Source organism: Pseudomonas sp. B1(2018) (genome assembly GCF_003097365.1).
Lineage (GTDB): Bacteria > Pseudomonadota > Gammaproteobacteria > Pseudomonadales > Pseudomonadaceae > Aquipseudomonas > Aquipseudomonas laurylsulfatiphila.
The window spans coordinates 1-172,356 of the sequence record NZ_PYUK01000014.1; the positions used below are offsets into that span (position 1 = coordinate 1).

Annotated in this window: 159 protein-coding genes, 10 tRNA genes and 3 pseudogenes; 62 read left to right on the forward strand and 110 right to left on the reverse strand. The window is 59.5% G+C overall.

Translation table 11 applies throughout. From position 1 onward, the window contains the following. Positions 1 to 647: 647 nt before the first annotated feature. Complete coding sequence (locus C9422_RS20985) at positions 648 to 2,852, reverse strand: OsmC domain/YcaO domain-containing protein (protein WP_116581996.1); 2,205 nt, start codon at positions 2,850 to 2,852, stop codon at positions 648 to 650. 77 nt (positions 2,853 to 2,929) lie between these two features. Further along, positions 2,930 to 3,808, reverse strand: a complete 879-nt coding sequence (locus tag C9422_RS20990) for a LysR family transcriptional regulator (RefSeq protein ID WP_116581997.1) — start codon at positions 3,806 to 3,808, stop codon at positions 2,930 to 2,932. A gap of 100 nt (positions 3,809 to 3,908) precedes the next feature. On the opposite strand from C9422_RS20990, the gene C9422_RS20995 reads away from it, so the two are divergent. Both C9422_RS20995 and C9422_RS32060 read left to right on the forward strand, forming a co-directional pair. Further along, complete coding sequence (locus tag C9422_RS20995) at positions 3,909 to 5,300, forward strand: aldehyde dehydrogenase family protein (protein ID WP_116581998.1); 1,392 nt, start codon at positions 3,909 to 3,911, stop codon at positions 5,298 to 5,300. Between the two features lie 30 nt (positions 5,301 to 5,330). Beyond that, on the forward strand, positions 5,331 to 5,675 hold the full coding sequence (locus C9422_RS32060) for a hypothetical protein (RefSeq protein WP_133249026.1): 345 nt from the start codon (positions 5,331 to 5,333) through the stop codon (positions 5,673 to 5,675). A 240-nt stretch (positions 5,676 to 5,915) separates the two neighbouring features. Here C9422_RS32060 and C9422_RS21000 read toward each other — a convergent pair whose 3' ends face one another. Next, on the reverse strand, positions 5,916 to 6,104 hold the full coding sequence (locus C9422_RS21000; RefSeq protein ID WP_102699322.1) for a hypothetical protein: 189 nt from the start codon (positions 6,102 to 6,104) through the stop codon (positions 5,916 to 5,918). Between the two features lie 349 nt (positions 6,105 to 6,453). Then, on the reverse strand, positions 6,454 to 6,975 hold the full coding sequence (locus C9422_RS21005; protein ID WP_116581999.1) for a DUF3016 domain-containing protein: 522 nt from the start codon (positions 6,973 to 6,975) through the stop codon (positions 6,454 to 6,456). A gap of 257 nt (positions 6,976 to 7,232) precedes the next feature. On the opposite strand from C9422_RS21005, the gene C9422_RS21010 reads away from it, so the two are divergent. The 3 genes from C9422_RS21010 to C9422_RS21020 all read left to right on the forward strand — a co-directional run bounded on the left by C9422_RS21010 (position 7,233) and on the right by C9422_RS21020 (position 10,131). Then, positions 7,233 to 7,574, forward strand: coding sequence for a hypothetical protein (locus tag C9422_RS21010; RefSeq protein WP_116582000.1), 342 nt, complete (start codon positions 7,233 to 7,235; stop codon positions 7,572 to 7,574). Positions 7,575 to 7,998: 424 nt separating this feature from the next. After that, positions 7,999 to 8,436: a DUF6130 family protein gene (locus C9422_RS21015; protein ID WP_116582108.1), complete on the forward strand. Its 438-nt coding sequence runs from the start codon at positions 7,999 to 8,001 to the stop codon at positions 8,434 to 8,436. Positions 8,437 to 8,655: 219 nt separating this feature from the next. Beyond that, positions 8,656 to 10,131: a DUF1254 domain-containing protein gene (locus C9422_RS21020; RefSeq protein WP_007975726.1), complete on the forward strand. Its 1,476-nt coding sequence runs from the start codon at positions 8,656 to 8,658 to the stop codon at positions 10,129 to 10,131. Positions 10,132 to 10,175: 44 nt separating this feature from the next. Here the strand turns inward: C9422_RS21020 and C9422_RS21025 are convergent, their stop codons facing one another. Both C9422_RS21025 and C9422_RS21030 read right to left on the reverse strand, forming a co-directional pair. Continuing rightward, entirely contained in the window at positions 10,176 to 10,355 is a 180-nt protein-coding gene (locus C9422_RS21025) for a hypothetical protein (RefSeq protein WP_116582001.1), read from the reverse strand. A 512-nt stretch (positions 10,356 to 10,867) separates the two neighbouring features. Then, a pseudogene (locus tag C9422_RS21030) lies at positions 10,868 to 11,053 on the reverse strand (helix-turn-helix domain-containing protein); the annotation flags it as partial. Between the two features lie 260 nt (positions 11,054 to 11,313). On the opposite strand from C9422_RS21030, the gene C9422_RS21035 reads away from it, so the two are divergent. Beyond that, positions 11,314 to 11,814: a hypothetical protein gene (locus C9422_RS21035; RefSeq protein WP_116582002.1), complete on the forward strand. Its 501-nt coding sequence runs from the start codon at positions 11,314 to 11,316 to the stop codon at positions 11,812 to 11,814. A gap of 48 nt (positions 11,815 to 11,862) precedes the next feature. On the opposite strand, the gene C9422_RS21040 is transcribed toward C9422_RS21035, so the two are convergent. Further along, complete coding sequence (locus C9422_RS21040; RefSeq protein WP_371924819.1) at positions 11,863 to 12,081, reverse strand: DUF1654 domain-containing protein; 219 nt, start codon at positions 12,079 to 12,081, stop codon at positions 11,863 to 11,865. A 57-nt stretch (positions 12,082 to 12,138) separates the two neighbouring features. Here C9422_RS21040 and C9422_RS21045 point away from each other — a divergent pair. Further along, a pseudogene (locus C9422_RS21045) lies at positions 12,139 to 12,678 on the forward strand (tyrosine-type recombinase/integrase); the annotation flags it as partial. 90 nt (positions 12,679 to 12,768) lie between these two features. On the opposite strand, the gene C9422_RS21050 reads toward C9422_RS21045, so the two are convergent. From C9422_RS21050 to thrS, 9 genes are all read right to left on the reverse strand, one after another. Further along, positions 12,769 to 12,845: transfer RNA gene (locus tag C9422_RS21050), tRNA-Pro, on the reverse strand. Between the two features lie 89 nt (positions 12,846 to 12,934). Continuing rightward, on the reverse strand, positions 12,935 to 13,291 hold the full coding sequence (locus tag C9422_RS21055) for a MerR family transcriptional regulator (RefSeq protein WP_003179985.1): 357 nt from the start codon (positions 13,289 to 13,291) through the stop codon (positions 12,935 to 12,937). Next, a complete protein-coding gene (gene ihfA, locus C9422_RS21060) occupies positions 13,272 to 13,574 on the reverse strand; it encodes an integration host factor subunit alpha (RefSeq protein WP_002553164.1) in 303 nt (100 codons plus the stop codon). The genes C9422_RS21055 and ihfA overlap by 20 nt, the downstream gene beginning before the upstream one ends. A 3-nt stretch (positions 13,575 to 13,577) precedes the next feature. Next, the gene (pheT, locus tag C9422_RS21065; RefSeq protein ID WP_116582004.1) at positions 13,578 to 15,956 is read right to left on the reverse strand and encodes a phenylalanine--tRNA ligase subunit beta; all 2,379 of its coding nucleotides are present in this window, start codon (positions 15,954 to 15,956) and stop codon (positions 13,578 to 13,580) included. A gap of 26 nt (positions 15,957 to 15,982) precedes the next feature. Continuing rightward, positions 15,983 to 16,999: a phenylalanine--tRNA ligase subunit alpha gene (gene pheS, locus C9422_RS21070; protein WP_116582005.1), complete on the reverse strand. Its 1,017-nt coding sequence runs from the start codon at positions 16,997 to 16,999 to the stop codon at positions 15,983 to 15,985. Positions 17,000 to 17,108: 109 nt separating this feature from the next. Beyond that, the gene (gene rplT / locus C9422_RS21075) at positions 17,109 to 17,465 is read right to left on the reverse strand and encodes a 50S ribosomal protein L20 (RefSeq protein ID WP_007905879.1); all 357 of its coding nucleotides are present in this window, start codon (positions 17,463 to 17,465) and stop codon (positions 17,109 to 17,111) included. Positions 17,466 to 17,493: 28 nt separating this feature from the next. Next, positions 17,494 to 17,688, reverse strand: coding sequence for a 50S ribosomal protein L35 (gene rpmI / locus C9422_RS21080; RefSeq protein WP_002553160.1), 195 nt, complete (start codon positions 17,686 to 17,688; stop codon positions 17,494 to 17,496). Between the two features lie 60 nt (positions 17,689 to 17,748). After that, positions 17,749 to 18,300, reverse strand: coding sequence for a translation initiation factor IF-3 (gene infC / locus C9422_RS21085; RefSeq protein ID WP_172435703.1), 552 nt, complete (start codon positions 18,298 to 18,300; stop codon positions 17,749 to 17,751). Beyond that, positions 18,300 to 20,222, reverse strand: coding sequence for a threonine--tRNA ligase (gene thrS, locus C9422_RS21090; RefSeq protein ID WP_008047238.1), 1,923 nt, complete (start codon positions 20,220 to 20,222; stop codon positions 18,300 to 18,302). The genes infC and thrS overlap by 1 nt, the downstream gene beginning before the upstream one ends. Before the next feature lie 383 nt (positions 20,223 to 20,605). Here thrS and C9422_RS21095 point away from each other — a divergent pair, with 383 nt between their 5' ends. Together C9422_RS21095 and C9422_RS21100 are read left to right on the forward strand one after the other, a co-directional pair. Beyond that, a complete protein-coding gene (locus C9422_RS21095) occupies positions 20,606 to 20,905 on the forward strand; it encodes a hypothetical protein (protein ID WP_007975709.1) in 300 nt (99 codons plus the stop codon). Between the two features lie 292 nt (positions 20,906 to 21,197). Next, entirely contained in the window at positions 21,198 to 21,410 is a 213-nt protein-coding gene (locus C9422_RS21100; RefSeq protein WP_003179963.1) for a cold-shock protein, read from the forward strand. A gap of 70 nt (positions 21,411 to 21,480) precedes the next feature. On the opposite strand, the gene C9422_RS21105 is transcribed toward C9422_RS21100, so the two are convergent. Both C9422_RS21105 and C9422_RS21110 read right to left on the reverse strand, forming a co-directional pair. Next, complete coding sequence (locus C9422_RS21105) at positions 21,481 to 21,801, reverse strand: I78 family peptidase inhibitor (RefSeq protein ID WP_104449607.1); 321 nt, start codon at positions 21,799 to 21,801, stop codon at positions 21,481 to 21,483. Positions 21,802 to 21,966: 165 nt separating this feature from the next. Beyond that, positions 21,967 to 22,272: a hypothetical protein gene (locus C9422_RS21110; protein ID WP_116582006.1), complete on the reverse strand. Its 306-nt coding sequence runs from the start codon at positions 22,270 to 22,272 to the stop codon at positions 21,967 to 21,969. A 134-nt stretch (positions 22,273 to 22,406) separates the two neighbouring features. On the opposite strand from C9422_RS21110, the gene C9422_RS21115 reads away from it, so the two are divergent. After that, on the forward strand, positions 22,407 to 22,619 hold the full coding sequence (locus tag C9422_RS21115) for a hypothetical protein (RefSeq protein WP_116582007.1): 213 nt from the start codon (positions 22,407 to 22,409) through the stop codon (positions 22,617 to 22,619). Positions 22,620 to 22,652: 33 nt separating this feature from the next. Here the strand turns inward: C9422_RS21115 and C9422_RS21120 are convergent, their stop codons facing one another. The 8 genes from C9422_RS21120 to C9422_RS21155 form a co-directional block, all read right to left on the reverse strand. Next, positions 22,653 to 23,630, reverse strand: a complete 978-nt coding sequence (locus tag C9422_RS21120; RefSeq protein ID WP_256590002.1) for a nucleoside hydrolase — start codon at positions 23,628 to 23,630, stop codon at positions 22,653 to 22,655. 94 nt (positions 23,631 to 23,724) lie between these two features. After that, the gene (gene rbsD / locus C9422_RS21125) at positions 23,725 to 24,129 is read right to left on the reverse strand and encodes a D-ribose pyranase (RefSeq protein WP_116582009.1); all 405 of its coding nucleotides are present in this window, start codon (positions 24,127 to 24,129) and stop codon (positions 23,725 to 23,727) included. Beyond that, positions 24,126 to 25,043, reverse strand: coding sequence for a ribokinase (gene rbsK, locus C9422_RS21130; RefSeq protein WP_116582010.1), 918 nt, complete (start codon positions 25,041 to 25,043; stop codon positions 24,126 to 24,128). Before rbsK ends, rbsD begins: the two co-directional genes overlap by 4 nt. Before the next feature lie 125 nt (positions 25,044 to 25,168). After that, entirely contained in the window at positions 25,169 to 26,188 is a 1,020-nt protein-coding gene (locus C9422_RS21135) for a LacI family DNA-binding transcriptional regulator (protein ID WP_116582011.1), read from the reverse strand. 3 nt (positions 26,189 to 26,191) lie between these two features. Further along, positions 26,192 to 27,169, reverse strand: a complete 978-nt coding sequence (locus C9422_RS21140) for an ABC transporter permease (protein ID WP_116582012.1) — start codon at positions 27,167 to 27,169, stop codon at positions 26,192 to 26,194. Beyond that, complete coding sequence (locus C9422_RS21145; RefSeq protein ID WP_116582013.1) at positions 27,166 to 28,719, reverse strand: sugar ABC transporter ATP-binding protein; 1,554 nt, start codon at positions 28,717 to 28,719, stop codon at positions 27,166 to 27,168. Before C9422_RS21145 ends, C9422_RS21140 begins: the two co-directional genes overlap by 4 nt. A 55-nt stretch (positions 28,720 to 28,774) precedes the next feature. Next, complete coding sequence (locus C9422_RS21150; protein ID WP_116582014.1) at positions 28,775 to 29,746, reverse strand: sugar ABC transporter substrate-binding protein; 972 nt, start codon at positions 29,744 to 29,746, stop codon at positions 28,775 to 28,777. Between the two features lie 193 nt (positions 29,747 to 29,939). Continuing rightward, a complete protein-coding gene (locus C9422_RS21155) occupies positions 29,940 to 30,401 on the reverse strand; it encodes a hypothetical protein (RefSeq protein WP_116582015.1) in 462 nt (153 codons plus the stop codon). 365 nt (positions 30,402 to 30,766) lie between these two features. Between C9422_RS21155 and C9422_RS21160 the strand changes: the two genes are divergently transcribed. The 3 genes from C9422_RS21160 to C9422_RS21170 all read left to right on the forward strand — a co-directional run bounded on the left by C9422_RS21160 (position 30,767) and on the right by C9422_RS21170 (position 32,998). Then, the gene (locus C9422_RS21160) at positions 30,767 to 31,855 is read left to right on the forward strand and encodes an asparaginase (RefSeq protein WP_116582016.1); all 1,089 of its coding nucleotides are present in this window, start codon (positions 30,767 to 30,769) and stop codon (positions 31,853 to 31,855) included. A 209-nt stretch (positions 31,856 to 32,064) separates the two neighbouring features. Continuing rightward, entirely contained in the window at positions 32,065 to 32,304 is a 240-nt protein-coding gene (locus C9422_RS21165; protein ID WP_116582017.1) for a DUF1654 domain-containing protein, read from the forward strand. Between the two features lie 4 nt (positions 32,305 to 32,308). After that, positions 32,309 to 32,998, forward strand: a complete 690-nt coding sequence (locus C9422_RS21170) for an endonuclease (protein WP_116582018.1) — start codon at positions 32,309 to 32,311, stop codon at positions 32,996 to 32,998. Between the two features lie 84 nt (positions 32,999 to 33,082). Here C9422_RS21170 and C9422_RS21175 read toward each other — a convergent pair whose 3' ends face one another. Then, the gene (locus tag C9422_RS21175) at positions 33,083 to 33,448 is read right to left on the reverse strand and encodes an SPOR domain-containing protein (RefSeq protein ID WP_116582019.1); all 366 of its coding nucleotides are present in this window, start codon (positions 33,446 to 33,448) and stop codon (positions 33,083 to 33,085) included. A gap of 250 nt (positions 33,449 to 33,698) precedes the next feature. On the opposite strand from C9422_RS21175, the gene csrA reads away from it, so the two are divergent. Next, positions 33,699 to 33,890, forward strand: coding sequence for a carbon storage regulator CsrA (csrA, locus tag C9422_RS21180; protein WP_007975691.1), 192 nt, complete (start codon positions 33,699 to 33,701; stop codon positions 33,888 to 33,890). Between the two features lie 185 nt (positions 33,891 to 34,075). Here the strand turns inward: csrA and C9422_RS21185 are convergent, their stop codons facing one another. After that, positions 34,076 to 34,531, reverse strand: a complete 456-nt coding sequence (locus tag C9422_RS21185; protein WP_116582020.1) for a DUF2214 family protein — start codon at positions 34,529 to 34,531, stop codon at positions 34,076 to 34,078. Between the two features lie 203 nt (positions 34,532 to 34,734). On the opposite strand from C9422_RS21185, the gene C9422_RS21190 reads away from it, so the two are divergent. Beyond that, on the forward strand, positions 34,735 to 35,487 hold the full coding sequence (locus C9422_RS21190; protein ID WP_116582021.1) for a carbonic anhydrase: 753 nt from the start codon (positions 34,735 to 34,737) through the stop codon (positions 35,485 to 35,487). Positions 35,488 to 35,578: 91 nt separating this feature from the next. Here the strand turns inward: C9422_RS21190 and C9422_RS21195 are convergent, their stop codons facing one another. Continuing rightward, positions 35,579 to 35,773 carry a hypothetical protein gene (locus tag C9422_RS21195; protein WP_007975687.1) on the reverse strand — a complete coding sequence of 65 codons (195 nt, stop codon included), beginning with the start codon at positions 35,771 to 35,773 and terminating at the stop codon, positions 35,579 to 35,581. A 251-nt stretch (positions 35,774 to 36,024) separates the two neighbouring features. Between C9422_RS21195 and C9422_RS21200 the strand changes: the two genes are divergently transcribed. Continuing rightward, positions 36,025 to 36,231, forward strand: coding sequence for a hypothetical protein (locus C9422_RS21200; RefSeq protein ID WP_095965321.1), 207 nt, complete (start codon positions 36,025 to 36,027; stop codon positions 36,229 to 36,231). 46 nt (positions 36,232 to 36,277) lie between these two features. Here the strand turns inward: C9422_RS21200 and C9422_RS32620 are convergent. Then, positions 36,278 to 36,526: pseudogene (locus C9422_RS32620) on the reverse strand (glycoside hydrolase family 19 protein); the annotation flags it as partial. On the opposite strand from C9422_RS32620, the gene C9422_RS21210 reads away from it, so the two are divergent. Further along, complete coding sequence (locus C9422_RS21210) at positions 36,407 to 38,683, forward strand: acyltransferase family protein (protein ID WP_256590008.1); 2,277 nt, start codon at positions 36,407 to 36,409, stop codon at positions 38,681 to 38,683. The pseudogene C9422_RS32620 and the gene C9422_RS21210 sit on opposite strands and share 120 nt — an antisense overlap. A gap of 282 nt (positions 38,684 to 38,965) precedes the next feature. Continuing rightward, positions 38,966 to 39,154: a hypothetical protein gene (locus C9422_RS21215; protein WP_116582023.1), complete on the forward strand. Its 189-nt coding sequence runs from the start codon at positions 38,966 to 38,968 to the stop codon at positions 39,152 to 39,154. A 181-nt stretch (positions 39,155 to 39,335) separates the two neighbouring features. On the opposite strand, the gene C9422_RS21220 is transcribed toward C9422_RS21215, so the two are convergent. Further along, positions 39,336 to 39,412, reverse strand: a tRNA-Val gene (locus C9422_RS21220). Positions 39,413 to 39,596: 184 nt separating this feature from the next. Between C9422_RS21220 and C9422_RS21225 the strand changes: the two genes are divergently transcribed. Further along, positions 39,597 to 40,880: an FAD-binding oxidoreductase gene (locus C9422_RS21225; protein ID WP_116582024.1), complete on the forward strand. Its 1,284-nt coding sequence runs from the start codon at positions 39,597 to 39,599 to the stop codon at positions 40,878 to 40,880. A gap of 162 nt (positions 40,881 to 41,042) precedes the next feature. Here the strand turns inward: C9422_RS21225 and C9422_RS21235 are convergent, their stop codons facing one another. The 5 genes from C9422_RS21235 to C9422_RS21255 all read right to left on the reverse strand — a co-directional run bounded on the left by C9422_RS21235 (position 41,043) and on the right by C9422_RS21255 (position 47,738). Continuing rightward, the gene (locus tag C9422_RS21235; protein ID WP_116582026.1) at positions 41,043 to 42,014 is read right to left on the reverse strand and encodes an XdhC family protein; all 972 of its coding nucleotides are present in this window, start codon (positions 42,012 to 42,014) and stop codon (positions 41,043 to 41,045) included. 1 nt (position 42,015) lies between these two features. Continuing rightward, positions 42,016 to 43,254 carry a cytochrome c gene (locus C9422_RS21240; RefSeq protein ID WP_116582027.1) on the reverse strand — a complete coding sequence of 413 codons (1,239 nt, stop codon included), beginning with the start codon at positions 43,252 to 43,254 and terminating at the stop codon, positions 42,016 to 42,018. 2 nt (positions 43,255 to 43,256) lie between these two features. Continuing rightward, the gene (locus tag C9422_RS21245) at positions 43,257 to 43,796 is read right to left on the reverse strand and encodes a (2Fe-2S)-binding protein (RefSeq protein WP_015095868.1); all 540 of its coding nucleotides are present in this window, start codon (positions 43,794 to 43,796) and stop codon (positions 43,257 to 43,259) included. Continuing rightward, positions 43,789 to 46,620, reverse strand: a complete 2,832-nt coding sequence (locus tag C9422_RS21250; protein WP_116582028.1) for a xanthine dehydrogenase family protein molybdopterin-binding subunit — start codon at positions 46,618 to 46,620, stop codon at positions 43,789 to 43,791. Before C9422_RS21250 ends, C9422_RS21245 begins: the two co-directional genes overlap by 8 nt. Before the next feature lie 176 nt (positions 46,621 to 46,796). After that, positions 46,797 to 47,738 (reverse strand): LysR family transcriptional regulator, encoded by a 942-nt coding sequence (locus C9422_RS21255; protein WP_116582029.1) that lies wholly within the window; start codon positions 47,736 to 47,738, stop codon positions 46,797 to 46,799. 124 nt (positions 47,739 to 47,862) lie between these two features. On the opposite strand from C9422_RS21255, the gene C9422_RS21260 reads away from it, so the two are divergent. The 4 genes from C9422_RS21260 to aldA are packed head-to-tail and all read left to right on the forward strand — an operon-like array spanning position 47,863 to position 52,644. Then, the gene (locus C9422_RS21260) at positions 47,863 to 49,158 is read left to right on the forward strand and encodes an MFS transporter (protein ID WP_108230009.1); all 1,296 of its coding nucleotides are present in this window, start codon (positions 47,863 to 47,865) and stop codon (positions 49,156 to 49,158) included. A 33-nt stretch (positions 49,159 to 49,191) separates the two neighbouring features. Beyond that, complete coding sequence (gene rhmD / locus C9422_RS21265; RefSeq protein ID WP_116582030.1) at positions 49,192 to 50,376, forward strand: L-rhamnonate dehydratase; 1,185 nt, start codon at positions 49,192 to 49,194, stop codon at positions 50,374 to 50,376. A gap of 14 nt (positions 50,377 to 50,390) precedes the next feature. Next, entirely contained in the window at positions 50,391 to 51,191 is an 801-nt protein-coding gene (locus C9422_RS21270; RefSeq protein ID WP_116582031.1) for an aldolase/citrate lyase family protein, read from the forward strand. Positions 51,192 to 51,210: 19 nt separating this feature from the next. Continuing rightward, on the forward strand, positions 51,211 to 52,644 hold the full coding sequence (gene aldA, locus C9422_RS21275) for an aldehyde dehydrogenase (protein WP_116582032.1): 1,434 nt from the start codon (positions 51,211 to 51,213) through the stop codon (positions 52,642 to 52,644). 136 nt (positions 52,645 to 52,780) lie between these two features. Here the strand turns inward: aldA and C9422_RS21280 are convergent. The 19 genes from C9422_RS21280 to leuC form a co-directional block, all read right to left on the reverse strand. Beyond that, a tRNA-Asp gene (locus C9422_RS21280) sits at positions 52,781 to 52,857 on the reverse strand. A 92-nt stretch (positions 52,858 to 52,949) separates the two neighbouring features. Further along, positions 52,950 to 53,026 (reverse strand) — tRNA-Asp (locus tag C9422_RS21285). A gap of 53 nt (positions 53,027 to 53,079) precedes the next feature. Then, a tRNA-Val gene (locus C9422_RS21290) sits at positions 53,080 to 53,155 on the reverse strand. 176 nt (positions 53,156 to 53,331) lie between these two features. Next, on the reverse strand, positions 53,332 to 54,108 hold the full coding sequence (locus C9422_RS21295) for an SDR family oxidoreductase (protein WP_116582033.1): 777 nt from the start codon (positions 54,106 to 54,108) through the stop codon (positions 53,332 to 53,334). After that, complete coding sequence (locus C9422_RS21300) at positions 54,105 to 55,316, reverse strand: O-succinylhomoserine sulfhydrylase (RefSeq protein WP_116582034.1); 1,212 nt, start codon at positions 55,314 to 55,316, stop codon at positions 54,105 to 54,107. Before C9422_RS21300 ends, C9422_RS21295 begins: the two co-directional genes overlap by 4 nt. 73 nt (positions 55,317 to 55,389) lie before the next feature. Continuing rightward, the gene (gene purF / locus C9422_RS21305; protein WP_007975670.1) at positions 55,390 to 56,895 is read right to left on the reverse strand and encodes an amidophosphoribosyltransferase; all 1,506 of its coding nucleotides are present in this window, start codon (positions 56,893 to 56,895) and stop codon (positions 55,390 to 55,392) included. A gap of 41 nt (positions 56,896 to 56,936) precedes the next feature. Continuing rightward, the gene (locus tag C9422_RS21310; RefSeq protein ID WP_056722189.1) at positions 56,937 to 57,497 is read right to left on the reverse strand and encodes a CvpA family protein; all 561 of its coding nucleotides are present in this window, start codon (positions 57,495 to 57,497) and stop codon (positions 56,937 to 56,939) included. A 98-nt stretch (positions 57,498 to 57,595) separates the two neighbouring features. Beyond that, positions 57,596 to 58,273, reverse strand: a complete 678-nt coding sequence (locus tag C9422_RS21315; protein ID WP_116582035.1) for an SPOR domain-containing protein — start codon at positions 58,271 to 58,273, stop codon at positions 57,596 to 57,598. Further along, positions 58,257 to 59,564 (reverse strand): bifunctional tetrahydrofolate synthase/dihydrofolate synthase, encoded by a 1,308-nt coding sequence (folC, locus tag C9422_RS21320; protein WP_116582036.1) that lies wholly within the window; start codon positions 59,562 to 59,564, stop codon positions 58,257 to 58,259. Before folC ends, C9422_RS21315 begins: the two co-directional genes overlap by 17 nt. After that, entirely contained in the window at positions 59,561 to 60,481 is a 921-nt protein-coding gene (accD, locus tag C9422_RS21325; protein WP_007975665.1) for an acetyl-CoA carboxylase, carboxyltransferase subunit beta, read from the reverse strand. The genes folC and accD overlap by 4 nt, the downstream gene beginning before the upstream one ends. Before the next feature lie 191 nt (positions 60,482 to 60,672). Beyond that, complete coding sequence (locus C9422_RS21330; RefSeq protein ID WP_007975664.1) at positions 60,673 to 61,299, reverse strand: phosphoribosylanthranilate isomerase; 627 nt, start codon at positions 61,297 to 61,299, stop codon at positions 60,673 to 60,675. Positions 61,300 to 61,362: 63 nt separating this feature from the next. After that, positions 61,363 to 62,187, reverse strand: a complete 825-nt coding sequence (gene truA, locus C9422_RS21335; protein WP_032829430.1) for a tRNA pseudouridine(38-40) synthase TruA — start codon at positions 62,185 to 62,187, stop codon at positions 61,363 to 61,365. A gap of 281 nt (positions 62,188 to 62,468) precedes the next feature. Further along, on the reverse strand, positions 62,469 to 65,078 hold the full coding sequence (locus C9422_RS21340; RefSeq protein ID WP_116582037.1) for a FimV/HubP family polar landmark protein: 2,610 nt from the start codon (positions 65,076 to 65,078) through the stop codon (positions 62,469 to 62,471). A gap of 205 nt (positions 65,079 to 65,283) precedes the next feature. Continuing rightward, complete coding sequence (locus C9422_RS21345) at positions 65,284 to 66,294, reverse strand: aspartate-semialdehyde dehydrogenase (RefSeq protein WP_116582038.1); 1,011 nt, start codon at positions 66,292 to 66,294, stop codon at positions 65,284 to 65,286. A gap of 282 nt (positions 66,295 to 66,576) precedes the next feature. Beyond that, the gene (gene asd / locus C9422_RS21350) at positions 66,577 to 67,689 is read right to left on the reverse strand and encodes an aspartate-semialdehyde dehydrogenase (protein ID WP_007975660.1); all 1,113 of its coding nucleotides are present in this window, start codon (positions 67,687 to 67,689) and stop codon (positions 66,577 to 66,579) included. 66 nt (positions 67,690 to 67,755) lie between these two features. Beyond that, positions 67,756 to 68,838, reverse strand: coding sequence for a 3-isopropylmalate dehydrogenase (gene leuB, locus C9422_RS21355; RefSeq protein ID WP_007975659.1), 1,083 nt, complete (start codon positions 68,836 to 68,838; stop codon positions 67,756 to 67,758). 51 nt (positions 68,839 to 68,889) lie between these two features. Then, positions 68,890 to 69,657, reverse strand: coding sequence for a class I SAM-dependent methyltransferase (locus tag C9422_RS21360; RefSeq protein WP_116582039.1), 768 nt, complete (start codon positions 69,655 to 69,657; stop codon positions 68,890 to 68,892). Between the two features lie 145 nt (positions 69,658 to 69,802). Beyond that, positions 69,803 to 70,447: a 3-isopropylmalate dehydratase small subunit gene (leuD, locus tag C9422_RS21365; protein ID WP_015095895.1), complete on the reverse strand. Its 645-nt coding sequence runs from the start codon at positions 70,445 to 70,447 to the stop codon at positions 69,803 to 69,805. A gap of 10 nt (positions 70,448 to 70,457) precedes the next feature. Then, entirely contained in the window at positions 70,458 to 71,876 is a 1,419-nt protein-coding gene (leuC, locus tag C9422_RS21370; protein WP_116582040.1) for a 3-isopropylmalate dehydratase large subunit, read from the reverse strand. 148 nt (positions 71,877 to 72,024) lie between these two features. Here leuC and C9422_RS21375 point away from each other — a divergent pair, with 148 nt between their 5' ends. Next, complete coding sequence (locus C9422_RS21375; RefSeq protein WP_007975654.1) at positions 72,025 to 72,915, forward strand: LysR family transcriptional regulator; 891 nt, start codon at positions 72,025 to 72,027, stop codon at positions 72,913 to 72,915. Between the two features lie 67 nt (positions 72,916 to 72,982). Next, a complete protein-coding gene (locus C9422_RS21380; protein WP_116582041.1) occupies positions 72,983 to 76,261 on the forward strand; it encodes a PAS domain S-box protein in 3,279 nt (1,092 codons plus the stop codon). Positions 76,262 to 76,402: 141 nt separating this feature from the next. On the opposite strand, the gene C9422_RS21390 is transcribed toward C9422_RS21380, so the two are convergent. The 10 genes from C9422_RS21390 to gltX all read right to left on the reverse strand — a co-directional run bounded on the left by C9422_RS21390 (position 76,403) and on the right by gltX (position 82,306). Next, on the reverse strand, positions 76,403 to 76,849 hold the full coding sequence (locus C9422_RS21390; protein ID WP_116582042.1) for an Hsp20 family protein: 447 nt from the start codon (positions 76,847 to 76,849) through the stop codon (positions 76,403 to 76,405). A gap of 131 nt (positions 76,850 to 76,980) precedes the next feature. Beyond that, positions 76,981 to 77,940, reverse strand: a complete 960-nt coding sequence (locus C9422_RS21395; RefSeq protein ID WP_116582043.1) for a tRNA-dihydrouridine synthase — start codon at positions 77,938 to 77,940, stop codon at positions 76,981 to 76,983. A 49-nt stretch (positions 77,941 to 77,989) separates the two neighbouring features. Next, entirely contained in the window at positions 77,990 to 78,427 is a 438-nt protein-coding gene (locus C9422_RS21400; protein ID WP_104449648.1) for a thioesterase family protein, read from the reverse strand. A 48-nt stretch (positions 78,428 to 78,475) separates the two neighbouring features. Further along, positions 78,476 to 79,309 (reverse strand): alpha/beta fold hydrolase, encoded by an 834-nt coding sequence (locus C9422_RS21405; RefSeq protein WP_116582044.1) that lies wholly within the window; start codon positions 79,307 to 79,309, stop codon positions 78,476 to 78,478. Positions 79,310 to 79,339: 30 nt separating this feature from the next. After that, a complete protein-coding gene (locus C9422_RS21410) occupies positions 79,340 to 79,879 on the reverse strand; it encodes a TetR/AcrR family transcriptional regulator (protein WP_007978672.1) in 540 nt (179 codons plus the stop codon). 184 nt (positions 79,880 to 80,063) lie between these two features. Beyond that, a tRNA-Glu gene (locus tag C9422_RS21415) sits at positions 80,064 to 80,139 on the reverse strand. A gap of 80 nt (positions 80,140 to 80,219) precedes the next feature. Then, positions 80,220 to 80,295, reverse strand: a tRNA-Ala gene (locus tag C9422_RS21420). 53 nt (positions 80,296 to 80,348) lie between these two features. Next, positions 80,349 to 80,424: transfer RNA gene (locus tag C9422_RS21425), tRNA-Glu, on the reverse strand. 79 nt (positions 80,425 to 80,503) lie between these two features. Continuing rightward, a tRNA-Ala gene (locus tag C9422_RS21430) sits at positions 80,504 to 80,579 on the reverse strand. 245 nt (positions 80,580 to 80,824) lie between these two features. Next, positions 80,825 to 82,306, reverse strand: coding sequence for a glutamate--tRNA ligase (gene gltX / locus C9422_RS21440; protein WP_104449650.1), 1,482 nt, complete (start codon positions 82,304 to 82,306; stop codon positions 80,825 to 80,827). A gap of 231 nt (positions 82,307 to 82,537) precedes the next feature. On the opposite strand from gltX, the gene C9422_RS21445 reads away from it, so the two are divergent. Both C9422_RS21445 and C9422_RS21450 read left to right on the forward strand, forming a co-directional pair. Continuing rightward, complete coding sequence (locus C9422_RS21445; protein ID WP_116582045.1) at positions 82,538 to 83,626, forward strand: HlyD family secretion protein; 1,089 nt, start codon at positions 82,538 to 82,540, stop codon at positions 83,624 to 83,626. A gap of 49 nt (positions 83,627 to 83,675) precedes the next feature. Then, on the forward strand, positions 83,676 to 85,166 hold the full coding sequence (locus C9422_RS21450; RefSeq protein ID WP_178082433.1) for an MDR family MFS transporter: 1,491 nt from the start codon (positions 83,676 to 83,678) through the stop codon (positions 85,164 to 85,166). A gap of 127 nt (positions 85,167 to 85,293) precedes the next feature. Here C9422_RS21450 and uvrB read toward each other — a convergent pair whose 3' ends face one another. Then, positions 85,294 to 87,309 carry an excinuclease ABC subunit UvrB gene (gene uvrB / locus C9422_RS21455; RefSeq protein ID WP_116582047.1) on the reverse strand — a complete coding sequence of 672 codons (2,016 nt, stop codon included), beginning with the start codon at positions 87,307 to 87,309 and terminating at the stop codon, positions 85,294 to 85,296. 335 nt (positions 87,310 to 87,644) lie between these two features. Between uvrB and C9422_RS21460 the strand changes: the two genes are divergently transcribed. Further along, positions 87,645 to 88,841 (forward strand): amino acid aminotransferase, encoded by a 1,197-nt coding sequence (locus C9422_RS21460; RefSeq protein ID WP_116582048.1) that lies wholly within the window; start codon positions 87,645 to 87,647, stop codon positions 88,839 to 88,841. Positions 88,842 to 89,053: 212 nt separating this feature from the next. After that, a complete protein-coding gene (locus C9422_RS21465; RefSeq protein ID WP_116582049.1) occupies positions 89,054 to 89,263 on the forward strand; it encodes a hypothetical protein in 210 nt (69 codons plus the stop codon). On the opposite strand, the gene C9422_RS21470 is transcribed toward C9422_RS21465, so the two are convergent. Continuing rightward, positions 89,260 to 89,490 (reverse strand): hypothetical protein, encoded by a 231-nt coding sequence (locus C9422_RS21470; RefSeq protein WP_116582050.1) that lies wholly within the window; start codon positions 89,488 to 89,490, stop codon positions 89,260 to 89,262. The two genes, C9422_RS21465 and C9422_RS21470, sit on opposite strands and share 4 nt — an antisense overlap. A gap of 227 nt (positions 89,491 to 89,717) precedes the next feature. Between C9422_RS21470 and C9422_RS21475 the strand changes: the two genes are divergently transcribed. Next, a tRNA-Asn gene (locus C9422_RS21475) sits at positions 89,718 to 89,793 on the forward strand. 177 nt (positions 89,794 to 89,970) lie between these two features. Here C9422_RS21475 and C9422_RS21480 read toward each other — a convergent pair. Further along, positions 89,971 to 91,488: a nucleobase:cation symporter-2 family protein gene (locus C9422_RS21480; RefSeq protein WP_007978657.1), complete on the reverse strand. Its 1,518-nt coding sequence runs from the start codon at positions 91,486 to 91,488 to the stop codon at positions 89,971 to 89,973. A 256-nt stretch (positions 91,489 to 91,744) separates the two neighbouring features. On the opposite strand from C9422_RS21480, the gene C9422_RS21485 reads away from it, so the two are divergent. Next, positions 91,745 to 92,026, forward strand: a complete 282-nt coding sequence (locus C9422_RS21485) for a BrnT family toxin (protein ID WP_116582051.1) — start codon at positions 91,745 to 91,747, stop codon at positions 92,024 to 92,026. A gap of 3 nt (positions 92,027 to 92,029) precedes the next feature. Next, positions 92,030 to 92,335, forward strand: a complete 306-nt coding sequence (locus tag C9422_RS21490) for a BrnA antitoxin family protein (protein ID WP_116582052.1) — start codon at positions 92,030 to 92,032, stop codon at positions 92,333 to 92,335. Positions 92,336 to 92,390: 55 nt separating this feature from the next. On the opposite strand, the gene C9422_RS21495 is transcribed toward C9422_RS21490, so the two are convergent. Next, a complete protein-coding gene (locus C9422_RS21495) occupies positions 92,391 to 93,221 on the reverse strand; it encodes an arylamine N-acetyltransferase (protein ID WP_116582053.1) in 831 nt (276 codons plus the stop codon). A gap of 113 nt (positions 93,222 to 93,334) precedes the next feature. Beyond that, positions 93,335 to 94,129 (reverse strand): exodeoxyribonuclease III, encoded by a 795-nt coding sequence (locus tag C9422_RS21500; RefSeq protein ID WP_116582054.1) that lies wholly within the window; start codon positions 94,127 to 94,129, stop codon positions 93,335 to 93,337. A gap of 494 nt (positions 94,130 to 94,623) precedes the next feature. Here C9422_RS21500 and C9422_RS32370 point away from each other — a divergent pair, with 494 nt between their 5' ends. Then, positions 94,624 to 94,950: a hypothetical protein gene (locus C9422_RS32370; protein ID WP_178082432.1), complete on the forward strand. Its 327-nt coding sequence runs from the start codon at positions 94,624 to 94,626 to the stop codon at positions 94,948 to 94,950. A 202-nt stretch (positions 94,951 to 95,152) separates the two neighbouring features. Here C9422_RS32370 and C9422_RS21520 read toward each other — a convergent pair whose 3' ends face one another. Together C9422_RS21520 and C9422_RS21525 are read right to left on the reverse strand one after the other, a co-directional pair. Then, the gene (locus C9422_RS21520; protein WP_116582055.1) at positions 95,153 to 96,559 is read right to left on the reverse strand and encodes a DUF1254 domain-containing protein; all 1,407 of its coding nucleotides are present in this window, start codon (positions 96,557 to 96,559) and stop codon (positions 95,153 to 95,155) included. A 112-nt stretch (positions 96,560 to 96,671) separates the two neighbouring features. Next, a complete protein-coding gene (locus C9422_RS21525; RefSeq protein ID WP_116582056.1) occupies positions 96,672 to 98,243 on the reverse strand; it encodes a GGDEF domain-containing protein in 1,572 nt (523 codons plus the stop codon). Between the two features lie 209 nt (positions 98,244 to 98,452). Between C9422_RS21525 and C9422_RS21530 the strand changes: the two genes are divergently transcribed. Then, positions 98,453 to 98,920 (forward strand): hypothetical protein, encoded by a 468-nt coding sequence (locus C9422_RS21530; RefSeq protein WP_116582057.1) that lies wholly within the window; start codon positions 98,453 to 98,455, stop codon positions 98,918 to 98,920. Between the two features lie 455 nt (positions 98,921 to 99,375). On the opposite strand, the gene C9422_RS21535 is transcribed toward C9422_RS21530, so the two are convergent. Next, entirely contained in the window at positions 99,376 to 101,130 is a 1,755-nt protein-coding gene (locus tag C9422_RS21535; RefSeq protein WP_116582058.1) for a murein L,D-transpeptidase, read from the reverse strand. 82 nt (positions 101,131 to 101,212) lie between these two features. On the opposite strand from C9422_RS21535, the gene C9422_RS21540 reads away from it, so the two are divergent. From C9422_RS21540 to C9422_RS21580, 9 genes are all read left to right on the forward strand, one after another. Beyond that, positions 101,213 to 101,938 carry a murein L,D-transpeptidase catalytic domain family protein gene (locus tag C9422_RS21540; protein ID WP_116582059.1) on the forward strand — a complete coding sequence of 242 codons (726 nt, stop codon included), beginning with the start codon at positions 101,213 to 101,215 and terminating at the stop codon, positions 101,936 to 101,938. An 80-nt stretch (positions 101,939 to 102,018) separates the two neighbouring features. Beyond that, positions 102,019 to 103,725 (forward strand): copper resistance system multicopper oxidase, encoded by a 1,707-nt coding sequence (locus C9422_RS21545; RefSeq protein WP_116582060.1) that lies wholly within the window; start codon positions 102,019 to 102,021, stop codon positions 103,723 to 103,725. Between the two features lie 10 nt (positions 103,726 to 103,735). Beyond that, a complete protein-coding gene (locus C9422_RS21550) occupies positions 103,736 to 104,638 on the forward strand; it encodes a copper resistance protein B (protein WP_116582061.1) in 903 nt (300 codons plus the stop codon). Positions 104,639 to 104,690: 52 nt separating this feature from the next. Then, a complete protein-coding gene (copC, locus tag C9422_RS21555; protein WP_116582062.1) occupies positions 104,691 to 105,074 on the forward strand; it encodes a copper homeostasis periplasmic binding protein CopC in 384 nt (127 codons plus the stop codon). Between the two features lie 3 nt (positions 105,075 to 105,077). Further along, positions 105,078 to 106,001, forward strand: a complete 924-nt coding sequence (gene copD / locus C9422_RS21560) for a copper homeostasis membrane protein CopD (protein WP_116582063.1) — start codon at positions 105,078 to 105,080, stop codon at positions 105,999 to 106,001. 220 nt (positions 106,002 to 106,221) lie between these two features. Next, a complete protein-coding gene (locus tag C9422_RS21565) occupies positions 106,222 to 106,461 on the forward strand; it encodes a type II toxin-antitoxin system RelB/DinJ family antitoxin (protein ID WP_116582064.1) in 240 nt (79 codons plus the stop codon). Continuing rightward, on the forward strand, positions 106,451 to 106,738 hold the full coding sequence (locus C9422_RS21570) for a type II toxin-antitoxin system RelE/ParE family toxin (protein WP_116582065.1): 288 nt from the start codon (positions 106,451 to 106,453) through the stop codon (positions 106,736 to 106,738). The genes C9422_RS21565 and C9422_RS21570 overlap by 11 nt, the downstream gene beginning before the upstream one ends. Before the next feature lie 237 nt (positions 106,739 to 106,975). Next, positions 106,976 to 107,737, forward strand: a complete 762-nt coding sequence (locus C9422_RS21575; RefSeq protein WP_116582066.1) for a transporter substrate-binding domain-containing protein — start codon at positions 106,976 to 106,978, stop codon at positions 107,735 to 107,737. A 165-nt stretch (positions 107,738 to 107,902) separates the two neighbouring features. Then, positions 107,903 to 108,331 carry a DUF2628 domain-containing protein gene (locus C9422_RS21580; RefSeq protein ID WP_116582067.1) on the forward strand — a complete coding sequence of 143 codons (429 nt, stop codon included), beginning with the start codon at positions 107,903 to 107,905 and terminating at the stop codon, positions 108,329 to 108,331. Positions 108,332 to 108,384: 53 nt separating this feature from the next. On the opposite strand, the gene C9422_RS21585 is transcribed toward C9422_RS21580, so the two are convergent. Together C9422_RS21585 and C9422_RS21590 are read right to left on the reverse strand one after the other, a co-directional pair. After that, the gene (locus C9422_RS21585; protein WP_116582068.1) at positions 108,385 to 108,606 is read right to left on the reverse strand and encodes a hypothetical protein; all 222 of its coding nucleotides are present in this window, start codon (positions 108,604 to 108,606) and stop codon (positions 108,385 to 108,387) included. 105 nt (positions 108,607 to 108,711) lie between these two features. Further along, positions 108,712 to 109,092, reverse strand: a complete 381-nt coding sequence (locus C9422_RS21590; RefSeq protein ID WP_116582069.1) for a DUF6124 family protein — start codon at positions 109,090 to 109,092, stop codon at positions 108,712 to 108,714. A 430-nt stretch (positions 109,093 to 109,522) separates the two neighbouring features. Between C9422_RS21590 and dusA the strand changes: the two genes are divergently transcribed. Next, positions 109,523 to 110,518, forward strand: a complete 996-nt coding sequence (gene dusA, locus C9422_RS21595; RefSeq protein ID WP_116582070.1) for a tRNA dihydrouridine(20/20a) synthase DusA — start codon at positions 109,523 to 109,525, stop codon at positions 110,516 to 110,518. Positions 110,519 to 110,573: 55 nt separating this feature from the next. On the opposite strand, the gene C9422_RS21600 is transcribed toward dusA, so the two are convergent. Continuing rightward, complete coding sequence (locus C9422_RS21600) at positions 110,574 to 111,407, reverse strand: undecaprenyl-diphosphate phosphatase (protein WP_116582071.1); 834 nt, start codon at positions 111,405 to 111,407, stop codon at positions 110,574 to 110,576. A 556-nt stretch (positions 111,408 to 111,963) separates the two neighbouring features. On the opposite strand from C9422_RS21600, the gene C9422_RS21605 reads away from it, so the two are divergent. The 3 genes from C9422_RS21605 to C9422_RS21615 all read left to right on the forward strand — a co-directional run bounded on the left by C9422_RS21605 (position 111,964) and on the right by C9422_RS21615 (position 115,445). Continuing rightward, positions 111,964 to 112,704, forward strand: coding sequence for a winged helix-turn-helix domain-containing protein (locus tag C9422_RS21605; RefSeq protein WP_116582072.1), 741 nt, complete (start codon positions 111,964 to 111,966; stop codon positions 112,702 to 112,704). Between the two features lie 295 nt (positions 112,705 to 112,999). Further along, positions 113,000 to 113,659: a winged helix-turn-helix domain-containing protein gene (locus C9422_RS21610; protein ID WP_116582073.1), complete on the forward strand. Its 660-nt coding sequence runs from the start codon at positions 113,000 to 113,002 to the stop codon at positions 113,657 to 113,659. 391 nt (positions 113,660 to 114,050) lie between these two features. Beyond that, positions 114,051 to 115,445 (forward strand): undecaprenyl-phosphate glucose phosphotransferase, encoded by a 1,395-nt coding sequence (locus C9422_RS21615; RefSeq protein WP_116582074.1) that lies wholly within the window; start codon positions 114,051 to 114,053, stop codon positions 115,443 to 115,445. 608 nt (positions 115,446 to 116,053) lie between these two features. Here the strand turns inward: C9422_RS21615 and C9422_RS21625 are convergent. The 6 genes from C9422_RS21625 to galE form a co-directional block, all read right to left on the reverse strand. Then, the gene (locus C9422_RS21625; protein ID WP_116582075.1) at positions 116,054 to 118,132 is read right to left on the reverse strand and encodes a YjbH domain-containing protein; all 2,079 of its coding nucleotides are present in this window, start codon (positions 118,130 to 118,132) and stop codon (positions 116,054 to 116,056) included. After that, positions 118,129 to 118,890, reverse strand: a complete 762-nt coding sequence (locus tag C9422_RS21630) for a capsule biosynthesis GfcC family protein (protein ID WP_116582076.1) — start codon at positions 118,888 to 118,890, stop codon at positions 118,129 to 118,131. Before C9422_RS21630 ends, C9422_RS21625 begins: the two co-directional genes overlap by 4 nt. Further along, positions 118,887 to 119,552, reverse strand: a complete 666-nt coding sequence (locus tag C9422_RS21635) for a YjbF family lipoprotein (protein WP_116582077.1) — start codon at positions 119,550 to 119,552, stop codon at positions 118,887 to 118,889. The genes C9422_RS21630 and C9422_RS21635 overlap by 4 nt, the downstream gene beginning before the upstream one ends. Before the next feature lie 14 nt (positions 119,553 to 119,566). Continuing rightward, entirely contained in the window at positions 119,567 to 120,628 is a 1,062-nt protein-coding gene (locus C9422_RS21640) for a polysaccharide biosynthesis/export family protein (RefSeq protein WP_116582078.1), read from the reverse strand. Between the two features lie 144 nt (positions 120,629 to 120,772). Next, positions 120,773 to 121,009 carry a hypothetical protein gene (locus C9422_RS21645; RefSeq protein WP_102698709.1) on the reverse strand — a complete coding sequence of 79 codons (237 nt, stop codon included), beginning with the start codon at positions 121,007 to 121,009 and terminating at the stop codon, positions 120,773 to 120,775. A gap of 231 nt (positions 121,010 to 121,240) precedes the next feature. Further along, entirely contained in the window at positions 121,241 to 122,257 is a 1,017-nt protein-coding gene (galE, locus tag C9422_RS21650) for a UDP-glucose 4-epimerase GalE (RefSeq protein WP_116582079.1), read from the reverse strand. Between the two features lie 390 nt (positions 122,258 to 122,647). Here galE and galU point away from each other — a divergent pair, with 390 nt between their 5' ends. Both galU and C9422_RS21660 read left to right on the forward strand, forming a co-directional pair. Next, on the forward strand, positions 122,648 to 123,481 hold the full coding sequence (gene galU / locus C9422_RS21655; RefSeq protein ID WP_102698711.1) for a UTP--glucose-1-phosphate uridylyltransferase GalU: 834 nt from the start codon (positions 122,648 to 122,650) through the stop codon (positions 123,479 to 123,481). Between the two features lie 47 nt (positions 123,482 to 123,528). After that, on the forward strand, positions 123,529 to 123,933 hold the full coding sequence (locus C9422_RS21660; protein ID WP_116582080.1) for a mannose-1-phosphate guanylyltransferase: 405 nt from the start codon (positions 123,529 to 123,531) through the stop codon (positions 123,931 to 123,933). Between the two features lie 181 nt (positions 123,934 to 124,114). Here C9422_RS21660 and C9422_RS21670 read toward each other — a convergent pair whose 3' ends face one another. From C9422_RS21670 to C9422_RS21705, 8 genes are read right to left on the reverse strand one after another with little or no spacing between them, the layout of a single operon-like run. Next, complete coding sequence (locus tag C9422_RS21670; protein WP_116582081.1) at positions 124,115 to 125,245, reverse strand: SGNH/GDSL hydrolase family protein; 1,131 nt, start codon at positions 125,243 to 125,245, stop codon at positions 124,115 to 124,117. Positions 125,246 to 125,272: 27 nt separating this feature from the next. Then, positions 125,273 to 126,310 carry an acyltransferase family protein gene (locus tag C9422_RS21675; protein WP_116582082.1) on the reverse strand — a complete coding sequence of 346 codons (1,038 nt, stop codon included), beginning with the start codon at positions 126,308 to 126,310 and terminating at the stop codon, positions 125,273 to 125,275. A gap of 12 nt (positions 126,311 to 126,322) precedes the next feature. Beyond that, positions 126,323 to 127,426 carry a hypothetical protein gene (locus C9422_RS21680; protein ID WP_116582083.1) on the reverse strand — a complete coding sequence of 368 codons (1,104 nt, stop codon included), beginning with the start codon at positions 127,424 to 127,426 and terminating at the stop codon, positions 126,323 to 126,325. Beyond that, entirely contained in the window at positions 127,417 to 128,646 is a 1,230-nt protein-coding gene (locus tag C9422_RS21685; RefSeq protein ID WP_116582084.1) for a polysaccharide biosynthesis C-terminal domain-containing protein, read from the reverse strand. The genes C9422_RS21680 and C9422_RS21685 overlap by 10 nt, the downstream gene beginning before the upstream one ends. Then, positions 128,643 to 129,755 carry a polysaccharide pyruvyl transferase family protein gene (locus C9422_RS21690; RefSeq protein ID WP_116582085.1) on the reverse strand — a complete coding sequence of 371 codons (1,113 nt, stop codon included), beginning with the start codon at positions 129,753 to 129,755 and terminating at the stop codon, positions 128,643 to 128,645. The genes C9422_RS21685 and C9422_RS21690 overlap by 4 nt, the downstream gene beginning before the upstream one ends. A 15-nt stretch (positions 129,756 to 129,770) precedes the next feature. Next, positions 129,771 to 130,853, reverse strand: a complete 1,083-nt coding sequence (locus tag C9422_RS21695) for a glycosyltransferase (protein ID WP_116582086.1) — start codon at positions 130,851 to 130,853, stop codon at positions 129,771 to 129,773. A 40-nt stretch (positions 130,854 to 130,893) separates the two neighbouring features. Beyond that, the gene (locus C9422_RS21700) at positions 130,894 to 133,122 is read right to left on the reverse strand and encodes a polysaccharide biosynthesis tyrosine autokinase (protein WP_116582087.1); all 2,229 of its coding nucleotides are present in this window, start codon (positions 133,120 to 133,122) and stop codon (positions 130,894 to 130,896) included. A 39-nt stretch (positions 133,123 to 133,161) separates the two neighbouring features. Continuing rightward, positions 133,162 to 133,602: a low molecular weight protein-tyrosine-phosphatase gene (locus C9422_RS21705; RefSeq protein ID WP_116582088.1), complete on the reverse strand. Its 441-nt coding sequence runs from the start codon at positions 133,600 to 133,602 to the stop codon at positions 133,162 to 133,164. Between the two features lie 290 nt (positions 133,603 to 133,892). Between C9422_RS21705 and C9422_RS21710 the strand changes: the two genes are divergently transcribed. Both C9422_RS21710 and tal read left to right on the forward strand, forming a co-directional pair. After that, positions 133,893 to 134,858 carry a glycosyl hydrolase family 5 gene (locus C9422_RS21710; RefSeq protein ID WP_116582089.1) on the forward strand — a complete coding sequence of 322 codons (966 nt, stop codon included), beginning with the start codon at positions 133,893 to 133,895 and terminating at the stop codon, positions 134,856 to 134,858. A 201-nt stretch (positions 134,859 to 135,059) separates the two neighbouring features. After that, positions 135,060 to 135,986 carry a transaldolase gene (gene tal, locus C9422_RS21715; protein ID WP_102698722.1) on the forward strand — a complete coding sequence of 309 codons (927 nt, stop codon included), beginning with the start codon at positions 135,060 to 135,062 and terminating at the stop codon, positions 135,984 to 135,986. Positions 135,987 to 136,208: 222 nt separating this feature from the next. Here tal and rssC read toward each other — a convergent pair whose 3' ends face one another. The 3 genes from rssC to C9422_RS21735 form a co-directional block, all read right to left on the reverse strand. After that, the gene (rssC, locus tag C9422_RS21725; protein WP_007978612.1) at positions 136,209 to 136,691 is read right to left on the reverse strand and encodes an anti-sigma factor antagonist RssC; all 483 of its coding nucleotides are present in this window, start codon (positions 136,689 to 136,691) and stop codon (positions 136,209 to 136,211) included. Continuing rightward, on the reverse strand, positions 136,691 to 137,872 hold the full coding sequence (gene rssB / locus C9422_RS21730; RefSeq protein WP_032829882.1) for a two-component system response regulator RssB: 1,182 nt from the start codon (positions 137,870 to 137,872) through the stop codon (positions 136,691 to 136,693). Before rssB ends, rssC begins: the two co-directional genes overlap by 1 nt. A 389-nt stretch (positions 137,873 to 138,261) precedes the next feature. Continuing rightward, positions 138,262 to 138,951 (reverse strand): VacJ family lipoprotein, encoded by a 690-nt coding sequence (locus C9422_RS21735; RefSeq protein WP_104449709.1) that lies wholly within the window; start codon positions 138,949 to 138,951, stop codon positions 138,262 to 138,264. Between the two features lie 201 nt (positions 138,952 to 139,152). On the opposite strand from C9422_RS21735, the gene C9422_RS21740 reads away from it, so the two are divergent. Continuing rightward, complete coding sequence (locus tag C9422_RS21740; RefSeq protein WP_116582091.1) at positions 139,153 to 139,773, forward strand: HAD family phosphatase; 621 nt, start codon at positions 139,153 to 139,155, stop codon at positions 139,771 to 139,773. Positions 139,774 to 139,882: 109 nt separating this feature from the next. Continuing rightward, complete coding sequence (locus C9422_RS21745) at positions 139,883 to 140,146, forward strand: DUF4404 family protein (RefSeq protein ID WP_007978605.1); 264 nt, start codon at positions 139,883 to 139,885, stop codon at positions 140,144 to 140,146. A gap of 185 nt (positions 140,147 to 140,331) precedes the next feature. Here C9422_RS21745 and queF read toward each other — a convergent pair whose 3' ends face one another. After that, complete coding sequence (gene queF / locus C9422_RS21750) at positions 140,332 to 141,162, reverse strand: NADPH-dependent 7-cyano-7-deazaguanine reductase QueF (protein WP_116582092.1); 831 nt, start codon at positions 141,160 to 141,162, stop codon at positions 140,332 to 140,334. 61 nt (positions 141,163 to 141,223) lie between these two features. Beyond that, the gene (locus tag C9422_RS21755; RefSeq protein WP_116582093.1) at positions 141,224 to 141,760 is read right to left on the reverse strand and encodes a plastocyanin/azurin family copper-binding protein; all 537 of its coding nucleotides are present in this window, start codon (positions 141,758 to 141,760) and stop codon (positions 141,224 to 141,226) included. 155 nt (positions 141,761 to 141,915) lie between these two features. Here C9422_RS21755 and C9422_RS21760 point away from each other — a divergent pair, with 155 nt between their 5' ends. Then, positions 141,916 to 142,596 carry a heavy metal response regulator transcription factor gene (locus C9422_RS21760; RefSeq protein ID WP_116582094.1) on the forward strand — a complete coding sequence of 227 codons (681 nt, stop codon included), beginning with the start codon at positions 141,916 to 141,918 and terminating at the stop codon, positions 142,594 to 142,596. After that, positions 142,596 to 143,951, forward strand: a complete 1,356-nt coding sequence (locus C9422_RS21765) for a heavy metal sensor histidine kinase (protein ID WP_116582095.1) — start codon at positions 142,596 to 142,598, stop codon at positions 143,949 to 143,951. Before C9422_RS21760 ends, C9422_RS21765 begins: the two co-directional genes overlap by 1 nt. A gap of 89 nt (positions 143,952 to 144,040) precedes the next feature. Here the strand turns inward: C9422_RS21765 and C9422_RS21775 are convergent, their stop codons facing one another. The 3 genes from C9422_RS21775 to C9422_RS21785 form a co-directional block, all read right to left on the reverse strand. Next, positions 144,041 to 145,285, reverse strand: a complete 1,245-nt coding sequence (locus tag C9422_RS21775; RefSeq protein WP_116582096.1) for a lipoprotein-releasing ABC transporter permease subunit — start codon at positions 145,283 to 145,285, stop codon at positions 144,041 to 144,043. A 63-nt stretch (positions 145,286 to 145,348) separates the two neighbouring features. Next, entirely contained in the window at positions 145,349 to 146,032 is a 684-nt protein-coding gene (gene lolD / locus C9422_RS21780; protein WP_165824805.1) for a lipoprotein-releasing ABC transporter ATP-binding protein LolD, read from the reverse strand. 7 nt (positions 146,033 to 146,039) lie between these two features. Beyond that, on the reverse strand, positions 146,040 to 147,290 hold the full coding sequence (locus C9422_RS21785; RefSeq protein WP_007972108.1) for a lipoprotein-releasing ABC transporter permease subunit: 1,251 nt from the start codon (positions 147,288 to 147,290) through the stop codon (positions 146,040 to 146,042). Positions 147,291 to 147,384: 94 nt separating this feature from the next. Here C9422_RS21785 and C9422_RS21790 point away from each other — a divergent pair, with 94 nt between their 5' ends. Both C9422_RS21790 and C9422_RS21795 read left to right on the forward strand, forming a co-directional pair. Further along, on the forward strand, positions 147,385 to 147,966 hold the full coding sequence (locus tag C9422_RS21790; RefSeq protein WP_116582098.1) for a PilZ domain-containing protein: 582 nt from the start codon (positions 147,385 to 147,387) through the stop codon (positions 147,964 to 147,966). A gap of 14 nt (positions 147,967 to 147,980) precedes the next feature. After that, the gene (locus C9422_RS21795) at positions 147,981 to 148,703 is read left to right on the forward strand and encodes a glycerophosphodiester phosphodiesterase family protein (protein WP_116582099.1); all 723 of its coding nucleotides are present in this window, start codon (positions 147,981 to 147,983) and stop codon (positions 148,701 to 148,703) included. A 42-nt stretch (positions 148,704 to 148,745) separates the two neighbouring features. Here C9422_RS21795 and sthA read toward each other — a convergent pair whose 3' ends face one another. The 3 genes from sthA to C9422_RS21810 form a co-directional block, all read right to left on the reverse strand. Continuing rightward, complete coding sequence (sthA, locus tag C9422_RS21800) at positions 148,746 to 150,140, reverse strand: Si-specific NAD(P)(+) transhydrogenase (protein WP_007972111.1); 1,395 nt, start codon at positions 150,138 to 150,140, stop codon at positions 148,746 to 148,748. Positions 150,141 to 150,347: 207 nt separating this feature from the next. Then, positions 150,348 to 151,373 carry an FAD:protein FMN transferase gene (locus C9422_RS21805; RefSeq protein WP_116582100.1) on the reverse strand — a complete coding sequence of 342 codons (1,026 nt, stop codon included), beginning with the start codon at positions 151,371 to 151,373 and terminating at the stop codon, positions 150,348 to 150,350. A gap of 180 nt (positions 151,374 to 151,553) precedes the next feature. Continuing rightward, complete coding sequence (locus tag C9422_RS21810) at positions 151,554 to 153,017, reverse strand: glyceraldehyde-3-phosphate dehydrogenase (RefSeq protein ID WP_015095946.1); 1,464 nt, start codon at positions 153,015 to 153,017, stop codon at positions 151,554 to 151,556. Positions 153,018 to 153,380: 363 nt separating this feature from the next. Here C9422_RS21810 and mfd point away from each other — a divergent pair, with 363 nt between their 5' ends. From mfd to C9422_RS21825, 3 genes are read left to right on the forward strand one after another with little or no spacing between them, the layout of a single operon-like run. Beyond that, positions 153,381 to 156,830, forward strand: coding sequence for a transcription-repair coupling factor (mfd, locus tag C9422_RS21815; protein ID WP_116582101.1), 3,450 nt, complete (start codon positions 153,381 to 153,383; stop codon positions 156,828 to 156,830). A gap of 10 nt (positions 156,831 to 156,840) precedes the next feature. Further along, positions 156,841 to 157,419, forward strand: coding sequence for a CsiV family protein (locus C9422_RS21820; protein ID WP_015095948.1), 579 nt, complete (start codon positions 156,841 to 156,843; stop codon positions 157,417 to 157,419). 6 nt (positions 157,420 to 157,425) lie between these two features. Continuing rightward, complete coding sequence (locus tag C9422_RS21825) at positions 157,426 to 160,119, forward strand: DEAD/DEAH box helicase (protein ID WP_116582102.1); 2,694 nt, start codon at positions 157,426 to 157,428, stop codon at positions 160,117 to 160,119. A 140-nt stretch (positions 160,120 to 160,259) separates the two neighbouring features. Here the strand turns inward: C9422_RS21825 and C9422_RS21830 are convergent, their stop codons facing one another. The 3 genes from C9422_RS21830 to C9422_RS21840 all read right to left on the reverse strand — a co-directional run bounded on the left by C9422_RS21830 (position 160,260) and on the right by C9422_RS21840 (position 162,886). Continuing rightward, positions 160,260 to 160,997 (reverse strand): S-methyl-5'-thioinosine phosphorylase, encoded by a 738-nt coding sequence (locus C9422_RS21830; protein ID WP_007974037.1) that lies wholly within the window; start codon positions 160,995 to 160,997, stop codon positions 160,260 to 160,262. Between the two features lie 12 nt (positions 160,998 to 161,009). Then, positions 161,010 to 162,008, reverse strand: coding sequence for a beta-N-acetylhexosaminidase (nagZ, locus tag C9422_RS21835; protein ID WP_178082434.1), 999 nt, complete (start codon positions 162,006 to 162,008; stop codon positions 161,010 to 161,012). A gap of 170 nt (positions 162,009 to 162,178) precedes the next feature. Beyond that, positions 162,179 to 162,886, reverse strand: coding sequence for a TetR/AcrR family transcriptional regulator (locus C9422_RS21840; protein WP_007974041.1), 708 nt, complete (start codon positions 162,884 to 162,886; stop codon positions 162,179 to 162,181). Positions 162,887 to 163,115: 229 nt separating this feature from the next. Here C9422_RS21840 and lexA point away from each other — a divergent pair, with 229 nt between their 5' ends. Both lexA and sulA read left to right on the forward strand, forming a co-directional pair. Beyond that, positions 163,116 to 163,724, forward strand: coding sequence for a transcriptional repressor LexA (gene lexA / locus C9422_RS21845; protein ID WP_007974043.1), 609 nt, complete (start codon positions 163,116 to 163,118; stop codon positions 163,722 to 163,724). A gap of 10 nt (positions 163,725 to 163,734) precedes the next feature. After that, entirely contained in the window at positions 163,735 to 164,211 is a 477-nt protein-coding gene (gene sulA, locus C9422_RS21850; RefSeq protein ID WP_116582104.1) for an SOS-induced cell division inhibitor SulA, read from the forward strand. Positions 164,212 to 164,304: 93 nt separating this feature from the next. Here the strand turns inward: sulA and C9422_RS21855 are convergent, their stop codons facing one another. The 6 genes from C9422_RS21855 to fadB all read right to left on the reverse strand — a co-directional run bounded on the left by C9422_RS21855 (position 164,305) and on the right by fadB (position 171,746). Next, the gene (locus C9422_RS21855; protein ID WP_007991404.1) at positions 164,305 to 164,538 is read right to left on the reverse strand and encodes a hypothetical protein; all 234 of its coding nucleotides are present in this window, start codon (positions 164,536 to 164,538) and stop codon (positions 164,305 to 164,307) included. A 94-nt stretch (positions 164,539 to 164,632) separates the two neighbouring features. Continuing rightward, on the reverse strand, positions 164,633 to 165,157 hold the full coding sequence (locus C9422_RS21860; RefSeq protein ID WP_015095954.1) for a DUF6586 family protein: 525 nt from the start codon (positions 165,155 to 165,157) through the stop codon (positions 164,633 to 164,635). Positions 165,158 to 165,315: 158 nt separating this feature from the next. Beyond that, a complete protein-coding gene (topA, locus tag C9422_RS21870) occupies positions 165,316 to 167,943 on the reverse strand; it encodes a type I DNA topoisomerase (RefSeq protein ID WP_015095955.1) in 2,628 nt (875 codons plus the stop codon). A gap of 114 nt (positions 167,944 to 168,057) precedes the next feature. Continuing rightward, entirely contained in the window at positions 168,058 to 168,294 is a 237-nt protein-coding gene (locus C9422_RS21875; RefSeq protein ID WP_116582106.1) for a DUF1653 domain-containing protein, read from the reverse strand. Positions 168,295 to 168,393: 99 nt separating this feature from the next. Then, positions 168,394 to 169,569: an acetyl-CoA C-acyltransferase FadA gene (gene fadA, locus C9422_RS21880; RefSeq protein ID WP_007986361.1), complete on the reverse strand. Its 1,176-nt coding sequence runs from the start codon at positions 169,567 to 169,569 to the stop codon at positions 168,394 to 168,396. A 29-nt stretch (positions 169,570 to 169,598) separates the two neighbouring features. Further along, positions 169,599 to 171,746, reverse strand: a complete 2,148-nt coding sequence (gene fadB, locus C9422_RS21885) for a fatty acid oxidation complex subunit alpha FadB (protein WP_116582107.1) — start codon at positions 171,744 to 171,746, stop codon at positions 169,599 to 169,601. Between the last annotated feature and the right edge of the window lie 610 nt (positions 171,747 to 172,356).

Genomic DNA, 172,356 nt, shown 5'->3' on the forward strand with positions numbered 1-172,356 from the left:
TTACATCTTTGATTTCTCGCGGAGTAACTTGTGATGCTGATAATCTGTTGACTAGCAGTCTGACTCCACAAGCACCCACACGAATTGCTTGATTCAGTTGTTAAAGAGCGGTTGGTTAAGATCTTTCGTCTCAACCGAGGCGCGCATTCTACAGCAGCCTCATTTGCTGTCAAGTGATTTTTTTCAGAAGTTTTCAAGGAATCCTTAACAACTTCAACCACTTGCGCCTTCGATCTCTCGTCAGCGGGAGGCGAATTCTACAGCGTTACTCGCTGCTGTCAACACCTCTTTCTCAACTTCCTTGGCGCTTCGATGAACTGAAGCAACCTGCTGCCGAAAACTGCGTAACTCTTTGTTTACCAAGGAGTTTTCCGTTTCGACTGAGCCGGAAGTGGGGCGAATTATAGGCCTCCAGAATCTGCCGTCAAGCACTGATTCAGGTTTTCTATCAATAACTTACAGAAGGCGCTGAAACGCCCCGAAGGAAGCCTGAAAGGAGGGGAAAAATGCTTCCTCTATATAGAAGAGCCTCCTCGATGCCAGCCACTGCCCAGATCATGGCCAAAAAGTGAGCCCACCGCACACGGAAGATTGTGCTGGCCGCCAAAAAACAAAAAAGCACCCAAGGTGCTCTTTTGTTACCGTTCTCAGCTGGATAAAGTCGCCACTCCGGCCCGCGCCGTATGTAGCTTCTTATAGCTGTCGATCAGACGAAGGTGCCTGTCGAGGCCCTCCAGTTTCATGCTCGTCGGTGTCAGACCATAAAAACGTACGCTGCCATCGACCGACCCTATCGCCGCGTCCATCCGCTCGTCACCGAACATCCGACGGAAGTTGACCTCGTAATCGCTCAGTTCCAGATCATCGTCCAGCTCCATTTCCAGCACGACGTTCACCGCTTGATAAAACAGGCCGCGCTCGACGGTGTTGTCGTTGTATTGCAAGAAGGCTTCCACCAGATCCTTGGCCTGATCAAACTTCTGCAAGGCCAGATAAATCAGCAGCCTCAGCTCCAGGATCGTCAACTTGCCCCAAGGCGTGTTGTCGTCGAACTCGATGCCGATCAAGGTGGTGATGTCGGTGTAATCATCCAGCTCGCTGCTTTCCAGCCCCTGGGCCAGCGATCGCAGGCCGACTTTGCTCAGGCTGTGCAGATTCAGGATGTCGGCGCGGAACTGCAGCGCCTTGTTGGTGTTATCCCAGATCAAATCTTCGACCGGATAAATTTCCGAGTAATCCGGCACCAGAATGCGGCAGGCCTTGGCGCCGATATGCTCATAGACCGCCATGTACACTTCTTTGCCCATGTCTTCGAGAATGCCGAACAAGGTCGCGGCCTCTTCGGCATTGGAGTTTTCGCCTTGACCGGAGAAATCCCACTCAACGAATTCGAAGTCCGGCTTGGCACTGAAGAAGCGCCACGACACCACACCGCTGGAGTCGATAAAGTGCTCGACGAAGTTATTCGGTTCAGTCACCGCCTGACCTTCGAAGGTCGGCTGCGGCAGATCGTTCAGGCCTTCGAAACTGCGACCTTGCAGCAGTTCCGTCAGGCTGCGCTCCAGCGCCACTTCCAGGCTTGGGTGCGCGCCGAACGAGGCAAACACGCCACCGGTACGCGGGTTCATCAAGGTGACGCACATCACCGGGAACTCCCCGCCCAGCGACGCATCCTTGACCAGCACCGGGAAGCCCTGCTCTTCCAGGGCCTGGATACCGGCCAGGATGCCCGGGTATTTCGCCAGCACTTCCTGCGGCACATCCGGCAGGGCCATTTCGCCTTCAAGGATTTCGCGCTTGACCGCGCGTTCGAAGATTTCCGACAGGCACTGCACCTGGGCTTCGGCCAGCGTGTTGCCGGCGCTCATGCCATTGCTCAGGAACAGGTTTTCGATCAGGTTGGACGGGAAGTACACCACCTCATTGTCCGACTGGCGCACAAACGGTAGCGAACAAATGCCGCGCTGGGTGTTGCCGGAGTTGGTGTCGTACAGATGCGAACCACGCAACTCACCATCCCGGTCGTAAACCTTCAGGCAGTACTCGTCGAGGATTTCAGTCGGCAGTTCGTCCTTCGGGCCCGGCTTGAACCAGCGTTCGTCCGGGTAATGCACAAACGCCGCGTTGGCGATGTCCTCCCCCCAGAACTGATCGTTATAGAAGAAGTTGCAGTTGAGCCGCTCGATAAACTCGCCCAACGCCGATGCCAGCGCGCCTTCCTTGGTCGCGCCTTTACCATTGGTAAAACACATCGGCGAGTGCGCATCGCGAATGTGCAGCGACCACACATTGGGAACGATGTTGCGCCATGAAGCGATTTCAATCTTCATGCCCAGGTCGGCCAGGATGCCCGACATGTTGGCGATGGTTTGCTCCAGCGGCAGGTCCTTGCCCGCAATGTAGGTGCCCGCCTCGGAAGTCGAGTGCGGCATCAGCAGCGCCTGGGCATCGGCGTCGAGGTTTTCGACCTCTTCAATCACGAACTCAGGCCCGGTTTGCACCACCTTCTTTACCGTGCAACGGTCAATGGAGCGCAAGATCCCCTGGCGGTCCTTGGCGGAGATGTCCGCCGGCAATTCGACCTGAATCTTGAAAATCTGGTTGTAGCGGTTTTCCGGGTCAACGATGTTGTTCTGCGACAGGCGGATATTTTCGGTGGGAATATTGCGAGTCTCGCAATACAACTTCACGAAGTACGCCGCACACAACGCCGACGAAGCCAGGAAATAATCGAACGGCCCCGGTGCCGAGCCATCACCCTTGTAGCGAATGGGTTGATCGGCGATCACCGTGAAGTCGTCGAACTTGGCCTCAAGTCGAAGGTTGTCGAGAAAGTTGACCTTGATTTCCATGTGCGATTACCAGAATAACGAGCTAAACGATTTGGCCGCCATTATCCGGTTTTTCAGCGCTGACCGTTAACTTTCCACTATTTATCGATCAACGCGACACCACGCTCCTCCAGCAAGCGCACAAACATCGTGAGGCTCTGCGACACCGTCCCCCTGCGCCACACCAACCAGGTACGCAGATAGCGGAACGACTCCGACAACGGCCAGACGCTGACCGTCGTACACCCAGGCATGCTTTCGAGCATGCTGCGTGGCATCAGCGCCAGGCCGGCCCCGGCGCTGACGCAGGCCAGCATGCCGTGATAGGACTCCATTTCGAATATCTTGCCGGGCACCGCTGCGCCATTGGCAAACCAGCTTTCGAAATGATGGCGATAGGAGCAGTTGGAGCGGAAGGCATAGATGTTTTCGCCATTCACATCCTTGGCCCGATGAATCGGCTCATGATTGAGCGGTGCGATCAGGACCATCTCCTCCTCGAATGACGGTACGCCTTCCAGCGCCGGATGCAACACCGGCCCATCGACAAATGCCGCGGCCAGCCGCCCCGACAGCACCCCGTCGATCATGGTCCCGGAGGGGCCGGTGGACAGGTCCAGTTCGACCTTCGCGTGTTTCTGGTTATAGGCAGCCAATAGCTCTGGAATTCGTACCGCTGCAGTGCTTTCCAGCGAACCCAGGGCGAAGGCGCCTTGCGGTTCTTCACCCGCTACGGTGGCCCGCGCCTCCTGAACCAGGTCGAGAATGCGTCGAGCGTAATCCAGGAAGCTCCAGCCGGCTGGCGACAAGCGCAGGCGACTCTTCTCGCGGATAAACAGATCCACACCCAGGTCCTGCTCAAGCTGCTTGATTCGGGTCGTGAGATTCGATGGCACCCGGTGGATGTGCTGGGCGGCCACGCTGATGCTGCCGTGCTCGGCGACAGCCTTGAAAATTTCGAGCTGAACCAGATCCAAGTCATTCTCCAAACGTGAACGTTATGCTCAGTATTATTCAGTTTCCATAAAACATATACCCCCATAACCTGAGCACATTCCTACCTAGCAGGACGGTGCCATGACCCACGTATCCAGCCTTACCCATGCCATTTCGATCAACCCGACCACGGGCGAGCAGATCGGCCAGTACGTTTTCGAGTCCGATTCGGCATTACAGGCCGCGCTGGCGCGGGCCACTACCGGGTTTCGAGCCTGGCGCAGCAAACCGGTAGAGCAACGCGCGCAGCTGTTGATCAGCCTCGGCCAGGCCTTGCGCAACAATGCAGAGGCCATGGCCAACATGATCACCCTGGAAATGGGCAAGCCGATTACCCAGGCCCGTGGCGAAATTGAAAAATGCGCGCAGCTCTGCGAGTGGTACGCCGAACAGGGGCCCGCCATGCTCAGCGCAGAACCAACCCTGGTCGAAGGCGGCAAGGCACGCATTGAATATCGCCCGCTCGGCCCGATTCTCGCCGTGATGCCGTGGAACTTCCCCATCTGGCAAGTGCTGCGCGGCGCGGTCCCTACCCTGCTCGCCGGCAACACCTACGTGCTCAAGCACGCGCCCAACGTCATGGGTAGCGCCTACCTGCTGCTGGAAACCTTCAAGCAGGCGGATTTTCCTGAAGGTGTCTTCGAGGTCATCAACGTCACCCCGGACGGTGTATCCAAGGCAATCGCCGATCCACGCATCGCGGCTGTCACCCTCACCGGCAGCGTGCGTGCGGGCATGGCCATCGGTGCCCAGGCCGGCGCCGCGCTGAAGAAATGCGTATTGGAGTTGGGCGGCTCCGACCCGTTTATCGTGCTCGACGACGCGGACCTCGATGAGGCGGTCAAAGCCGCCGTGATCGGGCGCTATCAAAACACCGGACAAGTCTGCGCCGCTGCCAAACGCCTGATTGTCGAGCAAGGCATTGCAGAGGAATTTACCCGCAAGTTCGTCGAGGCCACCCAACGACTGGTCATCGGTGATCCACTCGCCTCCACCACTTACATCGGCCCGATGGCGCGCTTCGATCTGCGCGACGAACTGGACCAACAGGTGCGCGACACGCTGGAAGAAGGCGCGACCTTGCTGCTGGGTGGAAAGAAGGTCGAAGGCACCGGCAACTACTACGAACCCACTGTACTGGGCGACGTGACCGACCAGATGACATCCTTCAGACAGGAATTGTTTGGTCCCGTGGCTTCAATCATCACGGCCCGAGACGCAGCCCATGCGCTGGCGCTGGCCAATGACAGCGAGTTCGGCCTCACCGCCACTATTTATACGCGCAATGGCGAACTCGCCCGGCAGATGGCTGGCGAACTTGAAACCGGCGGCGTGTTCATCAACGGCTATAGCGCCAGCGATCCGCGTGTCAGTTTTGGTGGCGTGAAGAAGAGTGGCTTTGGCCGGGAACTCTCGCACTTCGGGGTGCGCGAGTTCTGTAATGCTCAGACGGTTTGGCTGGATCGGCGTTAAGGGCAATGCAGTGCTTCGAACGGGGTCAACTTGCCGCTGGAGCTCAGCCTGCTGATCATTGCCACAAATGCACTGACCACTCGATTCATGACGACAAAGCAGATGCAATGGGCGAATGCAGGAACCGGGACGCTCGATAGCCCCGTCAAGTGTCGCGACACAACTTGCGAATCAGCAAATCGTGTTGATCCCAATAGAAAACCCGGCTTGGCGGCCGGGTTCTGTTTTCACTCCTGCATGGAACAGTCAGCCCGCAGCTCCTGCATGGTGAGCAATCCCAGCTTTCTGGGATTGCCACACATCCAACAGGAGCACACCTTTCCGTGGTTTGCAAAAAGCCCGGCGTTTTTCTCGCTGGTTGACCAGCATTCATAAGCGCTCTGCTTTGAATAAAATCGAGCCTTTATGCGGCGCGTATCGTGTCGTCGTTGAGCTCTAGACATGTTTTTCTCCTAAGCCGAATACGACTAAGCCCCGGCAGATTTCTCTGGCGAGGCTTGTTCGGCTGGGTCTAAAACACGTAGAAATGATACCCCATGTCTGACAATTCTCAAGTTTCAATAGTCAAGGCGGGCTAACCCCTGTGGATTGAAGTGCCGACTACAGCGCAAGCAGTCAGCCTGACATCGCGATCCTCAGCGCCACTGCTGCTTCAAGCAGCTTGTTCGCCTGGGTCGAGACAGCTGCAGCCATTTCTTCATCCCCTGTTTCTCTGAGCGTTGCAGCCAGATCGAGCAGCTTCCCCACCTCGGCCTCGATAGTGCGGACGGATTCGCCTATTTGGTACTTAAGTGAATGAGCCATCTCGATCAAACCTCGGACCGGATTAAAGACAAATCCCACCTGGGCGAATGCTCAAGTCATTCAGTGGCGCGTCACTGACCGCCATTCGATTGCCCCAAAACCATTGTGGAGTACTGAGCAGAGAGTATCGAAAGTTTTGATGTCGTGTCGTACTCCAGCAGCACTTGACCCAACGGTGACGCCACGGCATTTCGTATTCAGATGTCACACTTTCGTCACACCTATCTCGCACAATACGGTCAGCCAAAGGGATTTGGCCCATCTACAGAAAGCCCGGCCCGACGCCGGGCTTTTTACTTTCTGACCCTTGTTCCCCAAACCCGACGACTGATTCAGAGTACAGGGTGGTTCATTTCAACCCGCTCTGATGTTGCCCGGCGAACTGTCTCTGGAACCAGTCCGAGAGCATCGCCTTCTCGGAGTAGAGCCTGTCACTCCTGTTCGCACGCCCCGGACGCTGGAGGTAGAGCTGATCCATGACTCTGGCATCGGCCTGGTTCACGATCTGGCCATTTTGCTTGAGTACGTAATGTAGATCGATGCTTGGCCAGGTAATGTCGCGCATGAAGCGCACCTCATAGGCATTTATCCTCCAGGGTTCGTAACGACCGGCCAGGTCGATGTTGCGTATTTCAATTTGCAGCTGCTGGTCGGCTGGCAGATACCGCTCGCCAAGCTTCTGGAGGTAGCTGCGCAGCTCTTTCATGACATAAGGATCGGCCCCACGTTCATAGCCCGGACTGTCCAGGCTGGCATCGCTGAATTTTTCGGGGTTATTGAAGACGACTTCGACCGAAGGCGCTGCGGTGGCAAGTGGCACCATGAACAGCGCCAGCAGTGCGATCGAGGTGCAAACGGATATTGAGCGCATGGCATCACCTCCGGGTGCAACGCTTTTCAATGCATGCTGCACCCTGTTCAGTTTACGCCTGTAGCGCATGCCCGCTGCGTGTGTTTCCAGCTCCTAATGGTCGATGCGCCTGTCATAGGCCGTGCGCAGGCGATCCTGGCGCGCGCGACCTGACTCAACGGCAACATGCTCCATGACCTTGGAATGAGCTGAAGAATTCACCCGGAACGCGCCTACACTGAAAGGCACAGCGATTGAGAGGACACGGAGCTCCACGCATGCGCCCTAGCGCCCTTGTGATACTCCTTATCAGCTATGCCGTGCTGATGGTGGTTTTTTTCAAGCTAAATGCTCGAAACAATCGACGCCGCAGAGAAGGTCTTTACGAAGCCTTTGAAACTGCAATGCGACAGCATGGGATAGGGTCTTTCGAGATCATCCAGGAAAGCATTTATATCGGTAACAACTTTCGGCCATCAGAGCTGCACCGGATATTGTTGGACGATACAGGGCACTACTTTCTTTACATGCACGCCAGTAACGCGCAGCCAATTTTAATGCCACTGACCGAAGAGCGAGCGTTACAAGCTGCACAGGGGGAGATGGGAATCCAGGCATAGACCATCACAACCGCCACCAGGGACCATGAAGAAGGGGGGATTGCCCCGCCCTGCTCAGCCGACTCAAGCAGAAGGGAGGGTGGTTAACACAACTCGCACCAGAACAGGATCATGCTCGTAGCCAAGCCGCTGGTAACGATCCCGATGCCAAACACGACGCCGAGAAGCAGAGTTTTTGCCCACATGGCTCGAATCTCCGGATACCGCATTCAATGAATGCTTCAGTATGAGTACCTGAGCAAAATCCAAGCCATTTGGCACAGGTCAAGCCCGGGCCCAGCGATTGCACTGAAAACGGTCTCTTCGAGTCGTGAAACATTCCCCAACAAGGGGTTCGCTTACCCTACATTTTGGGCTGAAACACCCAATGACTGGGGCTCGGTTTGATCTAGGCTTGAATGAGATCACGCGGGAGAAAAACACCATGTCCCTGTCTCTCAGAAATCCATTGGCCTTTGTTTTGGCGGTGTTCTTTTGCGCAGCCGCGCGCGGTGAAGGAACAGCAGACGCCTATCACCCACCGGCAATACTTCCCCTGGAATCCGAGACGGCGCCAAGACTCATTGCCGAGCCGCCGCTTGCCGAGCCTCTTGCCCGCGGAGTCGTCATTATCCAATACCGCACAGAGCACGCGAGGATCATGCCGGTATTTGGTAAAGCGGCGGCTGATGTATCACCCCGCCTCGGGCACCTTCACGTGACCGTCGACGACTGGAAAGGTACATGGGCGCACACCAGTGAAGACCCGATCATCCTGGTCGGACTGCCCCCCGGTACTCACCAGGTTCTTCTTGAAGTGGCCGACCCGACTCACAAAATCCTTACCAGTACGACAGTGCGTTTCATCGTTCCGGAAAAGTAACCAGCTGACGCCCCTCATTAGTCGCCACTTCACTTCAGTTGTCTGCTTACCCCAATCGAAGAAGTTTGCCTCCGATATTGGCTGCCCCCCAGTCAATAGCGGAGGTTTGCTTAATGACCTACGCTCAGATTCGGCAGTAAACCAGCTGGAGTCTCGACGTGTTCAAACGCTGATCAAGACATCCAGGGCAGAGAGGATCTTGGTCAGGAGCGACAAAGGATGAAACCGGAATATTCATGCATCAAATGGATCGCCATCGCTGCCGCTTCGGTGGCACTTGTATCAGGCTGTGCCAGCAAGAACGACCCCGTGGCCCAGGCCGAAAAAGCCGATGCAGCCAAAGGCATCGCCGCCCCCAGCCTCACGGAAACGAAGGCCATCGCCGAGGAAGCCTTCATCTACGGACTGCCGATCGTAATGAACTATGCGGTGATGTATGAGTACGCCGTGGACAAAAGCGGCCCGCAGTTCAAGGCCCCCTTCAACCAGATCAAGAACGAACCCCGTGTCTTCACTTACCAGGATACGGCCATCGTCACGCCCAACAGCGATACCCCCTACTCCTTCCTCTGGCTGGATCTGCGCGCCGAGCCCATGGTGCTCACAGTGCCCGCAGTGGAAAAGAAACGTTATTACTCGGTGCAACTGATCGACGGCAACACCTACAACTACGGCTACATCGGCAGCCGCACCACCGGGAACGGCCCGGGTAACTACATGGTGGTCGGGCCTGACTGGAAGGGTTCCGTGCCACCCGGCATTGGCAAAGTCTTCTATTCGACAACGCCCTTCACGGTGGCCGGCTACCGAACCCAGCTCTTCAATCCCAAGGACATGCCGAATGTCATCAAGGTGCAGTCCGGCTACAAAGCCCAGCCGCTGTCGGCGTTCTTGAAGCAACCGGCGGCGCCTGCATCGCCGGTTATCAATTTCCCTCCAAGCACCACTAAGGGGATCAAGGAGAACTTCTTCGAGTATCTTGATGCCGCGCTCCAGTATGTACCGCCAACACCGGAAGACCGGGAAATTCGGGCTCGAATCGCGAAAATCGGCATTGGACCGGGCAAGAGCTTCAAGCTCCAGGACCTCTCGCTCGAACACAAGGCCGCTGTCCTGCTGGGCATGAAGGAAGGTGACGAGAAGGTGGACAAGTGGTTGTCCGGCGGACTCAAGAACGTCAATGGCTGGGGCATCGGCTCGTACTTTGGCGACCGCCATTTCTACAATGGCGACTGGTTGAAGCGCGCCGCCGCGGCCAAAGGCGGAATTTACGGCAACGATGCCGTCGAAGCCACTTACCCCATCACCCGCACAACCGCGACCGGCGAACCACTGGATGGCAGCAAGCATAACTACACACTCACCTTCCCGGCGGGGCAATTGCCTCCAGTGAACGCCTTCTGGTCGGTGACGATGTACGACGGCAAGACACAGCTCCTTATCAAGAACCCGATCGACCGCTATCTACTGAACTCGCCCATGCTGCCCGGCATGAAAAAGAATGCCGACGGGTCGCTGACCCTCTACATCCAACAGAAGTCGCCCGGCAAGGCGCTGGAAGGCAACTGGCTGCCCGCACCCGACGGCCCGATTTACCTGGTGATGCGCCTCTATTGGCCCAAGGAAACGCCGCCTTCAGTCCTGCCGGCTGGCGAAGGCACCTGGAAGCCAGCAGGCATCGTGGTATCGAAATAGAACCCGCGCCAACTCGCGCAGATCCCCCGGCATTTGTCGGGGGTTCACCGTTCCAATACAAGCCTGTCTTCGCTGACAGGCAACGGGTGTGGTGCATTTATCCTGCCTTCCAGTCTGTTCACGAACGCCAGGGCTTCGGCATAGCTGCGAAACGTGACGCACCACGCGTTCATCCAGACATTCCAGTCTTGCGGTGTCCGCGCTTTTTCGATTTTTATCAGCATCCTGGCATCCCTCCTTTTTGCGGTTTAACTCAGTCTCGAACCTGGAAAAACCGAAATGCGGCGTGTGAACTTTCGTCTGCGTGTCCCGGTTGAAGGTGTGGGGGAAGCAGTACAGAAGGTGAGGAGAAGCAGACGCTGCAGATGCGGATTTGGCGGAATTCGAAGCTTGCGTCAAAGCGAACTGCAGGACCTGTCTTTGCTTACCTTCCTCGAGGCGCATTTAAAACGGCTGAAGGGGGGATTAGAAAATCAATAATCATCAAAAAATTATCTATAGGAGCCTTGGCGGGACTTGCAGGGACAATCTGCGGGGACGGTGGTTAGCCTGGATGTTGACGCATCCGATCAGAGCGTGGCGTTTGAACGTATCGAGCTGGATGTGTGGGCCGACGCCTACAGCACGGTCAGAGCAAGGACCAGATGTACGATTCGGCCAGGAAGAAAGCGCGGGTGAGAGCGGCGAATCTCTGGCGGGAGGAAAACCTTCGCCCCGCTACTGCGAGCGACCTTGCTCAATTGCGGCGCAAGAGTGTATGAGGAGCCATACCAAAAGCCTTGCGAAAAGCATGACTGTAATGGGAAAAATCGGAGAATCCGAAATCCAGGGGCGCTTGAGAAATGCTGCGTACCTGACCGCGCGCTATAGCCTCGCGACTGGCGATCAGACGTTCCTTCCAGATCTCCGCGACTGGCGTTTTGGTACCCGGCCTACGTTGGCCTCAACTGACGGATCAACGCTATATCGCAGATAGACAACCACTGAGCAGGTTTTTCATTCCAGCGACATGCTTTTCACGAAACGCTCACAGAGTGGAGCGCAGATTGAATGAACAAAAGGATTTGACCCCGTACGAAAAGCCCGCCTCTGAGCGGGCTTTTTGTTTTCCCCCTCCACTCACGTCAATGGTGGCCGTACGCCATGAATGGTAGAGTAACAGCCTTAATTTGGAGGGATTCAATGAAACTGAGATACTTGTGCACACTCGCTCCAGTACTGGCATTAGCCGTAATTTCGGGTTGTGCAACCCAACCGAAACCTATCGCCAGAAATTCATTCCCGGCTGCCGAATATGCCGCCCTTCCTCAATCGGGCACAGGGGTAGTGGAAGGTCAGGTGTTTTTGAAGACTGTCGGCGGTGACGTTAAATATGGGGCGGGATCCGAAGTGATTCTGAATCCTGTGACCAGTTATTCGGAACAGTGGCATGACGCCACATATTCGAAACATGCCCCAATGGAACCAAGTGACTCCCGTCAAAATCAGTACATTGTCACGACACAAGCAGACGGCTCTGGAAACTTCCGCTTCAGCGGCGTCCCGCCAGGAAAGTACTTCATTACCTCAAGCGTTTACTGGCAAGCACCTAGCCAATTCGGCCTAACTAATCAAGGAGGCATGATCACGAATCGGATCACCGTTTCCGATGGGCAAACTGTCCGTTCGATCCTGACTCGCTAAGCCTCACAAGCCGACAAAGCCCGCCGACAGCGGGCTTTTCTTTATCCATCAGAATGGCGCAGGCTCCTCTAACAGTTCGGACACTTCTACCGGCCGGATTTCCTCCGTACTTGCTTCCCACCTCAGCGTCACCGACTCATCGTCGTTGAACGTCATGTCGATGCCGTCCGTCTCCGATAGCAAGCCCATCACCTCTTCCCACTCCCGATCACCATCCGTGTCCAGGAACAAGAAAATCCACGACGTTGCGGTACGCAAACTGACCATTCGAAAAAACACCAAGGGTGCCGAGCGCATTTCATTGGAATGGAAGCGCATCACTGCAAGCTTCAGTGGAATTGGGAGATTGCGGTACCGGAATTGGGGACGAGTGTGTTCCTGTTCCCAGCTGGATTCGGGGGAAGAAGTACCCGGTCTGGCGTGAGGAACCGAGACGAGCGTCTAGTCATGATGAATGACGTTGCCAAGTCAGTGATCGAGAAGCAGCGCGGCAAGCATCCGCTCTACGTGTTCCCGTTTGGCAAACCAGATGGCGAGGGAAATGAAACGACGGTTCACCGCATGAATGACTCGGCGTGGAAGAAGGCGCGGATTCGAGCGGCGAAGAAATGGCAGGAGAAGTTCTTGCGGCCGGCACATGATGGCTTTGCCAGAATCCGCATTCATGACTTGAAGCACACCTTTGGGAGAAGGCTGCGTGCGGCAGGTGTGACAGAGGAAGATCGGAAAGCGCTGCTCGGCCACAAGAACGGAAGCATCACCAGTCACTACTCGGCGGCAGAACTGGATCAGCTGATCGCGGCGGCAAACAAGGTATCAGCAACCGACTCGCGCGCACCTGCGCTAACGATTCTGAAAAAGAGAAGCAGGATGGAATACGCCCAGGGTCACTCGGAAAGACACTATGGCAGAAACAACAAAGCCGCTCGAAAGCGGCCAAGTCATTGAATAATATGGTCGGGACGGAGTGATTCGAACACTCGACCCCTAGCACCCCATGCTAGTGCGCTACCGGACTGCGCTACGCCCCGACTAGGCGTGTTACTCATCCCTCACCTCGAGGAACGCTCAAGAATATATCGCAAGCTTTTGAAAACTGGAAGTATTTAAAAGCGAGAATTTATTTCTTGAGTACCACCAGAACATCTTCGAGCTCGGCGATCATCTGGCGGATCATTTGCTTGTATTGGGTGGTGTCGTCTTTGGCTTCATCACCGGACAAACGCAGGCGCGCTCCGCCGATGGTGAACCCCTGATCATAAAGTAGCGCGCGGATCTGCCGGATCATCAGCACGTCCTGGCGCTGATAATACCGGCGGTTTCCGCGGCGCTTGACCGGGTTGAGCTGAGGAAACTCCTGCTCCCAGTAGCGCAGCACGTGTGGTTTTACCGCACACAGCTCGCTGACTTCACCAATGGTGAAGTAGCGTTTGCCCGGGATGACGGGGAGCTCGTCGTTATGACTTGGTTCCAGCATAAGCCTCAACTCGGGCCTTCAACTTCTGCCCTGGACGAAAGGTGACCACACGGCGAGCCGTGATCGGGATTTCTTCCCCCGTTTTCGGATTGCGGCCAGGCCGCTGGCGTTTGTCCCGAAGGTCGAAATTGCCGAAACCGGACAATTTGACTTGTTCGTTGTCTTCGAGAGCGTGCCTGATTTCTTCAAAAAACAGTTCGACCAATTCCTTGGCCTCCCGTTTATTCAGGCCCAGCTCTTCATACAGACGTTCCGCCATCTCAGCTTTCGTCAGAGCCCCCATACGTCACTTCCTTAACGTGGCGTTCAACCTTTGTTCGAGCGAGGTGAGGATGTTTTGCGTTGCGGTATTCACCTCATCGTCATTAAGAGTGCGCGATGGATGCTGCCAGGTCAAGCCGACTGCAAGGCTTTTTCTATCAGGATCAATGCCTTTACCCTGATACACGTCAAATAGCCTGAGGTCTGTCAGCCATTCGCCTGCATTTTCACGGATTACGTCCAGTACAGCCGTGGCTGCAACGTCTTTGTGCGCAATCAGTGCAAGGTCACGACGCACTTCAGGAAAGCGCGATAACTCGTGGAATTTCGGCATTTTGCCCGAAGCGACTTCCGCCAGAACCAGCTCGAAGACGAAGACCGGACGGTCGAGACCGAGGGTTTTCGACAATTCGGGGTGGATCGCGCCAATGAAGCCGACCAGACGACCATCGCGTTCGATGCGTGCGGTTTGGCCCGGGTGCAATGCCGGGTGCTTGCCTGGCACGAAAGTGAACGCATCCAGGGCACCGGCGAAGCCCAGCACCGCTTCCACGTCAGCCTTGACGTCAAAGAAGTCGACGGTATCGCGACCCTGCGCCCAGCCTTCCGGCAAGCGACTGCCGCAAACCACACCGGCGAGCATCGGCTCTTGCTTCAAACCTTCGAGCTGACCGACAAAACGCAGGCCGCTTTCGAACAGGCGTACGCGATCCTGCTGACGGTTCAGGTTGTGCTGAAGCGCCTTGACCAGACCCGGCCACAAGGACGAACGCATGGCGGCCATGTCATTGGAGATCGGATTGGCGAGCAGCAGCGGCTCAACACCCGGATTAAACAGTTCGAACTGTTTCGGATCGATGAAGCTGTAGGTAATTGCTTCCTGATAGCCACGGGCAACCAGCAGGCGGCGCAGTTCAGGCAGGTCGCTACGGGCCTCGGCCTTGGCTTGCGGCGCCAGACGCGCTTGCGGATAACGAACCGGCAGACGGTTGTAGCCGTACAGGCGTGCCAGTTCTTCGATCAGGTCGACTTCCAGGCTGATATCGAAGCGATGGCTTGGCACTTCTACACGCCACTGCCCTGCCCCGTCGGCAGTAATGGCCAGGCCCAGGGCATTGAGCAGGCGCTCCACTTCAGCCGAATCCATTTCCATACCCAGCATCTGGGTAATGCGCTGGGCACGCAGGGTGACCGGAGCAATGTTCGGCAGGTGCTGTTCGCTGACGGTCTCGATGATCGGACCCGCTTCACCACCGGTGATGTCCAGCAGCAGGCCAGTCGCGCGCTCCATGGCCTCGCGGGCCAGTTGCCAGTCCACGCCACGCTCATAGCGATGGGATGCATCGGTGTGCAGGCCATAGGAACGGGCCTTGCCTGCCACGGCGATCTGGTCGAAGAAGGCGCTTTCGAGGAACACGTCACGGGTGGTCGCGGACACACCGCTGTGCTCGCCACCCATGACGCCGGCGATCGCCAGTGCGCGGGAGTGGTCGGCAATCACCAACGTATCGCTACGCAGGCTGACTTCCTGACCGTCGAGCAGCACCAGCTTCTCGCCGTCTTCGGCCATGCGCACACGGATGCCGCCGTTGATTTCGGCGAGATCGAAGGCGTGCAGTGGCTGACCCAGCTCCAGCATCACGTAGTTGGTGATGTCGACGGCAGCATCGATGCTGCGCACGTCGGCACGACGCAGACGCTCTACCATCCACAGCGGCGTAGGCCTGGACAGGTCGACGTTACGGATCACACGACCCAGATAACGCGGGCACGCGGCGGGCGCCAACACTTCTACCGAACGTACTTCGTCGTGGGCGGCAGGCACCGAAGCCACTACCGGACGACTGACCGGAGCGGCGTACAAAGCACCCACTTCACGGGCCAGACCGGCCAGGGACAGGCAGTCGCCACGGTTCGGGGTCAGGTCGACCTCGATGCTGGCATCTTCCAGGTCCAGGTAAACGCGGAAATCCTCACCCACTGGCGCATCGGCCGGCAGTTCCATCAGACCGTCGTTACCTTCACCGACCTGCAGCTCGGATTGCGAGCACAGCATGCCGTTGGATTCAACGCCACGCAGCTTGGCCTTCTTGATCTTGAAGTCACCTGGCAACTCGGCGCCGATCATGGCGAAAGGAATCTTCAGGCCCGGGCGCACGTTGGGCGCACCGCAAACCACCTGGAAGGTTTCCGAGCCGTTGCTGACCTGGCATACGCGCAGCTTGTCGGCGTCCGGGTGCTGCTCGGTGCTCAGCACCTCGCCAACCACCACGCCACTGAAAACACCGGCGGCCGGCGTAACGCTATCGACCTCAAGACCGGCCATCGACAGACGAGCAACCAGCTCGTCGCGACTTACCTGCGGGCTAACCCAGCCACGCAGCCATTGTTCACTGAATTTCATCCTGCTCTCCTAAGAATTCGTTACGACTAGCGAAATTGCGCGAGGAACCGCAAGTCGTTGTCGAAGAACAGACGCAAGTCGTTCACGCCGTAACGCAGCATGGCCAGACGCTCTACGCCCATGCCGAAGGCAAAGCCCGAGAACTCTTCCGGGTCGATCCCGGACATGCGCAGCACGTTCGGGTGAACCATGCCGCAGCCCATCACTTCCAGCCAGCCGGTCTGCTTGCAGACGCGGCAGCCTTTACCGCTGCACATCACGCATTCCATGTCGACTTCAGCGGATGGCTCGGTGAACGGGAAGTAAGAAGGACGGAAACGCACCGCCAGTTCCTTTTCGAAGAACACCCGCAGGAACTCTTCGATGGTGCCTTTGAGGTCGGCGAAATTGATGTCGCGATCGATCAGCAGGCCTTCGACCTGGTGGAACATCGGCGAGTGGGTGATATCGGAGTCGCTGCGGTATACGCGGCCTGGGCAGACGATGCGGATCGGCGGCTGCCTGGACTCCATGGTGCGGACCTGTACCGGCGAGGTATGGGTACGCAACAGCATGTTCGCATTGAAATAGAAGGTGTCATGCATCGACCGGGCCGGGTGATGGCCTGGGATGTTGAGCGCTTCGAAGTTGTGATAGTCGTCTTCGACCTCAGGGCCTTCGGCGATGCCGTAGCCGATACGGGTGAAGAATTGTTCGACGCGTTCCAGAGTGCGGGTAACCGGATGCAGACCACCGGAGGTCTGACCGCGGCCAGGCAGGGTCACGTCAATGGACTCGGCGGAGAGTTTGGCAGCCAGATCGGCTTCTTCAAACAATGCCTTGCGCGCATTAAGGACCTCTGTGACACGCTCCTTGGCAACGTTGATCAGCGCACCGACCTGCGGACGCTCTTCTGCCGGCAAATTCCCCAGGGTCTTCATCACCTGAGTCAATTCACCCTTCTTGCCAAGGTAGTGAACCCGGATTTGCTCCAGGGCATTGATATCTTCAGCGCTTTGCACAGCCTCTAGTGCTTGAGAGACGAGCGCATCCAGGTTTTCCATGTACAGACTCCAGATACAAAATAGGGGAAGAGCTTGAAGGCTCTTCCCCTATTTATGACGTTTAACACCTGGCCCCACAGATGCGAGGCCGGGTGACTGTCGGGGGTACTTAAGCCAAGGTGGCTTTAGCTTTCTCGACAATCGCAGCAAACGCCGCTTTTTCGTTCACTGCCAGATCAGCCAGAACCTTACGGTCGATCTCGATGGACGCTTTTTTCAGGCCGGCGATGAAACGGCTGTAGGACAGACCGTTGATACGAGCACCAGCGTTGATACGAGCGATCCACAGAGCGCGGAACTGACGTTTTTTCTGACGACGGTCACGGTAGGCGTATTGGCCTGCCTTGATTACCGCTTGCTTGGCAACACGGAATACGCGGGAGCGTGCGCCGTAGTAGCCTTTAGCAAGTTTCAGAATTTTTTTGTGACGCTTACGGGCAATGACGCCACGCTTTACACGAGCCATGAGTTACTTCCTCTATTCTTGACTAAAATTAACGAAGGCGCAGCATGCGCTCGACTTTTGCCACGTCAGACGGATGCAGCAAGCTGCTACCGCGCAGTTGACGCTTACGCTTGGTCGACATTTTGGTCAGGATGTGGCTCTTGAAAGCGTGCTTGTGCTTGATACCGTTAGCAGTTTTCAGAAACCGCTTAGCAGCACCACTTTTGGTCTTCATTTTTGGCATGTTCGGATACTCCGCATTCAGTTGATAAACATAATCAGAAGGCCTGCCGTGCCCTGTTGATTACTTCTTCTTTTTCGGGGCGATGACCATGATCAGCTGGCGTCCTTCCATCTTAGGATGCTGTTCGACCGAACCGTACTCGAGCAAGTCACCTTCAACTCGCTTGAGGAGTTCCATCCCCAGCTCCTGGTGGGCCATCTCACGGCCGCGGAATCGCAAGGATACCTTGGCCCTGTCCCCGTCACTCAGGAAACGTACCAGGTTGCGCAGTTTTACCTGGTAATCCCCTTCCTCCGTCCCTGGACGAAACTTGATTTCTTTAACCTGGATCTGCTTCTGGTTTTTCTTGGCCGCAGCAATCTGCTTCTTCTTTTCGAAGATCGATTTGCCGTAGTCCATCAGTTTGCAAACAGGTGGTACTGCATCGGCGGAAATCTCCACCAGATCCAGCTTGGCCTCTTCAGCCTTAAGAAGCGCGTCTTCGATTGACACAATCCCGAGCTGTTCACCTTCAGCCCCAATTAACCGAACCTCGCGTGCCGAGATATTCTCGTTGATCGGGGCTTTCGGTGCAGTTCGTTTATCTTGTCTCATTTCACGCTTAATAATAATTACTCCGAATCTTGGCGACCACGCCGGGAAACCGCTTGGGCGAGGAACTCAGCGAACTGGGCGACGGGCATCGAGCCCAGGTCAGCACCTTCACGAGTACGCACAGCGACAGTCTGCATCTCGACTTCCCGATCTCCGATAACCAAGAGATAAGGAACCTTGAGCAAAGTATGCTCGCGGATTTTAAAGCCGATCTTTTCATTTCTCAAGTCAGACTTGGCACGAAACCCGCTTTCGTTGAGAGTTTTTTCCACTTCGGCGGCAAAATCAGCCTGTTTATCAGTGATATTCATCACCACTGCCTGGGTCGGAGCCAGCCACGCAGGGAACGCGCCCTCGTAATGCTCGATCAGGATTCCGACGAACCGCTCGAAGGACCCCAGGATCGCCCGGTGCAACATCACCGGGTGCTTGCGGCTGTTGTCTTCGGAGACGTATTCGGCTCCCAGACGCACAGGCAGGTTAAAATCGAGCTGCAGGGTACCACATTGCCAGACGCGACCGAGGCAATCTTTCAGCGAGAACTCGATCTTCGGACCGTAGAACGCACCCTCGCCCGGCTGCAGATCGTACGGCAGGCCCGCGCTGTCAAGGGCTGCGGCCAGTGCAGCTTCGGCGCGATCCCAAAGCTCGTCGGAACCGACGCGTTTTTCCGGACGAGTGGACAGCTTCATCTCGACATCTTTAAAGCCGAAATCGGCGTAGACATCCATGGTCAGCTTGATGAACGCGGCGGACTCGGCCTGCATCTGCTCTTCGGTGCAGAAGATGTGGGCGTCGTCCTGGGTGAATGCGCGCACACGCATGATGCCGTGCAAGGCGCCCGATGGCTCGTTACGGTGGCATGCACCGAACTCGGCCAGGCGCATCGGCAGCTCGCGGTAGCTCTTCAGGCCCTGGTTGAACACCTGCACGTGGCAAGGGCAGTTCATTGGCTTGATCGCGTAGTCGCGGTTTTCCGACTGGGTGGTGAACATGTTGTCGGCGTAGTTGGCCCAGTGCCCGGATTTCTCCCACAGGCTGCGGTCAACCACTTGCGGCGTCTTGATTTCGAGATAGCCGTTGTCGCGCTGAACCTTGCGCATGTACTGCTCGAGCACCTGGTACAGAGTCCAGCCGTTCGGGTGCCAGAACACCATGCCCGGCGACTCTTCCTGGGTGTGGAACAGGCCCAGGCGCTTGCCGATCTTGCGGTGGTCGCGTTTTTCGGCTTCTTCGATGCGCTGGATGTAAGCCGCCAGTTGCTTCTTGTCCGCCCATGCGGTGCCGTAGACGCGCTGCAATTGCTCGTTCTTGGCATCGCCACGCCAGTAGGCGCCGGACAGCTTGGTCAGCTTGAAGGATTTCAGGAAGCGGGTGTTCGGCACGTGCGGACCGCGGCACATGTCGACGTATTCTTCGTGATAGTAGAGGCCCATGGCCTGTTCGTTCGGCATGTCCTCGACCAGGCGCAACTTGTAGTCTTCGCCACGGGCCTTGAACACTTCGATCACTTCGGCGCGCGGAGTGACTTTCTTGATCACGTCGTAATCTTTCTCGATCAGCTGCTGCATGCGCTGTTCGATGGCCGCCAGGTCGTCCGGAGTGAAAGGACGCTCGAAGGCGATGTCGTAATAGAAACCTTCGTCGATGACCGGACCGATGACCATTCTGGCGGTCGGGTACAACTGCTTGACCGCGTGGCCAACCAGGTGGGCGCAGGAGTGGCGAATGATCTCCAGCCCCTCTTCATCCTTTGGCGTGATGATTTGCAGCGACGCGTCGCTGTCGATGATGTCGCTGGCGTCGACCAGCTTGCCATCGACCTTGCCCGCAACGGTGGCCTTGGCCAGGCCGGCACCGATGGAGGCGGCGACCTCGGCTACGGAAACCGGGTGATCGAATGAACGTTGACTGCCGTCGGGAAGAGTAATAGTTGGCATGGCGCCTCCTCTCCTAGTGGTGACCCCTACCAAAGGTCACGTGGGTTGGGATGAGCCAGTACAAGATCCGGTCCAGGCCATTCAATGACGAACGCCTGCCTTACAGCGGCAGGAGCCTTGCGGCCAACCGGAAAACCGAACCAGAGTGACTGGGATTCAAATCAGGGTTAATCGCGCATCTGCCGCCACCGGGACTGAAGGTCCATCGGAGCCTGCAAACGCCCGAGCGGGGCATGCTAGCACAGATGAACGGTTATCGGCCTGCACGCAATCAGACGGTGAAAATTTCCTCACTTTCTTGGCGCAAAGTGAACTTGAGATATACGAGATGCCTCAAACTGACTGAGAATCGCCACAGATATCGACCCCAAGGAGTTCCTGTCATGCGCCTTATCCGTCTTTTTGCCTTTGCCGCCCCGCTTGCCCTGTTGCTGCCACTGAGCGCACACGCGGCCTGGCCAAATGGTGTGAAAGCCCAGTACATGAGCGATTGCACAAAAGCTGCCAGCCAAACTGTCAACCCGGCCGAAGCGAAGAAGCACTGCTCGTGCGGCGCCGACGTTCTCGAGAAGAAATTCACCACCCAGGAGATCGCGCAGTTGATGGACAAGAACAACCCAGCCGGCCCTGAATTGAGCCAGCGCGCACTGAAAGAAATCTCGGTGTGCCGAGTCCAGAAATAGCGTTGCACAGGACGTTTTTTGAGTGATCCCGGGGCCCAAAACAGCCAAATATCGGCTGATTCACATAATTTACGCAGCTTTTACGGGTTTTTTTACTCCCCTGTTTTGCAGCGCAAACCCCCTGAAACCGGGGCTCACAGCCATTCCTGGTGGTGAAAGACGTGCAATATGAAAGCAAACAGCGCGTCTGGGGGGGTCCCAAACCGAACATTTCGACTATGATACTCGGGTGTGCCCAGTTGGCCTGAGCAGCACAGTACTACTGAAAATATATGTTTCTTGGAGATACACCATGTCTAATCGCCAAACCGGCACCGTTAAATGGTTCAACGATGAAAAAGGCTTCGGCTTCATCACTCCTCAAGGTGGCGGTGACGACCTGTTCGTACACTTCAAAGCTATCGAAAGCGACGGTTTCAAAAGCCTGAAAGAAGGCCAGACTGTTTCCTTCGTGGCTGAGAAAGGCCAAAAGGGTATGCAAGCTGCTCAAGTTCGCCCAGAGTAATTTCCAGGCGCACTAAAAAAACCCCGTCCATGTGACGGGGTTTTTTATGGGTGAAACAAAAGCCTGGGGATCAGCCGCAGTTGACCCGGGTGACCACCCTGCCGGCATCGGTGTTCAGGTTCAGGCGATCGGAACGGTACTCCAGCGTCACCATATCGGTTGGCAGCAGGAACCGCGCGCTTTGCGCCCCTGCGCGGGTACGCGCCTGCTCAAGCAGCTGCGGCGATGCCTGTTTGCCGATGGTGAACTCGGCAGCCTTCGCTTCACAGCGGCTGTGACCCGTGTCAGTCGTCGCCACATCCGCGTTTGCCGACTCCGTAGAGGCAGTGCTGCAACCGGCCAGCGTGGCAACGGCCAGCAAAGTACCCAATGACGCGAGCTTCCAAGGCATGAAGCCTCCTTATTCAATGATTAAGCTGAGATCGTGCGACAACCAGACTGGCGTTTGGTTTCACAGGCAGTGCCAGCACCCTGCCCGCAATCCGCACGAGCCGCGATTCTGCCTGAGCGCCGCTCTGCCCTTAATCACTGAATCGTGACTGAATATGAACAACGCTCAATAGACGTCGATGTAGTCGTAAGGCGGATTGGGCCAGTTCTCTTTCAAGGCATTGAAGATTTGCATGACCCAGACTTCATCGCTGGCCGCGACCCGTCCGACATAACCGGAGCCCTTGGCCCAGGTTTCGAGCCGGAACAACAAACCGTCGATATCGGTTCCGCCCACGACCCCCGAGGAGATGTAGGCAATACCTCCCTTGGTGACCCGCAACTGGGTGTGCTCATCGTCACTGGCGCCGGCCAGCAACTGACGCACCGCCTCGAGGGTCAGGCCATTCGGGGAGTTCAAATCGATCTGCACAGCGTGCTCCTTGAAAATTCGACAGAGACCAAGTGTCGCACAGCCCTCTTTTCATGCCTAAGTCGACGTGTCAAAAGCCCCGCAAAATGGTTAACTCGGCACTCAGACTTCCCCCCGACTTCACGAGTGCCATCATGACCACCGTAAGCATCGACGCCGACATCAAGGCCAAGTGGCAGGACGGCCACAGCTCCTACAGTCCAAGCAGCACGGAAGAGCTTGCCATTATCGGTATCGACCTGCTGGTCAGGGACCTGGGAACCGAAGCCGCCCAATCGTTCATCGAGCAGATTTTCGAGAAGCATCTGTCGGACCAGAAGGCCGAAACCGTCAGCGGACGGGAGTGAACCCCGCAGGCAGGCACCTGCGGGAGATGACACTTACTTCAGACGGGCCAGACGCTCGGTCAGCAGATCGAAGAAGCCCTGGGCATCGCCGCTCTCAACCCAGAACGCATTCTTCGGCGCTTTCAAACCGTCATACCAGTCAACGATGGTTTGCCCGAAAGTCGGCCCCTCGCGGCTGTCGACCACCACGTTGACCGAGCGGCCGCTGAACAATTGCGGTTTGAGCAGGTAAGCGACCACCGTGGCGTCATGCACCGGGCCACCCGAAATGCCGTAGTGTTCCATGTCGCCTTTGATGTATTCATTGAGAATGTCGCCCACCAAACGGCTGGCATTGTTGTTCAGCGCAGCAATCTGTTTCAGACGCGCTTCGCTGGTCAGGATCTTGTGGGTCACATCCAGCGGCAGGTAGGTCAGCTTCACGCCACTCTTGAGCACCACTTCGGCGGCTTGCGGATCGGCGAACAGGTTGAATTCGGCCACCGGCGTGATGTTGCCGCCGTTGAAGTGCGCGCCGCCCATGACCACCACTTCCTTGATGCCCTGAACGATACCCGGCTCCTGGATCAGCGCCAGGGCCAGGTTGGTCTGCGGGCCAAGCATGGCGATGGTAATGCTGTGGGGCTCGGCGGATTTCAAGGTTTCGATCAGATAAGCGATGGCACTGCCCTTGGCCAGGCCTTGTTTGGGCTCATGCACGGCAACGCCGGACAACCCCTCCGTGCCATGAATGTCCTCGGCATAGATGGGTGTGCGCATCAGGGGCTTCGGCGCGCCCGCATAGACCGGCACCTCTTCGCGCCCCGCCCACTCCCGGGCCAGTCGCGCATTGCGCGAGGTCTTGTCCAGGCGAACGTTGCCCGCAACGGTGGTCAGTGCCCGGACATTCAGCTCGTCCGGCGACGCCAGGGCGAACAACAGGGCAACGACATCGTCAGCCCCCGGATCGGTGTCGATGATCAAGTCGATTTTTTGTGCCGCCTGGGCGTTCGTTGCGGTAATCAGGGACAAAAGCAGCAGACTCCGGAGCAGTGGATGCAGTTTCCGAGCGTAGCGATACGTGGCGCGCTCCTTGCGCCAGGGAAATCAAAGCACAGTCAGCCAGTCAGAATGTTACGCCAGCGACCAGCACAATATTGCAGTACGGCTGGCACTCGCCTGTACGAACAATCGCCCTCGCTTGCCGGCTCAGGACCTTGAATTGTTCATGGCTGAGCACCTCACGTCGCCCCAGTGCGCCTTCGCCGTTCAGTTCATCCAGCGCGATCAGGACCGACGGTTTCTTATCGAAAATCTCCTGAGCCAGCACATGGCTTTCGACCTGCATCTCACTGAGCGCCACCTTCAATGTGCTGACAAAATCCGGTACGCCCTGGGTCAAGGCCAGGTCGATCAATTCGACGCCCGGTGGAACCGGCAAACCGGCGTCGCCGATGACGACCATGTCGCCGTGCCCCAATGAGGCGATCAGCCGTGACAAAGCGATGTTGAGCAAGGGTGTCTTTTTCATGGGGTTTTAAACGCCTGTACATCGCTCAAGGCGGGAATCGACGGTTGCGCGCCGGCACGGGTGACCGACAGCGCCGCAGCCACCTGTCCGAAGCGGATCGCCTGCACTTCATCCTGACCCGCAGCCAACGCCGCAGCGAAACCACCGACGAACGTATCGCCCGCCGCCGTGGTGTCGACAGCCTTTACGACCGGCGCGGGGAAATGCTCGAAGCGCTGGCCATCGGCAAACAGCGAACCTTGCGCGCCGAGGGTGATGATCACCTTGCCGGCGCCCAGGGCAATCAGCCGGGTCGCAGCGGCTTGCGCGGTCTCCAGGGAGTCCACAGACACTCCGCTCAAGGCCGACGCTTCGCTCTCGTTGGGAATCAGGTAATCGATAGACCCGTACCAGTGCGATGGCAACGGACGGCTGGCCGGCGCCGGGTTGAGGATGACCGTCTTGCCCAGCTCGCGGCCGCGCTTGAGCGCATGGCCAACAGAGGCATCGGGGACTTCCAGCTGGCAGATGAGCACGTCCGCCACCTGTATCACCGAATCAAAACGGTCAATGGCTTCAGCGGTCAGCGCACCGTTGGCACCGGGAACGATCACGATGGTGTTCTGACTGCTGTCGTCGACCACGATCAACGCCACGCCGCTGGAACCGTCAATGGTACTCACCGCCTGGCAATCGATCTGCTCGGCCAACAGCGCCCCGCGCAGTGCCTCACCATAGGCGTCATTGCCCACACAACCGATCATCGACACCTGGGCTCCGAGCCGCGCCGCAGCCACGGCCTGATTGGCGCCCTTGCCGCCGGAGACGGTGGCAAACGACTGGCCAATCAGCGTTTCACCGCCCTTGGGCAAACGCGGCGCCCGGGTCACCAGGTCCATGTTCAAACTGCCTATTACCACTACTTTTGCTGGCATACATTGCTACTCATCGATTCTGTTTCGGCGGCGCTGTCGGTTCAGCGGCTTTCTGTTTTCAACGGCTCGCTATTTTCAACGGCTCTCTGTTTTCAACGGCCCTCTGTTTTCAACGGCTTTCTGTTTCAACGGAATTGGGCAAACACGCCGGCCAACGGCGCCGTCGATTCACGGATGACAATACTCGGCGTCACGATCCGCTGATCAGTTGCCAGACCCGGCGTGGCGATTCGCCGTAACAGCACTTCGGCAGCCATTTCACCGAGTTGCAGGATCGATTGCCCCACCGTGGTCAACGACGGGTAGACATACCGACTCATCTGGATATCGTCGAAGCCGATCACCGACAACTCGCTCGGTACGCGAATATTGCGCTCGGCGGCGGCCCGCAGCACACCAATGCCGATCATGTCGTTGGCGGCAAAAATGGCGGTAGGCGGATGGCTTTCCAGCAAAATCGCGGCAGCGCTGTAACCGCCGGTGCTGGTGAAATCGCTTGCCAGCATGCGCTCGGGAGAGACTTCGACGCCCGCCTCTTTCAAGGCCCTGCGATAACCCGCCAGACGCATCTGCGACACACTGGTGTTTTCCGGCCCGCTGATCGTGGCGATATCCCGGTGGCCCAACTCCAACAGGTGTCGGGTCGCCAGGTACGCGCCGTATTCATGGTCGATGCGCACCAGGTCGGCATCGACACCGTCCAGTCCGCGGTCGACGATCACCATGGGCGTGCGCACGCCTTTCAGACCTTGTACCAGGCCACTGTCGCCGCCGGCCGAGGCGACGATCAGGCCGTCGATGCGTTTTTCCAGCAGCACACGCAGGTAGCTGCGCTGCTTGTCCGGATTGTCGTCGGAGTTGCACAGGATCACGCAGTAACCGTTTCGCTCACAGTAATCCTCGATCCCCCTGGCCAGCTCGGCGAAGTACGGATTGAGACTGTTGGGGACCAACAGGCCGATGGTCGCCGTGGTCTTGGCCTTGAGTGAACGGGCCACGGCACTGGGGACGTAGTCGAGGGTCTGGATCGCGGCCTCGACCTTGATCCGGACTTCTTCACTGACCGGGCGGGTCTTGTTCACCACATGGGAAACCGTGGTGTAGGAAATGCCGGCAAGGGCTGCCACATCTTTGATAGTCGCCATGACTCAGGTCCGCCGGTTTGCGCGTTGACTGCGATAAGTGTCCAGCACCACCGCCACCACGATCACCGCGCCGGTAATGATGCGTTTGGTCGGCTCGGTTGCCCCGATCTGCGCCAACCCCGCGGCCAGCACGGAAATGATCAGGACGCCAAAAAACGTGCTGATCACCGAGCCGCGCCCGCCCATCAGGCTGGTCCCGCCGATTACCACGGCGGCGATCACCTGCAACTCAAGACCGGAGCCGGCATTCGGGTCGGCGGCTTCCAGGCGAGAAATCTGAAACAGCGCGGCAATGCCGGCCAGCAACCCCATCAGGCTGAACACCAGGATTTTGTAGGGCTTCGGATTGATCCCCGCCAGCCGCACGGCCTCTTCGTTGGTGCCGATACCGATCAGGTAGCGACCGAACACTGTGCGGGTCAACACGGCCTGGGCGATGAAGATGATCAGCAACGCAATGATGAACGAGGGTGAAATGCCGAAGGCGATCGGATTGGACAACCAGGCAAACGCATCGCCGATGTAGGCCGTACGCGACCCGGTCATCTGGTACGCCACCCCGCGCGCCATTTCCAGCACACCCAGGGAGACGATGAACGACGGTATCCGCCACGCCACCGTGATCGAACCGGTGAGGGTGCCCGCAAGCGCCGCGACGGCCATGCCGAGCAACGCTGCGGGCAGCACGCTCCAGCCCCAGCCCAGTATCGCCACGCTCACGGTCGAGGCCGCCAGTGCCAGCACCGAACCCACCGACAGGTCGATGCCCCCGATGATCAACACAAAGGTCATGCCGACCGCCAGCACCATCAGGTCCGGAATCTGGTTGGCCAAGGTGCTGAACGTATCGTAGGACAGGAAGTGACTGCTGAGCACCGAGAACAGCACGATCATCGCCAACAAGGCACCCGCCAGGCCCAGATAGGTGCCCAGGCCATAGAAGTTGCCACTGCGTGTGCCGGCGAAAGAAGCGGTTTTCATGGAAGATCCCTAGGCGCGGCGTCGAAGCGCTGCGCATCACGTTTTTGGTAGCCGGCAAAAGCAGCGGCGAGCAATTCATCCTGGGTCCAGCTGTCACGCTCGAACGTATCGATCAGGCGCCCTGCCGACAGCACACCGATCCGGTCGCAGATCAGCATCAGCTCGCGCAAGTCGCTGGAAACCACCACCAGCGCCTTGCCCTTGCGGGTCAACTCACCGAGCAGGTTGTAGATATCGAATTTGGCGCCGACGTCGATGCCCCGGGTCGGCTCGTCGAACAGCAGCACCGAGCAATCGCGCTCCAGCCAGCGACCGATGACGACTTTCTGCTGGTTACCGCCGGACAGCTCGGACACCAACTGTGCCGGACCGGAGCTGCGAATGCGCATGGCGTCGATCTGCCGCTGGGCCAGGGCGTTTTCGCCATTGTTGTCGACAAGGCCGGCGCTGGAGATGCCGGGCATGTTGCCCAAGGCGATATTGGCACCGATCGACTGCGTCAACAAAAGGCCTTCGCCCTTGCGATCTTCAGTGATCAGCGCGATGCCATGCCCGACCGCATCCACCGGCGAACGCACAGTGATGAGCTGCGCCGGCGAGCCCAGGGCAATCGTGCCGCTGTCGGCGATATCGGCACCGAAGATCAGGCGCAACAACTCGGTGCGCCCCGCGCCGATCAAACCGGAAATGCCGAAAATCTCGCCGGCACGCACTTCGAACGACACGTCGCGAACCTTGTCGGCACGGGTCAGGCCCTTGACCGTCAACACCGGGGCGCCGATCTTGCGCGCCCCCATATCAATGTGTTCGCCGAGCTCGCGGCCAACCATCAGGGTGACCAGTTGCTCGCTGTTGTAGTTGGCCATCGGCGCGACACAGACCAGATTGCCGTCGCGCAGCACGGCAATGCGCTGCGCGACCCGCGCCAGCTCTTCGAGGCGATGAGAGATATAGATGATCGATACGCCGCGAGCCTGCAGGCGGGTGATCTGCTCGAACAGCATTTCGACTTCGCGTGCCGTGAGCATGGCGGTGGGCTCATCGAGAATCAGCACATGACAATCGCCAATCAGGTTGCGGGCGATCTCTACCATTTGCTGATGACCGATGCCCAGTTCGCCGACCAGGGTATCCGGGTCAATGGCGTCGAGCCCGACCTGAGCCATGGCCTCGAGGGCAGCCTTGCGCAACTGCTTGCGACTGATCCAGCCGCCGCTGTTGGGCAGATTGTGAAGAAACAGGTTTTCCGCCACCGACAGGGTCGGCAGCAGATTGAGTTCCTGCATGACCATGCGGATGCCGAGCTCTTCTGCCTGGCTCCGACTGCCTGGGCGATAGTCCTGCCCCTGAAACTGCATCTGCCCGGTAGTCGGCGCGACCAGCCCGCCAATGATTTTCGACAGCGTGCTTTTGCCTGCGCCGTTCTCGCCGGTCAGCGCCAGCACTTCACCGCGCATGAGCGTCAGGTCAATGCCGGCCAGGACCGGTTGGGCGTAGGTCTTGCCGATACCGCTGACCGAGAGGACAGCGTTCGTAGCGCAAGCGGACATAAAAAATCTCCACGCGCCCGTCCGCCTGGACGAGCGCCGTTGCGTCGCCAGAAGGTTACTGTGTGAGCTGCTCTTTGGTGACCAACTCTACCGGCGTTTCGATCACGCCATTGGCGCCGCCGTCGACCTTCTCGCCCTTGAGAATCTTCAACGCCGTCTCGATGCCGAACACCGCCTGCCTGGCTGCAAACTGGTCGGCAGTGGCGAGCACTCGACCATCCTTGAGCATCGGCTGGATGGCGTTGATGTTGTCGTAGCCGACCACTTGCACCTTGCCGGCCTTGCCCGCGGCGCGCACGGCAGACACCGCGCCAACCGCCATGCTGTCGTTACCGGCCAACAGGGCCTTGGTTTGCGGGTATTCGCTGAGAATCGAGGCGGCCACCTTGTTGCCTTTGTCGATTTCCCAGTCACCGGATTGCAACGACACGACCTTGATCTGCGCCGCCTCCATCGCATCCTTGAAACCTGCGGTGCGCTGCTGGGCATTGGTGGTGGTAGACACACCTTCGATGATGCCGACTTCGTCACCGGCCTTCAGTTGCCTGGCCAGGTAATCGCCGACCAGGCGTGCGCCCTTGCGGTTGTCCGGGCCTACGAACGGAACACTGATGTTTTTGCTTTTGACGACGGCAGGGTCCAGCTGGTTGTCGATGTTGATCACGGTGATACCGGCATCGATGGCCTTCTTGATCACCGGCACCATGGCCTTGGAATCTGCGGGTGCGATCACCAGCGCATTGACCTTGGCCAGGATCATCTGCTCGACGATCCGCGTCTGGCCGGCAGTGTCGGTTTCATCCTTGATGCCGTTGGAGATCAGCTCGAATTCGCCGGAGTGATCTTTCTGATAGGCCTTGGCGCCGTCTTCCATGGTCAGGAAAAACTCGTTGGCCAGGGATTTCATGACCAGTGCGACTTTCGGTTTTTCTGTGGTTTCAGCGAAGGCAGAGGAGACAGGCAGTGCAGCGGATGCGGCAGCCAGCACAGCGACAGCGAGAAGACGTCCAGCAAATGGCAGCTTCATGGGTTCACTCCGATCTTATGATTATTGTGAGCAACGCTTGCGCCGGCGTAAGCTTCACGACCCACTGTGATGAAAAGCCATTACAGTGGGTCGCGCAAACGTTTGCGTGACCCAGACTATGCGAATCCTGCCGGTATTTGTCAACGACCTGAAAAGTGCTTTCAGAGCGGATTGGCGAAAAACGGCATTCAGTTCATGCCGTGGTGTTGACCACCGATCCCGTGCCGGAACCCTTGGTCAACTCTTTGACCAGACTCGCACTCACCTGCAGGATCGCGCCGTTGGTTGCGGCAACCTGGGCCTGAAGGGCCGCTACCGCGGTGGTCTTGGCTTCCGGGGTCGGATAAGACGCCGCCTGGGCCTGGGCCAATTGTTGCTGTTGCTCACGCAATTGCTGCTGCAACTCCTTCAGGCGCTTGAGCAGGACCTTCACCGCAAAACTGGTGTTATCGCCGGTTTCCGATTCGGCCTGTGCGCCGGCACTTTGTCCCAGACCTGCCGGACCGGTTTTAACCCGGGTGCCGTCGCCTTCCTTTACCCCCAGCGCCTGGGCACCTGCATCCTCTGTCGCATCGCCCGAGGCACGGATGGTCGCCGCAGGCTTCCCCCCGATGGTGATGTTTGCGGCATTCGGGAAGCCAATGGATAACGACATGTGAACTCCTGCAGAAATAGATCCCTTGAAGGAGCATCGACCGACGCGCGCTTTTCTTTAGTCGTTAACGACGATTTCACGCCCTTGAATTTTAAACAGGAGTCTTGAACAGGACTGCCATCCGTTTCGGAGAGCCGAACGCAAAAGTTAAACATGTTCGGCAATCCGGACGCCCGGCCCCGGAACCGCCTCCTGACACAAACAGCAATACCGTTACAAATCATTAAGTTACGCGTGTTTTTCGATTCAGGGTGTTACTGGTACAGATCCTGCTCTTCTCCACTCACCTCCGGCGTTCAGATTCGCCTGGGGCGTATCTAGATGAACCTGCATCTGCACCGTCTCACAACTAGAAGAGAAAAATAATGACATCTGCACTCAAGACCTTTGTTCCGGGCGCCTTGGCCCTGCTACTGCTTCTGCCGACCGCCCTTCAGGCCAAAGAAGCCGAAACCCAACAGAAACTGGCCAACGTGGTGATCCTGGCCACCGGTGGCACCATTGCCGGCGCCGGCGCCAGCGCCGCCAACAGCGCGACCTATCAAGCGGCGAAAGTCGGCATTGAACAACTGATCGCTGGCGTCCCGGAACTGAGCCAGGTGGCCAACGTTCGCGGCGAACAGGTCATGCAAATCGCCTCCGAAAGCATCACCAACGAAAACCTGCTGCAACTGGGCCGCCGCGTAGCCGAACTGGCCGACAGCAAAGACGTCGATGGCATCGTGATCACCCACGGCACCGACACCCTGGAAGAAACCGCGTACTTCCTCAACCTGGTGGAAAAAACCGACAAGCCGATCATTGTTGTGGGTTCCATGCGCCCAGGCACCGCGATGTCCGCCGATGGCATGCTCAACTTGTACAACGCGGTGGCTGTGGCCAGCAGCAAGGATGCGCGAGGCAAAGGCGTGCTGGTGACCATGAACGATGAAATCCAGTCGGGTCGCGACGTCAGCAAAATGATCAACATCAAGACCGAAGCGTTCAAAAGCCCCTGGGGTCCTCTGGGCATGGTGGTAGAAGGCAAATCCTACTGGTTCCGCTTGCCAGCCAAGCGCCACACCATGGATTCCGAATTCGACATCAAGACCATCAAGAGCCTGCCTGACGTCGAGATCGCCTATTCCTACGGCAATGTCAGCGACACCGCCTACAAGGCCCTCGCCCAATCAGGCGCCAAAGCCATCATCCACGCCGGCACCGGCAATGGCTCGGTATCGTCTCGTGTGGTCCCTGCCCTGCAAGCCTTGCGCAAGGACGGCGTGCAGATCATTCGTTCCTCCCATGTCAACGCCGGCGGCTTCGTATTGCGCAACGCCGAACAGCCTGACGACAAATACGACTGGGTCGTGACCCACGACCTGAATCCGCAAAAGGCCCGGATCCTGGCGATGGTTGCGTTGACCAAGACCAATGACAGCAAAGAGCTGCAGCGGATGTTCTGGGAATACTGATTCGCCCTCGCCCGACCGATCCGGTCGGGCACCCTGTGCGCCATTCACCAGCCCTGGCGATTGGCGCCGCTCGATCTGACAAAAAACTCCCTACGCCTTACATCAAATGGAACAAACCGCTGTCAGAGGATTTTCTTGGTTTTTAAGCAGTTGCGAAATTGCCTACAGTTAAATACTGTATGCACGTACAGCTTAATAAGGATAATCCCATGGACACTACCTCTCCCTCTCCTGACACCTATGTACGCATGGGCCTGCGCGTTCAGAAAATCATCAACTCCCCCACCGCACAAAAGGCCAGGGCAGCACTGATCTTCCGCCTGCCTGACGAGCCGATGGATGAATGGGAACGCTTGCTGGAAGAAATCGACGAGAACGACAACGTCACCCTCGCCTATCGCGACGATGGCGGCGTGCAGATTTTCTGGGTTGTGCCGAAGGAAGATTGAGTCGATGAGTGGCCGCTGGTTTGTTTTGTTGTTTGTGTTTTTTGCCATGGCTGCGCAAGCCGACGCGCCGCGCACCTTCACCGAAGCGAAAAAGGTCGCGTGGAAGCTCTACGCGCCCCAATCCACCGAGTTTTACTGTGGCTGCAAGTACACCGGCAACCGGGTGAACCTTGCCGCCTGCGGTTATGTGCCGCGTAAAAATGCCAAGCGCGCATCCCGCATCGAGTGGGAGCATATCGTTCCAGCCTGGCAGATCGGTCATCAACGCCAGTGCTGGCAAGAAGGCGGTCGCAAGAACTGTACGCGCTACGATCCGGTTTACCAGAAGGCCGAAGCTGACTTGCACAACCTGGTGCCCAGCATTGGCGAGGTCAATGGCGATCGCAGCAACTTCAGTTTCGGCTGGCTGCCCGAACAGTCGGGACAGTATGGTTCGTGCCTGACCCAAGTCGACTTCAAGGCCAGGAAAGTCATGCCCCGCCCGTCCATCCGCGGCATGATCGCCCGAACCTACTTCTACATGAGCAAGCAGTATGGCTTGCGCCTGTCGAAACAGGATCGGCAACTGTACGAAGCCTGGGACAAAACCTATCCCGTACAAGCCTGGGAACGTCAACGCAACCAGAGCGTGGGGTGCGTCATGGGGCGCGGCAACGAGTTCGTCGGCCCGGTGGACATGAAGGCCTGCGGCTGAATCCAGGCGACACCTGAAACCAAAAAGGCCTCGAGGCTAAACCCCGAGGCCTTTTAGTTTGCCCAACATCTTCGCTGCCGAATGTTATTGAGCGGCCGGACGCTCAAGCACCAGCAATTCGATGTTCTGCTTCTTCGAGCGAGTGAGCGCCGCACGGACTTCATCCTGCTTGGCTTCGGCCTCGGCTTTTGAATTGAACGGGCCCATCAGGATTCGTGTATTGCCATTTTCCTTGACGACGCTGGACATGAAACTGTGCTCGATCAGCCAGCCACTCAAATCACTGACTGCCTGAGGGGTTTCACCTCGCACTTCAAGATCCCATTGCGGGCCGGACACTGCCGCGGGTACGGCAGCCATGGCCGGTTTTGGCTTCGGCGCATCCACACTGCTACCCTCTCCACATCCCGCCAGTGCCAACATCGCGAGTACCAAGACCATTTTGCGCACGGCGTTTCCCTCTAAATGCTTAAAGCGGGGATTTTAACATCCATGAATACTTCACGAGTGCCGTAAAATGGGCTCAAAACAACGAGAATCATGGTGACGGCCTCTGTATAGTTACGCCTTGGGAATTAATGCCACATCTGCGCGTCAGAAAGAGGCACCCAAACTGTCAGACTTCGCACTAATCTATACATACCACCGACCTCTGCACTGTCCGAATCAGGTGCCCCACGAAGCAATCAAGGAGAAGACCATGCTGATACTCACCCGCAAAGTCGGTGAAAGCATTAATATCGGTGATGACATTACGATCACCATCCTGGGCGTAAGCGGCCAGCAAGTCAGGATCGGCATCAACGCCCCGAAGGACGTTGCAGTGCACCGTGAAGAAATTTATCAGCGCATTCAGGCCGGCCTGACCGCCCCGGAAAAGCCGCAGTCCTGAATTCTGCTGCAGTCAGTAGCCAGCCCGTGCAGTGCGTAACCACGGCTGGCTAAAGATTCAGCATCGCATCGCTTCCCCATGCTTTCCCACGCAAACTTTCAGGGGTCGATACTAGCGACAAGCTCAAGGCCCTGGCTGTCAGACATTTCTTGTTTATGCTGGGGAAGGACGCGTTCGCTGCGTGATCAACCGAACATCACCCCGCGCGCCATGCCAGTCGCCGCCACCACCATCAACAGCACCAGCAGCGCCTCGACATGACTGATCCGTGCAAACAGCTTCGCACGGCCAGTATCGAAGGCGACTTTACGGCCCAGCGCTATCCGCCATTTGATCAACGTCACCATGGGCGCAATCTCCAGCAGCAAGATCAGCACGAACAGCGTCATCTTCAGATGAAACAGCGGCTGATGCAGGTAATAGTCCGTGCCTTTCTCGTACCCGGCAAAGGCTCGCATCCCCCCGCTGATCAGCAGCACGACAGCCGAAATACCCCAGATATTGTCCGCTATCAGGACACTGCGCACCTCTCCTGCCCCGTCGGCCAGACGCCGAAAAGCCGTGCCTCGAACCAGCACCGCCCAGAATCCCAAGGCAACCGCCAAAAGATGAACCGCCGCCAGAAACCAATGAGTCAGCATCGAGAAACTCCTGCCAGGTAGAAGCTGTATGAGCCTGACAGTAGTAGCCCATGAAATGGCTGCTTGCACGGCATCCGCAGACCAGACCCGGTACACAATATGACAGACCAACTAGACTCCACTGCGCTGGCATTGAGCTACCGTGGCAGTTCCAGCCCCAACAGCAACTCACTCTCACCGCATTGAACTGAGTAAACAAAATCATGTGTGAATCATGTGATTCAAGCTCTGCTTCAAACACAGCAGGCCGTCGTCGTTTTCTTCAATTTGCCGGATTGAGCGCAGGCGCCCTGCTGCTGACCGGCACACTGCCCGGCAAGATCATCCAGGCAGCCGAGAAAGCGTCAGCCCCACCCAAACCACAAAACGTGATCAGTCCGGACATGGCGCTGAAAAGACTGATGGAGGGCAATGAACGATATGTAAGCGGTACATCCACGACTCATGATTTCAAGGCTGAGCGAGAGGCCCTGGTGTCGGGCCAAAATCCGTTCGTGGCCGTGCTGAGCTGCTCTGACTCGCGCATCGCCCCGGAGTATGCGTTTGACACTGCGCGCGGCGATCTTTTCTCCATCCGCGTCGCGGGCAACTTTGTCACCCCGGAAGGCCTGGCCAGTCTTGAATACGGGGTCGCCGTACTGGGTGCCCCGCTGATCCTGGTACTCGGCCATGAGAGCTGCGGCGCCATCGAGGCCGGTATCAAGGCCGTCAAGGACCAGACGGTGTTCCCCGGCCACATCCCGAAACTGACCGACGCACTCAAGTCGGCCATCGAGGCCGTGCTCAAGCAACCCGGGAGCCTGATGGAAAACGCCACCGCGCAGAACGTCAAAAATTCGGTGAACAGCCTGAAACAGGCTTCGCCCTTGCTGACCGATGCGCAGAGCAAAGGCATGCTGAAGATCGTGGGAGGTGTCTATCGCCTGGCGAGCGGCAAGGTAGAGCTGATCGCCTGACCCACAACCCGCACATCGCCAGCATCGGCGCATAGCCCCATATACAAAGAGCGCCGCATGCAAAGAGCCCAGCGCGATGGCTGGGCTCTGGTTACTTCCGGTTTTCCATCATTTTGTCGGCCAGGGTTTTAGCCCTCTCGATCAACAGGTTCTGCCTGTCTTCGTGCGTAGCCCCGCCCACAACCGGGGCAGTCAGATTGCTTTCGGCAATCAACGCAGCGCAGAAGTATTGATCCCAAACGGCTTTGTCTACGGGTGCCTGTTTGCTGATTTGATCGACGTTCATAGGCGGCTCCTTTCAGTGAGGCAGCCCCACTAGTTTACGCCTGAATGACAAAGAATCCGGACCAACATCCACCGCCGCCCGCCATTCGTCGCCTGCGAAAACACGACGATGAATTCAACCACATCCGTGGCTTGAGGATTGCACAGATCGCGCGTAGCAGCGCGGGAACGACATAATTCTGACGCAGCAGCCATTCAATCAACGCTTAAGGACTCCAGCGATACGCTTGGTCAGTCACCGGGAGATGTAACGTGTCAACGCTCAACGAAATCGCAATGAACCACGCGAGAATGGCAAAGGAAAAGGCAGCAGAGTCGACCGAACTGAGCGAGCGACACCTCCAGATTGTAGGGAGCTTCGAGGTACCGTCCATCGATGTACAACAGAACGTCCCGATGCACCTGATCGCTGGAGCGCAGGAGGTGCATCTGGTTCATGCGACGGGTTTCGCGCTCTGAACTTTTATGAGGCAGGCGACACACTGATTGATTTACCCGGCAACAGGCCGCGATACCTGGAGCCGTCGCCTGCTACGGTGCTGCCCAGGTCTGCCCTACCCTCGCATTTGATCTGGGCCGAAGTTGGCCCCCAAATTTCCCACCCGTAGTTCAGTTGTCCAGACTCATGGCCGATCTGCGCAACGAACGCGGCAACAGGTTTTGCGCCGATGATTTGGTAGCAGTCCATGGCCGCGTTGAGCGAAGGTGCAAAAACGCCCGCTTGGCGGCGGGCGCTCGGGAGGATCTGCAGCAGCTGCTGCGCGGTGATAGGCATGGCTTTCTCCGGGCGAAAAAAAACCGCGCGATGACGGGAAAGGTTTGTGGTGCTGGTATGCTGCTCGACGCCCAAGTATGGCGTTCAATTAAATCGGATCTACTAAAAACAATGACTTCCTTATCCGAATCGCCGCAATCAGCGGTCGATAAGCACCTGAGTCACCCTAAATATCGGCCAGATATTGATGGGCTGCGCGCGATTGCAGTCCTGTCCGTCGTCGCGTTCCATGCCTTTCCATCCCTGATTCCGGGTGGGTTCGTTGGTGTTGATGTCTTTTTCGTTATTTCCGGCTTCCTAATTTCCAGCATCATTTTCGGAAGCCTTCAGAAAAACAGTTTTAGTTTCGTGGAGTTCTACAGTCGTCGGGTAACTCGGATTTTTCCCGCGCTCTTGCTCATGCTTGCCGCCACTTGGGCATTCGGCTGGTTCGTTCTCCTTGCTGATGAATATATGCAACTTGGAAAACACATTGCGGGAGGCTCTGCATTCATATCAAATTTCGTGCTACGTGCAGAATCCGGTTACTTCGACAATAGCGCAGACACAAAGCCGCTCCTGCATTTATGGTCCCTGGGTATTGAAGAGCAATTTTATCTGATTTGGCCATTGATACTCTGGGCCGCATTTAAAATAAGATTGAACACTCTGATACTACTCGCCTTGATTGGCGGCACATCATTTGCCTTAAACTTAATTAGCGTACAGTCAGATCCGGTTAGCACTTTCTACTCACCGCAAACCAGATTTTGGGAGCTTCTAATTGGATCATACCTGGCCTATGTGAGCATGTATAAAAGCCAGACATTCCCGAAATGGAGAGGGGTCGGCGGGCCAGTTATCAGAAACACTCAATCCTTTGTTGGGATTACATGCCTCGCAGTGGCTTTCTCCCTCACTACCAAGAGCAACCAGTTTCCCGGTTGGTGGGCACTATTGCCAACGGTGGGCGCATCTCTCATTATCGCGGGAGGTCCATATGCATGGTTCAACAGAACAGTACTGTCCAATCGAATATTCGTCTGGTTCGGACTTATCAGCTTCCCATTGTATCTCTGGCATTGGCCTCTACTATCATTCGTTCATATCCTGGAAGGGACCACAGCCTCACCAACAACATTGAGCCTGGCTGTTGTGACTTCCGTACTCCTGTCTTGGCTGACCTATAAATTTGTCGAGCGGCCATTGCGCCTTGGCGGTTTCAACAAAACAAGAACAACAGCACTGATCGTTCTTATGCTGTTTTTCGGGATAACTGGATACACTACATACGCAAATGGCGGCTTCAAATCTCGCTTAAAAGACAGAGAGGAATTCGCGGAGTATTTTGAAAACTCTTTACCAGAGCGAAAATACTTCGCAAAACTTGAATTATTCAAGAATTATCGTGGCGAGTGCAATTTTCAAAATACAGCCCTGTACGTCCAAGGAAATTCCACAAATGTACCGGTCGCCGAAATAGACAGCAGTTGCTACACAAAGCAATTCCCGAATGGCAAGACACTATTTATCTGGGGGGACTCTCACGCTCAACAACTTTTCTCAGGGTTAAGAAAAGAAATGCCTGAAAACTGGGATGTCCTGCAAGTCGCCAGTTCAGGATGCGTGGCGTCTCCCGACGCCAACCCTTCAACCACAGATTTCTGTACGCAGTCGAACTGGTTTGCTCTCAAGCAAATAAAGCAAGTAATTCCAGACGTAGTCATTGTTGGCCAAAATGAAAACCACGACCCGGCGGCTCTTCGCCGTATTTTCCTGGTATTGAAAGAGGCTGGAGTCAAGCGCGTTATATTTACAGGACCCACACCACACTGGACAAATGATCTTCCTAAAACAATCATGAAAACCCTGTGGATTAACACGCCAAGGCGCACTCTTTTAGGGCTAAACATGATAGTGATGGATCAAAACACCGAGTTGAAAAAAAGCCTGGCCAACTCGGGAGCAATTTATGCCGATATAATAAGCGCATTCTGCAATAAAGATGGCTGCATGACCTACGTGGGAAATGACATTAAAACAGGCATCACAAGCTGGGATTATGGACACCTTACGCCAATAGCGTCTGAATACCTGGCAAAAAAATTGCTGGTAGACCTTGTAACCAACGAGCAATCAAGGACCGATCCAAACTAGAGCTCCAGCAGCGACTGCTTTTACGATTCTTCCAGCGCACAATAAAATAATACACGGACTTTCCGGCCTGTTTATAACGGCCGGGGAGTCTGACCGCTGATCGTTTTGGGCAGGCAGCTATCAGTCAGGCAGTGGGTAGCGCCAGCGACACACTGTCGAAGGTTTGAACAGGATTCTGGAGTACATCGGGACGCCGGCCTGGCTGAAACGCGCCATCCGACTGGGGTTGCTGCGCCCGAGAAGACGCAGAACTACGGGAAGCCTGTGCACCTGGAGATTGTCATGGGCCAGTCACTTCGGGAGGCGATGCTGGAGCGCAAGAAATCGCCGGGCGTCTGCCCGTACCTGACCCACCACTCGCCCAAGGCACGCAAACGCTCCCAGCTCGACGCCAAGCTACACTGGAACGCAGTGACAGCGGATTACCTGACCAAGTCATTTGCCCGGGCTTGGAACGATTCACACGCCTAGGACAACATGCCAGCCAGCGTGATGACGCGGTGGTTTACATGAAGGTTAAAGCCGACCTGAAGATGTAGCGCGGCTGTCGTTTGCCCAAAACATTCCCAATGCTCGCCCAAACACCAGACAACAAAAAAGGGCCCACCTTTCGGTGAGCCCTTCCAGACCGCCCAGCAGAGCGGATTTTGTTTGGTAGGCGCGATTGGACTCGAACCAACGACCCCCACCATGTCAAGGTGGTGCTCTAACCAACTGAGCTACGTGCCTGCTGTGAGGCGGCATTCTACGGAATTCCGGAGGGGTGTCAACACCTTTTTTCGCGCTAACCCTATGAATATGCAAAATATTTAATTTTGCCGGTACAAAGAAGATTTTCCGGGTGGCTGGCGGGCGATTTTCAACTCGGGTAGGATCAACGCACTCGTAAAATATATTAAACAGAGGCTGCCGGATGGCTAACACCCCCTACCCAGAATCCTATTACGCCGCATCGGCCAATGCGGCTCCCCCGCGCCCGGCGTTGCAGGATGACGTCGAGACCGATGTCTGTGTGATTGGCGCCGGTTACACGGGGCTGTCCTCTGCCTTGTTTCTGCTGGAGAACGGTTTCAAGGTCACGGTGCTTGAGGCCGCCAAGGTGGGTTTCGGAGCGTCCGGGCGTAATGGCGGGCAGATCGTCAACAGCTATAGCCGCGACATCGATGTCATCGAGCGCACGGTCGGTCCCAAGCAGGCTCAGTTGCTGGGGCAGATGGCGTTTGAAGGTGGCCGGATCATTCGTGAACGGGTCGCCAGGTACAACATCCAGTGCGATCTGAAGGACGGTGGTGTGTTTGCCGCGATGACCGCCAAGCAGATGGGTCATCTGGAGTCGCAGAAACGCCTGTGGGAGCGATTCGGCCACACCCGGCTCGAGCTGATGGATCAACGCCGCATCCGCGAAGTGGTGGCCTGTGATCAGTATGTCGGCGGCATGCTGGACATGAGCGGCGGCCACATTCATCCGCTCAACCTGGCGCTGGGTGAAGCGGCAGCCGTCGAGTCCCTGGGCGGGACGATCTACGAGCAGTCGCCGGCCGTACGCATCGAGCGCGGTGCGAATCCGGTGGTGCACACGCCGCAGGGCAAGGTCCGGGCCAAATTCATCATCGTCGCCGGCAACGCTTATCTGGGTAATCTGGTGCCGGAACTGGCCGCCAAGTCGATGCCTTGCGGAACGCAGGTGATTACCACCGAGCCACTGGGCGATGAACTGGCCAGGACCCTGCTGCCTCAGGATTACTGTGTCGAAGACTGCAATTACCTTCTCGACTACTACCGCCTCAGCGGTGACAAGCGCCTGATTTTCGGCGGCGGCGTGGTGTACGGCGCGCGGGATCCGGCGAACATCGAAGCGATCATTCGACCGAAGATGCTCAAGGCCTTCCCGCAGCTCAAGGACGTGAAGATCGATTACGCGTGGACCGGTAACTTCCTGCTGACCCTGTCGCGTCTGCCTCAGGTCGGACGCCTGGGCGACAACATCTACTACTCCCAGGGCTGCAGCGGCCATGGCGTGACTTACACGCACCTGGCGGGCAAGGTGCTGGCCGAAGCGTTGCGCGGCCAGGCTGAGCGTTTTGACGCGTTTGCCGATCTGCCCCACTACCCGTTCCCTGGCGGACAATTGCTGCGTACGCCGTTTGCGGCATTGGGGGCCTGGTATTACGGATTGCGGGACAAGTTCGGCTACTAAGCGGCACGCAATACATTGTGGGAGCGAGCTTGCTCGCGATGGCGGACTGGCAGGCGACATCCGTGTTGAATGTGTCGACCTCATCGCGAGCAAGCTCGCTCCCACAATGTTTTTTGCATACCCGCAGATGTTGCGTACACCCGCTCCCACAGGGGTTATGGGTTAGAGACGATCCCGTGGGATACCGCTGCGGATTCGCAAGATGTCAGCCAACACCGCCAGAGCGATTTCTGCCGGGGTCTTGCTGCCCAGGTTCAGCCCGATTGGCGCATGAATCCGCCCCAACTCGACCTCTCCCAGACCGCCGATGCGCCGCAAGCGCTCGAAGCGCTTCTGCGAGGTCTGCATGGAGCCCATCACACCGATATAGAACGCCTCGGTGCGCACCGCCTCCATCATCGCCAGGTCATCGATCCGCGGATCGTGGGTCAACGCTACCACCGCCGTGTCGCTGTGGCAGCCGCCGTCGGCGATGAACACCGACGGCAGTTGGCGGCGAATCTCCACGTTTTCCAGCACGACGCCTTCCAGCACTTCGTCCCGCGGATCGCACAGAATCACCTCGAAACCCAAGCCCACGGCAAACTCCGCACAGGCCTGAGCCACACTGGAGTACCCGGCCAGCAGCAGACGCTGGGCCGCGCCGACACGCACACGCACGCGGTCGATCTCACGCTCGATGCGCACACCCTGCTCACGATCATCGAACAGGCTGCGCGCACCGCTTTGCAGATCGACTTCGCGGATCAACCGACGTCGGCCCAACAGCGCCGCCTCCAGCTCGCGCAAATGCGCTTGCACGTCGCAATCGGCGTCAAGCTTCTCGACCAGCACATCCAGCACCCCGCCACAGGGCAGGCTGACGCGCGAGCGTGGGTCGTCGCCTTCGCCGTAGCGAACGACGCTGACCGGCTGCAGAAACGCGCCCTCGGCGACTCGCTCAAGAAAGTCTTCCTCGACACAGCCACCGGACAGCGAACCGACCCAGTGCCCGTCAGTGTTCACCGCCAGCAGCGAACCCGGTGCACGCGGTGCCGAGCCGTAAGTGGCCAACACTGTACACAGCCAGATACGCTGACCGGCCGTCGACCACTCCAGCGCCCGGCGCACCACTTGCAGATCGAGATGCTGCATATCAGTGCGCCTTGTGCTCGAGCGGCGGCGCATCGGCCCGCAACTTCTGCACGTCGTTCACCGCCAGGTCATTGGGCTGACCGCCCCAGCCCTGACGCAGGTAGTTCAGCAGATCCGTGAGTTGCCCGTCGCTCAACTTCTCGGCGAAGCCCGGCATCGGCTGCATGTGCTCGAACCCGGAGAACTTCTGCTCACCGATACCGTCGTCGATCACCCGCACCAGGTTGCGCGGGTCTTCCAGGCGCAGTGTGGTGTTGCCACGCATGGCGACGGCGATGTGCGGCTTGCCCTCGCCGCCCGGCGCATGGCAACCGGCGCAGACGTTCAAATATTCCTGACGGCCGCGCTGGGCACTCGGGCTCAGTTTGTCCAACGGCACTTCGGTGAGCACTTTCGCCGCTGGCGGCTGATCGCCGAGCAGGAAGGTCGCCATGGCCGCCAGATCCGGATCGCTCAGACCCTGGGTGCTGTTGTGGAACACCGGGAACATCTCGTTGAACATCGTGCCCTGGGCGCTCATGCCGTGCTTGAGGAACGAGCTCAGGTCCTGATGATTCCAGCCACGGGCAGCCAGGTCAGTGGCCAGCAGGCTTGGCGCCAGATAACCGTTAAGCAGCCCGCCGGTCATACGCTTGTCCTGCTGCATCGCACCCGGCAAGCCGCGCGGCGTATGGCATTCGCCACAGTGACCCAGCACGTCGACCATGTACTGGCCGCGCTTCCAGGCTTCGCTTTTGCCTTCAGCCGGCTCCAGCTTCACGTCCTTGCCGTACATCATGTTCCAGCCCATCAGGCCCAGGCGCACGTTGAACGGAAAGCTCAGGCGGGTGACCGGCGCGGCACGCTCGATCGGCTCGACGGTTTTCAGGTAGGCATGAATCGCATCGGAATCGGCGCGCGGCATCAGGTGATACGAGGTGTACGGCATCGCCGGATACAGGTTCGCGCCATCGCGGCGCTTGCCTTCGGTCAGCGCGGCGAAGAACTCGTCATCGCTGTACAGGCCGATGCCGTGCTCTTTGCTCGGGGTGATGTTGGTGCCGTAGATCGTGCCGAAGGGCGACACGATCGGCAGGCCGCCCGCATAGGGCGCGCCACCCGGCGCGGTGTGGCAGGCCATGCAATCGGCGGCGCGGGCAAGGTACTGGCCTTGCTTGACCTGCGCCTCATCGGCGTGGGCCAGCAACACAGGCGCAGCCAGGCCGACCGCCAGCGTCAGGCGGGACAATAGTGACTTCATGCTTAACCCTCCTTGACCAGGCCGAGATCGGTCAGCACGTTGCGGGTGGCACTGTAGTAGCGCACGTACCCGGTGCAACGGCAGATGTGATGACCGAGGCTGTCCTCGATGACTTTTTCCAGCTGGCTTTTGACGATCGGCTGACGCTGCAGCTTTTCCACCAGCACGGTCGCGGCATTGACGAAGCCCGGCGCGCAGTAGCTGCACTGGAAGGCGAATTCGTCGACGAAGCGCTGCTGGATCGGGTTCAGCTCGGTGACCTTGCCCTGCTCGTCGCAGGTCGCATGGCCTTCGATGGTCCGTACTTTCTTGCCTTCGAAATAGTGCGCGCCGGTGATGCAGGTGCGCACTTCTTCGCTGGTGCCGTCAGGGTTGTCGACGATCACCACGCAGGCGTGGCAGATGCCCTGGCCGCAGCCCAGGCGCGAACCGGTGAGGTTCTTGTACTCGTGCAGGTAGTCGATCATCGGCAGGTCATCAGGGATGTCCACCGGGCCGACGGATTGACCGTTGAGGGTCAGTTGAAGCGGACGGTTAGCCATTGAGGGCCTCCTTGATGCGTGCAGAAGTGATAGGCAGGTCGCGGACACGTTTACCGATGGCATGGGCCACCGCATTGCCGATGGCACCGACCACCGGAATCATCACCACTTCGGCGATGCCCTTGGACGGGTCGCTTGGCGAGAGTGGCGGCAGGATCTCCGCCGTCTGCTTCCACACCGCGACGTGGCGCGCCATTGGCAGGCGGTAACGGTTGAAGTTCCAGTCACCCTCCCCCGGCCCGCCTTCGTACAGCGGCATTTCTTCCATCAGCGCATGGCCGATGCCCATGGCGATGCCGCCTTCGAGCTGGCCCTTGACCAGTTCCGGCACCAGCACACGACCGCACTCGACCCACGAGTGATGGTTGAGTACCGACACTTCGTTCGAACCCTTGTTGACCTTCACTTCCACCAGCGTCGCCACCGGGCTGTAGTAAGTCACCGCCGCGTTGTTCAACTGGGTTGCCGGGTAAGCGATGTTCTGCCGGTCCAGCAAATGGAAACCGGCGCTGTTCATCTGCGCCTTCTTCGCATTCGGTGCACCGTCGCCGTACTTCACGGCCAGGCCATCGAGCGGCAGGCGCTCACGCACGCCATCGATGCTGAACTCGGCCTCGGCCCAGCTCCAGCGGTTGAAACCGTGCACCGTGGCGCCGCTCACCAGGCCGCGCTCGTGAACACGCTTGGCCAGCATGGCGAACGGCAGGGGTTCCATGCCGTTGGCGGTGAGCTTGCCATCGACCCAATGGGCGTCTTCGCGGCGCACCACGTAAGGGTTGGCCTGACCGCCATAAGGGCCTTGGCGCCAGATCTCCATCGCCGCCGGCCACAGGCCGTGGTTGAACAGCACGCGCGCCGCTTCACGGGTGGCGTGGCTGAAGTAGTACGCCGAGTTGGTGGCCGACGACGCCGAAGCCACCTTGCCGACCCAACGCGGGTTGCGCAGAACATTATCCTGTTCGGCCTGGCTCATGATGTACGGGTTGCCGCTGCTGATCAGCTGCAACTCTTTCCATTCGGTTTCACCGGTCTTCACTTCGTGCGCCGGGACACCGAGGAAATCGGCCACGACCATGGCCTGCGAGGTCGACATGCCGGTGCCGATCTCGATACCGATGTGGCGCAGGCTGATGCGACCTTCGGCGGTGAATTCAATGCTGGCCATCGGCGCTTCGGAACCGGTGCCGAAGTCTTTCTGGCAGATGGCGAAACCCACGCCGTACCAGTTATCCGGATCAGCAGCTTCGCGTTGTTTCTTGACCGCGTCGCGGTTTTTCCAGACCTCGTGGGCAGCCGCCTTGTCGAGAATCTCGTGTAGGCGCAAGGCACCCGCCGGGATCGCGCCCTGGGTGTTTTTCATGCCCGAGCGCAACGCGTTCTTGCGGCGCAGTTCAATGGCATCGATACCCAGGCGATCGGCGATTTCGTCGACCATCATTTCGGTCGACGCCATGCTCTGCAGGGTGCCGTAGCCACGCATCGACCCGGCTTCTACCGCACGGGAATGGTAAGCCGTGACCTGCAGGTCGTTCTGCGGCATGTAATAGATCGATTGCGCGGCCGTGGCACCCACCGCCGCCACCGACGGGCTGTAGTTGATTCGCCCGCCACCGTCGACGCTCATTTCAGCGCGGAAGATCTTGAAGCTGTGGTCGTTCTTGTCCACCGCCAGTTGGTAGCGAATGTCGAACGGGTGACGCTTGATGCCGCTCTGGAACTGCTCGTAGCGGTCGTTGGCCAGGCGCACCGGCACACCGGCGCCGTACAACGCGGCCAGCGCTGCGTAGTAGACGAAAATGTTGTGATCTTTCGAGCCGTAACCGACGGTGTAACCCGGGTGCATATTCAGGTTGGCCAGGCCGAAACGCGACGGCGCGATCATCTTCGCCGTCTCGGTCGCGGCTTCCAGCGGGCACTGGGTGGCGACGACGAAATGCAGGGTCTTGGTGGCCGGGTCGTACCAGCCGTTGCCGTTGTCCGGTTCCAGGGCGGCCGGCTCGATCGACGGGGTCTTGTAGCGCTCGTCGAACACCAGCCAGTTGTCCGGCGGCGTATCGATCTGCTGCTTCATGCGGTCGGCGTAGAACAACCCGCGCTCGGTCAGGTTGCCGTGCAGGTTCGGCTGGGAGTTCCACACCGGACGACGGTTTTTCAGCATCGGGAACAGGATCGAATCCTTGAGGCTGGCGAACTCGTCTTCGTCCGCCGAAGTCGCACCGCCGACGCGCACATAGCGGAAGCTGCCGTAAGGGTCGCCTTCATAGAACGGCACTTTTTCGCCGTAGCGGATGGCCTTGTCATTGAACTTGAGCTGATTCTTGGCCTGACGGAAACGCTCGAAGTCGTTCCAGATCAGGATCGCCACCGGGTGCCCGATGAACATGGGCACCTTGCCGGCCGGCAACAATGGATCCGGAGCATGCTCCTCAGGGAACACGATACCGTCCTTGACCAGGTCTTCGGCGGTGACGATGCGGTCCGGCTGCAACTCGGCACCCAGCCACGACAGGTCGATGCCTGCGAAGATGTGGTCGGCCTTGATGGTTTTCAGCAGCATGGCGTGGCCTTGCTGCTGCGGCCAGCCCGGCATGTCCTTGGCGCGGATGTCGCGGGCAAAGACTTTGCTGCCGCAGACCTTGGACAAGGCATCGTTACGGGCGCGCGCCTTGCCATTGTTGCCGAGCCACTGCTCGGACGGCACGGTCACGCTGTTTTCCATCAAGGCGGCCAGCGCCTGGCTGCTCAACGGCGTGAGCGTCACGCTCACACCCGCTACCAGCCCGCCCTGAAGGAACGAGCGCCGGGATATATCACGGTTGGACATGGATCATCCTCTGGGCGGTTATGGGGTCCGCCCTTCTGGTTATGTACTGGAAATCTCGAGTCTTGCAGAAGCCCCTTTTGACGATACAAAGGGCTGTTGTTGACAGTGCAAAGCTGACCGAAAGGTTAAGTTTATAGGCTTATGGCCTGACGGAAAACTAAAAACTGACCAAGGAATCAAAAAACCGCGACTTTTCGACGCAGCAGTTCGATGAACAACCCCAACTCCCGGCTGATGTGCTCGCCCTTACGCAACAACAACCCGAATGGCGCCATCTGCACATCCAGTTCCACCGGCAACGCCACCACCAAGCCCATTTTAAGATAGTCGCGCAATGCGGTTTCCGACAGAACCATGATCGCGTCGGTCAGCTGAATCAGTTGCTGCATGGAGTACACCGAACTGCATTCGATGATGTCCGCCGGTAGCGGCAAGGCTAACCGCTGCAAGGCCTGATCCAGGCCGATGCGCGCCGGACTGGTTTCCGGTTGCAGGATCCACGGCCAACCGCTGACCAGCTCGGCCATTTCCAGTTTTTTGCGCCGGGCCAGCGGGTGGCCGGCGTGCACCACCACCAGCAAGCGTTCGTTACCCAATTGCTCGAAGACGTAATGCTCACTGTCCGTGGCGGCATTGCGCCGGGCGATGGCGAGGTCGATGCGGCCCTGTTCCAGCAACTGGATCACCTGGTCGCTCGTGTCGCCCATGATGCGGATCCGCAGTTGCGGATTGAGCGCCTTGATCTCGGCAATCGAATCCATGACCAGGCCCGGCGCCGCGCCCATGATGGTACCGATCGACAGATAGCCGTAGCCGCCCTGCTGCCGCGCCATCAGGTCCTCGGCACAACGGTCCAGACCACTGATGGCCGACTCGGCAAAGCGAATCAGTTCCTGGCCCAGCGCTGTCGGGCGCATCCCCCGCGGCAGGCGCTCGAACAGATCGCAGCCGAACATGTCTTCAATCTCATGGAGCATGCGAGTTGCCGCCGGTTGCGACATGTTCAGGCTTTGCGAAGCGCGGTGCAGGTTCTGGCTGGAGCTGAGCGTCACCAGCATGTGCAGATGCTTGTAACGCAGGCGATTGAGCAGGCTGCGGGAGATGATCGGCGTGGTCATGGCGGGCCTTTTTATCGATACCCTCAAGGTATCAGTTGTGAGCTAGATTCGATTTGTAACGCATCGATCAGCGGCCGTACAGTCTTCCCCATAAGAACAAATGCCCTACCAAAGGAAAACTGCGATGAAGACTCTACCCGCGCCTCTGCTCGCCAAAATTTCCTGGCGGCTACTCCCGTTTCTCCTGCTGATGTACATCATGGCCTTCCTCGACCGCGCCAACGTCGGGTTTGCCAAGCAAGCCTTCCAAGCCGATACCAACATCAGCGATGCAGCCTTCGCCTTCGGCGCCGGGGTGTTCTTCGTGGGCTACGCGTTGCTTGAAGTGCCGAGCAACCTGATCCTGCACCGCGTCGGCGCCCGCCTGTGGATGTGCCGGATCATGGTCACCTGGGGCCTGGTCTCCGCCGCCATGGTCTTCGCCCACACAGAAACCAGCTTCTACATCCTGCGCTTCCTGCTGGGCGTGGCCGAAGCCGGCTTCTTTCCCGGCGTGATCCTCTACCTCACCTACTGGTTCCCCAGCGCCGTGCGCGGCAAGGCCATGGGCTTCTTCTATTTCGGTGCGCCGCTGGCATTCATCTTTGGCAGTCCGTTGTCCGGCCTGCTGCTGGAACTGGACGGTTTCGCCGGCTTCCACGGCTGGCAGTGGCTGTTTGCCGTTGAAGGCCTGATGGCGACAGCGGTGGGTATCTGGGCCTACTGGTACCTGGACAACCGCCCGGCCGACGCCAAGTGGCTGACCGTCGAAGAACGCCAGCAAGTGCAGACCCTGCTCGATCAGGAAGACAGCCATAAACAGAACCACGGCCGCAGCCTGCTCAACGTCATTTGCCAACCCTCGGTGCTGTACCTGTGCCTGATCTACCTGTTGATCCAGGCCAGCGTCTACGGCGTGGTGTTTTACCTGCCAAGCCAGGTCGGCGGACTGCTGGGGACCAAGGTCGGGCTGATGGTCGGCCTGGTCACGGCGATTCCATGGATTTGCGCATTGCTCGCCGCCTACCTGATCCCCGGCTACAGCGACCGCACCGGTGAACGTCGGCGCACCGCATGCCTGACCTTGCTGATGGCCGCCGCCGGGATCGCCTGCTCGGTGACCTTCAGCAACCCGCTGCTGGGGATCATCGCGCTGTGTTTTGCCGCCTCCGGCTTCATCGCCGTGCAACCGGTGTTCTGGACCTTCCCCTCCAGCTACCTCGCCGGCAGCGCCGCCGCGGCCGGGATCGCCCTGATCAACTCGTTCGGCGCCCTCGGCGGCTTCATCGCCCCCATCCTGAAGAACTGGGCCGAAGGCGCTTTCCATTCACCGGCAGCAGGCTTGTACGTGCTGGCCGTTACCACCGTCATTGCCGCGTTGCTGGTGCTGGGCGTACGCGCGCCCGGCCATGAAGCCTCGAACAAACCGGCCACCGTTTAAACCTGACCGCCGTTTAACAAAAGGAATCACACCATGGGCATTCCAACCATCAAACACGTCCGCGCTTTCACGCTGCGAGGCGGCGGCGCGGATTATCACGACCAGGCCGACGGCCACTGGATCGACGATCACATTGCCACGCCGATGAGCAAATACCCCGAGTACCGCCAGAGCCGCCGCACCTTCGGCATCAACGTACTCGGCACCCTGGTGGTGGAGATCGAGGCGAGCGACGGCACCGTCGGTTTTGCCGTGACCACTGGCGGCGAGCCGGCCGCCTACATTGTCGAGAAGCACCTGGCACGCTTCCTCGAAGGCGCCCGGATCACCGACATCGAAAAAATCTGGGACCAGATGTACCAGTCGACCTTGTATTACGGGCGCAAGGGCATCGTCATCAACACGATCTCCGGCGTCGACCTGGCGCTGTGGGACTTGCTCGGCAAGATCCGCCAGGAGCCCGTGCACCAGTTGCTAGGCGGTGCGGTGCGCGACGAGCTGCAGTTCTACGCCACCGGCGCCCGCCCTGACCTGGCGCAGAAAATGGGCTTCATCGGCGGCAAGATGCCGCTGCACCACGGCCCGGGCGAAGGCGAAGAAGGCCTGCGCAAGAACCTCGAAGAACTGGCGACCATGCGCGAGCGTGTCGGTCCGGACTTCTGGCTGATGCTCGATTGCTGGATGAGCCTGGACCTCAACTACGCCACCAGACTGGCGGTTGGCGCCCACGAATACGGCCTGAAATGGATCGAAGAAGCCCTGCCGCCGGACGATTACTGGGGCTACGCCGCCCTGCGCAACAACGTACCCAAGGGCATGCTGGTCACCACCGGTGAACACGAAGCCACGCGCTGGGGCTTCCGCATGCTGCTGGAGATGGGCTGCTGCGACATCATCCAGCCGGATGTCGGCTGGTGCGGCGGGATCACTGAACTGGTGAAGATCTCGGCCCTGGCCGATGCCCACAACGCGCTGGTCATCCCCCACGGTTCTTCGGTGTACAGCTACCACTTCGTCGCCACCCGGCATAACAGCCCGTTCGCCGAGTTCCTGATGATGGCGCCGAAGGCTGACGAAGTGGTGCCGATGTTCCACCCGCAATTGCTTGGCGAACCGGTGCCGGTCAATGGCCGCATGCGCCTGTCCGCGCTCGACCAGCCGGGTTTCGGCGTGACCCTCAACCCGGAATGCCAACTGCATCGGCCGTATAACCGCTGAGAAAGGAGTTCGTGATGAACATGCCGCACAACACGTTCAAGGCCGCACTGAACAACAGCGAAACCCGGTACGGCATCTGGGCCGGGTTCGCCACCGGCTACGCCGCCGAGATCGTCGCCACCACCGGTTACGACTGGATGCTGATCGATGGCGAGCACGCGCCCAACACCGTGCCCGGCGTACTCGCCCAGTTGCAGGCCGTGGCGCCTTACCCGACCGCGCCAGTGGTGCGCGCGGTGAATGGCGATGCCAACCTGATCAAGCAACTGCTGGATATCGGCGCGCAGACGCTGATGATCCCGATGGTCGAAACCGCTGAGCAGGCACAGACACTGGTGCGCGCCATGCGCTACCCGCCCCACGGCATCCGCGGGGTCGGCGGCGGCCTGACCCGGGCCACGCGCTGGGACGGCGTGCCGGATTACCTGAATACCGCCCACGAACAACTGTGCCTGATCGTGCAGGTGGAATCGCGCACCGGCGTGGAAAACGTCGCCGCAATTGCCGCCGTCGAGGGCGTGGATGCGGTGTTTATCGGGCCGGCGGATTTGTCGATCGGCCTGGGTCATGCCGGTAACCCCGGCCACCCGGAAGTCCAGGAACGGATTCAACACGCCGTGAACGCCACACTGGCGGCCGGCAAGGCCTGCGGGATTCTCGCGCCCAACGAAGAAGACGCCCGCCGCTACCAGCGCTGGGGCTGCCAGTTCATTGCCGTGGCCATCGACATCAGCCTGCTGCGCCAAGGCGCCATGGCCACCCTCGCCCGCTATCGCGAACCTGCCACCACTCAAGCGCCGTCACGCACCTACTGATCTGCCAAGGAGTCGCACCATGTCATCCGTGCCTGTTTACGAAAACTTCATCGACGGCCAGTTCGTGGCCAGTGCTGCCCACCTCGATGTGATCAACCCGGCCACCGGCGCCGTGCTGTCGAAAGTTCCGGCCTCAACCGCCGAGGACGTCGACCGTGCCCTCGCTGCCGCCCGTGCCGCGCAGAAAGACTGGGCGCGCAAACCGGCGAATGACCGCGCCGGCTACTTGCGCCGGATCGCCGCGAAACTGCGGGAAAACGTCTCGCACCTGGCGCGCACCATCACCCTGGAGCAAGGCAAGATCAGCGGGCTGGCGGAAGTCGAAGTCAACTTCACCGCCGACTACCTCGACTACATGGCCGAATGGGCCCGGCGTATCGAAGGTGAAATCATCACCAGCGACCGCCAGAACGAAAACATCTTCCTGTTGCGCAAACCACTGGGCGTGGTGGCCGGGATCCTGCCATGGAATTTCCCCTTCTTCCTGATCGCCCGCAAGATGGCCCCGGCCCTGCTGACCGGTAACACCATCGTCATCAAGCCCAGCGAAGAAACCCCGAACAACTGCTTCGAATTTGCCCGGCTGGTCGCCGAAACCGACCTGCCGCCTGGCGTGTTCAACGTGGTCTGCGGTGACGGCCGAGTCGGCGCGGCACTGAGTTCGCACAAGGGCGTGGACATGATCAGTTTCACCGGCAGCGTCGACACCGGCTCACGAATCATGGCCGCCGCCGCGCCGAACATCACCAAACTCAACCTGGAACTGGGCGGCAAGGCGCCGGCCATTGTGCTGGCGGATGCAGACCTCGACCTGGCGGTCAGGGCGATCCGCGATTCACGGATCATCAACAGCGGCCAGGTGTGCAATTGCGCCGAGCGGGTCTATGTCGAGCGCAAGGTGGCGGATCAGTTCATCGAACGCATCGCGGCGGCCATGAGTGCAACGCGCTATGGCGACCCGATTGCGCAGCCCGATGTAGAGATGGGCCCGCTGATCAACCGCCAGGGGCTGGACAGCGTCAACCGCAAAGTCCGCACCGCATTGAGCCAGGGCGCAAGCCTGATCAGCGGCGGGCAAATAGCCGACCTGCCGAATGGCTTCCACTTCCAGCCCACTGTTTTAGCCGGTTGTCGCGCCGACATGGAGATCATGCGCGAAGAGATTTTCGGGCCAGTGCTGCCGATCCAGATAATCGACGACCTGGACGAAGCCATCGCCCTGGCCAACGACTGCGACTATGGCCTGACTTCGTCGATCTACACCCGTGACCTGAGCAAAACCCTGCAGGCGATGCGCGAGCTGGATTTTGGCGAAACCTACGTCAATCGCGAGAACTTCGAAGCCATGCAAGGTTTCCATGCCGGTGTGCGCAAGTCCGGCATCGGCGGCGCGGATGGCAAGCACGGGCTGTACGAATACACCCATACCCACGCGGTGTATTTGCAAGGCTAAGTGAGGTATTCAGGCGGATTGCCAAATCGCAGAAACAAAAAACCCCGGTCTTTCGACCAGGGTTTTTGCTATCGACTCGAAGTAACCAGTGGTTTCTTCGTAGCTCCAAGGCGTTCAGTGGGCCTCGGGGCAGATATGGCGCAGCGGACGGGACTCGAACCCGCGACCCCCGGCGTGACAGGCCGGTATTCTAACCGACTGAACTACCGCTGCGTATCGCTTTGAGCAGATGCTCAAGTAACTCGTCTGATTGAAAACTCAGTAGCTTTTCAATCTCGAACCAGATGAATCTGACTCGGAAAATATGGCGCAGCGGACGGGACTCGAACCCGCGACCCCCGGCGTGACAGGCCGGTATTCTAACCGACTGAACTACCGCTGCGCGTCGGTGGAGGCATTTCAGCCTACCTCTTGCTTTCGCAAGTATCTCGGGAGTGGTGGGTGATGACGGGATCGAACCGCCGACATTCTGCTTGTAAGGCAGACGCTCTCCCAGCTGAGCTAATCACCCGTTTGCATCTCCGAGGCCGCGAAATTTACGCAGGTAGCGAACCTAAGTCAATAGCAGGATTGAAGTTTTTTTCAAAAACAGCTTTTAGCGGCAAGCTTCGAGCTGCAAGTAAAAGCAAGCATGCATATAGCAGGCACACCACCGTCACGCTTTAACTTGCAGCTTGAAGCTGCCTTTCACTGCTCATAGATCATCTTCTTGGTCATGCCGCCATCGACCACGAACTCCTGGCCAGTGACAAAACCGGCATTCCTCGACAGCAGCCAGGCCACCATCGCCGCCACATCCTCGACCGTCCCTACCCTGCCCGCCGGATGCTGGGCATGATCGGCCTCGGTCAAGGGTTCGGCGCGCCGCACCGAGGGGTCACGCGCATCGATCCAGCCAGGGCTGACGGCATTGACCCGGATCTCCGGGCCAAGGCTGATGGCCAATGCGTGAGTCAGGGCCAACAAGCCGCCCTTGCTCGCCGCATAGGCCTCAGTGTCGGGCTCCGACTGCGCGGCGCGGGTCGAGGCCAGATTGACGATGGCACCGCTGTGAGCGCGCAGGTACGGCGCACAGTGCTTGGCCAACAGCATCGGCCCACTGAGGTTCACCGCCAACACCCGGTTCCAGTGAGCCAGGTCGAGGCTTTCCAGGGTGATGTTGTGCGGATCGGCCACCGCCGCATTGCAGACCAGCGCATCCAGGCGCCCGAACTGGCCGAGCACTTCGGCCACGCCCAGCGCGACTTGCCCCTCGTTGGCGACATCCATGGCGATGAACCAGGCGTTGTCGCCCAGCACTTTCGCCACTTTCGATCCGCGCTCGCGGTCCAGATCCGTCAGCACGACTTGCCAGCCTTCGCTGATCAGCCAGGCCGAAATCCCCAGGCCTATGCCCCGCGCAGCACCGGTCACCAGCGCTACGCGGCCATTGGAGCCGGTGGTCGGCGTAGACAACTCGATCACAACGCAGCCAGGCCGCGCGCCAGGTCGGCTTGCAGGTCCGCCACGTCTTCCAGGCCGACCGCAATGCGGATCAGGCTGTCACGAATGCCCGCCGCTTCACGCTCCTGCGGCGCCAGGCGACCATGGGAGGTGGTGCTCGGATGCGTGATGGTGGTCTTGCTGTCGCCCAGGTTGGCGGTGATCGAAATCAGGCGCGTGGCGTCGATAAAGCGCCAGGCGCCCTCTTTGCCGCCCCTCACCTCAAAACTGACGACCGCACCGAAACCCTTCTGCTGGCGCAGCGCCAGTTCATGCTGCGGATGACTCTTGAGGCCGGCGTAATGGACTTTCTCGATGCCTGCCTGCTGTTCCAGCCACTCGGCCAGTTGCTGGGCGTTGGCACAATGGGCCTTCATCCGCAGGTTCAGGGTCTCCAGGCCCTTGAGGAAGATCCAGGCGTTGAACGGGCTCAGGGTCGGCCCGGCGGTACGCAGGAAGCCAACCACTTCTTTCATCTGCTCGCTGCGACCGGCGACCACACCACCCATGCAACGGCCCTGGCCGTCGATGAACTTGGTGGCCGAGTGCACGACGATGTCCGCGCCCATTTTCAGCGGCTGCTGCAACGCCGGGGTGCAGAAGCAGTTGTCGACCACCAGCATCGCGCCCTTGGTGTGGGCGATTTTCGCCAGTTCGGCAATGTCGACCAACTCGGCCAGCGGGTTGGACGGCGACTCGACGAACAGCAGCTTGGTATTGGACTTGATCGCCGCATCCCAGCCGGACAGATCCGCCAGGGCAACGTAATCGACTTCGATGCCGAAACGCTTGAAGTACTTTTCGAACAGGCTGATGGTCGAGCCGAACACGCTGCGCGACACCAATACGTGATCGCCGGCGCTGCACAGGCTCATCACCACGGCCATGATCGCAGCCATGCCGGTGGCGGTGGCCACGGCTTGTTCGGCGCTTTCCAGAGCGGCGATGCGCTCTTCGAAGGCGCGTACGGTCGGGTTGGTGTAGCGCGAGTAAACGTTGCCCGGCACTTCCCCGGCAAAACGCGCGGCTGCGTCGGCAGCGGTGCGGAATACATAGCTGGAAGTGAAGAACATCGGATCACCGTGTTCGCCTTCCGGCGTACGGTGCTGACCGGCACGTACGGCCAGGGTATCGAACGCTACGCCTTCGAGGTCGCTGTCCAGCCGACCGGCATCCCAATCCTGACTCATGCTGTCACTCCTTTCCCTATTCTCGTAATTTAAAAGCCGGATACAAAACCGGCCCCTCAGGGCCGGTAGAAACTCAGTTGTTGTACAGATCAATGATCGCGCTGACTGCCTGCGTCTTGACCTTGGAGGCATCGTTGCGTGCCTGCTCGATCTTGTTCAGGTAAGCCTCGTCGACGTCGCCAGTGACGTACTGGCCATCGAACACCGCGCAATCGAACTTGTCGATCTTGATCTTGCCGCCACCGACCGCTTCGATCAAGTCAGGCAGGTCCTGATAGATCAGCCAGTCGGCACCGATCAGGTCAGCCACGTCCTGGGTCGAACGGTTGTGCGCGATCAGCTCGTGAGCGCTCGGCATGTCGATGCCGTAGACGTTCGGGTAGCGAACCGCTGGCGCCGCGGAGCAGAAATAGACGTTCTTGGCGCCGGCTTCGCGGGCCATCTGGATGATCTGCTTGCACGTGGTGCCGCGAACGATGGAGTCATCCACCAGCATCACGTTCTTGCCGCGGAATTCCAGTTCGATGGCGTTGAGCTTCTGGCGTACGGATTTTTTCCGCGCGGCCTGGCCCGGCATGATGAAGGTCCGGCCGATGTAGCGGTTCTTCACGAAGCCTTCGCGGAACTTCACGCCCAGGTGGTTCGCCAGCTCCAGCGCGGCGGTGCGGCTGGTGTCCGGAATCGGGATGACCACGTCGATGTCGTGATCCGGACGCTCGCGCAGGATCTTCTCGGCCAGCTTCTCACCCATGCGCAGGCGGGCCTTGTAGACCGACACGCCGTCGATGATCGAATCCGGACGCGCCAGGTAGACGTGTTCGAAGATGCACGGGGTCAGGGACGGGTTGGTCGCGCACTGACGGGTGTACAGCTTGCCCTCTTCAGTGATGTAGACCGCTTCGCCTGGCGCCAGGTCGCGAATCAGGGTGAAGCCCAGCACGTCCAGGGAAACGCTTTCCGAGGCGATCATGTACTCGACGCCTTCGTCGGTGTGACGTTGGCCGAAAACGATCGGGCGGATGCCGTGCGGGTCGCGAAAGCCCACGATGCCGTAGCCGGTAATCATCGCCACGACGGCATAACCACCGACGCAACGGTTGTGCACGTCGGTGACGGCGGCGAACACGTCCTCTTCGGTCGGCTGCAACTTGCCGCGCTGGGCCAGTTCGTGCGCGAACACGTTGAGCAGCACTTCCGAGTCGGAGCTGGTGTTGACGTGGCGCAGGTCAGATTCGTAAATCTCCTTGGCCAGTTGTTCAACGTTGGTCAGGTTACCGTTGTGCGCCAGGGTGATGCCGTAAGGCGAGTTGACGTAAAACGGTTGAGCTTCAGCCGACGTCGAGCTGCCCGCGGTCGGATAACGCACATGGCCAATGCCCATGTGGCCGACCAGGCGCTGCATGTGACGCTGCTGGAACACGTCACGCACCAGGCCGTTATCCTTGCGCAGGAACAACCGGCCATCATGGCTGGTCACGATACCGGCAGCGTCCTGGCCGCGGTGCTGGAGCACGGTTAGCGCGTCATACAGCGCCTGATTGACGTTCGACTTACCGACGATACCGACGATGCCACACATGCGACGCAACCCCTACTTAATGGATCTGAACTGAACAACACTTACTGAGGCGTTTTGGCCGTCGGCAAGAGTTGCTCCTTGAACGGAATATCAGCGGGTACGCTGATTCCGCTGGCAAGCCACTGACTGCTCCACCCGAGGATCAGGTTTTTGGACCAGTCGGCGACCAATAGAAATTTTGGCACGAGCTGTGACTCTTTCCACCACCCGTCCTGCTGTACCGGCCCCAGGCTCAACAGCCCGACGGCGATGACCACCAGCAACCCGCCACGCGCGGCGCCGAAGGCCATGCCGAGGAATCGGTCGGTCCCGGAGAGCCCGGTGACGCGAACCAGTTCGCCGATAAGATAATTGATCATTGCGCCTACGATTAAAGTGGCGACAAACATGATGGCGCAGCCCGTGATTATACGAGCCGATGGCGTTTGAATGTACCCGCCGAGGTACTCGGACAGTGAACCACCGAACATCCAGGCAACGACTCCTGCGATGATCCAGGTCAGCAGCGACAGTGCTTCTTTGACGAAGCCGCGACTCAGACTGATCAATGCGGAGATGGCGACGATTGCTACGATCGCCCAGTCAACCCAGGTAAATGGCACAGTGCAGCCTACAGACGGATAAGGCGGCGCATTTTAGCAGAGCCCATGCTTATCGGTAAGCTGCGATTGTCAGTGCATTTCATATCGGAGCGATAGTTTTAGCCACGTTCCGGCTGAAAGCGCACGACAAACCCCTTCAGGTTCTGCTGGCGGTTCAGCAAATCCCGCAGCCGGTCGGCTTCTGCACGCTCGATCAGCGGCCCGACAAACACCCGGTTTTTGCCGTCGGCGGTCCGGATGTAGGCGTTGTAACCCTGGCTGCGCAGGGTTTTCTGCAGCTTTTCCGCGCTTTCACGGTTCGCCAGGCTGGCCAGTTGCACCGACCAGCTGACCGACAAGCCATTGGCATCGACACGGCTTTGCGTGGTGTCCGGCTTGCCGGGTGCCGCCGTGATGGGCTGGGCAGGCGCGGTTGCAGGCTTGGCGGCCAGCGCCGGCACGGGTGCAGGCGCAGGCGCAGGCGGCGGCGTAACCGGTTTGGCAGCCGGTGCCGGTGCCGGAGCCACCGGCACAGCCGGCACCGCCGATTCCTGCTGGGCGATTTCGTCATCGCTCGGCACGGGCTCCTGGGGCAAGGCTTGCGGCTCAGGCACCGCCACAGGCTCGACCTGCACCTGGGGCAACGCAGGCGCCTGCGGGGCCGCCGGCGCTTCGACCGTCACCTGACGCTGTTCGTCCTGGCGGGAAAACAGCATCGGCAGAAAAATCACCGCCAGCGCGACCAACACCAGGGCGCCAACCATGCGCTGTTTGTATGCCTTATCCAGCAATGCCATTTGCCGCTTCCTCCGTGGAGCGCCGGGCCAGCCATTCAAGGGCCTCGGCGACACAATAAAATGATCCGAACAACAGGATTTCGTCGTCGCTCGTGGCCTGCGCGCACTGCCCTTCCAGGGCGGCCGCTACACTGTTGTAAGACGTGACCGAGGCACCAAGACCCTGCAATGCGTCGTGCAGATCCGCAACCGGACGCGCCCGAGGCGAATCCAGTGGTGCAACAGCCCAGTGCTGGACACTAGCATTCAATTCGCCGACAACACCACCCAGATCCTTGTCCGCCAGCAGCCCGAACACCGCCAGACGCTTGCCGACCGGTGGACGGCTGGCCAGACGCCGGGCCAGATACTCCGCCGCATGCGGGTTATGCCCCACATCCAGCAATAAATTCAAACGCTTGCCCTGCCACTCGAACGCACGGCGATCCAGACGACCGACCACCTTCGTAGCCCGCAGCGCTTCGATAATCTGCGCATCCACCCAAGGCAAGCCAAGCAGCAAGTAAGCCTGCAACGCCACCGCAGCGTTTTCCATCGGCAGGTCGAGCAGCGGCAGGTCGCGCAGCTCGACCGCACGCCCTTGCGCATCGACACCGCGCCATTGCCAGTTGTGATCGGTCACGCCGAGATCAAAATCGCGCCCACGCAGGAAAAACGGGCAGTTGAGCTCGCGCGCCTTGTCCAGCAGGGGTTGTGGAGGATTCAGATCGCCGCAGAGCGCAGGCGCGCCCTGGCGGAAAATCCCGGCCTTCTCAAAGGCCACGGACTCTCGGGTATCCCCCAGGTAATCGGCATGATCGACGCCAATACTGGTGACCAGCGCCATGTCGGCATCCACCACGTTGACCGTGTCCAGACGACCGCCCAGACCGACTTCCAGCACCACCGCATCGAGCCCGGAGTGCTGGAACAGCCAGAACGCCGCCAGGGTGCCCATTTCGAAGTAGGTGAGCGAAGTGTCGCCACGCCCGGCCTCTACCGCAGCAAAGGCCTCGCACAGCTCGGCGTCAGTGGCTTCGACGCCGTTGACCGTTACCCGCTCGTTGTAGCGCAGCAGGTGCGGGGAGTTGTAAACCCCCACTTTCAAGCCCTGGGCCCGCAGCAAGGACGCAACGAACGCGCAGGTGGAACCCTTGCCGTTGGTCCCGGTGACCGTAATCACCCGTGGCGCCGGCTTGCCCAGTCCCATGCGGGACGCTACCTGCTGCGACCGCTCCAGCCCCATGTCGATGGCCGAAGGGTGCAACTGTTCGAGGTAGGCGAGCCATTCGCCAAGGGTACGTTGGGTCATAGGCTGGCAGGTACCGGTGGAACCACGATTGGCTCGATGGGTGCAGCCACGAACTTCGGCGTCGGCAAGCCCATCATTTGCGCCAGCAGGTTGCCCAGGCGCGGACGCAGCTCCTGACGGTCGATGATCATGTCGATGGCACCGTGCTCCAGCAGGAACTCGCTGCGCTGGAAGCCTTCCGGCAGCTTTTCACGCACGGTCTGCTCGATCACACGCGGACCGGCAAAACCGATCAGCGCCTTCGGCTCGCCGACAATCACGTCGCCCAGCATCGCCAGGCTGGCGGAAACGCCGCCGTAGACCGGATCGGTCAGCACGGAGATGAACGGGATGCCTTCTTCGCGCAGACGCGCCAGCACCGCAGAGGTCTTGGCCATCTGCATCAGGGAAATCAGCGCCTCCTGCATCCGCGCACCGCCGGAAGCCGAGAAACAGACCATCGGGCAACGTTTTTCCAGGGCGTAGTTGGCGGCGCGAACGAAACGCTCGCCGACGATGGCACCCATCGAACCGCCCATGAAGGAAAACTCGAACGCAGAAACCACGATCGGCATGCCCAGCAAAGTACCGCTCATCGAAACCAGCGCGTCTTTTTCGCCGGTCTGCTTCTGTGCAGCGGTCAGGCGGTCCTTGTACTTCTTGCCGTCGCGGAATTTCAGACGGTCAACCGGCTCCAGGTCTGCACCCAGTTCGGTACGGCCTTCAACGTCGAGGAAGATGTCGATACGGGCGCGGGCGCCGATACGCATGTGATGGTTGCACTTGGGGCAAACGTCCAGGGTCTTTTCCAACTCCGGACGATACAGCACAGCCTCGCAAGACGGGCATTTGTGCCAAAGACCTTCAGGCACCGAGCTCTTCTTGACCTCGGAACGCATGATCGAAGGGATCAGTTTGTCTACTAACCAGTTGCTCATGCTTTCTTTCTCCAGTACCGGCGGCCCGAACGCTCTGGTTCGCAGCCCCGTGTATGCCCTAGCGCTAAATTCATGTGTGCGGCGATGATCAGTGAATGGCCGGATCAGCGAAACGTGACCTGCGTACCACCCCATGACCCTCAGCCGTTTTGTACAGTGCAGTGGACGGCGGCAGACTGCCAGCCGTCACATCAACAGGTGCTACCGCGTACCGCCTTGATAAATGCCTGAACCTTTGCGTGATCCTTGATGCCCTTGCTCGCCTCTACCCCGCCGCTGACATCCACGGCATAGGGCCGGACGCGGGTTATCGCTTCGGCGACGTTATCCGGCGTCAGGCCGCCGGCCAGAATGATCGGCTTGCTCAAGCCTTGCGGTATCAGTGACCAGTCAAACGCCTCACCGGTTCCTCCGGGAACGCCTTCGACATAGGTGTCGAGCAGGATACCGCTGGCACTGGCATAAGCATCACAGGCCGCGGCGATGTCATCCCCGGCCTTGACCCGCAGCGCCTTGATGTACGGACGGTGCCAGCCTTCACAATCCGCCGCGCTTTCATCGCCGTGAAATTGCAGCAGGTCCAGGGGCACCGCGTCGAGGAGTTCGCCCAGCTCGCAACGGCTCGCATTGACGAACAGGCCCACGGTGGTCACGAACGGCGGCAGTGCCTGGATGATCGAGCGCGCCTGCTGGAACGTCACCGCACGGGGGCTTTTGGCATAGAACACGAATCCGATGGCATCCGCCCCGGCCTCGACGGCTGCCAACGCATCCTCTATGCGGGTAATCCCACAGATCTTGCTGCGAACGGCTGACATGTCGATACAACTCCAAGACAAATCCGGGAAAGTCCCGGATGGTAACAAAAGCGTTCGAGGGCGTCAGCCGCCAAGTTCGGAGAAGCCGGTCAGGAAGTGTGGACCGATGTAACGTTCTGGCAATTCGAACTCGTCACGGTACTCGACCTGCACCAGATACAACCCGAATGGATGCGCGGTCACGCCACCGGTCCGGCGGATCCGGCTCTCCAGCACCTCTTTCATCCACTCCACCGGACGTTCACCGGCGCCAATGGTCATCAGCACGCCGGCGATGTTGCGCACCATGTGGTGCAGGAAGGCGCTGGCGCGAATGTCCAGCACGATCATCTTGCCGTGACGGGTGACACGCAGGTGATGCAGTTCCTTGATCGGCGACTTGGCCTGGCACTGGCCGGCACGGAAAGCACTGAAATCATGGGTGCCGAGCAGGTATTGAGCAGCCTCGGCCATGCGCTCGACGTCCAGCGGGCGGTGGTTCCAGGTCACTTCTTCGTTCAGGTGCGCGGGGCGGATCTGATCGTTGTAGATCACGTAGCGATAGCGCCGGGCGATGGCCTTGAACCGCGCATGGAAGTGCGCCGGCATGACCTTGGCCCAACTGACACTGACGTCGTGGGGCAAGTTGATGTTGGCGCCCATGGTCCAGGCCTTCATCGAACGCTCGACCTGGGTATCGAAATGCACCACCTGTCCGCAGGCATGCACCCCGGCGTCGGTACGCCCGGCGCACATCAGCGAGACGGGCGAGTCGGCGACTTTGGACAAGGCGTTTTCGAGGGTTTCCTGCACGGTGAGCACCCCGGACGCCTGGCGCTGCCAGCCACGGTAGCGCGAGCCTTTGTATTCGACGCCCAGCGCGATCCGGAAAAAGCCGTCGGCTGCCATTTCGGCGGCCGGGTTATCTATATTTGCCAAGGAGGGACAGCCTGATGATGTACCAAAGGCGGGCATTATAAGGCCGCCGGGCGGGGATACCAGAGAGATCTCCTTTGACTGTCGCGGCCTCTTCGCGGGCAAGCCCGCTCCCACAGGTATTGTGAACGCCACAGAACCTTGTGGGAGCGGGCTTGCCCGCGAAGAGGCCACAGCAGACGACATCAATTCATCGCCCAAACAAAAACGGCAGCCTCACCGGGCTGCCGTTCCGTTTACAACTGGACGATCACTCAAGCCAGACGCGAAAGCATCTCCCTGGCTTCGCTCTTCTGCTCGTCACTGCCTTCGCTCACGACCTCATTGAGGATGTCGCGGGCACCGTCGCTGTCCCCCATGTCGATATAGGCCTGCGCCAGATCGAGCTTGGTAGCGGCTTCATCGGTACCCGAGAGGAAGTCGAACTCGTCATCGCCATCCAGTGCGGCATCGGCTTCGGTAAAGGTCGGCTCACCGATGCTGTTGGACAGGCTTTCCAGCTCGGCGTTGACATCATCCAGCTCGGCGGCGAACGTATCCGGCGTGCTCATTTCGTCGGCCAGCGACAGGTCGAAGTCGGCAGGCAGATCCAGATCATCCAGCGCAACGTCAGGAACAGCCGGGGTTTCGGCGACTGGAAAATCCTTCACGCCCTCATCCAGATCCAGCAGGAAATCATCCTCAGCCAACATCGCCGGCGACGGTTGCGCACCGAGATCCAGGTCAAGGTCGAAGTCCGACAGGTCGTCGAGGTTTTCCTTGATTTCGGTCTGTTGCTGCAACACCGACTCAAAACTCAGGTCGTCATCCAGCGGGAATTCGTCCAGGTCCGCCAAAGCCTCCACTTCAGGCTCCGGTACAGGTGCAGGCGCCACAGGCTGGATCGTGTCCAGATCATCCAGACTCAGGTCGAAGGCGCTGTCGAGGTCATCCTCGAACGGTGCCGGCTCTGCTGCTGGCGCTTGCGGCTCATCGAGCAACAGGTCCTTGACGTACTGCGCGTCCAGCTCGGCAGCAACGGCGGCTGCGGCGATGCCACCGGCAGCCACCAGCGCCATGGCCGGGAAGCGGCTTTTGAGCTTTTCCACCTGGGCGAAGTTGTCGCCATTGGCCACCAGCTTGCGCTCCTGGCCGACGAACGCATCGCGATCGCCTTGCTGGCCGTAGACTTCCATCAGCTTCAAGCGCAAATCGCTGCGCTGCGGCTCTCGCTTGACGCCGTCCTCCAGCAACGCGGCAGCCTGGTTCAGGCGACCGCCATCGATGTGCGACTGAGCCTGGCCCAGCACGTCATCGGAACGCTCGGCAGCCGGCGACACCAATGGCGCGGCGATCGGCGTGGTCATCACGACGGGGGCAATGACCGGCGCAGGCGCGGGAGCTGGTGTCGGTGCAGTCGCCAGCTTCACGCTCGGCGACGGAACTTCAAGGCCTTCGAAGCTGCTTTCCGGCAGGTCGAGATCGGCCGAGAACGGCTGTTCTTCGGCCAGGGCACGCGCCATGCGCTGATGCTTCTCGGCAGCTTGCTGGGCTTTGCGGCGGCGCGCCAGCAACAGCAGCAAGAGCAACAGAACGACAGCACCGCCACCCACCAGGCCCAGCAGCACCGGATTGCTCAGCAACTCATTGAATTTCTGATCGTCGGACGCAGCCGGCGTCGCCTCGACAGGTTGCCCGACCGGAGTCGGAGCTGCCTCCGGCGCCGCGGCCACTGGCGCAGAGTCTGCCGGCGCAGGTGCAGCCGGATTGGGCGCCAGCTCGGCCGACATTGCCGGAGCCGTTGCGGTGCCTGGTGCGCCAGTCGCGCCCTCGGCCTGCAACTTGGCCAGTTGATTGTTCTTCAGCTCGATCAGGCGCTGCAGCTTGTCCACCTGGCTTTGCAGGTCGGCCATGCGGCTTTTCAGTTCGGCGTTATCACGACGACTGGAGTCGAGGCTTTCCTGAGTCACCGCCAGCTTGTTGCTGAGGGCCACGGCATCACCAGCAGGCCCTTTGCCACGATTCTTGCCGGACTCGGCAGACACCAGGCTCAGTTTGTCGCTGGCCGCTTGAGCAGGAGCAACATCGCTGCGAGCGCGATGGGTGGCGTCCAGTTGCTGCTGCCCTGCCCCGGGCTTGGCGACATAACGGCGCCCCTGACGCCAGGCCTTGTTCTGCGCAGCCACTTCGGCGATGGCCTTGGGTTGCGGCAGGTTCGTGCTCTGCGCCTGATCCGGCATACGCAACACCTGGCCGGTTTTCAGGCGGTTGATGTTGCCGTCAATGAAGGCGTCCGGGTTCAGCGCCTGAATGGCCAGCATGGTTTGCTGGATCGAACCGCCATTACGCGCCTTCGCGGCGATTTCCCACAAGGTATCGCGCGGCGTGGTGGTGTATTGCGATGGCTTGGTCGCACCGGTGACCGGTGCAGCGACGGTTGAAGTCGGTGCAGGCTGCGCAGCCGCCTCGGCGGTTTGCGACGAGAATTTCGATGGATCGAGCAGCACACTGTAGTCGCGCAGCAAACGGCCGTTCGGCCACATCACCTGGACCAGGAATTTCACCATCGGCTCGGAGAGCGGCTTGCTGGAGGTCACGCGCAGGATGCTTTTGCCGTTGGCGTTAAGCACCGGGGTGAAGGTCAAGTCATTCAGAAACGCCTGGCGGTCGACACCGGCCTTGGCGAAATCTTCCGGCGAAGCCAGGCTCGGCACCAATTCAGCAGCGGTGAGGTCCTTGACATCGAGCAGCTCGATTTCCGCCACCAGCGGCTGGTTGAGCGTCGATTTCAGGGTCAGTTCCCCGAGCCCAAGGGCATGCGCCATACCGGAGGACAGCGCCGAGGCGGCCGCTATTGCTAACACCAGTTTGCGAACTTGAACCATTAGCTCATCCTTAGTTTGAACATTCCTCGGCCAGCGAGAAGATATTGATAGCCGCCGCCGTAAGGCATTGCGTGCTACGACGAAGGTCGTCGCGCGCGATCATTTGATTGATACCCCGCAAAGCCCCGCAGAGTGGCTCGCCTTCAGCGCTCCGCCAAGCATAGGCTCGCGCGGAATCATTCGACAAATTGTTGCAAAGTATCTTTTACAGCAGGTCTTTAATCAACAACTCAGCCAGCTGCACAGCGTTGAGCGCGGCGCCTTTGCGTACGTTATCTGACGTCAGCCACAAATTAAGTTCCGACAGGTCGTCGATACCGTGGCGAACCCGCCCCACGTAGACCACATCCTGCCCTACCGCGTCACCTACGGGGGTCGGGTAATCGCCCGCCTCGACCAGCTCGATGCCGGGCGCGTCTTCCAACGCAGCATTGACTTTGGCCAAATCAATGTCGCTTGCGCACTGCAGGGTCACGCTATAGCTATCGCCAAAAAACACCGGGGCTTGAATGCAAGTGACGGAAATCTTCAATGCAGGCAGCGCCATGACCTGACGCAGCTCACGCACTAGGCGTTTTTCCAGCAGCGTATGACCTTGTTCGTCCGGCTTGCCGACCTGGGCCAACAGGTTGAAGGCCATCTGCCGGTCAAAGAATTTCGGTTCCAGCGGCCGCACATTCAGCAGTTCGGCGGTTTGCCGGGCGAGCTCACTCACGGCTTCACGGCCCTGGGCCGATACCGCCAGGCTGGCGGTCAGGCTGACGCGCTGCAGATCAAGCACATCCATCAGCGGCGCGAGCACCACCGCCAGCGTGGTAGCCGACGGACTGGGAGCGCTGACCAGAAACGGCTTTTTCAAGCCCGCCAACACCTGAGCGTTGGCCTCTGGCACGACCTGCGGCGCCTTATCCGCTGGCAAGGCACCGGACAGATCGATCACCGAGCAACCGGCATCGGTCGCACGGGAAGCAAAACTCAAGGAAACAGCCGGGCCGGCGGCAAAAAATGCCAACTGCACCTTGCTGAAGTCGAACTCATCGACTTCCCGCACCCGCACGTTCTTGCCGCGAAAGGGTACGGAACTGCCGGCCGACTCGCTGCTGGCCAACAGATGAAGGGTGCCGATCGGGAAATCGCGCTCTTCGAGAATCTGCACGAGTGTTTCGCCGACAGTACCGGTGGCGCCGATCACGGCAATATCAATGGACTGGTTCATGGCTTGGCCTCTGGCGAAACGGGGGGAGCGGCACTTTACCGGGTGGTGGGGATGCAGGCAATTCTGCCGGATATTTACGCTGGCTGTACCGGCCCCTTCGCGGGCAAGCCCGCGCCCACAGTGTTCGGTGTCGAGCACAAGGTTTGTGTACACCACTGAAACCTGTGGGAGCGGGCTTGCCCGCGAAGAGGCCGGTACGGGCAACCCATAAACGTCAGACAGTCAGGGATAAAAAAACCCGCGCCTCGTTCAAGGCGCGGGTTCTTTCATTGCATCAGTCGATCAACGCTCGAGCAGGATCCGCAGCATGCGACGCAGCGGTTCGGCCGCGCCCCACAGCAGCTGGTCGCCAACAGTGAACGCGCCGACGAACTGCGAGCCCATGTTCAGTTTGCGCAGACGGCCAACCGGGATGTTCAGGGTGCCGGTGACCTTGTTCGGGCTCAGCTCCTGAATGCTGGTCTCACGGCTGTTCGGCACCAGCTTGACCCAAGGGTTGTGCTGGCTGATCAGCCCTTCGATGTCGGCGATCGGCACGTCTTTGTTCAGCTTGATGGTCAGCGCCTGGCTGTGGCAGCGCATGGCGCCGATGCGCACGCAGATGCCATCGACCGGGATCGGGCTCTTGAAGCGACCGAGGATCTTGTTGGTCTCGGCCTGGGCCTTCCACTCTTCACGGCTTTGACCGTTCGGCAGTTCCTTGTCGATCCACGGGATCAGGCTGCCGGCCAGCGGTACGCCGAAGTTTTCGGTCGGGTACGCGTCGCTGCGCATGGCTTCGGCCACACGACGGTCGATGTCGAGGATCGCGCTGGCCGGATCGGCCAGTTGATCGGCGACAGCAGCGTGGGTCGCGCCCATCTGCTTGATCAGTTCACGCATGTTCTGCGCGCCGGCACCGGAGGCCGCCTGATAGGTCATGGCGCTCATCCATTCCACCAGGCCCGCTTCGAACAGGCCACCGAGGCCCATCAGCATCAGGCTGACGGTGCAGTTGCCGCCGATGTAGTTCTTGGTGCCCGCATCGAGCTGCTGGTCGATGACCTTGCGGTTCACCGGGTCCAGCACGATCACCGCGTCATCCTGCATGCGCAGGCTGGAAGCGGCGTCGATCCAGTAACCCTGCCAGCCGGCTTCGCGCAGCTTGGGGAAGACTTCGCTGGTGTAGTCGCCACCCTGGCAGGTCAGAATCACGTCGAGGGTTTTCAGCTCTTCAATGCTGTAAGCGTCCTTGAGCGGAGCAATGTCCTTGCCCACGGACGGGCCTTGGCCACCGACATTGGAAGTGGTGAAAAACACCGGCTCGATAAGATCGAAATCCTGCTCTTCCAGCATCCGCTGCATGAGCACGGAACCGACCATACCGCGCCAACCGATCAGACCTACACGTTTCATCGCAACTACACCTTCTTGAAATGTGGGCCGCTGCCTTGTCTTGAATTTGGCAGCGGGCCCGAGAGATTACAGATTCCGCAGCGCGGCGACTACTGCGTCACCCATTTCCTGCGTACCGACTTTAGTGCAACCGGCCGACCAGATGTCACCCGTGCGCAAGCCCTGATCGAGCACCAGGCTCACGGCTTTCTCGATGGCGTCGGCGGCAGCCTGCTGATTGAAGCTGTAACGCAGCATCATCGACACCGACAAAATGGTCGCCAGCGGGTTGGCAATGCCCTTGCCCGCGATGTCCGGCGCCGAACCGTGGCACGGCTCGTACATGCCCTTGTTGTTGGTGTCCAGGGACGCCGACGGCAGCATGCCGATGGAACCGGTGAGCATCGACGCCTGGTCGGACAGGATGTCGCCGAACATGTTGTCGGTGACGATCACGTCGAACTGCTTCGGTGCACGCACCAGTTGCATGGCGGCGTTGTCGACGTACATGTGGCTCAGCTCGACTTCAGGATAATCCTTGGCCACTTGCTCGACCACTTCACGCCACAACTGGCTGGACGCCAGTACGTTGGCCTTGTCCACCGAGCACAGCTTCTTGCCGCGGACCATGGCCATGTCGAAGCCGACACGGGCGATGCGACGGATTTCGCTTTCGCTGTACGGCAGGGTGTCGTAGGACTGACGCTCACCGTTTTCCAGGGTACGGGTGCCGCGTGGTGCGCCGAAGTAGATGCCGCCGGTCAGTTCGCGAACGATCAGGATGTCCAGCCCGGAAACGATTTCCGGCTTCAGGCTGGAAGCCTCGGCCAGTTGCGGGTACAGGATCGCCGGACGCAGGTTGCCGAACAGGCCCAGTTGCGCGCGGATTTTCAACAGGCCGCGCTCAGGGCGGATGTCACGCTCGATGGTGTCCCATTTCGGGCCGCCGACCGCACCCAGCAACACGGCATCGGCCGCACGGGCACGTTCCAGGGTTTCATCGGCCAAAGGCACGCCGTGCTTGTCGATGGCCGCGCCACCGATCACGTCGTGGCTCAGCTCGAAGCCCAGAGAGAACTTGTCACTGGCCAGCTCCAGGACCTTGACCGCTTCGGCCATGATTTCCGGGCCAATACCGTCACCTGGGAGAATCAGAATCTGCTTGCTCATGCTTTCCTCATGTCATCAGTCGGTGCACCCTGGGGTGCTCCCGGAAAAATTCTATCGCTCGGCCATCAATACCAGCACATCGGTACTGAACGAACCATCGGCCTCAATCTCAAAATATTCGCGCACTTCATGACCCATCGACTGCTGCAACTGGCGGATCGCCGCGCGCATCACTTCAGGGGTGCGCATGCGTTCGACCCAGCTGTTGTACTCCAGACGCAAGCGCTGACGGGTGGTACTGCGGGTGTGCAGCCCCGCCTCGCTGACCTGGCGCAGCCACTCACCGGCGGAATAATCGCGCACATGGCTGGTGTCGCGCAGCACTTCGACGCTTTGCAGGTAAGTGTCGAACAACGGACTGCCCGGTGACAACACGTCGACAAATGCCGCCACGCCACCCGGCTTCAACACCCGCCGCACTTCCCGCAGGGCCACGCCCAGATCGCTCCAATGGTGCGCCGAATAGCGGCTGAAGACGAAATCGAATTCGCCATCGGCGAACGGCAGGCGCTCGGCGGCACCGTTGACCGTGGACACGTTGTTCAAGCCCCGCTCAGCAGCGGCAGCCGTCACCACATCGAGCATCTGTTGCGACAGGTCGTACGCCACCACCTCTTTCACCAATGAGGCTACGTGAAAGCTCACGTGGCCTGCGCCGCAACCGAGGTCCAGCACCCGGGCATCGCCCTGCCCCGCCAGTTCAGCCTGTAGCAGTGCGAATTCAGTGCCTTGAGCGTGAACGGCGCTGCTCAGGTAGGCCGAGGCCTGTTCACCGAATTGCTTTTGGACTACCTGGCTGTGCTGGGCGGTGCTGGTCATGGGGACTTCCTTTTTTGGGGTTTAGTCTTGTGTTGCCTGGTCGGGCCTCATCGCTGGCAAGCCAGCTCCCACAGTGATATGCGCCGTTCACAAAACCTGTGGGAGCTGGCTTGCCAGCGATAGCGTCATCACGCCTTATGCAAAATCACGCATCGCGAAACAACCACGGCTGGCTCGCACGGTGCTTGGCTTCAAACGCTGCAATCGCATCGCCGTCCTGCAAAGTCAGGCCGATATCGTCCAGGCCGTTGAGCAGGCAGTGTTTGCGGAACGCATCGATTTCAAAGCTCAACACCTTGCCGTCAGGACGGGTCACGGTCTGGGCTTGCAGATCGACCTGCAACTGATAACCCGGATTGGCCTCGACCTGCTGGAACAGTTCGTCGACTTCAGCATCGCTCAGGATGATCGGCAGCAAGCCGTTCTTGAAGCTGTTGTTGAAGAAGATGTCGGCATAGCTCGGCGCGATGATGCTGCGGAAACCGTACTCTTCCAGCGCCCACGGCGCGTGTTCACGGCTGGAGCCGCAACCGAAGTTCTCACGGGCCAGCAACACGCTGGCGCCCTGGTAACGCTCGGCATTGAGGACGAAGTCCTTGTTCAGCGGACGCTTGGAGTTGTCCTGGTACGGCTGCCCCACATCCAGGTAACGCCATTCATCGAACAGGTTCGGACCAAAACCGGTGCGCTTGATCGACTTCAAGAACTGCTTCGGAATGATCTGGTCGGTGTCGACGTTGGCACGATCCAAAGGCGCGACAAGTCCAGTGTGCTGGGTAAAAGCTTTCATGCTGCGCTCCTTAAATCAATTCACGGACGTCGACGAAACGACCGTTTACGGCAGCGGCCGCGGCCATGGCCGGGCTGACGAGGTGGGTACGACCACCGGCACCCTGACGGCCTTCGAAGTTACGGTTGGAGGTCGAGGCGCAATGCTCGCCACTTTCCAAACGGTCCGGGTTCATCGCCAGGCACATCGAGCAACCCGGCTCACGCCATTCGAAACCGGCTTCGAGGAAAATCTTGTCCAGGCCTTCCGATTCGGCCTGAGCCTTCACCAGGCCCGAGCCCGGAACGACGATGGCCTGTTTGATGGTCGAGGCCACTTTGCGGCCCTTGGCGATCACCGCGGCGGCGCGCAGGTCTTCGATCCGCGAGTTGGTGCAGGAACCGATGAACACGCGGTCGAGCTGAATGTCGGTGATCGCCTGGTTGGCGGTCAAACCCATGTATTTCAACGCGCGGACGATGGAGTCACGCTTGACCAGGTCCATTTCCTTCGCAGGATCCGGCACGTTCTGGTCGACCGCCAGGACCATTTCCGGCGAGGTGCCCCAGCTGACTTGCGGCTTGATTTGCGTCGCGTCGAGCTCGACCACGGTGTCGAAACTGGCGTCGGTGTCAGACACCAGGTCTTTCCAGGCTTCGACGGCCAGGTCCCACTCCGCGCCTTTCGGCGCGAACGGACGACCCTTGACGTACTCCACAGTTTTTTCGTCTGCAGCCACCAGGCCTACGCGGGCGCCGGCTTCGATGGCCATGTTGCAGATGGTCATGCGGCCTTCCACGGACAGGTCGCGAATCGCACTGCCAGCGAATTCGATAGCGTGGCCGTTACCGCCGGCGGTGCCGATCTTGCCGATCACGGCGAGGACGATGTCCTTGGCGGTCACGCCGAACGGCAATTGGCCTTCGACGCGTACCAGCATGTTTTTCATTTTCTTGGCAACCAGGCACTGGGTGGCGAGCACATGCTCGACCTCGGAAGTGCCGATACCGTGGGCCAATGCGCCGAATGCGCCGTGGGTCGAGGTATGGGAGTCGCCGCAGACTACGGTCATGCCCGGCAATGTGGCGCCCTGCTCCGGGCCGATGACGTGGACGATGCCCTGGCGAACGTCGTTCATCTTGAATTCGACAATGCCGTATTCATCGCAGTTGTCATCCAGGGTCTGGACTTGCAGGCGCGAGACTTGGTCAACGATGGCGTCGATGCCGCCCTTGCGCTCCGGGGTGGTCGGTACGTTGTGGTCCGGGGTCGCGATGTTGGCATCGATGCGCCATGGCTTGCGCCCGGCCAGACGCAGGCCTTCAAAGGCTTGCGGCGAAGTCACTTCGTGGATGATGTGACGGTCGATGTAGATCAGCGCAGAGCCATCGTCGCGCTGCTTGACCAAATGCGAATCCCAGAGCTTGTCGTAGAGCGTTTTGCCGGCCATCAGACGGTTTCCTCATCAGCTTGTTTCTATGCCCTGGGTCTTGAGCGATTCAATAACCCCTTGGCTTGTGAGGTCGATCCTATGGGGTTACATTAAATAACTCAAATTCATATTTTTTATGCTTTGGATAACCAACTGGAATACGAACATGGATCTGGCCAACCTCAATGCTTTTATTGCCATTGCCGAGACCGGAAGTTTCTCCGGTGCAGGTGAACGGCTGCACCTGACCCAGCCGGCCATCAGCAAGCGCATCGCCGGACTGGAGCAGCAATTGAAGGTTCGGCTGTTCGATCGCCTGGGTCGTGAAGTGGGCCTGACCGAGGCCGGGCGCGCCCTGCTGCCGCGGGCCTATCAGATTCTCAATGTGCTGGATGATACGCGCCGCGCCCTGACCAACCTCACCGGCGAAGTGACCGGCCGTCTGACCCTGGCCACCAGTCACCACATCGGCCTGCACCGCCTGCCACCCTTATTAAGGGAGTTCACCCGACGCTACCCGCAAGTGGCGCTGGATATTCAGTTCCTCGATTCGGAAGTGGCCTACGAGGAAATTCTCCATGGCCGCGCCGAACTGGCGGTCATCACCCTCGCACCGGAGCCCCACACACTGGTCAAGGCCACGCCGGTGTGGGACGACCCGCTGGATTTCGTGGTCGCCCCGGAGCATTCACTGCTCAACAACGGCAAGGTCAGCCTGGCGGACATCGCCCGACACCCGGCGGTATTCCCCGGCGGCAACACCTTTACCCACCACATCGTGCAACGGCTGTTCGAAGCCCAGGGCCTGACGCCCAACATCGCCATGAGTACCAACTACCTGGAAACCATCAAGATGATGGTCTCGATCGGCCTGGCCTGGAGTGTCTTGCCGCGCACCATGCTCGATGACCAGGTGGCGCGCATACCTTTGCCGGGCATACAGCTCACTCGCCAGCTAGGCTATATCCTGCACACGGAAAGGACGCTGTCGAATGCTGCGCGGGCCTTCATGGCCTTGCTGGACGCTCAACTCGATCTGCCAGGGACTCAAGGCTAACTTGTGCTACTCCTATAGAGCCGCGAATACCTGCAACAAACGCCCAACACCAGCCCAAGGCTTGCCAATGCCGAAATCTGTAGACCGTATTCCGCCGATGCCGCGTATCCAGGCAATTGATCCGAAAAGCTCCGAACAGAGCTGGGAAAGCGCCTCGCAATTGCTCGCCGCGCTCAACGGAGCGCGCCTGGGGGCCTGGTATTGGGACATCGAGCGCGGGCAGATCAGTTGGTCCCGGGGTACGCAGGCGCTGTTCGGCTTCGATCCACGGCAACCGCTGCCCCATGACCTGGAATACCTCGACCTGCTGCCGCCAGAGGATCGCGCCAAAACCGTTCGTGCCTTTCACGCGGTCATTGGCGGTGCGCCACTGGAGCAGGCCATGCACCACCGCATCCGCTGGCCCGACGGCAGCCTGCACTGGCTGGAAATCAGCGGCAGCCTGTTGCCGGACAAGCATGGCCGGCCGCGGATGATCGGCGTGATCCGCGAGATCACTCACCAGCGCCAGCGTGAGCAGGCCTTGAGCAGCTCGGAAAAACGCTTCGCCACCCTGTTTCACCTGTGCCCGAACATGGTTCTGCTGACCCGTCAGGAAGACGGCCTGATTACCGAAGCCAACCAGTATTTCGAAAGCCTGTTCGGTTGGCCGGTGCAAAACGCGATCGGCCGCACCACCCTGGAACTGGGGCTGTGGGTACACCCCGAGCAACGGGCCGATCTGGTCAAGGCCACTAAAGCCAAGGGCGATGTGGTCAGCATGGAAGTGCAGTTCCGCGCCAGCAACGGCCAGATCCATGACGGCATCCTCAGTGCGCAAAAAGTCGAGCTCGAAGGCCAGCCCTATCTGCTGAGCACCTTCCTCGACACCACCGAACGCAAAGTCGCCGAACACGCCCTCAAGGACAGCCAGGAACGCCTCGACCTGGCCCTGGATTCGGCGCAACTCGGCACCTGGGACTGGCACATTCCCAGCGGCATGCTCTACGGATCGGCACGAGCCGCCCAACTGCACGGCCTGGAAGCCAAACCCTTTCACGAATCCTTCGACGCGTTTTTCGAGGGCGTGCCCGGCGAAGAGCGCGACACCATGCGCGACGCCTACCGCAGCCTGCGCGAAGGCCCGGCCGGCAACTATCAGTTGACCTACCGCGTGCAATTGCCCGACGGCAGCTCACGCTACCTGGAAAGCCGCGCCCGCCTCTACCGCGATGACAACGGCGTGCCGGTGCGCATGGCCGGCACCTTGCTCGACATCACCGACCAGGTGGAGCGCGAACAACGGCTGGTGGCCTCCGAAGAAAAATTCGCCACGCTGTTCCAGGTCAGCCCCGATCCGATCTGCGTCACCCACCAGGACAGCGGCCAGTTCATCGAAATCAACTCCAGCTTCACTCAGACCTTCGGCTGGAGCACCGCCGATGTGATCGGCCGTAGCGCCGACGAAATCGGCTTGTGGGACGCTTCGGCAAAAAGCCTGCGACGGATCGAACAAGTGATCCGCGAACAAGGCCTGAACAATGTCGCCATACTGGTCCAACACAAGGACGGACAGGCCCTGACCTGCGTGATTTCCAGCCGCCAGATCAGCGTCGGCGACCAGCCCTGCATCGTTACCACGCTGCGCGACATCACCCAGCAACAACGCTCGGAAGCGGCGCTCAAGGCCAGTGAAGAGAAGTTTGCCAAGGCCTTCCACTCCAGCCCCGACGCCATCACCATCACCGAGCGCGACACCGGCCGCTATCTGGAGGTCAACGACGGTTTCTGCCGCCTGACCGGCTACCGCGCCGAGGAAGTGGTGGGCCGTACGGTGTACCAGGTCGGGATCTGGGCAGAAGAAAAACAACGCTCGGCGCTGCTGGCCGAATTGCAGATCAAGGGCCGGGTTCATCACCAGGAAATGCTCGGGCGCAACAAGCGCGGCGAACTGCTCACCGTGGAGGTCTCGGTGGAGCCGATCACCCTCAACGAAACCGCCTGCCTGCTGTTGACCGCACGGGACGTGAGCCTGCTGAAAAACGCCGAAGCGCAGATTCGCCACCTGGCCTACCACGACCCACTGACCAACCTGCCCAACCGTGCGTTGCTGATGGACCGCCTGAGCCAGCAGATTGCCCTGCTCAAACGGCATAACCTGCGCGGCGCGCTGATGTTCCTCGACCTCGACCACTTCAAGCACATCAACGACTCCCTCGGGCATCCGGTGGGCGATACCGTGCTGAAAATCATCACCGCGCGCCTGGAGGCCAGCGTGCGCATGGAGGACACCGTTGCGCGCCTGGGGGGCGACGAATTCGTGGTGCTGCTCAGCGGTCTCGAAGGCTCGCGCAGCGAAGTCAGCGATCAGGTTCGCGAACTGGCCGACACCCTCCGCGAGCTGCTGTCCGAGCCGATGTTCCTCGACGGCCAGCGCCTGCAAGTGACGCCCAGCATCGGCATTGCGCTGATCCCCGATCACGGCTCGACCCCGACCGACCTGCTCAAGCGCGCCGACATCGCGCTCTATCGCGCCAAGGACTCGGGGCGCAATACCGCGCAGATGTACCACAACACCATGCAGAAGGCCGCGAGCGAACGCCTGCGCATGGAAACCGACCTGCGCCTGGCCCTGTCCCGGGGCGAGTTCCGCGTGCATTACCAACCCCAGGTCGACGCCCGGGGCGACCGCATCGTCGGCGCCGAGGCCCTGGTGCGCTGGAATCACCCGGAACTCGGCGCACAATCACCCACCGAGTTCATCAAGGTGCTGGAAGACAGCGGACTGATCCTGGAGGTCGGCACCTGGATCCTCGACGAAGCCTGCCAGGCCTTCAAGCAATTGATCGACCGAGGCGTGGTGAACCCGTACAAATTCAGCCTGTGCGTGAACATCAGCCCGCGCCAGTTCCGCCAGAACGATTTCGTTGAACGCGTTGAAAACAGCCTCGCCACCTATGGGCTGCCCTGCACATTGCTGAAGCTGGAAATCACCGAAGGCATCGTGATCCAGAACCTGGAAGACACCATCAGCAAAATGCGCCGCCTGAAAAAACTCGGCGTGAGCTTCGCCATGGACGACTTCGGCACCGGCTATTCCTCACTGACCTACCTCAAGCGCCTGCCGGTCGACACCCTGAAAATCGACCAGTCGTTCATCCGCGACGCCACCAGCGACCCCAACGACGCCGAGATCATCCGCGCCATCGTCGCCATGGCCCGCAGCCTGGATTTGAAAGTGATTGCCGAAGGGGTGGAAACAGCGGAGCAGCTTGAGTTCCTGCAGGGGCTGGAGTGCCACTTCTACCAAGGGTATTTGCACAGCCCGCCGTTGCCGGTGGAAGAGTTCCAAAAACTCCTGAAATAACGCAAACCCTGTAGGAGCTGCCGCAGGCTGCGATCTTTTGATCTTGATTTTTAAAATCAAAAGATCGCAGCCTTCGGCAGCTCCTACAAATGGTACAGGCACAAAAAAGGGCGCCGATGGCGCCCTTTTTTGTGCCCGGACTCAGTGTTGCAGAGCCGGCTTATGCGCCCCGTTGATCGGGATGCGCTTGGCTTTCGCCTCTTCCGGAATCACCCGCAGCAGGTCGATGCTCAACAGACCGTTGCTCAGGCCGGCAGCCTTGATCTCGATGTGGTCCGCCAGACGGAAGGACAGTTTGAAGGCACGCTGCGCAATGCCCTGATACAGATAAGTGACGTCTTCGTTTGCGTCGCGCTTACCGCCACTGATGGTCAGCACACCCTTCTCGACTTCGAGCTCCAGGTCTTCTTCCTGGAAACCAGCCGCTGCGATGACAATACGGTACTGGTCGTCGCCATGTTTTTCCACGTTATAGGGTGGATAGCTGCTGCCTGGCTCATTGCGCAGGGCGGTTTCGAACAGGTCGTTGAAACGGTCGAAACCTACCGAGGAACGGAACAGTGGGGCCATGGAAAATGTAGTAGCCATGATTCAAATCTCCTGAAAACAATCAGCAAGGTTTTTTGTCTCCGCGACCCGAATTCGGCATCGCGTAACCCTTAGATAGGGACCGCCGATTGCATTTCAAGAGCTTATTTTCCACTTTTTTTAAAAGAGCCTCAGGCAGCTTCAGCCACCGGCAGCCCCAACAAACGCGAGACGTTATCCAGTTCGGTCTCACGACGCAGGACGGTGAACAGCTCTACCGCCTCGGGATAATTGCGGGTCAGCATCGCCAGCCATTGCTTCAGGCGACCCGGCGATTGGCGTGGCGTCATCTGCGCCTTGGCTTGCAGCCAGAAATCCTGGATCAGCGGCAGCAGTTCGCTCCAGGTCATCTCCACGACCTCTTCACCGGCCCGGGCAGCGGCGATCTGCTTGGCCAGATCGGGGCGCGAGACCAGGCCGCGACCGAGCATGATGTCTTCCACGCCACTGATCTCGCGGCAACGGCGCCAGTCTTCGACGCTCCAGATATCACCATTGGCGAACACCGGCACCTTGACCACGTCCTGCACCCGCGGAATCCACTCCCAGTGCGCCGGCGGCTTGTAGCCATCGACCTTGGTCCGCGCGTGCACCACGATGTGTTCCGCACCGCCTTCGGCCAGGGCCGTGGCACACACCAGCGAACCGTCCGGGCTGTCGAAGCCCAGGCGCATCTTGGCGGTGACCGGAATGTGCGCGGGGACGGCACGACGGACGTGCTCGACGATCTGGTTGAGCAGCTCGGGCTCCTTGAGCAGGACCGCGCCACCCCGGGATTTGTTGACGGTCTTGGCCGGGCAACCAAAGTTCAGGTCGATCACTTCGGAACCCAGCTCGCACGCCAGCGCGGCATTTTCCGCCAGGCACACCGGATCGGAACCGAGCAGTTGCACACGCAGCGGCACGCCAGAGGCCGTCCGGGCACCGTTGAGCAGCTCCGGGCCGAACTTGTGGAAATAGGCAGGCGTCAGCAACTGGGCGTTGACCCGAATGAACTCGGTCACGCACCAGTCAATACCACCCACGCGGGGCAGCACATCGCGCAGGATGTCGTCGACCAACCCCTCCATGGGCGCCAAAGCAATTTGCATGAAAAACACACTCGAGGAAAAACGTGCGGCAGCTCCTACAAGGATTGTGTCAGGCTGGGGTGAGTAGCGCCGGGCCATAGCCTTCGATGAACTCCGTCGGCATGCGCTTGGGTTTGCCGGTGGACAGCTCGATGCAGACGAACGTGGTTTGAGCGCGCAGCAACGTTGCATTGTCGCTGGGGCGGATCAGCTGGAAGTGCCGGGTCATCTTCAGGCGCTGGTCCCAATCGACGATCCAGGTCGCCAATTGCAGCTCATCGCCTTCGTAGGCCGCGGCCAGGTAATCGATCTCGTGGCGCACCACCGCCATCGCCCGGTCCAGGCGCCGGTATTCGACCAGATCCAGGCCAAGGCGTTGGGAGTGGCGCCAGGCGCAGCGCTCGAGCCAGGTCACGTAGACCGCGTTGTTCGCGTGTCCCAGCCCGTCAATGTCCTCGGCGTCCACTTGCAGATCAATGATAAATGGCGTTTCCCGATCCCAGCCCATGCCCCACTCCCGGTCAGATGATTTCGACCGGGGCAGTGTAACGGAAGCTCAAGCGGATTGGCGTGATTGCAGACTGCGCCCGGCCAGCAGTGATAACACGCCATCAATCACTCGGGGGTCGGCCAATACGCGCTGATGACCACCCTCCTTCAAGCGCAGCAAGCGACTGTCGAACCACGCTTCGTGGATCAATTGCGACTCGCTGACCGGGACGAAGGTGTCATCTTCGGCGTGAACGATCAGGCCGGGCATATCCAGTTGATAGCGCGCGACATCCAGCATCGCGGCGCGCATGCCGACATCATTCTCCACCTGGCGAATGAACGCCGAACGAGCCTTCGGCGGCAGCCCGACATAACGGGCGAAACCACGCAGTACGCCAAGAATCCGCGCCGGGGCGGCAATGCTCACCAGGGTTTCGGTACGCAAACCCAACTGGACCGCGAGCATGGCGCTGGCGCCGCCCATGGAGTGGCCGATGACCGCTTGCAGCGGGGGCAATTCGGAAGCGGCTTCAAGCATGGCGCGAGCGAACAGCACCACATTCGCCTCCCTGCCCGGAGAGCGGCCGTGGGCCGGACCATCCAGGGCGACGACCGAGTAACCGGCATCGACCAGCGCGGTGATGAGGCTGGCAAACTGCGTCGGCCGACCTTCCCAGCCGTGCATCAGCAGCACGGCCGGCCCCTGCCCCCAGCGCAGCGCCGAAAGGCCAAACCGCAGGGTAATGCGCTCGGATCGCGCCAACAGCGGCAGTTCCCAATCACGGGGCGGCAGGTCCCGCGGAGTCATGAAGGCCAGTCGCATTTTGCTAGCGACCAGTTTCGGGGCAAACCAGCCCAAGGTGCCATTAACGCCACGAACCCACTTTAACGCGCTCATCGCATTCTCCTCAGGCCGCAGCCTTCAGGGTCAACGCACTGCCGATTTGGCGGCGCGCAGTAATCGATCGGACAACTCGCCCGGCCCCAGCGCCCGCGCCAGAGCCAGCCCACCCACCATCAAGGCCATATCGGCCAGGGCTTTTTCGGTTTCTTCAGGACTGGCCGCCAACTGCGCGACCATCAATTCCACATGTTCATTCAGGGCGACACGAAACGCTTCCGGCAGCCGCCCCAGTTCGCCGACCGATGCCGGGATCGGACAGGCCGATTCAGAGGAGTCACGGTGCTTGCGTGACAGATAGAACGCAGCCACCAGCGCGCGGCGCTCTTCACCGGTCAACTGCGCATCCATGTCGGCAATCAGGTCGCGGCGGTGACCGAGCAATTGCTTGAACGCCTCGAGCATCATCGCGTCCTTGCTTTCGAAGTGTGCATAGAAGCCGCCGACCGTCAGGCCCGCTGCGCCCATCACTTCGCCCACGCTTGGCTCGGCCGGGCCGCGCTGAATCAGCGCTGCGCTGGCAGCCTTGAGGATGCGCTCGCGGGTTTGAGCTTTTTTATCGTTCATCGTTGCCTCCGAATATTACGATTGAAATATTATTCTCATAATAAATTTTAGCAAGTCATGGGCGTGACCGCTGGTCTGAAGAACAGTTTTTTTGGAAATGGAGGAATTTGGCCAAACGCCAGACAAACAAAAGGGCCATTCAATAATTGAATGACCCTTATAAATCCCGCAGAGCGGGTAATCGTGGCGTCCCCTAGGGGACTCGAACCCCTGTTACCGCCGTGAAAGGGCGGTGTCCTAGGCCACTAGACGAAGGGGACACAAACCCTTCTATACAACTGATCAGTGCTGAGAGCTGATCGATTCAAGGCCGGTGTGGCCAGACCTTGAACTGTAAAATTGGTGGAGCTAAGCGGGATCGAACCGCTGACCTCCTGCATGCCATGCAGGCGCTCTCCCAGCTGAGCTATAGCCCCGGATTTTTCGCCTCGCGGCGGAGCGACATCTTGCAACATCGCTTCTGTAAAACTGGCGTCCCCTAGGGGACTCGAACCCCTGTTACCGCCGTGAAAGGGCGGTGTCCTAGGCCACTAGACGAAGGGGACGCAAACCCTTCTATACAACTGATCAGTGCTGAGAGCTGATCGCTTCAAGGCCGGTGTGGCCAGGCCTTGAAGTGTAAATTGGTGGAGCTAGACGGGATCGAACCGTCGACCTCTTGCATGCCATGCAAGCGCTCTCCCAGCTGAGCTATAGCCCCTCATCGTTGATGTCATCGCTGAGGACGGGGCGAATCTTAAGGGCGTATCGAAAGCCTGTCAAACTTATTTTTGAAATTTTTCAAAATTTTTTGTCGGCATAACAACCACTTACCGCCCCCCCCCGGAAATTCGGGAGGTTTACACTGTAGGAGCTGCCGAAGGCTGCGATCTTTTGACGTTGGCTTTTGGAAGCAAGATCAAAAGATCGCAGCCTGCGGCAGCTCCTACAGGGAATCAAAAGCGTTTAGGCGATAGCGCCCAACAGCTTTTCCCACTCTTTGTTTTCTTTCTTCGACACACCGCCCAGCAGGTCGATGGCCTGGCGCAGACGGAATCGGGTCAGGTCCGGCCCGAGGATTTCCATCGCATCGAGCACCGACACCGAGCTGGCCTGGCCGGTGATCGCGGCAAACATCAGCGGCATGGCATCACGCAGCTTCAACTCCAGGGACTCGACTACAGCCTGAATGGTCGCGGTGATGCTGTCCTTCTCCCACTGGCGCAGGCTTTCGAGTTTCCACAGGATCAACTGCATCAACTGACGAACCTGATCACCCGACAGTTTCTTGGATTCGAACAGCTTGGCATCCGGGTTCACGCCACCGGCAAAGAAGAACCCGGCCAGCGGTGCCACCTGGCTGAAGGTTTCGACCCGGCCCTGCACGTGCGGTGCGATCTTCATCATGTATTCGGAATTGAATGCCCACTTCTGCACGCGCGCGGCGAACTCTTCCACCGGCAGGTCACGCAGCCACTGGCCGTTGAGCCAGGACAGCTTCTCGATGTCGAAGATCGGCCCGCCGAGGGACACGCGCTTCAGGTCGAAGTGGTCGACCATTTCCTGCAACGAGAATTTCTCGCGCTCGTCCGGCATCGACCAGCCCATGCGGCCCAGGTAATTGAGCATCGCTTCCGGCATGAAGCCCATGCGCTCGTAGAACGTCACCGAGGTCGGGTTCTTGCGTTTGGACAGCTTGCTCTTGTCCGGGTTACGCAGCAGCGGCATGTAGCACAGCTCCGGTTGTTCCCAGCCGAAGTACTCGTAAAGCAGGATCAGCTTCGGTGCCGATGGCAGCCACTCTTCGCCGCGCAATACATGGGTGATGCCCATCAGGTGATCGTCGACCACGTTGGCCAGGAAGTACGTCGGCAGGCCGTCGGTCTTCATCAGGACTTGCATGTCCATGCGGTCCCACGGGATCTCGACGTCGCCACGCAGCATGTCCGGCACCACGCAGACGCCTTCGCTCGGCACCTTCATGCGGATCACATGGGGTTCGCCAGCGGCCAGGCGACGGGCAACTTCTTCCTTGGACAGCAGCAGCGCGCGGCCGTCGTAACGCGGGGTTTCACCGCGAGCCATTTGCTCGGCGCGCATCTGGTCCAGCTCTTCGGCGGTGCAGAAGCACGGGAAGGCATGCCCCATGTCGACCAGTTGCTGGCAATACTTCTGATAAATATCGCCGCGCTCGCTTTGCCGATACGGACCGTGCGGGCCGCCGACGTCCGGGCCTTCGCTCCAGTCGATCCCCAGCCAGCGCAAGGCGTCGAAAATCTGCTGCTCGGACTCACGGGTCGAACGCAATTGGTCGGTGTCTTCGATCCGCAGGATGAACTCACCGCCATGCTGCTTGGCAAAGCAGTAGTTGAACAAGGCGATGTAGGCGGTACCTACGTGGGGATCCCCGGTAGGCGATGGCGCGATGCGAGTGCGGACGGTGGTCATGGCATGTCTCGAAAAGAAAAAAAAGCGAAGTTCAAACTAGGCGCGAATGGTAACAGGCGACACCCGCCCGGCTCCAGCGAACAGGGCATTTAAGCCAAGGTTGCGTCTGCAACGCCCCTATGACGCGGTGAATGGCCGAATATCCACCGACGGCATTTACCACTTATCGGCTGTATGCCAGATTTGCCTGCTGATAACTTCCCTTACAATTTCTCGACTACAGTTTGCCTCATGCCTGCCCAACTCAAGCGTCGCCTCTTTACATTCCTGCTGATGGTCCTGTTGATTGCCGGGGGCCTGTTTGCCCATTGGTTCTTCAAAGGGCGCTTTTATGAAAGCACCGACAACGCTTATGTCCAGGGCGAGATCACCCGTGTGTCGAGCCAGCTGGGCGCGCGCATCGACCAGGTGCTGGCGCAGGACAACCAGCATGTCGAGAAGGGCCAGTTGCTGATCAAACTCGAAGGCGACGACTTCCGCCTCGCTGTCGACCGCGCCAATGCCGCCCTGGCCACCCGCCAGGCCGAACGCCTGCAAGCCCAGAGCAAGCTGACCCAGCAGGCCAGCCTGATTGCCGCCAGCGAAGCGCAAGTCGCGTCCAGCCAGGCCAGCCTGGGCCGTTCACAGATCGACCTGACCCGCGCCGAGACCTTGCGCAAACCCGGTTATGTCTCGGAAGAGCGGGTGACCACCCTCTCCGCCGAATCCCACATTGCCCGCTCGCAAGTGGCCAAGGCCCAGGCCGATGCGCAAAGTCAGCGCCAGCAAGTCAACGCGCTGACCGCCGAGATCAAACGCCTCGACGCGCAGATCGCCAACGCAAAAACCGACCTGGCCCAGGCCGAACTGAACCTGACCCGCAGCGAAATCCACGCTCCCATCAGCGGGCTGATCGGCCAGCGTGCCGCCCGCGAAGGCCAATACGTGCAGGCCGGCGCTTACCTGCTGTCGATCGTGCCGGACGAAGACATCTGGATTCAGGCCAACTTCAAGGAAACCCAGATCGGCCACATGCAGCCCGGCCAGAAAGCCGAGCTGACCTTCGACGCCTACAGCGACACGCCGATCGAAGCCCGCGTCGACAGTCTGTTCGCCGCCTCGGGCGCGCAGTTCAGCCTGTTGCCGCCAGACAATGCCACGGGCAACTTCACCAAAGTCGTGCAACGGATTCCGGTAAAACTGACCTTTGCCGCCGACAATCCATTGCGCGGCAAGATTCGTCCGGGCATGTCGGTGACCGCCAAGGTGAACATCAAGGATGCCCCTGAAGGCGTCACCCCCACAGTGAGCAGCAAAGACGCCGCCGACGATGGCCGGTGATCAACTGATCCGCCCGGTCGGCGAGCCGACCCGGCGGGACTGGATCGCGGTGATGAGCGTGATGCTCGGCGCCTTCATGGCGGTGCTGGACATCCAGATCACCAATTCCTCGCTCAAGGATATCCAGGGCGCGCTATCGGCGACCCTGGAGGAAGGCTCATGGATTTCCACCTCCTACCTGGTGGCGGAGATCATCATGATCCCGCTCACTGCCTGGCTCGTGCAGTTGTTGTCGGCGCGACGCCTGGCGGTATGGGTGTCCCTCGGGTTTCTCGCGGCCTCCCTGCTCTGCTCCATGGCCTGGAGCCTGGAGAGCATGATCGTGTTCCGCGCCCTGCAGGGGTTTACCGGCGGCGCGCTGATTCCGCTGGCGTTCACCCTGACCCTGATCAAGCTCCCGGAACACCACCGCGCCAAAGGCATGGCCATGTTCGCGATGACCGCCACCTTCGCGCCCTCCATCGGCCCGACCCTCGGCGGCTGGCTGACGGAGAACTGGGGCTGGGAATACATCTTCTACATCAACATCCCGCCCGGCCTGATCATGATCGCCGGCCTGATGTACGGCCTGGAGAAGAAAGAAGCGCACTGGGAATTGCTGAAAAGCACCGACTACGCCGGCATTCTCAGCCTCGGCGTCGGGCTCGGTTGTTTGCAGGTGTTCCTGGAGGAAGGCCATCGCAAGGACTGGCTGGAATCCAATCTGATCGTGACCCTGGGCAGCATCGCGCTGGTCAGCCTGATCACCTTCGTCATCGTGCAGTTTTCCAAACCCAATCCGTTGATCAACCTCGGCATCCTCGGCAACCGCAATTTCGGCTTGTCCAGTATTTCCAGCGTCGGCATGGGGGTCGGGTTGTACGGCTCGATCTACCTGCTGCCGCTGTACCTGGCGCAAATCCAGAACTACAACGCCCTGCAAATTGGCGAAGTGATCATGTGGATGGGTGTGCCACAGCTGTTTCTGATCCCGCTGGTGCCCAAACTGATGAAGTTCGTCTCGCCGAAATGGCTGTGCACATTGGGCTTCGGGCTATTCGGGTTGGCGAGCTTCTCTTCGGGCGTGCTGAACCCGGACTTTGCCGGGCCGCAGTTCAATCAGATCCAGATCATCCGCGCCCTGGGCCAGCCGCTGATCATGGTCACCATCTCGCTGATCGCGACTTCCTACATCCTGCCCCAGGATGCTGGGTCGGCATCGAGCCTGTTCAACATCCTGCGCAACCTCGGCGGGGCCATCGGCATCGCCCTGCTCGCCACGCTGCTGGATGCACGGACCAAGGTTTATTTTGATTACCTGCGTGAGTCCATCGTGCCGAGTAACCCGCAGGTGGCCGAGCGCATTGCCTCGCTGACCGACCGGTTGGGCAGTGAAACGGCGGCACTGGGCAAACTCAGCGAGATCGCGCATCAGCAGGCATCGATCATGGCCTACAACGATGCGTTTCATTTTGTCGGGATCGCGCTGGGGATCAGCATGCTGGCGGTGTTGCTGACCCGGAAATTGCCGGCGGGGCTGAAGGCCGGCGAGGCCCATTGATACACCGCTACCTTGTGTAGGAGCTGCCGCAGGCTGCGATCTTTTGATCTTGAAAAATCAGGATCAAAAGATCGCAGCCTGCGGCAGCTCCTACAGGGGGATTTGTCCGGCCATCAATTGGCGGGTTTCAGACGGTAATCAACCGCTCGCGCAACTTGGCAATTTCGTCGCGCATCTGTGCCGCGGCTTCGAATTCCAGGTCGCGAGCGAGCTGGTACATCTTCTCTTCCAGCCCCTTGATGCGCTTGGCGATCTCTCCCGGAGAGCGCAATTCGGCTTCGTACCTGGCGTTTTCCTCGGCGGCCTTGGCCATGCCCTTGCGCTTCTTGCTGCGTGAACCGGGCACCGTGGCGCCTTCCATGATGTCGGCGACGTCCTTGAACACGCCTTTGGGCGTGATGCCATTGGCCAGGTTAAAGGCAATCTGCTTGTCGCGACGACGCTCGGTTTCGCCGATGGCCCGCTCCATGGAGCCCGTGATGCGGTCGGCATACAGAATCGCCCGGCCATTGAGGTTACGTGCCGCCCGGCCGATGGTCTGGATCAGCGAGCGCTCGGAACGCAGGAAGCCTTCCTTGTCGGCATCGAGGATCGCCACCAGCGACACTTCCGGCATGTCCAGGCCTTCGCGCAACAGGTTGATGCCCACCAGCACATCGAAGGTGCCCAGGCGCAAGTCGCGGATGATTTCGACCCGTTCCACGGTGTCGATATCCGAGTGCAGGTAGCGCACTCGCACGCCGTGGTCGGCCAGATAGTCGGTCAAGTCTTCGGCCATGCGCTTGGTCAGCGTCGTGACCAGCACCCGCTCTTCCAGAGCGACACGCTTGGTGATTTCCGACAGCAAGTCATCGACCTGGGTCAGTGCCGGACGGATCTCGATTTGCGGGTCCACCAGCCCGGTCGGGCGCACCACCATGTCAATCACGCGCCCGGCGTGCTCGGCTTCATAGTTGCCCGGCGTCGCCGAGACGAAAATCGTCTGCGGGCTGATGCTTTCCCATTCATCGAAACGCATCGGCCGGTTGTCCAGGGCCGAGGGCAGGCGGAAACCGTATTCGACCAGGGTTTCCTTGCGCGAACGGTCGCCCTTGTACATGGCGCCCACCTGCGGAACGCTGACGTGGGATTCGTCGATCACCAGCAAGGCATCGGCCGGCAGGTAATCGTAAAGGGTTGGTGGCGCCGCGCCAGCTTCGCGACCGGACAGATAGCGCGAGTAGTTTTCGATGCCGTTGCAGTAACCCAGTTCGAGGATCATCTCCAGATCGAAACGGGTGCGCTGCTCCAGGCGCTGGGCTTCCACCAGCTTGTTGTTGGAGCGCAGGTATTCCAGGCGTTCCTGCAACTCGACCTTGATGCCTTCGACCGCGCCCATCAGGGTTTCCCGGGGCGTGACGTAGTGGCTCTTCGGGTAGAAAGTGAAGCGCGGCAGCTTGCGGATCACTTCGCCGGTCAATGGATCGAAGGCCGACAGGCTTTCCACTTCATCGTCGAACAGTTCGATGCGGATCGCTTCGAAATCCGATTCCGCCGGGTGGATATCGATCACGTCGCCGCGCACACGGAAGGTCGCGCGGGCGAATTCCATGTCGTTGCGGGTGTATTGCAGGTCGGCCAGGCGCCGCAGCAACTCACGCTGGTCGAGCTTGTCGCCGCGATCCACGTGCAACACCATCTTCAAATAGGTTTCCGGGCTGCCCAGGCCGTAGATGCACGACACCGTGGTGACGATGATCGCGTCCTTGCGTTCGAGCAATGCCTTGGTCGCCGACAGCCGCATCTGCTCGATGTGGTCGTTGATCGAGGCATCTTTCTCGATGAAGGTGTCCGAGGACGGCACGTAGGCTTCGGGCTGGTAGTAGTCGTAGTAGGAAACGAAATACTCCACCGCGTTGTTCGGGAAAAACGCCTTGAACTCCCCGTACAGCTGCGCCGCCAGGGTCTTGTTCGGCGCCAGCACCAGCGTCGGGCGCTGCACCTGGGCGATCACGTTGGCGATGCTGAAGGTCTTGCCCGAGCCGGTCACACCGAGCAGCGTCTGGTGCGCCAGCCCGGCCTCGATGCCCTCGACCATCAGGCGGATGGCTTCCGGCTGATCGCCGGCGGGCTCGAAACGGGTGACTAGCTGGAATTCAGACATGAAATACCTCTGGATCACTCTTGCCGGACAAACCGGCATGAACGAGAAAGACCGCAAACGACCGATGTCGCCCGAGGAAAAAACTGGATTGTGCTCAATGTGGAGCCGATTGCCAGCGCTTTCAAGGCAAACGTCCTGCATCACGCAAAACCTTTGCCGACACCATTCGACTGACGGTCGATAAATAATCGGAAAAACTTGCCTTAAAAGGTCAATCGCCTGTCGCCAGCCATCGCCGATGGCCTCTATACTAGCTCCCCGTTTGTGCACCGCTCTAGTGCATTCGGCTGGAGCGCGACACGTCCCTCCACTCTCCATTCAGAGCCGCCGCAATAATGAGCCTGTTCTCCGCTGTCGAAATGGCACCACGCGATCCAATCCTGGGCCTCAACGAAGCATTCAACGCCGATACCCGTACCAACAAGGTCAACCTGGGGGTCGGTGTTTACTGCAACGAGGAGGGGCGAATTCCACTCCTGCGCGCCGTTGTCGAAGCCGAAACGATCCGCGCCGCTCAACACGTTTCCCGTGGCTACCTGCCAATCGACGGCATTGCCGCCTACGACCAGGCCGTGCAAAAGCTGCTGTTCGGCAATGATTCGCCACTGCTCGCCGCTGGCCGCGTCATCACCACCCAGGCCGTTGGCGGTACTGGCGCTCTGAAAATCGGTGCCGACTTCCTCAAGCAACTGCTGCCGAACGCTGTCGTGGCGATCAGCGACCCGAGCTGGGAAAACCACCGCGCCCTGTTCGAAACCGCCGGTTTCCCGGTGCAGAACTACCGCTACTACGACGCCGCGACCCACGACGTGAACCGTACCGGCATGCTGGAAGACCTGAACGCGCTGCCGAACGGCTCGATCATTGTGCTGCACGCCTGCTGCCACAACCCGACCGGCGTGGACCTGAGCCCGGCCGACTGGAAAAACGTCCTGGAAGTCGTCAAAGCCAAAGGCCACGTGCCGTTCCTCGACATGGCGTATCAAGGTTTCGGCGATGGCATCGACGAAGACGCCGCTGCCGTGCGCCTGTTCGCCGAGTCGGGTCTGACGTTCTTCGCTTCCAGCTCGTTCTCCAAGTCGTTCTCGCTGTATGGCGAGCGCGTCGGCGCCCTGTCGATCGTCAGCGAATCGAAAGAAGAAAGCGCGCGCGTGCTGTCGCAGGTCAAACGCGTGATCCGTACCAACTACTCCAACCCGCCGACCCACGGTGCCAGCGTTGTCGCTGCCGTGTTGAACAGCCCGGAACTGCGCGCTCAGTGGGAAGCCGAACTGGCCGAAATGCGCCTGCGCATTCGTGGCATGCGCACCCAGATGGTCGACCTGCTGGCAAAAAAAGCGCCTCAGCGCGATTTCAGCTTCGTCGGTCGTCAGTGCGGCATGTTCTCCTACTCCGGCTTGAGCGTTGAGCAAGTTCATCGCCTGCGCAACGAGTTCGGCATCTACGTCCTGGACACTGGCCGCATCTGCGTGGCCGCGCTGAACCAGAGCAACATCGAGGTGGTGACGGACGCGATTGTCCAGGTCATCTGATTCAGCCTTGAAATGAAAAACGGGAAGCCTGTGGCTTCCCGTTTTTTATGGACCATCGATATTCCCCTAGACTGAATCAGATCAACGTGTGGGAGCGGGCTTGCTCGCGAAAGGGCCAGCAGCTCCAACACCGATGTCTCAGTCAGATCGCATTCGCGAGCAAGCCCGCTCCCACAGGTTTGCGTACACCTGAATGACCTACGAGATCCCACATGAAAAACGATGACCTGCGCGCCGACCGCGATGACCTGGATGACCTGGATCGCTTCACCCCCCGCGCCCCGGCCAAACGCGGCAACAACCTGGTAATGCAAGTCGCTGCCGGTGTATTCCTCGGCGGCCTGGCCCTGTGGCTGGTACAACTGGGCGCCACGATGCTGTATGCCAAACTGATGCTTGGCACCATTACCTTCGGCGGTTAAGCCAGTTCGGACGCACGCTGGCTGGCAGCGTCGTCGTAGGCGACATACAGCGATTCGGCGATCTGACTCTTGATCGCCTTGGTGCTTTCCAGCCCCAGGACGAAACCTTCGGCCTTTCCACCCGCACGGTTCAATGCTTCAGCGGTGCCGGCCTGAGTGATGGCGTCAAACAACTTTTCGGCATGGGGGCCGACACCCTTGGGCAGGCTGATCTGAGAGATGCTCATGGGTGCACCCCGTGGTGTCGAGGTTGGAGGATCGAATGATTCATGGCGCGTACCTTTTCGGCGAATGGCCGGCAGCGCGTGTCACCACTTCCGGGCGGCCATGGTAGACCTCTGGGGCGATCCTGGTAACCGTCAATCGCCGCTAAACCACCGCCCGTCCCGATAATTCGCTCCATTTATTATTCGATGCTTGACTTCTCTTTTTGAATCAGTAAGATACGCGCCATTCCGCGATAGCTCAGTTGGTAGAGCAAGTGACTGTTAATCACTGGGTCCCTGGTTCGAGTCCAGGTCGTGGAGCCAGACAGCAACACCGAAAAGCCCCTGAATCGAAAGATCCAGGGGCTTTTTTGTGGCCGATATAAATATCAAAAGATCGCAGCCTGCGACAGCTCCTACACAGGCTGCGATCTTTTGATCCATAAAAAAAGCCGATCTGTCCATTCAACAGATCGGCCCTTTTTTCAGTCGCTGCGAACGTCAGACATGCTCACTGCTTTTCGCATGCACCGCGTGTGGCTCGCCATGCCCGTGGTCCACCTCAACCACCGGAATCTCCTTGCCGTCGCAATCGTGCAGCTTGCCGTCGCTGAAGTAGTCCCCTTCGCGCAACGCTGCCAGATCCTGATAACGCAGCACCCGCTCGGTACCGGCCGCAAACACCGATTGCTGGTCGGAGTTACCGGCAGTGAGGTGGTTGAAGGTCAGGTTCAGCACGATGGCCATGATCGCCGACGAACTGATGCCCGAATGGAAAATGGTCGCGAACCAGCTTGGGAAGTGATCGTAGAAGCTCGGTGCCGCGATCGGGATCATGCCGAAGCCGATCGAGGTGGCAACGATGATCAGATTGACGTTGTTGCGGTAGTCGACCTTGGACAAGGTCCGGATGCCGCTGGCCGCGACGGTGCCGAACAGCACGATGCCGGCACCACCCAGTACCGAGGTCGGCACGGCGGCGATAACCCGGCCCATGAAGGGCAGCAAGCCGAGGAGCACCAGGAACAGACCACCAGTGGCCACCACATAGCGGCTCTTGATGCCGGTGACCGCCACCAGCCCGACGTTCTGGGCAAAGGCGCTCTGGGTGAAGGATCCGAAGATCGGCGCGAACATGCTCGACAGCATGTCGGCGCGCAGGCCGTTGCCCAGGCGCTTGGAGTCAACCTTGGTGCCGATGATCTCACCGACGGCCAGGATGTCGGCCGAGGTCTCCACCAGCGTCACCATCACCACGATGCACATCGACAGGATCGCAGCAAAGTGGAAGGTTGGCATGCCGAAGTGGAACGGCGTCGGGAAGCCGAACATCGGGCCCTGGGTCACTGACGAGAAATCCGCCATGCCGAGGAACACCGCGATCACTGTACCGACGACCATGGCCAGCAGGATCGACAGGCGAGAGATGGTCGCACTGCCGATTTTGCTCAGCAACAGCACCAGCACCAGCGTCACCGCCGCCAGACCGATATTCGCCATGCTGCCGAAATCCGCTGCGTGGCTGTTGCCACCCATGGCCCAGCGCGCGGCTACCGGCATCAGCGTCAGGCCGATGGTGGTAATCACGATGCCGGTCACCAGCGGCGGGAAGAACTTGGTGATACGCGAGAACACCGGGGTTATCAGCAATCCGATCAAGGACGCCGCTATCACCGCCCCCAACACCGACTGGAACCCGCCCTCCCCGCCACTGCTGACAATCGCCACCATGGTCGCGACGCCGGAGAAGGATACGCCCTGCACCAGCGGCAACTGACAACCAAAAAACGGTAGACCCAGGGTTTGCAGCAGCGTTGCCAGCCCCCCTGCAAACAATGAAGCAGCAATCAACAAACCGATGTCCGCTGGCGAGAGCCCGGCCGCCTGGCCGATGATCAATGGCACAGCGACGATACCGCCATACATGGTCAGAACATGTTGCAGGCCATAAGCCATATTCGCGCCGATCCCTAGGTTTTCGTCCTCGGGCCGTTGGTGTGAAACATGGGGCGTTTTCATGGTAGGGGGTTCCCTGGTTTTTGTTATGCGCACACTGTATGCAAGACATAGGACAAATGTCTATAGAGTTGTATACAACTTATCAGTCACAAAATGGATACTTGTCCATTCCCGCCTGATAACCACCCTCCTGTCCCCGCCAAAAACCTTGAAATACTTCCCTCGCTGCCTCCCCCCCGGGTGCTGACTAGTCTTTCGAATTCCTGGCGACCATCGGTAAGACCCGCCTCTTTTTTATACATATAAAGTATGCATAATGAAGCCATTCGAGATTCAGTTCCACAGGGCAAAGAACGCAGCCAACAAACTCAAGCACCAAGGCATCAGCCTCGCAGAGACTGAACCGGTATTCCACGACGAACGAGCGCTGACCATCGAGGACAACCACCACGACGAACAACGCTGGATCACCCTGGGGCTGGATGCCAAAGGCCGTTTGCTGGTCGTCGCGTACACCTACCGCGATCCGAATTTCGTTCGAATCATTTCCGCGCGCATCGCCACCAAAAGCGAGCGCCGTCAGTATCTGGAGACATGACAGATGAAAGACGAATACGACTTCAGTGACGCCAGGCGCGGGGCCGTGGCGCCCGCCAAAGGCAAGACCCGCATTACCATCATGCTCGATGACGCCGTCATCGAAGCGGCCCGCGCACTGGCAGAACACGAGGGGTACGGCTACCAGACGGCGATCAACAATACGTTGCGCCGGGCCCTGCTCAACGAAGGCAAGACGGCAAAACTGAAACAACCCCTCACGCCAGCCGAACTCAAGGGCCTGGAGCAAAAACTGGCAGAGGCCTTGCGCGAAATCCAACGGGTGATGACGCCGGGTGTTCAGCCCTGAAGCGCAAAGGGCCGATCAATCCGACCCGCCCTTTGTGATGTCTGCGATCAACCCGCTATTGCGGCGCTGCGATCAATCGCTCCAGCGTCTTCACCAATTGCGCCTGCTCCGGTACGCGGATGCCGAACTCGCTGTCCAGCAACCCAACCAGTTGCTGCACATCCGTCACCTCCCGCCGCTCGCTGTCATGGCCGATCCGGTGAATAGCGAAGCTGCCGTTGTTGAGCGTACGGCGCCAGCCCTCCCCGGTGCGCGCCACCATCAACTGCCTGGCGAAAGTCGACTCGGGGTGGGTCGAGACGTACCAGTTGCCCACAGCAAAATCGATATCTTCCTGGCGTTGCAGGTCGAAGATGTACATCGCTCGCCATTCACCGGCCACATTGGCGCGAAGGGTAAAACCGTCGACGTGCAGGTCGATGCGATACGGCTCGTGCGGGGTGAGTTGTTCGGCGCGGGAATCGAGCAGCAGTGGCGCGGTCGGCACCATGCCGCCGAAGCCGACGTCGGTGATGTAGCGTACGTCGTCAATGATGACCAGGCTCAGGCGATGGGTCCGGGCCGTCCAGGCGCCCTCCGGTTGCCCCATCACCACCCGACCGCTGATGGCGCGGGCGTCGAAACCCAATTCCTGAAGCAAGGCCAGAAACAGCTTGTTGAGTTCGTAGCAGTAACCGCCACGCCCCGCGTGCAAGACCTTCTGTTCGATGGACGGCAGGTCGATAAGCACCGGTTCGCCGGACAACGTGGTGAGGTTTTCAAACGGGAAAACGCCGGTATGGCGCAATTGCAGTTGGCGCAAGGTTTCCAGCGTCGGTGCCGGGGGTGCATCGAACCCCAGGCGTTGCAGATACAAAGCACGGTCAGTCAGGCGTGGCTCGCTCATCGCTCAATCCTTTTGCACGCAAGCGGCGGATTGCTCCGCCAATGGTCGCTATGTATACGGGATCGGGTACGGCCACCGACAATTGATTTAGCCAATCGCTCGTCAGGAAAAACTCAACGCCGCTTGCGCGAACCCAATTGAATCCAGGTCGGCGCATGGTCGCTGGCGTGGGGCTCATTGCGCACCCAGGCATCTACCCCGGCGTCTTGCAGATACGGACTCAAGGCCGGGTTGAGCAGCAAATGATCAATGCGCAGGCCGGAGTTTTTCTGCCAGTGCTGGCGGAAGTAATCCCAGAATGTGTAGAGCCGATCCTGCGGATGCAAGTGCCGCAATGAATCGGTCCAGCCCTGCTCCAGCAAGCGCTGGTAGCACTCGCGACTCTCCGGCTGCAGCAAGGCGTCCTTGAGCCATGAGCGCGGGTTATAGATGTCCAGGTCGGTGGGCACCACGTTGTAGTCGCCCGCCAGCACCACCGGATGCTCACTGCCTTGAAGTGTCTGCGCATGACGGATAAGCCGTTCGAACCACGCCAGCTTGTACTCGAATTTCGGCCCCGGCTGTGGGTTGCCGTTGGGTAGGTACAGGCAACCCACCAGAACCCCGTGGACCGCGGCTTCCAGATAACGACTGTGCTTGTCGCTGTCATCGCCGGGCAACCCGCGCCGGCTCTCCAGCGGCTGCGCATCCCGCGCCAGGATCGCCACGCCGTTCCCTGACGCCTGCCCCTGCCAGATAGCGCCGTAGCCGAGCGCTTCAAGCTCGGCAGCCGGGAATGCGCTGTCCACTGCCTTCAACTCCTGCAAGCAGGCGATGTCCGGTTTTTCCCGTTCAAGCCAGGCCAACAGGTTGGGCAGCCGGGCGCGCAGGCCATTGACGTTGAACGTGGCGATCCGCAGCTTCTTCATGAATGGACACTCCTGAGGGCAAGGTGCCTGACATGTGACACCAGCACGTTTCGCAGGTTGCGTCAGCGGCCCCGGAGGCGGCAGCACCTTGAGCGCAAGCTGGTCGATTTGAAGGGTGTCCGCAATTTCCCGTCCAGCACAGATTAAATGTGGGAGCGAGCCTGCTCGCGAATGCGCAGTGTCAGCCAACATCAATGCTGAATGAGCCGACGTCTTCGCGGGCAAGCCCGCTCCCACAGGGCTCGAGGGTGTCCGCAATTTCCCGTCCGGCACAGATCAAATGTGGGAGCGAGCTTGCTCGCGAATGCGCAGTGTCAGCCAACATCAATGCTGAATGAGCCGACGTCTTCGCGAGCAAGCCCGCTCCCACAAGATTCTCGCTTGGCCATGGATCGGTAGCCCACCAGGGCCCCGCGCCACTCGTCAAGCGGATCGGCACCTACCACGTGCCCTGTCACACTGACATCAGGCAATAACTCATCCTGGAGACGACCATGATGAACATAAAAATGACTTCGCTGCTCATGGCCACATGGATGTCGGCTACGTCCGTGGCCATCTTTGCTGCGTCCGGCGAGGGGCCTGGTACGACCAGTACGGCACCCGGCGCCACCCACAGTTCAACCATGCTGCCAGACAGCAACAGGCCCAGCGATCCCTCGGGTAACAACGGGCGCGCAAAGAGTCCCGGCTCGTCAATGGGCAGCACCGGCGTCAATGGTCCGGGCAGTGGCGCGGGTGGAGGCACCGGTGCACCCGGTGGCGGAACCGGCGGTGCTGGCGGCGGGACGGGTAGCTGGACAGGCAAAGGCAACCAATGACATGCCGCCATTGGCTAATGCCAGTCAGTTAAGCGTTTGATCACCGCAAACCTTGTGGGAGCGAGCTTGCTCGCGATGACGACTGGACAGTCAAACAAGGGGTGCCTGACAGTCTGCCATCGCGAGCAAGCTCACTCCCACAATGTACGGGGCTTAACTGATCGGCATTAGCCGCCATTGGCCGCTTTTTGTCAGCTGATACCTACATCGGCTTGATCGCCGGCGGGTTCCATTGGCCATTCAACGCCTCGGCTTTCGGGCCGTACAAGCGCATGGTCAGATTGAATGAGCCTTTGGGCGCCGGCAGCCAGTTGGCCTCCAGATCCTTGCCGGGGCTTTCGTTCTGGAAATAGAGGTCCAGCGAGCCATCGGCGTTGTGCTTGAACGGCATCCAGCTACTGACTGCAAAACGGTTGAGTGAGTTGCCGACCTGGAAACCTTGCGGGTCATACAGGGTGATCGACCAGAAAGCGTTAACCGGCGGTGTCTCGCCCTTGCTGAAATGCAACACGTATTTGTTCGCGCCATCGAGTGGCTTGCCGTTGCTGTCGCCGATATTCAACGGATAAATCGCGTCCTCGGGCAGGTTGGCGCCGAGCCCCACCTGCGTAACGATGGCACGCTTGAGGTAATAGTTGCCGTAGACACCCATGGTGTCGGTGTTCATCGACCAGCCATTGACCTCCCGCGCCAGGGTCGGCACTTTCCAGGCCATCAAGGCCTGCGCATCCTGGGGCACCCTTTGCAGCACGGCCTGGATTTGCGGGTCCAGCGCGTCCATGCTGAACGACTTGCCGACTTCGATTCCAAGGCGCTTGATCTGCGCCAGCATTGGCTGGTCGGTGCTGTGCGGCGGGTTCACCTTCAGCAACTCGGCAGCGTAAGTGAAGTAATCGGCAGCCGACATGGAGTCGACCTGAATCTTCGGTGGCGTTTTCATGTCCACCGCAGGGTCGACTTTCACGGTGACGGCTTCAGGTTCCTTACCTAAGCGCGACAACGGCGTCACCGTGTAGCCGGCCTGGATCTTGTGCACCGCCGCGTAATCCTCTGCACCGTCAGTCTTGGTCCTGCCGATGACCCAGACAAAGGGCGTTGGCGCCGGCAGATGGCTCATCCCGGCAGGCACCGCGCCCGTCCAGCCCGGTGGCGTCACGAGGAATTGTCCGGCCTCGGTGCCCGTGGTGCGCCAGCCCGGCGATGCGAACACGTCGCTCCACATATCGAGCATTGGCAGCAGGTAGAAGCGTCCATCGGTATTCGGCGCGGCGATCACCAGCGGCTCCTTGCTCAAGTCCAGCCATGCAATCGAATACAAGGTGTCGAAGTTTGAGCGCACCACCCCTTTGAAATCGGCTGGTGGGTACTGCGGCACACTGATAAACATGTTCATCGGACCCTTGCCGAATTCCTTGCCCGGCTCAATGTTGGTGAATTGCTTGCGGGTGACGTCCATGCTCAGCAGCGGGTAAAAATAGATGTAGGCATCCACGCCGATGGCATGCGCTTCTTCGGCGGTGATTTTCGGTTGCGCTTGGCTGACCAGCGGAAAAATGGCAGCGGCTGCGACGGTCAGAGCAACGGCTGTCAACGTTTGAAGTAGCAACATGTTGGCGATCGTCCTTACGTGGGGGAGCCTGCCGGGTTCGACAGCGCTAACGGAACTCTAGACGATCAATTCTGACTGACCCGGAAGACGGACCACCGGCAGCAAAAGCACTTCAACGGTCGGAGCGCATCAACGCCTCGCCAGCCCCGGCCATCGACAACGTAGCCACGCGGTTCCGTCCCGAATGCTTGGCCTGATACAACGCCGCATCCGCCCGCTCGACAAACACGTCCATGCTGTCCCGGCCCGCGGGCACGAACGAATAGCAACCCAGGCTGACCGTCACGTAGCCATTGGGCGAGCCGGTGTGAGTGATGTTCTTGTCGATGACACTGCGACGAATCTGCTCGGCAATCGTCATGGCGCCATGGATGTCGGTGTCGGGCAGCAGCACCGCAAACTCTTCACCGCCGTAACGCACCGCCAGATCGGCCTTGCGGTGGCAGCAACTCTTCAGCGCGCGTGCCACTTCGGCCAGGCAGTGATCCCCCACCACATGGCCGTAGGTGTCGTTGTAGCGCTTGAAGTAATCGATATCGAGCATGATCAGGCTCAAGGGGCTTGCCTGCCGGGCACCGCGCCCGAACTCGACGTCCATCGCCCGCTCGAACAACCGGCGGTTGGCCAGGCCGGTCAGGCTGTCATGCGTGGCGATCAGCTCCAGTGCTTGCTGGGCCCTGCGCAAATCCGACTCGACCTGCTCGCCAACACGCACCTGATGCAGGAACACCCACCCGAACAGCCCCACGCCCAGCAGCACCAGGGCAACGATGAGGCTGGAGCGGAACGCCGTGTCGTACCAGTCCGCGAGAATGGTCTGCGTGGACGACGCCGCGGCGACCACCAGCGGATACGCCTCCAGCTGGCGGTAACCGTACAGGCGTGTCACTCCATCAATGATGGACGTGAACATCGCATTGCCTGAGTTGGCCAGTGGCAGGAACTTCTGGAAGATCTCGCCTTGGGCCAGCGACACGCCGATCTGCGCTTCTACAAAAGGTCGACGCGCCAACAAGGTGCCATCGGTCAGGCCGAGAAACATCGAGCCGTTGTCGTCCAGGCTGAAGCTTTTGAAGAACTGGTCGAAGTACGACATCTTGATGCCGGCCAGCAATACGCCGTGGAAATGCCCGTTCCTGTCGTTGACCCGTTTGGAAATCGGGATGATCCACTCGCCGTTTTCCCGACTGCGGATGGCCGGGCCGATATGCGCCACCGACGATACGTTCTGCTGGTGATACTTGAAGTACTCGCGATCCGCGACCCCGGCCCCCCGGGGCAGGTTTTCAAACGAGGTCACCACCCACTGGCCCTTCTGGTCGAACAACAGGATGCCGTGCAATTGATCCAGTGCCAGCACCCGCCGGGCAAAGGTCTGCTGCAAGCGGGGTCGCATGTCCTGGCCGAAACCGTCGACCTGAATCCAGTCCACCAGGCTGGTCAGCACCAGGTCAGCTTTCATGAAGGTGTCTTCGGCTTGCTGCGCCATGGCCCGCGTCAAGTTCGAAGACGCCACTTGCGCCAGGCTCAGGTCATGGCGACGGGACTGCTCCAGTTGCAGGTAGAGCAAACCGCACAGGCACAGGCACACCGTGGCAATGAACAACACCGCGGCCTTGCGCAGCGGTATGCGTTTCAATACAACGCCAGGGGCGTGGTCCGGGTTGTTAAAGCGCGTGGGCAAACGTTCATCCTTTCGGGGGCAAGCATGGACAACGGCCCAAAGCCCTCAGTTTTTGTGGGCGGTAGTTTACGGGGTTATCCACGACAAAGGGGCAACCACTTGCCCGGCGGTCTCACGCCTGCCCGGCGGTGGTGCAAACATGACCCAGGGCAGCACTGCCTGCGCGTCAACGAGCTACGATTAGACTGACCTCCATACAGGGAATCGACATGAGCAAGGCAGACGAGCTCGCTGCAAAATTGAAACAGACAGGGCTGACCAGCGCGGATCAGGCGATCGATGGCTGGCCGGGCCAGGTCTACGAACTGTATCAACGGATAGAGCACTGGCTGCTGCCCTTGACCGAAGCGGGCCTGGTCCTGCGGCGCAACGCCACCCACGTGATCGAACGTCATGCCGATGGTGACACTTACGATTACGCCATCGACCAGTTGGTCATCGCCGGCAACGGGCACAGCATGACCTTTGACCCGGTTGCACGCTTCACCGCCGATGGCGAGGGACGCGTCGAGATTCACTCCCCGGGCAACGAGTTCGCCCTGCTGCGCACCTTGGACGAACACGGGGAAACACACTGGTGGCTACAAACGATCGAGCAAGCCACGGCACAACTGGATGCGGTGGCGCTGACAGAAAGCGATCTGCTTGTCGTGGTGCAACAAGGGTTGGCGCTTTAGGTGGGTGCCACAGGGCTGGGGAAACTGTAGGAGCCAGCTTGCTGGCGATGGGCTCGAATACGCCGCGTTTACCCAGTTCACCCGCGTTATCGTTAACGTCCATCGCTGCGATGCGGCGACCCGACAAGCCAGCTCCCACTAGGGGGCGTGCCCACGCTGAAACTGTAGGAGCCAGCCTGCTGGCGATGGACTCGAGTGCGCCGCGTTTATCCAGTTCACACGCGTTATCGCTCACGACCATCGCTGGCAAGCCAGCTCCTACAGGGGACCGCGTTTACCCAGTTCACCCGCGTTATCGTTAACGTCCATCGCTGGCAAGCCAGCTCCTACAAGGGACCGCGTTCATCCAGTTCACACGCGTAATCGTTAACGACCATCGCTGCGATGCGGCGACCCGACAAGCCAGCTCCCACAAGGGGTCGTGCCCACGCTGAAACTGTAGGAGCCAGCTTTGGTTACTGTTGGCCCTGCCCCGTCACCACCAGCGGGATCTCTGCCCGACGCAAGTCCAGGGGAGGCAATTTCGTCGGCTGACTCAAGCCCTGCAACACCCGGGTGTCGTAATCATAAATGTCCGGCTTGAACGTCACCCGCCCGTCAGTGCTCAGGTCCACGGTCCAATAGGCCAGCAGCACCGGCACCTTCACCGGCAGCTGGATATTCTCGGTCCTGCCATTGGCCAACTGTTTTTGAATCCCGGCACTATTCCAGCGCACCGGGTCGTTGAACAACAACTCGACCAGTTGCAGCGGGTTTTCCACGCGGATGCAGCCCGAGCTGGTGGCCCGGACCGTCTTGGCAAACAGCTCGCGGTGCGGCGTGTCATGCAGGTAGATCGCATAGTCGTTGGGGAAGCGGATCACCACCTGCCCCAACGAACTGTCGGGCCCGGCATCCTGACGCAGGTGGATGCCTCGCGGGTTGCTCCAGTCAACGTCCGATGGATCGAGTACATTGCCTTCGCGATCAAGCACACGAATCCGGTTGGCCGCCAGATAGCCAGGATCGTTCTGGACTTTCGGAATCACGTCCTGCTTGAGGATGGTCGGCGGCACGGTCCAGGTCGGGTTGAACGTGATGTAGGTGATTTCGGCCTGGAACACCGGCGTACTGCGCACCGGCTTGCCGACCTGCACCCGCGAACGCCAGATGGGCAGACCGTCGCGGTACATCGCCACCTTGTAGCCGGCGATATCGACGATCACGAACGTGCCCTGAAGTTTGTACAACAGCCAGCGGGCGCGCTCCATGTTGACCCGCACCTGATCGATCCGCGCCTCGACCGGGACGTTCAGCGCCGCCAGCGTCGCCGCCCCCGCCACACCGTCGGCCCCCAGGTATTGCTCGGTCTGATACTTCTTCACCGCAGCGATAACCTTGTCGTCGTAACCGGCTTTTTTCGCCTGGTGCGGGTCCAGGTACCCGCCCGCCACCAGGCGCGCACGCAATTGAGCGACCGCCACCCCGTCCATGCCGGGCTTGAGCGATTGACCTTCGGTGACTTTCGGCCAGCCACCCGCATCACGCACCTGGCGCAACCGGGCCAGGCCTTCGCGCAAATTGCGGTAAATCTCTTCCTGGGGAGGCGCCTCGGCGAATGCACGTGCCACGTCATGGGCATCGAGGGCGGCGAACAGGTTGTCCATGTCCTCGCGGGCGCCGCCACCGGAAGGATCGAAATTCCAGTGAATGTCCAGCCGCGACGGATCGACCTTGCCCCGGCGCAGTTGCAGCAGCGCGGTGATGAAGGTACGCGTGGCCGCCATGTCGAACATCGCCCGCTGCGCCGTGGAAGGCATGGCGGCCATCAGCGATTCATGGGCCTGGGCCAGTTCGGTGATACGGAAATCCGTCGGGGTCAGGCCGTCGATCCGGGTGTCTTCGAGGCTCTTGAGCAACTGCAGCACATCACGATCATCCGTCCACGCGGCGCGATAGTTGCGATGCATATAGAAATCCAGCACCACCCGGCTGACGTCCGCACGCTGATTGCGCTTTGCCGTGAGCAACGGCGGAAAGGCCGAGCGCAGCGGTTCCAGCGTTGCCTGAATCGCCTGGCCGACCGCATCGTCGGGCGCCGCGGCATCGCTTTTGCTGCTCGCGGTAGATACCGACTCAATCGGCGAAGTTTGCGCAAATGCAGCACCGCTGATCAGAAAGCCCATAAAAAAAATGCGGCTTATGACGAATGACCTTGTTAATTGCACCATGGATAATCCTTAATCCCCTGATTCAACGGCGCCAGCTTTGCGCGCGCTGCTAGACTCGAAATTATCATGATGAGACCCGACTATGGCGCTAAACCGCTTTGGCCTTTTATTTGCCATTTTACTGACGTGCCTATCAGTAACGTCAGCGTACGCCGATTCGCTTGAAAACGCGCTGGTCAAAGCAGCACCAGGCGCCGACGCCAAAGTGATTGCCCTGGCCGTTCGCGCCACCCAATGCAGCCGTGCCCAAGGCGTCGCCCCAGCGCAAAGACTGGCGGTGATCGATTACTCTCTGCCTTCGACTGAACAACGCCTCTGGGTCTTCGACCTTAAACGGCGCAAGTTGCTGTTTCACGAACTGGTCGCCCATGGCCGCAACAGCGGCGAAAACATGGCGACGCTGTTCTCCAACCAGAATGAAAGCCACGCCACCAGCCTCGGTCTGTTCCGCACCCAGCAAAGCTATCTCGGCCAGAACGGTTACTCGCTGCGCATGGAAGGCCTGGAGCCCGGCTTCAACGACAACGCCTTTGACCGGGCCATCGTCATTCACGGCGCGCCCTACGTCAGCCCGGTGCTGGCCCGCGCCAATGGCCGCATCGGCCGCAGCCTGGGTTGCCCGGCCGTCAGGCCGGCGATTGCCCATCGGCTGATTGATTCGATGAAGGACGGCCAGTTGTTGTTTTCCTACTACCCGGACCAGCGCTGGTTGAAGTCGTCCTCCTACATCAACTGCGGCGACACCGTGGCCTCGAGGGAAAAGTCCTCTTCAAGCCAGAAAGCAACGTCCAACCTGTCAAAACTGTAATCCCCGCCTCAGCCTGCTGAAAGGCACCGCCCGCTAGCCTCGTCGACAAGTTCAACAGGCTGACGGGCGGAACACACGGCATGCACTCCCACACATCAAGACGCACCTTCGTCAAAGGCCTGGCCATCGGCGGGCTCTTCGGCGGCCTCGGGTTATGGCGCACGCCGGTCTGGGCGATCAGCAGTCCCGGCGAACCGCAGGTGTTGGCCGGTAATGATTTCGACCTGTTCATCGGTGAATCCCCGGTCAACTTCACCGGCACCCCGCGCACTGCACTGACCATCAACGGTGGCATTCCCGGCCCGCTGCTGCGCTGGCGTGAAGGCGATACGGTGACGCTGCGGGTACGCAACAGACTCAAGGACAGCACCTCCATTCACTGGCACGGCATCTTGCTGCCGGCCAACATGGACGGCGTGCCGGGCCTGAGTTTCAAGGGCATCGAGCCGGGTGGCCTGTACGTCTACCAGTTCACCGTGCGGCAGAACGGCACCTACTGGTATCACAGCCATTCGGGGTTTCAGGAACAATCCGGCGTCTACGGCCCGCTGGTGATCGACGCCAAGGACCCGGAGCCGTTCCAGTACGACCGCGACTACGTGGTGATGCTCAGCGACTGGACCGACGAAGACCCGGTCGAACTGATGAAGACGCTGAAAAAACAGTCCGATTACTACAACTTCAACAAGCGCACCGTGGGCGACTTCATCCACGACGTCAGCGAAAAAGGCTGGGGGCCGACCGTCGCCGACCGCAAGATGTGGGCCGAGATGAAGATGAACCCCACCGACCTCGCGGACGTCGGCGGCGCCACTTACACCTACCTGTTGAACGGCCAGGCGCCGGACATGAACTGGACCGGGGTGTTCCGCCCGGGGGAAAAGCTGCGGCTGCGCTTCATCAACGGCTCGGCCATGAGTTACTTCGACGTGCGCATCCCCGGCCTGAAAATGACCGTGGTTGCCGCCGATGGCCTCCATGTCAAACCGGTGAGCGTCGACGAGTTTCGCATTGCCGTGGCGGAAACCTTCGACGTTATCGTCGAACCGACCGAGGCGGCCTACACCCTGTTCGCCCAGGCGATGGATCGCACCGGCTACGCACGCGGCACCCTGGCGGTGCAGGCGGGACGGGTAGCGCCGCTGCCAGCACTGGACCCACGCCCCCTGGTGACCATGGATGACATGGGCATGGCCGGCATGGACCACGGCAGCATGACGGGCATGGATCACAGCAACATGGCCATGGGCGACATGCCCGGCATGCAGTCCCACCCGGCCTCGGAAACCGACAACCCGCTGGTGGACATGCAAGCCATGTCCACTGCACCGAAACTCGACGACCCCGGCATGGGCCTGCGCAACAACGGGCGCCGCGTGCTCACCTACTCCGACCTGCGCAGCACCTTCGAAGACCCGGACGGCCGCGAGCCTGGCCGCACCCTCGAACTGCACCTGACCGGGCACATGGAAAAATTCGCCTGGTCGTTCAACGGCGTGAAGTTCTCTGATGCAGAGCCCCTGCGCCTCAAGTACGGCGAGCGGCTGCGGATCGTGCTGGTCAACGACACGATGATGATGCACCCCATCCACCTGCACGGCATGTGGAGCGACCTCGAAGACGAGAACGGCCAGTTCATGGTGCGCAAGCACACCATCGACATGCCACCAGGCTCCCGGCGCAGCTATCGGGTCACGGCCGATGCGCTCGGCCGTTGGGCCTATCACTGCCATCTCCTGTACCACATGGAAATGGGCATGTTCCGTGAAGTTCGCGTGGAAGAATGAGGCACACCCCATGATTCGATTCACCCCGGTTTTTTTCGCACTCGTGACCTCCACGGCGATGGCCGCCAACGACGACATGCAAGGCATGGATCACAGCCAGATGGACCACAGCCAGATGCAAGGCATGGATCATAGCCAGATGGACCACAGTCAGATGCAGAGCATGGACGAAGGCCAGATGCAGCCCGCTGCCCCCAGCGAAAGCCGTACGCCGATCCCGGTGCTGACCGATGCCGATCGCGCGGCGGTGTATGCCGACCCCGCCGGCCACCATGTGCACGACAACACACTCAATTCATTTTTCCTCGCCGACAAACTCGAATGGCAGGACGCCGATGACGGCAGCACCCTGGCCTGGGATTTGTCCGGCTGGGTCGGCGGCGACATCGATCGCCTGTGGCTGCGCTCCGAAGGCGAGCGCACCAACGGCGTGACCGAGGATGCGGAAATCCAGGCCCTGTGGGGCCACGCCATATCCCCGTGGTGGGACGTGGTCAGCGGCGTGCGCCAGGATTTCAAACCCGGCGCCCCGCAAACCTGGGCCGCCTTCGGCGTGCAAGGCATGGCGCTGTACAACTTCGAGGCCCAAGCCACAGCCTTCATCGGCGAAGGCGGCCAGAGCGCCGTGCGGCTGGAGGGCGACTACGACATCCTGCTGACCAACCGGCTGATCCTGCAGCCGACCGTCGAACTCAACGCCTACGGCAAAAACGATCCGCAACGGGGCATCGGCGCGGGGCTGTCCAACACCGAAGCCGGCCTGCGCCTGCGCTACGAAATCCGCCGGGAATTCGCGCCCTACCTCGGCGTGACCTGGAACCGCACCTACGGCAACACCGCCGACTACGCCAACGACGAAGGCGAGGATCGCAGCGAAGCCCGCCTCGTGCTCGGTGTTCGGATGTGGTTCTGAACAGACTCACCCAAAACCAACAACAACCGCTTCGAGCGGTAAAGGACCCTGCATGCGCATCATCAAACCCACCGCCGTCGTTATCGCGTTACTCAGCGGCCTGCTCATGAACACCCTCGCTCAAGCCCACCCCAAACTGCTCGCCTCCACTCCAGTGGAAGGCGCGGAAGGTGCGCCGCCCGACAAGATCGAACTGCACTTTTCCGAAAACCTCGTCACGCAGTTTTCCGGCGCCAAACTGCTGATGACCGAAATGGCCGGCATGGCCCACGCCCCGATGCCGGTCAAGGCCAAGGTCAGCGGCGGCAGCGATCCGAAAACCATGCTCATTACCCCGACAACACCTTTGACTGCCGGTACCTACAAGGTCGAATGGCGCGCGGTGTCGTCGGACACCCACCCGATCACCGGCAACGTCACCTTCAAAGTGAAATGATCGATGAGCGACCCGGCCAACGTCGTTCTGCGGTTTGTGTTGTATATGGATTTGATGCTGTTGTTTGGCGTGGCGCTGTTCGGGCTCTACAGCTTTAAAGAACAGCAACGGCGATCCGGCACGGTGCTGCCCTTTCGCCGATGGCTGACGGGAACTGCCGGTCTCGGTGCACTGCTGTCCATCGCCGGCATGGTACTGATGGTCCGCGCCATGAGCGGCGAATCAGACCTTGCCGAGCTACGCCCTCACCTCGAGATGATGCTGTTCGAGACAGACGTCGGGATGGCCTGGGCCGTGCGGATGATTGCGTTGGCGGTCGCAGGTCTGGCGGCGATGCTAACCCCACGCGCCCCCGGCCTCGCCCTGGCGATCGCCAGCACTGCCGGCGGCATCGCCCTCGCCAGCCTGGCCTGGAGCGGCCATGGCGCCATGGACGAAGGCAGCCGTCGTTACTGGCACTTCACCACAGACATCCTGCACCTGCTGGTGGCGGGCGCCTGGCTCGGCGCGTTGCTGGCGTTCGCGTTGATGGCGCAACCACGGGCCCTGCAAACTGAAGCACACATACGCTTGCTGGCTCACGCCGTCAGGCGATTCGAGCTTGTCGGTGCGCTGGTCGTCGTGATCATCACCGTGACGGGCGTGGTGAACTACCTGTTCATCGTCGGGCCGAGACTCGATGAGGTTTTACTCGGCCATTACGGAATCCTGCTGGCGATCAAAGTGCTGCTGTTTGCCGGGATGCTGGTGTTGGCGGCGCTCAACCGCTTTCATCTTGGCCCCTTGCTGGAGCAGTCATTGTGGGAAGGCCAATATCGCGTGGCAGCCCATGCACTTCGGCGCAGCGTGGTCGTGGAAATGGCCGCGGCAGTTTTGATTGTGGGGTTGGTGGCGTGGCTGGGGACGTTGAGCCCGGAAGTGGAATGAGCCCATCTTCAAGGGGAAATCTCTGACACTGACGTACCGATTTAAACTTGGGCCAGCCAAGCCTGGGCAATGGCCCAGGCGATGGGATCATTGCCGGCTGACGCTTTCATCTTCCCGAGTACGAATTTTCTCTAAATTAGCCGTACGTCTCGGCGGACTTGCCAATGAGAAGCTATTGATTCAATGTAATGACAAATGTCATTACATGAGAACCTGTCCCATGGCATCTATCAACATCCGTATCGATGACGACCTCAAAGTTCGCGCCTATCTCGAACTGGAAAAACTCGGCGTCACACCTTCCGAACTGATGCGCCAGACCCTGCAATATGTGGCGGAGCGTGGTCAGCTGCCTTTCAAGCCGGTCTTGATGACTGAAGACGATGAGGCACTATTGGCCACTGTGCGGGAACGGCTTGCATCTCCTCAACGAGTCAGGGTTTCCATAGATGACCTATAGCCTTGAGTTTGATGCCCGTGCATTGAAGGAATGGCAAAAACTTGGCGACACAGTCCGACAGCAGCTCAAAAAGAAGCTGGTGGAGATCCTGAACAATCCACGTATTGAAGCTAACCGCCTGCATGGTTTTCCTGACTGCTACAAAGTCAAACTACGTAGCAGCGGTTACCGCTTGGTCTATCAAGTGATTGACCAGGAAATTACTGTGTTTGTGGTAGCTGTGGATAAACGGGAGCGTGAGCAGGTTTATCGCAAGGCGGCTGGACGTTTGAAGTAATGGTCGGTTGAGTCACGTTTCTGACGTAATCCAACCACCTGGCAACGTCCTACCCCCCCCAGCGGAAAATCAGCCGTAATTTATCAAGGCCGAGTGAGCGCGATACTGACGCAAGGTTGAAGCCATTTTCAGGGGGCGTTGTTTTTTCACACCGATGAAAGTTTCACTACACTCCCCCTTTCAAAACCACTCCAGCACAAAAGCCCGATAACAATGACGAAAATCAATAGAGCAATGATGCTCGGCGGCTTGCTCGCATTCACCCTTGGCGCCCAGGCAGAACCTTCGCATCTGGACAGCGTCATGCAACAGGGACAGCTGCGCGTTTGCACCACCGGCGACTACAAACCCTACACCCTCAAGTCCGAGGACGGCGCGTATTCCGGCATCGACATCGCCATGGCCCACGCCCTGGCCGACAGCCTGGGCGTCAAGGTCGAGTGGGTGCCCACCACCTGGAAAACCCTGATGCCCGACATGCTCGCCGGCAAGTGCGACATCGCCATGGGCGGCATCTCGGTCACCCTGGAACGGCAGAAAAAAGCCTTCTTCAGCAACATCCTCGACGTCGACGGCAAAATCCCGCTGGTGCGTTGCGAAGACCAGGCGCTGTACCAGACCGTCGAACAGATCAACCAGCCTTCGGTTCGCCTGGTCGAACCCGCCGGCGGCACCAACGAAGCATTCGTCCACGCCTACCTGCCCCAGGCGCAACTGCAGTTGCGCGATAACCTGAGCATCTTCCAGGAACTGCTGGATAAAAAGGCTGACGTGATGATCACCGATGCGTCGGAGGCGCTGTATCAGCAAAAGCTCAAACCGGGCCTGTGCGCCGTCAACCCGACGCACTACATGCAATACGGCGAAAAAGCCTACTTGCTGCCCCGTGACGACATCACCTGGAAGCTGTACGTCGATCAGTGGCTGCACCTGGCCAAGGCAACGGGGATTTATCAGAAGATTCGGCGGCAGTGGCTGGCGGTGCCTGAGGGCAAATAACGGCATGCCAAGGCGCCGGGTCATGACTTGTTAAATTCCGTTACATCCTTGAAACTACTTTCGCACCGGTAACAGGCCGGTCACAGCAAAACGCGTTGATAGGCGCGCCGAACGATAACCCGGTCGATGCCTCGACCGAGCAGAACCCTCAAACAAGGACAGATAATGAGCAGCACGGATGAATTGCAAACCTACAATGTCAGCCCGAAATGGCAGGAACGTTTCGCTTTTTTTGATCAGTACGGCGGCCCCAAAAGCCCTGACTTCAAATTGGGCTTCAAACAGCTGCCAGCGCGCAAGCGCATCCTGATCAACCTGAACTTCATCGCATTCTTTTTCGGGCCGATCTATTTCTTCGTGCTTGGACTGTGGAAAAAGAACCTGGCAATCATCGCGATCATCATTGCCCTGTCCTTTGTCCTGGCATTGATTTTCACCCTGCTGGGTTATGAAGAAGCCCCCAAGGCCCTCAACAGCGGTATGAATATCGTCTTTGCACTGATGTACGGATTGAGCGCCAACTACGCCTACTACCTGAAACAGGTAAAAGGCTCGCAAGGCTGGAATCCTTTTGAAGGCTTGAGGATGGTCTGAGCCGCGCCCGGATAGCAAAACGGTGGAATCACTCCACCGTTTTGTGTCACCGATCAATCCTCGTGCAACAACCCCGCACCATACTCGCCAAAACTATTGCCCAGCGCACTGCCATGGAAATTCATCTGGTTGGCATTGCTGTGGGTGGGTCCCGGACCAAAGCCGGCCGGCTGCACCGAGTCAGCCGAATAATCGCGATGGGCACTCACACCCGAACAGGCGCTCAACAGCACGGCACCTGCGATTAGCGAGACCTTGATCAGGTTTGCGAACATTTTTTTATTCCTGTGGGTTGAGGCGTGGGGACATGACCTTTGGCGGTCATCCTATGCCTCACATCAACGAAACATCATGAAACTTTTCGGCAAGTCAGCGTTGGTTCAGGAACCGTGCGCACTTGGAGATCTGTCATCCCAATTAACTTGGGGATCGACATTATCCAACGCCCGACTCACCAACAACTCCCCCACCACCGCCAACTGCTGAATCGACAACGCCAGACTGCGTGGTGAGCCTTCGAGCTTGCAGGCCAGATCGGTTGTCAGGACGTTAAGCGAAGCGAGGGTTTCGCAGGCGTGGCACAGCAAGGTTTCGGTGTCGACGTCGGGAAGGATGGTAAAGACGTGGCAGATGGGGTCGGCGTGATTGGGGTTGCGCAGGCGTTTACTGACGATGCGATGGCTGGCTTCGGATAGCTGGTCGAGATCAAGTGAGTCGCAAGCTGCTGAAGCAACCGGAGGATCAGGCGTGATTTTTTTCATTGTTGTCGCTCCTAGAATTGAATGAAGGAACTGCCAGCATCACTTCCACATGATGGGTGGCAGCTGTGCGCAGGTGTGGAAGACCGGGGATCTAGGAACCCGGCGCACCCGAAGGTGCCCCGCGCACAGCCGCCATAATTTAACAGCAGACATGAAAAAAGCGCCTGCCTAAATTCAGGTGGCGCCTGTGCGCCTAGATCTTGTGAAGGGCTTCCACACCCTTGTCGCTGAATGTGCAGCGACGCAAAAAGGCTATCCGGGTGGCTGAGGCAGTGCAATGTGGGCGATGGGGACGTGTGTTGCGGGAAATCTCCGACATTTTCATGCTGATTTAAACAGACCTGATTGCCGGTATTCGGACTCCTGAGCCCCGTCATCCCATTCCTGATAAACTCCCCCACCTCCCAGCCTCACCGATTCCAGATTGCCAATGTACGTAACCACCGCTACACCCGCCCCGCTCTCCCGCCGTTTCTCCGTCGCGCCGATGATGGATTGGACCGACCGCCACTGCCGCTTCTTCCTGCGCCTGCTGTCGAAAAACGCCCTGCTCTACACCGAAATGGTCACCACCGGCGCCCTGCTCAACGGCGATCACGAGCGTTTCCTGCGCCACAACGAGGCCGAACATCCGTTGGCCCTGCAGCTTGGCGGCAGTGTGCCGCTGGACCTGGCGGCGTGTGCGCGCATGGCGCAGGAGCATGGTTACGATGAGGTGAACCTGAATGTCGGCTGCCCGAGCGATCGGGTGCAGAACAATATGATCGGCGCGTGCCTGATGGGGCATCCGCAGTTGGTGGCCGATTGTGTGAAGGCGATGCGGGATGCGGTGTCGATTCCGGTGACGGTCAAGCACCGTATCGGGATCAATGGCCGGGACAGTTACGAGGAGCTGTGTGATTTCGTCGGCACGGTGCGGGATGCCGGGTGCACCAGTTTTACCGTGCATGCGCGGATTGCGATTCTGGAGGGGTTGTCGCCGAAGGAGAATCGTGACATTCCGCCCCTGCGTTATGACGTGGCGGCGCGGTTGAAGGCGGATTTTCCTGAACTTGAGATCATTCTCAACGGCGGGATCAAGACGCTGGAGGCCTGCCACGAGCATTTGCAGACGTTCGACGGCGTGATGCTGGGCCGCGAGGCGTATCACAACCCTTATGTGATGGCCGAGGTGGATCAGCAGCTGTTCGGCAGTACGGCGCCGGTGATCACCCGTGCCGAAGCACTGGCGCAGTTGCGGCCGTATATCGCGGCACACATCGATGCCGGCGGTTCGATGCACCACATCACGCGGCATGTGTTGGGGCTGGGCACCGGGTTCCCGGGGGCGCGCAAGTTTCGGCAGTTGTTGTCGGTGGATATCCACAAGGCCAAGGAGCCCCTGGCCTTGCTGGATCAAGCGGCCGGGTTGCTTGAAGGGCGTTGATGCCCGGTTGTTCTCGCCATACAAGCCAGGCGGTTCGATCCGCCTGGCTCGCCGGTCAGCTGGCGGCCGCCGCCGTCCAGTTCACCCATCCGAATGCCCAGGTCGCCAGGATCAACAATCCGAACACAATCCGGTACCACGCGAAGGCGGCATAGCTGTGGTTCGCAATGAACTTGAGCAAGCCGCGCACGGCGATCATGGCGAAAAAGAACGCGGTGACGAAGCCCAGGGCGAAAACCGCCAGGTCGCCGGCCTGGAACAGTTCCCGGTACTTATAGCCTGAATACACCGCCGCACCGACCATGGTGGGCATCGCCAGGAAGAACGAGTACTCGGTGGCGGCCTTGCGCGACAGGCCAAACAGCAACCCGCCGATAATGGTCGATCCGGAACGGGAAGTGCCCGGTATCATCGCCAGGCATTGCGCGAAGCCTACCTTCAGCGCATCCGGCCAGCGCATGTCGTCGACATGGTCGACGTGAACCACGTGGTCCCTCTGCTCCGCCCACAACATGACAATGCCGCCCACGACCAATGCGACGGCCACGGTGATCGGGTTGAACAGGTAGTGATGAATCTGGTCGGCGAACAAGACACCCAGAACGACGGCCGGAAGAAAGCCGATCAGTACGTTCAGCGTGAAGCGTTGTGCATTGCGTTGGGTCGGCAGTCCTTTGACGATCTCTGTAATCTTGCGGCGAAACTCCCAGACTACGGCAAGAATGGCGCCCAGCTGAATAATGATATTGAACGCCATGGCGCGTTCGCCGCCAAACTCCAGCAAGTCCGCAACAATAATCTGGTGGCCCGTACTGGAGATGGGCAGAAACTCAGTCAGGCCCTCTACCGCGCCCAGTACCAACACTTTGAAAAGGGTCCAGAAATCCATCCATCCTCCGTCAGACCGTTCTTTGGGAACGATCCGTCAACTGCACTCAGATATTGAGTAGCTCAAGCAAAACAATCGAGACATCCACACCCATTACCTGATGTAGCGAGGGAGAATATGTCTTATCAAAAGACACACTCAAGCCATGTTAATAATCGTCCGGGTACGAACAGCCCGGTAAATATTTAGGTAATTAGTAGAAAAAAGTCTCGCCACTCAATAAAGTGTGATCGTTCTCACAGTATTTGTGTTTCTTACTGGATTCATCACACGGGCATGAATGGTGGCACCTAGTGGGCCAAACAGTGGCAAAAGGACATAAAAACAAATCGCCATCGTTTCAAAATAGTGGCACAATTCCATATTGCCACCATCTAAGGGCGCAATTTCACTAGTTCAGCCCGCCGAGAAAATCAACTAAAAGCTTGAAAAGCTTAACTATTGTTAGAAAACTCGGGAGCCACGTCTAAAATTGGCGTAAATGTTACCAATTGTCAGTCACAGATGAGAACCGGTGCTTTAACATCCCGATGTCAGCACCTATTCGAGTCAATGCATGATGCTTACAGGGAACTTAGCGACTAGAAGCCCGCGCCAGACTAACGATGAACCCGGAGTTCTCACTCTGGGTCGTACCCGTGGCGTGGCTGAACATTTTAGAGCGCTAGTCGCAAGGCATGTGCGGACCGATATGGCACTAGAGGCCAACGCCTACACTAGTTCATTCAAGAAGAATGAACGCTCTGGTTCGTACCGCGCCATCTTCATCATCATCGACAGCCCCCAGGCCCTCGAGGAAAGCCTCGCGCTAGTGGAAAACCTGCGCACCGGCAACTTGAAACCCATCATTTGCGCGGTGATCACGGGCCGAGGCAGCTACAACAAGATCAAGTACTATCTTGCGGGGGCCGACTACTGTATCAAGTTCAATACCCTTTCCGATGAAAGCTCTGAGTTGCTCGGCGAGTTCTTCAACAGTGAAGAATGGCAAAGAGACATCAATTTGATATTGGACCCCACCCGTATTTGTCTACTGGGCACCAGCAAGAAGCTGGACATTTCCTTTGCAGAAATGAAGATCCTGGAAGCCTTTGCGCAAACCAGTAACCACATACTAAGCCACGATGAAATCGCCAACATCATGGGGCTCAACACCAACTTTTATGACCCAAGGGCGCTGGAAAAATCGATCAGTCGCCTTCGTGGAAAAATCAAGGACATGTATGGCACAAACGCCATCCAGAGCATCCGGGGGCATGGCTACCGGTTGATGAGGGGGCTGATCTCGACCCCCTGATACACAGCAGGGATGGCGCTTTAATATCAATTCAACAGGCGATACTCCTCAACGATACAAAGGTCTCGACTTCATCGTTTTTTTTGTATTTCATACTGACGGCACTTATCGATTCAATCACCGAGGCAACATCGGACCATAACAATAAGAGTTTATTCTGCAGCTGTAGATCGAGTGGAACCTATCGAGGGCCAATTTGGGCCCAGACCCTGCCTTTCGATTACTTCCGAGGGAGTCTTTACTCCCCTGCCGATCATCTTTTCGCCAAATTTGGTGTGTACTTCAGGAGAGAGACATGGAAACTAGTACAACCCTCCCAAGGAAATACTTTGTCGTCGTGACCCACAGCACTACGTCGCAGCGTGAACTTGAGACCATCCTGTCCAGTGAGCGCTTCAACTCGTTTGGCACCTCTCAGGCACAAATGTTTGTTGAAGGTGTTGCTTCGCCCTCTTCCGCTCCCGTGCTGATGGAATTCAGCTACCCAAACGTTTCAAGGAAGAACGTCGCGCGCAGTATCGAACATGATACACAGCGACTATTGGCCACCCTGGAATCCGAATGGCTGGCAGTGCAATCGACGAATCCATTCCACAGCCTGCCGGCAACTGCCGGGGTAGCCAACGATATCTCGCAATCAATCGAAGGCGACACTCCTTACAGCGAAGCCTGGCAACTCGACAAGGACCAGAGCGTATTGGCAAAAGAGGGCGTCGAGATCAGCTTGACCGGATTGGAAGCCGCGCTGGTGAAGAAGATGCTGCACCATGAAGAGCGCGTCGTCAGTCGCGACGAATTGATCCTCAGCATCGGCAGGGAGCCGGAGCAGTATCGCGGCCTGGAAATGTGCCTGAGTCGGTTGCAAGATAAATTCAAATTGGCCAGTAACGGTGAACGACTGTTTCGCGCAGTCCGAAATCGCGGCTATTGCCTGATCCAGGAAGTCGTGGCGTAGTCACCTCGAACTTTATCAATTAAAACAAACAGAAACAGTGCGACTACAACAATAAAAAAAGCACTCTGTTTGGTTTCAACCTCCGCGCTGGCAAGACTCTCTTATCCCCACCCCTCCTACAATACCAAAGACCACGTTCATTATTCACCCACTTCCCTTCGACCTTTTCTAACGCTCGAACTTTTCTAAAATTTTGCTAGTTGGCACTTTGCCATCTTGTTAGAACTCGTCAGACAGTATCTCCGCCAATAACTTAGTCTATTGACTGACGACAGTTCGGCATATCGACGTTGTTACCTCAGGACACTCGCTCCAACAACAATAACAAGTCTACTTAACAACTCGGATTTCAACTGTCGAAACCTGAATGGACGTCTTTTGGGGATATGGTATGGATCTTACTCTTGGTATCAATCGAAACACTGGCCTCAAGGGACTTACCTTTTGGGGACAATGGGCGCTGGCACAGGGCTTTGTAGTTTCTCTGTTGTTCATACTTGCTGAACGGCACACCGGATCGGTCGAGTTCTATTACCGAATGTGCGCAACGCTCGCCGTCCTGGCCTCGGTTCCGGCTTATACGTTCAGCGGTGTGTACCGCAAAAGAGACAATTATCTGTCAGGGCTGGGACGCCTGTTCATGGGCTGGTCCATGACGATGGCGGCGCTGGCCTGCATCGCGTTTATCTGCAAGGCCGATGAGTTGTTTTCCCGACAAGTCATCCTGGGTTGGGCGGTGTACGGCTTCCTCGGACAGGCATTGCTGTATGCGCCGCTGCATGCGTTTTCGAAGTTCTACCAGCGGTCACGCAAAAGCGAGCATAAAACCCTGATCGTCGGCACCGGCGAACTGGCACTGGGATTGGCGAACAAGCTGAGCGACCTCGAAAACCTGCCATTGGTGGGCCTGGTCAGCAACGGCACCCTTCCCTCCCTGGAACCCGGCGCACCCCGCATCGTCGGCGCCCAGGAAGACCTGCTGGAACTGATCAAGACCCATGACATCCGTCGTTTGTACATCACGCTGCCCCTCTCGGAAGCGGCACAAATCGAAGCCATGTACGTCGATTTGCTGGATGCCAACGTTGACGTGGTCTGGGTGCCGGACTTGAACAGCCTGACGCTGCTCAATCACTCGGTGAAAGTCGTGGACGGCTTGCCGGCGATCTACCTGAACGAAAGCCCGCTGACCAGCCGGCCCACTGCCGCACTGAGTAAAAGCCTGGCGGAAAAAAGCGTGGCCCTGCTGGCCATTATCCTGCTGAGCCCGGTGTTGCTGCTCATTGCACTGGCCGTAAAACTCAATTCGCCCGGCCCGGTGTTCTTCAAGCAGGACCGCCATGGCTGGAACGGCAAGGTGATCCAGGTGTGGAAGTTCCGCTCCATGCGGGTGCACGACGATCATGAGGTCAAGCAGGCCAGCCGTAACGACTCGCGCATCACCGCCGTCGGACGTTTCATCCGTCGCACTTCGCTGGACGAGTTGCCGCAACTGTTCAACGTGCTGCAAGGACACATGGCCCTGGTCGGCCCGCGCCCTCACGCCATCGCGCACAACAACTACTACTCCGGGAAAATTCTCGCCTACATGGCCCGCCATCGAATCAAACCGGGCATTACCGGCCTGGCGCAAATCAATGGTTGCCGTGGCGAGACGGACACCATCGACAAGATGCAGAAGCGTGTCGAGATCGACCTCAAGTACATCAACAACTGGTCGTTGTGGCTGGACCTGAAGATTCTGGTGAAGACGCCGTTCACCTTGTTGTCGAAAGACATCTACTGATGGTCTAGGGCTACACAAGGCAACACCGCAAGGGGACGCAAGTCCCCTTTTTCGTGGCTGTGATTCGGGGGTTGGGCGGCTACCCGGATATCCGGTTCACCAAAAGCCCCCCCCTGTGGGAGCCTGCTCGCGAAAGCGTCGGGTCAGCCAACATGGATGCTGGATGTGCCGACGCCATCGCGAGCAAGCTCGCTCCCACAGGGGATTGGCGGTGTGCCTGGATATACGGGTCGCCAAGTAACTACTGTGGGAGCGGGCTTGCCCGCGATAGCGTCGGATCAGCCAACATGGATGCTGGATGTGCCGACGCCATCGCGAGCAAGCTCGCTCCCACAGGGGATTGGCGGTGTGCCTGGATCTACGGGTCGCCAAGTAACTACTGTGGGAGCGTGGCTTGCCCGCGATGGCGTCGGGTCAGCCAACATGGATGCTGGATGTGCCGACGCCATCGCGAGCAAGTTCGCTCCCACAGGAGTCTGGTGTGCAATCAGATTTTCGAGCCACCAATAGACCACTGTGGGAGCGTGGCTTGCCCGCGAAAGCGTCGGGTCAGCCAACATGGATGCTGGCTGTGCCGACGTCATCGCGAGCAAGCTCGCTCCCACAGGTTACTCGGTGATCTTCTCGAAGTTGCGATAGAACATGTCGTCGTCGCGGCTGTCGGTCATGGAGTGCAGCTGGAAGCTGCGATTGAGCCGTGCACCGCCGTCCCGGGTCAGTGGCGACCAGACGAGGTTGGCGCGGCGCATGGTCGACATGCTCATCAGTTCGTCGAACGGAATGGACAGGTAGATGCCTTTGTCGAAACTACCTTCGCCGTATTCAGCGCCGGTGGCGGTGGTGATCGTTGCCCAGGCGCCAAACCGTACGCCGTTGGAAAACTCCCGCGAGATATCCAGTGTGCCACCCCAGTCACCCGCCAGGTACCGCCCGACGCTGACGGCGGCCAGCGTATCGTAGGGCAAGTCGGTGTAGCCGGTGATGTGGCCGGTCACCACGGAATAATCACGCAAGCCAAACCCCTGGTCGAACTCCCGCTGGCGGACGTAGTTCAGGTCCGCGCCCACCGACCAGCGCTCGCCGGTCGGCCGGAACAGCACCTCGCCCCCGACGCCGGCAAACATCGACTCCAGGTAGCCACCGTAGACCATGCCATACAGGTCCTTGTCCAACTGCTCGGCATGGCTGACCTGGAACAACGGCATGGTGACATCGGACGTGGTCATGTACTGGCGCAAGTCCGTGCGCACGCGGGGCAAGCCACTGGGTGCGTCATAGGTGAACTTGTCGAAGTTGTTGATCAGGTTGGCACTGAGCAAGCCACTCCACCAGGTGTTGCGGTTGAAGCGGTACTCGGCGTCCGCGTCGGCGCTGAACTGATAGAGCAAGCCATCGGGGCCGCCCACGTTCTGCTTGAAGCCCAGCCCGACACCATAAGCGAATGGCTGCATCGCTTCGGTGTAGAGAGTTTTCTCGTTGTGCGGCATCGCCGGGTTGATCTCGGTGGTGCGGTGCAGCGATTGCAGCGGCTCCTCATTGTTGATCACTTCGCGGAAGGTTTGCCGAGGCACGCTGGTTTCTTCCAACGGCAGGCCGTAGCGCTTGTTCACCACGGTGAACCAGTCGATATCGTCGTTGACGCTGTTGTCCAGAATCCGGCTCGCGCGGCCTACGGCCTTGGCCGAATGGAAATAGCGCTGCTGCTCGCCGTACACGAACAATTCGGAATCGCGCTGGCTGATGCGCTCGACCTTGTACCCGGCATTTTGCTGCAGGCGCCGGGACACATCGGCCCAGTCGACCTGATCCATCCCGGTGCTCGGCGCCTTCGCAGGCAAGGGTTCAGCCGGCGGATCGAACGTCTTGGCCGGCGCCTTGCGGCTGGCGAAGTTGGTGTGAAAGGTGACGCCGAACATCGCCGTATTGCCGCGCTCCCAGGCCGCGCTGACGTCGATCGAGTCAGTCAGCTTGAACACCGCGCCAAGGTTGATCGGCGTGTCCTGCTTGATCACGTTGTCCTTCGGCTCGTGCTTGTAATCGTTGCCTTCGTATTCGAGTTTCAGGCTGAGCCGATCCCAAGGTGTCTGGTAGCTCACGCCACCGAAAAAGGAAGGGCTACCGCGAAAATAGGCCCCGGCGTTGACATCACCGGTGCCTTCGTTGTTCGGCCGGGTCTTGAATCGATCACCGAGGTAGCCCAGCGGGTTTTCGAAATCGCCGCGGTTGCCCAGGTAGCCCCAGGCAATGCCTGCGCTGAAATCAAAATTGTCGTAGCGCTTGTTGGCCACCACGAACTCACTGGAGAACAGGCCTGTACCGCCGATGTCCCGGAAGCCCAAGGCCACCTCGGGCGCCCAATGGGTTTCTTCCCACAGGCGGGCCTTGAGGTCGACCGCCTTGTCCTTGTAGCTCTGGTTGCCGCTCAACGATTCGGGGCCATAGGGGCGGTTGGTGATCGCGGTGTAGCGAAACGAACCTTCCAGCCACTCCAGTGGCTGAAGCGAAACGCTGTAGCGACTATAGGGGTCGGTGCGGTTGGCATTCAGGCTCAACTCACCGGCCGGCGCCATGCGCGCCGTCGGCGTCTGCAACAAGCCCGCGCCACCGAAATCATTCTGGGTAATGCGTGGTTCTGCATAAGCCAGACCACACGGCAATAACAATACGGCTGCAAAACGTAAATTCAACGAACCACCTCAGCCAGCTGCGTGGCAATAAATTCGGCCAACTGCTGATTCAGTTCAGGGACAGGCGGATCAAGGTCATCGGTTTTGACCGGGACCAGAATCTTGCTGCCGGCGACAGGTATCTGCCCGCTCTCGCGATTCCAGTGCGCAATGCCCACGCGCCGGGTGACGCCGTTGGGCTGGATCAACCACAGGTAATCGGCGTCCGCATCGACCAGCGGCGTGCAACCCTGCAGGTAATCGCGGGCCTCTTGCAGTGGTTGATAGGTCAACCGGCACGACTCGGCGACAGCGCCGAGCACCTCGACTTCGTCGACCCGCAACGGGTAGATGAGGCGGTCGCCGTCGTCCAGGCGGATGTTGCGGGCAAACCCGACTTCCACGGCGACCGGGTCCAGCACCGCTACCTGGCGCCCGGTGACCGGCATGCGCCGGACTTGCTCGGCCAAGCGCACCGCCAGGGCAGCCCGGCTCGGCCTGTCGAAAAGCACAGCCATGCGCAGCAACACGTCCAGATCGAACAGCACCCCGGCCTTGAGCCGGGCCTGTTGCTCGACGAGGGACTGACGCAGCAATACGCCCGCCAACCAGTAACTCTCGGCATTGGGCTGGGCCACGCTGATCACGTCCAGCAACCGCCCGCCCGCCGGCAGGTCGACCGGCCCCGGGTGGGCCACGTCACCGGTGACGGTGACCGCTGCATGGCTGACACTGGTGAGCAACAGCAGGCACGCCGATAGAGCCCTGACCCGCTTCACCGGGCATGCCTGCGGTCAGGGGTCAGTTGCACGATCTTGACCCGCAACTGCGAGGTCAGTTGCTGCTCACTCTGCACAATGAAACCGTCAACGGGGTCGACCCAGTAACGATTGGTCGCACGCAGGCCGATGGCCGGCGCGTCAATCTGCTCATCGACACGTAGCACGGCGTATTCCTTGTTGAGGATTTCCAGGGTTTCCACGGATTTGCGCGAGAAGCGACTGTTCAAGGTCACCCCGACTTCCTGGCCCTGGTAGAGATCGATCCAGCGCTGGCTGGTGTAGCCATCGGGCACGTTGTGGAGGCCAAGCTTGAAGGGCGAGACGTCGGCAAGGCGCGTCCCGTCCAGATCGCCGCCCAGGCCCAGGCCGATGCTGCGCACTGCCAGGCCATCGCGCATGAGCAGAACCTGTTTGCCGGACGCGACCCAGAACTGCAGGTCGTCGCGCTCACGCACCAGCGCCAGCACGCCGGAACCGGACGGTGTGGTCAGCTTGAGCTGGGGATAGCGGACATCCGCCACCTGGGCCGCCGTCACGTCCAGCTCATCCGGCCCTGACACCGCCGATTTGAGGTTGGTCAACGAAGCGACCATCAGCGGGTTACAGCCACACAACATCAAGGCCGCTATCAAGCAGACGCCAACTTTCAACGTTCTCACGATCGGACCCGGCCTTAATTGCTGTTGCTGCTGACTTCACTCATGTTCTTCGCCGCGGAAGCGCCCGTACCGACAATCGATGCCGACGGCACCAATTGGCTGATGAAGCGATTCCAGCGAGTCACGTTGGCAGGACCTACGTAGACGACGTCCTGGGGACGTACTTCAAAGTGCGTGGCCAGCGCCATGGCGGTCGGTGATTCGGCTTGCAACTGGTAGACCTTCGCCGGTTCCACATCGAGGTTTTCAACACCCCTGATCACGTACACGGCGTTACCGTTGGAGGTGGTCTGACTCAATCCGCCGACCGAGCCCAGCACATCGGACAGGTTCATGGTGGCGGTCTTGAAACTCAGTGCGCGCGGCTGGTTGACCTCACCCATGACGTAGATGCGCTTCTTGTCGTTGTACGGCAGATACAACTGGTCGCCACCCTTGAGGTAGACGTTCTGCAACTCGGAATCCGACTGATTGAGCGTGTCGAGATTGAGCGTATAGACCCGCCCGTTTCGCGTCAGCAACAGACCGGACAAGTCGGCGCTCGCCGTATCGATACCGGCTGAACCAAGGGCCTCGACCACACTGAGCGGATTGGTGGAAATCGCTTGCGGACCAGCCTTCGAAACGGCGCCCGTCACCACGACTTTCTGGCTGGAAAAGCGCAACACGGCGACATCCACTTGCGGCTCCGCGATGAAGGCCGACAGCCTGGCTTCGATGTCCGCCCGCAGTTGCTGGACGGTTTTACCGGCCGCCTGGACCTCTTTGATAAACGGGTAGTAGAGCGTGCCATCGGCACGTACCAGGCGACCGTTGGCGTCAATCTGCTGTTGCGCGCCGGAGGGTGCCGTCAGCTCCGGGTGATCCCAGACCGTGATGTACAGCACATCGTTGCTGCCGATGCGGTACTCGGCCGGGGCCGCCAGCAATTCCGCCGGCACGGACTCGCGCTTTTGCGTGGCCCTGTTCATGGAGATGAGCTTGGGTGTGATCGGAATGAGCTCGACCCGGCTGCTCTCACTGGCGCCCTGGCGTGTGATATCACTGGTGCTCAGGTATTGGCCGGGGGAAAACATGCAACCTTGTAAAGCGATGCTTGCCAACATTAAAAGAGAAAAACTACGAGTCATAATGGCACTACGCTATTCAAGGGCGAATCTAAAAACAAAGTCACCCGATTTGCATCGGGCGACCTTGTACTGCACCAACAGGTGTTTCAGTTAGTTGTGCGTGCCGGTTGTACCCGTGGTACCTGTCGTACCCGTCGTACCGCCGTTTGCACTTCCACCACTGTTGGACGCCGCTACAGCACTGGCGACCATTGCAGTACTGGCTGCAGTGGCTTGAGTCGCCGCCACGTTACCCAATACATTGGTCGCAGTTGTAAGCGGCGCTTCTACCGCGGACGCCCAGTTGCTCAACATCGTCAACAGGGCAATTGCCATCGCTTTCTTCATATCAACTCCTTTCTAACATTCAACCTGATAGAAATCGGGCATTACGTTAGAGGTGGTAGAGTTCAAGTCCGCAAAAATGCGAACAAGATCCGTTGTTCTTTCACAGTCTTACCCAACTGATAAAAGTCGAACGGCAGGTTTATATCTACGGACTTGCAAAAGGCATGGCCAGTGTATTTTCCCGACGATATCTAACAACCTGACCGGAAATAACATTGGGCTAAAACGCCATCATCCCAGGTAGCCCTTGGGGTGATTGGATTGCCAGCGCCAGGTATCGACGACCATGTCCTGCAAGTTGCGCGTGGCTTTCCAGCCCAGTTCCTTCTGCGCCTTGGAAGGGTCGGCCCAGCTCTCGGCGATATCACCCGAGCGACGCGGCATCATCCGATAGGGCACCGGCTGGCCACATGCCTGCTCAAACGCTCGCAGTACTTGCAACACGCTGTAGCCATCGCCCGTGCCCAGGTTCCAGGTATGGATGCCAGTGCGCCCGGCGATGGACTGCAAGGCCTTCAGATGCCCGTCCGCCAGGTCCACGACGTGGATGTAGTCGCGCACCCCGGTACCGTCGACCGTGGGGTAATCGTTGCCGAAGATCGACAACTCCCGCAGGCTGCCCACCGCCACCTGGCTGATGTAGGGCACCAGGTTGTTCGGAATGCCACTCGGGTCTTCGCCCAGATGGCCGCTGTCATGCGCGCCGATCGGGTTGAAGTAACGCAACAGCGCGATGCTCCAGCGCGGTTCGGCCAGGCTCAGGTCGCGCAGTACATTTTCGACGATCAACTTGGATTGACCGTAGGGATTGGTGGGGTTGCCCGTGGGGAAATCCTCGCGGATCGGCATCTGCTCCGGCTCGCCGTATACCGTGGCCGATGAACTGAACACCAGGCGAAACACCCCGGCAGCGGCCATCGCCTGACACAGCGTGATGCTGCCGCTGACGTTGGTCTCGTAATACTCAAGCGGCTTGCGCACGCTCTCGCCCACGGCCTTGAGACCAGCAAAGTGCAGGACGGCATCGATGGCGTGCTGCTGGAAAATCCGGTCCAGCAAGGCCCGGTCGCACACATCGCCGCGAATCATCAGCGCACTCTTGCCGCAAATGGCTTCCACCGCGTGCAATGCCGCGTCGCTGCTATTGCAAAGATTATCCAGCACAACAACTTCATAGCCTGCCTCAAGCAGCGCGAGCGTGGTGTGCGAACCGATATATCCAGCTCCACCCGTTACCAGAATTTTCATAGCGCGGTCCATAGTGGGAAAAGTGCGAAGTTGCGTGTCAAGCCCCTCTTGTTAAAGTTGTGTGCTGAACCACACAAACAAGAGCGACAACAACCCAAAACAAAATTAGTTCAACGGCTGGCAATAAATATTTTTTCAGGCCAAACTGTATTGCGGAATACTTATTAGCATTCCGACGCACTCACCACTATCAACAGATACCGACTAAAAATAACTAACAACTATCAACCCGACATCTCATAACATTGTCGCGTTATCCGCACATTGCTATTTGCCACTAGTGGCCAGTCTCAGGTATTAAAGTAAGCCTTCAATAATCATTGAAACTTGCAATCACTCGTTATTGCGCGCACCCGTTGGCTGTGTTCCATGACTGTCCAGGATACTTTTATGATTCGTAAATGTTTGTTCCCCGCTGCCGGCTATGGCACTCGTTTCTTGCCGGCAACCAAAGCCATGCCCAAGGAAATGCTGCCGATCGTCAACAAGCCATTGATCGAGTACGCCGTCGAAGAAGCACGGGACGCCGGCTTGCAACACATGGCGATCGTCACCGGGCGGGGCAAGCGCGCGCTGGAAGATCACTTCGACATCAGCTATGAGCTGGAGCACCAGATTCGCGGCACCGAGAAAGAGAAGTTCCTGGCCGGAACCCGCGAGCTCATCGACACCTGCACCTTCTCCTACACCCGCCAGGTGGAAATGAAGGGCCTGGGCCACGCGATTCTCAGTGGTCGTCCGTTGATCGGCGACGAACCCTTCGCCGTGGTACTGGCCGATGACCTGTGCCTGAACCTGGAAGGTGATGGCGTGCTCACGCAAATGATCGAGCTGTACAAGAAATTCCGCTGCTCGATCGTGGCCATCCAGGAAGTCCCCCGCGACCAGACCCACAAGTACGGCGTGATTGCTGGCGAGCCGATCTCCGACGGGATTTACCGGGTCAACAACATGGTGGAAAAACCGGCCCCGCAGGACGCCCCGTCGAACCTGGCGATCATCGGCCGCTACATTCTGACGCCGGATATCTTCGACCTGATCGCCGACACCGAACCGGGTAAAGGCGGGGAAATCCAGATCACCGACGCGCTGATGAAACAGGCGCAGAACGGTTGTGTGCTGGCCTACAAGTTCAAGGGTTTGCGCTTCGATTGCGGCGACGCCGAGGGTTACTTGCAGGCGACCAACTTCTGCTACGAAAACGTGTATTTGAAGGGCCGCTAGGACGGCTCCAACCCCCGACGCCCACTCTTCATTCAGGCAGGCCAACCATGAACATTGCACAACTCTCGGCATATATTGAAATGGAGGTGGGCAACCTCGGGGTGATGTCCTCGTTATCGCGCCATCAGCGGTTGCCGAGCGCCAACGAATCCTGGCTCGGCCCCACTCTGCTGGTGGAGCGCATCGGTATGTTTCCCTCTTCCGGAGACATCCGTCGGCCGATGCTCGACCCCTATCCCCTCCTCGCTCACCTGAAAAGGCTTTACCGCGGGCAGGCGCTGGAAATCGACGACCGCGATGGACTGAAAGTGATATTCAGCGACTGGCGGTTCAGGGTGCGCATTTGCTGCAACGACCCGGCCATCATCATCAACGTGGAGACCCGTTGTGCTACGCAACTGATGCCGCTTAAAACCGCAGAGCTGCTGAGTCACCTGGAGACATTCGAATAGTCACAGCCCCCTGTAGGAGCTGCCGCAGGCTGCGATCTTTTGATCCTGATCCTGAAAAACAAAATCAAAAGATCGCAGCCTTCGGCAGCTCCTACATCAAGCCGGCGACATTCAAAAAGGTCGAATTGTTGCAACGCCCCCACCCGGAGACATTCGAAAAAACCGAAAACTGTCGCAGCTCCTACATCACGTCGGCATCGCAGCCGTCCTGTCCACCAGCAATCCAGCGATAGAAGTAATCGGCAATCACCCGCCCACCCGTGGCCGGAACCGGATGAATCTTGTCCGGGCCGATCATGGTGGCGGCATAGCGCTTGAAGTCGGCGCCGAACGCGCACTGCAGATTGGCGTAACCGAGGTGTTCCTTGCGTGCCCAGGGTTCCAGGACTTGCGCATAAGCCGACATCGGGTAAGCACTGGAACGCGTGGTGTCCTGACGCAGGATCAGGTTAATGCTCGCCGCCGGTTGAATCTCGCGGACCATCCCCACCAGCCCCTGAATGTTCTTCAGGTACTGCTCGGGTTTCACGCCAAAGCCCTGGTCGTTGCCACCCAGCATGATCAGGTAGATGTCGGCGGGAATCTCCGACACCACCGTCTTCCACTGCGCCTGCCAACGGCCATCGCTGTGGTAGAAGTCAGCGGACGCCGCACCGGACGCCGCGAGTTTGGACACCCTCACGCCGCCCTGTTCGTTGCTCATCCACAGGCCGAAGAGCGTTGGCGCGCCCCTCACCACTTCCAGCCGGAACGCCCAGTCTTTCGCTGCCGATGTGCCTGGCAGTGGCACTTCCTGAACCCCTGAACCTGCGAGCGTCAATGGCTGCCAGGATTGCGACGGTGCCCAGCGGTAGCGAACCACATTGGGTTCGCCATTGCCGAGGTAGAGCAATTTCGCCTGGGTGACAGCCGTGTTGATGGTCGGTGTCGGATCGGCATCGATCTCCAGCCAGGCACCGGGCCGACCGGCAAGGGTACGACTGTCGGGGCTGGCCTGGCCGAGGGCGGACACTTGCCAGTCACCGCCGAAGTACTTCTCACTGCTGCGGGTGTATTTGAAGTGCGTGCCGCCAAGTGCAGCGCCGTGGTTGAAGCCGACATAGCCGGGACCGGCGAAACCCGCCTCCCCGGCCAGCCGCTGCACCAGTTTGTTCAGATAGAAATCCTGCCCGGCACTGTAGCTGTCGCCGATCACCGAGATGGACAGGACCTTTCCACCCTTCCCTTCGCGCCACTGGCCAAACCGTTCACGAGCGTCGCCGACTTCGACCACTGACGCCGCAACTGGCTGGACGTCATCAACTGCCAACATGCATCGCTTCCTTCACTCGGGTACTCATCAGGTCTGGGGCACCGGGGCGACGTTTACCGGCGGCTTTTTCGCCGCCGCACGCTCACCCAGGAACAGCACGGAGGTGAAGTTGAATCGACTGAAAACCATCGATAGCACCACCGGCCCCAGCAAGCCACACGTCAGGCCACCGAGCACCAGAAGGCTTTCGTCCTTCACGCCCAAACGTCCCAGGACAAACCGCGAAGTGGCGGCAAACAGTACATGGAACAAGAAGATCGCATAGGAATACCCGCCGAGCCAGGTCAGCCATTTCGAGCGCATGTTACTCGACAGCAACGCAATGCAGGACACGCACCCCACCGTCAAACCGATCAGGCTGCGGCGGTCGACGATCAACTCGCGATCAATCGCCGCCACGTACAACAGCGTCAGCGAGATCAACGCAAACACCAACGGCCCGATCACCTTGAACCGTTGCTTCAACCCATCGACATTTTCCTGGCCAATCATCCCCGCCACAAAAAACGGTAGCAGGTAGATCGCGCCGTTGATGCCGAACGCATCGAACTTGAACGGCGGTAGCAAGAACAGCACCGCCGCAAAGGCAAACAGCAGATACAGGCGCGTCGCCGAACGCAGCAAACCACGCCACTCCAGCAGGCCGACGAACATGAAAATGATGAACACCGCCTGCAAGAACCAGAAGTGGTTGACCGGCACCCAGAACGACAACAACGCATCGATCACGCCGACGTCCTTGTTCACGCCCGGGCCAACCGCCTGCAATACGGAGAACGGCACGCCCACGCAGAACAGCGGCACGATCAGCCGTCGCACCTTGCCGGAGAAGAACGCCGAAAAGTCATTGCCGCGGATTTTGTAGATGGAATAGATGTAGCCGGAGATGAAGGTGAACAGCGGCATGCGCACATACACCATCGAGTCGGCGATCACCCGGAACGGCGAGCCCAGGTCTATTTTCAAGCCGCCGCCCAACGGGCCGATGACGTGATAGAGCACCAGCAGCAGGCACGCCAGGCCGCGCAGGGTTTCGATCTCCAGGGACTTTTTCTTGCTCGACATAAAGCACCTGCCTCAATTCAGAATTCTTGATTCAACCTGCACCGGCTTGTTCGCCCGCAACATCAATCCCAGGCCCACGAACAGCACCGGCACCACCATCGAGAAGTGCCGTGCGAAGGAGCCGAAGTCCGGCTCGAACAACCCTTGAACCAGCAAAAATGCCAGCGGAATCGCGATCAGTTCCTTGGGTTTGGTCTGGATCGGCGCGCCTTTGTAATCGGTCGAGGTGATGACTTTGAACAGCAGCAACGCGGTCATGATCATCAAAGCCACGAAGATCACCTGCCCCGGCCCGGACAACAGGATCAGCTCCACCGGGAACGACAACCGGAAGAAGATGATCATCGAGTCCAGTGCCTGGGAGACAAAGTCGCTGCCGCTGAGCCACGAGACGATCAACGACTTGGAACCCTCCTCGCCCGCCGTGCGCAGTTCGTTGTTACTGGCGCGAATCGACGACACCGGAAACCCGAGTGCCACCTGGATCGCCATGGCGACCGCCAGGTAGAACAGGAACAGCATCAGGAAGAAGGTGAAGCGCGAAACATACTTCTTCATCACGCAGACGCCGACCCAGGACAGTGAAAACAGAATCCAGTAGGGCCGGATCAGCACGCCGTAGATCACCGCCGAGAGGAAGAATCCGCCGCGATATTTGCGCGTCAGGGCGCTGAGCAAAATGCTCAACACCGCCACCGACACGATGATTTCCTTGGTCAGGTTTTCCAGGAAAAACGAGCGAACGATGCCCCACAGACACAGCGTGCCGAAAATCGCCAGAGGCATGCGCCGGAAGACCACCACGGGAATCGCCGTGAGGAAAAAATTGCAGAACATGCCGTAGGCCCAGGCATTGGTCAGATTGATCCCGGTGGGCCGCAGCAGAAACGCCGAACACTCATAGGAAGAGCGGTCCGGCGAGAACGGGTTCCAGAAATTGCAGTTGTCGGCACGGGCGTAGGACGACCACAAGGTCATGGCGTCCGGGCCAGGATCGCGGGGGACCAACAGCGGCATGGCCACCGACAGAAACAACCCGGTGAAGAGGATCAGGAACGAAATCGAGGAATCGAGTCTCTTGCCGCGAAACTCGATGCACGGCAGCTTCAACCCCATGCCAAAGCCCCTTTCGGCCGGGTCACACGGGTCAACACGGCAATCACGCCGAGCTGCACGATGATCGCCAAGACATTGCCCCAGGCAGCGCCGTAGATCGAGTAGTGCTTGATCAGCACGTAGCTGACCGGCACCGAAACCAACAAGCAGATCGCCGCACTGGCCAGTGACACCCGGCTGTTCTTCGAGGCAATCAGCCCGCCCCAGACGATGTCGCCAATCGCGCGCAACGCGAAGGAAAAAATCAGCACGCCAAGGATCGCATTGTCCGGACGCGGAACACTCGTGGCGACGTAATCGAGCACAATGTTGAAGAACAGATAAATCAGCACCGCCACCGCAGCGGACACCACCAGCGAGCGCATGACCCATTTGTTCACGAACAGCTGCCGGACCGTGAACGGCTGTCGATCAGCCTGAAAACGCTTGGCGAGCACCGGAATGCCGACCACCGCCACCACCGCATAGGACAGCGCCTGCAAGGTATTGGCCGCCGACCAGGCGTACACGTATTTACCGAGGCTGGCGTAGGGTTCCAGATCGACGATCAGAAAGCGTTCGGCGTACTGACTCAACGCGATCAAGCCTGTGCCGAGATAGAACGGCAGCCCGGCCTTCCACACGGTTGCCGTGGCCAGCGTCCCGCTCACCCGGCCTTTGTGCACCTTCACCACGATCAGGTAGCCGGCCACGATCACCAGCACGTTGGCCGCCACCCACAACCACAGCACACTGGCGATCCCGGACACCCAGCCGAGCATCATCCCGCCAACGGCCAACAGCGCCCAGAGACCGGTCTTGATGAAAAACAGCAGTGCGCCGGCCGTGGCTTTCTGCGCGGAAAACACGAAGGAGTTGATTTCGAACGACAGGTGTTCGGTGAGCAAAACCAGGGTCACGCAGAGGATCAGCGCGGTCGTCGCCTCGACTGCCTGGAACAGCGAATAGACCAGCACCGTCGCCACCGACAACAGCAGCCCCACGGCCAGGTACAGCAGCAGAACCTTGTCGACGACCCGTCGCGAACTGCCGCCGACGCTGATCAGCCGATTGATTTCGGAACTGAAGCCGACGCTGTAGAACTTCGACGCAATCAACGAGGCAGCGACCACCACGCCGTAAAAACCCAGTGCCTCATAACCGAGGAAATGGGTGATCGCCAGCACCAGCAAAAACTTCGCGCCCAATGCCCCGCCGCGAAGCAGTAGCCGAAATATCATCGAACGATACCTTTGATGATGTCGTCCATGGCCACGGTTTTTGCCTCGATCTCGCGGCAGGTATCGGTCAGGCGCTGGCCGAAATTCGACAGCGCATTCGGTGCGTAGACCGTGTCGATGATGGTGTCGACGTTGATGTCGCCGCCGTTGATCACCCAGTCTTCCACCCCCATGTCCTGATAGGCGCCGAAACCTTTGCGCTCATAGCTGATGTGGTAGGCCGGGACGCCGGACAGCAGCGATTCGATGGCGCCGTGCAGGCGCACGGAAATCACCAGGTCCGGCTGGTATTTGGCCAAGGTCGCTTTCAATGGCAGCAGGTCTTCGGTAATGCCCAGTTCGCGATAGAACGCACCGTCATCGTTACCGCGCACGGCGCTCTGCACCGCGCAAACCACTTTGCTTTTGTTCTTCAAGCGCTGCAGCAGCAACTTCAGATTGGCCACGTAGGCGACCTTCTTCTCCTTGCTCCACTCTGGCGGTTTGCGCAGCACGACGCACACCGTTGCCGGCGATGAGGCGCAACGGGTGAACTTGGGCTGCATGAGGATTTTGCTGGCCAATGACTGGACCGCCAGATCCGGTGCGCGGTAGACATTTTCACAGGCATCGAAAATCGCCGATGAGCGATTGTCGCGCACGAACACCGCATCGGCGCTGGCGTAATGCTCGACGATCTTGCTGCTCTCGCCGTGGAACGGCCCGATGCTTTGCGGCAGGTACACCGACGGCACTTTGCTGAGGATCGCCGTTTCCAGTTGCTTGGCGTGGCCCAGTTTCAACTTGATGTGTTCGAAGGCGCTTTTGGAGCGCATGTAGCCGCCACCGACGCCGACGATCAAATCGGTTTTCTTCAACAGATCCGCGAGACCGGCGTAGGACTGGTTGAGGAACACCGCTTGCTTGACCCGCCCCAGCCCCTTGGCCGCCATGACCGGCGCGTCAAAACGCGGGTGCGGCAAGTAACTGAAGGACTCTGGATCGGAAGCCACGACACTGATCGAGGTGTCCTCACCAAAGTTTCGCTGCACCAGGGCAATGGCCAGATCCACGAGCAGACCGTCACCGGAGTTGGACGCACTGTAGCCATGCAAAATCGTTACGTTCATATGCTTGAGTTCTACTTAAAAAGTGGGGGCGCGATACAGGTCATAGGTCTGGCGAATCATCAACGCGGCGCTGAAGCGCTCGCGGACGATGCTGCGTCCTTCGCTGCCAAGGTCGAGCAACCGGGGCTTCTGGATTTTCGTCAGCACATCGGCCAGCGCCTGGTGGTCGCCGCTGGGGAAGACGTAGCCCGACACTTCGTTGGTGACCAGTTCGGGCAGCGACGTGCAGTTGCTGGCAATCACCGGCAAGCCCATGGCCATGCCCTCGAGCGGCACCATGGCAAAGCCTTCCCAGCGACTCGGGACGATCAGCGCATCGGCTTTGCGGTACAGCGCCTGGACTTCGCTCGGCGTCACCCATGGCAGGTATTCAACCCCGTCCATCGGTGGGCACTCGACCGAATCTTCGTTGACCGCACTGCCGACTACCGTCAGCTTCAGGTCGCTGCGCTGGACGTTGGCGAAAGCCTTGAGCAACACGTCGAAGCCTTTCTGATAGTCGAGACGGCCGACAAAGAGCAGATGAATGGGCGCGGGGCTGCTGGCTTTCGGCGCGTCATCCTTGTGATGAATGCCGTTGTAGATCAGCTTCATGCGTTTGCGCTGAATGCCGAAGCGTGCGGCTTTGTCGAGCTCGTACTGGCTGACGCAGATGATCACGTCGGTGACCTTCTGCAATACCCGCTCGATCCACGCGTAGGCTTTCTGCTTGGTCGGCGAACTTTCCATCAGGAACGAAAAGGCATGGGGGCAGTAGACGACTTTCGGCTTGCGCCAAGGTCGCAACAGCACGCACACGCAACGCCCGATAACCCCGGAAAAGGTGCTGTGCAAATGCACGACATCGGGTTTTTCCTTGAGCATCACCTGGGTCAAGCGCCAGGCGAAGCGCAGCAACGACGGCACATTGCGTCCGGTCCTGGCGAAGGTGCGGATCTGTTGCCCGGCAATCCCGTGCAGTTCCTTTTCCTGATCCTGCGGGACCAGATAGACCAGCTCATAGTTTGCCGCGTCGCCTTCGGGGGAAGCCGAAATCGTACGGATCACCGTCGCGACGCCACCTTTGATCGTCTCTGCCACGTGCAGTATTTTTTTCACAACTCACCCACTTCAAACATGAAAGGACAACCGCTGACACTCAGGATTTGTCGGACGCGTATTCGTAGTTGTAATAGCCGTAGCCGCCGTTGCCGTAGTAGCTGGCCGCGCGCTTCTCGACGCCGTTGAACACGGCGCCCTTCAACTCGATGCCGTTCTGGGCGAAGCGCCGAATCGTCAGTTCGATCTCTTTGGCCGGGTTCACCCCGAAGCGCGTGACAATCAGGCTGATCCCCGCTTCGCGACCGACAATCGCCGCATCCGTCACCGCCAGCAGCGGTGGCGTGTCGATGATCACCACGTCATACAGCTCGCTGAGTTGCGCCAGCAGCTCACGAAAGTTGGCGTGCATCAGCAGCTCGGAAGGATTGGGCGGGACCTGCCCGCGACTGATGAAATGCAGGTTGTCGACTTCGACTTTATGGATCGCCTGCTCGAGGCTGCAGCGCTTGACCAGGAGGTCCGACAAACCGTTGTCGATCGGTGTGTTCAGCGTCTTGTGCAGATGGCCTTTGCGCATGTCGGCATCGATCAGCACCACTCGCTGCCCGCTCTGCGCCATGACCGCCGCCAGGTTGGAAGAGACGAAGGTCTTGCCGACCTGGGGGCTCGGGCCGGAAATCATGATCCGGTTGCTGGTCGAATCCAGCCCGGCAAAGTGCAGGCAGGTGCGCAAACTGCGGATCGACTCGATGGACAAGTCCGTCGGATTACGCAGGGCCAACAGGTACGCTGGCTTGTCCGCCCCGTCCTTGGCGCGAATTTTTTTACTGTCTTCTTCCTGCTGCAGTGCGCTGTATGGAATCGACGCGTACACCGGCAAGCCGAGTTGCTCGATGGCCTCCGGACCTTCCAGGCCCCGGCTCAGGGACTTGCGCAGCAACACCAGCGCGACCCCAAAAAAGGCACCGAGGAAGGTTGCAATCAGAACGATCAAGGCTTTTTTCGGTTTGACCGGGCTGGTCAGGTCGACATCCGCGGAGTCGATCAAGCGCACATTGCCCACCGCCCCTGCCCGGACGATGTCCAGCTCCTGAGATTTGTTCAGCAGTTGCGTGTAGATCTGCGACGCCACTTCCACATCGCGGGTCAGGTTCAGCAGTTCCTGTTGCGTCGCCGGCAGGTCCTGGGCCTTGCTCTCCAGCGCCTTCTGTTGCTGGGTCAATTCGCCGATCTGGGTCATCAGCGCGCGATACGCCGGATGCTGCCGGGTGAACTTGCGATCCATCTCCGCCTGTTGCATTTTCAGTTCGGAGATACGAGTGTCCAGACTGACGACCTGCTCCAGCACCGATTGTGTTTCGAGGGAAATGTTGACCGTCTTGCCGCGGGTCTGATAACCGTTGAGCGCATCGCTGGCCTTGGCCAGGTCGCGTTTGACCTGTGGCAGCTGGCCTTGCAGGAACGCCAGGCTTTGCGCCGCTTCCGCCGACGTGCGTTGGACGTTCTGCTGCACATACAACGAAGCGATCTTGTTGAGGATTTTCACCGCCTCGGCGGCGTCGGTGCTGGCCAGGGCCAGACGAATAATCCCCGACTCCTTGCCTTGCTCGGCAATATCCAGCGCATCCTGGTAGCTCTGGATGGTCACGATCCGTGGATTGCGCACCACTTCGAAGCGGGTGCCAGGGTTCGCCGACAACTGAGCGATCTGCCCCTCGATACCGTCTTTCGCGAACGCCTCGCCAGCGACGCCTTCGACCAGCAGGTTGTCGTTTTCATCGAACAACTGGAATTGATGCTGTTCACCGGCAATCAGCGTGAGTTTCTTGCCCAGCAGTTCTTTCGGCAGATTGAGCCGGTTGATCTCCAGGCGCTCACCGCCCCAGGCGTAGCTGTTCAGGCCGAAACGCGGCGCCGCAACACTGGACTCGGTCTCGCCGCGATAACGTCGGGCGAGAAAACCGCCGATGACCGGGAAGGTGTTGGGGGTGACGTCGATATCAAGGCGCAGATCATCGACCGTTTTGCCGATCACCGCGCGGGACTTGATGATGCCGATTTCGGTCACCGACGGCGATTGCCCGCCGAGCATGCTGTTGAGATCGGAGAACCCGAGCATGTCGTTCTTCTTCGGTTCGACCTGCACCAGCGCGTTCGCCAGGTACACGGGCGTTGCCAAAACCGCATAGGCAACGCCGGTCGCCATGAAGGCACCGGTGAGCGCGCCGATCAACCATTTCTGGTCAACCAGGGAGCCAAATATGCCCAGAAGATCAATGCTGTCTTGATCGTTGTCACGGGTGCCGATTACTGACGGTAACTGCATAAGTTTGTTCTTACCATTCACTGATCTGAAGAATGTTCATCAATGTCCGAGGCGCTGCGCCCATGAGCTAACAGCATCTTCAATCAATGCATGGGCATGAATAAAAGCGGCCTTTCCTTGACGATACGGATCCTGTATTTCTCGCTCGCTCTGCCACTTTCCGAGCAGAAACACTTTGCCCCTGGCATGAGAGGCAATCTTCAGTACTTGTTTTACATGCTCTTTTTCCATGACCAGAATCAGGTCTGATTCATTAACGATGTCCGGTGTAATTTGCCGCGCCTTAAACCCCTGGGCACTGTGCCCATGGTCTTCCAGAACCTGGAGGGCCGACGGCTCAATGGCCTCGCCTACCCGTGCGGCAAGGCCCGCCGAGGTGACAGTGATCGTTGAAGGGGCCAGCGCGTTACGCAGCAAAGTTTCTGCGGTCGGACTTCGGCAGATATTGCCCACGCAAACGACAAGGATCTTTCTGAACAAGGTTACTTTCCCATGTAATATCAATAGGCCAATATGCCAGTGGGCTTTAGTGAACCCACAAGACCCCGCGGCACTGAGAAATAGATTCGCCCTGTTAATACAAGTGCATTAAGTACCACAGCCCCCAAAAGCCACCCAACCAGAATTACCGGACCAAAAATAACTGTGATTTTCCGAAGCTGATTGCCTGACAAAAAATAACATTCGCGCACTTCGCACCCTCGCGAGTATCGAAATGAAAGTAACGCGTCAACGATTGGAAAATGTCATTACCCGCCAGGAGTGCAGGCATGAAAGCAGTACGCTTCAAACGGCTTAGCGCTTCAGCCCTGTTAATGCTGGGTGCAGCCAGTCAGGTTTACGCCAGTGACTTGTTCCCCGTACTGGCCGCCAACAAGACCATCGGTGTCCAGGTGAAGATCCAGACCTTCTCCCCTGCCGATGCCGAGCAAATCAAGGCCGCCGGCTTCGGATTCGTGCGTTTTGGCGTGTGGACCAACAGCCTGGGCGGCGCGGCGTATCAAAAGCAGATCAGCGACGCCTTTGCCGCAGCCAGGTCCGCCGATCTGCCGGTACTGATGACCGTACGTTCGACCAACGCGCTGGCCTCCGCGCCCGACAACACCCACGAACTCGTTGCGGCGGGCGAATCCTTCGCCAGTTCGGTGAAGGGGCTGGAAAAATCATACGGTGCGCAACTCGTCGCGATTGAAATATGGAACGAACCGGACCTGGCGAAGTACTGGCCAACCCGGAAGCTCGACACGACCTTTGTGCCGTTCATGAGTGCCCTGTGCAAGTCGCTGCAGGACCAACCGCCATCGACGCCGCTGATCGGCTTTGGTTTCGCCCGGCCACCGAGTGTTGGCACCACGTCAGCCTTGGCGCTGAAGAAAATCGTCGGTGAATACCCCCGATGCCTGAGTGCAATCTCCTATCACCCCTATGGCATGTCCGGCGAGCAGATCAGCAAGACCCAGGCGTTTATTCAGCAGAACTACCATCTGCCGGGCGTCATCAGTGAATGGGGCGTGCCCTCCCTCAGCTCAAACGGCGGGATTGAAGCCCAGGCCAGCAAAATCAGCACCTTCATCGCCGACGTCAAGAAGCTCGACATCCCGCTGACATCGATTTACGAGTGGAAAAACAGTGAAACGGGCAGCAACGACCGGGAGCGGAATTTCGGTTTCCTGACCTCCGACGGCCAGGCAAAACCGGCGAAAATGGCCGTCTCTACCCAGTTGAAAACGCAGTAGGACGTACGTTCACGGGGCGCTGACGGTCAGTTGCTTTGAACCTGTGCCGCGTTTCGGCATCGTATTCATCGATACCACGCCCCGCCTTTCAAACAATCGTTTTCAGGTTGTTGCCGCAGGGGCCGTCTATACACGTACACGCCCTTGAGTGGCTGTCAGCGCTCGGGTAATGTCATCAGACCCATAGGACAGAGCACGCCCATGACTTCCAAGCTGGAACAACTCAAACAAATGACCACCGTGGTTGCCGACACCGGCGACTTCGAAGCGATCGCTCGCGTTAAACCGGTGGACGCCACCACCAACCCTTCCCTGCTGCTCAAGGCCGCGGCCATTCCTGCGTATGCCGAGCTGCTGAACGCCAGCGTCAACGACTGCAAGGGCGATGTGGGCCTGGCCAGCGACCGTTTCGGCGTGGCCGTGGGTCAGGAAATCCTGAAAGTGATCCCGGGCCGCATTTCCACCGAAGTGGATGCGCGCCTGTCGTTCGATAGCGATGCCATGTTGAAGCGCGCCCACCGCCTGATCGAGCTGTACGACAAGGCCGGCATTGGCCGCGACCGCGTACTGATCAAGATCGCCTCCACCTGGGAAGGCATCCGCGCCGCCGAGATCCTGGAAAAGGAAGGCATCCAGACCAACCTGACCCTGCTGTTCTCCTTCGCCCAGGCAGCCGCCTGTGCCGATGCCGGGGTGTTCCTGATTTCGCCGTTCGTGGGCCGTATCTACGACTGGTACAAGAAAGCCAACGGCAACGATTACACCGGCGCGGATGATCCGGGCGTGCAGTCGGTGACGCGCATCTACAACTACTACAAGGCCAATGACTACAAGACCGTGGTCATGGGGGCGAGCTTCCGTAATCTGGGCCAAATCGAACAACTGGCCGGCTGCGACCGCCTGACCATCAGCCCGGACCTGATCGACAAGCTGGCAGCGGATACCGGCAAGCTGGAACGCAAACTGGCGCCTGGCCATGCCGGAGAAGCGCGCCTGAGCCTCAATGAATCGCAGTTCCGCTGGTTATCCAACGAAGATGCGATGGCGACCGAGAAGCTGGCTGAAGGTATTCGTCAGTTCGCGCGGGATCAGGAGAAGCTTGAGGCGCTGTTGCAGGCCAAGCTGTGATCTGAGCGGGAGTCATGCAAAAAGGGCGAACCCTCACGGGTTCGCCCTTTTTTATAGTGCGTTACTTTGTGGCAGATGATGATGTGTGGCGAGGGAGCTTGCTCCCGTTGGACTGCGCAGCAGGCCCATTTGGTGGGGCCGCTTCGCTGCCCAGCGGGACGGTGCGGCGATCCGACAAGCCCCCTCGCCACAGGTCAACAGTGTTCTCAAGATTTCAGGAAATCAGTGCCGCTCGAGCGCATTCACCAGGTCATGGAAGGCTTCACGATTGGTGTCGTTCAGGCCCATGAGGATCTTGTGCGCTTCGAGCACCTTGATCCGCACCACCTCTTCGGACTGATCCTGGTCTGGCAGGTCGTCCAGGCATTCCGGGCAGGGCACCGGCTTGTCGACGATGTTGAAGACCTGCTCGAAGCCCATGGACTGCAGCAGCCGCGTAATGTCTTCGTGGGTGGTGACGACGGTCGGCAGCAGTCCGACTTTCTGCCGCGACAGGATCGACAGCTTGGCCAGAAGGCCAAGCGTGGTGCTGTCGATGCTGCGGGTTTCGGTCAGATCGATCACGATCGCGTTGAAATTCAACGCGCTGAAGATCCGCTCAATAGTCGCATCCAACGCCGAACACAGGGTCAGGCGAACTTCACCGACGAACTTCAGGACGAAGGTGCCGTCCTGCTCGGCGAACTGGATTCTACCGGTACTCATCAAAGATTCCTGCTCAACACCAACAGGGCGATATCATCCGGCATCTCCCCTAGCGTGGCCAATCCAAAAACCTGCCGCAGCCCATCCAGGGTGCCGCCCGCCGCCTTGACCCTTTGGGGCAACGCCGCTTCTTTTTCTTTGAGTGTGGGTTCTGGCAAAAGGTCCAGAATGCCATCAGACATCAGCGTCAGGCTGAACGTCGGTGGCAATTCCAGCACGTGGTCTTCATAGGTGGCTTCGTTGAAGAGGCCCACCGGCAGGCCACGCCCTTCCAGATAACGAACACTGTCTGGCGTGTACAACACTGGCAACGGCAAATGACCACCGATGCTATAGGTCAACAAACCGGTCTCCTCGTCGATGACTCCACCGACCATTGTGACGTGTTTACCCAGCTTACAACTGATCAGGCCCCGGTTGATATGACCAAGAACCTCTGAAGGCTTGAATTCCGGCAAGGTGCCGCTGCGCTTGGATTCGAACAGCAGGCGCGTGGTCATGAACTTCAACAGCACGGTGACGAAGGCTGAAGAAGCGCCATGCCCGGAAACGTCCGCCAGGTAAAAGGCTACCCGACGCTCGTCGACGCGAAAGTAGTCGACGAAATCACCCGACAGGTACAGCGACGGGATGATCTGGTGAGCAAATTTGAACTCGTCGATGGTCCACGGGCTGACCGGCAGCATGTTCATCTGCACCTGGCGACCGGCGTTCTGGTCTTCCTGGAGCAGGTTCAGGCTGGCTTCGAGCTCGCGGTTGGCCTTCTCCAGCTTCTCGCGGTAGCGCTGGTTCTCCAGTAGCAGGCGCGCGCGATCCAGGGCCCGGCGCACAGAGTGCTCGAGCACGGCCAGATCTTCGAGAGGCTTGATCAGGTAGTCCGCCGCGCCCAGGCGCAGGGCCTCGACCGCGTCGTTCATCACGCCGGCACCCGACACCACGATCACCGGTGTTTGCGGCGACAGCTCGGTGACCTGGCGGATGAGTTCGAGTCCGCCCATCTGCGGCATGCGCAGATCGCAGATGACCAAGTCGGGCTTGTCTTGCTCGAATACCTGAAGACCCTGCTGGCCATTGCTGGCCTGCAAGACGCTGAAACCACTGTCTTCCAAATAGGCGGCGAGGCTCGCGCGCACTACTTCGTCATCATCGATTATCAGCAGCGTGGCACTGGTTTTTGGCATGTGGGCAAACGGCGCCAGAATTAGGTTGGCGTAGCAGGCGGGGATTTTGACCCGGCACTCACTACTGGATTCGCTTTCTAGCCTCTCTGTCGCACCGCTTTCGGGCATTTGCCCTACACACGTGTACACCAGAGGTGCCCTTCTAAGGCGCAGACGGTACTCCCATCCGCGGGGCGTTTCAAGCTCACGCCGATGGTCGCTTGACGACTTTGTTTGTCAAATCACCGAGAGTTATAAGAACAGTCAAATCCGTAACCCAATGGAAGGTTCGAACCCACGAGTCAAACCGGTCGGGACGCCAGTGAAAAACGCGATTTCATCCGCATGCGGGGTCTTCGCAAACAAAAAAGGCGACCTTGATGGCCGCCTTTTCATTTTACCGGTCGAGATCAGAAATCGTCTTCGACCTGACCGTCTTTCACCTTGAATTCCCGGTTCTGCAAGTACGCATTACGGATGAAGGTGTACTTGTCGCCGGTGATCAGCTTCTCGCTCGACAGCAGGTTGGCACGGGTATCGATGATGTCCAGGGCGAAGAACGAGTTACGCACGGGAACGTCGTTCACGTAGCGATAGGCGCCCGTGTAGCTGTCGACGTACTTGGACGGTGCATCGCGCAAGGTGCTTGGGCCCAGCAACGGCAGCATCACGTAAGGGCCGCTGCCGACACCCCAGTAACCCAGCGTCTGGCCGAAATCTTCGTCGTTGCGCTGCAGGCCCATTTTGGTGCCGACATCAATCACGCCCAGCAAGCCGAAGGTGGTGTTGAAAATGATGCGTGCGGTATCAACGCCTGCGGCACGGGGCTTGGCCTGCAGGATATCGTTGGCGAGGTTGCGCACGTCGCCGATGTTCCGGAAAAAGTTGTGAACGCCGTCTTCGACAAACTGCGGTGTTATGTACTGGTAGCCCTGGGCCAAGGGCTTGAGGGCGTAGGTGTCGATCACGTCGTTGAACTTGTAGATCGGGCGGTTGACGCTTTCCCAAGGATCATCTTCCGAGGCTGCCTGGGCAACGAACGGAACCAGCATCACACTGGCGCATACACAAATCCTGGCTAGATGATTGCTCCAGCGCATAGAAAAAAACTCCTTGGTTTGTACCGGCTCGGGCGCCTGGCCCGGGCAATAAGTGGGCAAGTATAAGACGTAAACGCCGTTTAAGGCACTTTGCACTCATCCCGCACCGGAGGAATCGTGCCAAATGTGAGCGATTCACATCCATGTCACTCAACTGTCACCGTCGCCCGCTAGCCTTCAGGCTATTTCAGGGACGTCCACATGCCGCTCGCCGAAGCCTTGCCCCAAACCGCACCCCGCCTGACCGCCGTCCTCTTCGGCCTCAGTGGCTGCCTGGTGGATTTCGGCGCACACACCCATCGCCACGGCAGCCACTCGGCCGAGCACGCAGAGTCCACACCCGGCGCACTGGACAGCCTGCTCAGTTTGCAGCGCCAGCAGATCCCCTGTGCCTGGCTCGATGAACTGCCCCCGGAGCTCAGCCAGCCCCTGGCGGCTGCGCTGTCGGAATGGATCAAACCAACGCAATATCCTGTAACAATTCGCCCGTGGCCCGCCCCGGATGCCTGCTGGCAAGCCCTGATGACCCTGAACGTTGACCGACTCGACGGCTGTGTACTGGTGAGTGGTGAACCCCGTCTGCTGCAAGCAGGGCTTAATGCCGGGCTGTGGACCATCGGCCTGGCGTCCTGCGGTTCGCTGTGCGGGTTGACGCCCCGGCAATGGCAAGCGTTGACCCAGCAGGAGCGCGACATCAAACGCGGCAAGGCCACGATGCAACTGTTCGGCCTGGGCGTGCATTCGGTGATCGATCACCTCGGTGAACTCGACACCTGCCTGGCAGACATCCAGTTGCGCCGGTTCAAAGGCGAAAAGCCCTGATCGAGATCATGCAGGTTAGACAGGAGTGGATTAATCTAAAGGTCAGCCATAGACCTTTGGCGGACCGCTGCGGTCTATGCCAGTGCCAATCGAGAGAAGGAAGAACGCCATGCCTGCCCGCGAACTGCAAGAACAGCTCAATGCCCTGCGCGAGCAATTGGAACAGAATCCTCCATTGTCCGAAGCTGAACGCGAAGATCTGCACGCGCTGATGCAACAGATCGAACTTGAGCTTGAGCTCGAAACCAAGACCAAGGATTCCAGTATCGCCGACAACGTCAACCTCGCCGTCGAACGCTTCGAACTCGAACACCCGACCCTTGCCGGGACCCTGCGCAACATCGGGCAGGCCTTGGTCAATATGGGAATCTGAACCCTCCTGATGCAAAAAACCCCGCTGGCGATGGCGGGGTTTTTTACTTTCTACGATTTGAAACGCAATCCCCTGTGGGAGCGGGCTTGCTCCGGGCGGCGTTCCGACGAAAGCGCTGGGTCAGTCAACATCATCGTTGAATGTGAAGCAGCCTTCGCGAGCAAGCCCGCTCCCACATTAAAGCGTTACTGACGGACCAGGCGATGGTTCGGCAGTTGCACCGCTTCAGTGCTGCGATACGGGTTGATATCCAGCCCGCCACGACGCACATAACGCGCGTACACCGTGAGTTTCTCCGGTTTCAGCAACCGCTGCAGATCGAGGAAGATCCGCTCCACGCACTGCTCATGGAAGTCCGAATGCTGACGGAAGCTGACGATGTACTCGAGCAGACTCGCGTGATCCAGCGCCGCACCACGGTACTCCACCGCCACGCTGCCCCAGTCCGGCTGACTGGTGACCGGGCAGTTGGACTTGAGCAAATGGCTGTGCACGCTCTCCTCGACCATGCGCGAATCATCGCAACGCAGCAGTTCCGGCCGTGGATGCTCGTAGTTGCTGACGCTGATATCCAGCTCATCGATGCACACGCCCGGCAAGGCCACGACGCCTTCGCGCTCGACATCCTTGAGACTGCGAATGCGCACCCCCACCGGCTTGCCGGCAGCCGCCGACAAGTCCTTGGCCAGCGTCGCCTCGAGGCTCGCAGTGTCGGCAAACGGCGTCTGGTTCAGGGAGTTGAGGTAGAGCTTGAACGATTTCGACTCGATGATGTTCGGCGAGTCCGCCGGAATGCTGAATTCGCCGATCGCCACCACCGGCTTGCCCGACGGCAGCAGCCAGGACAGTTCGAAGCAGTTCCAGAAGTCCACGCCTTTGTACGGCAGGGTTTCAGCCGTCAGGCCCAGCTCCGCCCACTTCGCGGTGCGCGGGATCGGGAACAGCAGGGACGGCGTGTAGGTGGCGATGTATTCGCTGGACTTGCCCAGCGGCGAGTGTTCGGCTGCGGGATGCATGGCGGAAACCTGACTGAAGAATCAGCGGATTCTATCAGCCTTTGCTCCCGCCTTTGAGTGCTTACTGACTGACAGTCAGTTTACCGACCATGCCGGCCTGATAATGACCGGGGATGTTGCAGGCAAACTCAAGGTTGGTGGCCTTGCTGAAGGTCCAGGTCAGCTCGGCGGTCTTGCCCGGCTCCACCAGCACGCTGTTGGGGTCGTCATGCTGCATGCCGTGATCCATTTTGCCGCGATCCATGCCGGCCATGTTGCCGTGGTCCATGGCCTTCATGCCGGTTGGCGTCAGCATGCCGCTCTGTTGCATCTGCAACATTTCCTGCTGGTGTTTGGCGTGCATCGCCGCGTCCCCCAGGTTGAACTCATGCAGCAGCTGGCCCTTATTGACCAGCACGAAGCGCACGGTTTCCCCGGCCTTGATGTCGATGGCCTGCGGCGTGAAGGACATGTCCCCCATGACCACTTCGACACTGCGGGTCGCCTTGGCCGCCGGGGCCGTTTGGCCAAAATCGTAGGCATGCCCGCCGTCCGCCCACACCGGTGAGCTCAGCGCCAGCAAACAGAGGATTTGCGCCAGGGATTTGCGTAAAAACATCGTCGTACTCCAACAAGATAAGGCTCGGCATGAGGAAAACTCTAAACTGCTGCCACTGCCCGTAACCTGACAGCCAGATTACAACTTTGTCAGGTTGACCTGAATGAACGCTGCCCACGGTATAAAGCGTTCGTTCCATTTGCCATGAGTCGCCCATGAAACTGCTGATTGTCGAAGACCAACCGAAGACCGGCCACTACCTGCGTCAGGGTCTGGCCGAGGCCGGGTTCAACACGGAACTGGTGGCCGACGGCAACACCGGCCAGCAACTGGCCCTCAGCGGCGAGTATGCCCTGCTGATTCTCGATGTGATGCTGCCCGGCCGCGATGGCTGGCAGATTCTGCAAGCCGTGCGCAACGCCGGCCTGGATACGCCGGTACTTTTTCTGACAGCGCGTGACGCCGTGGAGGACAGGGTTCACGGCCTCGAACTGGGCGCCGATGACTATCTGGTCAAGCCGTTTGCGTTCTCCGAACTGCTGGCCCGGGTTCGCAGCCTGTTGCGTCGCGGGAGCGCCACGCCTCAGGAGACCAGCCTGCAACTGGCCGATTTGCGCCTGGACCTGATCCGTCGCCGGGTCGAACGCAGCGGCCAGCGGATCGACCTGACCGCCAAGGAGTTCGCCCTGCTGGAAATGCTCCTGCGCCGTCAGGGCGAAGTCCTGCCCAAGTCGCTGATTGCGTCCCAGGTCTGGGACATGAATTTCGACAGCGACACCAATGTCATCGAGGTGGCGATCCGCCGCCTGCGCCTGAAGATCGACGACGAATTCCCCAACAAGCTGATCCACACCGTGCGCGGCATGGGCTACGTGCTTGAAGAGCGCCCTGCCTGATGCGCCGTCTCTCCTTGAGCAGCCGCCTGGCGCTGTTGTTTGCCGCCTGCACCGCCGTGGTGTCGTTGTTCGCCGGTGTGCTGTTCAGCCGCGCCAGTGAGGCGCACTTTGTTGAGCTCGACCAACAATTGCTGGACGCCAAGCTGATGGGCTTGCGTCGGGCTCTGCACGACTTTCAATCGAGTGACAGCGAAGTGAAGCTGACGGAGGAGCTGAGCCGACAGGCTGATCTGTCATTACGCATCACCGGCAGCGACGGGCAGCGCTGGTATGACAGTTCGGCAAACCTTCCGCAGTTATTGCCGCGCCAGCCCGGATTGTCGACGGTGAGCCATGAAGGCACGGATTACCGCGTGCTGAATGCGCCGCTTGTTGCGGACAAACCCGATTCACCGCAATTGACCCTGCTGCTGGACATCACCCACCACCAGCACTTTCTGCAACGCATGCAGCATCTGATCTGGCTGACCGTCGGCCTGTCAGCCCTGGCCACCGCACTGCTCGGAGCCTGGGCGGCGCGCAGCGGCTTGCGCCCGTTGCGACGCATCAGCGTGGTCGCCAGCGGGGTTTCCGCGCAATCGCTGAACATGCGGTTGCCTGAAGAAAACATGCCACCGGAACTGGCGGACATGGCCCACAACTTCAACGCCATGCTCGGACGCCTCGACGACTCTTTTCAGCGCCTGTCCGCGTTCTCTGCCGACATTGCCCATGAATTGCGTACACCACTGTCGAACCTGCTGACCCACACCCAGGTCACCCTCACCCGCCCCCGCCCCATCGAGGACTACCGTGAAGCCCTGCACAGCAACCTCGAGGAGCTGCAATGGATGGCGCAACTGGTCAACGACATGCTGTATCTGGCCAAGGCTGACCATGGGCTGTTGATGCCCAAGCGCGAGCCATTGGAGCTGGGACAGGAAGCGGATCTGCTGCTGGAGTTTTTTGCGCCGCTGGCAGAGGACGCCCGGGTGAAATTGAGCCGTGACGGTAACGCGCACATGGAAGGTGATCGCAGCATGTTGCGACGGGCGCTGTCCAATCTGCTGGACAATGCATTGCGGTTCACACCGGCCGAGGGCGAGGTCCGGGTGCGGATTGTCGAGCAGCCCAAGGGGTTGAGCCTGACGGTCGAGAACAGCGGCGAAGGCATTGACGGGGCGTTGCTGCCGCGTTTGTTTGATCGCTTCTACCGGGCCGATCCGGCGCGGCAGGAAGGCAGCAGTGAGCATGCCGGGTTGGGCCTGGCGATTACCCAGTCGATCATCCGCGCCCACGGCGGGCAGATTCGTTGCGAATCGAATGATGGATGGACCAGGTTTGTAATCGAGTTACCAAGGGAAAGCGCCCTGTAGGAGCTGCCGAAGGCTGCGATCTTTTGATTTTGTTTTTAGAAAGCAAGATCAAAAGATCGCAGCCTTCGGCAGCTCCTACAGGGTGTGGATTACGAATAGCGCAACGCGTGAGCCGGTTCGATCTTCGCCGCACGCCACGCCGGGTAAACGGTGGCGAGGAAGCTCAATACAAACCCGGCAGAACAGATCAGCACAACATCCCCGCCTTGCAGCTCGGACGGCAGGTTGCTGACGAAATACACGTCGGAACTGAAGATGTGCTGCCCGCTGACCCGCTCGATCCAGCCCACGATCTGGCTGACGTTCAACGCGGCAATCACGCCCAGCACACCGCCAATCAGGGTGCCGACAATACCGATCACAGTGCCCTGCACCATGAAGATCGCCATGATCTGCCGCGGCGTGGCACCGATTGTGCGCAGGATCGCGATGTCCGCGCCCTTGTCGTTCACCACCATGATCAGGGTCGCGATGATGTTGAACGCCGCCACCGCGACGATCATCAGCAACAGCAGGCCGATCATGGTTTTTTCCATCTTCATCGCACTGAACAGGCTGCCCTGGGTGTGGGTCCAGTCGTCAGCCTTGTAGGCGGCGCCCAGCCCCGTGGCGATGTCGCTCGACACTTGCGGTGCGGCGTACAGGTCCTTCACCGCCAGGCGCACGCTCTGCACCTGATCCGGCTCCCAGTGCTGCATCTGCGCGGCATCGGCCATGTGGATCAGGGCCATGGTGCCATCCAGCTCGGCACCGACCTTGAACACGCCGACCACATTCAGCCGTTGCATGCGCGGGGTAATGCCCCCCGGCGCATTGCTGACTTCCGGCACGATCAGGGTGATCTTGTCGCCGACGTTCAGGCGGAAACGCCGCGCCGTGATCTCGCCGATCACCACGCCGAATTCGCCCGGTTTCAGGGCCTCGAGACTGCCCTGGACGATGTGCTTGGCGACGATCGACACCTGGCCTTCCAGCGCCGGGTCGACACCGCTGACCTGGATGGGCTGCATCGTGCCCTTGTAGGACAGCATGCCTTCCATCTCGGTGAACGGCACCGCCGCCGTCACTTCCGGGTTTTTCATCGCGGCCGCTGCCACGGGCTTCCAGTCGTCAATCGGGTTGACGCCGACGATGGTGGCATGCGGCACCATGCCGAGGATGCGCGAGCTCATTTCGCGCTGGAAGCCGTTCATTACCGACAACACCACGATCATGGCGAGCACGCCCAGGGCGAGGCCTATCATCGAGGTCATCGAGATGAAGGAAACAAAGCGATTACGACGCTTGGCGCGGGTATAGCGCGTGCCGATAAAGATCGATAACGGTCTGAACATTCGCTGGGGCACCGTATAAAAATAAAAGACCCGACGCCTTTCCAGGCATCGGGTTGCAGCCAATCAGATAGGCGTGAGGCAACCTTCGTGCAGGTGCAGGACTCGGTCCATCTGGCGGGCCAGGTTCATGTCGTGGGTCACCACCAGGAACGCCGTGCGCATCGAGGTGCTGAGTTCCAGCATCAAGTCCTGAATGCCCTGGGCGGTGTGGGCGTCGAGGTTGCCGGTCGGCTCGTCGAGCATCACCAGGCCCGGTGTGTTGACCAGTGCGCGGGCGATGGCCACGCGCTGGCGCTCACCACCGGACAATTCGGCCGGTTTGTGTTCCAGCCGGTGGCCCAGCCCTACCCGCTCCAACAGCGCCGTGGCACGCTGGCGCGCTTGCGGGATCGCGGTCTTGCCGATCAGCAGCGGCATGCAGACGTTTTCCAGCGCGGTGAATTCCGGCAGCAGGTGGTGGAACTGGTACACGAAGCCCAGGGCTCGGTTACGCAGCAGGCCACGTTTCTTCTCGCTCAGCGCCGACAGTTCTTCGCCATCGAGCCAGACGCTGCCCTTGGTCGGCGTATCGAGGCCGCCCAACAGGTTGAGCAAGGTGCTTTTGCCCGAGCCCGACTTGCCGACAATCGCCACGCGCTCGCCCGGATGCATTTCCAGTTGCAGCCCGGCCAGGACCTCTACCGACTCCGGACCTTCCTCGTAGGATTTTCCCAGGTTGCGGCAGCTCAAGATTGCTTTATCACTCATGCCTGACTCACTCATAACGTAGCGCCTCCGCAGGCTGGGTGCGCGCGGCACGCCAGGCTGGATACAGGGTGGCGAGGAAACTCAGGATCAACGCGGCGGCGCAGACCATGACAACGTCCTGGCTCTGCACTTGCGACGGCAGGTAATCGATGAAGTACACGTCGGCGTTGAGGAATTTGTGGCCGATCAGGCCTTCGAGGGCCGAGATCGCAGCACTGACATTCAGCGCGGCGAAGATCCCGACCACGGCGCCAATGGCCGTGCCGACCACGCCAATGACCGTGCCCTGCACCATGAAGGTGCGCATGATCGTGCCCGGCGTGGCGCCCAGTGTGCGCAGGATCGCGATGTCGCCCTTCTTGTCGTTCACCACCATCACCAGTGTGGAAATGATGTTGAATGCCGCGACGGCAACGATCAGCAGCAGCAACAGGCCGATCATGGCTTTTTCCATGCGGATCGCCTGGTACAGATTGCCGTGGGTGCGGGTCCAGTCGCGGGCGTAGAAGCGGTCTTCGCCGAGGTCGCGGGCGATGCTCCACGCGGTGCGCGGCGCCTGGAACAGGTCGTCGAACTTCAGGCGCAGGCCCTGGACCTGATCCGGTTTCCAGCGATGCAGCCGGGCCAGATCCTGCAGGTTGGTGACGCCCAGGTAGCCATCGAGCTCACCGGCGCCGACATGGAAAATGCCGACCACGGTAAAGCGCTTCATGCGCGGGAACATCCCGGCCGGAGTCACGGTGACCTCCGGCGCGACGAAGGTCAGCTTGTCGCCGATCACCGCACCGAGCTTGGCCGCGGCCTTGTCGCCGATGACGATGCCGAACTCGCCCGGCACCAAATCATCGAGTTTGCCCTGGGTCATGAAGTGATCGATGATCGACACCTGGCGCTCTTGCGCCGGGTCGATGGCATTGAGCAGGACCTTCGAGACCTTGCCGTTATTGGTCAGCAACCCCTGCATTTGCGTAAACGGCGCCACGGCCGTCACTTGCGGGTTCTGCCTGACCTTGGCCGCCAGGCTTTGCCAATCGCTGATCGGCTCACCGGACTCGATGGTCGCGTGGGGCACCATGCCCAGCACGCGGGTGCGCATCTCATGATCGAAGCCGTTCATCACCGATAGCACCACGATCATCACGACCACGCCAAGGGCGAGCCCGATCATCGAAGTCAGGGAAATGAATGACACAAAATGATTGCGACGCTTTGCACGGGTGTAACGCGTGCCGATAAATACGAAGAGAGGTCTGAACATGTCGGGGCTTGTTCGGAGGGAAAAGGAACGTCCTTGTGGCGGGGGTCGATAACCAGCTTTACACTCAGACCACCGCCGCTACCATGGGTTCGCCATGTCGACATTAGATGAAGAAGATCGCCGCGAATACTACCGTATCGAGGATACGATCGCACTGGAAATTAGGCCCCTGTCCGCTTCTGAAGCCGCAGGCCAGGAAGTGTTGCAGGATGCTTCCCCGCTCTTCAACTTGCTCAGCGAACTGCACCTCAGTGAATTCGAGTCGCAGCACCTGTTGCGCCAGATCAATGAGCGCGACCGCAACATTGCGGCATTCTTGAAATCACAGAACAAACGCATCGACCTGCTGAGCCAGGTGATCGCTATCACCGTGCTCGGGCAGATCGGCAAACCGCAGCCGGTGATCATTTCCGAAGGCGGTATCGACTTTCAGCACCCATCGCCCATCGCCGCCGGTGCACACCTGTCGGTCAAGCTGGTGCTGATGCCGCAAGCCCTGGGCCTGCTGCTGCGCGCCCGCGTCACCCATTGCGACCGCAAGGGCGATGGCTATGACGTCGGCACCGAGTTCGAACACCTGACCGACGCCCAGCGCCAACTGTTGGCCCGCCACATCTTGCAAAAGCAGGCCCAGGAACGACGCCTGGCCCGCGAACAACTCGAATCAGGCAATTAATTTAAGGAAGAACCGTGACCCTCATCTACGGCCATCGCGGCGCCAAGGGCGAAGCACCGGAAAACACCCTGACCAGCTTTCAGGAATGTCTCAAGCACGGCGTGCGTCGCTGCGAACTGGACCTGCACCTGTCCAGGGACGGCGAGTTGATGGTCATCCACGACCCGACCCTCAAGCGCACCACGGACCGTCGCGGCAAGGTCGTCGAACACACGGCGGCCGAGCTTGTGACCTATGACGCGCGCAAGGGTGGCCCGGGCTGGATCAAGCCGTGCCCGATTCCGACGCTGGAAGAGCTGTTCGAGAAGTGCGACTTCGATCACTGGCAGCTGGAAGTCAAGAGCGCATCACGGATGCGTGCCGCGACCACCGTGCTGGCGATTCGCGAAATGGCCCAGCGTCATGGCCTGATGGACAAGGTGACCATCACCTCGAGCTCCCGTGAAGTGCTCAAGGCTGCGCTGGAACTGGTGCCGGACGTGTCCCGCGGACTGGTGGCGGAGTACGCCTGGCTCGACCCGCTGAAGGTCGCGGCCAGTTATGGCTGTGAGATTCTGGCGCTGAACTGGACCCTGTGTACGCCGGAACGCCTGCAAAAGGCGCAGCGTCAGGGGTTGCATGTGTCGGTGTGGACCGTCAACGAGCCTGCGCTGATGCGCAGACTCGCCGACTTCGGCGTTGACAGCCTGATTACAGACTTTCCCGGTTTGGCCAGCGCCACGCTCGAGAATTGCTGAAATCGGTCTCCCCGGCCGGCTCAGGCCACCGGCCGGAGCCGCTCAAAAAAGCCGGTTGAGGCCGTCGTACGCCGCGACCCGATAGGCTTCGGCCATGGTCGGGTAGTTGAACGTGGTGTTGACGAAATACTTCAGCGTGTTCTGTTCGCCCGGCTGGTTCATGATCGCCTGACCGATGTGCACGATCTCCGACGCCTGATAACCGAAGCAGTGAACGCCCAGCACTTCCAGGGTTTCACGGTGGAACAGGATCTTCAGCATGCCTTGCGGCTCGCCGGCAATCTGCGCCCGCGCCATGCTCTTGAAGAACGCCTTGCCGACTTCGTACGGCACCTTGGCCTGGGTCAGCTCCTGCTCGTTCTTGCCGATCGAGCTGATCTCCGGAATGGTGTAGATGCCGGTCGGCACGTCATTCACGAAACGCCAGCTGCCGTTGTCGACAATGCTGCCAGCGGCCGAACGGCCCTGGTCGTGGGCGGCACTGGCCAGGCTCGGCCAGCCGATCACGTCACCGGCGCCATAGATGTTCGGCACGCAGGTGCGATAGGCCTCGTCGACTTCGATCTGGCCACGGCTGTTGACCTTCACGCCGATGTTTTCCAGACCCAACTGATCGGTGTTGCCGGTACGGCCGTTGCACCAGAGCAAGGCGTCGGCCTTGATCTTCTTGCCGGACTTGAGGTGCAGGATCACGCCATTGTCCACGCCTTCGACGCGGTCATACTCTTCGTTGTGGCGAACGGTGATGTTGTTGTTGCTGAAGTGATAGCTCAGGGCCTGGGAGATTTCCGAGTCCAGGAAGCTCAGCAACTGGCCACGGTTGTCCACCAGCTCGACCAGCACACCCAGGCCGCTGAAGATCGAGGCGTATTCGCAACCGATCACGCCTGCGCCGTAAACGATGAGTTTGCGCGGGGTGTGGCCGAGGCTGAGGATGGTGTCGCTATCGTAGATACGCGGGTGGTGGAAATCGATATCCGCCGGACGATACGGACGCGAACCGGTGGCGATGATGATGTGCTTGGCCACCAGTTTCTCGACCACGCCGTTGGCGCAGACCACTTCGATGGTTTGCTCGTCGGCGAAGCTGCCGGTGCCGAAGAACACGTCGACGCGGTTGCGGGCGTAGTAGCCGGTACGCGAAGCGACTTGCTTGGAGATGACTTTCTCGGCGCTTTTCAGCACGTCCGGGAACGAGAACCAGCGCGGCTCACCGATGGCCCGGAACATCGGGTTGGTGTTGAACTGCATGATCTGCCGCACCGAGTGACGCAGTGCCTTGGAGGGGATGGTGCCCAAGTGAGTGCAGTTGCCGCCGACCTGGCGACGGCTATCGACCATCGCCACCTTGCGCCCTGCCTTGGCGGCGTTCATTGCCGCGCCTTCCCCCGCCGGGCCGGAACCCAACACCACCACGTCGTAGTTGTAGACAGCCATGCGTACTCCTCAGAACAGGCCGCGGCACCCTCGGCACCTGCGGCTAAATCACGCCAATCTGTGGCATGAAGGAACAATTTGGGGCCAGTGCAGCACCCGGACACAGTCTATAGAAGCGTCAACGCCGGGCACATTAACCCTTGGTCGCGTCGTAGGCTACTTTTGCCTGCACTACAACGCCAGTTTTCAATGCTCAAATCGCCGCAATCACTCGGTTTTTTGGCCACTGAGGCGTTCAAAAGCGTGACTGCTGCGTGTGACGAAACCTGTATCGGCGCGAATCACAAAAAATGCACCGATATCGTGTTTTTCCGCGTAGGCCCAGCCGCGTTCCGGACCGAGAATCAGCAACAGGGTCGATAAGCCATCGGCCATCAGTGCTGAAGGATGAATCACCGTGACGGACGCCAGGGTGTGTGAGACAGGCGCACCGGTGCGGGCATCGAAGGTGTGGGAAAAACGCTGTCCGCCCTGCTCGAAATAATTCCGGTAGTCGCCGGAAGTTGAAAGGCCATAACCGTCGACCGCAACGATGCGCTCGGCCACCTGTTGGTCATCGCGCGGCTCTTCCAGGGCAATGCGCCACGGCGAACCGTCGGGCTTCTTGCCGGCCGCCTTGAGCTCGCCCGTCGCCTCTGCCAGGTAGTCGTGGATGCCCATCGCCTCAAGTTTTGCGGCAATCGTGTCCACCGCATAACCGGCGGCGACGCTATTGAAATCGACCTCCACGGCGGCGTCCTTGCACAAATTGTCGACATCGATGCGCAAGTGCTGGTGGCCGACGCGCTGGCGGACTTCAGCGAGCGCTTCGGCGGTCGGGACCTTCTCCTCCCGGGCCTGCGGACCAAATCCCCAGAGGTTCAGCAACGGCTCCACTGTCAGGTCGTAGGAACCCTCGCTTTGCACGGACAGCTGCTCGCCCACGCGGACCAACTCGAGGATCGACGCCGGCATTGCCTGACAGCGGTTGGCCGGTAATGCATTGAAGCGCTCGACGTCCGAGTCGCTGCGGTAAGTCGACATTTGCCGGTCCACGTCAGCGAGGATTTGCTCGACCTGGACACGGACTTCGTCCGGCGCCGGAAGGCCGGCATGGCGTACGTACTTGATCGAATAAGTGCTACCCATGGTCGGGCCGCCGAAGCTTTCCAGGGAGTCGCCGTTGCCGCAGGCAGACAACACCCCCATCAGCGCCAGAAAAAAAACCTTCCATCCGCTCAAGAACAATCTCATCTTTTTTGATGCCTTGATAAAAGATCGCAGCCTTCGGCAGCTCCTACAGGATGGCATACGAATGTACCTGTGTAGGAGCTGCCGAAGGTTCGGGCCGCGTTCGGACGATCTTTTGATCTTGATTCACACAAACAAAAACGCCCCGAACAAAGTCGGGGCGTTTTCATGTGCGGCTAAGGCTTAGCGCGGGAATGCTGGCGGGTTTACACCGGCCATGTCTTCCATCACGCGAACCACCTGGCAGCTGTAACCGAACTCGTTGTCGTACCAGACGTACAGAACAACGCGGTTATCCTGGGTGATGGTCGCTTCAGCGTCCACTACGCCTGCGTGGCGCGAGCCAACGAAGTCGGTGGAAACCACTTCCTGGGAGCTCACGTAGTCGATCTGCTTGTGCAGGTCCGAGTGCATGGCCATCTGGCGCAGGTACTCGTTGATCTCTTCGCGAGTGGTGGCCTTTTCCAGGTTCAGGTTCAGGATGGCCATCGACACGTTTGGCGTAGGAACGCGAATCGCGTTGCCGGTCAGCTTGCCCTTGAGCACTGGCAGCGCCTTGGCGGCTGCGGTGGCGGCACCGGTCTCGGTGATAACCATGTTCAGCGGCGCGGCGCGGCCACGACGGCTGCCCTTGTGGAAGTTGTCGATCAGGTTCTGGTCGTTGGTGAACGAGTGAACGGTTTCGACGTGGCCGTTGACGATGCCGTACTTGTCGTTGACTGCCTTGAGCACCGGCACGATGGCGTTGGTGGTGCAGGAAGCCGCCGAGATGATCTTGTCGTCAGGGGTGATGTCGCCGTGGTTGATGCCGTGCACGATGTTCTTCAGCGCGCCCTTGCCAGGTGCGGTGAGGATCACGCGGGCAGCGCCCGGGCAGGCCAGGTGCTGGCCCAGGCCGTCGGCGTCACGCCATACACCGGTGTTGTCGACGATCAGAGCGTTTTCGATGCCGTACTGGGTGTAGTCGACTTCGGTCGGGCTCTTGGCGTAGATAACCTGGATCAGGTTGCCGTTGGCGGTGATGGTGTTGTTGGCTTCATCGATGGTGATGGTGCCATCGAACGGACCATGTACCGAGTCACGACGCAGCAGGCTGGCGCGCTTGACCAGGTCGTTCTCGGCGCCCTTGCGGACAACGATGGCACGCAGGCGCAGGCCGTCGCCGCCACCGGTTTTCTCGATCAGGATGCGCGCCAGCAGACGGCCGATACGACCGAAGCCGTAGAGGACAACGTCGGTGCCTTTGCGGGCCGATGCGTTTTGCTGGCCAACCACGTCGGCCAGTTCTTCACGGACGAACTGCTCGGCAGTACGGCCATTGCCTTCGGCCTTGAACTTGGCCGCCAGCTTGCCCAGGTCCACCGAAGCGGCGCCGAGCTTGAGTTCGCTCATCGCCTTGATCAGCGGGAATGTTTCGTGGACGGACAGCTCGCTTTCGTCGGACTGACGGTGACGAGCAAAGCGGTGAGCTTTGAGAATCGCAATGACTGAACGATTGATCAGGCTGCGGCCATAGATCGAGCTCACCACGTTGTTATTGCGGTAGAGCTGACCGATAAGCGGAATCATCGCTTCTGCGAGTGCTTCACGGTCGATCCATTCACCAAGACACTGGTCGGGCTTCTGAGTCACGGGAACCTTCCACATGTAGGGGCAGAAAAAAGGGGCTACATTATGCCGCCGAGTGACAGCCGTAGCAATGCGCGCCCGTCGTGCTTTACGTAACAATTCGTCGTTCAAAAAATTTGCGCCTCGCGCAAACCCAATAAAACCGGGGCTTTCAGCGCAGTCAATTTTTTGGAGGTCGCGCTACCTTATCCGTAACCCTCCGTAACACTCGTTGCATTTGCCACTACATATTCAATAATTTCGGGTAAAAAACCCGCGAATTTTGTCTTTACCACTACATTTCGCCAAACCCGTGCTTTAGACACAGTCAGCAACTGACAGGCGGCATCCTAGACCGCTACAATTACCGACTTTGTCGCAACGCTTGGAGCTCAACCTTCCGTGCCCGTTCTGCGTCTACCGCTTCTCCCTGCCGCGGCAGGTAAACAGCACTGGGGCAACCTGCCCGGTGCAGCCCTGAGCCTGGCCATTGCCGAGGCCGCCAGCGCTGCCAAGCGCTTTACCCTGCTGCTGACCGCCGACAGCCAAAGTGCCGAACGGCTGGAACAGGAGCTGGGTTTCTTCGCCCCGGATTTGCCCGTACTGCACTTTCCCGACTGGGAAACCCTGCCCTACGACCTGTTCTCACCGCACCAGGACATCATTTCCCAGCGCATCGCCAGCCTGTACCGGTTGCCGGAGCTGAGCCATGGCGTACTGGTGGTGCCGATCACGACCGCCCTGCATCGCCTGGCACCGACCAAATTCCTGCTCGGCAGCAGCCTGGTGCTGGATATCGGCCAGAAACTCGACGTCGAGCAAATGCGTACCCGGCTTGAAGCCACGGGTTATCGCTACGTCGATACGGTGTATGAACACGGCGAGTTCACCGTTCGCGGCTCGCTGATCGATCTGTTCCCGATGGGCAGCAAGTTGCCGTATCGCATCGACCTGTTCGACGACGAAATCGAAACCCTGCGCACCTTCGACCCGGAGAACCAGCGCTCGATCGACAAAGTCGAGTCGGTCAAGCTGTTGCCGGCCAGGGAGTTCCCGCTACAGAAAGAAGCGGTCACCCGTTTCAAGGCGCGCTTCCGTGAGCGTTTTGACGTCGACTTCCGCCGCTGCCCGATCTTCCAGGATTTGAGCAGCGGGATTACCCCGGCCGGCATCGAGTACTACCTGCCGCTGTTCTTCGAAGAAACCTCGACGCTGTTCGATTACCTGCCCCAGGACACGCAAGTGTTTTCCCTGCCGGGCATCGAGCAAGCCGCGGAAAATTTCTGGAACGACGTGCGCAATCGCTATGAAGAACGCCGCGTCGACCCGTCGCGTCCTTTATTGCCGCCGGACGAACTGTTCCTGCCGGTAGAGGATTGCTTTGCCCGCCTGAAAAGCTGGCCACGAGTGGTTGCCAGCCAGCAGGACGTGGAGCCCGGCGTCGGCCGCGAACGCTTCCCCGCGCGGGAACTGCCGAACCTGGCCATCGAAGCCAAGGCCACCCAGCCGCTGGCGGCGTTGGCCGGCTTCCTCGACGAATTTCCCGGTCGCGTGCTGTTCACCGCCGAATCCGCAGGCCGTCGCGAAGTGCTGCTGGAGCTGCTGGAACGCCTGAAGCTGCGACCGAAAACCGTCGACAGCTGGCCGGATTTCGTCGCCGGCAAAGACCGCCTGGCGATCACCATTGCGCCGCTGGATGAAGGCTTGGTACTGGACGATCCAGCCCTGGCCCTGGTTGCCGAAAGCCCGCTGTTCGGCCAGCGCGTGATGCAGCGCCGTCGCCGCGAAAAGCGCGCCGATGCCAACAACGACGCCGTCATCAAGAACCTCACCGAGCTGCGCGAAGGGGCGCCAGTGGTGCACATCGACCACGGTGTCGGCCGTTACCTGGGCCTGGCAACCCTGGAAATCGACAACCAGACCGCCGAATTCCTTGCCCTGGAATATGCCGAAGGCGCCAAGCTCTACGTGCCGGTGGCCAACCTGCACCTGATCGCCCGCTACACCGGCAGCGATGACGCCCTGGCCCCGCTGCACCGCCTCGGTTCCGAGACCTGGCAGAAAGCCAAGCGCAAAGCCGCCGAACAGGTGCGCGACGTGGCCGCCGAGTTGCTCGACATCTATGCACGCCGCGCCGCCCGCGAAGGCTACGCTTTCGCCGATCCGAAAGCCGACTACGCCACCTTCAGCGCCGGCTTCCCGTTCGAAGAAACCCCGGACCAGCAGACCACCATCGAGGCGGTGCGCGAAGACATGCTCGCGCCCAAGCCAATGGATCGTCTGGTGTGCGGCGACGTCGGCTTCGGCAAGACCGAAGTGGCGATGCGCGCCGCGTTCATCGCGGTGCACGGTGGTCGCCAGGTGGCGATCCTGGTGCCGACCACCCTGCTCGCCCAGCAGCACTACAACAGCTTCCGCGACCGCTTCGCCGACTGGCCGGTGACCGTGGAAGTGATGAGCCGCTTCAAGTCGGCCAAGGAAGTGAATGCCGCCGTCGCCGATCTGGCCGAAGGCAAGATCGACATCGTCATCGGCACGCACAAGCTGCTGCAGGACGACGTGAAGATCAAAAACCTGGGCCTTGTGATCATCGACGAGGAACACCGTTTCGGCGTGCGCCAGAAAGAACAGCTCAAGGCCCTGCGCAGCGAAGTCGACATCCTGACCCTGACCGCCACGCCGATTCCGCGCACGCTGAACATGGCAGTGTCGGGCATGCGTGACCTGTCGATCATCGCCACCCCGCCGGCCCGCCGCCTGTCGGTACGCACCTTCGTCATGGAGCAGAACAAGAGCACGGTCAAAGAGGCCTTGCTGCGTGAGCTGCTGCGTGGCGGCCAGGTCTATTACCTGCACAACGATGTGAAGACCATCGAGAAATGCGCCGCCGACCTCGCCGAACTGGTCCCGGAAGCACGGATCGGCATCGGTCACGGACAGATGCGCGAACGCGAACTCGAACAGGTGATGAGCGACTTCTACCACAAGCGCTTCAACGTGCTGATCGCCTCGACCATCATCGAGACCGGCATCGACGTACCGAGCGCCAACACCATCATCATCGAGCGTGCCGACAAGTTCGGCCTGGCCCAGTTGCACCAGCTGCGCGGCCGGGTCGGACGCAGTCACCACCAGGCCTACGCCTACCTGTTGACGCCGCCGCGCCAGCAAATCACGCCGGACGCGGAAAAGCGCCTGGAAGCGATCGCCAACACCCAGGACCTCGGCGCGGGCTTCGTGCTCGCCACCAACGACCTGGAAATCCGTGGTGCCGGCGAACTGCTCGGTGACGGGCAGAGCGGGCAGATCCAGGCGGTCGGCTTTACGCTGTACATGGAAATGCTCGAACGCGCGGTGAAATCGATCCGCAAGGGCGAGCAGCCGAATCTCGATCAACCGCTCGGCGGTGGTCCTGAAGTCAACCTGCGGGTACCGGCGCTGATTCCGGAAGACTACCTGCCGGATGTTCACGCCCGCCTTATTCTCTACAAACGCATTGCCTCGGCCACCGATGAGGACGGCCTCAAGGATTTGCAGGTGGAGATGATCGATCGTTTCGGCCTGTTGCCGGAACCGACCAAGAACCTGATCCGCATCACTGCATTGAAGTTGCAGGCCGAGCAACTGGGCATCAAGAAAGTCGATGGCGGCCCGCAAGGCGGTCGCGTCGAGTTCGCTGCACAGACGCCGGTCGACCCGTTGACCCTGATCAAGCTGATCCAGAGCCAGCCAAAACGCTACAAATTCGAAGGGGCCACGATGTTCAAGTTCATGGTTCCGATGGAGCGCCCGGAAGAGCGCTTTAATACTGTAGAGGCGCTGTTCGAGCGCCTCGTTCCGAAAACTGCTTGAAGGACGCCGCATGCGCCTGTTCCGCTCACTGACCCTGCTGACCCTTTTGATGCCAGCGCTGGCCGCCCCCACGGCATCTGCCGATGACCTGTATCAGGTCGAAATGATTCTGGTCCGGCAAAACGCCGTGCCGGCGATTGTCAGCCGCGCCGCACCGGAAGACTGGGCCGCTGGCGCCCAACCCGTCAGCCCCGACAGCCTGCGTACGCCCAGCCTGAATGGCGAGGTGGAAAAACTCACCAGCAGCGCCGACTACACGGTGTTGCTGCACAAGGCCTGGCAACAGACGCTCGGCGAAAACGCCAGCAAAGTGGCGATCAGCGACGGCAAGGAACAATATGGTCAGTTCCCGATCGAGGGCACGCTGAGCATGAAACTGGGACGCTTTACCGACGTCGACGCCGACTTCTGGGTCAATCAGATCGATGCCAATGGCATGGTGACCGCCAGCGAGCGCTTGAAACAGGAAAGCCACACCAAGAACGGCCAGTTGAACTTCCTCGACAACGGCCACCTCGGTCTGCTGATCAAGATCACTTCGCTGACCGCCCCCGCACCCCGAGCAGCTCCCGAAGAAATTCCGGACTGATTCCCTATGTCCGCGACCCTGAGCAAACCCCTGGCACCATCCTGGGTCAGCCGATTCAAGGAACAGAGCCTGGAGCGTGGTCGCCGTTACGCGCTGGAGAATCGAGTCAGGATCGTCGAGGCCGGCGACGCAACCATCGTCGCCGCGTGCGAAGGCTCGGGCGGTAACGTTTACCGTCAGACCATTCGCCTGCGCGAGTCAGCCAAAGGCACGCTGCTGATGGTCGATGCCATCTGCTCCTGCCCGGTCCACAGCAACTGCAAACATTGCGCAGCGGTGCTCCTGCAAGTGCAGGAAACCCTCGACTACCCCGCTGCCGCCAAAGACGCCGAACTCCTGGAAAAACTCCAGGCCGTCCTGGAAAACCGCAGCCCGAAAGCTCCGCCGCAAGTGCTGGTGGACAATGTGCAACCGGTACCGCGCCTGTGGCTGGCCAGCATCGAGTTCAGCGCCTTCGAACCGCGCAACGGCCGAATGCAGCGTTACATCCAGCATCGGGCGGCGCTGTCTTTCAGCTATCTGGACGAGTACGTGTCCGGACAGAAAAACACCGATATCCTGATTCGCCAGGAAACCCAGACACTGCGGATAAAACGCCACCCGGACGTGGAACAGTCCTACCGGGAACAGCTGCGAATCCTCGGCTTCAAAGTCGCCACCCGGCAAAGCAAGGCCTTGCCGGAAAGCGCTGGCGAACTGTTCGAAATGGTCAATGACAGCGCCTGGCTGACCTTTACCCTCAATGAACTGCCGAAATTGCGCACCCAGGGCTGGGAACTGCAGATCGACGAGGACTTCGGGTTCGACCTGACGGCGGTAGACGACTGGTACGCCACGGTCGAACAGGCTCCGGAGCGCGATTGGTTCGACCTGGAACTGGGGATCATCGTCAACGGCGAGCGCCTGAGCCTGCTGCCGATCCTGCTCAACCTGATGCGCTCCCACACCGAAATCCTCAACCCGGAGCGCCTTGCCCGACGCCGCGACGACGAGTTGATCCTGGTCAACATACCCCATCGCCCGAACTCCGAGCACGGCCCGCTGCAAGTCGCCCTGCCCTTCGGCCGCCTGAAACCGGTGCTGGCGACCCTCGGCGAGTTCTACCTGCAGGAGCCCGGCGACACCACGCTGCGCCTGAGCAAGGCCGATGCCACGCGCCTGAACCCGCTGGAAGACATGCCACTGCTCTGGGAGGGTGGCGAACAGATCCGCACCTTTGCCCAGCGCCTGCGCGACATCAAGGACCACACGGCTGCCGCCCCTGAAGGTTTGAATGCGACGCTGCGCCCATATCAGCTTGAGGGCTTGAGCTGGATGCAATCACTGCGACAGCTGGAAGTGGGTGGCATTCTCGCGGACGACATGGGCCTGGGCAAAACCCTGCAGACACTGGCGCACGTGCTGAGCGAGAAAAACGCCGGCCGTCTCGATCGGCCGTGCATGGTGGTGATGCCGACCAGCTTGATTCCCAACTGGCTCGACGAAGCAGCGCACTTTACGCCGCAGCTCAAGGTACTGGCACTGTACGGCGCCAGCCGCAAAAAACACTTCGACAAGCTGGCCGACTACGACCTGATCCTGACCACCTATGCGCTGCTGCCCAAGGATGTCGAGCGCCTGGCGGCGCAGCCCTTGCACATACTGGTATTGGATGAAGCACAGTACATCAAGAACCCGACCAGCAAGGCCGCCCAGGCTGCCCGCGAGCTCAATGCCCGGCAGCGCCTGTGCCTGAGCGGCACACCGCTGGAAAACCATCTCGGCGAACTCTGGTCACTGTTTCACTTCCTCTTGCCCGGCTGGCTCGGTGACGTCAAAAGCTTCAACCGCGATTACCGCGTGCCGATCGAAAAACGCACCAGCGAGGTCAGGCTTCAGCACCTCAACGGCCGGATCAAGCCCTTCTTGCTGCGCCGCACCAAGGAGCAGGTGGCCACCGAGTTGCCACCGAAAACCGAGATCATCCACTGGGTCGAACTCAACGAGGCCCAGCGTGACGTTTACGAAACCATGCGCCTGGCCATGGACAAGAAAGTCCGCGACGAGATCACCCGCAAAGGCGTGGCCCGCAGCCAGATCATCATCCTCGAAGCGCTGCTGAAACTGCGTCAGGTGTGCTGCGATTTGCGCCTGGTCAACGAGGCGACCCTGCCAAGCCGAGGCAGCACCTCGGGCAAGCTCGACAGCCTGATGGAAATGCTCGAGGAATTGTTCGAGGAAGGTCGGCGGATCCTGCTGTTCTCGCAGTTCACTTCAATGTTGTCGCTGATTGAAGATGAGCTGAACAAGCGTGGAATCGCCTACGCCCTGCTGACCGGCCAGACCCGCGACCGCCGCACACCGGTGAAGGAATTCCAGAGCGGCAAGCGTCAGATATTTCTGATCAGCCTGAAGGCTGGCGGCGTTGGCCTGAACCTGACCGAAGCGGACACGGTGATTCACTACGACCCGTGGTGGAACCCGGCGACGGAAAACCAGGCGACCGACCGAGCGTATCGCATTGGCCAGGAGAAGCCCGTGTTCGTTTACAAACTGATTGCGCGCGGCACGGTGGAAGAAAAGATCCAGCACCTGCAGAAGGAAAAATCCGACCTCGCGGCCGGCGTGCTGGATGGGCGCAAGGCCGGGGACTGGAAACTGCAGAACGATGATATCGAGGCGCTGTTTGCGCCGTTGCCGGAAAATCTCGGAAAGCGCTGAGATTTGCGGTGCTTGAACCGGCCCCTTCGCTGGCAAGCCAGCTCCCACAGTGACCGCGCCGAACACAAATTCTGCGAACACCACTAAACCTGTGGGAGCGGGCTTGCCCGCGAAGGGAGCAACTCGGTGCCAAGACTGACTCAGCCCTTGAGCACCCGCGCCAACGTCGATTTCACCTTGCCCATGCCGTCATGCAACGCCTGCTCGATCTCGGCCATGGTAATCACCGCCGTCGACTTTCCCGCCGCCGGGTTCACCACCAGCGCCAGACAGGCGTAATCCAGTTCCAGCTCACGGGCCAGGGCAGCTTCCGGCATACCGGTCATGCCGACGATATCGCAGCCGTCGCGTTCCAGCCGGGCGATTTCAGCCACCGTCTCCAGGCGCGGCCCTTGAGTGCAGGCATACACGCCATGACTGCTATAGCCCACACCTTCCGCCGCCAGCGCCGCGATCAATTGCTGGCGCAACGGCTCGCTGTAGGGGTAGCTGAAGTCGATATGGGTGACGTGTTCCAGATCATCGGCAAAGTAGGTGTGTTCGCGACCGCTGGTGTAGTCGATCAACTGATGCGGCACGCAAAAGTGCCCGGTGCCCATCGCAGCATGGATGCCGCCCACGGCGTTGACCGCCAGAATGGCTTCGGCGCCAGCCTGCTTCAACGCCCAGAGGTTGGCGCGGTAGTTGACCTGATGCGGCGGGAAACGATGGGGATGGCCGTGGCGCGCGAGGAACAGCACTTCCTTGCCGGCATACTCGCCGATCTGAACGTCGGCCGAAGGGGCGCCATAAGGCGTGTCCACTGCCAGTGACTGGCGAATGCTCAGGCCCTCGAGTTGAGTCAGGCCAGTGCCACCGATAATCGCGTAAACCGTCATAACGAACAGTCCTTAATCAATCAATTGAGCTTCTTTGAGCGCGCCGACAGCGGCCAGCCAGCGCGGGTCTTGACGGTATTCGGTGTTGGCAAACGACTGGCCGCGCATCCGCGCAATGCGCTCGGAAGGCTTGACCTTCAGACGCTGGGCAGCGCTCAAAGCGAGCTCGGCGGCTGCACGATCGTTGCACACCAGGCCCATGTCGCAACCGGCCGTCAGCGCCGCTTCGATACGGCTGGCGGCATCGCCGACCACGTGAGCACCTGCCATGGACAGGTCATCACTGAAGATCACGCCATCGAACTGCAATTCGCCGCGCAAGATGTCCTGCAACCAGCGGCGGGAGAAGCCTGCGGGCTGGGAATCGACCTGTGGATAAATAACGTGGGCCGGCATGATCGCGGCCAGTTGCTTGCTCAACCTGGCAAACGGCACCAGGTCGTTGGCGCGGATCTCATCGAGACTGCGCTCATCATTCGGGATCGCGACGTGGGAATCGGCTTCGGCCCAGCCATGGCCTGGGAAATGCTTGCCGGTAGCGGCCATCCCGGCGCTGTTCATCCCGCGGATGAATGCACCCGCGAGCAAGGCAGCGCGCTCGGGATCACCTTCGAACGAACGGGTGCCGACAACGGCACTGCGCTGGTAATCAAGGTCGAGCACAGGGGCGAAACTCAGGTCCAGGCCAACGGCCAGCACTTCGGTCGCCATGATCCAGCCGCACTGCTCGGCCAGGTATTCGGCGTTCGGGTTGTCGGCAATGGCGCGCATGGCGGGCAGGCGCACGAAACCCTGGCGCAGGCGCTGCACACGGCCGCCCTCCTGATCCACCGCCAACAGCAGATCGGGACGAATGGCGCGAATCGCTGCACTCAGCTCGCGCACTTGACGCGGATGCTCGATGTTACGGGCAAAGATGATCAAGCCGCCCACTTCGGGCTGGCGCAACAATTGGCGATCTTCAGCCGTCAGCCAGGTACCGGCGACGTCCACCATCAACGAGCCTTGCAAGCCAGCAGTCATAAAAATTCCTTGATAACAGAAAACCCGGCGCACGCGAATTCGCCGCCAGGGGCAAGGCCTGGCAGATTGGCGAGTTCGATGGGAAACGGGTTCAGAACGAGAGTCGGCATGGGCGGCTAGCTTAGCGGATGTCAGCTGCCGCGCCCACCCGTGCGCGGTTAAACCTTGGCGGCAACCGGTGTCGATTTGCTGCGCGGACGCAACTGGGCAGTGGCCATGGCGGTATCGGTCACACCGGATTCGGCACGCATGCCGGCGGCCAGGAACGGCACCATCAGGCGCATGACCTGCTCGATCGAGGTGTTCACGCCGAAGTCGGTTTCGGCAATCGCGCGCAAGGCCTTGATACCGGACATGCTGAACGCCGCCGCACCGAGCATGAAGTGCACCCGCCAGAACAGCTCGATAGGCGGAATACGCGGCGCCGCTTCGTTGACCAGCATCATGTAGCGGCGGAACACCTTGCCGTACATGTCTTCCAGATAACGACGCAAGTGCCCCTGGCTCTGACTGAACGCCAGCCCCAGCAAACGCATGAAGATAGACAGGTCGTTACCGCTGCGCGGCTGCACCACAAGGGCCTGCTCGACGAGGATTTCCAGCAACTCTTCGAGGGTCGGCTTGATTTCAGGCTTGGCCTGACGCCGCTCCAGTTCCTTATCGAGGCTGATGCAGAACGGCCCGAGGAACCGCGAGAAAACCGCCTGGATCAACGCCTTCTTTGAACCGAAGTGATAGTTCACCGCCGCCAGGTTCACACCGGCCTTGCTGGTGATCAGGCGTAATGAGGTTTCAGCGAAACCTTTTTCCGCAAACAACTGCTCGGCTGCATCAAGAATGCGTTCAACGGTTTCCGACTGGGCCATGGCTACTCCGCCTGACAAACACTTGTTTGAAACATACGTTTCAGCCTGTGCATTGTCAAGTCTGGCAGTTCGTTTCGGGAATGGTCGGTCAGACATTTAACCACACAACGGCGAAGCTTCAATCCACTGACTGATTGACCGTCTGGCGGCGGCTGAAAAATGGAGCATTGCCAAGACCGACTTACTGTATATAATCCCAGTCACTGTATAAAAAAACAGAGCGATCAATATGCTAAAGCTGACGCCACGACAAGCAGAGATTCTGGCTTTCATCAAACGCTGCCTGGAAGACAACGGATACCCCCCCACCCGTGCGGAAATCGCTCAGGAACTGGGTTTCAAGTCACCCAATGCGGCGGAAGAGCACCTCAAGGCGCTGGCCCGCAAGGGCGCCATCGAGATGACGCCTGGCGCCTCCCGTGGCATTCGCATCCCCGGCTTCGAAGCCAAGGCCGACGATTCCACCCTGCCAATCATTGGCCGGGTCGCAGCCGGCGCCCCGATTCTAGCGCAGCAACACATCGAAGAGTCCTGCAACATTAATCCTGCCTTCTTCCATCCACGCGCCGACTACCTGCTGCGCGTCCACGGGATGAGCATGAAGGATGTCGGCATTTTCGACGGCGACCTGCTGGCCGTCCACACTACCCGCGAAGCCCGTAACGGCCAGATCGTGGTTGCACGAATCGGCGACGAAGTGACCGTCAAACGCTTCAAGCGTGACGGCAGCAAAGTCTGGCTGATCGCCGAGAACCCCGAGTTCGCCCCTATCGAAGTGAACCTTCAAGATCAGGAACTGGTGATCGAAGGCTTGAGTGTCGGCGTGATTCGCCGCTAAAGGAGGCACCATGCAGTTCCCACAGCCATCACCACAGCAAACCCAACTGCCGTTGTTCGAAGCGTTCATGGCACAGCCATTGGCGCCGATCCTGAAAGACGTAGTCGAGTCCCCCTGGAGCGCCGAACCTGACGTTTTCAGCGAGCTGTCACTGCGTGGTGCAGCCGGGAACTGCCTGAGCCTTCTGGCACCGATCCTCAGGGAATTGAGCCAGGACCAGGACGCACGCTGGCTGACACTGATCGCGCCGCCCGCCAGCCTAACCCAAGCCTGGCTGCGAGATGCCGGCCTCAACCGCGAGCGCATTCTGTTGCTGCACCCCCGGGGCGCCCAAAGTGCTCAGCAACTGACCTGCGAAGCCCTGCGTCTTGGGCGCAGCCATACGGTTGTCAGCTGGCTCAACCCGCTGAGCAGCCAATCCCGGCAACAGCTGATCAGCGCCGCCCGGACCGGGGACGCTCAGAGCCTGAATATTCGTTTGGGATAACTGACAGACGGGGCGCGAGCTTAACCGCGCGAGGCTTCTCCAGGGAGAGAGAAGCCGATGTGTAGCGACTTCAGGAAAACCGACGGACGGGGATCAATGAAGAACCCGTGGTCCCTCGTCCTTGTCGAATTCGCCTTCAACCAGGCGACCTGCCATCTGAACTCCCACGCTCAACATCGCCTTGGCGACTTCCACGTGTTGCCCTTGCAGGAACGCTTTGGCGTCCTCGGAGAAATCCAAAGTAACCAGAGAACCCTCGTCCTCGGCCCTGCGCAGCTCGATACGGCCGTCTGGTAACTCGACAATTTCTAGAAAGGACGTTGGCATAAAGGACTGTTCTCCACGAAAGGCGGGGATTATATAGGCATCGGTCAGGCTTCGCTCGGGATCTTGACCAGGTGCCATCCCAAAACTGTTTCTGTCAGCACTCGTTCAGGCCTTCGCGAAAGCGGATCGCCAATCCTTTCAGATTCTGGCGCCAGCTCTCCAGCTCTTCCCGACTCAGTTCCTCTGGCTCATCCACTTCATCCAGATTGACAGCCTGAATCAGAGGCTGGGTCACGTCCCCTTTTGGCTTGTGGGGCGCGCGCGGCGGCTGAAACAACGCAGCATGGGCAGCCAACAACTTGGCCAGCCAGGTCTCCGGGTTGTTGGCCAGTTCGACCAGCTCGGCCATTTCCGGAATGGCGATGGTTTCCAGCACTTCGCGAGTCAGCAGCAACTCCGCACGGGGTGCATTGGCCTGAGGCAGGCGATAGAAGCCGGCGATTTCATGACACAGGCCCAACAGCGCGCCATACAGGTGAAACAGCGCCGATTCGCGTCCGGCCTGGATCAGCGCCAGCGAATTCATCGCCCGACCCTCTTCAGTGCGCGCCAGTGCTTCCAGCGACAAGCCGGCGAAGTAAATCTTCTGATTGGTGCGGGTATAAAGTTCGTGGGCCATGACGGCAGCCTCCACAACGAAATAATTGCTTCACGCAGGTCCTGTGTAGGAGCGAGCCTGCTCGCGATGGACTTGAGAGCAACGCGGGCATCCTGAAAGCCCGCGTTATCGTTGACGACCATCGCGAGCAAGCTCGCTCCCACAGGGGTCTTGCGATTCTACGCCTTCGCAGCCGGGCGCTTGTCTTCAACCGTCCACTTGCCGCCGTCGTAGAACGCTTTCCAGCCAGTCGGCTTACCGTCAACTTCGGTCTGCACGTACTGTTCCTTGGTCTTGCGGCTGTAACGAATCACAGCCGGGAGGCCATCGGGATCTTTCTTCGGCGCTTCGCAGAGGAAGTGATACTTCGGATCGATCTCATCCTTGTGCGGCACGATCTCGATAACCAGCGGAGCACGCGTCTCACGGTTTTTCGGGAACTGGCTGGCCGCCAGGAACAGGCCGGATGCACCGTCGCGCAGGATATAGGTGTCGTTGACCTTTTCGCATTTCAGCTCAGGCATCTTCACCGGGTCCATCTTCGGCGGTGCCGCATCACCGCTCTTCAGCAGTTTGCGGGTGTTCTTGCAGGTGGCATTGGTGCAACCGAAGAACTTGCCGAAACGGCCGGTCTTGAGCTGCATCTCGCTGCCGCACTTGTCGCATTCCAGGCTCGGACCTTCATAGCCCTTGATGCGATAGGTGCCCTCTTCGATTTCGTAGCCGTCGCAATCCGGGTTGTTACCGCAGATGTGCAGCTTGCGCTTTTCGTCCAGCAGGTAGGCATCCATCGCCGTGCTGCAGATCGGGCAGCGATGCTTGCCACGTAATACCAGCGACTCCGACTCACCTTCGTCGTCCGCGGCGATTTCGTCGCCCGGCACCAGGTTGACGGTGGCCTTGCAGCGCTCTTTCGGCGGCAGGCTGTAGCCCGAGCAACCGAGGAACACACCGGTCGACGCAGTACGAATCTGCATCGGACGACCGCAGGTCGTGCACGGAATGTCGGTCATCACCGGCTGGTTGGCACGCATGCCGTTTTCCGGGCTTTCGGCTACCTCGAGCTTCTTCTTGAAGTCGCCGTAGAACTCGTCGAGCACGTTTTTCCAGTCGCGTTCGCCCTGGGCCACGTCATCGAGATGCTCTTCCATGCCGGCGGTGAAACCGTAGTCCATCAGGTTCGAGAAGCTCTCGGCCAGGCGCTCTGTGACGATGTCGCCCATCTTTTCCGAGTAGAAGCGACGGTTGTGCAACGCCACGTAACCACGGTCCTGAATGGTCGAAATGATCGCTGCGTAGGTCGAAGGACGACCGATGCCGCGCTTTTCCATTTCCTTGACCAGGCTGGCTTCCGAGTAACGCGCCGGCGGCTTGGTGAAGTGCTGGGTCGGATCTAGCTTGATCAGCTTCATCGCGTCGCCCTGGGCCATGTCCGGCAGCACATCGTCGTCGCCTGGCTTGGCGATTTGCGGCATGACGCGGGTGTAACCGTCGAACTTCAGGATACGGCCCTTGGCACGCAGCTCGAAGTCGCCAGCGCCCACAGTGACGGTCGTCGACAGGTATTGCGCCGGCAGCATCTGGCAAGCCAGGAACTGGCGCCAGATCAGCTCGTAGAGGCGCTCAGCGTCACGCTCCATGCCCGACAGCTTGCTTGGCTCGGTGTTGGCGTCGGACGGACGAATCGCTTCGTGAGCCTCTTGTGCGCCTTCCTTGCTGCTGTAGACGTTCGGGGTTTCCGGCAGGTACTTCTTGCCGAACTCGCCTTCAATATAAGTACGCGCCATCGCCACGGCATCAACCGAGAGGTTGGTCGAGTCGGTACGCATATAAGTGATGTAGCCGGCTTCGTACAGACGCTGGGCCATCATCATGGTTTTCTTCACCCCGAAGCCCAGGCGGTTGCTCGCGGCCTGCTGCAGGGTGGAGGTGATGAACGGCGCCGACGGCTTGCTGCTGGTCGGTTTGTCTTCGCGCTTGACGATGCTGTAGCTGGAAGCCTTGAGCTTCTCCAGCGCGGCCATGGCCTGGGCTTCGTTGAGCGGCTTGAAGGCTTCGCCTTTCTCGCGGGCCACGTCGAAACGCACGGTCGCGCCTTTTGCGGTGCCGAGGTCGGCGTGCACTTCCCAGTACTCTTCCGGGATGAACGCACGGATTTCACGTTCGCGCTCAACCACCAGCTTCACGGCAACCGATTGCACGCGACCGGCGGACAGACCGCGAGCGATCTTGGCCCACAGCAGCGGCGAAACCATGTAGCCCACGACGCGGTCGAGGAAGCGACGGGCCTGCTGGGCGTTGACGCGGTCGATATCCAGCTCGCCCGGCTGGGAGAAGGCTTCCTGAATCGCCTTCTTGGTGATTTCGTTGAACACCACGCGCTTGTAGCGGCTGTCGTCACCACCGATGGCTTCGCGCAGGTGCCAGGCAATGGCTTCCCCCTCGCGGTCCAAGTCGGTTGCGAGATAGATGGTGTCAGCATCCTTGGCGAGCCGGCGCAGCTCTTCGATGACTTTTTCCTTGCCCGGGAGAATCTCGTACTTGGCTTTCCAGCCATGATCCGGATCGACCCCCATGCGCGCGACCAGCTGCTTGCGCGCTTTTTCTTTAGGCGACAGTGCCGGCGCTTCGCCCGCAGCAGCCTTGCCGCGCTTGGCGGCCGGCTCTTTGCTGGCGCTAGCCGAACCGCTGGTGGGCAGGTCTCGGATATGGCCGATACTCGACTTCACCACGTATTCGTTGCCCAAATACTTGTTGATGGTCTTGGCCTTAGCCGGGGATTCCACAATGACCAGCGATTTGCCCATGGATCAGAAAATTCCTGAATTCGAGAAGTGAAAGGCGATTGGCGCCTGACGCGGCACCGCTATATATAGTGGCTACAAGGTGAGGTCAAGCGCAGGGTATTGCGCGCACTCAGCTTATGGCTTGGTAAAAGGGCAGTCTTCGGCTTGCACCAAAGCAAAGCGTGGCACCTGTTCGCCGTCAACCTCGACCGACTCCAGGAACATGCTCAAGGGACGCACCCAAAAGCCGCAATCGCCATACAGGGCTTGATAGAAGACCACTTCTTCTTCGGTTTCCGAATGCCGTGCAACACTGAATACACGGTACATCGGACCTTTGTAATGTTGGTAGAGCCCTGGTTGTATCGGCATGCTTTGGCCCTCACTCAAATTTTTTCAAAATAAAAAATAAAATAAATCCGGAAAAACAAAAACCGGGGCACTTGGCCCCGGCTTCCATCAACGAGACGCTTAAACGCGTTCGAAGACGGTGGAGATGCCTTGGCCGAGACCAATGCACATGGTGGCTACCCCGAAGGTACCGCCATTCTGCTTCATCACATTGAGCAAAGTGCCGGAGATCCGCGCACCGGAGCAACCGAACGGGTGGCCCAGGGCGATCGCGCCGCCGTGCAGGTTAACCTTCTCGTTCATCTTGTCGAGCACTTTCAGATCTTTCAGCACTGGCAGGGCCTGTGCGGCGAAAGCTTCGTTGAGCTCGAAGAAGTCGATGTCGGAGATGCCAAGACCCGCGCGCTTCAGTGCTTTTTGTGTGGCCGGTACTGGACCATAGCCCATGATTGCCGGATCCACACCTGCCACTGCCATCGAGCGAATCACCGCCATAGGCTGGATGCCCAGGTCCTGTGCGCGCTGCGCCGACATCACGATCATGCACGAAGCACCGTCGGTGATCTGCGACGAAGTACCCGCTGTCACGGTGCCGCCCTTCGGATTGAACGCCGGCTTGAGAGCCGCCAGGCTTTCCAGGGTGGTTTCCGGACGAATGGTTTCGTCGTAGTCGAAGGTTTTCAGGAAACCGTTCTCGTCGTAGCCCTGCATCGGGATGATTTCGTCTTTGAACTTGCCTTCCACGGTCGCCTTGTGGGCGAGTTGGTGGGAGCGCACGCCGAAAGCATCTTGCTGCTCGCGGGTAATGCCGTGCATTTTGCCCAGCATTTCCGCGGTCAGGCCCATCATGCCCGAGGCTTTCGCCGCGTACAGCGACATGTGCGGGTTCGGATCGACACCGTGCATCATGCTCACGTGACCCATATGCTCGACGCCACCAACGACGAACACGTCACCATTGCCGGTCATGATCGCTTGCGCAGCAGTGTGCAAAGCGCTCATGGACGAGCCGCACAGACGGCTGACGGTCTGGCCGGCCGAGGTGTGCGGGATCTGGGTCATCAGCGACGCCATGCGCGCGATGTTCCAGCCCTGCTCCAGGGTCTGGTTCACACAGCCCCAGATCACGTCCTCGACTTCGTTCGGGTCGACCTTGACGTTGCGTTCCAGCAGTTTGCTGATCAGGTGCGCCGACATGTCTTCGGCGCGGGTGTTGCGGTGCATGCCGCCCTTGGAGCGGCCCATCGGAGTACGACCGAAGTCGACAATCACGACGTCTCTAGGATTCAAGCTCATAAGTTCACTCTCACTCTAGTTGGGGGCGCTTAACCGAAGAAGCTCTGGCCGTTCTTGGCCATTTCGCGCAGCTTCGCGGTCGGGTGGTACAGCGCGCCCAAATCAGCGTACTGGTCAGCCAGGGCAACGAACTCTGCCACACCGAGCGAATCGATGTAGCGCAGCGCACCGCCACGGAATGGAGGGAAACCAATGCCGTAGACCAGACCCATGTCGGCTTCGGCAGCGGTTTCGACGATGCCGTCTTCCAGGCAACGCACGGTTTCCAGGCACAGCGGGATCATCATCCAGTTGATGATGTCTTCGTCAGTGACTTCGCGCTGTTCAAAGACGATTGGCTTGAGCACTTCCAGTACCGACGGGTCGGCGACCTTCTTCTGCTTGCCCTTCTTGTCGGTCTCGTAGGCGTAGAAGCCCTTGCCGTTCTTCTGGCCCAGGCGCTTGGCTTCGTAGAGCACGTCAACGGCCGAGCGACGGTCGTCTTTCATGCGGTCCGGGAAGCCTTCAGCCATCACGTCACGGCCGTGGTGGCCGGTGTCAATGCCGACCACGTCCATCAGGTAGGCCGGGCCCATAGGCCAGCCGAATTTTTCCATGACCTTGTCGATACGGACGAAGTCCACACCGGCGCTGACCAGCTTGGCGAAACCGCCGAAGTACGGGAACAGGACGCGGTTGACCAGGAAGCCCGGGCAGTCGTTGACGACGATCGGGTTCTTGCCCATTTTCTTGGCGTAGGCAACGGTGGTGGCAACGGCCAGCTCGCTGGACTTCTCGCCACGGATCACCTCCACCAGCGGCATCATGTGCACCGGGTTGAAGAAGTGCATGCCGACGAAGTTTTCCGGACGCTTGAGGGCCTTGGCCAGCAAAGTGATGGAAATGGTCGAGGTGTTGGACGCGAGGATGGTGTCCTCTTTGACCTGGTCTTCAACTTCAGCCAGTACGGCTTGCTTGACCTTCGGGTTCTCGACAACGGCTTCCACCACCAGGTCCACGTGACCGAAATCACCGTAGGACAAGGTCGGACGAATGCCGTTGAGCACTTCAGCCATTTTCGCGGCGGTCATGCGGCCTTTTTCAACGCGGCCAACCAGCAGTTTGGCGGCTTCAGCCAGACCCTGCTCGATGCCGTGCTCGTTGATGTCCTTCATCAGGATCGGCGTGCCTTTGGAAGCCGACTGATAGGCGATACCGCCACCCATGATGCCGGCGCCCAGTACGGCGGCCTGCTTCACGTCCTTGGCGATTTCGTCGTAGGCCTTGGCCTTTTTCTTCAGCTCCTGGTCGTTCAGGAACAGACCGATCAGGCTCTGCGCGGCAGAGGTCTTGGCCAGTTTGACGAAACCTGCGGCTTCAATTTCCAGGGCTTTGTCGCGACCGAAATTCGCGGCTTTCTGGATGGTCTTGATCGCTTCAACCGGCGCAGGGTAGTTCGGACCAGCTTGACCGGCCACGAAACCCTTGGCGGTTTCGAAAGCCATCATTTGCTCGATGGCGTTCAGCTTGAGCTTTTCCAGCTTCGGCTGGCGCTTGGCCTTGTGGTCGAACTCGCCGGAGATGGCGCGCTTGATCAGTTCCAGCGCAGCTTCCTGCAGTTTTTCAGGAGCAACCACCGCATCGACAGCGCCAACTTTCAGCGCGTCTTCAGGACGGTTTTCCTTGCCGGCGGCAATCCACTCGATGGCGTTGTCGGCACCGATCAGACGCGGCAGACGAACGGTACCGCCGAAGCCCGGATAGATGCCCAGCTTGACTTCCGGCAGGCCGATCTTGGCCTTGGTGGACATGACGCGGTAGTCCGCCGCCAGGCACATTTCCAGACCGCCACCCAGCGCGATGCCATTGATCGCGGCAACGGTCGGAACGTTGAGGTCTTCGAAATCGCTGAAAATCTTGTTGGCTTCGAGGTTGCCAGCAACAAGCTCTGCATCCGGCAGCTTGAAGTTGTCGACAAATTCGGTGATGTCGGCGCCGACGATGAACACGTCCTTGCCACTGCTGACGATCACGCCCTTGATCGAAGCATCTGCCTTGATGGTGTCTACGGCCTGACGCAGTTCGTTCAGGGTTAGACGGTTGAACTTGTTGACGGACTCACCCTTGAGGTCGAACTTCAGTTCGACGATGCCACTTTCAAGAGCCTTAACCGTGATGGCTTTACCTTCGTAAATCATCAACTGATCTCCACGATATGGAAGCTGAACAGTACACGTCGGACGCAGGCGAATGGCTTGGCAGGGACGTTAATCGTCGATGCTACGCCCATTCCCCCGGCACACCCGCCAACGCGATAGTCGGGATTCTGTAGGAGCGGTCTGAAATACAAACGCTCAATTCATACGCCCGTTTGATTTGGGTACGTCACCTTCACGGAATTTCCGACAATTGTCAATCGCCCGAAACACGGGTTGAAACGCGACTTTCCGGTCATATCCGTACTGCGAAGACCTTAAACACGCCGCAGCATGCAGGGTCATTCATAGAATCAATTGTTAGAAAATGCGCCCTAATTCGCTGCAGCCCGTGTTTAACAAGCTACGCTGGCGGAACCAAGGGGAAAATTGTCAGCGCTTATGGCGAATGCCAGCGCAAGATAAGCCAACACCGATTTACCGGCCTGCCTGGCCAACCCGCCCGATGATTTTGTCGGGCTTTTTATTGCGTGCCACAGAAGCCCCTGTAGGAGCTGCCGCCGGCAGCGCTAGTTTGATATTGTTTGTTAAAAAAAAAGGAAAAAAATAGCAGCCAGAGGCAGCTGCAAACATGGGCTGCAGACCGCCGCAT

Excerpts from the sequence above, each read along its gene's own strand:
- C9422_RS20985 (WP_116581996.1), bottom strand. The coding sequence starts at position 2,852 with ATGGAAATCAAGGTCAACTTTCTCGACAACCTTCGACTTGAGGCCAAG.
- C9422_RS20995 (WP_116581998.1), top strand. The coding sequence starts at position 3,909 with ATGACCCACGTATCCAGCCTTACCCATGCCATTTCGATCAACCCGACC.
- C9422_RS21000 (WP_102699322.1), bottom strand. The coding sequence starts at position 6,104 with ATGGCTCATTCACTTAAGTACCAAATAGGCGAATCCGTCCGCACTATC.
- C9422_RS21005 (WP_116581999.1), bottom strand. The coding sequence starts at position 6,975 with ATGCGCTCAATATCCGTTTGCACCTCGATCGCACTGCTGGCGCTGTTC.
- C9422_RS21010 (WP_116582000.1), top strand. The coding sequence starts at position 7,233 with ATGCGCCCTAGCGCCCTTGTGATACTCCTTATCAGCTATGCCGTGCTG.
- C9422_RS21015 (WP_116582108.1), top strand. The coding sequence starts at position 7,999 with ATGTCCCTGTCTCTCAGAAATCCATTGGCCTTTGTTTTGGCGGTGTTC.
- C9422_RS21020 (WP_007975726.1), top strand. The coding sequence starts at position 8,656 with ATGAAACCGGAATATTCATGCATCAAATGGATCGCCATCGCTGCCGCT.
- C9422_RS21025 (WP_116582001.1), bottom strand. The coding sequence starts at position 10,355 with ATGCTGATAAAAATCGAAAAAGCGCGGACACCGCAAGACTGGAATGTC.
- C9422_RS21035 (WP_116582002.1), top strand. The coding sequence starts at position 11,314 with ATGAAACTGAGATACTTGTGCACACTCGCTCCAGTACTGGCATTAGCC.
- C9422_RS21040 (WP_371924819.1), bottom strand. The coding sequence starts at position 12,081 with ATGGTCAGTTTGCGTACCGCAACGTCGTGGATTTTCTTGTTCCTGGAC.
- C9422_RS21055 (WP_003179985.1), bottom strand. The coding sequence starts at position 13,291 with ATGCTGGAACCAAGTCATAACGACGAGCTCCCCGTCATCCCGGGCAAA.
- ihfA (WP_002553164.1), bottom strand. The coding sequence starts at position 13,574 with ATGGGGGCTCTGACGAAAGCTGAGATGGCGGAACGTCTGTATGAAGAG.
- pheT (WP_116582004.1), bottom strand. The coding sequence starts at position 15,956 with ATGAAATTCAGTGAACAATGGCTGCGTGGCTGGGTTAGCCCGCAGGTA.
- pheS (WP_116582005.1), bottom strand. The coding sequence starts at position 16,999 with ATGGAAAACCTGGATGCGCTCGTCTCTCAAGCACTAGAGGCTGTGCAA.
- rplT (WP_007905879.1), bottom strand. The coding sequence starts at position 17,465 with ATGGCTCGTGTAAAGCGTGGCGTCATTGCCCGTAAGCGTCACAAAAAA.
- rpmI (WP_002553160.1), bottom strand. The coding sequence starts at position 17,688 with ATGCCAAAAATGAAGACCAAAAGTGGTGCTGCTAAGCGGTTTCTGAAA.
- thrS (WP_008047238.1), bottom strand. The coding sequence starts at position 20,222 with ATGCCAACTATTACTCTTCCCGACGGCAGTCAACGTTCATTCGATCAC.
- C9422_RS21095 (WP_007975709.1), top strand. The coding sequence starts at position 20,606 with ATGCGCCTTATCCGTCTTTTTGCCTTTGCCGCCCCGCTTGCCCTGTTG.
- C9422_RS21100 (WP_003179963.1), top strand. The coding sequence starts at position 21,198 with ATGTCTAATCGCCAAACCGGCACCGTTAAATGGTTCAACGATGAAAAA.
- C9422_RS21105 (WP_104449607.1), bottom strand. The coding sequence starts at position 21,801 with ATGCCTTGGAAGCTCGCGTCATTGGGTACTTTGCTGGCCGTTGCCACG.
- C9422_RS21115 (WP_116582007.1), top strand. The coding sequence starts at position 22,407 with ATGACCACCGTAAGCATCGACGCCGACATCAAGGCCAAGTGGCAGGAC.
- rbsD (WP_116582009.1), bottom strand. The coding sequence starts at position 24,129 with ATGAAAAAGACACCCTTGCTCAACATCGCTTTGTCACGGCTGATCGCC.
- rbsK (WP_116582010.1), bottom strand. The coding sequence starts at position 25,043 with ATGCCAGCAAAAGTAGTGGTAATAGGCAGTTTGAACATGGACCTGGTG.
- C9422_RS21135 (WP_116582011.1), bottom strand. The coding sequence starts at position 26,188 with ATGGCGACTATCAAAGATGTGGCAGCCCTTGCCGGCATTTCCTACACC.
- C9422_RS21140 (WP_116582012.1), bottom strand. The coding sequence starts at position 27,169 with ATGAAAACCGCTTCTTTCGCCGGCACACGCAGTGGCAACTTCTATGGC.
- C9422_RS21145 (WP_116582013.1), bottom strand. The coding sequence starts at position 28,719 with ATGTCCGCTTGCGCTACGAACGCTGTCCTCTCGGTCAGCGGTATCGGC.
- C9422_RS21150 (WP_116582014.1), bottom strand. The coding sequence starts at position 29,746 with ATGAAGCTGCCATTTGCTGGACGTCTTCTCGCTGTCGCTGTGCTGGCT.
- C9422_RS21155 (WP_116582015.1), bottom strand. The coding sequence starts at position 30,401 with ATGTCGTTATCCATTGGCTTCCCGAATGCCGCAAACATCACCATCGGG.
- C9422_RS21160 (WP_116582016.1), top strand. The coding sequence starts at position 30,767 with ATGACATCTGCACTCAAGACCTTTGTTCCGGGCGCCTTGGCCCTGCTA.
- C9422_RS21165 (WP_116582017.1), top strand. The coding sequence starts at position 32,065 with ATGGACACTACCTCTCCCTCTCCTGACACCTATGTACGCATGGGCCTG.
- C9422_RS21170 (WP_116582018.1), top strand. The coding sequence starts at position 32,309 with ATGAGTGGCCGCTGGTTTGTTTTGTTGTTTGTGTTTTTTGCCATGGCT.
- csrA (WP_007975691.1), top strand. The coding sequence starts at position 33,699 with ATGCTGATACTCACCCGCAAAGTCGGTGAAAGCATTAATATCGGTGAT.
- C9422_RS21185 (WP_116582020.1), bottom strand. The coding sequence starts at position 34,531 with ATGCTGACTCATTGGTTTCTGGCGGCGGTTCATCTTTTGGCGGTTGCC.
- C9422_RS21190 (WP_116582021.1), top strand. The coding sequence starts at position 34,735 with ATGTGTGAATCATGTGATTCAAGCTCTGCTTCAAACACAGCAGGCCGT.
- C9422_RS21195 (WP_007975687.1), bottom strand. The coding sequence starts at position 35,773 with ATGAACGTCGATCAAATCAGCAAACAGGCACCCGTAGACAAAGCCGTT.
- C9422_RS21215 (WP_116582023.1), top strand. The coding sequence starts at position 38,966 with ATGGGCCAGTCACTTCGGGAGGCGATGCTGGAGCGCAAGAAATCGCCG.
- C9422_RS21225 (WP_116582024.1), top strand. The coding sequence starts at position 39,597 with ATGGCTAACACCCCCTACCCAGAATCCTATTACGCCGCATCGGCCAAT.
- C9422_RS21235 (WP_116582026.1), bottom strand. The coding sequence starts at position 42,014 with ATGCAGCATCTCGATCTGCAAGTGGTGCGCCGGGCGCTGGAGTGGTCG.
- C9422_RS21240 (WP_116582027.1), bottom strand. The coding sequence starts at position 43,254 with ATGAAGTCACTATTGTCCCGCCTGACGCTGGCGGTCGGCCTGGCTGCG.
- C9422_RS21245 (WP_015095868.1), bottom strand. The coding sequence starts at position 43,796 with ATGGCTAACCGTCCGCTTCAACTGACCCTCAACGGTCAATCCGTCGGC.
- C9422_RS21250 (WP_116582028.1), bottom strand. The coding sequence starts at position 46,620 with ATGTCCAACCGTGATATATCCCGGCGCTCGTTCCTTCAGGGCGGGCTG.
- C9422_RS21255 (WP_116582029.1), bottom strand. The coding sequence starts at position 47,738 with ATGACCACGCCGATCATCTCCCGCAGCCTGCTCAATCGCCTGCGTTAC.
- C9422_RS21260 (WP_108230009.1), top strand. The coding sequence starts at position 47,863 with ATGAAGACTCTACCCGCGCCTCTGCTCGCCAAAATTTCCTGGCGGCTA.
- rhmD (WP_116582030.1), top strand. The coding sequence starts at position 49,192 with ATGGGCATTCCAACCATCAAACACGTCCGCGCTTTCACGCTGCGAGGC.
- C9422_RS21270 (WP_116582031.1), top strand. The coding sequence starts at position 50,391 with ATGAACATGCCGCACAACACGTTCAAGGCCGCACTGAACAACAGCGAA.
- aldA (WP_116582032.1), top strand. The coding sequence starts at position 51,211 with ATGTCATCCGTGCCTGTTTACGAAAACTTCATCGACGGCCAGTTCGTG.
- C9422_RS21300 (WP_116582034.1), bottom strand. The coding sequence starts at position 55,316 with ATGAGTCAGGATTGGGATGCCGGTCGGCTGGACAGCGACCTCGAAGGC.
- purF (WP_007975670.1), bottom strand. The coding sequence starts at position 56,895 with ATGTGTGGCATCGTCGGTATCGTCGGTAAGTCGAACGTCAATCAGGCG.
- C9422_RS21315 (WP_116582035.1), bottom strand. The coding sequence starts at position 58,273 with ATGGCATTGCTGGATAAGGCATACAAACAGCGCATGGTTGGCGCCCTG.
- folC (WP_116582036.1), bottom strand. The coding sequence starts at position 59,564 with ATGACCCAACGTACCCTTGGCGAATGGCTCGCCTACCTCGAACAGTTG.
- accD (WP_007975665.1), bottom strand. The coding sequence starts at position 60,481 with ATGAGCAACTGGTTAGTAGACAAACTGATCCCTTCGATCATGCGTTCC.
- C9422_RS21330 (WP_007975664.1), bottom strand. The coding sequence starts at position 61,299 with ATGTCAGCCGTTCGCAGCAAGATCTGTGGGATTACCCGCATAGAGGAT.
- truA (WP_032829430.1), bottom strand. The coding sequence starts at position 62,187 with ATGGCAGCCGACGGCTTTTTCCGGATCGCGCTGGGCGTCGAATACAAA.
- C9422_RS21340 (WP_116582037.1), bottom strand. The coding sequence starts at position 65,078 with ATGGTTCAAGTTCGCAAACTGGTGTTAGCAATAGCGGCCGCCTCGGCG.
- C9422_RS21345 (WP_116582038.1), bottom strand. The coding sequence starts at position 66,294 with ATGAACCAGTCCATTGATATTGCCGTGATCGGCGCCACCGGTACTGTC.
- asd (WP_007975660.1), bottom strand. The coding sequence starts at position 67,689 with ATGAAACGTGTAGGTCTGATCGGTTGGCGCGGTATGGTCGGTTCCGTG.
- leuB (WP_007975659.1), bottom strand. The coding sequence starts at position 68,838 with ATGAGCAAGCAGATTCTGATTCTCCCAGGTGACGGTATTGGCCCGGAA.
- C9422_RS21360 (WP_116582039.1), bottom strand. The coding sequence starts at position 69,657 with ATGACCAGCACCGCCCAGCACAGCCAGGTAGTCCAAAAGCAATTCGGT.
- leuD (WP_015095895.1), bottom strand. The coding sequence starts at position 70,447 with ATGAAAGCTTTTACCCAGCACACTGGACTTGTCGCGCCTTTGGATCGT.
- leuC (WP_116582040.1), bottom strand. The coding sequence starts at position 71,876 with ATGGCCGGCAAAACGCTCTACGACAAGCTCTGGGATTCGCATTTGGTC.
- C9422_RS21375 (WP_007975654.1), top strand. The coding sequence starts at position 72,025 with ATGGATCTGGCCAACCTCAATGCTTTTATTGCCATTGCCGAGACCGGA.
- C9422_RS21380 (WP_116582041.1), top strand. The coding sequence starts at position 72,983 with ATGCCGAAATCTGTAGACCGTATTCCGCCGATGCCGCGTATCCAGGCA.
- C9422_RS21390 (WP_116582042.1), bottom strand. The coding sequence starts at position 76,849 with ATGGCTACTACATTTTCCATGGCCCCACTGTTCCGTTCCTCGGTAGGT.
- C9422_RS21395 (WP_116582043.1), bottom strand. The coding sequence starts at position 77,940 with ATGCAAATTGCTTTGGCGCCCATGGAGGGGTTGGTCGACGACATCCTG.
- C9422_RS21400 (WP_104449648.1), bottom strand. The coding sequence starts at position 78,427 with ATGGGCTGGGATCGGGAAACGCCATTTATCATTGATCTGCAAGTGGAC.
- C9422_RS21405 (WP_116582044.1), bottom strand. The coding sequence starts at position 79,309 with ATGAGCGCGTTAAAGTGGGTTCGTGGCGTTAATGGCACCTTGGGCTGG.
- C9422_RS21410 (WP_007978672.1), bottom strand. The coding sequence starts at position 79,879 with ATGAACGATAAAAAAGCTCAAACCCGCGAGCGCATCCTCAAGGCTGCC.
- gltX (WP_104449650.1), bottom strand. The coding sequence starts at position 82,306 with ATGACCACCGTCCGCACTCGCATCGCGCCATCGCCTACCGGGGATCCC.
- C9422_RS21445 (WP_116582045.1), top strand. The coding sequence starts at position 82,538 with ATGCCTGCCCAACTCAAGCGTCGCCTCTTTACATTCCTGCTGATGGTC.
- uvrB (WP_116582047.1), bottom strand. The coding sequence starts at position 87,309 with ATGTCTGAATTCCAGCTAGTCACCCGTTTCGAGCCCGCCGGCGATCAG.
- C9422_RS21460 (WP_116582048.1), top strand. The coding sequence starts at position 87,645 with ATGAGCCTGTTCTCCGCTGTCGAAATGGCACCACGCGATCCAATCCTG.
- C9422_RS21465 (WP_116582049.1), top strand. The coding sequence starts at position 89,054 with ATGAAAAACGATGACCTGCGCGCCGACCGCGATGACCTGGATGACCTG.
- C9422_RS21470 (WP_116582050.1), bottom strand. The coding sequence starts at position 89,490 with ATGAGCATCTCTCAGATCAGCCTGCCCAAGGGTGTCGGCCCCCATGCC.
- C9422_RS21480 (WP_007978657.1), bottom strand. The coding sequence starts at position 91,488 with ATGAAAACGCCCCATGTTTCACACCAACGGCCCGAGGACGAAAACCTA.
- C9422_RS21485 (WP_116582051.1), top strand. The coding sequence starts at position 91,745 with ATGAAGCCATTCGAGATTCAGTTCCACAGGGCAAAGAACGCAGCCAAC.
- C9422_RS21490 (WP_116582052.1), top strand. The coding sequence starts at position 92,030 with ATGAAAGACGAATACGACTTCAGTGACGCCAGGCGCGGGGCCGTGGCG.
- C9422_RS21495 (WP_116582053.1), bottom strand. The coding sequence starts at position 93,221 with ATGAGCGAGCCACGCCTGACTGACCGTGCTTTGTATCTGCAACGCCTG.
- C9422_RS21500 (WP_116582054.1), bottom strand. The coding sequence starts at position 94,129 with ATGAAGAAGCTGCGGATCGCCACGTTCAACGTCAATGGCCTGCGCGCC.
- C9422_RS32370 (WP_178082432.1), top strand. The coding sequence starts at position 94,624 with ATGATGAACATAAAAATGACTTCGCTGCTCATGGCCACATGGATGTCG.
- C9422_RS21520 (WP_116582055.1), bottom strand. The coding sequence starts at position 96,559 with ATGTTGCTACTTCAAACGTTGACAGCCGTTGCTCTGACCGTCGCAGCC.
- C9422_RS21530 (WP_116582057.1), top strand. The coding sequence starts at position 98,453 with ATGAGCAAGGCAGACGAGCTCGCTGCAAAATTGAAACAGACAGGGCTG.
- C9422_RS21535 (WP_116582058.1), bottom strand. The coding sequence starts at position 101,130 with ATGGTGCAATTAACAAGGTCATTCGTCATAAGCCGCATTTTTTTTATG.
- C9422_RS21540 (WP_116582059.1), top strand. The coding sequence starts at position 101,213 with ATGGCGCTAAACCGCTTTGGCCTTTTATTTGCCATTTTACTGACGTGC.
- C9422_RS21545 (WP_116582060.1), top strand. The coding sequence starts at position 102,019 with ATGCACTCCCACACATCAAGACGCACCTTCGTCAAAGGCCTGGCCATC.
- C9422_RS21550 (WP_116582061.1), top strand. The coding sequence starts at position 103,736 with ATGATTCGATTCACCCCGGTTTTTTTCGCACTCGTGACCTCCACGGCG.
- copC (WP_116582062.1), top strand. The coding sequence starts at position 104,691 with ATGCGCATCATCAAACCCACCGCCGTCGTTATCGCGTTACTCAGCGGC.
- copD (WP_116582063.1), top strand. The coding sequence starts at position 105,078 with ATGAGCGACCCGGCCAACGTCGTTCTGCGGTTTGTGTTGTATATGGAT.
- C9422_RS21565 (WP_116582064.1), top strand. The coding sequence starts at position 106,222 with ATGGCATCTATCAACATCCGTATCGATGACGACCTCAAAGTTCGCGCC.
- C9422_RS21570 (WP_116582065.1), top strand. The coding sequence starts at position 106,451 with ATGACCTATAGCCTTGAGTTTGATGCCCGTGCATTGAAGGAATGGCAA.
- C9422_RS21575 (WP_116582066.1), top strand. The coding sequence starts at position 106,976 with ATGCTCGGCGGCTTGCTCGCATTCACCCTTGGCGCCCAGGCAGAACCT.
- C9422_RS21580 (WP_116582067.1), top strand. The coding sequence starts at position 107,903 with ATGAGCAGCACGGATGAATTGCAAACCTACAATGTCAGCCCGAAATGG.
- C9422_RS21585 (WP_116582068.1), bottom strand. The coding sequence starts at position 108,606 with ATGTTCGCAAACCTGATCAAGGTCTCGCTAATCGCAGGTGCCGTGCTG.
- C9422_RS21590 (WP_116582069.1), bottom strand. The coding sequence starts at position 109,092 with ATGAAAAAAATCACGCCTGATCCTCCGGTTGCTTCAGCAGCTTGCGAC.
- dusA (WP_116582070.1), top strand. The coding sequence starts at position 109,523 with ATGTACGTAACCACCGCTACACCCGCCCCGCTCTCCCGCCGTTTCTCC.
- C9422_RS21600 (WP_116582071.1), bottom strand. The coding sequence starts at position 111,407 with ATGGATTTCTGGACCCTTTTCAAAGTGTTGGTACTGGGCGCGGTAGAG.
- C9422_RS21605 (WP_116582072.1), top strand. The coding sequence starts at position 111,964 with ATGATGCTTACAGGGAACTTAGCGACTAGAAGCCCGCGCCAGACTAAC.
- C9422_RS21610 (WP_116582073.1), top strand. The coding sequence starts at position 113,000 with ATGGAAACTAGTACAACCCTCCCAAGGAAATACTTTGTCGTCGTGACC.
- C9422_RS21615 (WP_116582074.1), top strand. The coding sequence starts at position 114,051 with ATGGATCTTACTCTTGGTATCAATCGAAACACTGGCCTCAAGGGACTT.
- C9422_RS21640 (WP_116582078.1), bottom strand. The coding sequence starts at position 120,628 with ATGTTTTCCCCCGGCCAATACCTGAGCACCAGTGATATCACACGCCAG.
- C9422_RS21645 (WP_102698709.1), bottom strand. The coding sequence starts at position 121,009 with ATGAAGAAAGCGATGGCAATTGCCCTGTTGACGATGTTGAGCAACTGG.
- galE (WP_116582079.1), bottom strand. The coding sequence starts at position 122,257 with ATGAAAATTCTGGTAACGGGTGGAGCTGGATATATCGGTTCGCACACC.
- galU (WP_102698711.1), top strand. The coding sequence starts at position 122,648 with ATGATTCGTAAATGTTTGTTCCCCGCTGCCGGCTATGGCACTCGTTTC.
- C9422_RS21660 (WP_116582080.1), top strand. The coding sequence starts at position 123,529 with ATGAACATTGCACAACTCTCGGCATATATTGAAATGGAGGTGGGCAAC.
- C9422_RS21670 (WP_116582081.1), bottom strand. The coding sequence starts at position 125,245 with ATGTTGGCAGTTGATGACGTCCAGCCAGTTGCGGCGTCAGTGGTCGAA.
- C9422_RS21675 (WP_116582082.1), bottom strand. The coding sequence starts at position 126,310 with ATGTCGAGCAAGAAAAAGTCCCTGGAGATCGAAACCCTGCGCGGCCTG.
- C9422_RS21680 (WP_116582083.1), bottom strand. The coding sequence starts at position 127,426 with ATGGGGTTGAAGCTGCCGTGCATCGAGTTTCGCGGCAAGAGACTCGAT.
- C9422_RS21685 (WP_116582084.1), bottom strand. The coding sequence starts at position 128,646 with ATGATATTTCGGCTACTGCTTCGCGGCGGGGCATTGGGCGCGAAGTTT.
- C9422_RS21690 (WP_116582085.1), bottom strand. The coding sequence starts at position 129,755 with ATGAACGTAACGATTTTGCATGGCTACAGTGCGTCCAACTCCGGTGAC.
- C9422_RS21700 (WP_116582087.1), bottom strand. The coding sequence starts at position 133,122 with ATGCAGTTACCGTCAGTAATCGGCACCCGTGACAACGATCAAGACAGC.
- C9422_RS21710 (WP_116582089.1), top strand. The coding sequence starts at position 133,893 with ATGAAAGCAGTACGCTTCAAACGGCTTAGCGCTTCAGCCCTGTTAATG.
- tal (WP_102698722.1), top strand. The coding sequence starts at position 135,060 with ATGACTTCCAAGCTGGAACAACTCAAACAAATGACCACCGTGGTTGCC.
- rssC (WP_007978612.1), bottom strand. The coding sequence starts at position 136,691 with ATGAGTACCGGTAGAATCCAGTTCGCCGAGCAGGACGGCACCTTCGTC.
- rssB (WP_032829882.1), bottom strand. The coding sequence starts at position 137,872 with ATGCCAAAAACCAGTGCCACGCTGCTGATAATCGATGATGACGAAGTA.
- C9422_RS21735 (WP_104449709.1), bottom strand. The coding sequence starts at position 138,951 with ATGCGCTGGAGCAATCATCTAGCCAGGATTTGTGTATGCGCCAGTGTG.
- C9422_RS21740 (WP_116582091.1), top strand. The coding sequence starts at position 139,153 with ATGCCGCTCGCCGAAGCCTTGCCCCAAACCGCACCCCGCCTGACCGCC.
- C9422_RS21745 (WP_007978605.1), top strand. The coding sequence starts at position 139,883 with ATGCCTGCCCGCGAACTGCAAGAACAGCTCAATGCCCTGCGCGAGCAA.
- queF (WP_116582092.1), bottom strand. The coding sequence starts at position 141,162 with ATGCATCCCGCAGCCGAACACTCGCCGCTGGGCAAGTCCAGCGAATAC.
- C9422_RS21755 (WP_116582093.1), bottom strand. The coding sequence starts at position 141,760 with ATGTTTTTACGCAAATCCCTGGCGCAAATCCTCTGTTTGCTGGCGCTG.
- C9422_RS21760 (WP_116582094.1), top strand. The coding sequence starts at position 141,916 with ATGAAACTGCTGATTGTCGAAGACCAACCGAAGACCGGCCACTACCTG.
- C9422_RS21765 (WP_116582095.1), top strand. The coding sequence starts at position 142,596 with ATGCGCCGTCTCTCCTTGAGCAGCCGCCTGGCGCTGTTGTTTGCCGCC.
- C9422_RS21775 (WP_116582096.1), bottom strand. The coding sequence starts at position 145,285 with ATGTTCAGACCGTTATCGATCTTTATCGGCACGCGCTATACCCGCGCC.
- lolD (WP_165824805.1), bottom strand. The coding sequence starts at position 146,032 with ATGAGTGATAAAGCAATCTTGAGCTGCCGCAACCTGGGAAAATCCTAC.
- C9422_RS21785 (WP_007972108.1), bottom strand. The coding sequence starts at position 147,290 with ATGTTCAGACCTCTCTTCGTATTTATCGGCACGCGTTACACCCGTGCA.
- C9422_RS21790 (WP_116582098.1), top strand. The coding sequence starts at position 147,385 with ATGTCGACATTAGATGAAGAAGATCGCCGCGAATACTACCGTATCGAG.
- sthA (WP_007972111.1), bottom strand. The coding sequence starts at position 150,140 with ATGGCTGTCTACAACTACGACGTGGTGGTGTTGGGTTCCGGCCCGGCG.
- C9422_RS21805 (WP_116582100.1), bottom strand. The coding sequence starts at position 151,373 with ATGAGATTGTTCTTGAGCGGATGGAAGGTTTTTTTTCTGGCGCTGATG.
- C9422_RS21810 (WP_015095946.1), bottom strand. The coding sequence starts at position 153,017 with ATGTGGAAGGTTCCCGTGACTCAGAAGCCCGACCAGTGTCTTGGTGAA.
- C9422_RS21820 (WP_015095948.1), top strand. The coding sequence starts at position 156,841 with ATGCGCCTGTTCCGCTCACTGACCCTGCTGACCCTTTTGATGCCAGCG.
- C9422_RS21825 (WP_116582102.1), top strand. The coding sequence starts at position 157,426 with ATGTCCGCGACCCTGAGCAAACCCCTGGCACCATCCTGGGTCAGCCGA.
- C9422_RS21830 (WP_007974037.1), bottom strand. The coding sequence starts at position 160,997 with ATGACGGTTTACGCGATTATCGGTGGCACTGGCCTGACTCAACTCGAG.
- C9422_RS21840 (WP_007974041.1), bottom strand. The coding sequence starts at position 162,886 with ATGGCCCAGTCGGAAACCGTTGAACGCATTCTTGATGCAGCCGAGCAG.
- lexA (WP_007974043.1), top strand. The coding sequence starts at position 163,116 with ATGCTAAAGCTGACGCCACGACAAGCAGAGATTCTGGCTTTCATCAAA.
- sulA (WP_116582104.1), top strand. The coding sequence starts at position 163,735 with ATGCAGTTCCCACAGCCATCACCACAGCAAACCCAACTGCCGTTGTTC.
- C9422_RS21855 (WP_007991404.1), bottom strand. The coding sequence starts at position 164,538 with ATGCCAACGTCCTTTCTAGAAATTGTCGAGTTACCAGACGGCCGTATC.
- C9422_RS21860 (WP_015095954.1), bottom strand. The coding sequence starts at position 165,157 with ATGGCCCACGAACTTTATACCCGCACCAATCAGAAGATTTACTTCGCC.
- topA (WP_015095955.1), bottom strand. The coding sequence starts at position 167,943 with ATGGGCAAATCGCTGGTCATTGTGGAATCCCCGGCTAAGGCCAAGACC.
- C9422_RS21875 (WP_116582106.1), bottom strand. The coding sequence starts at position 168,294 with ATGCCGATACAACCAGGGCTCTACCAACATTACAAAGGTCCGATGTAC.
- fadA (WP_007986361.1), bottom strand. The coding sequence starts at position 169,569 with ATGAGCTTGAATCCTAGAGACGTCGTGATTGTCGACTTCGGTCGTACT.
- fadB (WP_116582107.1), bottom strand. The coding sequence starts at position 171,746 with ATGATTTACGAAGGTAAAGCCATCACGGTTAAGGCTCTTGAAAGTGGC.